The following is a 230,686-nucleotide window of genomic DNA, read 5'->3' as shown; positions in this document are numbered from 1 at the left end:
GCCTTTCGCACGCTGTTTTTTTACTTCGCTGTGCTTTTTGTTATGCGGGTTATGGGAAAGAGGGAAATGGGCAACCTATCGCCGTTTGACTTGGTCGTTTCCATCATGATTGCCGAACTAGCCGCACTTCCCATCGAGCACCCGGAGCAACCGCTACTCCTCGGTCTCCTGCCCCTAGCCGTACTGCTCTGTGCCGAAGTCGCTTTGTCTTTCGCCTCGCTAAAGTCCGAGCGCGTGCGGGAGCTTATAAATGGCACCCCGAGCATTATTGTTGCCAAGGGGAGGCTTATGGAGCGAGAAATGCGTCGGCAGCGCTATACTCTGCATGACCTTATGGTGGGTCTACGCTCCCAAGGCGTGTTTGACCTAGGGGAAGTGGAGTATGCCGTGCTAGAGCCGGGGGGGAACCTTAGTGTTATGCCGCGTGCCGAGAAACGCCCGGCTACGCCTAAAGACTTAGGGGTAGCGGTTACCTACCAGGGGCTCCCTTTGCCCTTAATTACGGATGGGCATATACATTGGCGTTCCGTGCAGGAGGCAGGCTACGGGCAGGAGGAGTTCGCAAAATTGTTGCGGCAGTATAACGTCAGCGATTCCAAGGCTGTCTTATATGCCTATCTCGATGGTGAGAAGAAATTCGTAGTTCAGTTACGGGAAAAAGCATAGTCGGCTGGTATGAACTTCCGGCGAAAAGGGCAGGCTAGGGGAGTACTTGGGGGTGAAGCATTGAGCTTGGCATCCGTTGGAATTCCTCGCGCCTTGTTGTACTACCTGCACTTCCCGCATTGGCGGCGTTTCTTCCAAGAACTTGGGATTAGGGTGATTCTCTCCCCCCCCACCACGGAGCGCATCCTAAACCAAGGGGCAGCCGTGACAGTAGACGAAGTTTGTGCCCCGGTTAAGGTGTACTTTGGACATGTGCTTGAACTTAGAGACCAAGTGGATTGTGTTCTAGTGCCAAGATACGTCAGCATTGAGCGTGGGGCATATATTTGTCCGAAACTAATGGGCTTGCCGGACATGCTTAGGCACAGCCACGCTCGCTTGCCGGCGCTCTTTTCGCCTGACATTGACTTGCGAAAGGGGCCGCTTGCCTGGCTGTCACCTCTGTTGGCGGCAAGGAAGTTTTTCGCTTTAAGCACACCGCAGGCAATGCGTGCCTTTAGTCGTTCGCTGCAGGAAGAGCGACGCTTGGAGCGGTTACTCCTAACAGGAATAACGCCGGAGGAGGCCTTTCACGGACAAAAAGCTCGCCGCTTGCCAGGCAGACGTCTGCGCGTCGCGTTACTCGGCCACGCCTACAACGTGTACGACCCAGTGCTTTCCATGGACATAGCTGACCACCTGCGCGCGCTGGAGGTAGATGTCTGTACGGCCGAAATGTTACCTGTCGAAAAGGTGGCTTGCGGGCTAGCCTACATGGGAGGAAAGAAGCTCTATTGGACGCTTAGTAAGCGAGTGCTAGGAGCAGGCATGTACTATCTTAACCACCCGCATGAAGTCGATGGGCTGATTTTGCTCTCCTCCTTTGGGTGCGGGTTGGAATCGCTTGTGGGCGATTTACTGGGGAGGGCAGCGCGGCGGGCTCTGTTTCCTCATATGCTACTCAACATTGATGAGCATAGCGGGGAAGCCGGGCTGGTGACACGCCTCGAGGCCTTCGTGGACATGATTAAGGGGAGGAGTATTTATGCGCGTAACGTTCCCACACATGGGGACGCTGTGGCTCGTGCTACGAGCGCTCCTTGAGAACTTCGGCCACACCGTCGTCGTGCCTCCTCCTGTAAGCAGCCATACCTTGGCTCTCGGGGCCAAATACTCCCCGGAGTGTGTATGTCTGCCCTTTAAAGTGAATGTGGGCAACTTCCTGGAGGCAGCGGCGAGCGGGGCCGACACGGCGGTGATGGCGGGTGGGACAGGCCCCTGCCGACTAGGCTTCTACGCTGCCTCACAGCGCGAGATACTGCGCGAACTGGGAACTGACCTGAGACTCTTAGTCTTAGAGCCGCCGGAAAAGGGCGTATGGGAAATCGGCCGCATTATTGCCCCTCTAACCAACGGAGCCACGCCAACCGAGGTCGTGCGAAACCTCCGTTTTGCTTTGGAGCTCTGCCAAGCCCTCGACAAGGTAGAGCGCGAGCTAAGTGAGCTGCGCGCCATGCAGATAACACCCACGAGCTGCGATGCAGTGTGGGAGACAGCCCTGCATCTCTTTGGACAGGTGCGCGATGTCGCGCACTTAAGACGGGCTAAGCTGCAGGTATATGAGTTATTAGGTGCCCTAGAGCGACGGGGCGCTCCGGTACCGCTGCGCGTAGCGATAGTGGGGGAGATCTACGTGGTTCTCGAGCCGAGCGTAAACCTTAACTTAGAAAAGCGCCTCGGCGATATGGGTGTGGCAGTAGAGCGAAGCATCTGTGTAAGCGACTGGGTCTTCTCGCACCTAATTCCGAGCCCTTGTGCCCTGCAGAAGGAGCGGAAGCTAAAGAGCAAAGCACGTCCTTACCTGCGTGGGTTTGTGGGTGGCCACGGTCTTGAGACAGTCGGCAACAGTGTGCTGTACGGTGAGCAAGGCGTCGATGGCATAATTCAGGTAATGCCGCTCACCTGCATGCCGGAGATTGTGGCGCAGAGCATTCTGCCTGCCGTGAGCCGACAACTAGGCGTACCGATTATGACCCTCGTATTTGACGAGCATTCCGGCGAAGCGGGGCTGCAGACGAGGCTCGAAGCCTTTGTGGACATGCTGCGGGTGCGAAAGAGTGCACCAAGGAGGCAAAATCAGTGGGAAAAAGCGTTTACATAGGCATAGATGTAGGCTCTGTCAGCACGAACTTGGCTGTTATCGATGATGCATCGCAGGTCTTAGCGGTCGGCTACCTCCCGACGCAGGGGCAGCCGATTGCCGCCGTGCAGAAGGGACTGCGGGATGTCGCGCTTGTGCTGCCGCAGGATGCAACTGTCCGCGGTGTCGGGGCTACCGGCAGCGGTCGCCTGTTAACCCGGGCATTAGTAGGGGCGGATATCGTCAAGAATGAAATCACGGCACATGCCGCAGCTACCTTGCGGGCTGTGCCGGATGTGCGCACGATTATTGAAATCGGCGGGCAGGACTCCAAAATCATCGTGCTTAACCACGGTGTCGTCACCGACTTTGCCATGAACACCGTGTGCGCAGCCGGGACAGGCTCATTTTTGGACAGGCAGGCTAGCCGTCTAGGCCTAGACATCGCCGACTTAGGCCGGCTCGCGCTACAAGCGACAAAACCTACCCGCATTGCGGGTAGGTGTGCGGTGTTTGCGGAGTCTGACATGATTCATAAGCAGCAAGTCGGCCACTCGCTGGCAGATATAGTGGCCGGACTCTGCGAAGCGTTAGTGCGAAACTATCTCAACAACGTGGGGAAAGGCAAGAGTATCGTGTCCCCCGTAGTTTTCCAAGGGGGAGTCGCAGCTAACGTCGGCATCAGAAAGGCCTTTGAAGATGCCTTGCAGCTACCCATAATTGTGCCGCCCCACTACAATGTTATGGGCGCACTAGGTGCCTGCTTCTTGAGCCAAGGGGTTAAAGGGGCGAGCGCTTTTCGCGGCTTTGCCGTGGCAGAGGCACACTGCCAGACCGCCACTTCCACCTGCGGCGGCTGCGGCCACCTCTGTGAAGTGGTCGAGTTCCGCATGGATAGAACGGCCGTAGCCTATTGGGGTGACAGATGCGGCCGCTTCGGCAGCAAGCGCGAAAAAGCCGGCAATTAAGTTACGATGCGCTGTAACTCACTGAAGCCATTAATCAGGTAATGGGCGCGCTTAAGCTCCTCGCGCGTCCCGGTGCCAAATAGGCACCCGACAGCAGTAAGGCCATTGGCTAGCCCGGCCTCTACGTCGTGAAAGCGGTCGCCAATCATAAAGCCGCTAGTAATGCCGTGGCTCTCTTTAATGAGCTTAACAATATCTACTTTTGTAAGTCCCTGATATTGCCCTGCGCAGTAACGCCCATCGAAAAGGTGGGCGACCCCCAGTCTATTAGGTGTAATTTCGAGGTAGTTTGGCTGGCAGTTGCTGCAAATAAACGTGAGGAACCCGCGCTGTCGAATGACGGAGAGCGTTTCTAGAACCGCGGGGAATGGTTTCCCCATGCCTGCAGCTAAGAGCTCGGCCTCAGTCTCTTCCATAAGCTTGTCTGCCTCATGCGCACGGTGCAGTTCTTCTGGCGGCAGGAGCATTTGCCAAATTTCTGGGATAGGGTAGCCAAGCGTCGAAGTTAAGCGGTCGTCGGACACAGCAGGAAGCTCCAGTCGAGCCAACACACTTCGAAATGCAGGCAATGCCACAGTGGTGGCATCCCACAAAGTGCCGTCAAGGTCGAAAATCGCAGCCTTCAAGCGCATATCTCCTTTTTTGTTTGTCTTCTATATTTTGCATGGCGGCAATCTACATAGCAAGCGCAACTTTTTCAAAAAATATAAGTGCCGGCGTCTATCGCGGTAAAGGGGTGATAGTAAATGGCACGCAGACGAAAAGTAATGTCAGAGCAGCTCAAGATGCAGCTCGCGCAAGAACTGGGGTTTGCCGAGACCGTTCGCACCGGAGGCTGGGGAGCAGTTTCTACCCGGGACACAGGTGATATGGTCAGACTGGCTATCGCCAAGGCCGAGAAAATGTTAACCGGAAGACGCTAGGCAAGAACAGGGCTACGGCCCTGTTTTTGTCGCTTGGGGCAGGTGGCTTGTCGCTTGTTGCTTGTCCCTTGTCGCTTGAGGGAAGGAGGCAGTCAGCTCTCGGCTCTCAGCTCTCAGCAGAAGCGGGCCCTCGCCCCCTACGAAGTGCTAAGTGCGAAGTGCCAAGTGCTAAGTGCCAAGTGCTAAGTGCCAAGTGCTAAGTGCTAAGTGCTAAGTGCTAAGTGCTAAGTGCTAAGTGCCAAGTGCCAAGTGCCAAGTGCCAAGTGCTAAGCTTGCCGTGGCAGGAAAGCTGAATCGCGCGTCGAACAAATAACCATCCTTGCCAAAGGAGTGTGCGGTCTATTAGGCTCTTAAAAAACATTACCAGATTAGACGAAGCGCTAGAGAGGGTGTGTAGCGAGCTCACGCCGCGCGGCGCTACGGTGTTGTTGCCTATAGAATGCGCTAGCGGGCGAGTTGCCGCAGAATCTGTCGTAGCCTCGTGTCCTGTGCCGCATTTTCGGCGCTCCACTATGGATGGGCTTGCCGTTACAGCGCGCGTCACGACCGGCGCGAGCGAGACTATACCGGCGTTGCTTAACCGCGACAGACAGGACGCGCAAGGGTGCGTGGCGGTGCTGACCGGGGCGCCCGTGCCCTACCCCTACGATGCCGTCGTAATGCAGGAGTATGTTAGGCAAGTTCCCCCCGCAACCCTCATGGTGACGCGCCCTGTTGCTTCCGGTGAAAACGTTATGGATGTCGGCGAGGATGTGGAGGCAGGGTCGACTTTAGTGACCGAGGGGGAATACCTGTCTCCTTCTCGCATCGCTGTTTTGGCCACGCAGGGTGTAACTGCCGTGAGCGTAAAAGTGTTTAAGGTTGGGATTGTAGCCACGGGCGACGAAGTTGTTTCGGTCGAGCAGGTGCCGGGGATAGGACAAATCAGGGACTCCAATTCGCCGTATCTCACCGCGTATTTGGCGAGCCGGGGCCTTGCGCCGATGAACTATGGCATTATCCGGGACGATGAAACGCTGCTGACCGAGGTCCTAGCCCATAGCCTACAGGAGTGCGATGCCGTGGTGCTGTCGGGCGGGAGTTCTGCCGGAGCCCTCGACTTTACCGTCAAGGCTATCCTGCGACTTCCCGCCGCGGAAGTATTGGCGCACGGTCTGGCGGTTAAGCCGGGGAAGCCAACCATTTTGGCGACTGTCGGCGGGAAGCTGGTCGTGGGGCTCCCGGGACACCCGCTTTCGTGTGCCATCGTCGCGCACAAAGTAGCTTGGCCCATTCTTTGCCGTGCAGCAGGGGTAATACCTCCCCGCACGTGGGAAGTGACGGCCGCACTCAGCCGTGCGGTAGCGAGCGTCCCCGGGCGCAGGGACTTTATACCCATTAGTTTAGAGCGCGGCGTGGCTACGCCGCTTTTGGCGAAGTCGGCCGCCATCCAAGTGCTCGCGCGTGCGGATGGGCTCCTTACCATACCTGAGGATTGCGAAGGTCTAAACGCCGGAGCAGAGGTCGCAGTAGAGATCTGGAGGTGATTGAGTGCGACAGCACTTTTTACAGAGTATATCGCTAGCTGAGGCAGAGCGACGCATCGTCACTGCGTTTGGCGCCTTCGACCGGGAGGAAATCGTACCGGCACAACAGGCTTTGGGTCGGGTGACCTCACAGCCGATTTTCGCCAAACAGTCTTCGCCCCACTACGCCTCTGCCGCTATGGATGGCATAGCTGTGCGGGCTGAGGACACGCAGGGAGCACGGCCGGGACGCCCGCAGAGACTCGTACGGGGACAAGGGTTCTTGCCCGTCGACACCGGCGACGCTTTGCCCGTGGGTAAGGACGCCGTTATTATGATCGAACATGTTGTGCTCGAGGGAGAAGATGCCCTCATCGAGCAAGCTGCGCCTGCGTGGCAACACGTGCGGCCGGTGGGCGAGGATATCGTGGCAACCGACCTGCTTTTGCCGCGTTATCATCTCATTTCGGCTGTGGATATTGGAGCGCTGTTGGCGGCGGGTGTCCTAGAGGTGCCCGTATTCGCTAGGCAGCGAGCAGTCGTTATACCAACGGGTGATGAACTTGTTTCTCCGGTAGCAGGGGTAACGCCGGAGGCTGGCGAGATAGTGGAGTTTAACTCAAGCATTATTGCGGCTACGCTTATGGAGTGGGGCCTTGAGTGCGAGATAACCGCACCGGTTAAGGATGAGCGCGGGTTACTCGCGCAGGCTATAGCACGAGCCGCGCGTCAGGCAGACATAGTTCTAGTCATCGCCGGCACTTCTACAGGGCGCGGGGACCATACTGCCGAGGTAGTCGCCACCCTCGGCGAGCTGCTGTTCCACGGCGTGGCTATACGGCCGGGCAAGCCTGTGTTAGTGGGAAGCGTAGCGGGTGTACCAGTCTTTGGGCTGCCGGGATACCCTGTGAGCGCGGCAGTGTGCTTACAGAACCTCGTAAAGCCCCTAGTGTTTGCGCGCTACCGTCAGCCGTTGCCAGAGGAGCCTATTCTTAAGGGCACGTTAACTCGCCCTTTGGTGTCGGGCTTTGGTGTAGATGAGTTTGTGCGTGTGCAAGTGGGGCAGGTCGCGCAGCAGACCGTTGTAACGCCGCTTGGGAGAGGTGCGGGCGCAGTTACGTCGCTCGTCAAGGCGGATGGTTATGTGCGCGTCCCCGCGAACACCGAAGGCTTCGACACAGGGGAGGAAGTCGACGTCAAGCTTTGGCGCTCGTTAGGACAGATTGCCGCGCGACTAGTCTGCATCGGTAGCCACGACGTCATCCTCGACGTGCTGGCAGACCTGCTAAAACGTACACAGAACGTCAGTTTTGCCTCCAGTCACGTGGGTAGCCTGGCAGGTTTGCTTGCGCTAAGCCAGAGTCTCTGCCACGTCGCCACGGTACACCTCCTAGATGAGGAAACAGGCGCATACAATGTCTCCTACGTCAAGAGGTTAATGCCTGAGCGGGATATGCTCTTAGTCAACGTGGTAAAACGCTGGCAGGGGTTTATTGTTCCGTCCCACTTGGCAAGACAGGTGAATTCTTGGCGCGACCTCAGCAAGTACCGGTTTGTTAACCGCCAAAGCGGCTCGGGCACGCGTGTGCTGCTGGATTATCACCTGCGGCTAGAAGGCATGGACCCAAGCGCCGTCGCTGGGTATGAGCGCGAGGAAACTACGCATTTGGCAGTTGCTTGCGCGGTAAGCGCCGGTGAAGCGGAGATTGGGCTTGGCATCAAAGCTGCCGCCGACGCTTTTGGCCTCGGCTTTGTGCCCTTGTGCCTTGAGAACTACGACCTGTTGTTGCCAAGGCTGTCGCTCGCGGATTCCCGCGTGGCAGCGCTCCTTAGCGTCCTTGGGTCGCGGCTGTTTGCCGAGGAAGTTGCGCGCTTAGGCTTAGCGGGGTATGACCTGGGCACTTCGGGGCAGGTGGTGTGGCGAAGCCATGCGTGATGCACAAGGGAGAACGATAGATTATCTCAGGCTCTCGCTAACACCATCCTGCAACTTGCGCTGTCGGTATTGCTCGTCAAGCGGCGAGGAGCGCGAGCAAAGCATTATGGACAACTGCGACCTCGTGTTCCTGGTTGGGGTAGCGGCTGAGCTTGGCATTCGCAGGGTGCGTTTGACAGGAGGTGAGCCTCTGCTAAAACCAGATTTGCCAGAGCTGATAGCTGATTTATGCAACCTTAATGGCATTTCGGAAGTCAGCCTAACCACCAATGGACATCTCCTCGCTAGCATGGCAGCACAGCTTAAGCAGGCGGGCTTAGCGCGGGTAAATGTCAGTCTGGACTCCTTGCGCCCAGAGCGCTATCGCTACATGACACGCGGTGGGGAACTAGGCGAGGTATTGGCAGGCATCTCCAAAGCTCTACAAGTAGGCCTAACGCCGGTTAAGATAAACTGCGTAGTTGTGGGCGGAATTAACGGTGACGAGCTCTTAGACTTTGCCGCGCTTACTTACCGAGAGCCCTTGTCTGTCCGCTTTATTGAACTTATGCGTCTCGGAGCGGCAGAGGCTTGGCCCGAGGCGCGCTTTGTGTCGGTTAAGGCCATGCAAGAAAGCTTAGGGCCTTTAGAAAATGCCGCTGAAGTTGGCGCCGGTCCAGCCATGGTGTATCGGCTTCCTAGCGCTGTGGGTACGATTGGGTTTATCAGCGGAGACAGTAAACACTTCTGCGCGGCCTGTAACCGCGTGCGTGTGACGGCGCGCGGCGCAGTGCGCCCATGTCTTTTTTCACCGATAGAACTTGACGTTCTGGCCGCGGTTAGATTGCGGGACAAACCCGCATTAGCAGAGGTCTTACAGGCAGCTGTCTCTGCCAAACAGCCGCGAGGAGCTGCCCTTGCCAAAACACGCATGGCAGAAATAGGGGGATAGCATGTTAACTCACCTTGACCAAGAAGGTCGCGCGCGCATGGTAGATGTTTCGGGGAAGCCCACTACCCTCCGCATCGCGCGGGCGCGCGGCGTAGTGGCTATGCAGGCAGCCACGCTCGACTTAGTGCTACAGGGCAACATGCCCAAGGGAGACGTGCTCGCGGCTATGCGCCTAGCAGGCATTATGGCCGCTAAAAAGACATGGGAGCTTATACCGCTGTGCCATCAGCTGCAGCTGAAGACGGCTAATTTAGAAATCAGCCCACTGCCCCCCGAGGAGCTAGAAATTGTGGCGACTGTCGCGGCCGTCGACAGCACGGGCGTGGAGATGGAGGCGCTAACGGCGGTCGCGGTCGCGGCGCTGACTGCCATTGATATGTGTAAAGCCATAGACCGGCGCATGGCGATTAAGGAGATTTATCTGCTCGAAAAGACAGGCGGCCGGAGCGGGGACTTCCGTTGGGAGGAAAAAAGCAGTGAGAGCTAAGGTCGTTGCGGTCAATGTCAGCGCCGTCAAAGGCACAAAGAAGACCCCGGTGACGCATATCACACTGCGCACGGGGCTAGGTGTAGAGGGTGACGCACACGCAGGGAGTGGTCATCGCCAAGTTAGTCTCCTAGCTCAAGAAAGTATTGCCCAGATGCAGAAGCTAGGCCTAGCCGTAGGACCGGGGGACTTTGCGGAGAACATCACTACGCAGGGTATCGACTTGGCTAGGCTACCGTTAGGCACTCGCCTGACGCTAGGGTCGGCCGTGCTAAACGTCACTCAGATAGGCAAAGTGTGTCATGAACGCTGTGCTATTTATCATCAGGCTGGCGACTGCGTAATGCCCAAGGAAGGTATCTTTGCCGAAGTGCTAAGAGATGGTCGGGTAGCAGGCGGAATGTCTGTCATCGCTTGGCCGCGCTTTCGCGTCTTAGTCGTTACGCTGAGTGACAGGTGCTCGCGCGGCGAACAAGTCGACGAAAGCGGCAAGCTCTTGGCAGAAGAGTTTGCGCTGCTCGGAGCTGACGTAGAGCGCGCGCTACTGCCCGACGACTACGCTTCGCTACGCGACCTGCTCGTAACGACGTGCGACGCCAAGCAGGCTGACTTAATTGTAACTACCGGCGGCACAGGGTTGTCGCCGCGCGATGTTACACCGGAGGCAACACGTGACGCCATAGAGCGCGAAGTCCCAGGCTTAGCCGAGGCCATGCGCATGCAGAGCCTGCTCGTCACACCGCACGCCATGTTAAGTCGGGCTGTGGCTGGTGTGCGCAAAGGAACGCTTATAATAAATCTACCGGGCAGCAAAAAAGGCGCGCTGGAGTGCCTGCAAGTTGTTTTGCCGGCAGTGCCGCACGCGCTCGAAGTTATCTCGGGCGTGACGCTGAGTTGTGGGAGCGCGTAGCGCCGAAGCGCGTGGCACTTCGCACTTGGCACTTGGCACTTCGGAGAGGGTATAGCGCTCTTGGCTGCTGGCTACTGGTAGAGGGGAGCGTGCTCAGTGCTCAGCGCTCAGTGCTCAGTAGAGCGATGTTACAGTGGAAAGGAGAGTGTCCATGAAGAACGAGCGCGTATACAAGATGACGTTTGCCAGCGTGTATCTGCTTTATGTGCAGAAAGCGCAGAAGAAGGGTCGCACTAAAGAAGAAGTGGACCAGGTTCTCTGTTGGTTAACGGGCTATGACGAACGGAGCCTACAGGAGCAAATCGACAAGGCGGTGACTCTCGAAACGTTTTTTGCTGCAGCCCCGCAGATTCACCCCAATGCACAGAAGATTACAGGAGTAATCTGCGGTTGTCGCGTAGAGGCAATAGAGGACCCGCTTATGCAAAAGGTTCGCTGGTTAGATAAACTCGTCGACGAACTGGCCAAAGGCAAAGCGATGGAGAAGGTGTTGCGGAGTTAAAGCCTTCGCAGGCAAGGCCTGGCGCAGCTGAGAGCTGAGAGCCGAGAGCCGATTGCCCCCTTTGTTACCCCGCTGTTCACGATTCACGATTCCCGATTCAAGATTCCTCTCCCCTCCCCACACAAAGTGGGGAAATTTTTTTTGCGGACAAGCAGGAACGCCGCATGTAGTGGCGAAAAATACCCACAATGAGGTGAATAGTGGGATGAAGTGGGGCGAAAGGAGGTCAAGCTAGATGTTCGTGGGGCATTATGTGCACTCTATTGATGAAAAGGGCAGGTTGTCACTGCCGGCGAAGTTTCGCGAACGGCTTGGCTCGTCCTTTGTTACCACGCAAGGGCTAGACGGCTGTCTCTTCGTTTACCCTATGGCCGAGTGGGAGACGATTGCAGAGCGGCTCAGGAACTTGGCCACGACGCAGAGCAACGCACGCGCTTTTTCCCGTCTCTTCTTTGCTAACGCCCAAGAGTGCGAGTGTGACAAGCAAGGGCGCGTTAACATTCCACTGCACCAACGTGAATATGCGTCGCTCGCGGGAGAGACCGTAATCATTGGTGCCAACAGCCGAGTCGAAATCTGGAGCGCTGAGAACTGGGCGCGGTACAAGCACACCATGCAGAGCGAATACGAGGCTCTAGCAGAGGAGCTGCAAACCCCAATCTGAGAAGAGGTGGCCGAGTGGAGCATGTGCCGGTCTTGCTGCAGGAGAGTCTAGTCGCACTTAATCTAAAGCCAGGCGATAAGGTGTTGGACTGCACTTTTGGGCGTGGCGGGCACACGCGGGAGTTCCTCAAGGCAGTGGGCCCAAACGGCTTGGTAATCGGGCTCGATGTCGACCGCGAGGCAGAGGTAGCGGCGGAAGCGTTTAAGGGCGAGCCTGCCTTCAGATTCGTCCGGCGTGACTTTAGACAACTGGACTCGGCGTTGGCGCTAACAGATGTCAGGTATGTCGACGCAGTGTTTTTTGACCTCGGCGTGTCTAGCCCACAGCTAGACGAGCGTGGCAGGGGATTCTCGTATCAACACGACGCAAGATTAGATATGCGCATGGATGAGCGGCAGAAACTGAGCGCTATAGACATTGTCAACACCTATGCGGAGACTAAACTAGCGGAGATACTCCATGAATACGGGGAAGAACGCTGGTCCAAGCGCATTGCCGCCTTCATAGTCGAAGCGCGCGCGCGCCAACCCATCGAGACGACACAGCAGCTAGTCAGCGTCATTAAAGCGGCCATCCCTAAGGGCGTGCGGGATAAAGAAGAGCAACACCCAGCACGCAGGACGTTTCAAGCGCTGCGCATCGCCGTTAACGACGAGCTTGGCGCACTAGAGGAGGCCTTAACGAAGGCGGTGAAGGCGCTGGTCGCGGGAGGGCGCCTAGGCTGTATCTCATTTCACTCCCTTGAAGACAGGGTAGTCAAGCAGTTTATGGTGTCTGCGGCTAAGGATTGTGTATGTCCCAGCGGAGTTCCCCAATGCGTCTGCCAAGTGAAACCAGTGCTTCGTTTGCTGACGCGTAAGGCTATTGCTCCGTCGGCGGAAGAAATTCGAGTCAACCCGCGTAGTCGCAGTGCTCGGCTGCGTGCAGCAGAACGTCTTTAGTTCTATCACAAACAGGGAGTGAATAGCTGTGATACTAGCCACAAAGCCGTTACCGCGGATGCCTCTTCCTGCGGCGCCACTATCGCGCCCAGTAGAGAAACCTCGCAAGCGAAGCCAGCTTCGGAATGTCTATCGCTTAGTGTTTGTACTCGCCGTTTTTGGCGTTCTCGCCTTTGGCGCGGTAGCGCGAGAGGCCAACATCGTTGCCCACAATCGCACTTTGCGCGCTCTCTCGGCTGAGGTCGCCGACTTGGAAGCGAGGAATGCTGCGTTGCGGGTAGAGGTCGCAAGGCTCGGCTCGACTGCACACATCGAACAAGTAGCCAGAGAGCGGCTTGGCATGCGTGCGCCGACAACACTGCAAGTACTGACACTGGGGGCAAGCGGCGGCAACTAGACCTAGGAGGAGAAAAGCGTGTCAACTCCCAAAAGCTTCAGGACTCGTGCCGGCCTGCTGTTAGCTGTTTTCGTGGTGGCGCTGTTTGGACTGGTTCTGCGTTTAGGTTTCCTGCAATTTGTCCGGGGGCCCATGTTGACGCGCTTGGCCATCGCGCAATGGATGCGGGATGCGCCTGTAGACCCCAGGCGCGGTGTCATCTATGACCGTCAAGGACGCGAGCTGGCCATCAGCGCCGACGTCGATAGCATCGTCGCGAGCCCGGCTAGGATAACCGAACCAAGGGAGACAGCTAAGAAGCTGGCAGCGGTGCTAGGGCTCGCCGAAGATACTATATACGAGTTGCTGACCCGCCGGCAGTCGCGGGTATATGTGGCGAGAAGGGTGACGGAGGCTCAGGCAGCCGCAGTTAGGGCGCTGGCACTTCCGGGCATCCATTTTGACATTGAAACAGCTCGATTTTACCCTTTCGGGACGCTAGCTAGCCACGTGCTTGGTTTTGCGGGGAGAGACGGACAGGGGCTAGACGGCGTAGAGCTCACTTACGACAGCATTCTCCGCGGAACGGCAGGCAAAGTGCGCACTCCTACTGACAACAAAGGTAACCCGTTGCCTAACGCTTACCCGGAGTATGTTCCGCCCGTAGACGGCAGGAGCATAGTCTTGACAATCGATGAAGTCATACAGCATATAGTGGAGCGAGAGCTCGACATAGCCATGGCAAAGCATCAGGCACAGGCAGCCCTTGCCGTCGCGATGAACCCTAGGACCGGCGAGATTCTCGCTATGGCCAATCGTCCGACTTATGACCCCAACCGGTTCAATCTCTATCCGGTAGAGTTGCGTCGCAATGCCGCGGTGTCCGACAGCTTTGAACCGGGCTCAACTTTTAAGCTGGTGACGGCTGCGGCCGCATTAAATGAGGACCTCGTGAGAGAAACAGACCGCTTCTACTGCCCGGGTTATGTCGTCGTCGCAGGCGTACGTCTCTCCTGTTGGAGGACGCGAGGGCACGGAAGCCTCAACTTCAGCCAGGTGATGGACCTCTCCTGCAACCCCGGCTTTGTCAATGTAGGACAAAAACTCGGCCAAGAGGCGCTCTTTCGATACATCGCCGAGTTTGGCTTTGGCAGGAGAACAGGTGTCGACCTGCCCGGCGAGGCCACTGGCATTATGTTTAGACAGGTAGGGCCTGTCGAGTTGGCGACTACCAGTTTTGGCCAAGGTCCGGCAGTGACTCCCCTGCAGCAGGTGGTCGCCATTTCCGCCATTGCCAACGACGGAAGGCGGATGCGGCCTCGCTTGGTTAACCAGATAAAGGATAACCATGGCAATGGCGTAGAGACTTTTGCCCCGGAAGAGGTTGCCCGCCCGGTCACAGCTGAGACAGCTAGGCGGCTACAGGCGCTACTCGAGAGTGCGGTGGTGCACGGTTCGGGACGCAATGCCTTTATCGAAGGCTATCGTGTGGCAGGGAAGACAGGTACAGCGCAGGTTCCGCGTCCGGGAGGCGGGTATTTCCCCGATAGGTACATAGCTTCGTTTATTGGCTTTGCGCCGGCGGATGACCCACAGGTTGCCCTTCTGGTAATGGTGCGCGACCCTCGCGGCCCTTACGGTTATTACGGCAGCCAGGTTGCCGCCCCTGCTTTTCGGGCCATGATGGTTGATATTTTGCGTTACCTTAGAGTCCAACCTGCGCCGACTGCCGCCTCGGAACTACAGCCAAACCCAATTGTCGTGCCTGAGCTCCGTGGGCTCACCACCACAGCGGCTGTTGCGCACCTGCGCGACTTAGGACTAAACTTAAGGATAGAGCAGGCAGGGGTTCAGATTGTCGACCAGACGCCGAAACCGGGGGCACAAGTGGCTGCCGGCACTACGGTCATCGTAAGTTTGGGCGAACCGCCGGTACTCGGCACCACCGCTGTCGTGCCGGATGTTCGCGGTATGACCATGCGCGACGCAAGTCTGCGCATCGAGAGTTTGGGGCTACGCATTATCATCGAGGGAACAGGGACAGCTAACGCACAAGACCCGCTTCCGGGGACGCAAGTTGCCTTAGGTACGGGTGTGCGTGTAAGATTTAGTCCGTAAGGCGAGGGGTGAGCGAAAGGTGCAATTCTCATATCTCTTATCGGGTGTAGCTGTGCAGGCGTGCGGCGGCGATGCGCAGGTGACGGGGATCACGCATTTCGCGGGCGACGTTAAGCCTGGCTCTGTTTACGTGGCACTCGTGGGACAGCGCGCCGACGGGCACGACTATATACCTGAGGCCATTAATCGAGGAGCCTCAGGCATCGTCGCTACGCGGCAAGTGACACTTCCTCCCCACATCGCCTGGGCGGTGGTCGAAGATGGGCGATTAGCGTTAGCAGAGCTGGCGGCGAAGTTCTTTGGCTACCCATCGCGCAGACTCCGGGTTATCGGCGTCACCGGCACGAACGGCAAGACGACCACGACTTACCTTATCAAGAGTATACTCCGCCAAGCGGGACGCACTGTCGGCCTCATCGGCACCGTACAAGTCGAAGTGGGAGAGCGAGTGCTGCCAGTGAAGTTCACTACGCCTGAAGCCCCGGAGCTGCAGGCATTGCTTAAGCACATGGCGGATATGGGCGCGAGCCACGCTGTCATGGAAGTATCATCGCATGCTTTAGCTATGCGGCGTGTGGCCAGCCTAGATTACACCACGGCAGTCTTCACTAACCTCACGCAGGACCACCTCGATTTTCACGGTACCATGGAAAACTATTACCAGGCTAAGGCTAAGCTGTTCACTGAGGCACAAGATTTTGCAGGGAGAACGGCTGTGGTAAATGTTGACGACGCCTATGGGGAGCGCCTAGCCAAAGTAAGTCGCGGACAAGTTCTGAGCTTCGGGCTTGCGCAGATAGCCGACATACACGCCACCGCGATTCAGTCTAATGCACGTGGTTCGTCATTTGTCCTGCACACGCCTTGGGGTGAGCGGGAAGTAGCCATTGTCACGCCCGGTGCGCACAGCATCTATAATGCATTGGCGGCAGCCGGTGCGTCGCTCGTAGAGGGGGCTAGCTTGGAAGATGTGGAGCGCGGGCTCCGTTTGTCCGGTGTCCCCGGTCGCATGGAGCCAATCGACGAGGGACAGCAATTTGCCGTACTCGTAGACTACGCCCATTCTCCCGACGGACTGGAGAACGTGCTGCGGGCGGTGAAAGATTTTGTGCACGGGAAGATTATCCTTGTCTTTGGCTGCGGCGGTGACCGCGACCGAGGGAAGCGTCCTCTCATGGGCGAGATTGCTTGCCGCTACGCCGATGTAGTCGTGATCACTTCCGACAACCCCCGTTCGGAAGACCCCCTGGAAATCATTGGCGATATATTGGCGGGGATTTCGCGCAGTGAGGGTAGTGACGGTCTTAAGGTCGAGCCTGACCGCCGCAAAGCAATAAGACTCGCCATCGCGCTCGCGGATAAAGGCGACGTTGTCTTAATCGCCGGCAAAGGTCACGAAACTACGCAAACGACCCGTGCAGGCGTATCGCATTTTGACGACAGGGAAGAGGCTAGGTCTGCTCTTAGGGCGTGCTGCCGTGACTAGCCTCAGACTCGACTGGGTAGCCGAAGTGACGGGTGGGCAGTTATTAGGTGAGGCCGTGACTGCCGAAGGGGTGGCCACGGACAGCCGTAAAGTTTCTGCGGGACAGCTCTTCTTCGCCTTGCCGGGGGCTAGGGAGGATGGGCATGCGCACATTGCGGCCGCACTTAGGGCGGGGGCTGTGGCAGTTGTTGCGTCGCGTACAGGCGAGTATGGATGTCCTCTAGTGATGGTAGAGGATACGCGCCAGGCGCTAGCAAGACTCGCTCGTGCCTACATGGCTCGCGTGAACCCGCGCGTCGTGGCGATTACCGGCAGCGTCGGCAAAACCAGCTGCAAAGAGCTGACGGCAGCCGCTATTGCCTCTCAGTTCAGCGTACTAAAGAGCGGCGGCAACCAAAACACGGAAGTTGGCCTGCCGCTGAGCGTCCTCAGCCATCAACAGGAGGAAGTCATGGTGCTGGAGATGGCTATGCGTGGCTTTGGACAGATAGCTTTTCTCACGGAAATTGCTCCGCCGGACGTGGCGGTGGTGACAAACATCGGTGAAGCCCACATTGAGCTTCTGGGTTCGCGGGATAACATAGCCCGCGCCAAGGCAGAAATCCTGCAGGGGAGTAAGGCTAAGTCCATAGCCGTACTTAACCGTGACGACGAGTACTATGAGTACCTGGCGCGGTGGGCCAAAGGGCCGGTCATATCCTTTGGTGTGCATAGTCAGGCAGATTGGGTAATAGGCGAGGGAGAGGCTGACGCGCTGCTGCGCTACTCCTTTGCTCTGCGCCGCGAGAGAGAGCAATACTTTGTACGCTGTCCCTGGCCAGGACGTCACCACATCTACAATGCGGCCGCGGCAGTCGCGACGGCGGCGGCTGTGGGCGTAGATCCAAACAGGGCAATAGAAGCGATTGCCGTCTGTGCACCTAGTGAACACCGCCTGAATGTCTTGCGGTCTGCGGACGGCGTAGTAGTGATTGATGACACCTATAATGCAAGTCCCATCTCCATGCTCGCAGCATTAGCGACACTAAGTGAAACCAAAACGGCCGGACGGCGAATAGCCGTGCTCGGGAGTATGTACGAGCTCGGCCACCGCAGTAAGGCTGCGCATCAGGAAGTAGGGAGTGCCGCGGCCGCAGTCTGTGATATAGTGATCACCGTCGGCGCCGAAGCGCTAGACATTGCGGCAGAAGTCTCTTCGCGCGGCACTAAGCCGGTGTACTCCTGCCAAACGCCGACTGAGGCCTTGTCGTTGCTTAGGCGCGAGCAGAGGCCCGGAGACGTCGTGCTGATTAAAGGCTCGCGCGGGCTCCGCCTGGAGCAGATAGTGGCAGCCGTACTCAAAGGGGTCGAGTCTAATGCAGATTGAGTTTTGGTACATTGGCATTGCCGCTCTCGTCGCCAGTTTGGCGCTAGGCGCGCTGACCTTGCCGCTCTTAACGCGCCTGCGGTTAGGGCAGGTCATTAGGTCTGACGGTCCGCAGTCGCACCTGGCGAAAAAAGGTACGCCGACTATGGGCGGAATTATCTTTCTTGCGCCCGCGGTAGCGCTCCTATGGCTTCTAGGGGTCAGGATGTCGCTTGATCCGGCACGAATCATGGTAATTTCGGTTCTGACGCTTGGGTTTGGCTTGGTGGGACTCACTGACGACGCCCTAAAGGTCGTCTTTCGGCGTCCCCTAGGCTTACTGGCGCGAGAGAAGCTTCTCTGGCAAGCGCTGTTGACGGTGTCTGCGGCTTTAATCTTACATTTTATCGGTCACAGCACGCGCGTCATGATTCCATTCCTGGGTCTTCCGCTTGAGCTTGGACCTCTCTATTGGGCGCTGCTTTTGGTATGGGGGATGGGCTTTAGCAATGCGGTTAATCTGACAGATGGCGTAGACGGTTTGGCGGCTGGGACGGTTGCACTCTCGAGTCTGGCCTATATCGGTATTGGGCTGGCCACAAACAGACCCGAAGTAGTGCTTTTTGCCGTAGCCTTAACCGGTTCCTTGCTAGGATTTCTTTACTTTAACGCTCATCCCGCGCGCGTGTTTATGGGTGATGTGGGCTCGCTTGCGCTCGGAGGGGGGTTGGTGGCTATGAGTGTTCTCACTAAGACCGAGCTACTCCTTCCCGTAATAGGTTTGGTCTATGTCTGGAGCACGCTCTCCGTTATCCTGCAGGTTACCTTTTTTCGCCTCTCCCACGGGCGCCGCTTGTTTCGCATGGCTCCTTTCCACCATGCGCTGGAACTTAGAGGTTGGTCGGAGAAAAGAATAGTCGGGGTTTACTACCTTGTTGGACTGCTCTGTACTGCGGTGGGCTTACTTGCACTCTAAATGGGGGGATAGTGTCGATGAAGATGAAACACCGCTCTCCCGACTACATACTGCTGGCGGCAATTATGTCGCTCATTTGTATAGGCGTGGTGATGGTGTATAGTGCTAGCACTTCACTGTCATATGCGATGGTGGGACATGAGTGGCACTTCATCATTAGGCAGATTCTCTGGACAGTCCTAGGTACTGTCGCCCTCTACGTGGCCAGCCGTATTAACTACCGCAAGTGGCAGCAGCTTGCCGGCCTAGGTCTTGTGTGCACCGTAATCCTCTTGCTTTTTGTCTGGATGCCGGGCATAGGGGTCACAATTCAGGGCTCTTCTAGGTGGATAAACCTAGGAGTAGTGCGAGTGCAGCCCTCGGAGGTGGCGAAGGTCACTTTAATGATTTGGTTAGCCGACAGGCTGGCTAGGCGACCGGGGCGGCTCACTTCGTTCATACGCGGCACTCTGCCTTTACTCGCAGTAGCGGGGCTCATCGGATCGCTTATCTTGCTACAGCCTGACCTTGGCACTGCCGTGGCCATTATCTTAGTCTTTGGGTTGGTTCTGTTTGTGGCCGGCTTGCCTATGACGCAGACGATAGCATTAGTTGGCGTCGGGGGGGTGGTGTTGGCACAGCTGATACGCATGGCACCCTACCGTTTCGAGCGCTATATGGCCTTCCTCGACCCGTGGAAGGATCCGTTAGACACGGGCTATCAGATTATCCAGTCGTTGTACGCAATCGGTACAGGAGGCCTGTTTGGGCGAGGCTTCGGCGGGGGACAACAGAAGCGCTTCTTCTTGCCCGAGCCACACAACGACTTTATTTTTTCTACCCTCGCCGAGGAGCTGGGATTCCTCGGGGGGGCACTGCTCATTTTCCTCTTTGCGGTCCTGGCGGTGCGTGGCATGCGGGTGGCTCTCAGGGCCCCGGATCGCTTCGGTAGCCTCTTAGCTACCGGAATTACGTCAATGGTCATATCGCAGGCGATGATTAATATCGCCGTCGTCACCGCTTCTGTGCCGGTTACCGGTATCACTCTGCCTTTGGTCAGCTATGGAGGCAGCTCTCTCTTGATCATTATGGGTTCACTCGGAATTTTGCTCAACGTCTCGAAGCACATCAGCGAATGAGGGATACCATGCAGAAGCTACGTGTATTACTTGCCGGAGGCGGCACAGGCGGTCATATCTACCCAGCCATTGCCTTGGCTAAAGAAGTTGAAAGGCGTCACGCTCACGCCGAGATTCTCTTTGTCGGTGCGGCGCGCGGCATGGAGCGGGAGATAGTGCCAGCTGCCGGGTATAGGCTGGCAACGCTTGAGATAATGTCCTTTCCGCGCCGACCTTCGTTTAAGCAGATGCAGAGTGCCTGGTTAGCACTGCGGGCACTCGTCGCAGCGCGCAGTTTGGTACGCGAGTTTGCGCCCCACGTCGTCGTCGGGACAGGCGGATATGCTGCGGGGCCGCTGTTACTTTCCGCGGCGCTACTAGGCTACCCGACGCTTATACATGAGCAAAACGCCTTCCCCAGTCTAACCAACAGAATCTTAGGCAGGTTCGTGCGCGCCATTGCCGTAAGCCATGCCGCAGCCCGAGCTCACTTTCCGACCGATAAAGTCCGAGTAACAGGGAATCCGCTGCGAGCGGAGCTGTTCTCGGTAGACAGACAACGCGCACGCCAAGAACTTGGCCTAAGCGACCAAGAGAAGCTCTTGGTTGTAGTAGGAGGGAGCGGAGGCGCACAGGCGGTTAACCAAGCGGTGATTGGCGCTTACTCTGCCCTTCTGCAGGCCGGGATAGTCGTATATCATGTGACGGGTAAGCGGTATTACAACTCTACTCTCGACGCGGCGCGTCACCTTCCTCCCCGACGCATTCGCGTGGTTGACTACGCTGCGAATATGCCGGAGGTTCTAGCGGCGGCAGATTTGGTTGTGTCCCGTGCGGGGGGAATAACTGCCGAACTCGCTTTGCTCGGCAAGCCGGCCATCCTTATCCCCCTGCCTAGTGCGCCTAACGACCATCAGCTCCATAATGCCCGTGTCGCGGCGCAGGCGGGCGGGGCGATACTGCTAGAGGAGCGGTTTCTTACAGGACAAGCCTTAGCGAGCACTGTATGTGAGTTGTTCCGCGACCCCGCGCTACTTGGCAAAATGAGCGCTAACAGCAAGACGTTAGCCTTCCCTGATGCCACGCGTGACCTCTGTGACTTAATGGAACAAGTCATGCGGCGAGCGCTCTAACAGCTAACCACATTCACTCTCTCGCTCCTGTACGCATACACTGGTGCAGTAGCGAGTGCTGTATGAGCGAAAGGAGCGACGAAGGTGGACCGTTTTGTAATCGCGGGGGGGCGGCCTCTTTGCGGCACTGTCAAGGTGCAGGGGGCCAAGAACTCGGCTCTACCAACCATTGCTGCCTGTCTCTTAACCGAAGAACCTGTTAGGTTGCGCAATATCCCAAAGTTGACCGACATCAATGCAATGTGCAGTATTCTACATAGTTTGGGCGCGGAGTGCGAATGGGACGGCGACGATTTGGTTGTCTCCGCCGAGCGGATTAGTAGCTGTGTTATACCCGATGATCTTATGCGTGAGATGAGGTCTTCGATCATCCTGCTCGGCCCGCTTCTAGCCCGCTCCGGGCGCGTAACGGCGTCCTATCCCGGTGGTTGCGCCATAGGTTCACGGCCGATTGATTTGCATCTGAAAGGGCTGCGAGCTCTCGGGGCGCAGATCGAAGATGAGGGGCACGGACTCCTGCAGGCGTGTGTGGAGACACTGCAGGGAGCCGATATTCACCTTACCTTGCCAAGTGTCGGGGCGACCGAAAACATTATGATGGCGGCGACGTTGGCTCTAGGGGAGACGATTATCCGCAATGCGGCGAGAGAACCGGAGATTGTAGATTTACAGAACTTCCTTAACGCCATGGGGGCCGAAATTTCGGGTGCAGGCACCGACCTAATACGCATTAGGGGGGTAAATCGCCTGCACGGGGCGGAGTACACTATTATTCCGGACCGCATTGTGGCGGGGACGTATCTGCTAGGCGCGGTTATGACAGGTGGCCAGGTAACGGTTTTCCCGGCGCCGGCTGAGCAGCTCGAATCGCTCTTGGTTGCACTGCGGGAAATGGGTGCTCTGGTATTTGTTGACGGTTGCGGCGTTACGGCGGTAGGTCGGGGGCGACCGAAAGCACTCGATTCAATAAAGACTTCCCCCTTCCCGGGTTTCCCGACTGATTTGCAGGCCCCGCTCTCGGCGGCTTTGTGCTTGGCAGAAGGCACATCTGTTTTGACCGAGACGGTGTTTGAGAGCCGTTTCAAGCACGTCGATGAGCTTAATCGCCTCGGCGCGCGCATTAATGTCGTGGGACGAAGCGCAGTTATCCGAGGAGTTGGCGGCCTGACAGGAGCAATGGTAACCGCGAGTGACCTGCGGGCCGGTGCGGCACTGACCCTAGCTGGCCTTGCCGCACGCGGCATAACGGTAGTGGACGAAGTACATCACATTGCGCGCGGCTACGCCAGCATGCTCTCTGATTTGCAGACGCTAGGCGCGGCCATTGAGAGAATTTAGTGAGAGCGAGGGAGTAGAGTGGAGAGTTATAGACATCTGCAGAAGGCGCTGTTCTTACTCTTACTCCTGCTCCTTTTTGCTTGGCAAACAGTAAACTCAGCCGTGATTTTCAGCACAGAATCGATAGAAGTGCTAGGAGCGGAAACCGTATCCGCAAGACAAATCGAGGAGTTGGCAGGCGTGTGGCAAGGCGCGCCGCTCCTTAGGCTAGACCTCGGCGAAATCGAGAGGAGACTGCTCGCCGACCCACGCATTGTGAGTGCACGGGTAACCCGCGTTCTCCCAAGTACGCTGCGCATACGTATCGAAGAAAGCCTCGGGCTCGCGGTGTTGCCATATCACGTTGGTTTTGTAGAAATTGACCGCAACGGAACCGTTGTATCCATCGTCACGAACTTCAGCCTAGTAAATCTACCCATTATTACTGGTTTGGAGCTGTCTCAAGTCGCTCTGGGGGACAAGCTGACGGGTGAGCTGTTCGAGGGCGCAAGAGCAGCGATGGCTGCCATCCCAAGCGACGTGCGTCCGCGCATCTCCGAGCTGCACGTGAACCCGGAAGGTGAGATGGTCCTCACGGTGACCGATGGGTTGAGAGTAAAAATTGGCAACCACAAAGGTGCGCCTGCAAGGCTTGCTTTGCTTTCCGCGGTGCTCTATGCTTATGAAGTGAGGGGATTGTCCACGACTACCGTCGCCTACATCGACATGACCGGAGAAATACCGGTGTATAAAGGAAGGTAACAGGTGAGAGGAAGTTCACGCTTTGTATTAACCGCAGTATGCGTCGCTATCGGGGTTCTATTGGCTGTGCAGATACGAAGCACTGGCAATCTTACCTCTGCCGTGCCGGATTTGCGCACGAGTGAAATGCGCGTCATGCTCATGGACGCAATTCGGCAAAATCAAACCATGCAGGAGGACTTAGAAGAGCTTAGACGCAAGGTGCGCGACTATGAACTAAGCGTGACAGAAGGCGAGGGTGCATTAGGCCTACTGCGCACGGAGCTTGACAGGGCGCGGCTATTAGCGGGTATTACGCCTGTGCGCGGTCCGGGACTAATCATCACGCTGAGTGACAGCAAGCGGCCACCTGTGCATGGCGATGACCCAGCTCTTTTTATTATTCACGATGAAGATATTCTTAAGCTAGTAAACGTGTTGAGGGCCGCAGGTGCGGAAGCGCTCTCTGTCAACGGGGAGCGCTTGTTGGCATCAACCGAAATTCACTGCGCAGGCCCGGCCATATCCATAAACAATACGCGTGTGGCAGCCCCGTTTGAGATAAAGGCTATCGGCAATCCTGCGGCCATGGAGAGCTCTTTGCGTATGCGGGGAGGCATAGTGGAGACGTTAGGATATTTTGGCATGGAAATTGCGATTACCCAGCACACCACGCTAGATGTGCCCGGCTTTACGCGCCCGCTGCGTTTTGAGTGGGCTAAGCCTACGGAGGGGAGGTAGCAGTATGGTACTACCGCTACTTGGCGTCTTCATAGGCCTAGCCATTGGCTTTTTCGGTCAGTTTTCGGTGCCGCCGCACTTAGCGCCGTACACAGCGGTGGCTCTGTTGGCCGCTTTTGACTCTCTGCTAGGGGGCTTGCGCGCCGCACTGGAAAAGCACTTTGAGGACAGTATCTTTGTGACTGGTCTGCTAAGCAATACACTCCTGGCTGCGCTGTTGGCCTTTGTGGGCGACCGCATAGGCATTAACCTATACTTGGCGGCCTTGGTGGCTTTTGGGGTAAGGATTTTCCAAAACCTTGCTCTCATCCGCAGGCTCATTCTGCAACGCGTGAAATAATCCGGAAGACCAAGAGGGAATTTCTCTGTTCTGTCGAAAGGGTAAGCAGCGGGAGGTATTGATATGCCGCGAGATGTAATAGCTAGCTTAGATATTGGCACTGCCACTACACGCTGTGTTCTGACTGAGGTCAGCACTCGGGGCCAGCTGCGTGTACTAGGATTGTGCCAGCGCCCCAGTCAGGGGGTGCGCAAAGGCGTTATTGTAGACGTTGACGCTTGCGCCCGCACCGTGCAAGAGACGGTATCATCCGCCGAGCGAATGGCAGGCGTAAGAGCAGGTGCACTTTATGTGGCGTTGTCACCCCTTCATGCGACTTTGCAGCCAAGTCGTGGCGTAGTTACTGTCCAGAGCGAAAAGTATGAAGTGTGTGAGGAAGATATCGCTAGGGTGGTGCAGGCGGCGCGAGTGGTTAGTCTCCCCCCTAATCGCGAAATAGTGGACATCATTCCTAGGCAGTACATAGTTGACGGTTACGGTGGACTGAAGGACCCCTTGCGCATGGTCGGAATGAGGCTAGAGCTAGACGCTTTGCTGGTGGTGGGTAACCTCACGGCGCTTTCGACTCTGCGCCGCACCGTAGAAAGAGCGGGCTATTCTACCGCCTCCTTTATTCTCAAGCCGCTGGCGTTAGGAGAGCTCATTCTCAGTGCGGATGAGCGAGAGCGAGGCGTACAGCTCGTAGATATAGGGGCAGGCGTAACAGAGATGGCGTATTTTGAGGAAGGTGCGCTCAAGTCTATCTGTGTGGTGCCAATTGGAGGCGGCAGTGTTTCAAACGACCTTGCCGTGGGGCTAAAGATTAGTATCTCTACTGCCGAGAAACTTAAGACTGAGGTAGACTGGTTTTCCATGCCCGACGACAAGGCCTTCGATTTGCAGGCGTTTGGGCATGTGGAGTCGCGTCGAGTTCAACCGCGGAGCGTTCTTGAGGTTATCGAGCCCCGTCTCGATGAACTGATGAAGTTAATCCGCCAACAAGGGGAGAGCATGAGCGGCCGGGAGGCACCACCGGCGGGGACAGTTCTTACTGGCGGCATGCTGAAGACTAAGGCTTTGGCGCGCCTGGCGGAGCGTTCGCAGAGCGGCGTCGTGCGCATGAAGTTAGAAGCCTACGATTTCGTGGATGACCCGGGGTTACATACGGCACTGGCAGTTGCGGCATATGTTTTTTCGCAGGAGAGGCCGGCACAAGCGACGCCGTCCGGGCGCATCAAGACGAGCGTATGGGCAAGAGTGAAGGGTGTCCTGCAGGATTTTTGGGAGTAGTTTGGGGGAGGGACCACGATGGGTGAATGGGATCTTGAGTTTAGTCCATATGCAAAGATCAAGGTTGTTGGGGTCGGTGGGGGAGGCAACAACGGCGTCAACCGCATGATCGAAGCCGGACTTAAGGGAGCGGAGTTTATCGCCATCAATACTGATGCCCAAGCTCTAGCATCCTCAAAGGCCACTCATAAAGTGCAGATTGGAGAGAAGCTAACGCGGGGCTTAGGTGCAGGTTCAAACCCAGACATCGGCTTAAAGGCGGCGGAGGAAAGCCGTGACTTAATCGTTAAGGCGATAAAAGGCGCGGATATGGTCTTTGTCACTGCGGGGATGGGTGGCGGAACAGGCACCGGCGCGGCTCCGATTGTAGCTGAAGTCGCGCGCGAAGTTGGCGCCCTCACTGTCGGAGTCGTTACCAAACCGTTCTCAATTGAAGGGCGAAAACGGCTCGCGCAGGCGGAGCGGGGCATTGCGGCGCTCAAAGAAAAGGTAGACGCCATTATTACTATTCCTAACGACCGCTTGCTACAGGTCGTAGATAAGAAGGCCCCTTTGTCGGAGTCATTCCGCATCGCTGATGATGTTCTGCGGCAGGGTGTACAGGGTATTTCGGATGTTATTATGATTCCCGGCCTGATTAACGTCGATTTTGCGGATGTCAAGACCGTAATGTCTAGCGCAGGGTCTGCCTTAATGGGTATAGGAACTGGTTCGGGTGAAGGACGAGCTATGGCTGCCGCCAAGCAAGCCATGTCTAGCCCCTTGCTTGAGACTACGATTGATGGGGCGAGGGGGCTGCTCCTTAGCTTCACCGGGGGGCCGTCCATGGGCTTGCATGAAATTAACGAGGCCGCCGAGACTGTCTCCGGTGCTGTCGACCCTGATGCTAACATCATTCTTGGCGCGGTGATTGACGAGAGATTAGGCGAAGAAGTCCGCGTTACGGTAATTGCCACAGGATTCGACGGCCGGAAGTCTCGCGACCGCTTCTTCGATGGGATTACCATCTCGCCTTACGACGACGAACAGCTAGATATCCCTACCTTTATGCGTAAGAAACGGCTAATAGATAAGTAATAGAGTTAGCGCCAAACGACATATTCCAACACCCCCGCCGCAGTATAATGCGCTTAAAGGGGGTGTTTTTATTGCCGTCTATCTGGATTTAGTCTTCTTGCTCAACTTCGGCATGAACTGGTGGCTACTGTGGGCTACAGCCTTGCTGTTGCGGAAAAGAGCGCGCCTGTGGGTGCTGTGTGGCGGAGCCGCCTTTGGAGCAGCGTGCGCCTTTGTCGGGCTGGTCGTGCCGCTTACACTGACACGCGAGCTAATCCTCAAGGGAGTTGTGGCCGCGACTATGGTTGCCTTCTGCTTTCGCCCTAACACCTGGTGGGCTCTCATCACGCAGACCGCAATCTTTGTCGCTCTTTCTGCCTTTAGCGCGGGGCTAACCTATGCCGCGGCTTTGTCTTCTACCGGCGGCGACGGTTGGCCGCTTGTGCACTGGTACTTGGTGGCAGCTAGTCCTTTGCTGGCGACGCTTCCCCTGAAGCGCCTGTGGAGCTCTCTGGCTGCGTGCTTTAGAGCAACAGACGCAGCGGGACGATTTCGCTTCCGCTTAGGAGGAGCCATCGTCGAGCTAGAGGCCGCACTCGACACCGGGAATACGTTGCTTGAGCCGCTCACCTATCGGCCTGTCGTAGTAGTAGACACAGCACTGGCAGCGGAACAACTGCCACCCCCGCTGCGCGGGGCGGTCGAGCGGTGGCAGGAGGATGATGCAACACAGCTCATGCCGCTGCCGGACAGCCTTATGTGCAAAGTTACGTTAATTCCCTACACGACTGTAGCCGCAAGCGGACTGATGCTGGCTATACGACCGGATTCTTGCGAAGTTGAGTCTAGGGGCATATGGTATACCTTCGAGGCGGTTGTCGCCTTCGCGGTCGGCGATGTTCGGCTAGCCGGCAAGGGAGCATTACTGCCGCAGGCGCTGTGGCCGCTATCTTAGGGAGGGAGTAGGATTGTGAAGCTGTTTTCGGTCTTGAAACTCAGATGGCAGCTCTTTGTCATCCGCATCTTATCGCACATTGGGGTGCAAGTACCACGCTCTATCTTCTTCATTGGCAGCAGCGAGGCCCTTCCTCCGCCCCTGAGCGAGGAGGAGGAGCTCTTTCTAATCGATAGGTTGCGCCAAGGCGACCACGCCGTTAAGACCGTTCTTATCGAGCGCAACCTGCGGCTTGTGGTTTACATCGCTCGGAAGTTCGAGAATACCGGAGTCTTAATCGAAGACTTGGTTTCCATTGGGTCGATTGGACTGATAAAGGCAGTCAATACATTCAACCCAAGCCGCAACATCAAGCTCGCTACTTATGCGTCGCGCTGCATCGAAAACGAGATTCTCATGTACTTGAGGCGTAACCAAAAACTAAAGGCCGAGGTTTCGCTTGATGAGCCGCTGAACGTCGATTGGGACGGCAATGAGCTTCTGCTGTCGGACGTCATCCCGATTGAGGGCAGTGAGGTCCATCGGGGAATTGAGGCCGAAGTTGACAGGGTGTTGCTCAAAACGGCGTTAAGCAGACTCGAGAGCCGTGAGCGCCAGATTATGCATTTGAGATTCGGATTAGTCGACGGACGCGACCGCACGCAAAAAGAAGTGGCCGACTTACTTGGCATTTCGCAATCCTATATTTCTCGGCTAGAAAAGCGCATTCTTGGCAGGCTGCGGCGAGAATTTAGAAAAATGGAATAGACGCACTTTTAGTGGTATATGGATAATCTTCTCTCCCCCGTATAAACTTGCCCTGCGCATGGTGATAATCATGATGGGCGCAAACGGGAGGAGTGAGACGTTGAACCGAGTAGAGATTTGTGGAGTGAACACTGCCAAGCTGCAGGTACTCACTAACGCCAAAATGCGTGAGCTTTTTGTGGCCTTGCAGAAAGGTGATACCGCAGCCCGTGAAACACTCATCATGGGGAATCTGCGTTTAGTCTTAAGCGTGATACAGCGCTTCAACAACCGCGGGGAGTTTGTCGATGACTTGTTTCAGGTAGGGTGTATCGGACTGATGAAGGCCATCGACAACTTTGACCTAAGCCAAAACGTCAAGTTTTCGACCTATGCCGTGCCGATGGTCATCGGCGAGATACGCCGCTATCTGCGCGACAACAACCCTATCCGCGTCAGTCGCTCCCTGCGAGACATTGCCTACAAAGCCTTGCAGGTGCGGGACGCTCTCGTCAACCGCAACGCGCGGGAACCGACCGTAAGTGAGATTGCCGATGAGCTGAAGATATCGCGCGAAGAAGTGGTGTTTGCCCTTGATGCTATTCAGGAACCGGTATCGCTCTTTGACCCCATCTATCAAGAGGGCGGCGACCCCATCTATATCATGGACCAAATCAAGAGTGAACGCGACCAAGACTCGTACTGGGTGGAAGGGCTCGCCATTAAGGAGGCGTTGCATCGCCTAAGCGAGAGAGAGCGCCACATACTCAATCTGCGCTTTTTCTCCGGTAAGACACAGATGGAAGTCGCGGAGGAGATTGGCATCTCGCAGGCGCAAGTATCGCGGCTCGAAAAGGCCGCTCTCACGCATATGCGAAAGCTCATTGCACCGCATGGTCAGTCAGATGCGTAGAATTCTGTTATGTCTTCTCATTGCCTTGCTCAGTGTGCCCGGAGCAAGGGCGGCGGGCAATCAACCTACGGTTATCCGCCTGCACATCCTCGCTCACAACAACACCGCGGCTGAGCAGGCTGCGAAGTTATCCTTGCGGAACGCGCTGTTGCAGGAAATTAGCGAGCTGCTTAAAGACGCCCAGAACATCCATGAGGCCTCAAGCGTAGTCACAAAAAACCTCCCTCGACTCGAACTGCTGGCGTCGCAGGAGCTTAGCAGTCTCGGTTCTCAGCACACCATCAGCCTGATGTGGGGAAGCTTTCCTTTCCCGGCGCGCGCCTATCGCCAAGTTGCGCTGCCGGCCGGTGTATACCCGGCCCTCTACGTCAACATCGGCGCCGGGCGAGGCGCAAACTGGTGGTGCATTATGTATCCTCCGCTGTGTTACGTCCCCGGCGTTGTGCGGCGCACAGGCGAGTCTCGTCACGAGTTTGCCTTGCTGAACCTCTTGCGCAGCTTCTGGCGTAGAATAGTCGCGAATTAAGCAACTTGGCTGCCTCCCGAGCATATAGTGTGGAGAGCGACTCGGCCGGTGTGGGGGTGACACACGCTGTTAAGGATTTCCGAACTGCGCACAAAAGAAGTAATTAGCGTGCTTGACGGGAAACGCCTAGGCTTGATCGGGGACCTTGAGATAGACCTTACAGCAGGCAGGGTCAAAGGCATCATTATACCGGGCGGGGGCAAGATTCTCGGGCTTTTTGGACGAGACAATGACATATACGTCCCCTGGGAAAAAATCGTCAAAATTGGCCTGGATGTTATCCTTGTGGACCTGCCGGCGGAAGATATCGCTTGCCTGGAAGATGAAACATAGACCGCGCCTAACGGCGCGCTTTTCTTTTGCCCCCAAAATGTAGTAGGATAAGGACAGGAAGCAGATGCATAGTGCCTAGTGCCTAGTGCCTAGTGCCTAGTGCCTAGTGCCCAGTAGGGGGTCACTGCCTGGCGATAGGAATCATGAATCGCGAATCATGAATCGTGAACTAGGGGATGCGTTTCCCGCTGAGCACTGAGAACTGGGCACTGGGCACCGTTCTTCGGCCAGGAGCTAGGAGCCAGGAGCCAGCATCCGCCGGCCTCCACGAAGTGCTAAGTGCTAAGTGCTAAGTGCTACAAACATCCTGCAAACACAAAGAAGGAACGGTGGCGCGCATGAAGTGTCCTTATTGCAGTCAGCTAGACAGCAGGGTGGTCGACAGCCGCCCGACCGGTGAGGAAAGTGCTATTCGTCGCCGCCGTGAATGCCCTAAGTGCTTACGCCGCTTCACTACTTACGAGCGACCTGAGGAGCAGCCGGTGGTAGTGATTAAGAAGGACGGGCGGCGCGAGCTGTTTAGTCGGGCAAAAATCTTGGCGGGTCTCTTGCGGGCGTGTGAGAAGCGGCCTGTACCTCTGCAAGTGTTAGAAGAGGCGGTGTCCGAGATTTTGGCTACACTGCAGCAGGAGTCTACGGCAGAAGTCCCTTCTAGCCGCATCGGGGAGTTAGTTATGGAGAAGCTTCGTGCCATTGACGAAGTTGCCTATGTACGGTTCGCTTCGGTCTACCGCCAGTTTACCGACATTAACAATTTTCTAGGCGAGCTCGAACGCCTGTTGCGCATTCGCACCACCTAAAGTAAGCTCAGTAGCTGCTTGCGATTGCTGAACTTTTGTCCTGTCAAGCAGGATTAGCGCAACTTTTCCAGAAGTAAATAAGGGCGAGGCCGCAAGGGAGGTGTGAGCGTGAACGAGTTTGGACGCCCTGCGCTACATAGGCGCAGGAGGCGTCGCTTCCGGCCTCTAAGGCGCCTCCTGTTGTTGCTTGTGATTGTAGGATTGGTGTATGGGGCCTATAGCTGCTCTCGTTTGGTTTACAGCACCGCTTTCCCCAAGCTGCGCCTTGAGCAGGCCGTTTTGGCCGATGAACCGCTGTTTGCAGGACAAGCTGTGGTTTTGCGTGACGAGGTGGTGGTGGCAGCCGAAAGGGCAGGTATGCTTAATCAACTGCACCTTCATGCCGACAACATATCTGCGGGCGAGGTTATGTTTGAGATCGTGGACGTCAATCGCCTGGCAGCGATTGACCGACAGCTCGCCGATGAAGCAAAGCGCATGGCAGCTAGCCAGGCGCAGTCGTCGGAAGTAATCGCCCATCTGCGCTCCCAGGTAGCGGCGGCGCAAACTGCCGTCCGAGACCTAACTGTGCGGTATGCCTCTTATCTGCGAGCTAACGACAGCGTGAGAGCTCTGCGTGTGTTCTCCGACTTAGAGGTCGCCAACAGAAAGGCGCAAGCAAGTAAAGAGGAATACATTTTTGCGGATAGATCACAAGAGCAGTATGCAGCGCGCCGGGAGGAGTTACAGAATCAGCGTCGGCAGGCAATCCATTCAGTGACGTCACCGCTGTCAGGTGTGTTGAATTTTGCCTTGGACGGGTGGGAGGACGAGTTGCGCACCGCAGACTATCACTCACTGCCGCTCGCAACCTTCCGACAGATAAAGCGAAACCCGCGTGCGCGACAGAACATGGACATCATTCAAGCTGGCCAAGTGGTTGGTTCCATTGTCGACTCGAGGAGGGCTGTACTGCTGTTTGAAGCAGGCGCAGTCGCGCTCGGGGGAGAGGTGGAAGTAGTGTATGGAGAGTCTGTGCTTACCGCTAGGGTGTTGTCTGCGGCCGTGCAAGACGGTACAAGTAGCGGTTTGGTTGCCCTGAGCTTGATAAACCCGCCCACATCGCTCCTGACAGCACGTGTGGTGAACATCAGTGTGCGGCCGCAAGGAGAAGTCCTTACTAAGATACCTCTGCGCGCCGTAGTGGCTCGGGATAATGGCGATATCGTCTATGTCCAATCAGACGGCGGCGAACTAGAAGAGCGCGTGGTGCACGTTCGCCAAAGGCGGGCCGGTCTAGCTATAGTGTCTGGTCTTAATGCGGAGGAGTCGGTGGTAAGTAACCCACAGGCTGTGCGGGCGGAGGCGAGTCGGTAATGAACCCCCGGTTAGCCTCTTTGTTGGCAAAGATCGACGAGTACCCCGATGTCACAATCGTAGCGGTGAGCAAAGAAGTTGGGGTACAAGAGATACGCCTAGCTTACGACTGCGGATTTAGGCACTTTGGCGAGAACCGCATGCAGGATGCGCTGGCGAAGCAGGACGCGCTAGATTTGCACGTAAGCTGGCACTTCGTGGGTCGTCTGCAGACTAATAAGGTCCGGTCAGCGGCCGGGCGCTTTGCGCTGTATCACTCGCTGTCTAGTCTGCACTTAGCAGAGGAGATGAACCGCATTGCCTTGCGAACTGGAAGTTGCTTTCCCTGCTTGGTGCAGGTGAACGCTTCTCTTGAGCAAACGAAACAAGGCTTGGCGTTAGGCGAAGTAGCCGACTTTCTCGCTCTGGTATCTAGGCTGCCGGGAGTTAGAGTCCTAGGGTTGATGACCATGGGGCCGCACACCGAGGACCGCCTCGCAATTCGGCGCGTGTTCCGTCAGGTAAGGGCCTTATACGAGGAGCTTAGGCGCATGCCAAGCGGCGAGGCCTGCATGCAACACCTGTCGATGGGTATGAGTGCCGATTACGAGCTGGCCCTCGACGAGGGGGCCACTATGTTGCGGATTGGCAGTGCCATATTTTCGAATTTGCGCGATAATGGGGGAAGACACGATGGCAAATAAAAACCTATGGAGAAAGACCCTGGACTTTTTCGGTTTTGACAGTGACGAGGAAGAGGAAATGCGCGAGGAGCAGGCTGACCAGTACGACCAAGCCGTAGTTCCTAACCGTCGTCCACAGCAAGTTGTCGACCTAAGCAAAAGACAACAGCTGCGCGTAGTCGTGATTCAGCCGCGCAGTTTCGACGATGTGCCCAGTGTCGTAGAGCACATTAAAGCCAAGCGGCCGATTATCCTTAACCTTGACGTGTGTGAACAGAAGAGCCGTCAGCGTGTGCTAGATTTTATGTCCGGCGCTACGTATGGCTCGGGTGGGAGAATGCAGAAGGTCAGCGAGTGGATATTCCTCTCGGCCCCGTCAAGTGTGCAGATTGACAATGTGACCGGTGAGGTCTATGAGGAGGAGGTCCCCGGTAAGCGCATCGTGATGAAGAAAGGGGACTAATATGCAGCAAGTCTTTTCGATAGCGTACGAAGTCTTTTATTGGCTGATGCTTTTTAGGCTGGTGGCTTCCTTTATGCCTATTGACGGCAGCCGCCCGCCGCTTAGCTATGTGCACGCGCTCACAGAGCCTTTGCTCGCGCCGATACGCCGCGCTTTTGGCCTTGTGCGCCTTGGCAACATCTACATTGACGTGTCGCCCATCGTGGTCCTGTTACTGGCCAGTATCTTAAGGCAATTATTAGGGTATTTATAGAGGAGGTTCGACTATGCCATTAACGCCGCAGGATATCAACAAAAAAGAGTTCAAACGCACTATGAGGGGCTACAATACCGAGGAAGTCGACGATTTTTTAGACCAAGTTACGCGGGATTATGAAGGCAGCCTGCGCGAGCTTACGGTCAGCCGTGAGCAAGTCGCCAAACTAGAAGACAAGCTAACCCACTATTACAAGCTAGAGCAGACTCTGCACGGCGCTTTGGTAGTAGCACAAGAGACAGCCGAAGAAGTCAAGAACTCGGCGCGCAAAGAAGCTCAGCTCTTGGTTAAGGAAGCTGAGGTGCGGGCAGAAAAGATAGTAGAAGAGGCCATTGCCAAGTCACGCAAAATGGCCAGCGAGTACCAAGAGGTGCAAAAGCAGGCCGAAATCTTCCGCGGACGTCTGCGTGCGTTGCTACAGGCGCAACTAGAGATGATCGGTGCTAGTGATTGGGACAAGCTAACGCAGTAATGCGCATCATCGGCATTCTAGGCGGCATGGGACCGCAGGCTACAATCGACCTTTACCAGAAGGTACTTAACTTAACGCCAGCAACCAAAGACCAGGACCATCTGCAGGTGCTGATTTGGTCTGACCCACACATTCCTGACCGCACGGCGGCGATACTTGGCTGCGGCGAGGACCCCCGACCTGCCCTCTATGCCGGCGCCGCGAAGCTCGTAAAGGGCGGCGCGGAGTGCATCGGCATTCCGTGTAATACGGCACATTACTACCTTGAGGCTATTCGGCAGGCAGCGGCAGGAGTCCCGGTACTAGACATGATTGAGCTTGCCGCAAAGGCGGCAAGCAACGTGCTCGGAGCGAATGCTGTGGTAGCCGTCACTGCGACCCGAGGCACATTAGCTACAGGGCTATACGAGCGTGCGTTGCTTCGCTACGGACTAAAGCCGTTGGTGCCGTCTGCCGCGGAGCAGGAGATTATAGACAGCCTCATCTTTGGGCCGCGTGGCGTTAAGGCAGGGTTCGTAGACGAGGTGAACTGCCTGGGTTACCAAGACGTATGTTTGCGTTTGCTTCGCTCCGGTGCGGAAGCTATAGTCGCTGCTTGTACGGAACTCCCGCTCATCTCCGGTCCGGCGTCGCGGTTGCTGCCGGTTATTGACCCTACGTCCACCTTAGCCGAGGCACTAGTCAGCTTTGGCTTAGAGGGCTCCGTACACCGTGCAGGCGGGCTATAACGTAAGGGAGGGAATCGGACGATTTTGGAGTCATCAGATGAGAAGATTCGCGCTGTCGCTATGACGCTCGAACGGGCAAAACTAGCGGAATACGTGCAGCTTATGAACAACCCCTGGCGCCTGCTGTGGCTTAATTTTATCGCCGGCCTAGCGCGCGGGGTCGGCATAGCTATCGGCGGGTCACTGTTAGTTGGGGTATTGCTCTATTTACTGTCGCAGATTGCGATACTCAATTTACCTCTCATCAGCGACATCATCGCGGAGATTGTAAAGCTGGTGCAGATACAACTGCGCTAGTGTCTTATCAGTCCACAGGAGGAACTTATGGTACTCGTTTATATTGCGGTGATGGTCGTAGTGTTAGACCAAGCCAGTAAGCACTTCGTCGTGACGCGCCTAGCCTACGGTGAGTCTGTTTCCATACTACCTAACATCCTCAGTCTCACCTATGTCAGGAACTTTGGCGCGGCCTTTGGCTTGTTCTATCGCCAGAGACTGCTGTTTTTTGGGGCCATGTTAATTCTGGTCCTCGCCATGGTCGTATTCTGGAAAGAAATCGTGTTGGTCGGGCGAGGCGCAGTGTGGGCAAGCGGCTGCGTCTTAGGTGGTGCACTGGGAAACTTCGTCGACCGCGTGCGCCTCGGTTATGTCGTAGATTTCGTCGATGTGGGCTTTTGGCCGGTTTTTAATGTGGCCGACTCTGCGATTGTGGTTGGGACAGCCGTTCTCTCCTATGTTTTGTTGCGCGCGGAACTGAGATGAGCGATTCGCTTATAGTAGCGCCTGCAGACGCCTCCAAACGCCTTGATGTCTACGTCAGTGAGTCTGTCCCGGGCGTAACGCGGAGCGCCGCGCAGCGCTTGATTGCAGAAGGACTGGTAACCGTTGACGGACAGAGCGAGCGCAATAGCTATCGCCTGCGCGCAGGGCAGCTCGTGGCGGTAACTCTCCCGGAAGTGAAGGCAACCGAAATAGTAGCTGAGGCTATGCCCCTCGCGGTCGTATATGAGGACAGCCATATTATCGTCATAGACAAACCTGCCGGTATGGTAGTCCACCCGGCGGTAGGGCACCGTCGCGGCACCTTAGTCAACGCTTTGCTGTATCACGTGCAAGATTTGGCGGGGATAAGCGGTGAGGAGCGCCCCGGTATTGTCCATAGGTTAGATAAGAACACATCCGGTCTCTTGGTTGTGGCGAAGCACACCGAGAGCCTGCTTCGCTTGCAGCAACAGCTGTCGTCGCGCAAGATGGGCCGGGAGTACGTAGCCCTGACACACGGCTGTCCAAAGGTCAACCAGGGGACGGTGAATGCCCCCATAGGACGTCACGCTGCGCGCCGCAAGGAAATGGCCGTAGTACCGCACGGGAGAGCTGCGGTGACCCACTACCAAGTGTTAGATTGTCTCGGCAGATACGCCTTGCTGGCCTGCAAACTGGAAACAGGGCGCACACACCAGATTCGCGTGCACCTGGCATATATTGGGCATCCTGTCGTGGGTGATGAGGTCTATGGGCCGCGGAAGTCCACCCTACAGCTAACCCGTCATATGTTGCACGCCGCCAAGTTAACGCTTACACACCCGATGACGGGTGAACGCATGGAGTTTAGCAGTGAACTGCCGGCAGAATTTAGGTCACTGCTAGACAAGCTGCAGAGGATTGCCGGCGGTATAAGCTCACAGAGGTGAAGGCTGATTGGAGTTAAAACAAAAGGCGCTGTTAATGGACGACAAGGCCATCGCGCGTGCTATCACGCGCATCGCCCACGAGATTATCGAGCGCAACAAAGGTGTGGAGAATGTCGTCCTGATGGGGGTCAAGCGTCGGGGCGTACCTCTGGCCGAACGCCTGCGGGAGGCCATAGCGCGCATTGAAGGCACTGCGGTCGAGGTGGGCACGCTAGACATCACGCTGTATCGCGATGACCTCACCTCTATGCCGGACGTGTACATTGCTACCGGCACTTTGCCTGCCGTTGCCGGCAAGACCGTGGTCATCGTAGACGACGTGCTCTACACCGGTCGCACCGTGCGGGCTGCACTTGACGCCTTAGTCGATCAGGGGAGACCTAGCAGCGTGCAGCTAGCCGTGCTGATTGACCGCGGGCATCGGGAGTTGCCGATTCGCGCCGACTACGTGGGCAAGAATGTGCCTACGTCACGCAAGGAGCATATTGCTGTCGAGGTAACTGAGATTGACGGCCATGATCAAGTGCTGCTATTTGAGTCCTGCTGATCATCAAGTGGCGCTGTCGGCTGTCTGACGTAGAGAGTGCGCTGCTGTTCGTAGATGACATAACCGGGAGGCGCCTCTTTGGGCCGCTTGACGAACTTGCGCTGCGTGAAATCCACGGGAACGTTAGTTGACGCTCGCAAGGTGCTGTAGTAGGCCGCTAGGTTCGCCGCATAGTGCAGGGTTGTTTCGGAGGCACCTGCGGTAGAATGGATAAGCACGTGGCTGCCCGGCGCTTTTTGCACGTGCAACCAAATGTGTTCGGGGTGGGCCTCGCGCACGAGGCGATCATTTTGCGTGTTTGTTCGACCGACGGAGATACTTACCCCGTCGGGACAGGTGAACTTACGCGGGAGACTTGGGGCTGTTGCCTGCCGTTTTGCAGCTGCGGTGGCGGGCATTAGCCCCATTGCGCCTATTTCCAGGGATATTTCGTGCAGTGTCTCTACATCAGGCGCCGCGTCGATGCCGTACAGCAACGTCTCCAAATAGGCAAGATGCGACAAGTCACGGCGGAGCCGTTCCTCTGCATGTTGCGTCGTACTTTGCGCTCGCGCGTATTGCCGGTAGTACTGCTTGGCGTTGTCGGCAAAGCTCAGTTTCGCGTCGAGGGGTATGCGGACTTCAGGCATGCTCTCGTCATAGTAATCTATTACGACTGCCTCACCGCCTTCCAGGCGCTGCGTGCCAAGATTTGCGTACAGCAAGTCCCCAAATCGCCTAAGTTTTTCGCTGCCCTCACTCTTTAGCAGGTCTCCCCTGAGCGCCTGGATGCGGCGTTCGGTTTTAGCGAGCGCGGCGGCGACTAATCTGCGCAAGCTCCCGCGTAGCGCTGCGAGCTGTTCAGACTGATTCGAGAACAATAGCGCTTCTGCGACTAGGGCGTTTATCCCTAGGATTTCCTCGCCCGGCGTACCGAGGTGGGTGAGGGGGAGAATGTGAAAGCGCGCCTTGTCGGCGCGGTATATGTAGCCAGCGCGGACTTCTCCCGCGCCGGCGGCATGCGCTAGCTCCCTTACCTGTGCCGCAATTAGCTCCCACTCCGGTAGATTTAGGTCGCGCGCTTTGGCGTTTGGTGCATATCTGTATGCTAACTCATTGGCCAAGAGGCCTGATACACCTTGGATGTTAGTATAGAGCACCTTGTGCACCGGGTCTTCGCTCTCGCTGGCAGCTAGATGCAAATACTCGCCGGTGACGCTCTCCGGCGAAACGCGGCCCTGCGTCGGCGGCGGGTCGTAGTGTAGTCCCGGCATCACAGCGCGAACTGAGGACAAGTTCATGCTTACCCGTGTTAGCGCGTCAATTACCGTGCCGGCAGGACCTACTAACACGGCGTTGCTGTGTCGTCCCGTGAGTTCAATCATCAGCCGGTAGGTAGCAGCATTGCCCAACTCGTCGCGGCCCAAGAAGGCTGCCGTAACGACGCGCTCAAACCCGGCCACGGACAACTTAGTTAAGCGCGCCCCGGTAAGGTACTTCCGCAGCATTAAGCAGAAGAAAGGCGGCGACGGCGGGTTCTCCCACGCTGCGGGCGACACGAGTACCCTCGGCCATGCCGGGTCGGCGGAGATGACCAAGCGGTGCTTCTTGCCCTTCGCGGTCAAGAGCAGGGTAGCTGTGTTGCGGGTGGGTTGATGGACTTTTTCGCAGCGCAGCCCGACCAATTCAGCATTAAGTTCATGCACTAAAGCATTAAGCACAAAACCATCTAGACTCATATACAGGCAGACCTCCCTAACTCCTCATATCTTACCGCACATTTTCGCGCGATAACAGGCATATGTTTTATGAGGATAAGGAGGTGCAGCGTGAAGGGAGAAAGCGGATGCCACGCGCTCGCCTATGAAGAGGTTTTGCGCTGGCTGGAAACAAGTCAAAGTGGGCTTAGTCAACGTGAGGCAGAGCGCCGACTGCGCGAAGTTGGGTTAAACGAACTAGTCGAAAAGCCGCGCCCGGGTCTCTTGGCGCGGTTCATTGCACAGCTCAGCGACTTAATGACGCTAGTTCTCTTAGCGGCGACGGTCGTCTCGGGGCTGATGGGCGAGTATGCGGATGCGGTGATAATCGTCGCCATAGTCTTGCTTAACGCTACGCTCGGGCTCATTCAGGAATGGCGGGCAGAAAAGGCGCTGGCCGCCCTAAAGAAACTCGCTTCACCTACCGTTACCGTACGACGTGACGGCGAAGAGAAAACCATGGCTGTGTCGCGGCTGGTGCCGGGCGACATTGTGCTCCTTACCGCAGGCGACCGCATTCCGGCTGATGTGAGGCTGTGTCAAGCGTGGTCCTTCGAAGTAGACGAGGCTCCCCTGACGGGCGAATCTATTCCGGTCAGCAAGCACACTAAAGCGGTAGCAGAGAGTGCGGGCTTACCCGAGCGCGCCTGTATGGCCTACTTTGGGACAATGGCCACCAAAGGCCGTGCGGTTGGCGTGGTTGTGGCGACCGGCATGGATACGGAGGTAGGCTTAATTGCTTTGCTTCTGCAATCTAAAGATGAGCCTACGCCGTTGCAGCAACGCTTCCATGAACTGAGTCGGTACTTGGTGTTCGCTTGCCTCGCTGTATGTGCTTGTGTCGTAGCACTTGGCCTAAGTCGGGGAGAACCGTTCTACAGCATGTTTTTGGCGGGAGTAAGCCTAGCGGTGGCCGCTATTCCCGAAGGGCTACCGGCGATTGTGACTATTGTTTTGGCCTTAGGCGTGCAGCGCATCGCTAAGGTCAATGCGCTGGTGCGGCGGCTCCCGGCGGTAGAGACTTTAGGTAGCGCTACGGTCATCTGCTCCGACAAAACCGGCACTCTGACCTGCAATCAAATGACGGTTACGGAAGTCCTGGCAGGCGGTGAGCGCTATCGAGTTTCTGGGCATGGGCTCACGTCCCAGGGGGAGTTTTTCGCGGAGGACAGGCGCGTAGTAGCACAGATAGTACCCGACCTAAACCTTGCCTTGCGCATTGGTGCAGTCTGCACGACTACACGCGTCTCGCGCGGTAAGCAGCGGGCAGTAATAGGGGACCCCACCGAAGCCGCGCTGATTGTGGCGGCGGAGAAAGCGAAGCTTGAGTTTGGCGGCAACTTAGTGAGAGAGTTTCCCTTTGATTCAGAGCGCATGCTGATGAGCGTAATCGTAAAAGACAAGAGCGGTAAGCACGAAGTGCTCACCAAAGGTGCGCCCGACGCCTTGTTTGCGATTTGTACCGAATACAGGGAAGGGGGACAGACCAAGAAGCTGACTCCGGCCACCCTTGCTGCCTTGCAGAAGCAAAACGAGGAGCTTGCCGCGCGAGGTCTTAGAGTGCTAGGGGTTGCCTATCGGGAGTACAGCGGCAATCCGGAGACGGCAGATATCGCGACTAGCGAGCGCGGCCTTACTTTTGTCGGGCTCATGGGCATGCACGACCCGCCGCGTGCCGAAGTCAGAGCAACCCTGAGAAAGTGCAAAATGGCCGGGATCAGGGTGATTATGGTTACGGGCGACCACGCCTTAACGGCCTTAGCTATTGCCCGTGAAATTGAGCTTGTGGACCAGGACGCGCGCGTTGTTAACGGCACGGAGCTAAGCGCTATGCAGGATAAAGAGCTAGAGGCCGTAGTCTCGCGCGTTAACGTCTTCGCGCGCGTCTCGCCTGAGTGTAAGTTGCGTCTAGTGCGGGCCCTGCGCCGACAAGGACAGGTCGTAGCCATGACGGGAGACGGCATTAACGACGCTCCCGCCTTAAGCGAAGCCGACATTGGCGTGAGCATGGGGCAGTGCGGTACAGAAGTAGCCCGCGAGGCCTCGGCGTTAGTTCTCCAGGACGACAACTTCGCCACGATTGTGAGAGCCATAGAGGAGGGGCGAGGCATCTACGACAACATACGCAAGTTTATCCGCTACCTATTGTCGTGCAATGTGGGGGAGCTGTTGGCGGTGTTCTTGGCCATGGCGGTGGGGCTGCCGCTTCCTCTACGTCCGCTGCAAATACTGTGGGTGAACTTAGTCACCGACGGCCTGCCGGCCATGGCCCTCGGGGTAGACAGCGCTGACAAAGGCGTCATGCTGCGTCAGCCGCGTTCCCCGGCCGAGGGAGTCTTCAGTCGTGGGCTCGCGCGCCGGATTCTGACGCGCGGGACGCTGATTGGCATCTCCACCGCGCTAGTGTTTGCCGCCAGCTTAAAGACCGGGCAGTGTCTCGCTACTGCCCAGACGATGGCTTTTGCGACTTTGGTCGTCTGCCAACTCCTGCACGTGTTTGACTGCCGCTCAGAGACAATGGGCGTAGCGGAAAAGGGGTTGCTGTCAAATCCGTGGCTGTTCGCGGCAGTAATGTCTTCAGCCGTGCTGTTACTGGCATCTATTTACTTGCCATTCCTCCGCGACTTGTTCGGAAATGTGCCGCTTTCGGCGACCGCCTGGGGGGTAGTGTTGATCGCGTCAGGTTTCCCGAGCATAGCAATCGGCATACGGCGGTTGCTTGCGCACTGGGCCGCTTGATTCTCTGGGTAAAGACGGTATACTATTCGCAGGAGAAGTGTTCCGTTAGAGGCGTAGGGGGAGTTTAGGGCATGGGTTTGCGCAGCATGACCGGCTTTGCGCGCGTGCAGAGGGAGTGCGAAGTAGGCGTACTCACCGCAGAACTAAGGTCTGTCAATCACAGGTATCTCGACTTGTCGTTGCGTATGCCAAGAGAGCTGTCGACGATGGAAGAAGAGATTAAGGGCTTAGTAAGGGAGAGGGTGGCGCGCGGCAGAGTCGAGCTTACGCTTAGACTGCAGTCGCAGGCGAAGCATACTCGACCGGCTGTCTTTAACGGCGAGCTGCTGCGGGAATACAAGGGAAAACTGCTCAGCCTAGCCTGCGAGCTAGAACTAGATCCACGCCAGAATGTCTCACTGCCCTACTTGTTGTCGCTTCCCGGCGTGTTGGTAGAGCAAGAAGAGAGCGATGATTCCCAGACGCATTGGGCCTGTGTTAAAGAAATTGTTGCACAAGGCTTAGATGCCTTAGTAGAGTCGCGCGAGCAGGAGGGACGGCGCCTGTGCGATGATTTGGCGGCTAGGCTGGGCTTTATCAAGAGCTGTGTAGACCGTATCGAAGGGTTGGCACAAGACAGCGTCGGAAACTACTGCCAGAGGCTCTTTGAGAACATGAAGCGCATCACGCAAGACGCGGGGCTAGACCAAGGCAGACTGGAGATGGAAGTAGCGCTCTGGGCCGACCGCGCCAACATCACCGAAGAAATAGTAAGGTTAAACACCCACCTGCACAATTTCCGTCAGTTCCTCAGTCAGCAGGCTGTCGGCAGGAAGATGGATTTTTACCTACAGGAAATGAACCGTGAGGTTAACACTGTGGGGAGTAAATCAGCAGACGTAAGTATTAGCCAAATCGTGGTAGATATTAAGGCTGAGTTGGAGAAAATCAGGGAGCAAGTACAGAACCTTGAATAGTTTTGGCTGAAGGGGAGTTGAGCATGGAGATTAGGCTGATTAACATTGGCTTTGGCAACATCGTGTCCGCTAACCGCATGGTGGCGATTGTAAGTCCGGAGTCGGCACCGATTAAGCGCATCGTGCAGGAGGCGCGCGACCGCGGCATGCTGATTGACGCAACCTACGGTCGTCGCACGCGCGCGGTCATTATTACTGACAGTGACCACATCGTTCTGTCGGCTGTACAGCCTGAGACGGTGGCGCACCGCCTGTATGCGCGCGACAGCAAAGACGATGCGCTTGACAAAGAAGATAGAGACGAAGTAGTGGAAGGGTAGGCGATAGCCATGATGATTCACCCATCTGTAGATAAACTCCTGCGGCGTGTCGACAGCAAATACACACTGGTAGTAGCTTCGGCTAAGCGGGCCCGCGAGTTGATGCTGCAAAAGAAACCGGTCGTAGACAAACCGGTGACGGCAGCGCTAGAGGAGATTGACAAAGGGATTATCACGTACCAGCGTTTGCGGGAAGGCACAAAGTAGCGTAGGCGTTGCCTACGCTTTGTTTGAGCCATGTACAGCCAAGTTGTGGTCAACGTCCCGGCTCTCTACGACCGAGTGTTCACGTATCGAGGAGAGGCTCCTTTAGGGAGCCTCGTGCAGGTTCCCTTCGGGAGCAGCACAAGGGCCGCTCTCGTTGTAGGGCACAGCTCAGTCACAGACATTGCCGAGGAGATTAAGTGCCTTGGCAAGCCGCTGTACTCCGGTGCGGTTTGGCTTGACCATGCGCTCTTAGCTTTGTCGCAGGAGCTCGCGGACTTTTATCTTTGCACACGTGGCGCCATTATCGACCTTATGCTGCCGGTACCTTTTCGCGAGAAAGAGGTCAGCTCGCTCAAGAAGGTAGCTAGGCAAGCGACAAGCCACGACGAAACTCTGATGCGCAGCGCGCCGGCGCAGCTGACGACTGAACAGACAGACGCCATCGAACAGGTCAAGCGGGCCATTGCCGACGGGCAAGCCAAACCGCACCTTCTCTATGGTGTAACCGGAAGCGGTAAGACAGAGGTTTACCTTCACGCTATCTCCTTCGCACTTAGCCAAGGCAAGCAAGCCATCTATTTGGTGCCCGAAATCGCACTGACGGCGCAAGTTATTGCCAATGTGGTGCATCGCTTCGGCGAGGCAGTGGCAGTACTCCACAGCGGGCTTTCGCCCGGTGAACGGGCTAGGACGTGGCAGAGAGTGCTAAGCGGTGAATGTCGGGTAGTCGTCGGCGCGCGTTCGGCAGTTTTTGCTCCGACAGCGCGCCTCGGGCTAATCGTTATGGACGAAGAGCACGAGCAGACTTATCGCCACGAAGGCGGCGTAAACTACCACACCCGCGTGGTAGCGCAACTGCGGGCGCGACGGCAGGGAGGGGTGTTGCTTATGGGCAGTGCAACTCCCTCGCTAGAGGTGTATTCTTCTGCCGCACGTGGCGGTACGAAGCTGCTGCGGTTGACTGCGCGACCGCCGGGGACAACTTTGCCTGAAGTAAAAATCATTGACATGCGCCAAGAACTGCGGCAGGGGCTGTCAGGGCTTCTCTCGAGTCCGCTGCGGCAGGCTGTCGCCGCGAGCCTGCAAAACGGTGAGCAAGCTCTGTTGCTCTTTAACCGGCGCGGCTACGCACAGCTTTCGCTTTGTCGCGACTGCGGGCACATCGCCGCGTGTCCGCACTGCGACGTAAGTCTGCGTCTGCACGCGGCGGCGCGGCGGCTGTTATGCCATTACTGCGGCTACTCTGTGCGTGCGTCAGAGGAGTGTTCGCGCTGTCGCGGGCAGCTCTACAATCGCGGGGCCGGAACGGAGAAACTAGCCGAGGAGCTGCAGGCGTTGTTCCCTGGCTTTCTTTTCACGCGGCTCGACGCCGACACTGCCGCGGGCAAAGGCGCCCACCAGAAGCTCTTAACCGAGTTTGGCAGGCAAGATTCGCATGTCTTGTTGGGCACCAAGATGATTGCCAAAGGGCTAGATTTCCCCCGCGTCACTGTGGCAGGTGTAGTCGATGCCGACAGCGGCATGTACTACCCGGATTTTCGCGCGGTAGAGGAAAGCTTTGCTCTGCTAATGCAGGTGGCCGGGCGCTCCGGGCGGGGGACAACGTCCGGACGGGTGTTTGTCCAAACGTTTAATCCGAACCATTACTGCTTGCGGCTGCTAGAACAACATGACTACTGCGGCTTCTACAGCATTGAGAGCAGGCTGAGGCGCAAGTTGTCTTATCCGCCGTTTGGCGGCCTCGCTACGCTCTGTTTCCGCGGGAAAGACCAACACAAGGTTCTCGAAGCTGCCGAGGCGACAGGAGTGCTGTGCGGGGCAAATCCTGCTGTCACGGTACTCGGGCCGGTGGCGGAAGTTCCGGCGAGACAGAAGGGCATCTACCGCTATCAGCTCACGCTAAAAGCACCAAACAGGAAGGTCTTGCAAGTCGTGTTAGGGGAGCTTCGCGCAAGGATTACGGAAGTCTGTTCATCTGGCGCGCGTTGGTATATCATATTAGAGTAACTAACGAATTCGAGGTGTCTTCCTGTGGCGATTAGAACAGTGCGTGAGCACGGCGATGAGATTCTGCGCGAGCGGGCACGGCCCGTAAAGCGCTTAGACGATTGGCTTCTGCGATTAGTAGAAGACATGTTTGAGACGATGTACCACTACAACGGAATAGGCTTAGCTGCACCACAGGTTGGCGTCCCCAAGCGCGTTATCGTCATGGATGTCGACGGCATAAAGCTAGCACTTATTAACCCGGAGATAATTGCGTCCGAAGGCGCAAGCGTGGACTTGGAAGGATGCCTAAGTGTGCCCGGGGCCTCTGGCATTGTGAGTCGCAGTGCGAAAGTCGTGGTTCGCGGGCTAAACCTTGACGGCACCGTCAGAGAGATAGAGGCCACGGCTCTACCCGCCCGTTGCCTACAACACGAGATTGACCATCTTGACGGCGTGCTCTTTATCGACAAAGCGATTAATGTCGAGGTGGAGGACGATGAAGACGGTGCTTAGGCGCATTGTCTTTATGGGGACACCGGACTTCGCCGTGCCCGCGCTTACCGCCCTGCATAGTGCCGGACACGCTGTAGTAGCCGTTTTTACGCAACCTGACCGTCCTGCCGGCAGAGGCAGACGGTTGACGCCGCCCCCCGTCAAGTTAGCAGCGCTTGAACTAGGTCTACCCGTTTGGCAGCCTGCTTCGCTCGGCCATCCGGAAGTGCTAGACTTCTTGCTTGGTCAGGCACTTGACGTAATCGTGGTGGCTGCGTACGCTAAGCTCCTCCCACCGGCAGTATTGGCCGCGCCTCGGTTTGGCTGCAAGAACATCCATGCTTCTTTGTTGCCAAAATACCGCGGCGGAGCACCGGTGCACTGGGCAATCGTCAACGGCGAGCAGGAAACCGGTGTGACGATTATGCAAATGGCGCGGGGCCTAGACACGGGGGATGTTATCGAGCAGCGGGCCATCCCTATTACCAGAGAGGATACGTGCGGCAGTGTCACGGAAAAACTCTCGCTGCTTGGCGCAGAACTAATCTTGCGCGTGTTGGACTTGCCGGACGCAGGTGAATCAAAGCGCGTACCGCAGGCGCATGAGCTAAAATCCTTCGCCCGCACCGTGCGCAAACAAGATGGGCTGATTAACTGGGCGATGGAGTCTAAGCAGATTGATGCTTTGGTCCGCGGCATGCAGCCATGGCCGGGGGCATATACACAGTGGCGGCAAGAGACGCTCGGCGTACTGGCAACGCGTTGTTCGGTCAAAGGGCCGCGACTTCTGCCCGGGGAGGCGGTCTGCCGGGAAGGCAGCGTATGGGTAGGCTGTCAGGACGGCAGCATCGAACTACTAAAGGTGCTTCCCGCAGGCAAAAAAGCCATGTCGGCGTTAGACTTTTACCGCGGCTACCTCAGCCGTAACCCGGAGACTATATTTCACTAGGAGGGTTAGAGATGTTTATTGCCGGACCAGGTATGGGGCTGATTCTTGTGGCTATGGTGTTAGCGATGTTGGCGCAGCTAAAGATTAAGAGTGCCTATCAGAAGTATAGCGCCATGCGCTCGCGCGGAGGACGGACCGGGGCCCAGGTAGCGCGCGAGCTGTTGCGACAGGCAGGCTTAGACGACGTGGCTGTCGAAGCCGTGGGTGGGCAGCTATCTGACCACTACGACCCGCGCACACGCCGTGTGCGGCTCTCAGAGCACGTGTACAACGGCACTTCCATTGCGGCGCTCGGAGTTGCCGCACACGAGGCAAGTCACGCTGCGCAACATGCCGAGGGCTACGCGCCGTTGGCCATGCGCACGGCGCTGCTGCCTGTGGCCGGCATTGGCTCGAATCTGGCCTTCCCCTTGTTCTTCGCCGGGTTCCTGTTTAGCATGCCGGCGTTAATGGACCTGGGAATCATTTTCTTCTCGGCCGCAGTGCTCTTTCAGTTTATCACCTTGCCGGTGGAGTTTAACGCCAGCAGTCGGGCTGTGGAGCTGTTAGCCGCAGGCGGCTACGTGTCGCGCGAGGAAGAAGGCCCCGTGCGCGATATGTTGCGCGCCGCAGGCTACACTTATCTCGCCGCCACCGCAGTTTCGCTGGCTCACCTGCTGCGTTTGATGCTACTCCGTGGCCGCAGAGATTAGCGCTTCGCCTAGGCTCTTCGCACTCAAAGCACTTATCGCCGTCGACGAGAGCGGGGCCTACACAAATCTCAGTCTGGAGAGATTCTTAAGCCATTCCCTAAGCAGTGCCGACAAGGCACTGCTTGTTCAGCTGGTTTACGGAACGGTGAGCATGCAGTTAGCCATAGACTTTCAGCTGAACAGCCTGATGCGAAAACCTATTGACACGCTGCCGGCAGCCATCAGAAACATCCTTAGGCTAGGTGCCTATCAGATAATGTACCTCGCCAAAATACCACCGCATGCGGCTGTGAACGAAGCCGTAAAGCTGGCGCATCGCTTCGGTCATATCGGAACCGCGCGCTTGGTGAATGCCGTCTTGCGGCGCCTCGCACCTGCGGACGCGCTCATCTGGCCGGAAAAGTCCGAGGACTGTACGCATTATCTTTCCGTGCGCTATTCACATCCGCCGTTTCTCGTGGCACGGTGGGTGCGGCAGCTAGGGGCGGAGGAAACAGAAGGGTTGATGCGCGCAAATAACCTGCCGCCGCGCTTTAGCATCCGCGTAAATGCTACCCGCATCGGTGTGCATGAGCTCAGCGAGCGCCTGCTGGAGCGCGATTTTACGGTAGAAGCGGGGCAGTACGTGCCGGAAATCCTCTACCCCTCTCCTACGCCCTCGTTTGCGGACGAGCTGTTTACAGGAGGATATTACTCCGTGCAGGGCGAAGCGTCGGCGATGTGCGGGCACTTTTTGGCGCCCGCGCCGCGTGAGCGGGTGGTAGACTTGTGTGCCGCGCCGGGGGGCAAGACAACGCATCTTGCAGAGCTAATGGGTGATGAAGGGGAAATCTTTGCTTTTGACAGGAATGCCAAGCGTCTGCAACTGGTAGTTGAAAACGCGACACGGCTTGGACTCCGGTCTATCCGGACGATACACAGGGAGGCGCACGAAGCGCTTGCCGTTACCGGCGAGGTAGAGAAAGTGCTGTTAGACGCGCCGTGCTCGGGTCTTGGCGTGCTGCGGCATAAGCCGGACTTGCGCTATAGACATAGCGACGATACTATCAGGCAGCTTGCCGCCAACCAAAGCGAAATGCTCCGGTCTGCGGCGCAGTTAGTGGCCAGAGGCGGGACATTAGTGTATAGTGTCTGCACAACCGAGCCCGAGGAAACGACAGAGGTTGTAGGGAAGTTCTTGGCTCTGCACGGTGATTTTGCGGAAGTAAAGACGCTGCCGCGGCGACTTAAACTTAAGCGGGAGCCAAGGCGAGGGGATGGCCCCGGCTACCATTTTTGGCCACACCGCGACGGAATGGATGGATTCTATATTGCGGCCTTGCGGCGTGCAGGAATTTGACAGGAGGCGTAGAAATTTGGCTTTGGATTTCATTTCAATGGCCCCGGCCGAGAAGGCTGCCTGGCTCACAGCATTAGGAGAGCGTCAGTATCGTTTGCAGCAGATAGAGGAATGGGTGTTTAAGCAGGGCGTACTCGAATATGCACAGATGTCTAACCTGCCAAAGTCCCTGCGCGACTCGCTTTTAGCGCAAAGCGTCCCCGTGCTCGCAGCCAAAGTCGTCGCAGAGAAAGCAGATGGCGGTACGACCAAGCTTCTCATAGAGCTTTTTGACACACAGGTCGTCGAGGCAGTTATTATGCGCTACAGGCACGGTCTGACGCTGTGTGTATCCACGCAAGTTGGGTGCAAGATGGGGTGCTTATTCTGTGCCACGGCGAAAGGCGGCTTTGCGAGAAACCTGACGCGTTACGAGATGTTGTCGCAGCTGCTACTGGCTAACGCTCACCTTCGCGCCAAAGGGGAGCGCATCACCCACCTTGTCCTGATGGGGATGGGGGAACCGCTCGACAACTACGACGAAAGCCTTGCCTTTATCCGTATCGCCGTCAGCTCACTATGCTCCATAAGTGCCCGGCGCATCACGGTATCTACTTGTGGCTTGGTGCCGGCTATCGAGCGCTTGGCTGCCGAAGGGTTGCCGCTTACGCTCACCGTAAGCCTCAATGCCGCCACAGACGAACTTAGGCAATCGCTTATGCCGGTTGCTCAAACCTATCCCGTGAACGTCGTGCTGGCCGCGATGCACAGGTATGCAGAGGCGACAAAGCGCCGGGTGACAATCGAGTATGTCCTCATTAAGGGTGTTAACGACCAGGAACGTCACGCCCGGGACTTAGTTGCGAAAATTCGCGGCGGCAACTTTCACGTTAACCTCATCCCCTATAACGCGGTGCCAAACTCGGCTCTAGAGTCGCCCTTGCCCGCGTCCGTGCGGAGGTTTCAGGAAATATTGGTGCGTGAGGGCATTGTGGTCACCGTCCGTCGGGGCTTAGGGTCGCGGGTAGGAGGTGCCTGCGGGCAGTTGCGCGGAAAGCTACAAAAATAATTGGCGGGGTGGTAGCTTGTTTAGGGTAGTGTCGGAAACTAATCGCGGCAAAGTGCGGGCAGAAAACCAAGACTGCGTATTGAGCGAAGAGGTTACTCTAGCCGGGCGCGAGGCTGTTCTCTGCATTGTCGCCGACGGCATGGGAGGTCATTTGGCAGGCGATGTCGCCAGTCGTATGGCTGTGGAAGAGCTTGCGCTTCACCTGCGCACTAGGGGCGGCAGCTTAAGTCCGGCCGAGGCGCTAGAGCAGGGCTTTGCCCATGCCAATGCCGCAGTCTACGGAGCCGCCATGCGTCACGCAGAGTACGCGGGAATGGGCACCACCCTGACGGCCGCTTTAATGCTCCCTGAGTGTAGCTACATCTGTCACGTGGGAGATAGCCGCGCGTACAAGTTTGCGAACGGGACGCTGACGCGACTCACTCACGACCATTCCGTCGTGGAGGAGTTGATGCGCCATGGCGGTATCTCCGTCCGCGATGCGCGTTTTCATCCGCAGCGCCATGTCCTGACCCGTGCCTTGGGGGTTTCCGAGGAGCTAGTGACTGACTGTCAAGGCGTGTCCCTTGAAGCTTCGGATGTGTTGTTGTTGTGCTCCGACGGTTTGACCGTAGTGCTGGCGGATAAAGAAATCGAAGCCGTACTGCGCGATTCTGCCGACTGCGCCGTGGCTATTAGGCATCTAATGGACGCGGCACTCTCGCGCGGCGCCCCAGACAACGTGACTATTCTCTTGGCTACGAGCGAGGGCGGCGTATGAACATGACCGGCAAGGTTTTGGGGGGACGCTACGCAGTAGGAGAGCGGTTAGGCGGTGGCGGAACAGCTTTTGTGTACAAGGGGCGTGATGCCCTGCTGAACCGCACCGTGGCTATTAAAGTTCTCAACACGCAAATGACCGTCGACGGCGACTTTGTGACTAAGTTCCGCCGCGAAGCACAGGCTGCCGCCAGTCTTTCAAACCCCCACATCGTCGCCGTCTATGATGTAGGGCAAGACCAAGATGCTCACTTTATCGTTATGGAGTACGTCGAGGGTAAGACGCTCAAAGAACTAATTGTCGACAGTGGCACTCTAGATAGCGCTCTGGCAGTCGATATCGCCCTGCAAATAGCGGAAGCGCTGCGACATGCTCATCAGCACGGCGTTATCCATAGAGACATAAAACCGCTGAACATCTTGATGACGCGAGACGGTCAGGCCAAGGTGACAGACTTCGGCATTGCTCGCGCCATTACGTCCTCCACTCTGACGCAAACGGGTGCGCTGATGGGTTCTGTGCATTATTTGTCTCCAGAGCAAGCGCGGGGCGGTTATACCAATGAACGCTCAGACATTTATGCGCTTGGCGTCGTAATGTATGAGATGCTTACGGGAGACGTACCCTTTACCGGCGATAACGTCTTCTCTATCGGGTTAAAGCACTTACAGGAAACCCCTCGACCTCTAAGGGAAGTTTCTCCGCACATCGACCCTAGACTCGAAGCGGTGGTAATGAAGTGCCTGCGCAAAGAGCAAGACAATAGATACCAGACGGCGGAAGCATTGCTAGATGACCTTTTGGCCATAACGACAGGACGCCAGCGCGGGAGGGTAGAAGCGTCAAGTGAGTTCCCAGCGCGCGAGGAAGATTCGAGGAGGAACAGTGTGGGGAAGCAGGGCAAGCGCAAAGTCTCATGGCTGGCAGTCATTTCTGCCGTGATGGCGGTGACGATGCTCGCGACGGTTGCCGGATTGCTCTACACCTTCTGGCCTCGTCCCGAGGTGACCGTGCCTGAAATTGTAGGAAAGACGCTCGCAGAAGCGACGGCGTTGCTGCGCGAGGCAGGTCTAAATCACACGATAAAAGAGGCCGAGTCTAACCCAGATGTTCCACCTAACGTCGTGTTGCGTCAGAATCCTGTGGGCGGTCACACGGTACGTGTCGGTCGCACGGTTGAGATAGTACCTAGCCGCGGCCCGGAACTTGTAAAAGTGCCCAACATAATCGGCATGACGCTGTTAGCCGCGGAGATTGCCCTCACGCGCGACGGATTTGTGCTCGGGGAGAAGACAGAACGCACGCACGAGACGGTGCCGGTGGAACACATTATTGAGCAAAACCCGCGTCCCGGCACTTTGACGGAGCGGGGCGAGCGCATCGACATCTCCGTCAGCCTAGGGCCGCCTGTAGCCGAAGTGCCTACTCCGCAGCTCATAGGCCTGACGGAACAAGAGGTTGTGGCTCGCCTGCGGGAGGTTGGCCTTTCTGTAAGAACCCCTGTCACACGGGAATTTCACGCGGCCGTTCCGTATGGACGGGTCATCGCTCAGACCCCGGAGGCCGGGGAACGCATTCCCGTAGGTGGGGAAGTGTCCATAACTGTAAGCCGCGGTCGACAAGTGACTACTGTAGTCGTTATTCCTGCTGATAAGTTAGGGGAGCACACGCGCATTGAGGTGAGTGTCGAAGATATCGAAGGCATGCGTGTCGTATATGACCGCGTGCACAGGCGCCAGGACGGGGAAATACGCATTCCGGTATCCGGTATCGCGCCTTTTAGGCTTATCGTGCGGATTGACGGGCGCCTCGACCGCGATGAGATAGTCGGGCAGGGGGGCATATAGCGTTTGGTGGGACGGGTCATAAGACTCTTAGCCGGTTACTATTTCGTTCAGACAGAGTCTGCTTTGCTTAGGTGCCGTGCCCGCGGCAAGCTGCGCCTGGCAGAGGAGACGCCGGTTGTCGGTGATCTCGTGGAAGTGAGCGCACTTAACGAGAGCGAGGGCGTGGTCGGGCGCATCCTGCCGCGCCGTAACCTGTTGGAACGCCCCCTAGTCGCAAACGTATCGCAAGTAGTCGTAGTCGCGGCGATGACCTCGCCCGAGCCGAATCTCATCCTGGTAGACAGGGTTTTGGTAGCGGCAGAGGTGCTAGGGCTTAAAGGCGTAGTCTTCTTTAACAAGACGGATCTACACCAGCGCGAGGAACTCCGGGGTATCTACGAGAAGGCGGGTTACCGAGTGATTCTCGGGTCACTGACGTGTGCTCCTGCCCCAAGCGAGCTCTTAGATGTTCTACGCGGACAAACATCTGTCCTAGCCGGGCAGTCAGGCGTAGGCAAATCGAGCCTAGTGCGGCTCCTGTGTCCGGAGCTTGACCTAGCTGTAGGAGAAGTAAGCGCGAAGACGCGGCAAGGCAGGCACACTACGCGCCATGTCGAGCTGCACTACCTCGCGGAGTGCGAAGCTTTTGTAGCCGATACGCCGGGTTTTAGCCGCCTAGACTTACCCGAGGGGCTTACCACCTATAATCTGGCCGAGTACTTCCCGGAAATGCATGGCGCGCGCGAGCACTGCCGTTTCGGCGGTGATTGCAGGCACCGAGGTGAACCGGGCTGTGCCGTGCAGGAGAAGTTGTTGCCAAGCAAAGCGATGGCTCCGGAGAGATACAAGAGCTATTTGGCCCTCCTTGAAGAAGTCAGGCAACAGGAAAGGAGCCGATACAAGTGATAGTGCTGTCACCCTCACTCTTGGCGGCAGACCTGCTGTTTCTCTGCGAAGAGCTAGACAGCGTGGCCTCTCTAGGCTTAAGCCATGTACATGTAGATGTTATGGACGGAAACTTCGTGCCAAACATCTCCTACGGTGTAAACATGGCTCACGCTGTCAGGCGACATGGGAAGCTTAAGTTTGACTGCCACCTGATGGTCGCCGAACCGGAAAAACACGTAGAAGACTTTGCCGCAGCCGGCCCCGAACTCATCACCGTGCACTATGAGGCGACGTACCATCTGCACCGTCTCGTCTATCGCATCAAGGAACTAGGCATACAGGCAGGCGTCGCCTTAAACCCGGCTACGCCCGTAGACGTGTTAAAGTGCATTATGCCCGACCTGGACGCAGTGCTGCTGATGACGGTAAATCCCGGGTTTGGCGGGCAGAAATTTATCCCTAGCGTTCTGGAAAAAATAAGCGCAGTACGTGACTTTTCCTTGGCGCAGGGGAAAGATATTACTATCCAGGTCGACGGAGGCATAACGCTAGAAACCGGCAAGCTGTGCCTCGCACACGGCGCGACCCACCTAGTGGCAGGCGTTTCTTTCTTCGGGAGCCCCGACCGACGCGCTTTTGCAGAGAGTATGCTTGCTGCACACACCTAGCGCTCCCCGCATACACTGAGGCATGAGCAAAAGAGGAGGGTGTGACTTGCGCAGGACTCACTGCCACAACCCCTTGCGTCGTGTGGGCGGTGTTTTGGTTGCGTTAGCCGGGCTGCTGTTGATTTCCCGGATAATTCCGAGCTGGCTGTGGCTACTGGTGCTGGGGGGGCTGTGCGTGTGGGCTGGGTGGTACCTATATTATGAGAGCTAGGGGGAGGGCAATGAGAGTCCGCGTCTATAAGCCTCCCAAGTGGCTGGCGGGCATCCTAAAGCTGTTTTGGCGAAGCCGCCGCAAGCGGTAGTGACAAGCGATAGACCCTCCTACTGGTGATGAACCAAGAGGAGGGTCTTGCGTTGCCTGTTTTTATCATTTACACGGCGCGAGTGACTTTGTTAGACTTGAGGCATGTTGTACACACGTTGAGCCTAGTTGGCTTGCCTTCAGCAATAACACGCACTCGTTGGATGTTTGGGAAGCGAGTACGCTTGGTGCGTTTAGTCAACTGAGTTCCCTTGTAGTTTAGTTTGTTTCCGGAAGACTTACGTTTGTTGCAGACCTGACACGTATGCATGGTTGCCGCACCTCCTTTTCACGGGAGTAATTCTATCACATACTAAACTACACTGGCAAGGATGGCGGCGACAGGAATATTACAGACCAAGACGAATAAGAGATGACTGTACGCAGGAAAGAAGGAGGAAACATAGTGAGTCAGATTGTGCTGACAGAATATGGCAAGATAGTCATTACTGCAGAAGCTATTGCTACAGTAGCCGGCGTAGCTGCTTTAGAATGCTATGGCCTAGTAGGTATGTGCTCGCGCAGCCGCATTCGCGACGGCTTTATTGAGCTGTTGGGCAAGGAGAATTTATCTCGCGGCGTAGAAGTGCATATCAGCGGGAACCGCGTGGTTATTGACCTGTACATTATTGTCGGGTACGGCACCAAGATTTCCGAAGTTGCGACAAACATCATGGAGAAAGTAAGGTACGTAGTCGAAACGCTAGTCGACTTGACGGTAGAGCAAGTCAATGTCAATGTGCAAGGCGTGCGCGTAAACGAGAAGTACTAGGAGGATGAATGTTGTGACACCAAAGCAGATAGATGCAATCCTCCTGCGAAACATGTTCCTGCTTGGCGCGAAGAACCTAGAGGCCAACAAACAGGCAGTAGACGCTTTGAATGTCTTCCCAGTTCCTGATGGGGACACCGGCACAAACATGCACCTTACCTTGCAGGCGGTCGTACGTGCGCTTGACAAACCTAATCTTGATACTTGTGCCGCGGTAGCTCAAGTGGTGGCTTCCGGGTCGCTGATGGGAGCGCGCGGAAACTCGGGCGTCATCTTGTCGCAGCTGTTTCGCGGTTTCAGCCGTTCCTTGGAGCGAAAAACGGTACTTCAGGGAACAGACTTTGCGCTAGCGTTAATGGCAGGAGTAGAAACGGCGTACAAGGCCGTCGGTAGGCCCGTAGAAGGAACGATTCTCACCGTAGCGCGCGATGCCGCGCGCGCCGCTCAGGCAAAGGCGCGCACTGAGCAGGACATTGCCAAGGTAATGCAGGCGGTAATTGAGCAGGCCGAAAAGACGCTGGTGCGTACACCTGAAATGCTACCGGTACTAAAAAAGGCAGGCGTAGTCGACGCCGGTGGCCAAGGTTTAGTTTATATCTACCGCGGCTTCCTCCAGGCTCTGCTGGGGCAAGAACTCGAAGCCCCGGTGGCTATAGAAGCACCCAAGCTAACCCTTGTACCCGAGCAGGCCCATTTTGCACCCACGGAAATTGAGTTCCAGTATTGTACCGAGTTCCTGATTCTGCACCCGCGCGTCGAAGACCATATGCTGCGCCCTGGCCTCGAGGCCTACGGCGATTCGCTGCTGGTTGTCGGAGACGAGGGTGTTATCAAGGTGCATATCCATACTAATCATCCCGGGACAGTGATGGAGCTCGCACTTGAACACGGTGAGCTCAGCGGCATAAAAATCGAAAACATGAAGGAACAGCACGCACACACTGCCTGGGCAGAGGAAGGGCTGAAGGTCGCGCGTCCGGGCAGTGACAAATCCATCGGCGTGGTGGCCGTTGCGGCGGGCGATGGTTTGCGTGAGGTCTTCTTAAGTCTAGGCGCAGATGTCGTCGTGTCTGGCGGGCAAACCATGAATCCGAGCACTGAGGACCTAGCCGCTGCCGTCAACAGCCTCGCCTGCGAGCGAGCCGTCATCCTGCCAAACAACAAGAACGTAATCTTAGCGGCCTCGCAGGTCAAAGAAGTTACGAATAAAGAGGTGGCCGTGGTGGCGAGCCGCACCGTTCCGCAGGGTCTCGCCGCTATGCTTTCCTATGAGGCTGACGCAACCGAGCTTGAGCGCGTAGCGAGAGCCATGCATCGGCGCATGAGCGGAGTCAAAACAGGCCTCGTAACATATGCGGTAAAATCGTACAACGGGGATGTCGGAGAGATTGCCGAAGGCGACATCCTTGGCCTGAGCGACAAAGGCATTGACACGGTGGGCACGGATGTAAACGAGGTTGCGCTTGCGCTGCTAGCCAATATGGTTACGGATGACGACGGCGTGATTTCGCTTTTTGCGGGTGCCGAGACTGATGAAGCTTATGCCAAGTCTCTGGTTGAGAGCATTAAGGCGAAATTCCCCAATTGCGAACTTGAATTTTTTACCGGCGGACAGCCAGTTTACTACTATATTCTTTCCGTGGAGTAGATATCCAATTTGCGAGGAAGTTTTTCCTAAGTATAGAGAACAAGCTCCAGCACATACTAAGCTCAAGCAGGTCATGAATTTGCCTAGGTTACAAATTCATCTCACGAATTTGCCTGCTTAAATAAAGCTTAAGGAGGTGCAATCAACGTGGCGAGAGGCAGCGACACTACTAGCAATCAAATAGTCGTTCCGCAAGCCAAGAACGCGATGGAGCAGTTCAAGTATGAAGTGGCTTCTGAGCTTGGCATCCAGACTCCTAATGACGGCTATTGGGGAACCATGACCACCCGCGATACCGGGGCTATCGGTGGTCATATGGTACGCAAGATGATTGAAATGGCAGAGCGTTCTCTGGCAGGCCGTGGCGGCACCCTGCGTTAGTTGGATGTAACTTAAAGGCGGACCGTTCCGGTCCGCCTTTCGTATGCCCTGACTAGCGACAAGCAGGTTGCTCTAATGTACAATAGTGAGGAGCTCTTGGTAGGGGAATATTGGCTATCGTAGAGGTGAGGTCTATTCGAATCATTGCGGGCATGTACCGGGGGCGACGCATCGTAATGGAAGATAAGCTTGCTATTCGCCCCACATCTGACAAAGCGCGCGGCGCGGTCTTCTCTAGCTTAGGTGAGTTAGTGCCGGACGCTCGCTTTCTTGATGTGTTTGCAGGAACCGGGGCCATGGGGATTGAGGCGATATCGCGCGGCGCTAAGCTAGTTGTCGCCGTCGAGCAATCACCGCGCGCCGCTGCCCTTATCGCGAGAAATCGCGATAGTCTAGGCATTGCCAGAGAAACACTTTCGGTTTGTGTTGGCTCTTATGACAAAGTCCTGCCAAGGCTTTTCGGCCAGCAATTCGACATCATCTTTGCTGACCCCCCCTACGGAGACTTGCTTGGCGCGCAAGTCCTGGCACTAGTTGACGGTAATAGACTGCTTGCTCCAGGCGGCGTGCTGATCATCGAGCACTTCGCAAAGGAGTCGCTGCCGACCGACGCCGGAGGGCTTACGTTGCACAAGGAAAAAGACTATGGTCAGACCGTTATGTCCCATTATTTATGGGCGGGAGGAAATAGACGTGATTAGAGCTGTATACCCCGGCAGTTTCGACCCTGTAACAAACGGCCATCTAGACATCATTCTGCGCGCCGCTAAGATATTTGACCGCCTGAGTGTAGTCGTCATGAGTAACCAAAGTAAGAACACACTTTTCTCCGTCGAGGAGCGTATTGCACTCTTGCAGGAGGTTACACGGGACATCCCTAATGTGGTCATCACAGAGCATCCCGGTCTCTTAGTACACTTCATGCAGAGCGAGCGGGCGCAGATAATCATCAAGGGTTTGCGCGCGGTCTCGGACTTTGAGTATGAGTTTCAGATGGCGCTTATGAACCGTACACTCGACGACGGGGTGGAAACGCTTTTTATGATGACGAACAACCGCTATTCCTATCTGTCTTCTTCTTTGGTTAAGGAAGTAGCCCGCCTAGGTGGTTCCGTGGATGAACTGGTACAGCCGGTAGTTGCCGCCGGCCTGCGCGCTAAGTTTTTGGCCGCCACCCCCGTATCCTGAGTCTGCATAAGCCGACAACAATCGCCGACAAAACGAGCGCAATGCCGATGAAGGCTAGGGCTCGGACACCGGCAAAAGCCATGCGCTGTAGCGCGAAGCTTGGTGTTCCGGTAGGTACAGTCAAGAGCACCGGCAGAGTGGCGCCGAGCAATCCCCCACTTACGTTCCACAGAAGTACAGTATAGATAAACGCTAAGACAGCATGCACAAATCGTGCCACTACATATGGTCCGATGCGGATATCTGTATCGTGCAGAATGCTTGCGACTTGCCCGTGTACAGAGAGCCCGCTCCAAGCGATGATTGCGCCCGCTAGGGCTACACGCTGTAGCAGAGGTGCACCTGCACTCGCACAGAGCTCCGTCCCGATTGTTATTTCAAAGAAGCCGGAGACAACGCTTGGCGATAGCGCGCTCGATATACCTATCACTGCTAGCGGAAAAGCTATTGCTGCCGCCAGTAAATCAACTAAGCCTACGATGGTGGCCATGCGAATAATCACTGAAAACAAAATAATGAACCCGCCGATGTTTAGGAGACTGGTGACGGAGTTGCGCACGGCATCACCAAACAGCTGCCCGAGCGGCCGTCCATCTTGTCGGCGAGCGCGTGGGAGCGCGCGCAGGGCGCGTAGAAGCAGTGGGCCGGAAGGCATGTTGTCTACTGTCACCGTCGTTGAGCGTCGATAGAAGCGCATGATGAAGCCAACGGTGAGGCTAGACAAGTAATGAGCCAAAGCAAGCACAGAACCTAGTCTCGCGTCCGCAAACATACCTACGGCTACTGCGCCAAACATAAACAGCGGGTCTGCTGTGTTGGTGAACGACAAAAGGCGCTCGGCTTCTACTTGCGTACATGCGCGCTGGCGCCTAAGCTTAGCGGTGAGAATCGCGCCTATGGGGTACCCGGAAGCAAGCCCCATAGCCATGACAAACGAGCCCACCCCGGGCACATTAAACAGCGGCCGCATCAGCGGCTCAAGTAATACTCCCATCATGGAGACTACGCCTAGACCCATTAAAATTTCCGACAGAATAAAGAAAGGCAGCAAAGCAGGGAACACTATGTCCCACCACACTCTGAGCCCGCCGAGCGCCGAGGCAAAGGCCTCCTCGGGGTAAAGCATGGTGGTAACGGTAAGGGCAATGGCCACCGACGCGGCAAGGTAAGGTCGGCCGCGCGACCAAAGCCCGCGTTTACGCAACTAGCATCCCACCTTTCGCTGTAAAGTATATGTGGCGTGTGGGATACCTAGACTCCGTTCGCCCTCTCAGCTAGCGACAAGTGACGAACTTCACGCTATAATGATATCGGTCTTTACATCAAAGGGAGGTTGCGTTAAGTGAAAATACTCGTTATCAACTGCGGTAGCTCTTCGCTCAAGTATCAGGTCTTTGACATGTCGGACGAATCCGTATTAGCGAAAGGCCTAGTGGAGAAGATTGGCCTGCCGGGGAGCTTCCTTAAGCATCGTCGCGGTGAGGGGGAAAGCATAGTTGTGGAGCGCGACATGCACAACCACGAGGTCGCGATTGGCCTTGTGATTGACACACTGCTTGACCCACAACACGGGGTCGTCAAGAGCATGGATGAAATCGAGGCTGTCGGGCATCGCGTAGTACATGCGGGCGAAAAGTATGCCGGTTCGGTCCTGATTGATGAGGACGTGATGCAGGCTCTCCGTCAGTGCATTGAGCTTGCCCCCTTACACAATCCGCCTAACATAATGGGGATTGAGGTATGCGCAAAGCTGATGCCAAGAGTCCAGAATGTAGCAGTTTTTGATACGGCTTTTCACCAGACGATGCCACAGACTGCGTATCTCTACGGTCTGCCACTTGAGCTTTACAGAAAGTATGGCCTCAGGCGCTATGGCTTTCACGGCACCTCGCACCGCTATGTTTCCGAGCGCGCAACTGTGATGCTTGGCAAGCCGATCGAAGAAGCGAAGGTCATCACCTGTCACCTTGGCAACGGTGCATCTGTAGCGGCTATCGACGGCGGAAAATCTATCGATACCAGTATGGGCTTCACGCCGTTAGAAGGACTTATTATGGGCACCCGCTCGGGAGACCTCGACCCTGCTGTCGTCCCCTTCCTCATGGAAAAAGAGAAAATGAACAGCGAACAAGTCAGCAACTTCTTGAACAAGAAGTGCGGCGTTATGGGCATTTCGGAAGTCAGCAGCGATTTTCGCGTGATCGAAGATGCTGCCGCCAAGGGAAATGAACAGGCCCAGTTAGCACTTGACATGTACTACTATCGCGTGCGCAAGTACGTCGGCGCATACGCCGCAGCGCTTGGGAGCGTAGACGCCATTGTGTTTACGGCAGGTCTTGGTGAGAACTCACCTGAAGTCAGGGAGCACGTGTGTAAGTTCCTTGGGTTTATGGGCGTGGAGCTTGACCTTGCGAAGAACAAAGTTCGCGGCAAAGAAGTAGACTTAAGCACGCCAGGTGCGAAAGTAAAGGTGCTGCTAATCCCGACCAACGAAGAGCTGATTATTGCCCGCGACACGAAGGAGCTCGTTCTCTCTCACTAAGAATTGACGCTACTACACACACTGTGTATAATCTATGAGGTGTTGGACATGAAGGTTATGGTTGCCGAGCTCTGTGAGGCGGCTTCACCGCGCGAGTTTGAGGTTGCCTTATCCATGGCCCCTTTAGAACTGCAGGGGACCGACTTTGTGCCGCTTTCTCCTCCGCAGGTAAGTTTGCATTTGCAGAGAGAAGGAAGCAAAGTCGAAGTGGAGGCGGCTCTCTGTGTGCGGCTGCAGTCACCTTGCGCGCGTTGTCTGACAGACGCGATAACAGACCTCTCCGTAACGGTGACGGACGAGTGGCCGTTGTGCGGGTCTAATGATGAGACGGCAGACTTCCTCGCCTCTTCTTTCCTAGAGGACGCAGGTCGTATAGTTAATTTAGCAGAATACGGGTCGGCCCTATTGATGGAGCACTTGCCTGTGCGAGTGCTGTGCGCGAGCAACTGCCTTGGCCTTTGTCCTACTTGCGGAGTAAACCGCAACGAAGCCGAATGCGCTTGCGATCACCGCGAAGTCGACCCACGTCTAGCGGTCTTAGGACGTCTGCTGCATGATAAAGGAGGTGTTAGAGATGGCACTACCGAAAAGAAAGACATCTAAAGCTCGTCGCGACAAACGTCGGGCCAATTGGAAATTAACCTCTCCCGGCTTAGTATCTTGCCCACAGTGTCATGAGGCCAAGCTCCCTCATCGCATTTGTACTGCATGCGGATACTACAAGAACAAGGCTGTAGTCGCTCAGGCGGCAAAGTAAAGCAGACAAACAAAGGCGATAAAGTCGCCTTTTTTGTTTTGTATACAGAGTGTGCACAAAAATGTGTTGAGCGATATTTTGTGATGCAGTATACTAAAATAACGTAAGAGGCGAGGTGTTTTATTTGCGTATAGCAGTCGACGCGCTTGGCGGCGACCACGCTCCCCACGCGATTGTCGCTGCGGCAATAGATGCGGCGCGGGAGCGGGATTTTACCGTGGTGTTGGTGGGCCCGGAGGCTACTCTTAAGCCGCAGATTGTAGAGAGAGGGTTAGCGCACCGCATCGAAGTCGCGGACGCTACCGAGGTGATCACCGACCTTGACAGCCCTAGCCTGGCTGTAAGGCGTAAGAAGCAGTCCTCGCTGGTAGTAGCGTCGGACTTGCTGCGCAGAGGACAAGTTGATGCGGTAGTCACCGCAGGGAACACCGGCGCTTTTATGGCGGCAGGCCTTCTTCTGGTAGGCAGGCTGCCGGGCATTGACCGGCCGGCGTTAGCGCCGCTTATACCCACGCGCAATGGGCGCGGCGTAGTGCTCCTAGACGCCGGGGCGAACATGGACGCAAAGCCGGAACATCTGCTGCAGTACGGTATCATGGGTGCGCTATACGCGTCCAAAGTGTTGCGTCGCGAGAACGCACAGGTCGCTCTGCTTAACGTCGGCTTAGAAGAAGGTAAGGGAAATCAGGTTACCAAAGAAGCTTTTCCCTTGCTACGGCACGCCGGCATAAACTTTGTGGGGAACATTGAGGCGAGAGAACTCCTTGCGGGGCAGGTAGACGTAGTTGTGTGCGACGGCTTTACCGGCAATGTCCTGCTTAAGGCGCTCGAGGGAACGGCGGCGACTTTTGCCGCCATGCTCAAGGACTACTGTATGCGCGATTGGCGGAGCAAGCTTGGAGCCTTGCTGCTTAAGCCAAGCCTGCGAGGCTTTAAGAAGCAGTTCGATTACTCCGAATACGGCGGAGCACCGTTACTGGGCATCAATGGCGTTTTAGTTAAGTGCCATGGCTCTTCACAAGAGACGGCAATTAAGAACGGGTTGCTGCAGGCGGCGCGGTTTGTGGAGCAGGGAGTTGTTAAGAACATCGCGGCCGCTGTTGCCGACATAACACCAAAAGTGAAAGGATGATGATTATGCCAGTAAAGAAGGTTGCCATCGTTACTGACAGCACTGCCGACATCCCAGCTCTGGTGCAAAAACAGCTAGACATCCACGTTGTCCCACTAAATGTCGTCTTCGGCGAGACAAACTACCTCGACGGAGTAGACATCACTAGCCAAAGCTTCTTTGAAATGCTCCCTAAGAGCCAGTTTCACCCCCGTACGTCGCAGCCCTCGCCGGGGGACTTTACGGCGGTCTACGAGCGGTTGCTAAAAGACTACGACGAAGTTCTCTCCCTACACATATCTGCGGGAGTGTCGGGTACATACCAGTCGGCGGTGATGGCGCGCGACATAGTATCTACTACAAGCGTTGCCGTGCTAGACACGAGGAGTGCCTCACTCGGTCTCGGTCTGGCTGTAGTCGCTGCGGCCGAAGCGCGCAACGCCGGCCAAGATTTGCCTGAAATATTGGCAGCCGCAAAGCGCATTTGTGAGCGACAGACGCTCCTCATTTCGGTCGATACACTCGAGTACCTGCGGCGTAACGGCCGCATTGGCAAGGCTAGCGCACTCCTGGGCACCTTGCTTAATGTTCACCCAGTGCTGCGATTTGCAGATGGGGCAGTCGCGCCGCACGCTAAAATCAGGGGGAAGATGAGTAAAGTATTACAGAGCATGGTCGATGCGGCCGGGGAGTTTGTCCCGCACGGCCGCGCAGTGCAAGCGGCGATTATGCATGGCAATTGCCCGGAACGCGCGGAGGAACTGAAAGCTCTGCTTGAGAAAGCGTACCGCGTAGATAGCCTACTGGTAAACGTGATAGGACCAGTCATTGGGGTGCACGCCGGACCGGGTGCTGTCGGTCTCGTCGTAGTGCCCAAGTAGGGAGGACTTATGGAGGACATTTTCGCGCGCGTGCGCGCGGTTACAGCCCGAATCTTGCGCTTAGACCCAAGCAAAGTCGAACTGAGCTCGCGCTTTCGGGCTGACCTCGGTGCCGACTCCATAAATCTCATCGAGATTGCCATGGGACTAGAGCAGGAGCTAGACATTACGCTTGACGACGATGAGGTAGCGCAAATCGTAACCGTGAGCGACGCTGTACGGTACATTGAGAGACATATTTGAGGTGAAGCACAACTAGTGGGCAGCATGCGGTCGCTAGCTAAACGGCTCGGTTTTTCGGAAGAGAGTGAGCAGCTTGTGAGGCAGGCTCTGACTCACGTTTCGTATGCCAACGAGAACCCCGGGAGCATCGACAACGAACGTTTGGAGTTCTTAGGTGACTCCGTGCTGTCTTTGGTCTGCAGCACGCATCTGTACAAAAAGTTTCCGGCGTTGCCTGAGGGGCAGCTAAGCAAGTTGCGCGCGAGCCTCGTCTGTGAGGCCGCGCTCGCTTCTATCGCCCGCTCGTTTGACCTGCAGAGCGTTGTCTTCCTGGGACGGAGCGCCCAAGCTAGCAACGGCAGAGCCAAGCCGAGGATTCTCGCCGGTTGTGTCGAAGCGCTCCTAGGTGCGGCCTTCCTTTCTGGCGGGCTGTTCCGTGCGGAGGAGTTGTTTCAGCTGTTCTACGCCGACATGCTGGATAATACCAGCGACCCTGTAGCTTTTATGGACGCCAAGACTACTCTGCAGGAGTATGCGCCCGAGGCGGTGAGCTACACGCTACTCGGTTACAGCGGACCTGACCACGACCGCACTTTCCGCGTGAGTGTATCTGTGGCGGGGCGCGCCGTCGGTCTTGGGGAAGGAAAGAGCAAGAAACAGGCCGAACAAGCGGCGGCGGCAGAAGCACTGCGAAATCTTCGCGTCTAGCTAAGCAAGACTGCCGCCTAAAAAGCATATAGATAACTGTGGCTAACCCAAGGGTGCTTTAAGCGCAGTAGAGGGGGAGATGCAGTTGGATGTATTGAAAGTTTCGGCCAACTCAAGTCCAAAATCCGTCGCCGGTGCGTTGGCGGCTGTGCTCAGGGAACGGGGCACTGCGGAACTGCAAGCGGTGGGAGCAGGAGCAGTCAACCAGGCGGTGAAAGCTATCGCCATCTGCAGAGGATTTGTCGCAGCGAACGGCCTTAATCTGGTGACCACGCCCGCTTTTGCCGACATCTATATCGAAGGGGAGGAGCGCACAGCTATTCGCTTCATCGTAGAGCCGAAATAGACTCTGGTGTAGACACACACCTGCTGCGCGGCAGCAGGTGTTTTGTCGCGTGTGGTTTCCTGTAGATTTTGCTACAATGAATGGGTGAGGGGGCGACGCTATGAGGATGAAACGCATCGAGATCAGCGGGTTTAAGTCTTTTGCCGATAGAACTGAGTTTGAGCTAGGCGAAGGACTCACCGCTGTTGTCGGGCCTAATGGGAGCGGCAAAAGTAATCTGGCCGAGGCCGTAAAATGGGTGCTCGGCGAGCAGTCTGCCAAGCTCTTGCGCGGCACGCGCATGGATGACGTCATCTTTTGTGGGACAGCCAAGCGCAAAGGCGTCGGACTGGCCGAAGTGACGCTTATCTTCGACAACAGCAGTAGGCGGTTGCCGCTAGACATCAGCGAAGTGGCTATCACCCGCCGCGTGTATCGTTCCGGTGAGGCCGAGTATTTCATTAATCGCAAGCTCTGTAGGCTGCGGGACATCGCTGAGATGTTTCTTGACACCGGCATCGGCAAGGAGTCCTATTCCTTTGTCGGTCAGGGCCGCATTGAAGAAATACTTAGCGCCGACCCGCGCAACCGCCGCGTAATATTCGAAGAAGCCACGGGCATTTCCCGGTATAAGCTGCGCAAGAAAGAAACAGAGGCGCGCTTAAGTGACACAGCTTCCAACTTGCGCCGCATTCAAGATATTGCATGGGAGCTAGAATCGCAGCTCGAACCGCTCGTAGGGGAAGCAAAGCGCGCTAAGCACTACCTTGACCTGACGCAGGAGCGCGACACATACGAAAGAGAACTATTGTTGTACGAAGTAGCCCTAGCCGAGCGGCAGCGACAAATGCTGCAAGGGCAACGAGAGCGCGTATGCGACGAGGTCACCCACCTTGAGTCGCGCCTGAATTTGCACGAAGCAGAACAAGCCGGTAGCTCACTAGCCGCGAGTGTCGATTTGGCAGCGCTACGAGACGCTGAGCGCGATCTTCTGCAGCACACCCTGCTACGCGAGCAGCGCAGTGAGCGGTTAGCAGACACGACGGCAGAGCACGCGCGCGCACTTTCTCGCTTACAGCAAGTCACGTCGCTGCAAGAACGACTTCGGCGCGAAGAGGACAAACTCGCACAAGACCTGTCGCAGGCGGAAGACGAGCTCCGTGGCTATGCACAAAGCCTAAGTGAAAAAACTGCCGCCAAGCAGGATTTGCCTGATGCTGCAGAGCAAAGAGCTAGCGGTGAGAGAGGGCAGGCAACCGACCTAAACAGAGTAGAGGAGCGCATCCATGAGGTGCGCGGGGCAATAGCCGAGCGCGAAAAGCAAGCGCAGGTCTTGGCGGAATCGCTCTCTGGCAAGTCAGAACAGCACGCCGCTCTGCTTGGCAAGTTAGAACGCCTGAGTCTAGAGCAGCAAAAGCGGGAGCAGGAGCGTCAAACCCTTACGCTAGCACTCGCACAGGCTAAGGACAGACACACGGACGCCCTAGCGCAGGCCAGGAAGCTTGAGGGCCAAGCGACCGCCCTCGAGCGAGAGCGCATGCGCGTGGAAGCCGAAGGCCAAGGCGCACACGCTCGCCTGCGCGCCCTCGAGGCTAGTGAGCGGCAGCAGGATGGGCTAAGCCGCGGAGCGCGCTACGTGTTAGGCATGAACATGAACGGAGTTATGGGCGCACTTGGCAAGCTCATCAGTACGGAGGAGCGGTATGAAGTCGCTATCGAGGTCGCGCTAGGCGCACAGGTAGGCGACATCGTCACGGATACCGAGGCTACAGCCAAGCGAGCCATTGCTGTGCTCAAAGACAAAGGACAAGGCCGCGCCACCTTTTATCCACTTGACACCTTACGGCCGCGGGACGCGCGGGAGTTGCCGGCGCGGGCGGCCGCTGTGTCTGGGTGCATTGGCCGCGCGGTAGAACTAGTGAAATGCCCTGCCGCGCTTTCGCCTGTGGTCAGACACACGCTAGGTAACGTCCTAGTCTGCGATACCCTCGAATGTGCATCCCAAGTAGCCGGACTCACCGGCTACACGTGGCGCATCGTGACGCTTGACGGCGATGTTGTTATGCCGGGAGGCTCGATAACCGGTGGCAGTCGCCCCGAACGTCAGGCCTGGCTATTGTCGCGTCGCCGTGAGCTAGAGAGTGCCGCGAACATCTGGGAAGAGAATCGCTCGCGGGGTCAAGCTATCGCCACGGAGCTGGCGGAAGTGCGTAGGCAAGCAGAGCAAGTAGCGGCAAGTGTACGCAAACTATTAGACGAAGTTCTACGCCTAGAAAGCGAAGAGCGGCAGCTCCAGCAGGCAAGTGCGCGGCTCGCGGAGGAGCAGTGGTTTCTAGCGGATGCGGCCCGAGTGTGTAGCGAAGACGTGTCGCACCACAAGGACGAATGCCAACGCGTGGCTGCCGAATCAGAAAACCTGCGTGTGGAACTTGTGGAGTTGGCTGCGGCAAGGGAGGAAGCGCTCCGCATTGAGGCAGAGCTCTCCGAGATGCACGCCAAAACATCTCTGCGGCGCCTCGAGTTAGCGGTTGAAATTGCCCGCCTGGAATCACAGGTAGCGTTAGCCGCGCTACAGGTCGCGGAGCGTAAGGAGAGCCTAGAGTCGGCGTGTGAGCGCCAAAAAGAAGCAGAGCGAGAAGTAGCAGAAGTCGCACTCACAGAGAAGAACCTAACAGAACGCATGCAGGCGCTTCGGGCTGAGATTAGCGACCTGCTGAGTCGGGTAGAGGCGCTAACGGCGCAAGTAGAAGACGGACGCGCGCGACAGGCCCAGCATACAGCGCTACAGGCGAACTTGCAGTCCACTCTGGTTCGGCTGCAAAACGAGCTTAACAGCGCCCGCCAGAAGGTGCACAACATCGAACTGCGCTTAGAGAGGGTTGCCGCCGAGGAGGATTTCCTTAAGGCTAAGCTCAAGCAAAAGTACCCTTGTGCGGAAGGTCTAAGCAGCACGCTCTCAAGCCGGAGCGAGGCGGAAACGCGAATCGCCGAGCTAGACAAGGCACTAGCAGAGCTTGGACCGGTGCGCGTTGCGGCGATTGCGGAGAGTGAGCGGCTCGGTGAGCGCATTAGTTTCCTCGCGCGCGAGCAAGATGATTGTCGTCAGGCAGAACAGCATCTGCGGGGGGTTATGGCCGAGTTAGACCAGGTGATGGGCGAGAGATTCTTGGCCGGGTTTAGCTCGATTCAAAAGGCGTTCAGCGACGTTGCGGCGCGGCTCTTCGGCGGTGCCACAGCCAGGATATACCTTAGCGAACCCGGGCGCCCGCTTGAATCGGGCATCGAAGTCGACGTTCAACCACCTGGCAAGCGCCTCCAAAGCATTACCCTGCTATCCGGCGGCGAGCGCGCGCTCGTAGCGCTGTCCTTGCTCTGTGCGGTGCTTAAGGTTAAGCCCACGCCGTTTTGCGTGCTAGACGAAATTGACGCGCCGCTTGACGAGGCCAATGTGGAGAGGCTAATTGCCGTGCTGCGCGAGCTGTGCGCGAATACGCAGTTTCTCATGATTACCCATACCCGCGGCACGATGATGGCCGCAGATATGCTGTACGGTGTTACAATGCGAGAAGAGGGCGTGTCAAAAGTCCTTGCCGTTAAAGTATCGGAGATAGCAGGAGCATAGGAGTGGAACGCATGGGCTTTATGCAGAAGTTAGCAGATAGTCTTACCAAGACGCGTGAAAAGTTTGTCGCTAAACTTGACACGCTGATAACAGGGCGAGCGATTGACGAGTCTCTCTACGAGGAGTTAGAGGAACTGCTGATACTACACGACGTAGGCGTAGCGGCGAGTGCTAGGCTCGTCGCAGAACTCCGCAAGTTAGCTAACCAGAGAAAAGTAAAGGAAGGCCACTTAATACGCCCGCTGCTACAAGAGATTATCTCGGAGCGATTTGGCAAGCGCCGCGAGGTTCTTCTGCAATCGGGAAAACTCAATGTCTTTCTCGTAGTGGGTGTCAACGGTGTTGGCAAGACGACGAGCATCGGGAAACTAGCGCAATCTTACCGCGAGCAGGGACTAAAAGTTATGCTAGCGGCCGGCGATACTTTCCGCGCCGCAGCCGCACACCAGCTCGAGATTTGGGGTGAACGCGCCGGCGTACAGGTCGTTGCCCATGCCGCAGGCGGAGACCCTGCCGCCGTGGTCTATGACGCCTTACACTCCGCGCGCGCTAAGGGCATCGACCTTTTGCTTGTAGACACCGCCGGCCGCTTGCATAACAAAACCAACCTAATGCAGGAACTCGGCAAAGTGCGCCGCATTATTGAGCGTGAAGCGCCGGGGGCGCTGCAAGAAATTTTGCTCGTCGTCGATGCCACTACCGGCCAAAACGCCCTCACGCAAGTGCGGGAGTTTGCGGAGATTGTGCCCCTTACGGGCATTATCTTAACTAAGCTTGACGGCACGGCTAAAGGCGGCATTGTCTTAGCCATACAAGAGGAGCAGAAGGTTCCGATAAAGCTTATCGGGGTAGGGGAAAGAGCGCAGGACTTGCGTCCCTTCGATCCACAGGAATTTGCGGCGGCGCTCCTTTCCTAGCTACGCGGTGTAGCGACGGCGGCTGTCAAGTAAAACTGCTTGACAGCCGCCTGTGCCTTTGCTATGCTAACGAGGTCTAATAGGGGGTGTACGGCATGACGCAGAGTGAAGGACCTGTGGTGCCGGAGTTTGTGCAGATGGGGCTGCTCCTAGACTTTTACGGGGGCTTACTTACAGAGCGTCAACTGCTTGCCTGCCGCCTCTACTTTGCCGAGAACCTCTCCTTAGGAGAGATAGCGTCGGAGCTAAATATCAGCCGCCAAGCTGTGCACGACACCGTGCGGCGTGCAGAGCAGGCATTAACAAACTATGAAGAAAAACTTGGGCTATTGGCACGTTTTACAGAGCAACAAAACGAACTGAGACATTTGCGGGACCTGTGCCTGCAAGGGATGACTCCCGAGGTCTTGGCGCTCCTAGAGAAACTCATCACGTAGGAGGTTTGGCATGTTCAAGATTCTTGGCGAACGATTGCAGGCAACCTTCAAGAAATTGCGCGGCAAGGGTAAGCTTACCGAACAAGACGTTACCGAAACACTGCGTGAAGTGCGTATGGCTCTGCTAGAGGCAGACGTCAACCTTAAGGTAGTACGCGACTTTGTCGCCGCGGTAAAAGAACGCGCTATCGGCCAAGAAGTATTCGAGAGCCTTACTCCCGGACAACACGTTATCAAGATTGTGCACGAGGAGTTAATCAAGTTGCTTGGCGGCAGTGCGAGCCGTATCAATCTTTCGGCTAATCCGCCTTCCGTACTGATGTTAGTTGGGCTACAAGGTTCGGGCAAGACCACGCAAGCCGGGAAACTCGCGCGTCTCTTGCGTAAGAGCGGACGGCACCCTTTACTTGTAGCGTGCGACATATACCGACCCGCAGCCATAGACCAATTAGAGACGCTCGGGCGCCAACTCGACATTCCCGTCTTCTCCATGCGCGAGAGCAAGAATGCGGTGGAAATTGCGCGTCTGGCCAAGGAAAACGCCATGCGCCAAGGGCGCGACTTAGTCATCATAGATACAGCCGGGCGCCTACACATAGACGAGCGGCTAATGCAGGAGCTAAAAGACATCTATACGGCAGTGCAGCCCCACGAGGTCTTGCTCGTGGTTGACGGTATGACCGGGCAGGATGCCGTGACGGTGGCGGAGTCCTTTGACAAAGCGCTGTCCATTGACGGCATCATTATGACCAAGCTAGACGGCGATGCGCGCGGCGGAGCTGCGCTCTCCATCAAGGCTGTTACCGGCAAACCCATAAAGTACATCGGCGTGGGGGAGAAGCTTGACGCTCTCGAAGTTTTTCACCCCGAACGCATGGCCTCCCGCATTCTGGGCATGGGTGATGTGCTGTCGCTGATTGAGAAGGCAGAAGAAGTGTTTGACGTCAAGCGGGCGGCAGAGCTAGAGCGCAAGTTGCGCTCGCAGACGTTCACCTTGGAGGACTTTCTCGGACAATTACAGCAAATGCGCAATATAGGGCCGTTAGACCAGCTGCTTGGGATGATTCCCGGCCTAGCGCAGGCGCAGCAGCTTAAGGGGCTTCAGCTTGATGAGCGCGAGCTCAAACGCGTCGAGGCGATGATTTTCTCCATGACTACCAAGGAGCGCCAACGCCCCGAGATTATCGACGGCAGCAGACGCAAGCGCATCGCACTAGGCAGTGGGACATCGGTGCAGGATGTCAACCGCCTGCTAAAGCAGTTTGAGCAGTCACGCAAAATGATGAAGGCGATGACCGACATGGGAAAGCGTGGCGGCAAGAAATCCAAGTTCCCCTTAGTTTAGGGATAGATTTGGGGAAGACTTGAAAGGGGGTGAAACTGATGGCAACAAAAATCCGACTCAAGCGCATGGGCGCAAAGAAGGCTGCCTTTTACCGATTGGTTGTCGCGGATTCTCGCTCACCGCGGGATGGGCGCAATATCGAGGAGGTCGGTTACTACAATCCGGTAGCGAATCCCGCCGTAATCGAGATAGACCGCGAAAGAATTAACTACTGGCTGAAGGCAGGCGTCCAAATGTCGGACACGGTGCGAGGACTCTTAACCCGCGCGGGTGTCCTCGAGAAAGCCTAAGGAGGTGTCCCTCATGCGTGAGTTAGTGTTGTTTATCACCAAGTCGCTCGTCGCAGAGCCCGACAAGGTCCACGTGACAGAAGTGCAGGGGGAAGACGGACTCATTCTCAAGGTTTCGGTGGCTAGTGAAGACATCGGCAAAGTGATCGGCAAACAAGGACGAATCGCCAAAGCTATCCGCACGGTAGTAAAGGCGGCCTCCCCGGTTGACCAGCGCATTTTCGTGGAAATAAACTCCTAAAGTTTTTATCTAGAGGGAATTCCATGCAGAGCAGCGAACTGGTGAGTGTGGGTCAAGTAGTCGGTGCGGTCGGCCTAGCGGGGGAGATTAAGGTCAAGCCCTTGTCCGACCATCCACGGCGGTTTGCCGAGATGCCCGGACAACGCATGTTGTGGCGCCGTCAGGATGAGTTTCGCCGGCTGACTGTGCGTTTTGCGCATGAACAAGGGCGATACTACATTTTGGCGTTCGAGGGCTGTGACAGCCGCGCCGAGGCCGAACAATTGGTGGGCGGGCAATTGGTGGTTGCGCAAGCCGACGTGCTGCCGTTGCCGACGGATACCTACTACTGCTTTCAAATTGTCGGGCTCGAAGTCTTCGACGAACACGGAGCAAGACTTGGCGTGGTGCGCGAGGTCCTTTCCTTAAAGAGCAACGATGTCTATGTCATCGCAGGTGCAAGCGGCGAGATACTGCTGCCGGCCATCCGCAGTGCGATTAAAGAAATCGACCTAGCGCAGCAACGCATGACGGTGACACTGCCTGTGGGGCTGGAGGAAGAGGCGTGAGAGTAGATGTGCTCACCTTGTTCCCGGAAATGTTTGCTGCCGTGACCGACATGAGTATTCTCAAGCGTGCGCAGAGCCAAGGGCTGTTAGACGTGCGGCTCACAGACATCAGGGCCTTTGCCTTGGACAAACACCGCGTAGTCGACGACTATCCCTTTGGCGGCGGGGCGGGAATGGTTCTAAAGCCCGAGCCTGTGATTGCGGCCGTAGAAGCGGTGGTGGAGCAGGCCAGGGCGGCAGGTCACTTGGAGAGCAGAGTTATACTTTTGAGCCCGCAAGGTCAAGTGCTAACGCAAGCGCGGGCAACCGAGCTGTCGAAGCGGGAGCACCTTGTGCTCATCTGCGGCCACTACGAAGGTATCGACCACCGCGTAACGCAACTAGCCGTGCATGAAGAGATATCTGTCGGCGACTATGTGCTTACAGGTGGCGAACTGCCGGCGATGCTCCTTATCGACTGTGTGGCTCGGCTCTTGCCGGGTGTACTAGGGAGTCCTGAGTCGACGGCGGAGGAATCCTTCGCCTCTGAGTCGGTGCTCGAGTACCCGCACTATACGCGACCGCGGGAGTTTCGCGGCGTGTCAGTACCGGAAGTGTTGCTCTCGGGAAACCATAAAGAGATTAGCAGGTGGCGCCGCGGCCACGCCTTACGTAGAACGCTAGAGAAGCGGCCCGAACTCCTGCAACGTGAGCTCAGCAAGTACGACCGCGAGTGCCTAGCCATAGCCAATGGCGATTCACCGGATTTTTATAGCCTAAGAAAGGAGGGTTTCTAACGTGGAAGTGATTAAGAGTATTGAGATGATGCAGCTGCGAACAGATGTCCCTGACTTTAAGCCTGGGGACACCGTGCGCGTGCACGTTAAAGTTGTAGAAGGTAATCGCGAACGTATCCAGGTGTTTGAGGGTACGGTCATTGCTCGCCACGGCGGCAGCATACGCGAGACCTTTACCGTGCGGCGTATATCCTACGGCATTGGGGTAGAGCGCATTTTCCCCGTACATTCTCCCCGCATTGAGCGCATCGAAGTAATGCGGCGCGGGCGTGTGCGTAGGGCTAAGCTGTACTACCTGCGCAGCCTCACCGGAAAAGCCGCCCGCATTCGGGACATTCGCGGCTAAAAAAGGAAAGAGTTATTATGCCTAAGTCATGGCGTACGGAAGTCCTAGAGTGGGGCAAGGCCTTTGCTCTAGCCATTATCTTGGCGCTTATCATTCGCGTCTTCCTTATTGAAGTGTATATCGTGGATGGAGTGTCCATGCAGCCCTCGCTGCAGCACGGCGAACGGGTCTTGGTGAACAAGCTCGTTTACCGCTTTGGCGAGCCAAGTCCGTCTGACGTAGTTGTGTTTCGCTACCCACGCGACCGCGACCGCGATTTTATCAAGCGGGTTATCGCCGGGGCGGGGCAGACAGTCGAGACTCGCGACAACCACGTCTATGTGGATGGGGTTAGACTGACGGAGCAGTATCTCGGTATCCCCACGCACGGGACCTTTGGCCCCGTCGTGGTCCCCGAGGGCACGGTATTCGTTATGGGAGACAACCGCAATTTCAGCCTCGATTCGCGCGACCCGGCAGTTGGGTTTATCCCTTTAGCCGAGATTAAAGGCAAGGCCATGCTTATTTTCTGGCCGTTGCCGGCGCTACGCCTCGTGCCGAACTAAAGCCATGAGTATTCAGTGGTTTCCGGGCCACATGGCCAAAGCAAAGCAGCTCTTGTCTGAATGTATCCCGCTCGTGGATGTGGTCATTGAGCTTAGAGATGCACGCATTCCGATATCTAGTGCTAACCCGCTGCTTGCGCATATGCTTGGCGACAAGCCGCGGGTTATTGCGCTAACTAAGCCCGACCTGGCCGATGAATTGGCCACGGCGGCTTTCGCGGCTCATTTCGCGCGCGAGGGGATTCCTTGTGTGGCCGTAAACGCGCGTGCACAACGCGGCATGCGAGAGCTCCTTGGCAAAACCAAGCAGGCCGTGGAGGGGACCCTGCCGCGTGACCGCACAAGTGGCAGGCCCTTGCGCGCGCCGCGCGTGATGGTGGCCGGCATCCCTAACGTAGGCAAGTCTAGCCTCATTAACGCGCTGTGCCAGCGCAAAGCTGCCCGCACCGGGGCCTTGCCCGGCCTAACTCGCGCCAAGCAGTGGATTCGCCTCGACTCCGGCTTAGAGATGCTTGACACGCCGGGCCTCTTGTGGCCGCGCCTTGAGGACCCTGACATTGCCTTTCGCCTTGCTGTTACGGGGGCTATAGGGGAGGGCGGCTTCGACAATCGCGAGTTGGCGGAGCGTTTGGTGGAGTTTCTTGCCGTCGCTTACCCCACTGCGCTCACCGCTAGGTTCGGCGTAGCAGGTGCACCCGGCTTACTCGCTCCCGACATTTTACACAAGATTGGGGAGAGGCGAGGGTGCCTACTAGCCGGCGGGCAAGTTGATTTGTCCCGCGCGGCAGATTTGCTCTTACAGGAGTTTCGCCTCGGCAAGCTCGGTAGGTTTACGCTCGATAGGGAGTGAAAAGCCATGCTCCGATTAGAAGAAAAGTATTGGGCACAGGGCTATCAGCGGGTTTTGGGCATGGATGAAGTGGGGAGAGGCGCACTTGCCGGACCTGTCACGGTTGGCGGAGTCATCTGGCGTCAGGGGGCGGCAGGAGAGGGCATTCGTGACTCTAAGGCGCTTAGCGCGCGTGAGCGAGAGCGTCTTTCTACTTACATAACGTCAACTGCCTGCGCTTACGCCTGTGTCAGCCGCGACCAAGCCTATATTGACGCACATGGGATTGTGGAGGCCATATATAGCTGCCAGGAGGAAATCGTAGCACTGCTCGCGCCCGATGTCTTGCTGCTAGATGCCTTTCACTTCCCCCGTGCGCACCCTTCATTAGTACAGGAGGCCGTGATCAAGGGTGACCAACTCTCGCTTTCCATTGCCGCCGCGAGCATTATCGCCAAGGTAGAGCGCGACAGGACAATGTGCGAGCTCGACAGTCAGTACCCCGGCTTCGGGCTGAGCGCACACAAGGGTTATGGCACGAAGGGCCACTATGCCGCCCTGGCGCTAAACGGCCCGTGCGCCTTACATCGCCGTAGCTTCCTCGCGCGGTGGGATAGGTCTCGTGTCTAGTCGGGCGGTTGGCCAGCGCGGCGAAGAATTGGCAGCGCAGTATCTGACGGAACAAGGGTATAAGATTCTGTTTCGTAACTTCCGCGGCTCGCGCGGCGAGATAGACCTTATAGCTATGCGAGGTGGCACGTTGCTCTTTGTCGAGGTTAAGTACAGGCGGGACCTCGACCAAGGACACCCCGCCGAGGCGATTACTCCACGCAAGCTGTCACACTTTCGCTCGGCGGTGACCGAATTCCTGATGAGCGGCGAGGCTCCACCCTTTATTGGCCTAAAATTTGACGCCATCTGCATCGTTGAGCTCCCGAGTCAGCCGCCGTCTATCGAGCTCTTCGAGCATATCCTAGGACCGTAAAAAGAACTCCTCGCGTTAGCAGGAGTTTTTTTGTGCGTAGCGAACGTATGTTCATGAAGAGGGAGCGTGCTTCGTGCTTCGTGCTTCGTGCTCCGCTAGAGGATGGGGCGCCGCAAGCTCCTTGCTTACGGCTTACGGCTTACGGCTTACGGCTTACGGCTTAGGGCTTACAGCTTACGGCTTACGGCTCACAGCTCACTGCTCTTTTCTTGCCTCGCCTAGTGCCTAACGCCTGTGACAGCCCCCAGTTCACGATTCACGATTCACGATTCATGATTACCCCAGCTCACCGCTCACAGCTCACAGCTCAAAGGAGTGACACCATGCTCGCAAAAGTTCTCGGCTCAACAGTATATGGCATTGAGGCGTACCTAGTTGATGTAGAGGTAGATGTAGCCCTGGGGCTCCCGGCCTTTGACATTGTCGGGTTGCCCGATACGGCCGTGCGGGAGGCGCGCGAGCGTGTCCGTTCCGCGGTTAAGAACTGCGGTTTTGAGATGCCGCCGCGGCGCATCACGGTAAATCTCGCCCCGGCTGACTTGCGCAAAGAAGGCTCGGGCTTTGACCTGCCCATTGCCATAGGTCTCTTGGTGGCCTCTGGGCAGCTCGATTCCTCGGTGTTAGCCGACGCCGTTTTCGCGGGCGAGCTGTCTTTAGACGGTGCCTTGCGACCGATTCACGGGGCCTTGCCCATGGCTTTAGTCGCCAAGCGGGAGGGCCGCGCTTTTGTCGTGCCGACAGATAATGCGCGCGAGGCAACGCTAGTAGAAGGGTTGCCTGTCACCTTTGCAGCGAGCCTCTCCGAGCTTATCGGAATTCTGCAAGGGACTGTTACCTGTCCTCCCGCTCCCATGACTGTCTCAGCGGAGACGCAGTCAAGCTGCGATTTTAAGGATATCGCGGGGCAAGACCAAGCCAAACGCGCCTTAGAGATTGCCGCAGCGGGGGGCCACAATGTGTTACTTGTAGGCCCGCCGGGTTCCGGCAAGACACTCTTAGCGAGACACCTGCCCTCAATTTTGCCGCCGATGCAACCGCAGGAAGCACTCGAGGTCACCAAGATTTACAGCGTAGCGGGTCTGTTGGCGGACAGGGGTACTTTGGTGAGCGAACGACCTTTTCGTGCTCCTCACCACTCTATTTCCTACGGAGGATTAATCGGTGGGGGCAAGGTTCCGCAGCCCGGCGAAGTCAGTCTGGCCCACCACGGCGTAGTGTTCCTTGACGAACTGCCGGAGTTCAGCAAGCGCGTGCTAGAGCAGCTGCGCCAACCCTTAGAAGACGGTAACGTGACTATTGCCCGCGTCAGCGCCACCCTTACTTATCCGGCGCAGTTTATGTTGGTGGCCGCCATGAACCCTTGCCCCTGCGGGTATTTAGGCGACAAACTCAAGCCTTGCACTTGTTCTGCGGGGGATGTTTCGCGCTACCAAGGGAAGATCTCGGGACCTCTCCTTGACCGCATCGACCTGCAGTTGTCTGTGCCGCGGCTTGAGTATCATGAACTGTCTAGTCGCGCGCAGGGCGAGTCCTCTGCCACTATCCGCGGCAGGGTAATACAGGCGCGCAGCCGACAGGAGACTCGACTTGCGCCGTATGGCCTCTTCTGTAATGCCCGCCTGCAACATAGACACCTCCGCCGCCTAGCGCTTGACCCAGCGGCCGAGCAGCTCTTAAAGAGCGCCTACGCCAAACTGGCACTGTCGGCCCGAGCGCATGACCGCATCCTGAAGGTGGCGCGCACTATTGCCGACCTCGCCGCGAGCGACGCCATTCTGGCTGCGCATATTGCCGAAGCCATAAGTTACCGTACGGGAGCAGGGTTGGGGTAAACGCACACACCGAATCGAGTCGAAGGACGGTGAAAGTCGTGAATGAGAAGAAACGAACAAGAGACCTGCAAATTCGCAATAGCACTGCCGAATTCCTGATACTCTCCTACCAAGCTGGAGGCGATGGGGTCGACGTGCGTGTTCAAGACGGAACGCTGTGGGTAGGACAGAAGCAAATGGCGTTGTTGTTCGATACGTCGGTTGACAACATCTCATTTCATCTAAAGAACATTTATGGCGAGGAGGAGCTGAACGAAAGGGCAACTACCGAGACTTTCTCGGCAGTTCAAATCGAAGGGACCCGCGAAGTAAGGCGCACCGTTAAGCATTATAACCTTGATGCTGTTATTGCTGTAGGGTACCGCGTCAATTCAAGGCGTGCGACAGCGTTTCGTCAATGGGCGACACGGGTACTGCGTAACTTCACCTTGCGGGGTTATCTGCTCGACAGAAAGCGAATGGAAAGTGGTGCCTTTCTTGATGAAGACTACTTCGAGCGGTTACTCGAAGAAATCCGGGAGATTAGGCTTTCTGAGAGACGCTTCTATCAGAAGATTACTGACATCTACGCCACTGCAATGGACTATGACAGCCGGTCACCAGTAACCAAGGAGTTTTTCTCGAAAGTTCAGAACAAGCTGCACTTTGCCGTCCATGGGCAAACTGCTGCTGAGATGATATACAACCGGGCCGACGCCAATAAGGAGTACATGGGGCTAACCACTTGGGAAAACAGCCCGGATGGAAAGATTCTTAAGAGAGATGTTGCCATCGCTAAGAATTACCTAACAGGTTCAGAGATGCATGAACTTAGTCGTATCGTTAATGCTTACCTCGACCTAGCAGAAAGCCGCGCTAAGCGACGCATCCCAATGACCATGGAGGATTGGGCTAAGAGGCTTGACATATTCCTTCAAGCGGATGATCGAGTAATCTTAAGCGATGCCGGGCGTATTTCCTCCCAAATCGCAAAAGACCGCGCCGAAAGTGAGTTTGAGAAGTATCGAATCATACAGGACAAGCTGTTCGAGTCTGACTTCGATCGAGAAATTAAACTCCTCGAGCAACAAATTACGAACGAAAAGGATGAAGGCAGTAGCTCTTAGTGCTCTGTGACAAGCAGGTACTCCCCCGTATTTTGGCGAAAGTATGCGCGAGGTGATATATGTGAAGGTTAAAGCGCATATCAAGCACTTGGCTGAGACTATCGGTCCGCGCGGCAGTTGTACACCGGCGGAACGTGAGGCGGCTGTGTATGCAGAAAACTACCTAGCAGGTTTAGGGTTTAAGACGGAGCAACAGCCTTTCCGGTCATTGACCACGTTTTCTTGGTTGCACGTGTGCTTCTTTTGGTGGCCGCTGGTGGCGTGGATGCTCGGCAATGCTTGGCTTGGATTATTGGGCACTGCGCTATTCTTCCTTGACCTAAACACCATCCCCGCTTTAAGCCGTCTCTTTCCCACCGGACGCAGTCAAAACGTCATTGCCAAACACGGCGGGCAAGGGGTCAAGGTAGTTCTAGTCGCCCATCTTGACAGCAGCAAAGCCGGGCTTAACTTTAGCCCGGCTCTAGTCACAGGGTTTAGAACTTCGTTTCTTCTGATGGCGTGGTCCTTTATTGTCTCGCCACCCCTCATAGCCGCATCGCAGTGGCCTGGCGGTTACTGGCGCATAGTCGCGCTTATCCCTACGCTTTATTTGGCCTTCGCGTCTCTGACACTTATCCACCGCGAGTTCTGGAACAAGTATACGCCCGGCGCTAACGACAACGCTTCCGGTGTGGCGGCGGTGCTCGAAGCGGCTGCACGCCTAAAGGACTACCCCGGTGCAGAACTTTCTGTGCTCTTAACCGGGGCAGAGGAAGCCGGCACCTATGGCATGGCCCGGTTCCTGGAACGGCACGGAGCAGGCTATCGCGACGCCTACTTCATTAATCTTGACAATATCGGCAGCGGTCGCCTGCATTACATGCACGGCGAGGGCATGTTTCCGGTCTTTAAGGCTACACCCGCACTGCTCGCGGCCTGCGAAAGAGTGGCCGCACGCCGCAGTGACTTAGGCGTAACCCCCGGCGTTTACACCCTGCTGTCTACCGATGCCATGCCGGCCTTAGTGCGTGGGTTTAAGGCCATTAGCTTCCTCGCAGTTTCTGACGCGGGGCTGCTGCCTAACTGGCATTGGCCCACTGACACACTAGAGAATGTGGACATAACTACCGTAGAGACCGCCGTGGAATTTGTAGTTGAGCTAGTACGGGAGTTAGGCACCGTCCGCCCCTAAATGCCTCATTGCATTGCATGCAAGACGAAAGTATAATAATCATACGGGTGGCCCTCAGAATGGCAAAAAGGAGGATCTAGGAAGCCATGCAATCTATACAAGAGCTTGTCGAGAAGCTGCCGCCAGATCTTCAGCAAGAAGTGCGAGATTTCGTGGAGTTCCTGTGGGAGAGGAAGGTGTACAGGAGACAGAGGAAGCTAAGGTTGACGTGGGCGGGCGCGCTTCGGGAGCACCGCACCCAGTTCACCTCTTTGGAACTGCAAAAGAAGGCTCTAGAGTGGTGGGGGAATGACCATTCATGTATCTGATAGACACGAATATCTGGCTGGAGTTGCTTCTTGATCAGGAGAAGGCAGAGGAGGTTCATCGATTCTTTCAGCAGGTAGAGGGGCGAAGGCTGGCGATGCTGCCGATCTCCGGCTTGCGCTTCAATTACGGAACCAATACAAGTTGAGTTTCGATGATGCCTATCAGTATGTGGCCGCCGAGAAGTTCGGGTATATCCTCATTAGTCTTGATTCAGATTTTGACCGCACGCCGAAGGGACGTCGGTTGCCAGACATAAAAACCCTTGAAGGATAGACTCTTCAAGGGTTTTTGCTCGTTATACTCTAAACTTTCTCGCCGCTTGCTCTAACCCTTTGCCAAGCTCTGCGAGTTGCGCACTGGCTGCTGCAGTTTCTTCGGAACTCGCGGCTACTTCCTCGGTAATAGCTCCGAGATTCTGCATCGAGGCTGAGACTTCGTTGGCACTGGCGGCTTGTTCCTCGCCAGCTGCCGAGATACCCTCAATCATCAACGCAATCTCGTTGACCTTGGCGACGATATTATCGAGCGCTTCTCTTGCGCCGCGCGCGCCGGCCGTGCCCTGAGTGCTCACTTTCACCGCCGCGTCGATTTGCTCTTGGATGGAGCGAATAAGCCGCGAGATTTCCTGCGTAGACTCCCGGCTTTGTTCCGCTAAGCTGCGCACGGCGTCGGCGACAACGGCGAAGCCGCGTCCGTGCTCGCCGGCGCGCGCCGCCTCTATGGCCGCGTTTAAGGCAAGTAGGTTAGTCTGGTCGGCGATAGACTCAATTGTATTGACGATGCCGCCGATTTGTTGCGAAACCTTGACCAGGCCGGTTACGTTCTCTTGCACTGTAGTCAGCGAGGCGATAGCGTTCCCAATACGCGTGGCTCCGTCTCCCGCGGCCTGTTGTGCGGATTCGCTGGCGGCCGAGGCGTGTTGCGCATTAGCGGCTATCTCCTCGGTGGCGGCAGCAAGCTGTTCTAGCGTACGAGTTACTTCTTGCGTTATGTTGGCTTGACTGTTGTTTCCTGCTGCGACCTCGGCAATGCTGCCGCTCATCACGCTGGCGCGTTCGGCCACTTCCTGCGCAGAGGTCTGCGCCCCTTTGATTAACTCGCCTAAGTTCTTCACCATCGTGACAAACGCACGCGAAAGCGCACCGATTTCGTCACCGTCGCCATCTACCGTGAATGCTAACGCTAAGTTACCTCCTGCGACTTCCTCGGCGCCTCTGACGATGGGTCTAATGCGTTTAGAAATGCCAGAGGAAGTGACCCACGCCACTACCATCGTTAGTGCTATCGCTCCCGCAATGATGACGGCAAACACCATAACTTTATCAAATACAAGCGCCATCACCTCAGCCCGATGCTGCTCTGCGACAGCGACGATGTCGAGTGCAGGAACGTAGGTTAGCGCGCCAAACACGTCCGCGCCTGCATAGTTCGTGTAGCGACCAAAGAAGACCTCAGGCGCATCCGGCTGAAACATCTTCAGTGCTTGCTGCGAAGCGACCGAAGTACCGATGGCGCGCTCCAAGAAGCGACTATCCGTTATAAACATGCCGTGACGATTCACTAAGTATCGTTCATCCGTTTCCTGGTTTGGACTAAAGAACTCAACTAGGCGCTTGTGTTCGGCCAAGTTCACGCCCACTATGACTGCGCCCACACGCTGTCCGCGACGGTCATAGACTGGCGCTGCTCCCATCAACCGCGTAATGCCTGCGTCAGCCGCAACCTCGATTGCGGTGTTTACCTCTCCCTGTAGCGCCCGCTGCACGTAGGTTCGGTTGGCCATGTTTTGTACGCTGCCTATCGTGTTATGCGTACTTATGCCGGAACGATCCACAAGCATCAGCTGATCCGCGCCGCCAATGCGCTTTCTTGCCTCGGCAAAGAGCTCCGCGATTTCTTCCGCGTTCCCTGTCTGCAGTGCCTGCGCCTCAGACAAGAACACTGCATTGGTGCGCGCTTCGTCTACCCTTGCCCCTATAGTCTTCTTTAAGTTGGCGACGGTCTCGCGCATGTTCGCTTCGGCGTTATTGTTAACTGTGTTAATGATGGCGTTGATGTTCCACGCGCCAAGTACGAGCGTGGGTAACAGCCCCGCGACAAGCATGGCCGTTACGAGCTTGGCCCGCAATGACTTAAGCATAAAAATCCGCTCCTCCGTTTCATTGCCGTCGTCTTTTCCAATTAAGACTATCTTGTCGGGCAACTGCTGTCAATATATACTGCGCCGCCTGAGCTTTTTACCTAAATTAAAGGTGTTTTGCGCCTTACCGAGAATAAAAGATGTACTAGGATGTATGCATGACGCAGTAAGAGGGAGGAGCACTATGGTCAGCAGGCTGCAGCTTGTTATTTTTTCGCTCGAGGGCGAGCAGTACGGCATTGACACAGCTCAGGTTAAGGAGATTGCGCGCATGGAGGAGATTACTCCCATTCCGCGCTGCCCTCAGTTTATTGAAGGCGTACTAAACTTGCGCGGACAGATTCTGCCCGTAGTATGTTTGCGCAAGCGTTTTGCGCTTACAGCTCGCACCGACACGTCCGCGACGCGCATCGTGATTGTGGACACAGAGGGACTAAAAGTAGGATTAATCGTCGACGGTGTTACCGAAGTGAGCGACATTGCAGAGCCTTTGGTCACACCCGCCCCGGATATAGCTGCGGCCTCCTTTGTACGCGGCGTATGTCACCATGGGGAAGCCTTAATTTCGCTGCTTGACCCTGTAAAACTCTTTTCCGACGAGCCGCAACTGGGGGTGAACTTGCTTGGTCAATAACGATTACCTGCGCCTGTTTCTCGATGAAGCCGAGGAGTTTGTAGACCGCTTAGCGCTAAACCTTGTCGCGCTAGAAAAGCACCCTGCCGACGCAGGTATCATTAACGAGGTGTTTCGCGACGCGCATACAATCAAAGGCTCCTCGGCGGCGATGGGCTTTACCCAAATGGCAAGTGTTGCGCATCAGATGGAAAACGTCTTAAGCCTGCTGCGCCAAGGCCAAGTTTCATCCGAGCCCGCGCTGTTTTCAGCTTTACTTGCGGGGCTTGATGCTTTGCGCCAGATTAAACACGATGTGTATAACACAGGCACAGAAAGTACATACGACCTTGCCGCAGTGCTTGCCGACTTGACCAAGTTTTCACCCGGTACAACGGAGGTAGCCGCAGCGCGCGACACGGCACCTGCGGCGGCGGTAGCTACGCATCGCGTGGAGATTACTCTGCGCACCCAAACAGTGATGAAGGGCGTGCGCGCGTTTATCCTGCTAAAGCGGTTGCGCGAGTTAGGCGAAGTTGTGCGTTGCGAACCAAGCGAGAGCGACCTTACGGAAGAGCGCTTTGAGCAGAGCTTTGCCGTAGAGATTAACACCGAGCAAAGCTCCGCGACATTGAGTGAAGCCGTCGGCCAGGACGGCGATGTCGAAGACGTGCGGGTGACTCATTTCGCTGCTCCCGCCGGTAAACTAAAGTCTAGTACGGAAAAACAGACCCAGGACCGCGCTGACACTAAGCAACACTCGGTACGAGTTGACGTCAACAAGCTAGAAAAGCTAATGAACTTAGTAGGTGAACTCGTCATAGAGCGCAATCGCCTCGCGAACGTGGTGGGCAACCTCGAGCGGGCAAGCCGAGACAACCTGCAGGTGCAGACGTTGCTTGGCGTATCCGGGCAACTTGGGCGGATCACAAACGAACTGCAGCAAGAGATTATGAAAGCGCGCATGATCCCCATCGCGCAGCTATTTAACACCTTTCCGCGGCTGGTGCGTGACCTAGCACAAAACCGCGGCAAGCAAGTTGAACTTGAACTACTCGGCACCGAAACAGAGCTTGACCGCACTATCGTTGAGGAAGTTCGCGACCCGCTAATTCACCTTGTGCGTAACGCCATCGACCACGGTCTTGAATCCAAAGAAGAGCGGGTAAAGCTGGGCAAGCCGGCGCTTGGGCGCGTAGTGCTTGCTGCTTCGCATGAAGAAACAAACGTCGTCATTTCGGTAAAGGACGACGGTCGCGGCATCGATAGAGAAGCCGTAGGGCGAAAGGCCCGCAGTCTCGGCCTCGTTACGGAAGAAGAGCTGCGTGAGTATAGCGACCAACAGGTTTTTCAGCTTATCTTTGCGCCGGGGCTAAGCACGGCGCGTGAGGTAAGTGATGTCTCCGGTCGCGGCGTAGGTATGGACATAGTGCGTACGCAGCTTGAAAAAATTGGCGGCAGCATCGAAATCACGAGCGAAATTAATGTCGGCACCGAATTCGTGATTCGCTTGCCACTAACGCTCGCCATCATACGCGCGCTGCTCGTTAGCGTACAGGGGCGCTCGTTCGCGCTGCCGATTGCCTCTGTCAGCGAGACGCGCAAGCTCAATCGCCAGGAGGTCCGTGCGGTGCAGGGGCGCGACTGCCTCGTCATTCGCGAGCAAATTGTCCCCCTCGTATCGTTAGCGTCTACCCTAGAACTGCCAGATGTCGGCACTAGTCCAGACCATTTGGTGATTGTTTTTTCGGCGACGTCTAAAGTAGCGCTGATGGTTGACCGATTATTAGGTGAGCAAGAGGTAGTCATTAAGCCTTTAGGGCCGTTTTTCACCGCCAATCGCGAACTTGCCGGAGCGACAGTGCTCGGTGACGGCAGCGTTGTTCCGATTCTAGACGTTAAAGGTCTCCTCGGCTTATTGCGGCAACGATGATTGTTCATCCCAAACGACGTGTACTGGTGGTTGACGACTCAGCGTTTATCCGGCAACTTTTAGTTAACGTCATCAATGCCTGTAGCGACATGGAAGTTGTCGCTACAGCGGCAGACGGTGTTGAAGCTGTGGCTAAGGCGCGCGAGCTTAAGCCTGACGTAATCACCATGGACGTTGAGATGCCGCGTATGAACGGCCTAACTGCGCTCAAGGCCATTATGGCCGAAAAGCCCACGCCGGTGATTATGGTAAGCAGCCTCACGGTTGCAGGCGCGAATGAGACACTGCAGGCGCTTGAGGGCGGAGCAGTCGACGTTGTGGCCAAACCGAAGGGCGCGCTTGCTATGCGGGAGTTAGCGGATGTCTTGCCGCAAAAGCTTCGCGTCGCAGCCGGTGCCCGCTTGCAGAGGCATCGCCCCTCGAGCGCGGCACGCGTGCAGCCGACTCGTGCGCGAGACTACGAGCTGGTAGTGGTAGGGTGCTCGACCGGCGGCCCCGCGGCGCTGCAAAAGATAATACCCGCTTTGCCTGCGGACTTTCCGGCACCCGTGGTCGTAGCCCAGCACATACCGCCGGGCTTCACCGGTCCCATGGCGCAAAGGCTGGCGCAGCAGAGCCAGGTGCAGGTAGTGGAGGCTACGCACCAGCAGTCGCTCCGCGCAGGGTGTGTATACATCGCACCTGCGGGAAGCCACACCACCGTAAAGCGTGACAGGGACCGCGCCGAAATTGCGATTCTGCCCCCCCAATCTAGTTCTTCACCTTTTCGCCCTAGCGTCAACGTCCTGTTTTCCAGTGCTTTGCCGTTTGCGCCCCGCGTTTTGGCGGTGGTTCTAACGGGGATGGGGCAAGACGGCCTCGAGGGCGCCAGAGAATTGCATCGGGCCGGTGCGGAAATTGTGGCGGAATCCGAGGAAACTTGTGTCGTATACGGCATGCCGCGCGTCGTGGTTGAAGCGGGTTTAGCCGAACGTGTTTTGAGCCTAGGTGAGATTGTCGCCTTTCTCGCACACCATTAAGCAGATAGGAGCTGCAGACTATGAAGATTGATGTGACCCGCACTTTGCCTAACCGACCGATTGAGGCGCCTAAGGAGCCCAAGCGAGCGGCAGCGCCCCAAAATTCGGTGGGAAACGACGCCATCGTCATCTCTGCGGCCGCAAAAATGCTGCGTGAGGCCTTGACTATTGAAGAGCCTTTTGATGCAGCGAAAGTCGCCGAGTTAAGGGCGAAGCTGTCCGAGGGACGCTATGCGGTGGATAATGGGCAGCTCGCGGCGAAGCTTGCCGCTGAGCTTACGGTCCTCGCGCGAGAAAGCAAATGAACTCGCCAAACCTCGCCAATTCACGCGATTCGCTGACCGCGCTCCACAAGAACCTACTGGAGCAACAGCAGTGCATGCTAGTCGACGACTTAGCCGGATTGTCCGAGCTTGTGCGAGAGCAGGAGGCCCTCTGGAAACAGTGTGAAGCCTATCTCGCTAGTGGTGTGCGTGACGCAGATACCGCTTTGCAGCTGTCACAGCTAAAGGACTTGGTCGAGACGAATCAGCTTCTGGCCCAGCAGAGCCTAGTCTTTGCCCGCAAGGTGTTAAACCTATTGGTGGAGGACGACGGGTACTCAGATAGGGGCAAGAAACAGGTGCGCCCCGGGAAGAGTCTCGACCTTCGCGCATAAGAGCAGTGGAGATGTCAAGGAGGTAGTCGTATGCCGTCAACCTTTTTTGCTTTTAACATAGCGCGGCGAGGCATTAGTGCGCACAAGATAGCGCTAGATGTCACAGCGCACAATGTTGCTAACGCGTCAACACCGGGGTTTTCGCGGCAGCAAGCCGTTTTCAGTACAACAAGCCCTTTCTCCACTGCCTCCATGAACAGACCCCAGCAAGCGGGCCAAATCGGTACGGGCGTGGCCGTAAGCGAGATTCGCCGCATGCGCGACAGCTTTTTGGATTACCAGATTCGCCCGCAACTTAGTAAGCTCGGCGAGTGGGAAGAGCGCTATGCGGCCTTAAACCACGTCGAGAAGATTCTTATGGAGCCGACCGAGTCCGGCCTAAGTAACGTGTTCTCTCGCTTTTGGGACGCTTGGCAAGAGCTAAGCAAAAACCCAACGAGCGGCGCGACGCGAGCCGGGGTTGTGGAAAAAGGTGTGACACTCGCCAACTCGCTGCATGCCGTCGCCGAGCAGACAGAGGTTACACTTAGCGACTTAACGACCAAGGTGCGGATGTCCGTAAATGATGTAAACGCTATCGCCGAACAGCTGGCCGCGCTTAACCGCCAGATTATAACCAATGTCGCTGCGGGGCTTAACCCCAACGACTTAGCCGATAGGCGTGATGTGCTGCTTGATGACCTCTCGCGCACACTTGGCTTTACTCAGCTCACGCAAGCTAACGGCGCTATCGACGTAGTCTTAGGCGGCCGTCACTTGGTGCAGGGCACCCTGTATAGTGAGCTCACTGTCGATTCAGGCGGCAAAATCACATGGCCGGATGGAACCGGTGCCACGGTTGTCGAAGGGCGACTAGCCGGGTTGTCTGCCGCGGCAGGCTGGCTCCGCGACGTATTCTATGCCAATATCAACACGCTCACCGTGCACCTAAGCGATTTGGTAAACACGGCGCACGCTTCAGGGCAGTCCTTAACTACGCCGCCGTCACCGCTCGGAGCCGACTTCTTTGTCATTCCCGCGGGGACGGCAGGGCGCGAGGCTAGGTTCATCACCGTCAACCCCGACATCGTGGCTGACCACGCGCTCGTCCGCGCAGGGGCTAGCGGCGCCGGGAGTGCCGACGGCAGCAATGCGCTTTTGGTAGTGCGTCAGCGCCACGCTAATTCGCTCCCCGGCGGCACCAATCTGGAAGGGTATTATAATGCGCTGGTTATTGCTCTCGGCGTAGAGGCGCAGCAGTCTTCGCGCATGTTCGTTAATCAGGATGCACTCGTCAACCAGCTCGACAATCGGCGCCAGGAATCAGCAGGTGTCTCTATAGATGAGGAGATGGCCTCCATGATTCAGTTTCAACACGGCTATGCCGCCGCGGCGAGGCTGTTAGACACCTTAGATGAGACGCTCGAAGTCTTAATTAACCTTGGGAGGTAGTGTGCATGCGCATATCTAACGCCACGCTACGCAATAACGTGATGCGCAATCTCCAGCTAAGCTTGCGCGAACTAGAGCGTACGCAGCGCCAAATGGCGTCAGGCAAGGCAATCAGCCAGCCTTCAGATAGCCCTGTGGGCATAGCTAAACTACTTGGCGTAAACTCTGTTCTAGCGGAGAGCTCGCAACTACAGATTAACGTGCGCGACGGCTTAGCGTGGCTTAACCTAACCGACACGACACTTGACACAGTCGGCGAGGCCTTCCATCGCGCCCGTGAGCTGGCGTTAGCGGGAGCTAATGGCACTATGCCGCAGGAAGCAAGGGCCTACAATGCCACTGAGGTGGACCAGTTACTGCGTCACGTCGTCGCGCTCGCTAACACGTCGCTCGACGGCACCCGCTCTATATTCGGCGGCGCGCATCACGGTGGGGTGCCCTTTGTCGTATCCGTGCGACCGGACGGCTTGGTGGACACGATTAACCCGGCCAGTTCGGATGCGGGGCAGGGAGTCGTAAACTATGAGATAATCCGCGGCATTGACATGCAAGTAAACACCGAAGGGTACGACCTGTTTTTTGACGGCGGGCTTTTTGACTCGCTCCTAGCAGTGCGGGACGGGTTGCTCGGCACGGGCGACCTGCAGACTGCACTTGCTAACCTAGATGCGGCCTTTAACACTCTGCTTGACGAGCGCGCCGTTGTCGGAGCTCGCCATAACAGGCTACAGATGACCGAGCAGCGCTATGAAGCGCAGCACGTAACTCTTACCGAGCTTAAGTCGCAGATAGAGGACATCGATATGGCTGAGGCGATTATGAACTTTAACACGCGTGAGCACGTGTACCAGGCGGCTCTTGCTGCAGGCGCGCGCGTAATGCAGCCCACGCTCTTAGATTATCTCAGGTAGAGGTGAGTAGTGTGATTGTACATAGCTCCAGGCTTGGTGAGGTTACGGTAAGGCCCGATGACCTCATTTCTTTTCCCGCCGGATTTATTGGCTTACCCGAGTGGCAGAGCGCCGTATTGGCGCCGTTCTCGCCCGAGGTGCCGCTCCTTCAGTGGCTACAGTTTACCCACGACGCCGATGCCGCCTTCTTACTGCTCGATATCGCCCAGTTTGCCCCAGACTATGATGTCGCACTGGCTAGGCAAGTGGCCGAGCTTAAAGAGACTTCGCATGTGTTTACGATTGTTTCTGTGCCTAACGGCGACTTTTCGCGCGCCACCACGAATCTACTTGCCCCGGTAGTCATCGAACGAAACCCTGCCGGCTCTCCCGTCGGCAAGCAGGTAATCCTGCATGATACTGCGTACCCATTGCGCCATTCCTTGTTTAGGAGTGATGACTGATGCTCGTTCTATCCCGCAAAGTAGGGGAGAAAGTGCGTATAGGAGACGACATCGAGCTCACCGTAATCGAGGTGCGCGGCGAAGCCGTGCGCATCGGCATCACCGCGCCGCGCGGCGTGCCGATCTACCGGCAAGAGCTGCTTGATGCGGTGCGGGAGGAGAATAGGGCGGCGGCGGGGGTTCAGCCGCCGGCCGCCAGCCGCCAGGCGCCAGGGGAATTAGCTGCGCTCGGCGCTCAGCTCACAGCCCGCAGGGGGGAGAGCGGGAAGGCGAATGGCAATCGTGAATCGTGAATCATGAATCAGGACCTCGTCTAGGGGCACGGGGGAAAACGAATTCTGCGAACATTTTTCTCCTTCCCCCTAAAGTTCTCCCGGGCATCGGTCGACTACTCTAGTGAGGGGCTCGGCGCGCGACGAGCCAAAACTCAACGGCAAGGACGCCGTTAGTAATTTCAAGGAGGAAATAGAATGAGAATCAACTCCAACATGTCGGCACTCAACACGTATCGGCAGTTAACTGCCAATCAAGCTGCAGGGGCGAGGTCGCTCGAACGACTGTCTTCAGGGCTACGCATTAATCGTGCTGGTGATGACGCTGCGGGCTTGGCTATCTCGGAAAAAATGCGTGGCCAGATTCGCGGTCTCACTCAGGCTTCCCGCAACGCTCAAGACGGCATATCGCTTATCCAAACTGCCGAAGGCGCCCTAAATGAAACCCACTCAATTCTGCAGCGCATGCGTGAGTTAGCGGTACAGGCCTCCAACGATACAAACACCGTTACTGACCGCGCTGAAATCCAAAAAGAGGTAAATCAGCTGACCTCGGAGATAACTAGGATTGGTAACAACACTGAGTTTAACACCAAGAAAGTCATTAATGGCGATATGACGGGCGCTGGCACAGGTGCAGTCATGGAGAGACAAACTCTTTCCTTCCCCTCAGTTGTGCTAGCGACACCGCACCCGAACGTTGTGCTTTCCATCGGTGGAGAGAACTATAATATTGCGTTTGCTCACGCAGTTGCACAAGGAACAAACACTGTCGACACGGCTACCAATACAGTAACCATCGGCACCGCGACGATTACTGATCTTGGCACAAACGTTGCAAGTGCACTAAACCAGCTGTTTGGCTTAGAGCCAAGCAATTCCCTCAGGGATTTCACAATCACAGGCACCGCGACTAATATTAGCATAGAGGCCAAGAGCACCGGGTCTTTTGCTGGTGCCGCAGGTGCGGAATCCATCAGGCTGCTCTCGGGTTTGGTCGCTCAGGCCCTTGTGCAGAATACCAACGGAGCCGACGGTATCGGCGGTCAATCCCACTTGCAGATTGGGGCTAATCAAGGCCAGCAGTTTACTGTAGCGATTTCTGACATGAGAGCCCTACAGAACTTGAGGATCTCCGGGACGGGATCTGGCAGTGCTCATGGAGTTGTGGCTGAAGCATTCTTTACTACAACGGTGCTTACAGACAGAAGCGGAGTGCCCAATGAGTTTGCTCTTGATGTTTCCACTGCTAGCAGGGCAACTGCGGCAATTACCGTTATGGACAACGCTATGACTCTGGTTTCTGCTGAACGTTCGCGACTGGGCGCCTTCCAGAACCGACTCGAGCATACAATTAACAACCTAGGCACCTCAGCCGAGAACTTAACGGCTGCCGAGTCCCGCGTTCGCGACGTAGACATGGCGAAGGAAATGATGGAGTTCACCAAGAACAACATCCTATCCCAAGCTGCACAAGCGATGCTCGCTCAGGCCAACCAGTTGCCGCAGGGAGTACTGCAACTGCTCAGGTAGTCACTGCTTTCCATCGGTTGAGGGCCTCCGCGCAAGCGGGGGCTTTTCGCTTGGCAATCATGAATCATGACTCGTGAATCATGAACTATGAACATAGCTGGCGAAAAGGTTCTAAAGCATTTGACGTGAAGTGCCGAATAGATAAGAGAGAGCGTACTACCGAAGTGCCAAGTGCTAAGTGCTAAGTGCACCCCCACTACAAGCCACAAACGACAAGCGACAAGGAGGTTCCCCATGACCATTCGCCCTACGACGCGCATAGGCGGCATAGCCAGTGGGCTGGACACCGAAACCATGGTGCGAGATATGGTGCGCGCCCACAGAGTACGTGTCGATAGGTTGACGCAGAACCGCACGCAACTAGAGTGGCGCCGTGACGACTTGCGTGCTCTTAATACGCAGCTTACTACGCTCCGCAACCGCACTTTTGATATGACACTGCAGGGAGCTTATCGCCGCTTCAACGTGGCTAGCAGTAACGAAGCTGTGGTGACGGCGACCGCCACAGGCAATGCTTCGGCTATGGCGCTTGAGTTTTCTGCTATAACGAGGCTGGCTGGTTCTACGCGGGCCACATCGACGGGCAGTATAGTGTTAGCACCCCATACGACGATTGATGCCAACGCGCCACTTGCTCAACTTATCAGTGCAGGCCAAATCGATGGAGCCGCACTGCCGGGAACATTCGACGTGACGGTGTTTAACCACAACCAAGCGGGCACCCGAGTCAGCGAAACCTTTACCGTAAACACTGCGACCGACAGCTTAAACTCCGTACTTAGTCGCATCAGTAGTTCACAGACGTTAGGCTTGCAGGCCTTTTACGATACGTTCTCGGGTAGAGTGAGCATAACCTCGCGCTTTCCCGGCAACAACAATCCCGCTGCGGCCGACATGGGCTTTGAGGGCGCAGGAGCAGCCTTCTTTAACACTACGCTGCGCATGGCGGTACAGGACGGACAAAACGCGCAGTTTACCTTAAACGGCCTGGCTACCGAGCGTGGGACGAACAATTTCACCATTAACGGGGTTGCATTTACGTTGCGCAACACTCTTGCCCCGGGAGCAGCGGCCACCGTTACGGTGACACCCGATCACGACGCGGTAGTCCGCAATATCGAGGATTTCGTTAAATCATACAACGATACCCTCGAGAGATTTAACACCGCGCTTACCGCCGAGCGCCACCGCGACTTTTTACCGCTCACGGACGAACAGAGAAAAGAGATGAGCGAAGATGACATAAAGCGATGGCAAGAGCGCGCGCGCAGCGGCTTGCTGCGCGGCGACGACGGCCTCGAGCGCATAGTCAATCGCATGCGCAGGGACTTTAACGACCCGGTGAGCGATACCACCTTGCGGCAAATGTCTGTTATCGGCATACGCACTATGCATCACGGCGAAGGCGGTCGCCTGCATATTGACACAACCAAGCTCCGGGCGGAGCTAGAAAAAGACAGCGGAGCAGTGCAGGACCTGTTTGCCAAAACAGCGCAACGCCTGCGCTCCTCGCTTGACACAAGTGTGCGGGAGCTAAACGCCCAAGCAGGTGCCGCCAGTAGCTTCCTGCGCGCCGACAGCAGCGTCATCGGGCAGCAAATGCAGCGCTTAAACGACCGCATCGTGCGCGAGGAAGACCGCATCTCTCGCGTCGAAGACCGGCTCTGGCGTCAGTTTACCTCACTGGAGCGCGCTATGGAGCGCATGAACAGCCAGAGCGCGTGGCTCGCGCAGCAATTTGCACCGCGGCAGCAGTAGTGCGTGGGAAGTGTGGCGCACTTGGCACTTTGCACTTAGCACTACGCACTTCGTGAACCGCGCTCACCGCTTGCGGCTTACAGCTCACAGCCCGTTGCCCTTATCCCTTTGACCGTTCCACCTTTCCCTCGACATCTGTAGTTCATGATTCACGATTCACGATTCAAAGGAGGTCTCCCCTATGGCCATGCCTAATCCCTACGCTACATACCAAGAACAGAGCGTGTTTACCGCTTCGCAGGCCGACTTGACCCTTATGCTCTACAACGGCTGCATTAAGTTCCTAAGCCGTGCGGAGCTGGCCATGCAGAGAAAGGACGTGCCCGGCGCTAACGATGCACTGCTCCGCGCACAGGACATTATCCTTGAGTTTATGGCCACCTTAGACATGCAGTACGACATTTCGCACCAGTTGATGGCTCTTTACGAGTATCTGCGTCGCCGTATGATTGAGGCTAACCTCCGCAAAGAGATAACCATTGTTCAGGAATGTCTAAGTTTGGTGACGGAGCTGCGCGACACCTGGGCGAAGGCGGTGAAGTTAAGCCGTGGGCAAGTTGGGTGAGGCGAAAGACTTTGGGGCGCTCCTAGAGCTTTTGGAGAGTAAACGCGAACTGGTAGTGCGTCTGTTGGCCCTTACGGCAGATATTGGCAAGGTGCTAGAGGGGGAAGACTTCGATAAGCTCGAGCGCCTGTTAGAGGAGCGACAGCAGTGCATGCGCATCCTTGATACGCTGAGCGATAGGATTGACTTGGGATACCTTGAAGTGCGGCCCTCACTGTCTGCCGACGGGGGCAGGATTTTTGGCATGCGAGAGGGCGAAATCAGCGGGCTTATGCATACGTTGCTAGATGAGGATCGCCGCGTCCATACGGCGTTGCAGGAGGCGGTACGTACGGTTAAGCAGAAGTCTGACGACCTGATGGTGCAAAAGCGCGGCTTCACAGCCTATGCCGAGTCGCAGCAAGTACAGAGCGGATCTTTGATTACTGACAAAAAGTAGGAGGTGACCCCAGTGAAAGTTCAGGGAACGGAACCCGTTGTGTTGACGAAGGTTGTGGATATGGCGGCGCGGCGCGAGGTCAGGGACACGCAGCGCTCCACCATTGACATGAACTTAAACGCTCGCCGTGAGAGGACGGGTGGGCGCCAGGACACGGCGGCGCCGTCTGAGGTGCGGACGTACGACGAGGCGATCGAGCGCATCAATGCCACTATGTACGCGCTGAGTATTCGGCTCAAGTTTGAGAAGCACGAGTCATCGGGCGAGTATATGGTGCGCATCATTAACGAGGAGAGCAACGAAGTTATCCGCGAAATCCCGCCGGAGCGCACGCTCGACATGGTTGCTCACCTGCAGCGCCTAATAGGCGTAATTTTGGATGAGAGAGCCTAAGCTTTTTGGAAGAAATCCGCAGTGTTTTGCTGCGGATTAGTTTTTGTGCAGGAATTTTGGCGAGAGTTGTCGAACGAACACCGTATATGCCAAGTAGGAGGTGGGCCATGCGAGTCAGTGTTATCGACCTTCTCTCACGCGCCATGGATGCTGCGGCACTTAGACAGCGAGTCGTGGCCAACAATGTCGCGAACGCCAATACACCCGGCTTCAAGCGCAGCTTCGTGTCTTTTGAAGAGCACGTGCGCGAAGCGGTTGCGCGGCGTAACGTCACTGCGGCGAGTTTAGAGCCTCGGGTACATATCGACACCGCTACGTCCCTAAGGGAAGACGGCAACAACGTGAGCGTAGATCACGAAATGGTGCTTATGGCTGCCAACGCTATTCAGTTTCAGGCGCTTTCACAGCAATTAAGCGACCGGTTCTCCATGTACCGCTACGTCATTAACGAAGGGAGGCGATAATCAGTGAAGGTCTTTTCGACCATGGCCGTCAGCGCATCGGCCTTGACCGCCGAGAAGCTGCGCATTGACGTGGTCGCGCAGAATGTGGCAAACATGAACACGACTCGCACGCCTGAAGGCGGCCCCTATCAGCGCAGACGCGTCGTATTCTCCGAGCTTTTAACTGACGCCTCTCGTCACCGCTTCGTACGTCTGCCGAGACCCGGGGCTCGCCAAGGTGTTAAGGTGTCGGCTGTGCTCGCTGACGAGAGACCGCCGCGCATGGTGCACGACCCAGACCACCCCGACGCCAATGCCGAGGGTATGGTGGCCATGCCGGACATTAACATCGTCAATGAGATGGTTGACCTTATGACGGCTTCGCGCGCCTACGAGACTAACGTACAAGTGCTTAATGTCACTAAGTCGATGGCGCTACGGGCGCTAGAAATTGGCAGAGGGTAGGCAGTAAGATGATTAAGGTGCTACCGCCCATTGCTCCCATTGCCCCACTGCCGCCAACCACCAAGCCACCTGCCGACAACACGACAGAACAAAGTTTCGCTGCGCAACTAAACGATGCGTTAGCACAGGTTAACGAGTTGCAGCTAAAGGCGGACGACCTTGCCAAGCAACTAGCGCTAGGGGAAATACAGGACGTGCATCAAGTGACCGTTGCGATGGCCCAGGCACAGTTGTCTCTGCAGCTTGCGGTGCAAGTGCGCAACAAGATGGTCGAAGCATACCAAGAGATTGCGCGCATGCAGGTCTAGGGGTGAAGTAAATGAAGTCTGACCAAATTGCAGCGTGGTGGGGAGAACAAGACCCCCGACGCCGCAGCCTATATGTGGTGTCGGCGGCAGCTCTGTTGATAGTCCTGGTGTCAGGCGTCTATTACGCTACCCGCGTAGAATATGCGCCGCTCTTCTCTAGCCTTGACCCCACGCAGGCTAGTTCAATCGTGGAAGCGCTGCGGCAGGAGAACGTTCCTTACCGTCTGACTGACGGGGGTACTACCGTGCTCGTCCCAAGCAAGCAGCTCTACGATATACGCATACGTGTAGCCGGGGAAGGTTTGTACAACAGCGGTGTCGGCTTCGAGCTGTTTGATCAGGTGCAGTTAGGCATAACCGATTTTGAGCGGCGGCTTAACTACCAGCGTGCTTTACAGGAGGAACTGCGGCGGACTATTACCCACTATCCGGCAGTCGACGAGGCGCGTGTTCACCTCGTGATTCCGGAGCCAAGTGTGTTTACACAGCGAGCTGCTCCCGCTAGCGCTTCGGTTACCTTGCGGCTACGGCCGTTTCAAAGCCTTTCCGCCGAGCAAGTGAAGAGCATCGTCTACCTTGTCGCTCTAGGCGTTCCCAATCTCAAGCCCGAAAATGTCGCTATAGTCGACGTAGGCGGACGCATTCTCACCGAGGGCTTAGGCTTAGGCGACAGCAGCGCTCCGCTTGCCCTGCGGCAATCGGAGCGCCAACGCGACTTTGAGCAGACGCTAGAACAACGACTCGTGCAAATGCTAGAGCGAATTCACGGACCGGGGAAAGCGGTAGCGGTTGTAACCGCACAAATGAACTTCGACGCCGAGACCGTCACCCGCATTACATATGACTCCGAAGGCCAAGTCGTGCGCAGCGAACAAGTGCGCGAAGAGACTTTCACCGGCCCGGCTGGTGCTGCCGGCGGTGTTGCGGGCACAGGCTCAAACATCCCTGTGTATCCCACTACCCCCGCTACAGGTGAGGGAACGAGTACATATCAGAGCACGGACCGCACCGTTCAGTATGAGATTGGCCGCACCGAATCTACCGTAGTGATTGCGCCGGGGAGAATTGAGCGTCTGTCCGCGGCAGTATCGGTAAACGCAGCCCTTACGGCGGAAGAAACGACGCGACTTGAGCAGTTAGTTCGCGCTGCGTTAGGGCTTGACAATACCAGGGGCGATTCGGTGCACATCAGCGCGGGGCCCTTTAACGAGGAGCACTTAGCCGAAGCAGAACGCCAAATGGCTGCGCTTGCACAGCGTGAGCAGCTGCAGACATACATACGTTACGGGGTTATCGGTACGGGCGCGTTACTTGGCTTTATATTCCTGATGGTGCTGGTATCGCGGCTGCGCAAGGCACGTTTTGATGTCCCCGCAGCTGAAGGCGTACAGCTAGTGCCCTTAAAGCAGGCCTTAGCCGAAGCCGCCGCAGCGCGCACGAGCGCTGAGGCGAACATTGCGCTCGAGAAGGTAAAGGAGTTAGCTAAGCAACAGCCCGAAGAGGTCGCGCAGTTAGTGAAGGCATGGTTTAACGAAGGGTAGGGGTTTGCTTGGCCAGAGAGAAGCGCGTCACAGGCATACAAAAGATTGCTGCGCTCATGATTTCCCTTGGCCCGGAACTCAGCGCCAAAATCCTTAAGCTGTTGCCGGATGAGGACATCGAGGTTATTTCCGCGCAAGTCGCCAATACCACCATGGTAGAAGCCGATTTTCGTGAGCAAGTGCTAGATGAGATGATTCAGATGTACGAGGCTAAGGGGTACATGCTCGAGGGGGGCGTGCGGTACGCGCGAGACGTGTTAGACCGCGCGGTAGGGCCGGCCAAGTCTGCGGAAATTATGCGCAAGCTGACGGAAGCAAATGCCGTTAAGCCGTTCCGTTTCGCCAAGAAGATAGAACCACGGCAGTTAGCGGGAGTTATCAGTGAGGAACATCCCCAAACCATTGCCCTAATTATCTCCTACCTTGAGCCGGACCAAGCCGCCGCGGTCCTTTCTCTTCTCCCAAATGAACTGCGTCCATACGTAGCGAGGCGTATTGCCACTATGGAACGCGTTTCGCCCGAGGTATTGACCGAGCTAGAGACGGTGCTGGCAAGTAAGTTTGATTCATTTTCCAACTATGATTTTGCCGCTGCGGGCGGCATTAAGTCTTTGGTAAATATACTAAACCGCGTAGACCGCGCTACGGAAAAGATGATCTTCGAGCAGCTCGACCGCGACGACCCCCCCTTAGCCGAGGAAATACGCAAGCGCCTATTTGTTTTTGAAGACGTGATTATGCTTGACGACGGAGCCATTCAGCGCGTTATCCGTGAGGTTGATTCCAAGGAGTTGGCTTTAGCACTTAAGGGCGCCGGTGCGGAAGTCAGCCAACGCATCTACAAAAATATGTCAAAGCGCGCGGCAGAAATGCTAAAAGAAGATCTAGAATTTATGGGCCCGATTCGCTTACGCGATGTGGAAGAAGCCCAAGCGCGCATTGTGGCGGTAATCCGTAAGCTCGATGAAGCCGGGGAGATTGTCATAGCTAGGGGTGGCGAAGATGCCATCATTGTATAAACGGGCGGACACGCCTCTCTATACTCGTCAAGTGCCTGTGAGCGCGGTGACCGTACAGAACGAGGCCGCTGAAACCGAGCTGTCCGCACGCATAGAAGAGCACATAGTGCACGAGATTGACCGTCGCTGGCGGGAGGCCTGCGCGCGACTAGAGGAAACCGAAGCGGACTTAAGGCGTGCTCTCGCGGCCGAGTCGCAACGTGTGCTGGCCTCTGCGAGGCAGGAAGGGTACGCGGAAGGGCTGCGTGAAGCTCGCGAGGTGCTCGAGAACGAAATGGCTGTCGTGCGTAAGGCCTACGTGCAACTCGAACATGATCGCCTTGCCTTTGTGGAAGAAAGCCAACATGACATCGCCGCTTTGGCCCAACGTATGGCAGAAGTAATGCTGCGCGCGGAGCTAAAGACGAATCAAGACGCGCTCCTCACTCTCTTTCACGCGGCGTACGACGAGCTTGTGGCGCAGCGCAAGGTCTTTGTTTTTGTACATCCCACGCAGCTTTTCAAAGTAGAAGCCCTAAAGCATCTCTTGCCATTGCCTGTCGATGCGCCCATTGTAGTTAGAACCGATAGTACGCTCGACGTAGACTCGTTTCGTCTGGAAGATGAACTGGGTGGGGTGCGTTATGACCTTCCCGCCGAGCTTAGACAGCTAGGCAAAGAGGTGCTATGTGGCGGCTTATAGTTTCGATTTTTGCCGAGCTCGCGCCCGTCTTTCTAGTCAGCCGCAGTGGTCTACATACGGACGCGTAACCGAAGTTATCGGGTTGACAGTAGAAGCTCGGGGGTGTCGAGCGTCAATCGGCGAGTTGTGTCATATAGGTAACGGCAACAGCTCTGTCTTATCAGAGGTGGTAGGGTTTAGCGGCGACAAGCTGTACCTCTTCCCTTTTCAACCGCTACACGGTATCTCTCCCGGCTGTGAAGTAGCACCACTTAGGCGGCGATTAGCGGTAAAGACAGGCGAGTTTTTGCTGGGAAGCGTGCTCGATGGGCTGGGGAGACCTCTAGCGGGTGAGGAACAGGGGCGCGAGTTCACGGAGTACCTGCTTGATCAAGCTCCGCCTAACCCTCTGCATAGGCAACGCATTCTCGCCGTCATGGAGACGGGCATACGCGCGTTAGACCTTTTTCTGACCGTCGGCTGCGGGCAACGCTTAGGGATTTTTGCCGGCAGCGGTGTTGGCAAGAGCACGTTGCTTGGGATGTTGGCTCGGGGCAGTACTGCCGACTGCAATGTCATTGCGCTAGTGGGGGAGCGGGGGCGCGAAGTGCGAGATTTCTTGGAGCGAGATCTCGGTGAAGAAGGCCTAGCGCGTTCGGTGGTCGTCGTGGCGACGTCTGATCAGCCCGCATTGCTGCGCATCAAGGCCGCGCTAACAGCCACCGCCATAGCCGAGTATTTCCGCGACCAAGGGCTACAGGTCATGTTGATGATGGATTCGGTGACACGTTTTGCCATGGCGCAGCGCGAGCTAGGTCTTGCCATTGGCGAGCCCCCGACGACACGCGGCTATCCTCCTTCTGTCTTCGCTATGCTACCGAAACTGCTCGAGCGCGCGGGCACAGCATCGCGGGGCAGCATTACCGGGCTATACACCGTACTGGTAGAAGGCGACGACTTAAACGAGCCGATTGCCGATGCTGTGCGTGGGATTCTAGACGGCCACGTGGTGCTAACACGGCGATTAGCGGAACGTAATCACTATCCCTCAATTGACGTACTGCAGAGCGTGAGCCGGCTCGCAAATGACCTTAGCCGCCCCGATCACTTGTCTTTAGTCGCGAAGGCCCGTAATCTGCTTGCTGTCTACCGACAGAACGAAGACCTGATTAATATAGGTGCCTATGTTAAGGGGTCAAGTCCTGTTATCGACGAAGCCATCGACACAGTACCCCTCATTATGCGGGTGTTAGCACAAGAGATTGACGAGCGCACATCTCTCGATGACGCATTGCGTGCCCTAGGACAGGTCGTAAAGAGGTGATTTTTCTGTCTAAATACCCTTTAGAACAACTGCTAGACTTACAGCAGCAAAAGGAACGCATGCGTCAACTAGAACTCGCCCTTGCAGAGCGCGAACGACAAAGGCAGGAAGAATCACTGGCCGCGATGGAGATGAAGCTTGCGGAAGAATTAGCGGCATACACACATCCCGAGCTTATGGAACACCGCGCGCGCTTTACTATTGCCACGCAACGAAAGATAAGCAGCAAGCGAGAGAACTTGCACGCACAGGCGGAAGTGTGTCATCAGGCGCGAGCCCTGCTCCTTAAGACCCGGGTCGACACCAGGAAGTTTGAGACACATAAAGAATCGCACCAGGCGGGAGTGAGATTGCGTGAGCGCCGTCTCGAACAGGCTGTAGCCGACGAGGTTGCAGGCCAGCAATTTTTGCGGCGACAGGAGGTGCACGCCAATGAAGATTGAGTCCCATAAGCCCCGAATGCCGACCGAAGTCAAGCCGGCCGGCTCACAAAAACAAGGTGTCGTCGCTAACTTCTACGAGCTGTTTCGCGCCCTGATGGACCCCTCCGGCAAGGGGCAAGACTACGTGCCTCCTCTTGCCGCCGAGGATACGGACTCGCCTCACTTCGAGCCCTGTGAGACTCCGGCGCGGCTGATTGTGGGAATCCCTGTTACACCTCTGCCTGTCGCCATGGCACAGACTGCTCCCTTGGCCGAAGCAACGGAGGCGAGTCAAACCGGCGCAGTGACCGCAGTAGTTGAGAGCGTTCGGAGTGAAGTTCAGGCTTTAACAAAAAGCGCTGACGTTCAAGTGAGTGAAGCGCTTGCGCAGGTTGCTAAAGAGCCCCTCTATGATGTTTCAGCGCCATACGTCGGCACATTGACTCAAGCAGTTAGAGGAGTTCGAACTGAAGTTCAGCCGATGACACGAGGCACTGACGTTCTAGTGATTGGAGCGCGTGCGCAGACCCAAGAACCCATATACGAGGGGTCAGGGACATGCGTCAACACTGCGGCCGAAATAGTCGGAACCGTTCGGACTGAAGCCCAAACAACGCTCGGTAACAATGAGGCTAAAGCGGTTGCAGCCCTTGCCCAGGTTTCTAGCAAGTCCGCAAACGAGGTTTTAAGGCCATACATCGGCGCATCGACCCAAGTAGTTGGAGGAGCTCAGGCTGAAGTGCAGTCTACCGAGGTCTCTCAGCCACCTGTAGAAGCGATCGAAGCGCTTGCACAGGCTACCCCAGAACTAATACACGAGGTTTTGCAGCCGTATGTCAGCGCAACGACCGAAGTAACTCGAGCTGTTCGAACTGAGGCTCGACCCGTGCTGCGCAGCAGTGACGCTGTAACGATTGAAGCGCCTGTGCAGGTTGCTCCGCCACCCACGTACAACAGTCCAAGTGGCCCAGTCTTGGACAGCACTGCGGCAATGTCCATTGGGTCAGGTGTTCGGATTGAGGCTCAGCCTGCGCAGGTTTATCCACCACCCGCTTACAACACCCCCAGTCGTACAGTCTTGGACAGCACCCCGACAGCTCTGGCCGAAGCTTCGGGGGGCTCCGCAAACGACCGCCCCGGTGATATAATCACTCGGAATCATATGCCCGTAGCCGTCGCGCCAGGCATGAGGGCCGAAACTCGGACGACGCAGCCGAGTAGCAGCGCCGACGCGGCTACAAATACGCCTCCACAGCTAGGTGAGGGCACACAGGTGCATGCCAGAGGCACCATACCCCCATCTCCACCTGTATCAGAAGCTTCACTGCAAGCCTTGCGTATGGAAATAGTGTCTTTTGTGCAAAGCCCAAGCCGCCCGCAAGTGACCCTAGAGATTCACCCTCCCGAGTATGGGCGTGTCTTGGTTAGCGGTGAGGTGGATCCTCAGGGCAACGTAGCAGTTCGACTGGTTGTGGAAAATAATGCGGTTAAGGAACACGTGCTTTTACATCTACAGCGATTCCCGGTTCCGGCCGAAGTAGAGATAATGACCTTTGAGGAGTATCGCGAACACGGCGAGTCGCGCGGTCGAGAGCGACGAGAAGAAAGCCCACGCCAGCCGCCGCGCCGTCAGGACAAAAGCACCACGGAATTTTCCGTCTAGGAGGTGATCGAGTGAAAGTTCAGGCCACGCAGTCAGCAGCACAGTCGCAGCCGATGACGCAAGCCGCTCTGCCCGGTGGGGAGTTAGGTAAAGACGCTTTTCTAAAAATCCTCTTGGCGCAAATGCGCAATCAGGACCCTTTGAATCCTGCCGACGGAACCGCCATGATTACGCAGCTCGCTCAATTTAGCAGCCTTGAACAAATGCAGAACCTAAACACTAAACTCGACCAATTGATTGAAGTGCAACTGCTAGGGGAATTAAGCGGGCTCGTGGGCAAGATGGTGAGCTTTAGCGGTGAGAACGACGAAATTCTGGAAGGCACCGTGCAATCGCTGGTGTGGAGCGGAAACAAGAGCCAGCTGCGCATAAACGATGCCTTGATTCCATTAGGACGCCTACTCGAAGTAAGGGAGGGTTAAGCCAGTGCTTAGGTCATTGTATTCGGCGATTTCTGGCATGCGCAGCAAACAAACAAAACTCGACGTTATCGCAAACAATATCTCAAACGTAAACACTACAGGCTTTAAAGGCAGTCGCGTCAAGTTTCACGACATGTTAAGCCAGACTATTAGGAACGCCTCTGCTCCCGTCGGCGGACGGGCAGGCACCAACCCCGCGCAAGTCGGACTGGGAGTGGCCGTGGGGGGAATTGACACTAGCCACGTCCAGGGCGCACTACAGGCCACGGGGCGCATTTCTGATCTTGCTGTTCAAGGCAGTGGTTTCTTTGTTATGGCGGACGGAGCACGTACTTTGTTTACGCGCGACGGAGCATTCTCGCTCTCACTCGCGCGTGAGCTAGTTAATGCGGCCACAGGCTTTAGAGTGCAGGGCTGGATGGCTGATGGCACCGGCAACATATCGACGGCCACACCGCCCACTGCCATGCAAATTCCTTTGGGGGACTCGGTCATTACACAGCCCACTACTCGCGCCGAGTTCTCGGGGAACCTAAACAACAGCCCACCTGCTGGGACCTACTCACACACGAACACCATCACAGTGTTTGACTCCAAAGGCGAAGCGCATCAGCTAAACGTCACTTTTACGCGGACCGGCGCGAATGCATGGTCATACGCTGTCGCATCCACCGCCACCCCACCCCTCACGATTACTCCTCCTACCGGGGCACTCGCACTGAACTTCGACACTAGCGGGGCGGTTACGCCGGCAACGGCGACCAGTGGCGCATTTTCGGTTGTAGTGCCGGGTGCCGCCAATATTTCGCTGACGCTTGACTTTAACTCCATGACCCAGGTTGCGGGCACCAGCACGGCTGTGATGCGCTTCCAAGATGGGTACGCCCCCGGCGAACTTCTCTCCTTTATCATTGGGCGGGGTGGAGTAATTACGGGCACGTATTCCAATGGCTTGGTGCGCGATATCGGCCAAATTGCGCTGGCCTATTTCGGCAATCCTGAAGCACTGCTAAAAGAAGGCGGCAACTTCTACTCTGTCTCGCCTAATTCCGGTGAGCCATTAATCGGGGTTGCAGGCTCGGGCGGCCGAGGTTCGATAGAAGTCGGCATGCTGGAAATGTCAAACGTCGACCTAGCGACGGAGTTCACCGAGATGATTTCCACGAGCCGCGCTTTCCAAGCAAACTCACGCACGGTCAGTACATCCGACGAAATGCTGCAGGAGCTCATTCAGCTTAAGCGATAGGGGGGACTAGAATGCGTAAACAAGGGCCCATCACTCCGATCATCATTTTTGGTGGGCTGACTGCTATTGTCTGGGCGATGATGTCCGGCGGTGGCGCGGGCGTGTTTATTGACGTCCCTTCATTTCTCATTACCGTGGTCGGGTCCTTTGCCGCATTGATGGTCAACTACTCTTGGGAAGACGCGCGCGAATCGTATCACGATGTACGACGCTTGTTTAAGCAGATTCCGCCGGACCCCATGGAAACTATCAAGAAGTTTGGCGAGCTTTCTACGCGCGCCCGGCGGGAAGGGCTGCTCGTACTCGAGGACGAAATACCGCAGATGGAGCCGTTTCTAGGTAAGGGCATGCAGATGGTTATTGACGGTATGGACCCTACGGTAGTAACCAAGGTCCTCGAAACAGAGCTTATGCAGGAGGAGAGCCGCCATTCTGTAGCGTCAAATATGCTGGCGACGTGGGGAAACTTAGCCCCTGGCTTTGGCATGATTGGCACTTTGATTGGGCTCGTGTTAATGCTAAACGCTCTCGATGACCCGGCGGCCATCGGTCCTGCCATGGCCGTTGCCTTAGTTACCACGTTGTACGGTGCCTTTATGGCGAACTTCCTCTTGACACCGCTCGCCGGGAAGGTGCTGCTTAAGAGCCGCCAGGTCCTTCTCTATCGCGAAATGGTAATTGAAGGGCTCACCGCATTGCAGGCGGGTGTCAATCCGCGCGTAATCGAGCAGCGACTCCGCGCCTTCGTTCTGCCTGCTAAGGCGAATGTTCGCCCGGACAAGGCCGAGGCCGCCAATGACTAGGCGTAGGTCTTCCGGCGGCGTAGTTGCCGCAAGTTGGCTGACTACATACGGGGACCTGGTTACACTCCTACTATGCTTCTTCGTGCTGCTGTACTCGTTTTCGGCCATCGATGTGGTGAAGTTTCGCCGGTTTATTGCCTCGTTTCAAGGTGCTGGCATACTGGATGGCGGGACGACGCCGAATACGACTATCGTCATGCCGGAGGAGAATCCAAACGAAGTGGCTACGGAGCAACTGGGTCCTTTCTGGGCCGACAACGGCCGGATGTTAGCGCACGTGCAGGAATACCTTGAACAGCAGGGTATTGCCGCGGAGGTTAGAGCGTTTCGAGCAGAACAAGGGGTTCTCTTGGAGCTCGAAGACAGGGTCTTGTTTGATTCAGGGCAGGCTATACTCCGCCCAGACGGGTTAGCACTGCTTGGCAAACTAGTGGCTCTATTCTCCGAGATGCCCAATGAAATCGCAGTGGAGGGACATACCGACAATGTCCCGATCAACACGCCGGTGTTTCCTTCTAATTGGGAACTCTCGGCGGCGCGTTCGGCGCGGGTAGTAAGGTACTTCGTCGAGATTCACGGCCTTAAGCCTGAGCGCTTCAAGGCAGTGGGCTATGGCGAGTTTCGACCGGTGGGTACCAACGCCACAGAAACAGGGCGCAGCAAGAATCGGCGCGTCGTATTTGTGATTCGGGGGATTTGAGCAGCATGGTGAAGAAGATTATCTTGGCGGTACTGGTCATAGCGATTATCGTGCTCGGAGTGGTCTTTCGCGCGCCTTTGGTGACAATGGTGCGTGGCTTTATTTCCCCACCCCCTGAACTCGTCGTTTCTCCGGGAGGGGACTTTACGGTAAACCTGCTAGACCCAGGGATGCGGCGCTACCTGCGGGTGAACATATCGCTGCAGCATTTGTCTTCTCGCGCTCTAACTGAGGAACTGGTGGCGCGTGAGCCTGAAGTCCGGCATGCCGTTATCAAAGTGTTGCGAGCAAAAACCGTTGAGGACCTGACTACGACAGAAAAAGTAGAGACATTGCGTCAGGAGCTCCTCTCCGCACTAAATGCGGTACTCGAGCGGGGGGACATTACTAATCTCTTCTTTGTGGACTTTGTAATTCAATAAGGAGCGGGCCGCGTGGACCTTTTTGCGTATTTGATGCGCTTACTGCTATCGCTAGTTGCTGTTTTTGGCCTGCTCTTTGGCTTGCGTTGGTATTTGCTGCGGCGTACACCTGCCCTGCGGTCTGCTCCGTCCTGCCTACTGCGTGTTCGCGAGCGTGTGTGGTTATCTGCGCGCACGCAAGCAGCGGTTATTGACGTAGGTGAAGAGTCGTTTCTGGTCTGTGCTACCGACCACGCGGTACAGATTAGGCCTCTAAGCAAGCTCCCGCCGCTAGCGCCCACCGAGCAACCCGCCAATCTAGACTTTGCCACCCATTTGGACCACATGATTACTTTCTTGCGACAGGGAGGCAAGTAGTGATGTTTCCTATACCGGAGATAGGCCTACAAATAGGAGCTGCCACTTCGCCTAGCGAGGTAGTGGGGAGCGTCAGGCTCCTCATCTTGCTTACCGTGCTTAGTCTTGTCCCCGCCATCTTGATGATGGTGACCTCGTTTACCCGCATCGTGATTGTGTTGTCTTTCGTGCGCACGGCGGTTGCGGCACAAAATGTCCCCCCGAATCAAGTTCTTATCGGGCTCGCGCTGTTCCTCACCCTTTTTACGATGACACCGACCTTAACTCGCCTGCAGAATGAGGCTATCGCGCCGTATCTCGCGGGCGATTTATCGCAGGAGGCAGCCTTTGAGCGGGCGACGGTACCGCTACGAGAGTTTATGCTGCCGCATACGCGCGAGGCGGACATTGCGTTGTTCCTAACCGCCACTGACGCCCCGGCTCCCGCCACGCCAGAAGACCTGTCGTTGACGGTATTAGTGCCGGCGTTTATGCTTAGTGAGTTGCGCACCGCCTTTGCCATGGGGGTAACGCTGTTCATTCCGTTTATGGTCATTGACATGGTCGTAGCCAGCACGCTTCTCTCTATGGGCATGTTTATGCTCCCGCCGGTGACCGTATCGCTGCCCTTTAAGCTGCTGTTGTTTGTGTTGGCCGACGGTTGGCATTTAGTGGCCAAGTCAATTCTCGAAAGCTTTTAGGAGGGTTAGATGACGGAAGGGACAGTTCTCCACCTCGCACGCGAAGCCATCGCGCTGACACTCCTTTTGGCAGGGCCCTTGCTTATTGCCAGTCTCGTTGTGGGACTCTTAGTGAGCATCTTTCAGGCCGCAACTCAGATACAGGAGCAGACTCTGACCTTTGTGCCCAAACTCGTGGCGATTCTGCTGACACTGCTCCTGTTAGGTGGCTGGATGATGAACACTATGGTCGCCTATACGACGGACTTGTTCGGTAATCTAGGCGGGCTACTGCGATGATTCTCCCGGCGCTCACACCTTGGCTGCAACTGCTATTAGTTCTGGCCCGTGTGCTCTCGTTCCTCACTACAGCACCGCTGTTTAACAGGCGGCAAATCCCGCCCTTAAGCAAGATTGGCTTGGCCATGCTCCTAAGCCTAATAGTTGTCGCGGCCGGAGGTGTTTCTGTCGAGAGAGAAATCGGCGCATTCCTCAGTGCAGTCGTGCTGGAGGTAGCGACAGGTCTTGCGGCAGGCATGCTCGCAAACTGGCTGTTTATGAGTTTTCAGATGGGCGGGGCACTTATGGATCAGCAGGCTGGCTTTGGGACGGCCGCTATCTTTGACCCCACCACCTTCGGACAAGTCTCTCTCCTATCGAATCTGTTTCTTATGCTCAGTCTCTTGTTGTTTCTGGAGCTTAACGGGCATCATTTGGCTTTACTTGCGCTGTTGCGCAGCTTTACGCTCGTACCGGCAGGCTCGGCAGTGCTCGGAGGCAGCTGGGCCCAGGTAGTCTTGACGGTACTGGCAGGTTCTATGAGTTTAGCCCTCCGTTTGGCAGCGCCAGTGTTGGCGGCGGTAGCTATCACCGACATTACTCTAGGGATGCTAGGGCGAGCTGTGCCGCAACTTAACGTCCTAATGCTTGCTCTGCCTGTTAAAGCTGGTGTCGCGCTCTTGGTTCTTGCGGCTGCCTCCCCGTTGATTCTTGGCGTAGGTGATGCCTTCATGACACGACTTGAAGTCATACTCGCGCAGTCTCTCGGAGCGATGTCCCCATGACGCCTGAACAACAGAGTCAGCAGGAGCGCACCGAGCAGGCGACGCCAAAGCGACTGAGTGAGGCCCGCAAAAAGGGGCAGGCCGCGAAGAGCATGGACTTAACGGCAGCGGTGGGCTTCCTCGGTATGGTCGCGGTATTAGCTTTCACGGCAGAACGACTGATAAACGTCTCCCTTAACTATATTGTTGTATCATTAAGCGACTTGTCCGCCGTAACCGAGTTAAACTACTCCTTTTCTCATCTGCTTGTACATGGCGTAAGCATTTTCGCCGCGATGGTCTGGCCGCTCTTGGCTGCGGCACTTGTCTTGGGTGCAATCGCTAACATCATGCAAGTGGGGTTCTTGTGGAGTGGAGATCCACTCAAGCCTGAGTTTAGCCGCCTCGACCCCCTAGAGGGCCTAGGGCGAATGATGTCGACTCGCGCGCTCTTTGATTTAGCTAAAGCCCTTGGGAAACTACTGGCTGTGGGATTCGCGGCCTATCTCGGACTGCGGGGCGAGATGCAGAATCTCTTACTGGCAGGCTATAGCGAAGGTGCGGGTTCCTTTGCGCTTGTGGGCCGCGTGCTGTATGGGGTGGCCCTGCGCGTAGGGGTTACGTATCTAGTGATTGGCGTCATCGACTTCCTCTATCAGCGACACGAGTTTCGCCAGAACATGATGATGACGCGGCAAGAAGTGAAGGAAGAGCACAAGCAGATGGAAGGTGACCCACAGGTAAAAGCACGGCAGCGCGAACGGCAGCGTCTCTTGGCTACCGGCCGAATGTTTGCCGCGATTCCTACCGCGACGGTGGTTGTCACAAACCCTACTCACTATGCCGTTGCGCTACGCTATGAGCGTGAGGGTAGTAGCGGAGCTCCGCAAGTCGTGGCCAAGGGGTGCGACTACTTAGCACAGCGCATTAAGGCACGGGCAGCAGAGTGCGGCATCCCCTTAGTGGAAAACTCCACTCTAGCGCGTTCGCTCTACCAGCAATCTGAGGTGGGGCAAGAGATTCCTGTCGCCCTATACAGGGCTGTGGCCGAGATTCTAGCAGAAATATTTTCGCGACAAAGGAGGCTGATCTGAGTGCGTGCACTCCTGCGCTACACCGACGTAATTATAGCCTCCTTGGTGATTGGGACGATATTTATCATTATCATCCCCATGCAGGCAGGCGTTCTCGACTTTCTCCTGATCATCAACATTAGTATCAGCATCCTAATCTTTCTCACCACGCTCTTTACCACCAATGTGCTGCAGCTTAGCGTGTTTCCGACTTTGCTCTTGGTTACGACACTGCTGCGACTGTCACTAAACGTGGCCTCTACTCGCCTAATTCTCTCCGCCGGAGCAGCAGGTGCGGTAATCGCCGCATTTGGTGACTTTGTGGTGGGGGGAAATTATGTTGTCGGTATAGTCATCTTTATCATTATTACCGTTATTCAGTTCGTGGTGATAACCAATGGCGCCGGTCGCGTGGCCGAGGTCGCGGCGCGGTTTACGCTTGACGCGATGCCAGGCAAACAGATGGCGGTTGACGCCGACCTTAACTCAGGATTAATTAACGAAGAGCAAGCGCGAGAGCGGCGCAGAAGCCTGCAGCGCGAAGCGGACTTTTATGGAGCCATGGACGGTGCGAGTAAGTTCGTTAAGGGTGACGCCATCGCCGGCATCGTCATTACTCTGATCAACATTCTCGGCGGACTTGTCGTAGGCATGGCCCAGCTCGGTTGGCCATGGCAGCGTGCCGTCACGACATACGTTTCGCTTACTGTGGGTGACGGGCTGGTCAGCCAACTGCCCGCTCTGTTGATATCTACGGCTACAGGTATTCTGGTGACACGGGCAAACACCGACTACGGTTTTGGCACCGAACTCTCAACTCAGCTCTTCTCCCGCTCCAAAGTTATTGGCATGACCTCTGTGCTAATTGCCGGCCTAGGCCTCGTTCCCGCGTTGCCTGCCGTTCCCTTCTTGGCGGTGGCGGGAGCAACAGGGTACTTGGCGTATGTACTGCACGCAGAGGAGCGCGAAAAAGCTCTGCGCCCTGCGCCCGCCGCGGCAGCGCGCCCTGCCGAGCCGGAAAACGTGCTGACGCTCCTCTCGCATGAGCAGTTAGACATCGAAATAGGCTTTGGTCTCGTCCGCCTCACCGATGGGAGTTACGGAGGCGATTTATTAGAACGGCTCGCGGCCATTAGGCGCCGCTGTATTACCGAGCACGGCGTGTTTATAAGGCCTATCCGTATAAGGGATAATTTGCAGTTGAAGCCTAATCAGTACGCCATTAAGATTCGCGGTAATCAGGTTGCCGTGGGCGAGTTGCAGCCGCAATCGCTCCTAGCCATGGACTATGCCGGAGGAAGAATTGACGTCCCCGGCATAGATACCAAGGAGCCTACGTTTGGTCTCCCCGCCCGCTGGATAAGCGTACATGAGCGCGAGAGAGCCGAGATTCTGGGGCTCACCGTGGTAGACTGTACGACCGTACTCGTGACCCACTTAAGCGAGATCATAAAGCGTCACGCGCATGAACTGCTAGGCAGGCAGGAAGTCAGAGAACTACTAGACAAAGTCAAAGAACTTAACCCCGCTGTGATTGAAGAGATAGGGCATGAGCAAGTGGCGCTAGGGGATGTGCAGAAGGTGCTGCAGGGACTACTGCAAGAGGGAGTAAGCATTCGCGATATGGTAGGGATACTTGAGGCCATCGCGGATAATGTGCGTACATCCCGCGACCCAGATTTCCTGCTAGAAAGCGTCAGGCATGCTTTGGCGCGTACGATTAGCCACGCAGCGGCGGATAAAGGCGTTATTCACGTGCTTACGCTACATCCGCGCTTGGAGCAGCAACTGCTAGAATCAATAACAGCATCCGGCGGGGGGCACATCATACTTGAACCGAGCAAACTACAGCTGTTCTTCGAGCGATTAGGGAAGAACCTAGAGCGAGCCGGTCTTGCGGATGGCCGTTTGCCGGTCTTGCTGGTGCCGAGCAGGTTACGATTGCCCATGCGTAGGCTGACGCAACGCCACTTTCCTTCGCTGACCATTCTTTCCCCTAGCGAAGTGAGCGGAGATGTAGAAGTTGAGTCGATGGGGGCGGTGGGCTTAGAGTGAGAATCAAGAAGGTTGTTGCCAAAGACATGCAGATAGCCCTCCACATGCTGCGCAAGGAACTAGGCCCCGAAGCCGTAATTGTCAGTTCGCGCACTGTGAGGGAACCAGGCATCTTGGGATGGTTTCGACCGGCTAAAGTTGAAGTAACCGCTGCTGTCGAGCGGGTGGCAGAGTCTCGTTTGGAACCGGACGATGCGCTTCGCAGCGAGCTAATGGAGATTAAAGCTATGCTAAGCGGCATGGGAGCCGCTTCTGCTAGGACTTCGGCTAAGGGAGTCACGCCCGCGAGATGGGCCGAACGCTTTCGCCTTGCTGACCTTAGTCCCGAGGTCATCGCACTGCTGTGCGAGCAGCTCGGAGCAGGTGACAAACCGGCCGAAGAAGAAAAGCGTGTACTAGAACGACTGGCCAAGTGTTTTTCGCCCTATGAACGCCCCAAAGGCAAGCGCAAACGCATCCAAGCTTTTGTTGGGCCTACGGGAGTCGGCAAGACTACGACCATCGCTAAGTTGGCCGCGCAGCAGGCACTGCAGGAGCAAAAGAAGGTCGCGTTAATCACTATAGACACATTTCGCATCGGGGCGGTCGAGCAACTGAGAGTCTATGGAGACATTATTGGACTGCCGGTGGCTGTGGTTGGAGCCCCCTCGGAGCTAGGCGACGCTCTAACCGAGTTTAAGACCAAGGATGCTATATTTATCGACACTACCGGGCGCTCTGCGCGCAAGCCCTTGCATGTGTCTGAGATGCGTGCCTACTTTGACGGCGTACCTGATCTAGAAAAATACTTAGTGCTTAGTTCCACAACCAAGAGCCGTGACTTGCTGGCTATTTACAAGACTTATTGTGAGTTAGGCCTCAGCGCCGCAATCTTTACGAAGTGTGATGAGACTGAAAGCCTCGGTGGAATCGTCGATTTGTGCTACCGCACTTCGATTCCGGTAGCCTACTTAACTAATGGTCAGAACGTACCTGAGGACATACGCGAAGCTCATCCACAGGAGCTCGCTCGCTTAGTCTTGGGGGTGACTATATGAAGTGGGACCAAGCTCATATCTTGCGCCAACTCGTCGGCAAAGCACAGCCACGCCCACGGGCGAAGGTCATTACTATTGTTAGCGGCAAAGGCGGAGTAGGCAAGACTAACCTCGTCGTCAACTTAGGCATTGCGCTATCCCGCAACGGCAAGACGACTACCATCGTAGATGCAGATTTAGGGCTCGCCAACGTAGACGTCGTACTCGGGCAGTACTTTGAGCATGACTTGGAGCATGTCATCAAAGGGGAAAAACGCTTAGAGGACATCATTGGTTTCGGCCCATACGGCTTGCGAATTGTGCCCTCTGCTTCAGGCGTGCAAGAGATGGCTAACATGAGCCCGGACGAACGTGAGCGTCTGATAGCTGAGCTGGCTACGCTTGAGCATAACACGGACTTTCTCATTTTTGACACAGGCGCGGGTATCTCGCGCAACGTGCTTGCTTTCGCTAATCTCGCCGATGAGGTCATCGTAGTGGTTACGCCCGAGCCTACGTCCATTGCCGATGCGTATGCGTTGGTCAAGCTGTTGGTCTCAACTCGCGCGGCGCACAGCATTGCTCTTGTGGTCAACCGTTCGCTTAGTATCGAGGATGGCCGAGCGACTGGTGAGCGCTTTATGACGCTCGCCGAGCGTTTTCTCCGTCACAAGCTGCGGTTCATCGGAGTAGTGTCAGATGACGTCATAGTTAGCCAAGCTGTGCGGAGACAGCACCCGTTTATTTTGAGCCATCCGGATAGCATGCCGAGCAGGCAGGTTGATGCCATTGCGCGCACTCTGGCCGGAGAGGCAGTTCAACCGGTGGCGGAGCGGGGTTTATTGCTCGGACTTAAGCGCCTGTTTGGAGGCAGATGATATGGCCGTACCAAGACTCCGAGTCGGACTTAAGCTTGAGATTTGGCGAGAAGACAGTGCCCTTACTTGGGTTACGCGTATCGAGGAAGTAAACGCGGAGAGCTTCGCTGTCTCTTCGATTTTTGCCGGAGCGGACGTGCATGTTTTGCGCCCAGATGAGCAGGTGAAGTGCATGTTCACCGACAAAGAGACGCAAGCACAGTATGGCTTTACCGCTAATGTCATCCGCCGTGAGATGAAAAGCGTCCCCTTGTACTATCTCTCGCATCCCACAGGATTCGTTAGGATTCAGAGGCGCGCTTTTGTGCGATTGCCGGTCTTGATACCGCAGTTGTTTCGGACTACGGGCGAAAGCGAGTGGCACAAAGGCTACCTACTTGACTTAAGCGGGGGAGGGGCAAGGATTTCCCATAGATTCGCTCTGAGTGTGGGGCAGGAAGTTCAGTTGCAGTTCACGCTACGCAAAGAAGATGGTCCGCTTTTGGTGCGGGGCCGCGTGGCTCGCGTCGAGCGAGCCGACGGGATTGGCCCGACTACATATCACAGCGGCATTCGCTTCGAAGCTCTGCCTGAAGCTACACAAGACCTCATTGTGGGTTATGTCTTTGAGCGCATGCTGTCCGGACGTCGGAAGCTAGAGGTATAGCATGGAAAGGGACGATTTAGTTCTCTCGTACTTGCCTTTGGTCCGCAGAATTGCAGGTCGCATCTACATTCCCTCGCCGGAAGTCATCGATAGGGAAGACCTCGTTGCCCACGGCGTAATTGGCCTTTTGGAGGCAGCGGAGAAGTACGACTCCACACGCGAGACAAGTTTTGCGAGTTTTGCCTATCGGCGCATTCGCGGCGCAATGCTTGACTCCATTCGTTCGCTTAGTTTTAGCCCGCGCGTAGTCAACGAGCGGATAAGCCAGTATCGCGAGGTCGAGGAGAAGCTCCTCGCCGCGGGAGGAGACATCACAGCAGAACGCATGGCAGAAGAACTAGAACTCTCTGTTCCGGAAGTTCACGCGCTAGTGGCGCACATGGCCTTACGTTCCGTGGTTTCACTCGATCGCGTGCTGTTTTCTGCAGATGGGGAGGAATTGCAGGTAACGCAGGTAGTAGGCTCAGCCGACAGCCCCGATCCCGTGCGCGTAGTACTAGAAGGTGAGCTGATGCAAGCGCTTACAGCTTCGCTCGGGAAGCTTGCGCCGCGGGATCGCGAAATGCTGGCGCTCTACTACGTGGAAGAGCTGACCCTAAAGGAGATTGCCTGTGTTTTTGGCGTAACGGAGGGACGCGTGTCCCAACTGCATAGTCGAGCCATCGAGTCGCTGCGACGCAACCTATGTCGCACACATCGCGAGGAGTGAAGTCGTGAATCTGGTGTTTTTTATAGTGGGTGTTGTAACGGGCGGAGTTGTCTGCTATCTTTACTTGCAGGGCACAAGAGCAGCTGTTCCGGATGAGGCACTTCTGCAGCGAGTGCAAGTGCTTGAGGAGCAGTTAGCGGCTCTAACTTCTGTGGGCGTTAGTTCTCTAGGCGCCCCAACCCGTACTAGTCGCACGCGCAAAGTAAACGCCCCCAGCGGGAAACAAGAGCGGGTTCTAGCACTCTACCGCGAGGGTTGGGACTGTGCCAAAATATCGCAAGAAACAGGTGTGCCCCTCGGACAAGTAGAGCTATTAACACGCCTGCACGGGAAGGAGTGAGTCGATTTGCTTCGCGGTCTGTATCAGGCTACATCGGCCATGGTAATTGCTAAGACGCGACAGGAAATGATCAGCGGCAATGTCTCAAACGCTGAGACGCCCGGGTTCAAACGCGACGATGTGGCAGAAGAAGTCTTTTCGGAGACCATGTGGGTTGCACAACTGGCAGGACAGAAGCGGTCCCTTGGCGCACCGGTGACACGCACGGCTCTCAGTGCATCGGTAACCGACCACAGGCAAGGCCAACTTGTCGAGTCGCATTCGCCTTACCACCTCGCCCTCAGCGGACAGGGCTTCTTCGCCGTACAGACTACCGAAGGCGTTCGCTACACGCGTGCCGGCGACTTTCGGCTTGATGCGAACGGCAATGTGGTTGATGCACGTGGCGGAAGATTACTGCTCTCTGACAGAACACCCTTAGCTGCGGGCGGTAGGCAGCTGCAGATTCTGCCAAGCGGTGAGGTCTTGCTAGGCGGTGCGCCCGCAGGACAGCTTCTTCTGGTTGACTTTCCGGACCTTAGCGGTCTAGTGCGCGATGTTAACGGTCAGTTCCAGGGCGATGGCCTGATTAGCGTCGCCGGAGAAGGTAGAGTGCATCAGTTTATGCTGGAGCAATCTAACGTCGATATAGGCGAGGAAATTGTGGACATGCTCCTCACCAACCGCATTTTTCAGAGTGCGCAAAGGATTGTGGCCACCTACGACCAACTCATGGAGAGAGCGAAGGAAATCGGCAGCGTACGGTAGGGAGGTGAAACATGCTACAGAGTATAAAGCGCAGCGTCAGCGGACTTGTGGCACAAATGAATCGACTGACCGCAATCAGTAGCAACATTGCTAACGCCAAGACGGCAGGCCACAAGCGTCAAAGCGGCACGTTCAGCGAGTTATTGGTGCAGGCGCTTGACGAACGCAATGTCCCCGTTTCGAGCCCTCAAGGCAGGTTTGTACACGGTGTCGAGTACAGACCCGAAACCGTGTTTACGCAAGGCGACCTTGTGCCGACGGGGCGAGCCCTCGATATCGCTCTTGTCGGCGCCGGGTTCCTCGAGCTTGCTGACCCCATGGAGCAGTCCGTTTTTGTGCGCGGAGGGAGTTTCTCGCTTGACTCGGCTGGGCGTTTGGTACACTCCTCTGGCAATGTGGTGCCGGGAGTGACGATTCCCCAAGCAGCGCAGGTGATTGACATAGACTCTCAAGGTAGAATAACCTATGCGGTGGACGGAGCGGTCAACGTAGGCGGGGAACTCCGCATTGTGTCGTTCGTGAATCCTGCCGGACTAAACCACCTGGGGCAGCTTGTATTTGCGCAAGGAGTCAACTCCGGCGAGGCGACAGCAGACGAGTCTCTAGTCAAGCAGGGATTTCTTGAGGCAAGTAATGTTTCCCTGTTGGACGAGATGACATCACTCGTCAGGGCACAGCGGGTCTACCAGACAAATGCCGCCGCCGTGCGCACACTCGATGAAATGTGGGAGAGAAGCACCGACTTGAGGAGATAGCTGGGAGGATAACGGATGGAGTATCCCGTAGGGATAGGTGAGTTTAGGGTGGCGGTGGCCCCCGGAATTCTCGTCACGCGCGGCTTAGGCTCGTGTGTGGGTGTGATATTGTATGACGCTGATGTACGACTGGGTGGGCTGGCCCACGTTATGTTGCCTAATAGTCGAGACTTTACTAGCTTCAGTAACCCTTACAAATTCGCGGATTTGGCTATCCCTGCCCTCATTTCGGAAATGCGGGCGCGCGGAGCTAGGATGCTCCGAGCCCGCCTAGTCGGCGGAGCACGCATGTTTGCTAACGGCGTGACTCGCGCAGGGTTTGACATCGGTGACCGCAATATAATCCAAGCTCGTGTCATTCTCACTGCCTTCGCTGTGCCCGTGGTGGCTGAGGACGTAGGCGGGAGCGTTGGGCGTACCGTTTTGCTCGACGTCAGCTTGGGAAAAGTCACAGTCCGCACGGCGGGCCACGGTGAAAAAGCCTTATGAACGAACAAGAATTTGCTCGCTTTACACAGCAATTGAAGCATGAACATGGCTTGGACCTGTCATTGTATAAGGAAACGCAGATTAAGCGTCGGCTACTCAGTTACATGCAGCGTTACTCTATTGCTGACGCAGGAGGATTAACGCAGTACATAACCTCCCAGGAAAAGCGAAGCCACCTCGTGGATTTTCTGGACATCAATGTGTCAGAGTTTTTCCGGAATCCCGAGCTCTTTATTTATCTGGAACAAGAGGTGTTTAGTCGCCTAACGGCGAAACAGAAGAGCCTGAGGGTATGGAGTGCAGGCTGCTCCATAGGCGCCGAACCTTATTCTCTGGCCATAGCCCTTCGAGAGGCGCAAGTCACCCACGAGCGTGCCATCTGGGCTACTGACCTGGATGCGGGAGCATTGCATCAGGCGGCGCAAGGTCTATACAGCCCGGCTGATGTGCGGAATGTGGGCGATAGCCGCCGGAATAGCTACTTTGACTTGGAGAATGGCAGTTACCGAGTTAAACCCCAGCTAAAGTCAATGATAGAGTTTGCCCGCCACGATTTATTGCGCGATGTAATACCACAACGGTTCGACTTGGTCGTGTGCCGCAACGTAGCGATATATTTCACCGAAGAAGCCAAGCTAGCGATGTTAGAGCGCTTTTCCAACTGCTTGTTGCCCGGGGGTGTCCTGTTCACCGGGGCTACAGAAAGTTATCCCTCACACCGCGCCTTTAGACTTAGGCGAATACACAGCTGCTTTTACGAGAAAGTAGGCGATTAAAGTGCAAGGCATTTCAACCCTGCAACTTGACGTAATCAACGAAATTGGCAACATGGGGGCGGGCCATGCCGCCACCGCACTTTCCCTGCTGATGGGGCGAAAAGTGGACATGAAGGTCCCAGAAACAAAGTTTCTTAGCATTGAAGCAGGCTGTGCGGAACTCAGTCGCGAGGGCGAAGTAGGCGTAGGCGTGGAGGTTGGGCTAAGCGGCGCGATTGATGGCTTAACTTTGCTTACAGTAGGTGAAGAGAGCGCAAAGCATCTGTTAGAAGCCTTTGGGGACATGTTGGCAGGGCAGAGCCTTGATGATGCGCTCGCGCAATCGGCCCTGATGGAAATTGGCAATATTGTAACGGGTTCGTTTCTTACCGCTATCACCGACTTCCTTGGCGAGACATCGAGTGCGTTACCACCGCGATTCATTCACGACTACTTTGACGCCTTTGTATGTAACGTCGTGGTCGCTGGCTGTCGTAATGTGGACGGGCTATTAATCTTTAAGACAGAGCTCCGTGTGGACGAACGATGCGTTTCCAGCGACTTGGCATTTCTACCATCACAGGAAGCATTTGCGTTAATAATGAATAAGATCTTATCTGCAGGGGGAATGAGTTAGATGTCGAAGCGAATTCTGGTGGTAGACGATGCTGCATTTATGCGCATGATGCTCTCCGACCAACTGACGAAAGCAGGGTTTGAGGTCGTAGGCCATGCCGAAAACGGTCTCGTTGCCATCACGAAGTTTAAGGAGTTGCGCCCTGACTTGGTGACAATGGACATTACCATGCCGGAAATGGATGGCATACAGGCTGTAAAGGAGATTCGGCGCATCGACCCATCCGCGCGCATTGTGATGTGTAGCGCAATGGGGCAGCAACATATGGTGATGGATGCGATTCAGGCTGGAGCGCGAGACTTTATCGTCAAGCCGTTTGACCCAGGTCGCGTTGTTCAAGCTGTAACGAAAGCATTATCTTAGGTTGACCAAACATGCGCAACGTACTTAGTCAGGCGGAGATAGATAGCCTACTGCAGAGCCTAGAGCAAGGTGAAGTGAGCACAGAAGACTTAACGAAGGAGCAGGTGCGGGTACGCAAGTATGATTTTCGGCGCCCGAATCGCTTCTCTAAGGGCAACCTAAGCCTCTTGTCGCTGGTTCATGACCATTTTGCACGGCAATTAGCGAATTTCCTGACTGCGTATCTGCGCGTTCCCGTCGTGGCGAAACTAGCCACAGTGGATCAAGTCGCATTTGAAGATTTGGTAGTGTCTTTGCCAGCGCACACTGTAGCTGCAGTATTTGCCTTGAGCAGCTACGGTTTAGGCATCATTAACATGGGTTATGATTTATCTATTCCCATTATTGACTTAATTTGTGGGGGAAGTGGGGATGTCGCCAAGCGCGGACGGCCTGTGACAGAAATTGAGGTTAATATGTATCGACGGTTGGTCGCATATATGCTAGAACGCTACGAAGTTGCTTGGAAAGACACCTTCCCCCTCGCCTGTGCTCTCCAGTCACTGGAAACAAATCCTCGCCTGATTCAATCTATCCCCCCGCAGGAAATGGTTGCTGTAGTCACGCTTTCCCTTACGATCAACAAAGTACAAGGCATTTTATCAGTGTGTCTCCCCTTTATGACGATTGACAGCATTATTAACAGACCGAAAGTAGAGGCTTCTGAAACAGTTAGGCTAGACTATCGCGAGCGCTGGCAGGACAGGCGCAGGACCTTAGGTCAAGCGATGCTGTCTCTGGCCGCTTTGCTGGGAGCAGGGGAGATTAGCGTGCGGGAGTTCCTGCACCTCTCAGTCGGGGATGTTGTCGCCGTAGACAAGAAGCCGGGTGAGTTGATAGATCTTTTAGTAGAGGACCGTCGAGCGTTTGCTGTGCAGCCGGGCATAGTAGATACCCAGCTGGCAGTACAGGTTGTCGCAGCGCGGTTGGGGGGAGAGGAAGAAGTTGACTAGCAAATATTTGTCGCAGGACGAGATTGACGCGATACTAAAGTTTGGAGCCAATCCAAACACCGACCTGTCGCCCGCGGAGCGCGATGCACTGGGGGAAGTAGGCAATATTTCCATGGGAACAGCTGCTACTACGCTTTCGCAGTTGCTAAATAGGCGAGTAAGCATAACCACTCCGCGCGTAAGGGTGCTAGGGCTACAAGAGCTACTTGCGCAGTTCTCGGTGCCTTACCTTGCTTTGCTCGTTAATTTCACAGCTGGCATGTCGGGGTTTAACCTCCTGGTAGTGCGCACATCTGACGCGGCGGTAATTGCTGATCTTATGCTTGGTGGTACCGGGCATGTTGACTCTGTGGAACTTGACGAGTTGAAGATTAGCGCCGTGGCCGAAGTCATGAACCAAATGATCGGTACGGCCGCAACGTCTTTGCACTCCCTGTTTGGCCGTAGAGTGAACATCTCTCCTCCCGAAGTGGTTATGTTTGACGTGCCCCCCAAGGAGGGCGTGCTGGCGCAACTTGAACGCGAGACTTTGGCGGTAGTGGCTTTTCGGATGGTTGTGGGCGACCTGATCGACAGTGAACTGCTGCAGGTGATGCCCGTCGCTTCCGCTAAACAGATGGCAGAACATCTGTTGGGCGGAATAGCGCCGGCTCCCGGCAAGGAAAGCGCCAATCTCCCGACCGAGGCTATGCCTCCCGCACCGCCCGCGCCGGAAGTCTCCGTTCAACGGGCGCAGTTTTCGCCTTTACAGGCGCCTCTGCACACCGGCCCGGGCCCTAACATCGAGCTCATTTTGGATGTGCCCTTGCAGGTGTCTGTGGTGCTTGGCAAGAGCAGGAAAGCAATCAAGGACGTCTTGGCTCTTGGCACCGGTTCAGTGGTTGAGCTTGACCGCATGGTGGAAGACCAAGTGGACGTGCTAGTAAACGGCACATTGATTGCCCGCGGTGAAATCGTTGTAGTTAACGAAAACTTTGGCGTACGTATCACCAGTATTCTCAGCCCGGCTGAGAGACTGCGCGAGATTAACAGGTAAAATTTACAGGAAACTAGTTAACAGGTTATGCGTGCAAGGCGCAGAACTCCTTCTGTACAACATAGAAGGAGGCCAAAACGCAGAATGAGAAAACTATTCGCCGCCGCTCTTGTGTTCACCCTGCTACTTATGCCGTTGCCCGTGTTTGCCGAGGGTCTAGCCGGACGGTACGTCGCCGAACAGGCCCTTGAACTAAGGGGATTGCCGTTTCAGTTTAGCGGCGAGGATCGCACTGGATTTGATGCTTCGGGGCTGTTGGTGTACGTCTTTGGTCAGTTTGGGGTGAGTCTCCCGCGTACGACGGCTCAGCAAGCTACCGTCGGCACGGCGGTGACGCGTTCACAACTTAGAGCGGGAGACATCGTGCTCTTTGCCTCCGGTAGCACTCGCTGGACGGGCATCTTTGTCGGCAACAATGCCGTTGTTTGGGCTAGTCCGAGTGCGGGCGTGGTGCGCCAAGCGAGCCTCGCCGAAGCGTCAGTCTCGTCTCTCTTCCGTGGCGCGCGCCGCATACCGGAGTCAGCGTTTGATAGGGCCATACTCGTGCTGGCGACAGCTGCGGAATATCTCGGCACGCCGTATGTGTTCGGCGCTGACGGCCCCGATAGCTTCGACTGCTCCGGCTTTACCCGCTATGTTTTCGCAAAACACGGCATAGCCCTACCTCGTACCTCGATTAACCAGGCCTCGGCCGGGGTGAGGGTACCGATTGCCGAGCGACGTAAGGGCGACCTCTTGGTTTTTGTGGACACGTGGCGTCCGGGTATTTCGCACGTCGGCATTTATGTTGGCGATGGAGAGTTTATCCATGCGACCACGCGCGAGGGCGTAAGTTACGCTAACCTAAGAAGCACCTATTGGGGCAGCAGGCTACATAGCGTGCGCCGCCTAATACCATAGAGTGAGAGGAGCAGCCACGAGTGCCCGTCAGTTGCTCTACTGGGCACTGGGCACTGGGCACCGAGCGCTGCTCTGCTAGGAGCCGAGAGCCAGGAGCTAGGAGCCCCACCTTATAGGCCCTATGCTATACGCTTTTACACTAACCGCGTGTTCACACGCGGTTTTTCCTGTTATAATTACGAAAGATAACCGGAGGGAGATTAACGTTATGGAGAGACGACAGGCCCTAGCTATAATAGCGGGGGTGCGTGGCGTGCGATACGCCCAAGTTTCTCATCTCGACTTTGCTCGCTTTCCGCTCTACTCGGCTGATGCCTGGACGGATGCAGGTTTGTCTCGGTCTGGTGCGCTTGCCTTAGCGAAGGCCTTTAGGGAACAGGATAGGGACCCCTTGCACCAGGAGAAGGCTCGGGCGGTGGTCATCGAAGAACGGGACTACCCTGAGGCGCTCTGCCACCTATATTCGCCGCCGCTGGTCTTATACATACGCGGCAGCCTAGGCAGACAACGAGGGGTAGCGGTAGTCGGTACGCGCAAGGCGACTCCTTACGGGCGACAAGTAGTAGAGATGGTCGTGCCCACTGTTGTCGCGGCAGAACACGCGGTGGTCAGTGGTTTGGCACGTGGGATTGACACCCTTGCGCACGGGGCCGCCCTGCGCTGTGGCGGGCACACCATTGCCGTTATGGGCCGCGGTTTAGACGATATCTACCCACGCGAGAACTCACTACTGGCAGAAAAGATAGTGGAACAGGGCGGAGCGCTAGTAAGTGAGTACCCAGAAGGAACGCCTCCTCTGGCATGGCACTTCCCCGCACGCAACCGCATAATCAGCGGTTTGTCGCGCGTGTGTCTCGTGATAGAAGGCGACATGGGCAGCGGGGCGCTGATCACCGCCGAACATGCACTTGAAGAAGGAAAAGAGGTCTTGGCAGTACCGGGTAGCATTTTCAGTCCGCAAAGTAGGGGCACTAATTATCTTCTCGCGCAGGGAGCGACGCCCCTGCTCGACCCACAGTGTATCTACGAAACGTTAGGCGTCCCCGCCAAGCCAAAGGAGGCTCCGCCCGTTCTGCTTAGGCCGGAGGAATCGTTGGTGCTGATGGCCTTAGGCACCGAACCCTTGAGTGTGGACGAGGTATGCCTCCTGACGGGATTTCCTGTAGCCGTCGCTGCCGCGGCGCTGACGGCGCTAGAGGTGACAGGAGCAGTAGAACGCCTGCCCGGCGGGGCCTACTTACGTCTCTCGGGATAAGATATTTGCCTACGAGGCAAAAGAAGTGTAAGTGATTCAGTAGAGGTGATTTATCTGCCGAAATACCTTGTGATTGTGGAGTCTCCTGCCAAAGCTAAGACTATTACCAAGTACCTAGGTTCAAAGTATGCCGTTAAAGCGTCGTACGGTCATCTGCGTGACTTGCCTAAGAGTCAGCTAGGTGTGGACGTTGAGAGGGACTTTTCTCCTAAGTACATAACCATTAGGGGCAAGGGTGAGACGGTCAAAGAACTGCGTGAAGCCGCCAAAAAAGCTGACAAAGTGTTTCTCGCCACCGACCCTGACCGAGAGGGAGAGGCGATTTCTTGGCATTTGGCGCATACTTTGGGCCTTAACCTAGAGAGCGCATCGCGCGTTACCTTCAATGAGATTACCGAAGCGGCGGTACGAAACGCCTTCAAACACCCGCGGCGCATCGACGCAAGCCTAGTGGATTCGCAGCAGGCTAGGCGCATTCTTGACCGGATTGTGGGCTATAAGTTGTCGCCTTTGCTGTGGGCGAAAGTGAGAAAGGGCCTTAGTGCAGGTCGGGTGCAGTCTGTAGCCGTGCGCTTAATTGTCGACCGGGAGAGAGAGATTCAAGCCTTTCTACCCAAGGAGTATTGGACGCTACAGGTCTCCCTTAAGCCAAGTCAGGCCAAGCCATTCGTGGCTAAGCTGATGGGGTGCGAGCTCGTCAGCGAGGCACAGGTGGTGGAAATCTCCACCGCACTGCAAAAGCAGCAGTTTGTGGTTAAGGCAGTAAAGCGCACCGAGAAAGAACGGAAGCCTTCCCCGCCGTTTAACACTAGTACCTTACAGCAAGAAGCGGCAAGAAGGCTAGGATTCACGGCCAAGCGCACGATGCGCATCGCTCAGATGCTCTATGAAGGGGTTGAGCTGGGAAAAGAGGGAGCCGTCGGACTCATCACCTACATGCGTACTGACAGCACGCGCTTAGCGCAAGAGGCCATGACCGAGGCCGAAAGCTACATCAAGACGCAGTTTGGGCCGTCGTATCACACCGCACGGCAGTATGCGTCTAAGAAGAATGCAGGCACAGGCACGCATGCGCAAGATGCCCACGAAGCTATTCGTCCGACTTACGTGGAGCGCAAGCCAGATGACCTAAAGGCCACCCTTTCAAGCGAGCAATACAAGTTGTACAAACTTATCCACGCGCGGTTTCTCGCCTCCCAGATGTCAAACGCGCGCTTTGACACTGTGCAGGTAGATATAGAAGCCGGTGAGCATGCATTTCGGGCGGTTGGCTCGCGGTTGGTGTTCCCGGGTTTTCTTGCACTCTACGAAGAAGAAAACGAGGATGAGGAGACAAAGGATGCGGGCGAGCTCCCAGCCCTCGAGGTCAATCAGGTGCTGTCTCTCGTAAAATTATCGCCTAAGCAGCACTTCACGCAGCCTCCGCCTAGGTATACGGAAGCCTCATTAATCAAGACTCTAGAAGAAGAGGGGATTGGCAGGCCGAGCACCTATGCGCCAATCATTGACACGATTCAGGCCCGGGGGTATGTCGAAAAAGAGCAAAAGCGGTTCGTCGCTACGGAACTAGGACAAGTCGTGGTGGGAATACTGACTGAGCACTTTCCGGAGCTAGTGGAAGTCAAGTTTACCGCAGCGCTAGAAAGCAAGCTCGACGCTATAGAGAACGGGCAGTCTACCGCCGTAGAGGTGCTGCGGGAGTTCTGGGCGGTCTTCGCCGAACAGCTCGATAGGGCTTTAGCCGGGGTAGACAAGGTCGAAATTGCCGACGAAGAGACGGATGAAGTATGCTCGCTATGCGGCCGCAACATGGTGGTAAAGTCCGGCCGTTTCGGGAAGTTTCTCGCTTGCCCCGGCTTTCCGGCTTGCCGCAACACCAAACCTTTGCTGAAGTCTATCGGGGTCGCTTGCCCACAGTGCGACGGCAGCTTAGTTGAGCGCCGTAGCAAGCGCGGGCGCGTGTTCTATGGCTGTTCCAACTACCCGAGCTGTGGCTATGTGGTATGGCAAAGGCCCAGTGAAACGCCGGCTGGGGGAGAGAGCAAGTGAACCACGTTTCTGTGATTGGTGGAGGTTTGGCAGGCTCGGAGGCCGCTTGGCAGCTAGCACGTCAGGGAACAGCCGTTACGCTCTATGAGATGCGTCCTAAGCTTACTACGGGGGCACATCATACGGCATTGCTTGCCGAGTTGGTGTGTAGCAATTCGCTGCGGGCGGCCGGCCTAAGCAACGCTGTCGGTTTGCTCAAAGAAGAGATGCGACAATTAGGTTCCCTGGTCATGCAGGCGGCCGAGGCCACGCTTGTGCCTGCCGGTGGCGCCATGGCGGTTGACCGTACCGAGTTTGCCGAATACGTGACGCGGGCACTAGAGAGTCATCCGCTAGTCACGGTTTGTCGGCAAGAGATAACGGAGTTGCCGCAATGCGGCGTGGTGATTGTAGCTTCCGGGCCGCTCACTTCCGCAGCTCTGGCGGAATGCTTACGCCAAGAGCTCGAATCGCCCTACCTCGCCTTCTTCGACGCGGCCGCGCCGATTGTCTTGGCAGACTCCATCAATTGGGATCACGCTTTTTTGGCCTCACGCTATGGCAAAGGTGAAGCCGCGTACATAAATTGCCCTCTCAGCGAAGAGGAGTACGACGAGTTCTATGGCGCGTTGATTTCCGCCGAGCGTCAGCAGCTAAAAGATGTTGACGCTGCAGCATGCTTTGAAGGTTGCATGCCGATTGAGTCGATGGCCGACAGGGGCAGAGACACCTTGTTGTTTGGGCCGCTTAAGCCCGTTGGGCTAGTCGACCCCAAAACCGGCAGACGTCCCTTTGCCGTCGTGCAGCTGCGACAGGATAATCGCGCTGCCACGCTGTACAACCTCGTCGGGTTTCAGACACGTCTTACTTGGAGAGAACAACAACGCGTCTTCAGTCTCATACCGGCCTTAAAGAAAGCAGAGTACGTGCGCTACGGCGTAATGCACCGCAACACGTTCATTGATTCTCGTGCAGTTCTCTTGCCTACTTTACAGTGGCGTCAAGACAAGCGCGTGCTCTTTGCCGGGCAGATAACTGGTGTAGAGGGTTACGTGGAGTCGGCAGCATGCGGCCTTGTGGCTGGCATTAATGGGTACCGCCTAGTGCAGGGGATGGAACCGCTGGTGTTGCCGACGGCGACAGCGCACGGTGCGCTCATCAACTACATAACAGAGCCATCGCCCTCGCCGCTGCAGCCCATGAACGTCACCTTCGGTCTGTTCCCTCCCCTAGCCGCACCGCCGCGCGACCGGAAATTGCGTAATCTCGCTTACTCCGAGCGCGCCTTGCGAGAATTAACAGAGTTTTTCCGCAAACTTAGCCCTGATTGCTTGTGTGGTTAGTGCAGGCATGATAAGATTTGGGTGGTGATGCGGGTGGACGACCATATTGACCGATATTTGCTGAGCCTCCGTGTCGAGAGGGGTTGCAGCGACAAGACGCTGGCCAGCTACTCCTTAGATCTCCGCCAGTTTAGAGAGTACATCGGGGATAGATCCATCTCGGCTTTAGCTCCCGGCGACGTGCGCAGGTTCATTGCGCACCTAGCCAAGCGCGGCTATGCCAAGAGCTCTTTGGCACGAAAAATCTCCTGCTTGCGTTCGTTCTTTAGTTTTCTCGTACAGACTGAAGTAGGCATCACCAACGTCGCGGCAGCGATAGATTTGCCTAGGCAGAGGCGCGCGTTGCCGACGGTGCTGTACGAGGACGACGTCGACAAACTGCTTGACTTAGCTCAAGGAGAAAACCTTGCGCTGCGGGATCGGGCGCTTCTCGAACTACTCTACGCCACGGGGTGTCGTGCCAGCGAGATTGCGGCGCTTAAGCTCTCCGATATTGATTGGGGTGCTTACACGCTCAGGGTGATGGGTAAGGGTGCCAAAGAGCGCATCGTCCCCTTTGGGAAGGTAGCCGCAGAACATTTGCGCACCTATCTTAACAATCTGCGCGCTAAGCTCGTGGGGGACCGCAGTGTAAGACATGTGTTTGTCAACTATCGGGGGACTCCTTTAAGCAGGCGGAGTCTTGGACGCATCGTGGACAAGTACGTGCAGCGAGGGGAGTTTACAGGGGTTACACCGCACGCGTTACGCCATAGTTTTGCCACTCACCTACTGGATAACGGCGCAGATCTACGCGCTGTGCAGGAGTTGCTAGGGCACACCTCTATATCTACTACACAAGTCTACACTCATGTATCGAAGGAGAGAATCAAAGCAGTGTACAACAAGGCCCATCCGCGTGCTTGAGGCTCGCGTGTCCTGAGCGGGACAAGTTACGAAATCAAGTGGTATTTTAGGAGGAGAGAGCATGGGTTTATTGGAAAAGACGCGCAGGCTGAACAAAGTTCTTCAACAGGGCGCCGGAGACGCGGTAAGGTTTAGTGACTTAGCGCAGTTGTTCGGGCAAGTTTTTCGGGCCAACACGTACATTCTCAACACGCGCGGCAAGCTCCTTGGCGTAGCTCTGATCGATGACTACGAGTGTGATTTGCTTAAGCGGCATGTAAGGTCCGGACGTTTCCCTGCCGATTACAATGACAAAATCCTAGCGATTGCCGAAAGCAATATAAACTGCAGGGAAACGGAGAACTGCGTGTTTGACGACTCCGAGTGTGAACACACCCGTAAGCTGACCACTATAATCCCTGTCGTTGGCAGGGGTGAAAGGCTCGGCACGATGCTGATTGCCCGCTTTGATGACCCCTTAAATGACGATGACGTGGCATTAGCCGAGTTTGGCGCTACTATTTTGGCCATGGAGATTCTAAGGGCGCGTCAAGAAGCCGCAAGCCAGGAGTCGCGCCAGCGGGCTATCGTCGAGATGGCTGTAGACGCGCTGTCCTATTCAGAACTCGAAGCCGTAGAGCACATTATGCGTGAGTTAGGTGCCGAGAATGAAGGCTTATTGGTGGCAAGTAAAATCGCGGACCAAGCCGGCATTACCCGTTCGGTAATTGTAAATGCCTTACGCAAGTTAGAGAGCGCGGGGGTCATTGAATCGCGCTCGCTAGGCATGAAGGGCACGTATATTAAGGTGCTTAACAACAAGCTGCTCGAAGAACTAGCCAAGAATGACTAACCCAGCCCAGGAGCCAGGAGCCCCCGCACCTCTCCGAATTTGCTTGCCCAAAGCGTAGGGGTATGCTATACTGAGCGTCGGTGTTTTATTACACACGCGGCCGGATGTGCTAGTGGTGCCGTGCTAAGGCGCGGTTTAGGCACAGTAGAAGGCGCGGAGGAAAAACCTAAGGAGGTGAGTCTCATGGCAGTAATCAGCATGAAGCAACTACTCGAAGCGGGCGTGCATTTTGGTCACCAAACGCGCCGCTGGAACCCCAAGATGGCTCCATTCATCTTTATGGAGCGCAACGGTATCTACATCATCGACCTGCAAAAGACCGTGCGCAAATTAGATGAGGCTTACGCGTTCGTGAAGAGCGTCGTGGCAAATGGAGAAACCATCATGTTTGTCGGTACCAAAAAGCAAGCGCAGGAGGCAGTCGTCGAGGAAGCTCGCCGCTGCGGCATGTTCTATGTCAACCAGCGTTGGCTCGGCGGCACCTTGACAAATTTCCAGACAATCGAAAAGCGCATCAAGCGCCTGCATGACCTCGAACGCATGGAGGCAGACGGAACTTTCGATGTTCTTCCCAAAAAGGAAGTTATCACTTTGCGCAAGGAAATGGAGAGGCTAGAAAAGTTTCTTGGCGGTATACGCGACATGCGTCAGCTTCCCGGAGCGCTTTTCGTCATCGACCCCCGTAAGGAGCGGAACGCCATTGCCGAGGCGCGCAGACTTCGCATCCCCATCGTGGCTATTGTTGACACTAACTGTGATCCGGACGAAGTTGATTACATCATTCCGGGGAATGACGATGCCATCCGCGCAGTCAAGTTGTTAACTGCGACGATGGCCGATGCTGTCCTCGAAGCTAGACAAGGTGAGCAGTTAGCAGAGTAGTCGTAGGAGTAAAGATGCGAAACGAGGGAGGTATGCATGATGGCCAAGATTGAAGCTAGTCTCGTAAAAGACTTGCGTGAGCGGACAGGCGCCGGCATGATGGACTGCAAGAAGGCACTAAATGAAACTAACGGCGATATGGAGAAAGCAGTTGAGTTTTTGCGTGAGAAAGGGCTTGCAGCCGCCAATAAGAAGGCCGGGCGTATCACTAGCGAGGGTGTAGTTGAGTCTTACATCCATGGCAACGGTCGCATAGGCGTCTTGGTGGAAATGAACTGCGAGACGGACTTTGTCGCGAAAACCAACGAGTTTCGCGCCCTGTGCCGCGACATCGCGATGCAAATTGCGGCAGCTAATCCGCAGTATATCGTGCGCGAAGAGGTTCCGGCACACATCATTCAGCACGAAAAAGACATATTACGGGCGCAGGCCATTAATGAAGGCAAGCCGGAAAAGATTATCGACAAGATGGTAGAGGGACGCCTAGAGAAGTTCTTCGCCGATGTGTGCCTGATGGAACAGCCCTTTATTCGTGAGGGCGACGTCACCGTGAAAGAGCACATTCAATCTAGAGTTGCCACCACAGGCGAAAACATCACAGTCCGCCGGTTTGTCCGCTATCAAATGGGTGAAGGGTTACCCAAGCGCACTACCGAGGAGTAACAAAGAGGGGGAACACGGGAGTGTTCCCCTTTTTGAGAGGGGTATGGATTCGTGGAGCCGAAGTATCGCCGCGTAATTGTAAAGCTCAGTGGGGAGGCTCTAGCCGGACAGCAGGGCTTTGGCATCGACCTAGACATTGTCTCTGGTGTGGCCAGAGAACTCGTAGAGATAAGGCATCTCGGAGTCGATGTGGCTGTCGTCGTGGGCGGGGGAAATCTCTGGCGAGGTGCCCCGCGCAGCCAAGAGGGCTTAGACCGCGCCACGGCGGATTACATGGGGATGCTTGCTACAGTTATGAATGCTCTGGCCCTCCAGGACGCTATCGAGAAACTAGGCGTAGCGACGCGGGTCCAGACGGCAATCGAAATGAAGCAGATTGCTGAACCCTACATTAGGCGCAAAGCCATCACTCATTTAGAAAAAGGCTACATAGTGATTTTTGCCGCGGGAACCGGTAACCCCTTCTTTTCGACGGACACTACCGCAGCGCTGCGCGGTGCCGAAATCGGCGCAGAAATCATCCTTAAAGCCACACAAGTAGATGGCGTCTATGACAGCGACCCACATCTAAATGCCAATGCCAAGCGCTTCGCGGAGCTAAGTTACATCGAGGTCTTGCGGCGTAACCTGCGCGTAATGGACGCCACGGCCACGTCGCTGTGCATGGACAACGGCATTCCGATTATGGTTTTTAGTCTCAGCGTACCGGGAAACATTAAGCGCGCCGTAATGGGCGAAGATGTAGGGACCTTCATCAGGAGGGAGGATATCCATGATTAAAGATGTGCTAAAGGAAGTAGAAGACAAAATGAAGAAGTCGGTGCAGTCGCTGCAAAAAGAGCTGGGGGGACTGCGGGCCGGCAGGGCGACGCCGGCGTTGCTGGAAAAGCTGGTCGTGGAATACTACGGTGTGCCCTCACCCATACACCAAGTTGCCAGTGTCAACGTGCCTGACGCACGCACGCTGGTCATCCAGCCTTGGGACAAAGCCATGCTCAAGCCGATTGAGAAGGCTATTCAAAAATCAGATTTGGGTCTCACGCCCAACAGCGACGGCACCTTAATTCGTCTGGTTATCCCACCGCTTACTACCGAACGGCGTAACGAGCTGGTGAAGGTGGCCAGGAAAAAGGCGGAAGAGGCAAAGGTCGCTGTGCGCAATCTGCGCAGGGATGCCAATGAACTGGTAAAGAAGCTCGAGAAAGATGGCGATATCTCCGAAGACCAAGCCAAGAAGGGTCAGGAGGAAGTGCAGAAGCTCACCGATAGGTACGTGAAAGAGACCGATGAAGTCCTGCTGGCCAAAGAGGCTGAAATAACGGAGGTGTAAGGCACTCCCCCCAGAGACGGGGGGATTATGCTACAGGAGGATGACGATGAGCCCGACACATGTCGCCATTATTATGGACGGCAACGGCCGTTGGGCTGAGCGCCGCGGCCTACCGCGCTCAGCCGGTCACCGCGCAGGCTTAGAGAGCGCTCGCAAGGTTATACAAGAAGCAGCGCGGCTCGGCATCAAGTTTCTTACGTTATATGCTTTCTCAACTGAGAATTGGAAGCGTCCGCCCGGTGAAGTGGAGTTCATTATGAGTTTGCCGGGTGAGTTCTGGCGCAAGGAGCGCCCTGCGCTACAGGAAGCAAACGTGCGCATAAAAATACTAGGAGACATTAAAGCCTTGCCGCTCGGGACGCGCCAAGCTGTGGAGGAGGCGGTAGCTGCGACGCGCACAGCGTCGGGGCTTACCGTAAACCTCGCCCTTAACTACGGTGCCCGGGCGGAGATTATGCGAGCGGCGCGTTTGTTCGCAGAGCGACACGCACGTACCGGCACAGAGGCAGACTTCTCGGCTTGCCTGTATACAGATGGTCTGCCCGACCCAGACCTGCTTATCCGCCCCGGCGGGGAGAAGCGCATCAGCAACTTCCTCCTTTGGCAGTTAGCATACACCGAGTTGTTTTTCGTGGAAAAGCTATGGCCAGACTTTGATGGCAGCGATCTTCGGGAAGTCATTTTGGAGTATCAAGGTCGCAGCATCAGGCGGGGAGGACTATAGCGATAGGGGGGCGCTTGTGCTTACGCGGATTCTTACCGGACTAGTCGGTCTTCCTATAATCCTTGTGGCAATCTATGAAGGTGCTCTGCCCATGACGCTCCTCACGATGGTACTTGCTGTACTAGCGGTGATGGAGATGCAGAATCTCCTGCGGGCGAAGAACATTACCACTAGTTCTTTAGTCTATTGGTTTCCCATACTGTATTTGTGGGCGGCGCATATAGGTGCAGTTCAATTAGCGTTACAGCTGGTTGTCGCGCTGTGCTCCGTGCTCTTGGCGCGTCAGTTGCTTACGTTCCCCGGCTTTAGTCTCGCCGAGGTAGGCGCAAGTTTGCTTGCCGCACTTTACCCTACCATTCTCTTTGGGAACTTGCTCTTCCTGCGCGCGGAGGCCGGCGCCCTGTGGGCCATTGCGGCTGTCGTCGGCGTCTGGGCCTATGACTCCTTTGCCTATCTAATCGGGGTGCGCTTCGGCCGAGTGCGTCCTTGGCGAGATGTCTCGCCCAAGAAGAGCGTTGAAGGGGCGGTGGGGGGTCTACTCGGCAGCGTCTTAGTTTTTGTGTTAATGCACAGCCACTTGCGTCTCACTCTGTTAGGCGCCATAATGATGGGTATACTGGTCGGTTTTGTGGGCCAACTAGGTGACTTAGCGGAGTCGGCGCTAAAGCGCTATGTGGGCGTGAAAGACTCTGGCACTTTGCTCCCCGGTCATGGCGGCGTGCTTGACAGGTTTGACTCCTTGATGTTCGCTGCTACCGCCGTGTATTGGGTGTGGATGGCGATAATGCCATGACAAAGGCCAAGCAAGTAGTAGTCCTTGGCGCTACGGGGTCGATAGGCACAGGCTGTCTTGACGTTATACGGCGTAATCCACATAGACTGCAGGTGGTCGGCCTCGGGGCTGGCAGCAATATAGAGCTATTGATGGCACAAGTAGAGGAGTTTCGTCCGGCTTTTGTGGCCATACGCGACACAGAGAAAGCGACAGCCCTTCGTTTGGCGTATTCTAGGCTGACGGTTTTTGCCGGCGAGTCGGCCGCCGTAGACCTCGTGCGCGCAGCCCCGGCGGACGTGGTGGTAGCCGCGACAAGTGGCATGGCAGGACTCCCTGCAGTGTTTGCGGCAGCAGAGAAGGGCGTCCGTCTCGCACTGGCCAACAAGGAAGCTCTGGTGGCGTCCGGACGTTTGCTGATGGAGGCGGTGACGAGAAGCGGAGGGGAGCTCATCCCTGTAGACAGCGAGCACTCGGCCATTTGGCAAGCGCTCCTGGGGTGGCAGGTGGCCGATGTGAAGAGGCTTATTCTCACAGCCTCTGGGGGACCGTTTCTTGGCAAGTCGCGCTCCGAACTTGCTGCGATTACTGCAGATGACGCGCTGCAACACCCCACTTGGCGCATGGGGCGAAAGATTACCGTAGACTCGGCTACGCTGATGAACAAGGGCTTAGAGATTATTGAGGCGCATCACTTGTTTGGTATGCCGTATGAGCGCATTGAGACCTTGGTGCACCCGGAAAGTATAGTGCACTCGCTAGTGGAGTACGTTGATGGTTCTCAGTTAGCTCAGTGCAGTCGCCCTGATATGCGCATTCCCATTCAACTTGCCCTGTCGTATCCGGAAAGGTGGCCTGGGGAGTACGTAGTGAACAACTGGCATGGCACCACATGGTCCTTCCTTCCTCCCGATCTAGAAGCTTTTCGTTGTCTGGGATTAGCGATAGAGGCAGGTAAGGTGGGAGGATCGTACCCCATTGCTCTTAACGCTAGCAATGAGCTGGCAGTTTTGGCCTTCCTGGAGGGACGGCTGCCTTTTCTGGCCATAGAGGCAATCGTGGAAGAAGTTTTGTCCGCCGACCTGCCCTTGCCCCCGGCGAGTATTCTAGATGTCTTGGCCATCGACACATGGGCGCGCAGTCGAGCTCAAGCGATTATTAGACAGAAAGCGGTGTGCTAGTTGGTGATTCTCCTTGCTGTCGTAATTATCGGGGTGCTAGTGTTCTTCCATGAGCTTGGCCACTTCTTGGCGGCTAAGGCGGCGAACATGTACGTACAGGAGTTTGCGCTTGGCATGGGGCCGGCCCTCATATCTGTGCAACGCGGGGAAACCAAGTACTCACTTCGCGTATTGCCCGTAGGGGGTTTTCTGCGCGTAGCAGGCGAGGAAGCGAGTGCGGTAGGCGCAGCCATACCTGAAACACGCCGTTACGACAAGAAGACGGTGTTGCAGCGCATGATTTTTGTCGCCGGCGGTTCCTTCATGAACTTTCTCTTGGCTGCCCTTATTTTCGCCTCGATCTTTATGTTCGTGGGTGTCCCCTCAAATCAGCCTGTTTTAGGATCTGTAAATGAAGGGTGGCCTGCGGCACAGGCGGGGCTGCAGCCGGGGGATAGGATACTGCGGATTGGTGATGCGGCTATCGCTACTTGGCCTGACCTGCAGCGCGCTATCACCGAGAGCGCAGGGCAGCCCTTAGTGTTTGTATTGCGCAGGGGAGAGCAGGAGATGTCTGTACTTGTCACTCCCCAAAGAGACGAGGCGACTAATCGCCTCCTAGTCGGTGTCTCGCCAAAGAACGAGCGCTTCGACCCTCTTACCGCAGTTTTCCTAGGCGTACGGGAGATGGCCGGCTTAACAGCGGAAATCCTCTCCGTGATTGGACGCATGCTCACGGGCAGGTTGCCGGCAGAGGGAGCCGGTCCTATCGGCATGGTCGTCATGGTAGGTGAAGTAGCCCGCACCGGCATAGCTAATTTGCTGTCCTTCGCAGCGATAATTAGCATCCAACTAGGCCTGTTTAATTTACTGCCGATTCCCGCGTTAGACGGCAGTAAGCTGGTATTTTTGGCGCTGGAACGTTTGCGCGGCAAGCCTGTCGACCCCGAGAAAGAAAACATGATTCACTTGATAGGCTTTGTGTTGCTCATGGTCTTAATTGTACTTGTGACTTTTGGCGACTTGCGCCGATTAGACATCTTCTAAGAGCATGAGAAGAGCAACCCGCGTCGCAAACGTCGGAAACGTCCGGATTGGCGGAGACTACCCGATTGTCATCCAGAGCATGACGAACACCCCGACAGTCGATGTCGGAGCCACAGCGGCACAGATTTCACGTTTGGCAGCAGCCGGATGTCGCCTTGTGCGCGTGGCAGTGCCGGACAGCGCGGCGCTGTCCGCGTTTGCGTTACTTGTAGCGAAGACAGACGTGCCGCTTATCGCCGACATTCACTTTGATTATCGCTTGGCAGTAGGAGCAATCGAGCGCGGGGCAGCAGAAGTACGGATTAACCCCGGCAATATTGGGGGGGTCACTGAAGTGAGAGCTGTCATCTCAGCCGCCTCCCGCTATGGCACAGCTCTGCGCATCGGTGTTAACTCGGGTTCGTTACCTGCGGCCGTGCTATCGCGCTTTGGCAGACCGACAGCAGAGGCGATGGTAGAGGCGGCGCTCCTGCATGAGCGCGAAATACGGGACATGGGCTTTGAAAACCTGATTTTTTCGCTTAAGTCTTCGGACGTCTATACTACTGTTCGGGCTAACGTCTTGTTTAGTGAGCAGTCGGATTTTCCGCTGCATGTAGGTGTTACCGAGGCCGGTACTTTGCTCTGCGGAGCAGTGCGCTCGGCCGTAGGCATAGGTGTGCTTTTGTCGCAGGGCATCGGCGATACGATCCGCGTCTCCCTTACAGCTGACCCTGTGGAGGAAGTGCGCGTCGCCAAAGAGATTCTCGCGAGCCTAGACCTTGCGGACAAGCAACTCCGCGTTGTGTCTTGCCCAACCTGTGCTCGCACGTCAAGCGAGCTGATTCAAATTGCCGAGGCCGTGGAGAAAAACCTAGAGGAGTTTAGTCACCTGCCATTGAAAGTTGCTGTGATGGGCTGTTCTGTGAACGGACCCGGCGAAGCGCGCGAGGCGCACGTAGGCATTGCCCTTGCGCCCGGCGGTGCAGTGCTGTTTCGCGACGGCAAAGCTTGCGAGCTAATTCCTCTAGCCGAGGCGACGGAGCGCCTCACAGCCGAAGTACGAAGCCTGGCAGCCTCACTAGTCCGATAAAGGAGGCGGCACCTATTAAAGTTGCGGTGATAATACCGGCATATAACGAGGAGCGTACAGTAGGCAGCGTAGTACAAGCCGCTAAGCAGTGCGCGCTAGTCGACGAAGTAGTCGTGGTAAGTGACGGCTCAACCGACAACACTGCCGGTGAGGCTTCTAGTGCCGGGGCGCGTACCATAGAGCTTTCACCTAACCGAGGCAAAGGCGGAGCCATGCTCGTGGGGTTTGCACACACTGACGCCGATGTTGTGCTGTTCTTAGACGCCGACTTGGTCGGGTTGATGCCTGCTCACGTGGAAAGCCTGCTCAAACCGATTCTCCAAGGTGAAGTCGCCTCGACCTTAGGAGTTTTTGGCAGCGGTCGCCTGATGACAGATCTAGCCCAAAGGGTTGCACCTTTTCTTTCGGGGCAGCGTGCCATGACCCGTGCCGTGTTAAGTGGCGCGCCAAACTTCGCCGATACGGGGTGGGGAGTAGAGATTGCCCTAACCCGTTACCTACGTGAATCCGACACTGCAACCCGCACCGTGCCACTAAATGACGTCACCCAGGTCATGAAAGAAGAGAAATTAGGTCTGTGGCGTGGCTTAGCCTCACGCCTCAGGATGTACTGGCACATTCTACGCGCACTCATATTCATAAGGGGGCGTTCTAGGTGTCGATACCCGCATTAAGCTTGGTCTTTCGGCTTACGTTGGCGTGCATCTTAGGGGGCGCGATTGGGTTACAGCGCGAGGGCCTGAATCGACCCGCCGGATTTCGCACGCATGTACTGGTGGCCCTTGGCGCAGCCCTGATTATGCTGCTTTCCATGTACGGGTTTCAGGAGTTCGGTCAGCCCTATGACCCTGGGCGTCTCGCCGCACAAGTGGTTTCTGGCATCGGCTTTCTAGGCGCCGGGACAATTATGCGTGAGGGAGCTAGTATCCGCGGACTGACTACGGCCGCGTCGCTCTGGGTTGTAGCCGGCATCGGCTTGGCATGTGGTGCGGGGTTTTACCTGAGCGCGGTGGCAGCTACCGTCTTGGTTTATCTGACGCTTGGCGTCTTCTTTCACCTCGAGCGTGGCTGGATTAACCCTGCTAGTTATGTGAAGATGGGCGTAGTCACGCTAGATCAGCCCGGACAGCTAGGGCGCATCGGCGCCGCACTAGGCGGGAAGAATATCAGCGTGCGTAACATTACTATCGACCGGGCAGATGTGGCGGACGGTAATGTGCAGGTTCGCTTGGAGCTAAAGCTGCCTAAAGGCATGGCCGTGGCCGAGGCCATGGCCGACTTAGCGGCGCTGCCGGGTGTTCACACTGTGTGCGAGCTAGACAAGTAAAGCAGAACTTTTCTTGCACAGCCGATAGGCATTTGATATAATCTTTGCGGCAGAGAGTGGGTCCTTCCCACTCTTTACTTTATCGAAGTGAAGCTGTTAAAGGAGTGTCAGGTATGGAGCTGCTTGCAGAACGTCTGTATGACCTGTGCGGGCCGGTGGTAGAGGGCTTAGGTCTGGCACTTGTAGACGTAGAATGGGTTCCCGCCAGGAGGAGGACGCTTGCCGTGTATGTCGCTCGCACCGACGAGGGGCGGGTAGGCTTTAGTGACTGCGAGCGTGTGGCAGAGGCCTTAGAGCCTGTACTTGACTCGGTCAGCGAGTTGACAGGCTACACGCTTGAGGTTGCCTCTCCGGGACTTGACCGCGTGCTTAAACGCAAGCAGGAGTACGATATCTTCAAGGGTCGACGGGCCAAAGTAGTTCTACGTGAGGCTATGCGCGAACGCCATGAGCACACAGGCGTACTCAGCGGAACCGCGGGGCCAGAGGTACTCCTAGCCTGTGATAGCGGCGACATGCTATCGATTCCTATCGAGAACATAAAGAAGTGCAAACTTGAGTTTAGTGTAAAGTGAGGACGAGAAATAAAAGTGAACGCTGAATTCATTGAGGCCATCGCGCAACTAGCACGCGAAAAGCAGTTAGACAAAAGCATTCTATTCGACGCACTTGAAACCGCTTTGCTGTCTGCATATAAGAAGAACTTCGGCGGCAGCGGCAATGTACGTGTCACCATCGATAGGGATACAGGCGAAGTCTCGGTTTACTCGTTGCGCCGTATCGTCAGCGAAGTAAAGGACCCAAACTCCGAGATGCACATTGATGAGGCCAAGAGCATCAACCCCTCGTATCTGCTAGGTGATGTCTGCGAAACGAAAGTTACGCCGCGCAATTTTGGCCGCGTAGCCGCACAGACCGCTAAACAGATTGTCGTACAACGCATTCGCGAAGCCGAGCGAGGCATGATTTATCAGGAGTTTACCAACCGCGAATGCGATATCGTCACTGGTGTCGTCCAGCGGGTAGACCGCAATGTCATCATCGATTTAGGTAAAGTAGAGGCCCTCTTGCCCCAGTCTGAGCAAGTGCCTGGCGAAGTATACCGCCCGGGACAGCGCTTAAAGACCTATGTCGTAGAGGTGCGCAAGACTACAAAGGGACCGCAAGTGACAGTGTCGCGGAGTCACCCCGGCTTGCTTAAGCGCCTGCTGGAACTTGAAGTCCCAGAGATTCATGACGGCTCCGTCGAGTTGCGTTCGGTGGCGCGCGAGGCGGGTAGCCGCAGCAAGATTGCTGTTTTTGCCCGCGACGAGAACATCGACCCGGTGGGGGCGTGTGTGGGTCCTAGGGGCATGCGGATTCAGGCAATTGTCGGTGAACTGGGAAATGAGAAGATAGATGTTGTAGAGTTTAGGACTGACCCGCGTGAGTACGTCACGCAGGCCTTAAGTCCCGCTAAAGTAAGCCGTGTAGACATAGATGAAACGACGAAAGTCGCCAGCGTCATTGTCCCTGACTACCAACTTTCCTTGGCTATCGGCAAGGAAGGTCAGAATGCCCGTCTCGCCGCCAAACTGACGGGCTGGAAGATAGACATCAAAAGCGAGAGCCAAGCTGCAAACATGCGCTTTCGGGAGTGAGCGTTGTGAAACACAAACATGTGCCGGAGCGCACTTGTGTGGGTTGCCGCACTGTCAAGGCCAAGCGCGAGCTAGTGCGCATTGTGCGAGACCCCTCGGGCGCGGTTGACCTAGACACCACCGGGAAGAAGTCCGGTCGGGGAGTATACGTCTGTCCAAGCCCAAGCTGCTTGGAGGCGGCGCTTAAAGCCGGTCGTCTAAAGACGGGTTTAGAGACAGATATCCCGGCTGAAGTAGTTGCCAAGATCAGGGAGAGACTGCTAAGTGTCTGAGCGGTTTATGCACATGCTAGGCTTAGCGAAACGGGCTCACGCTGTTCGCAGTGGCGCTGTGGCCTGCGAGCAGGCTATGGAGAAGGGGCAGGCAAAGCTTATCGTTCTGGCGGAAGACGCTGCAGACGAAGTAAAGCTCGCGTATACCGCTCGGGCGCGCAGTAGAGGCATTAAAATTGTCGCCGTACCGTCAAAGATAGCGCTAGGAAACGCAATTGGCAAGAGCCCCCGCGCGGCGCTAATAGTCACAGATGCGGGCTTTGCGCAAAGGCTGTGGAGCATGAGCCAAGAAACTGGAGGTGGGATAAGTGTCTAAAATCAGAGTTTTTGAGTTAGCAGAAGAGCTTCAGATACCTGCGGAAAAGCTAGTGGAAGCGCTGCGGGATCTTAACCTTAACATTTCTAATCCCATGAGTATGATTGATACTCAGGTGGCCGGCATTATCCGTGAGGTAATTACGAAGCAACGTAAGAAGCGACCGCAGGGCGCGAAAAAGACGGCGCCACTGCCGCCTGTGGCAGCCGCCGAGACACCACCGGAACCCACTCCCCCAAGCGAGGTGGCAGCGCGTCCCGCGGCAGCAGAAAGCGTGCGCACAGCCGCACACGCTCCGCGCCATGCCCCGCGTCCGCCTGTCGCGCCAAAGCCTCCCGCGGCACCGGCAAAAACTTCGGCTGGCGCACCGGCGAAGCCTGCCACCGACAACAGAAGCCCCGGCAAGGTCGTAGTCGAGCGTGGCAGAGACAAACGCTTTCAGGAGCCCGAATCTTCCATTGTGGACAAGAAGCTTGGTGCAGCCAACCGGCGCAACCGGCCTGTACCCCAAGCTGCGCAACAGCAGGGGGCTCTTTCGCTAAAGATTGAAGGGCCGATGACGGTAGGGGAATTCTCCAAGCTCTCCGGCAGACCGGTCGGTGAGATTCTCAAGCGCCTCTTAGAAGTCGGAATGATGGCCAACATTAATCAGCAGCTAGACCTAGACACATTGGAGATTGTCGCAGATTTACTTGGCCTTAAGCTAGAGGTTATCGCCCCGGCACAAAGCGCGGAGGAACTAGAGGAAATCGACGCCCCTGAAAGCTTGCTGCCGCGTTTCCCTGTAGTCACAGTCATGGGACATGTTGACCACGGCAAGACCTCGCTGTTAGACGCCATTCGCCGTACGAATGTCACCGCTTCCGAGGCCGGGGGCATCACGCAGCATATTGGGGCTTATCAGGTCGATGTCGGTGACGCCAAGGTAGTCTTCTTGGACACGCCGGGACATGAGGCGTTTACACAAATGCGCGCCCGCGGGGCTAAGGTTACAGACGTCGCCATACTCGTAGTTGCGGCAGACGACGGGGTAATGCCTCAGACCGTCGAAGCACTTAATCACGCTAAAGCGGCGCAGGTGCCAATATTAGTCGCCGTCAACAAGGTAGACAAACCGGGCGCTAATGTAGAAAAGATTAAGCAGCAGTTAACCGAATACGGTATTGTACCTGAGGAGTGGGGCGGAGAGAACATTTTCGTAGAGGTCTCTGCACTGCAACGCCTAGGGATTGACAATCTCTTGGCTGCGGTCTTAACCGTGGCAGAAGTGCTTGAGTTGCGCGCTAACCCTAATCGCTCCGCGCGCGGCGTGGTCATCGAGGCGCACGTAGATAAAGGTAAAGGGCCTGTGGCTACCGTACTTGTGCAGCGGGGCACGTTGAGCATCGGCGATTCGGTAGTTGCCGGCACTTGCTTTGGCCGAGTTCGCGCCATGGTCAGCGACAAAGGGAAGAGGCTTAAGAAGGCCGGTCCATCCACCCCACTGGAGATACAAGGGTTGTCAATGCCCCCACATGCAGGTGACGAGTTTAAGGTGGTTAAAGATGAGCGCACCGCCCGGAGTTTGGCGATTGCGAATGCAGAGGCTAAGAAACTAGCTGAGCAGCGTCCGGTGCAGCGCGCCAACCTCGACGACTTCTTCAAGCGCGTGCAGTCCGGCCAAAACAAAGACCTCAAACTCATCATCAAGGGCGACGTGCAGGGCTCCGTGGAGGCGCTGAGACCTGCAATTGAGAAGCTTAGCAACAAGGAAGTCGAAATCAAGGTAATCCACACTGGAGTTGGACCGGTAAATGAGAGCGACGTCATTCTGGCGAAAGCATCAGATGCTATAGTCATTGGGTTTAACGTGCGCCCGGACGCTAACGCCCGCCGTGTTGCGGAGCAGGAACAGGTAGACATGCGCTTTTACCGCATCATCTACGAGATTATCGATGACCTCACAGCCGCGCTTAAGGGCATGCTAGCTCCCGTTTTTCGCGAAGTCGTCGTCGGACAGGCACAAGTCCGCGCAACGTTTAAGGTCTCAGATGTGGGGACAATCGCCGGCTGCATGGTCACCGAAGGCAAGATTACGCGCCAAAGCAGTGTTCGTCTGGTGCGCGGAGGGGTTATCGTGCATGAGGGGAAAATCAGCTCACTTAAGCGGTTCAAGGATGACGCCCGCGAGGTGCTGGCGGGGTTTGAATGCGGCATCGGCATAGAAGGCTATGGCGATGTGAAAGAAGGCGACATTATCGAAGCCTTTGCCAAGGAGCAAGTTGAGGTTAAATGAACTACCGCGTAGGGGCGTTGGTGCTACCGGCCTGGTCGTCAGCGCAGAGCGGGAGCTGCTGTAGTCAGTCAAAGGGAGGAATTTCTGTGTCTCAGTATCGGCGGGAGCGCATCAAAACGCTGCTCAAAGAAGCAATCAGCGACATTTTACGCGAGATGAAAGACCCAAGAATCGGCTTTGCGTCGATCACCAGCGTAGAATTATCCGGCGACTTAAGGCATCTCAAGGTCTTCGTTTCGGTGTTAGGGACCGAAGAAGAAAAGTCCGAAACAGAGAAAGCGCTCGAGAGTGCGAGTGGTTACATCCGCTCCGAAGTAGGGAGGCGCGTGGAGCTTCGCTTCACCCCCGAGATAATCTTCCGCCTAGATGATTCGCTAGCGCATGGAGCCCACATCAACAAGCTGCTTAAGGACATTGAACGTGGCGGTAAATAGTGCTCTGCTCGACACGATTATTGCTCAGTTGTCGGCGTCGCGGGGAGTCCTTTTGGTGGGACACGTCTCGGCTGACGGTGATTCATTAGGGTCTTGCCTAGGTTTAGGGCACCTGCTCAGGGGGCAAGGTGTGAACGCCCACGTCGTCTCGGTGGAGAAAGTCCCGGCGCGCTACGGCTTTCTGCCCGGTGTAGGTGCAGTGATTACCGAAACCAAAGACTTCCCGACTCATTGGGACGTAGTCGTGGTCATGGACTGTACGGATGTGCGCCGTACCGGCTTTAACGAGTCCTTCCTACGCAGGGAAGACCATGAGGAGGCCCGCGGCGGCGTTGTGCTCATTAACATCGACCATCACCAGTCAAATCAAGGAACGCTGGGCACAGCGTGGGTAGACCCGCGCTTCGCAGCTGTCGGGCAACAAGTCCTTACCTTGGCTGAGCGGGCGGGCTGGGTTGTCATGCCGGAGGCAGCTACTTGCCTCTATACCGCGTTAGCCACTGATTCGGGCTTCTTTCGCCACGGCAATACGTCCCCTACGGTACTGCGCGACGCGGCTAAGCTACTCGATGCCGGTGCCGACCTGCGCTTAATTGTCGAGTACTGCCTAGAACGCAAAACGCTCTCCGAGCTCTGCCTTTTGCGCGAGGCTCTCTCCACTCTGACGCAGGAGTGCGATGGTAGGGTAACGGTGATGGAAATTCCCTTTGCTGTTTTCTCGCGCTGCGGCGTAGACGATACAGAGATGGAAGGGATGATTGATTATGCGCGGGCCGTGCCGGGGACACAAATCGCCGTGCTCCTGCGCGCCGTACAGGCTGGCATAACTAAGGTCAGCCTGCGCTCGCGTGGCAACTGCGATGTCTCGGTCGTCGCGGTCAGCTTTGGCGGAGGGGGCCACCCCAATGCGGCTGGATGCACCCTGCACTTGCCCATATCGGATGTCCGCGCTGCCGTACTCGCAGCGGTGAAACAGGTGCTCTCCTGTGGTTGATGGCTTCATTAATTTATATAAAGAGGCAGGCATGACCTCACACGACGCTGTAGCTCAGGTGCGGCGCATACTTGGACTACGGAGAATCGGTCACATGGGCACGCTTGACCCTGATGCCGAGGGCGTACTGCCGCTAGCTGTAGGGAAAGCTACGCGGCTTATCTCCTTTGTCGAAGGGGATGTCAAAGAGTATGAAGCAGAGCTCATACTAGGCGTGGCCACCGCTACGTGGGACATTTTTGGTGCTGTCGTAGCGACGGATGATGCTAGTCACCTAACCGAGTTCCATCTGACAGCGCTGCTGCCGCGTTTTGTCGGGGAGATTTGGCAGGAGCCACCCATGTTCTCGGCGATAAAAGTAGAGGGGCGCAAACTGGTCGATTTGGCTCGGCAAGGTTTGGAGATTGCGCGCGAACGCCGCCGGGTCGAAATCCGTCGCATAGATATGCTAGCGTGGTATGAGGACGGAACTAGGCGCATAGCGAAACTCAGAGTATCTTGCTCTAAGGGCACATATATACGCTCCCTCTGCCGAGACATCGGCGCGAATCTAGGCGTTGCCGCGTGTATGGGAAGACTTACGCGCACCAAGAGCGGCCCCTTTGAACTTAGGGACAGCGTCACCCTAGGCGACTTTAAGTGCGCTCCGGCCCAGCATATTACTGCGATTGAGAACTTCTTGCAGTCCTTTCCCAGAGTAGTAGTTGATGAGGCTGCCGGGGCAAGATTTTTGTGTGGGCAACGCATTGCCATGGCAGACTTGCCGGCAGGGGAGTTTGCCGTGTTTGCAGGCTCGCGCTGTCTCGGGCTCGCAGTCAGCCGACTAGGCCTTATTATACCGACGCGTGTTTTGGCTAGAGAGGAGAACCCTAAGTGTTAAAAACTGCAAGCCTAGAGGGGCTTAGTGACATGCATATCTCGGCGGTGGCCCTAGGCAGCTTTGACGGCGTACATGTCGGGCACCAAGCCATATTGCGCCATGCCTCTGCTGTCGCAAAGCAGGCTATGGGTTTGTCGGCCGTGTTTACGTTTTACCCTCATCCCGGTATGGTGACAGGGCGTAATGGCAGCGGGGCAATTACGACACAAAGCCAGCGCAGTAAGCTTATCGAAGGCTGCGGGATAGACATTTTAATCGAACACCCCTTTACGCCGGACTTTGCCTCCCTTTCTCCGGAACGTTTTCTTCTGGAAGTACTGCTACTAACTTTTACCGCGCCGAACTTCGTCGCCGGATTTAACTACACCTTCGGGCATCGAGCCGTGGGCGACATTGCGCTGCTTAAGCGTCTTGGCGCGAAGCATCAGTTTTCGGTACATGAGATTGCCCCCGTCGTTGTGGCGGGAGAGGTAGTGAGTAGCACCCGGGTGCGTCGCCTAATCGAACAGGGGGAATTAGACTTAGCGGCAGACTGCTTGGGCAGGCGCTTCTCTCTGCAAGGGGAGGTCGCAGCGGGTGACGGCCGTGGCAGGAAGCTTGGCTTCCCAACCGCAAACGTCTCCCTTTCCCGGCAGCAGGTCTTGCCTCCGTTTGGAGTTTACCTGGTTTGGTCGGCCGAACTAGGTTTTGGTGTTGCCAACCTAGGTATTCGTCCTACATTCCCGCCCGCTAACCTCGGTTTGGAGGCGCACTTCCTTGAGGTAAGTCAACGCACCGACCTCTATGGGCAGGAACTAGAAGTTGAACTCGTGCACTATCTGCGACCCGAACGAACGTTTGCGGGCCCGGATGAGCTGCGTGAGCAAGTCGAGCAGGATATTGCCCGCGCGCGCACGCTTGCCTATTCTTGCGCAAAGTGCTAGAATGAGCCGTACCTGTGGCTAGGTTTGCCGACTACTCCGACGGCTCACTTGGCACATGGATAATGTGAACTTGCAGAGCAGGTTCCACTACGATTAGGAGGTGAAGCAATGATTAGTCAGGAAAAGAAACGCTCAATCATCGACAAGTTCCGCACACATGAGCAGGACACCGGTTCCGCCGAGGTGCAGATTGCTATTCTCACGGGACGCATCAACGAGCTGACTGAGCATCTCAGGGTGCACAAGAAGGACCATCACTCGCGCCGTGGGTTGTTTAAGATGGTCGGCCAACGCAGGAAGCTCCTTAACTACGTGCAGGACAGAGATATCGAGAGATTCCGCAGCATCAAAGAGCAACTTGGAATACGCTAAATAGGAAAGCGGGGAACCCGCTTTTCTTTTTACTGTACTTATTGGCCATACTACGAGAAGGAGGTTGCATATGAAGAAATACTCGCTCCCTGTCGCCGGACGCGAAATGACGCTTGAGACAGGTCGCCTTGCCAAACAAGCTAACGGCGCGGTGCTCGTGAGTTATGGCGACACCAGCGTCTTAGTGACTGCCACTATGTCTCGCGCGCCGCGCGAAGGCATCGACTTTTTCCCTCTGCTAGTCGACTACGAAGAACGGCTTTATTCGGTAGGTAAGATACCCGGCGGCTTCTTAAAGCGCGAAGGACGCCCGGGTGAGAAAGCCATACTTGCCGCCCGCCTAATTGACCGGCCACTGCGCCCCTTGTTCCCCGACGGATTTCGGAACGACGTGCAAGTGGTGGCGACAGTGCTAAGCGTCGACCAGAACAACTTGCCGGAAATCGCGGCTTTAGTTGGAGCGTCGGCTGCGCTATCCATTTCCAATATTCCCTTCCACGACCCCATAGCCGGGGTAGTTGTAGGACTCATTGATGATCAGTTTGTCATCAACCCAACTCTCGCCGAAGCCGAAAAAAGCAGGTTGCATCTAGTAGTGGCCGGCACGCGGGACGCCATTATGATGGTAGAGGCCGAGGCAGGCGAACTAAGCGAAGCACAAATGCTGCAAGCCATTATGACCGGGCATAAGGAGATTAAGCGCATTGTCGCGGTCATAGACTCCATGCGGCAAGAGGTCGGACGTCCTAAGGTAGAAGTGGCGCTTTCTTCCCTGCCAACAGAGCTTACGGCAGAAGTCCGCGCCTATACTTCAGACAAGCTGCGCGCCGCTATCCAAAACGCCGACAAACTAGCGCGCGAAGCCAACATAGGTCAGGTGATGCAGGACTCTTTGGCTAAGTTCTCGACCCTCTATCCCGAACAAGGGAAGGTAATTAAAGAAATCCTAGACAATCTACTTAAGGACCTCGTCCGCACGGCCATAACACAGGAGCACTTCCGGCCGGATGGACGCAGTCTGAAGGAAATACGGCCTGTCAGCTGCGAGGCTCCGGTACTTAAGCGCACGCACGGCTCGGCGCTCTTTACACGAGGCCAGACGCAAGTTCTTTCCACGGTAACATTAGGCGCCATGGGCGACGTGCAGATTATCGACGACCTAGGCATTGACGAGTCTAAGCGCTACCTTCACCACTACAATTTCCCATCTTTCAGTGTCGGAGAAACGCGCCCACAGCGGGGTCCATCACGTCGCGACATCGGACATGGCGCGCTAGCGGAGCGGGCCTTGTTACCCGTCATCCCGACCGAAGAGGAGTTCCCCTATACGGTGCGTGTGGTCTCTGAGGTACTGGAGTCGAATGGCTCTTCGTCTATGGCTAGCGTTTGCGGCAGCTCACTCGCGCTGATGGACGCAGGCGTGCCGATTAAGGCCCCCGTATCAGGGGTGGCCATGGGCTTAGTTAAAGAAGGAAGCGCCTACGTTGTACTGACAGATATTCAGGGCATGGAAGACCACCTCGGCGACATGGACTTTAAAGTTGCGGGGACGGCTACAGGTATAACCGCGTTGCAGATGGACATCAAGATTAGCGGCTTGGACGAGAAGATTCTTGGCGAGGCGTTAGCTCAGGCTAGGGAAGGAAGACTCTTCATCCTGGAGAAAATGCTCTCTGTCTTGTCTAGCCCCCGCGCCGAGCTTTCCCCCTACGCGCCGCGCATGTTCACGCTCACTATTCCGGTCGACAAAATTAAGGATGTCATCGGACCCGGCGGCAAGATGATTAACAAGATCATCCAAGAAACCAACGTCAAGATTGACATTGAGGACGACGGCAGGGTCTTCATTGCGGCAGTAGACGCCGAACAAGGGATGCGGGCGAAGGAGATAATCTCCGACCTCGTGCGTGAAATGGCCGTAGGGGAGATTTACACAGGCAAGGTAACGAGAGTAGAGAAGTATGGGGCGTTTGTCGAACTGATGCCCGGCAAGGAAGCACTGGTACACATTTCTCAACTGGCACATGAGCGCGTAGCGCGCACTGAGGACGTTGTCAACGTCGGCGACAGGGTACAGGTTAAGATCACGGAAGTTGACCGCATGGGTCGCATCGGGGCCTCGCGCAAGGACTTGTTGCCCACACAAACTAAAGAGGTCAGACAGCCCGACAAATAGGGGACGAAGAACCCGCATAGACTCGTAGCAAGGAGGCTCGGGTCTATGAAACGAGTTGCTTTGCTGATGCTGCTTAGTGTCTTCATTGGCACCGTCTACTTTGAGGTGCGCCCTATCAAACAACACACGCTCCGCGTGGCGCGCGGCGTAACGCTCGACGGGCGGGATATTGGGGGCTACACGGAGGATCGCCTAAGCGAACTAGTGCTTGTCTTAGCGACCGAAGTGTACCGCGCCCCTCTCTCGCCTAAGGTAGACCCGCGTACCGGAGGGGTTGTCCCTGGGTTGGCAGGCAGAGAAGTCGATGTTGCTGCGACCCTCGCACTGTGCTTAGCGGCGCACCCTAACCAAGCAGTTAGTTTCGCCTGGCGCTTGTTGTTGCCCGAGCCCCCGGCGCTCGACAGGCCCATCTTTCACGGCAACGAAGCCAAGCGACAGATTGCTTTTGTCGTGAACGTCGCGTGGGGGAACGAAGAACTGCTGGAAGTCCTCGACCTGTTTTCGCAGTATAATCTAACCAAGACTTTCTTTATCGTCGGCCGCTGGGCAGATAAGTTCCCGGAACTTGTGCGAGAGATAGAGCGCCACGGGCACGAGTTTGGCAACCATGCATATTCGGACCCACACCTGCCTAAGCTTTCGGATGAGGAGATAAGGCAGGAGATTCTCCGTACTACGGCGGCCATTCAGAGAGCAGTTGGGAATGTTCCGGTGCCATTCTTTAGCCCCCCTTATAACGACTTTAACGAGCGTATAGTGCGAATAGCAGCCGAGCTCGGGTACATCACCGTGCTCTCGAGTGTAGACACTGCGGACTGGATGCGCCCGGGTGTAGAGAGAATAGTCAAGCGCGTGCTTGGCAGAGTCCACAACGGAGCCATTGTGCTTATGCACCCGACTGAACAGACGCCAGGTGCATTGGCGAAATTGATTCCGGCAATCCTTGGTCAAGGGTACGCCTTAGTACCTGTAAGTACTTTGCTGTCTGCAGTACCGTCAGAGGACGTATGGGAGGCCAGACCGTGAAGTTTCTCTTTTTGTTCCTAGGGTTACTTGTATGCCTGATGCTGCCAGAAGAAGCGAATGCACAGGTTAGCATAGGGTGGAACGAACGACATCTCTCTGCGCGTGTCGGCGCCGAGCGCATTGCCTGGCGCGACGGACAAGGTGTGCATGCGCTTGCTTGGCCTGCGCAGGAGACGATTAGTTTAAGGCTAGTCGCACCGCGCGTAAGCATCGCTACCGTGCCGGCAAAGTCAACGGCTATCTACCTGCAGCGCGCTTCTCTTCATCATTATCCCACGCAGATAGTGAGCATCGGAAATAGACATGCGCTAGCGCTCTTAGAGAATGATGTGGAAATCCTCTGGGAAACTGAGACGGTCTATGTGCCGGTGAAAGCCGCCGACTCTCCTTCGCGGCTCGAGCTTACGTTGCCGGGGGGCAGGGTGCTTCGCTTGAGCGACCACTCCCTGCGCTTTGGCGGAGACAGGCAGCCGGTTAGAGTGGACGGCGCGTCCTTTAGAGGGGTCATCGTCTTTAACCCTAATCGGCGGGGGCTGCTCACCTCGATTAACATCCTGCCGCTTGAGGAGTACTTGCTAGGCGTAGTCCCAAACGAAATGCCTGCGGCGTGGCCGCTTGACGCACTCAAAGCCCAAGCCTTAGCAGCTCGGTCATATGCGGTAAGGCAGCAGAACCGCCATCGTCATGACGGGTTCGACCTTTGCAGTACGGTGCACTGCCAAGCCTATCATGCTAAGGGCAGCGAACACCCGCGCAGCACGCAAGCTGTAACCGCAACAAGCGGGATGGTGATTACTTACGCCGGAGCTGTGATCGACGCTGTGTATCACGCCCATGCCGGGGGGCATACGCGCAACAGCGAACATGTCTGGGGCGGGGTAGCTCCATATCTGCGCGGCGTTCCCATACCTGAGGAGCCGCCCTTAACGTGGACACACCGTGTGGCTATAGGGGACTTTGAGCGGCGATTGCGAGCACGTCAAATCAACGTAGCTCATGTCTTTGGCGTAGCGATTGCGGAACACGTCGATGCCGGGCATGTTCGCTCAGTACGCGTCACTTCACTGCTTGGCTCCGTAGACATTCCTGCTTCTGACCTTAGGGGCGCCTTAGACAGGGCACAGATGCGGAGTACCAAGTTTGATATACTGGTGCTAGATTCTTTCCGACTTCCCTTCCGCGGGACGCCAAGGCTTTCCTCCTTTCGTCTGGAAACAGGTAGGTTGGCCGGAGCATATTTCAACCTTCTACCGGCTAGGCCCGCGTCTGTAGAGATTGCCGGCTCAGGTTTCGGGCATGGCGTAGGTATGTCGCAGTGGGGGGCGTTCGGTCTAGCGCAAGCCGGGGTGGATTACCAGGGCATCATTCGCCGCTTTTATCGCGGTGTCACGCTGAGCAGGGTTCCCTTGAATTTGCGTGAATAGGCAAATTCAGTAACGGAGGTCAAAGCATGCAAGTAACTAAACTGGACTCAGGCTTAAGAATAGCCAGCGAACACATACCCCATGTACAGACGGTGACCATCGGTTTCTGGGTGAGATGCGGTACCTTTGCCGAGTCACCCGAGGAGATGGGTATGTCACACTTTTTAGAGCACATGTTTTTCAAAGGGACAGAGTCGCGCAGCGCGCGCGACATTGTCGAAGCATTTGACGATGTCGGTGGCGAACTCAACGCTTACACAGCGAAAGAATACACCTGCTTCTTTGCCAAGGTAATGGATGAGCATTTGCCGTTAGCCGTAGAAGTTCTATCGGACATGCTTAGCAGGCCACTCTTTTCCGAGGAGGACCTCGAACGCGAAAAGCAAATCGTCCTAGAGGAGATTTCTCTGTACGAGGACGCGCCGGATGAACTGATTCATGACAAACTAGCGGGCACCATTTGGCCGTATCACCCCTTGGGGCGGCCCATACTTGGGTCGCGTGAGAGCATCTCAGACATTACCGTAGAGACCTGCCGCCAGTTCTACGCCAAACACTACTGCCCAGAGAATATCGTCGTCGCAGCCTGTGGGCACGTAAGCCACGACGAACTCGCGCGCTTAGTGAAGTTACACTTTCACCTCGAGAGTCAAGGCGTGTGTGTCAGCGACACTATAGATAATCTGCCTTATTCTGAGCGCGTCAGTATTATTGAGCGCCCAATTGAGCAGCTTCACCTTTGTCTGGGGTTTCCGGGTGTAGCGTGGAGCGACAAGGACATCTACACTATGAACATTATGAACAACATTTTCGGTGCCGGCATGTCCTCGCGCATCTTTCAGGGAATCCGAGAAGAGCTTGGTCTGGCCTACAGCATTTACTCATACAGCGCATCCTTTGTATCGGCCGGCTACTTTGCCGTCTATGCCGGACTTTCTGCCCGCAACACTACCACTCTCCTGAAGACCATTGGGCGCGAGCTTACGGCCATGAAGAACACTCCGGTGAGCGAGGCAGAAATCAGCCGCGCGCGGCAGCAGGTCAAAGGGGCATTAGTAATGGGGCTAGAGAGCACGGCTAACCGCATGAGCCGCATGGGGCGAGGCCTTCTCCTGATCGGGCGAGTTCAGGATACCGGCGAAATTCTCGAGCGCATTGGGGCAGTGACGTTAGAAGATGTGCAGTCACTAGCTAAGCGTGTGTTTGCGCTTGACCAGCTCACGCTGTGCGCCTTAGGTCCTACGGCAGAACTACCCAATCTTGCAGAGGTTCTGCGTAGCTGACGAGATTGTGTATTGGCCGCCTCATCCTGCTCATAAGATGGTGATGAGGTGATGCCTGTGAGGTTTAGTGAGCTCGCCGGTAAAGAAATCATTAACACACACGATGGGTCGCGGCTTGGGTTGCTCGGGGACAGCGACCTCATCGTCAACGCTCGCACGGGAAAGATTCTGTCCGTGGTAATAGTCAGACGTAGTTTCTTGGGAATGGTTAAGGGCGGACAGGAAATAACGCTCTCGTGGCACTCCGTAAAGAAGGTCGGCCAGGATATGATCATCATCGACGTGGGTCGTAGAGGCTTGTAAGCCAAACTTACAGGCCTCTTCAATTTCACCATCTCCCACTGGCTGTCATATAGTGGTGGTAGACGCCAAAAGGGAGGAGAACCTATGAGCGCTGTGCTGGCGGGTCTAGCAATTACAATTGTCGGCGGTGATAGAAGAACTGAGTACTATTTGCCGAGTTTGCTGCAGGCAGGCGCAAAAATCCTAGCAGTGGGACTCACGCGCCTTCCCTGTTATCTGGACGTTGTTCCGGTGGACTTGCTCGCAGGCATTAGGGCGTGTCACGCTTTGCTCCTGCCGATGGCAGGTATGGATGCCAAAGGCCGCGTGCAATCGTATTACGACGACGCGCCGCTCGTCCTAGACCACACGCTGTCCTCACGCGGTCTATTAGTGCTGACGGGAGTGGCAAGGCCACAGTTGCGTGAGTTAGGTGCCGTCAATGGTTGGCGAATCTGCGAAATCGGCGCAGACGACGAGCTAGCCTACCTAAACTCTGTGCCCACGGCGGAAGGTGCCGTGCGCCTAGCGCAAGATAGGGCGGTCAAAACAGTTCACGGTAGCCGAGCACTGGTAGTAGGCTACGGCCGCTGCGGCATCACCCTTGCCGCGCTCCTTAAAGGCATGGGAGCGCACGTTACGGTGGCAGCCAGACAGACGGGGGCGCTGGCCCAAGCTTTCGCAGCAGGACACAGCCCGCAACATATCGGCGATATGTCGCGCGGACTTGGCAGTTATGACTTCCTCTTTAACACAGTGCCCGCTCTGGTGTTTACGGAAGACGTGCTAGTCTGTATGCGCCGAGACAGTGTCCTTATCGATATAGCTTCCGGCGCCGGAGGCGTCGACTATCAGGCCGCCAAGAAGCTAGGTCGCACCGCCATACTGGCTCCGAGTCTGCCGGGGAAGTTCACTCCCGAGACCGCCGGGCACATTTTGGGGCGGGTATTGCCGCGCATAATCATAGAAAATCTACCGGAGGAGAGGTAAAATGAAGGGCAAGAGAATTGGTTTCGCGTTAACCGGTTCCTACTGCACATTCGCAGCCGTGGTGCCTGAGATACTGCGCCTACGTGAGGGCGGTGCGGAGATTGTGCCCATTATGAGTGAGACGGCCGCGCGCACAGATACCCGCTTTGGCCGTGCACAAATGTGGCGAAGCCAAGTTCTTGCGGCAAGCGGGGCGCCAGAGATTATCGATACAATTACGGCGGCAGAACCCATCGGCCCCGGGAAACTGCTCGACTTAGTTATCGTGGCACCATGTACTGGCAATACTCTAGCTAAGATAGCGGGCGGTATTACAGATTCGAGCGTGACTATGGCCGTAAAAGCGCACCTGCGCAACCTGCGCCCGGTACTTATAGCTATATCCACTAACGATGGGCTTGGACAAAACGCCGTGAACTTAGCTCGCTTGCAGAGCACCAAGCACATCTTTCTCGTTCCCTATGGCCAAGACAATCCGGAAGTCAAACCAAACTCACTGGTCGCAGCGATGGAGCTCATCCCCAAGGCGGCGGAAATGGCGCTCGCTGGCGTTCAGCTTCAGCCTGTACTGGTATCGAGGACTTAGCGGGAGGACGGGAGGCACACAATGGCAATTGTTGTTCAAAAATTTGGAGGGACATCCGTAGCTACAGCCGCTATGCGCGAGCACGTGGTCAGCAAGGTGCGCGGGGTTAAGGCGAAAGGGCATGAAGTCGTAGTCGTGGTTTCGGCGATGGGGCGCCTAGGCGAACCGTATGCTACCGATACTTTGCTGACCCTGGTAAATCAAGCGGGAGTATCTAGCGCGCGTGACCGGGATTTAGTGATGGCCTGCGGAGAGCTTATCTCGGTTGCCGTGATGGCTAGCGCCTTACGCAAGGCCGGGCTTAACCCCCTGCCACTTAGCGGCTGGCAGGCAGGTATCATGACAGATAATTCATTTGGGGACGCTAGAATAACCGCAGTAGACCCGACCTTCGTGCTAAGCCTCCTGAAACAAGGGATCGTACCTGTGGTAGCAGGTTTTCAGGGAGCAAGCAGTGAAGGAAACATCACAACCCTAGGGCGGGGCGGGAGCGACACTACAGCGGCAGCGCTAGGCGTGGCCTTAGGCGCTGTTAACGTAGAGATCTACACCGATGTAGAAGGTATTATGACAGCTGACCCTCGTCTTGTGCCTGAAGCCAAAGTGCTCAGCTTCTTAGATTACGGAGAGGTGTTTCAGATGGCCTCCCAAGGCTCAAAAGTCATTCATCCGCGGGCAGTCGAGCTGGCCATGCAGCGCAATATTCCTTTGGTCGTGAAGAGCACATGTGGAGACGCGCCGGGGACAACGATTGCCAACGCCGTCCTCTATGAAAACAAACGCGGCCGACCGGTCACGGCCGTAGCCCACATTCTTAAAGTAGCACGCGTGTCCATCGCCACGCCTAGCGACGACGGAGCACTTGAGCTTGACATCTTTAGCCGCCTGGCAGGAGCAGGCGTCAGTGTAGACCTCATTAACGTTAGTCCGGAAGTTAAGCGTTTTATCATTCCGGAAGAAGATGTTGAGAAAGCGCGTGCTGCGCTAGAGACCTTGCCGCTCGCGCCGGATTTCCGCTGTGGCTGCGCAAAGGTGAGCGTCATCGGCACTGGTATGCGCGGGGTGCCCGGGGTGATGTCGCGTGTCGTTGCCGCATTGCGCGAAGCACAGGTACGTATTCTGCAGTCGAGCGACTCGCACTTGACAATCTCGGTCTTGATTGACCAAGGAGATGTTGAATCGGCTACTAAAGCCTTGCATCGGCACTTCGGGTTAAACACAGAGTAGAAGAAAGGATGGATCTAATGCATTTCGGACGCCTGCTCACCGCCATGGCGACCCCTTTTGACGAGGAAGGGAATCTTGACCAAAGGTGCGTCAGACGCCTAGCCGAACACCTTATTGCTACAGGCACGGAAACCATTGTCGTATCTGGCACGACGGGCGAGTCGCCTACTCTTTCTGCCGCCGAACGCGTCCTGCTGATTGAGCTAACCCAAGATGTATGCCGCGGGCGAGCTAAGGTGCTCGCGGGCGTGGGCACAAACTCAACTAGCGATACACTGCAAGGAGCGCGTGCTGCGGTAGACGCAGGTGCCGACGGCATAATGGTAGTGACTCCATACTACAACAAGCCGCCGCAAGACAGCCTGTATCATCACTTCACAGAGGTGGCGCGCGCTGTCGACGTTCCCATTCTCATCTACAACGTTCCCGGCCGTACCGGCTGCAACATGCTACCGTCTACTGTAGTGAGGCTGTCGCAGGCTTCGTCTTTCCTAGGCATCAAGGAAGCGAGCGGCAACCTAGACCAAGTCAGCGAGATTATCCGTGCGGTACGTAGAGATTTTGTCCTTTACTCGGGGGACGACTCACTGACACTGCCTATGCTAGCTGTAGGGGCAGAGGGCGTGGTAAGCGTGGCTTCCCACATCATTGGGCAGGAGATTGCAGAGATGCTCCGCGCCCATTTCGCGGGCAACTACAAACAAGCGCAGGCAGTGCACGCAAAGGTTTTCCCGCTGTTTAAGGCCTTGTTCTGCACGACAAGTCCCATACCGCTAAAGTGGGCGCTAAACCGCCTCGGCTTAGCGGGAGGGGCTCTTAGGCCGCCTCTCTACTCCATCAGCAAAGCGGAGGCCGAGATTGTCGAGCAAGCCCTGCAGGCAGTCGGCAAGGCGTAACACTGCATTTTCTCCGGAAGCCTCAGGCACACTAGGGGTGTGGTGCAAGAGGAGGAGAAGTGGTGTTTTCAGAGCAGCAGGAGAACAAGGACAGCGGTACGAACCTAGAGGTAATCCAAGGATTAGGGCAGACACAACTGCCATCCAATGAAAGCAACATTCATGCCATGACCATTGTGGGGCAGATTGAAGGACATATGATTCTGCCGCCGCAAAACAAAACCACCAAATACGAGCACATCATCCCCCAGTTGGTGGCTATAGAACAAGACCCAAAGATTCAAGGCCTGCTCTTAATCCTTAACACCGTGGGCGGCGATGTGGAGGCTGGGCTCGCTATTGCCGAGATGGTCGCGAGCATGTCCAAGCCCGCAGTCTCCTTAGTTTTGGGCGGAGGGCACTCCATTGGTGTGCCTATTGCGGTAGCAGCGAAATACTCCTTCATCGCCGAAACGGCTACGATGACTATTCACCCCATACGGCTTACGGGACTCGTCATCGGTGTGCCACAGACCTTTGACTATCTCGACAAGATGCAGGAGCGTGTAGTGCGTTTTGTAGTCAGCAACAGTCGCATCACCACCGAGCGCTTCCGCGAGCTGATGTTTCGCACCGGGGAGTTAGCGCGCGATATCGGCACCGTGGTTGTCGGCAAGGAAGCAGTAAACGCAGGCTTAATCGACAGCGTAGGCGGACTGGGGGAGGCCCTCGCCAAACTGCGCTCGCTCGCGCGAGGTGAACACTGATGCTATACACCATCATCCCCGAGGAGATCATACTCGCAGAACTTGACAAAGTGCCCCCCTTGCACGAGATAGCATATCGCGGCAGACGCTTGCGCGTTCTGCCGCTGCCGGACGGAAAGTACCAGATAGTGCAGTTGCTTAGCACCAACCCCCGCGATTTTCTCTCGCCCGAGTTCTCGCCGGGGAGGGTGATTTGAGAATTCACTTTCTCTTTTTGTCCCTTATACCACAGCGCTGTTAAGCCCTGTGGTATAATGCTTTTAGTACGAAAGGGGCGAACGCGTTGACGCTCGGCGACATTGTCACTCTCGCTGTAATCCAAGGGCTTACCGAATTTCTCCCCGTCTCTAGCTCCGGGCACTTGGTGTTGGGACAGCATCTTTTGGGTGTACAGGCTCCGGGCGTAGCACTTGAGGTCGCGTTGCACCTTGGGACATTGCTCTCGGTATGCATCGTTTTCGCACGGGACATTAAGCAGCTACTGGTAGCCTGCCTTAGTTTCGTGGGTTTTGTGCCAAGCGGCATGCAGGATGACGAAATTAGGCTGTATAGGCGTCTGGTGCTGCTGCTCCTCTTCGCTAGCGTGCCCACGGGCTTAATTGGCGTAGGGCTAAAAGAGGTGTTTATTGCTCTCTTCTCTGCGCCGCGCTTTGTTGGTTTTGCTTTAATTGTTACCGGCATTATCTTGCTTGTGGTTAGCCGCCTGCAGGGGACGAAGACACTCTGGGATATGCGTATTCGAGATGCCCTAGCGGTCGGCCTAGCCCAGGGCTTGGCTATTACGCCAGGCATATCGCGCTCGGGCCTCACCATTAGTACCGGGCTCTTCCTCGGTTACGACCGCGAGACTGCCACGCGCTTCTCTTTTCTTTTGTCAATCCCGGCAATTTTAGGGGCATCGCTGCTTGAGATACCTGCTGTGCTCGACGTGGGTTTTACAGTGCCTTTGTCGTGGATAGCTGTGGGCGTCCTAGTAGCTGCTTTTACCGGCGTGCTGGCTATTCTAGGCCTTGTACAAATGTTAAAGCGCGGCAAGCTCAGCTATTTTGCCTACTACGTGTGGGCTGTCGGTATTTTGACTATGCTACTGGTGAGATAGGAGGTTGCCCATGCCACGCCGCCACCCTGCAGCGCGCTCTGCCCGAGGCCTCCCCAAAGAGGTGAGTGGCCTCTTGCTCTTGGTTGCCGCTATCTTCGCCCTAATCAGCCTGATCTGGCCCGAGCTTACCGGACAAGCGGGCCGGGTCAGCAACTACCTTTTTGGGCTTGGCTTTGGCGGCAGGGGGGCATGGGTCTTTCTGATGGCGATGCTTTACTATGCCGCTTATATCACCTTTACGCGCCGTGCTTCGCTTAAGGTAGTTCTGTCCCTGGCGTTGCTCGTCTCTGCCGGTTTGGTGTTCTTGTACCTGCTTATTCCGCCGATTCAACGCCCCTTGCTGACACTCGCTAATAGCGGCGGAGTCGGTGCTTTGGGCTTGCTGCTCGGCCGGTTGTCGCTTAGCCTGTTTGGTGCCCTCGGCGCCTGGATTCTGGTGTGGAGCTTAGCTGTGATTGGCTTGCTTTTGCTTACCGGCGGATCACTGCGGGCCGTAGCCGGCTTCTGTGTCGCACTGAGCGCCAAAACCTACCGCGTAATAAGTCAAAGCCTGCAAACAAAGCCCCACCTGAGACCGGAGCCGGCGGTTTCCAGCGAGATGCCACCAACGTTAGTTGAGCCGCTACCGGAGCCGCTACAAGAGGAACCTCTCCCAGAGCCGCCACTACCCGACGCGCCCGTTCACAAGCCTCTGGCCAAGCGCGTGGAGCAGTTGAAGCTGCCGCAGTGCGACTATACTTTGCCGGATCTAAGCTTGCTTAATCGGGGCTTAAAGGCCAGCAACGCGCGCGGTAGCCGCGAAGAGAAAGAAAACATTCGCATTTTGGAGGAGACTTTGGCTAACTTCGGGATTAGGGCCAAAGTGGTTGACGTGACTCGCGGCCCGACGTGCACGCGCTACGAAATCCAGATGGCTCCCGGTACTAAAGTGAGCAAAGTGACGGGGCTAAGTAATGACCTAGCGATGAGCCTAGCAAGTGAAGGCGTGCGAATTGAGGCGCCTATCCCCGGGAAAGCAGCCATAGGCATCGAAGTGCCCAATAAAGCCCGCAGTTCGGTCTTATTGCGCGATGTCTTAGAGAGTACAGAGTACATAAACTCCACGGCTCCCCTTACTGTGGCGCTAGGCAAAGACATCGAGGGCAACGCTGTCGTGGCGGATCTTGCGCAAATGCCGCACCTCTTAATCGCCGGCGCCACAGGTACAGGCAAGAGCGTGTGCATCAACACATTAGTGTGCAGTGTGCTGTTTAAAGCGCGCCCCGACGAAGTGAAGTTGATGCTGATTGACCCTAAGGTAGTAGAGCTCTCGGCCTACAACGGGGTGCCACATCTAATTGCACCCGTGCTAAATCACCCCAAAAAGGCTGCTGCCGCACTTAAGTGGGCGACAGGCGAAATGGAGAAGCGCTATGCGGCTTTTGCGCGCGCCGGCGTGCGAGATATTGACAGGTATAACGAGCGCGCTAAGGAAAAGGGGACCGAGCGGATGCCGCTCATCCTTATCGTCATCGATGAGCTTGCCGACCTGATGATGGTAGCGCGCAATGAAGTAGAAGAAGCCATCTGCCGCCTAGCCCAAATGGCGCGTGCCGCCGGCATGCACCTAGTAATCGGCACGCAGCGCCCTTCAACAGATGTCATTACCGGGCTGATCAAAGCGAATATTCCCTCGCGGCTTTCGTTCACCGTGTCTTCTGCGGTGGATTCGCGCGTCATCTTAGATTCGATGGGGGCGGAGAAGCTCCTCGGCCGGGGAGATATGCTGTTTTTACCTGTCGGCCAGAGCAAGGCGAGGCGCGTGCAAGGCGCATTTATCTCAAACCGTGAAATAGAACGAGTAGTAGATTTTGTCTCCAGCCAAGGTGAAGCAGTCTACGTAGAAGCACTTGACCGCCTCGAAGAAGTCGACCATACGGCGCGGGAGGGCGAGGGGGGACTTGACGAACGCTTCGATGATGCCGTGCGCGTCGTAGTCGAGACCGGACAAGCCTCGGTTTCGATGTTGCAGCGCCGGATGCGCCTAGGATACACGCGTGCCGCGCGCATCGTTGACCAGATGCAGGAGGCCGGCATTGTCGGTGCGGCAGACGGCAGTAAGCCAAGGACCATCAACAAAAACCATTCCCTCGTGAAGGGGATTTTAGAGCAAGCCAAGCGTTCAGGCATTTCGTAGGGAGGTGAGACAGTGCAGGAAATAGGTGCTGTGCTTAAGGCGGCGCGGGAAGCTAAGGGCATGTCCATCGAAGACCTTTACATGAAGACCAAGATTAGGCCGCACATTATTGCCGCTATCGAGGCAGGTGAAGTCGAGAGACTAGCCGTCGGAGCCGTGTACCTGCGTGGCTTTCTTCGCACTTTGAGCGAGGAGCTCGGCGTGGATTTCTCTCAGTTGCCGCTGTCTGCTACTGCCTCGCTGACCGCGTCTACAGCTACCCCCTCCGTTACCTATAGACCAGTCCCACCCGTTCCGTGGCGACGGTGGGCGGGTGTGGCCATTATGCTGACGGCGCTCTTTGGCGCAGGCTTATACTACGTCTACTGGACTTCGCCGCCCTCGCCCCCGCCTTTGCCCCCGCCGGAGGTGACTTTGCCGCCCACCGCTCCACCGGAAACACCCACACCGCCGCCTCCACCGACGCCGCCTGCTCCCGCATGGACACTGCGCGAGAGCGTCGGAATCCGCGACGTAATCGAGGTAAGAGAATGGCCTCTGGAATTAGTAGTGCGAGTGCGCACCGAGAGTTGCTGGCTCTCGGTTAACGTAGATGGAGAACGAAGTTCCATGACGCTTATGACCGGTGAGGCAAGGACGTTTCGCGCCGCTGAAAGAATCGAGTTGCGCCTAGGAAGAGCTAGGGTTGTGGACATTGTGGTTAATGGTTCTATGCTACCCGCACAAACCCAAGCTGTAAGGGAGTATGCCTTTGTCAAACCTAACCCGTAGAGGCAAAGCGTCCCGACCGCTGCCGATGTCCAAACAGGAGATGGCAGAGCGCGGATGGGATGAACTAGATTTTGTCCTGATTACCGGCGACGCCTATGTAGATCACCCAAGCTTTGGCGCGGCTTTGGTAGCTAGGGTGCTAGAGGGTGCCGGTTACCGCATTGGCATTGTGGCGCAGCCAAACTGGCGTGAACTAAATGCTTTTAAGGTGCTTGGTCGGCCACAGCTCGCGGTACTGGTTACTGCCGGGAACTTAGACTCCATGGTCGCTAACTACACGGCGGCCCATAAACCGCGCCGCGTCGACGACTTTTCGCCCGGCAGTGTAGGCGGGCTACGACCTGACCGAGCCTCCGTCGTCTACGCCAATCGTGCGCGAGAAGCGTTGCCGGGCCTACCGATTATTCTTGGCGGCATCGAAGCATCTTTGCGGCGCCTTGCTCACTACGACTACTGGGCAGACGCACTGCGCCGCTCGGTGCTACTTGACAGCAAAGCAGACCTTCTCTTGTACGGCATGAGCGAGTTCTCGCTCTTAAGCGTCGCCGAGCGGCTGAAGGAAGGCCTAACGGATTACTCCGACATTCGCGGCGCTTGTTACTTGTCGTCTGCCTTGCCAAGAGAAGCTGTCCTGTTGCCAAGTTTTGCGGCGATTGTTGAGGACAAAATCAAGTTTGCCGAAGCCTTTCGCCTAGCGCGTAACGAAGAAAACCCGTTTGGCGGGAGCACACTCGCCCAGCTACACGGGAACGCCTATGTCTGCGTCAACCCGCCTCCCGTGCCGCTTACCATAGAGCAAATGGACTGGGTCTATGGCCTGCCGTTTACACGTCGACCGCACCCAAGTTATAGTGCAGCGGGCGTCAAGGCCATCGATGAAGTCGAGTTTAGCATCACGAGCCATCGCGGCTGCTACGGCGGCTGTTCTTTCTGTGCTCTGACCGCCCATCAAGGGCGGGTCATTCAGCGGCGCAGCCTAGACTCAATCGTAGCGGAGGCGCGCTTGCTCACCACTTTGCCGAACTTCAAGGGCTATATCCATGACATCGGCGGCCCGACGGCTAATTTTCACACGCCGGCTTGCGCCAAGCAGGCAGAAGAGGGCTCTTGTCGCGGGAAGGAGTGTCTGTCTCCAAAGCCTTGTCGTAACCTGTGTGCCGGGCACGACGAGTACCTAGCTGTACTGCGCGCCGTGCGAAACCTTCCGGGCGTGAAGAAGGTTTTTGTGCGCTCGGGCGTGCGCTTTGACTATGTCCTCCTTGATGCTGACGACGTTTTCCTGAGCGAACTATGTGAGCACCACGTCAGCGGTCAGCTCAAGCTTGCTCCGGAGCACGTATCGGCCAGAGTGCTCCGTCTCATGGGGAAACCGCCGCAGGCCGTGTATAAGGAGTTTTTACGGCGCTACGAACAAGTGAACGTGCGTTTAGGCAAACGGCAGTTTGTCGTGCCATACTTTATGTCCAGTCACCCCGGTAGCACCCTTGACGATGCTATAGAGATGGCGGAGTATTTGCGGGATGAACGCCTGCGACCCGAGCAGGTGCAGGACTTTATACCGACTCCCGGGTCACTCTCTACCGCTATGTACTACACGGGCATTCACCCGCTTACACAGGAGAGCGTACATGTGCCGCGGAGTGCGGCCGAGAAAAACGCCCAACGCTCGCTGCTGCAGTATTTCCTGCCTAAGAATCACGCTACGGTGCGGAAAGCCTTGCGGGATGCCGGGCGGGATGACTTGATAGGATACGGGCCAAAATGCCTTGTCCCGCCCGGCCCTGTGCGCCCATTGCAGCAAAACGACAACAGAGGAGGACATCATGCAAATCGCGACGATAAGTCTAGGGTGCGCCAAAAACCAGGTAGACGCTGAGCTAATGCAGAGCTTGCTCTGCCAGCGGGGCAATACATTAGTCACCGAAGTCACGCAAGCTGATGCAGTAATTGTCAACACCTGTTGCTTTATCACTGCGGCTAAAGAAGAGTCCGTCGAGGCGATTCTCTGCGCCGCACGACTTAAAAAGGGGCGCTGTAAGGCTTTGGTCGTAACCGGCTGCCTGTCGCAGAGATATGCGACCGAGTTGATGCAGGAAATGCCGGAAATCGACGCCGTGGTTGGCACCGGGAGCTTCCCTGACATTGCAGAAATAATCGACCGGGCAATACAAGGGGAACGCATAACCGCCGTTGGCGAGGCAGTCTATGCCTACGAGGACGAAATTGCACGCACACCGACAGACGCGTACAGCGTCTACGTGAAGGTTGCCGAGGGGTGTGATAACCTCTGTTCGTACTGCGTCATTCCGCACGTGCGGGGCAAGTACCGCAGTCGGAGCATGGAGAGCGTTGTGCGCGAGGTCAACGCGTTAGCCGCAAACGGTGCAAAAGAGATTAACCTTATTGCCCAGGATACGACGCGCTACGGTTGCGACCTCTACGGACGTTCTCGCTTGCCCGAGCTTCTTAATGAGCTGTCGCAGATTAAGGGCATCGTTTGGCTGCGCATTCTTTACTGCTATCCCGACGGCTTTACGCCCGAACTGATAGATGCTATTGCCAAACTGTCCCGCGTCTGCAAGTATATAGATATGCCGCTGCAGCATATTAATGCGCGCATACTCGCAGCCATGAACCGCCGCGGCACCCCGGCAGAGATACGAGAGCTCCTTGCACAGATCCGCACTCAGATACCTGACGTCACCATCCGCACTACTTTTATTGTGGGTTTCCCGGGGGAAACGGAAGCCGAGTTTGCGGAACTCTATGACTTTGTAGCAGAGGGTTGGTTTGACCACGTGGGTGTGTTTAAGTACTCGCGCGAGGAGGGAACCCCCGCAGAGTCTATGGCTGATCAAGTCAGTGAAGAAACTAAAGACCTCCGCTACGACGAGCTTATGACTCTGCAACAAAGTATCAGTCGCGAGAGAAATCAGCGCTTTCTCGGGCGCACCGTAGATGTGTTAGTGGAAGAGGCGTGGCCTAAAGGTAACGGGGTTAAGGGGCGGGCCTCTAAAGACGCGCCCTCAGTCGACGGAGCAGTGTACGTCCGCGGCGTTAAGGCAAGCAAAGGGCAGTTGATTCGCGCGCATATCGAGAAAGTACGGGAATACGATTTGCTGGGGGTGTATGCCGGTGAATCTCGCCAATAAGATTACGCTTTCTCGCATATTTCTCTTGCCTGTGTTCCTTTTCTTTGTTTTTGAACAGGCGCGATATGGCGAGTTTATTGCCGCAGGCATTTTTATCTTGGCTGCGGCGACGGACGGTTTGGACGGGTATGTAGCGCGCAAGCAAAAGAGTGTCACCAATCTAGGAAAGCTCCTCGACCCCCTCGCCGATAAGCTGCTGGTCATGTCGGCGCTAGTTTCTTTGGTGGCCATGTCAGCCCTGCCGGCTTGGATAGCTATTGTCATCATCGGGCGAGAGTTTGCCGTGACCGGACTCCGCAGCATCGCCGCGGCCGAGGGAAGAGTTATGGCCGCGAGCAAGTTTGCCAAGGTCAAAACTATAACACAAATCGTGGCCATAACAGCCGTGATGGTCAACAATTACCCCTTCTCCTTAGTGGGTTTCCCCTTTGAGGACATCGCGCTTCTGGTAGCCGTTGTTTTCACAATTACTTCCGGACTTGACTACTTCCGCGCAGCCGGCGATATTCTAGGCGAAAGACAACCGCGGGAAGTATCCTAGCTGTGGAGACACTTGAAATAGCGGCGCGCGCACTAAGCCTTGAGCTGTCTGGCAGGAACATGACTTTAGCCATAGCCGAGTCGTGCACGGGTGGACTCCTCGGTCACTCGCTTACGGATGTGCCCGGTGCTTCGCGCTTTTTTTTAGGCGGAGTTACCTGCTATGCTAACGCCGCTAAGGTACAGCTGCTTGGCGTGCGTACAGAAACGCTGCAGTGTTTTGGTGCAGTTTCCGTGCAGTGTGCGGAGGAAATGCTGCGTGGGGTAAAAGCGCTGTTTGGCTCGGACACGGCTATCGCCATCACCGGAATTGCAGGACCGGATGGTGGAAGCGCAAAGAAGCCGATAGGGACAGTGTTTATTGCGGTAAGCGTAGATGACCGCCTGCAAGTTTACGGCTTTTTTTTCAGCGGAGAGCGCGCGGCCATCAAACGGCAAGCCGCGTTAGCCGCATTCGAGCTATTGCACTCGCTGCTTAGGCAAAAGTAGCTATTGCGAACAATTGTTCGTTAGTATATAATGCTAGCAGTACTGGATGGGAGGCGCGCGGGATGGAGAAAAAGAAGGCTCTAGAAATGGCGTTGCATCAGATTGAGAAGCAGTTTGGCAAAGGTTCGGTAATGCGGCTAGGGGGAGACAGTGACAGAGCTGCACTTGAAGTTATTCGCACCGGCGCCATGTCGCTAGACATTGCTTTAGGCGTAGGGGGGGTGCCGCGCGGCCGTATAATTGAAGTATATGGGCCTGAGTCTAGCGGTAAGACGACTGTCGCCCTCCACATCATCGCCGAAGCACAGAAGAACGGCGGAATAGCCGCTTTTATCGACGCCGAGCATGCCCTCGACCCTTCCTATGCTCGCAAAGTAGGGGTCAACTTGGAGGACCTCTTGGTTTCGCAACCCGACACAGGCGAGCAAGCCTTAGAGATAGCCGAGGCTCTAGTGCGCAGTGGCGCAGTAGACGTCGTAGTGGTGGACTCCGTAGCTGCCCTCGTGCCGCGTGCGGAGATTGAAGGAGAAATGGGTGACGCACACGTTGGTCTGCAGGCTCGCCTTATGTCGCAGGCCCTGCGCAAGCTAGCAGGCGCCATCAGCAAATCCAAAACTACCGCCATCTTTATCAACCAGCTAAGGGAAAAAGTCGGCGTCATGTTCGGCAATCCAGAAACGACTCCCGGAGGCCGGGCCCTTAAGTTTTACGCCACCATTCGCCTCGAGGTGAGGCGCACAGAATCCATTAAGTCCGGTCAGGATGTAGTGGGTAATCGCACGCGCGTCAAGGTCGTTAAGAACAAGGTAGCGCCTCCGTTTAGAGTCGCGGATTTTGACATTATGTACGGCGAAGGAATCTCCCGCGAGGGTAGCATTCTCGATACGGCTACCGATATGGACATTATCGTTAAAAGCGGAGCCTGGTACTCGTTTGAGGACGAGAGGTTAGGACAAGGCAGAGAAAACGCCAAGAATTACTTGCGCGAGCGTCAAGATATAGCCGGCAAGGTGGAATCCCGCATTCGCGAGAAGTTAGGCGCAGGTAACATCTCGCTTAAGAACATCGGCGATACGTTTGAGGAGTAAAGATATTCGCCAAACTGCCTTTAGGATATTAGCTAGGCGCGACCATACGCGTCGCGAGCTCTACAACAAGCTGTTACAGCGCGGCTATTTGCCGTGCGAGGCCGGAGCGCTATGTCAGGAACTTGTGGAGCAGGGGTATATGAGCGACAGCCGCGTCGCCGCCAATCTACTTGAGAATGCCAGCATACAACCTGCCGCCGGCGCTCTGCGGTTTCGCCAGCGCCTCCAAAGTCGCGGTCTGCCGCCAGCACTAATCGAAGATACAGTTAAGACGTACCGAGAGCAAGTCGACGCCAGCGCAGTAGCACAGCGCTTGGCGCAGGCTTTGTTTGCGCGGGGGAAGGACGCGGCCTTTGTTGAGAGACATCTGTGGCGCAAGGGCTTCTCAACGCAGGAAATACGCGCGGCGGTAAGGGCACTCGACGACACTTGTATTGACAATGGACAGCCTGAAGGCTAGAATGATGCCAGAGAGTAGCAACGCTCTAGGCACCTTTCGTTCAGCTGACCGAGGGTTCTCGGTCTTTTTTTGTAGATTTTTAGGAGAGGAGGGCTTAGTATCGAATTTGTGATTATTGCCATACTATTGGTAGCTTTACCTGCCGCTGCATATGGCGGATTTCTATATCGCAAGCGTGTGAGTGAAAAAGCCACGGGAGAAGCGGAAGTTGTCGCCAACACCATCGTCGCGGATGCCAAAAAACAAGCGGAAGCCAAGAAGCGCGAAGCTATACTTGAGGCCAAAGATGAAGTGCATAGGCTCAGGCAAGAGGCCGAGCGTGACATTAAGGAGCGCCGGGCGGAGATTCTGCGACTGGAACGTCGCATTCTGCAAAAGGACGAGACGCTTGACAAGAAACTTGAGCAGCTTGAACGTCGCGACGATCAACTGGGACGCAAAGAAGCTGAGCTCAACAGGCTAAAGGAGCGCGCCGAAGAGCTAGTAGGGAGGCAGCAGGCTGAGCTCGAACGGGTGGCCGCGCTGTCCCAAGAAGAGGCACGTGCTATATTGCTGGCAAACGTCGAGCAAGAGGTTCGCCATGAAGCGTCGCTCTTGATCAGGGAAGTTGAAGCCGAGGCGCGTGAGGAAGCGGACAGACGTGCCCGCGAGATTGTCACGATTGCCATCCAGCGGTGCGCGGCAGACCATTCCGCCGAAACGACCGTATCCGTCGTGGAGTTGCCAAATGACGAGATGAAAGGTCGCATCATCGGGCGCGAAGGGCGTAACATTCGTGCGCTAGAGACGCTTACCGGCATAGACCTGATTATCGACGATACTCCTGAAGCAGTAATCCTTTCTGGGTTTGACCCCGTGCGGCGTGAAGTGGCGCGCATTGCCCTCGAGAAGCTTATCGCCGACGGCCGCATTCATCCTGCCCGCATTGAAGAAGTAGTGGAGAAGGCGCAAAAGGAAGTTGAGCAGCGCATTCGCGAGGAAGGCGAGCGCGCCGTTTTTGAAGTTGGTATTCACAGCCTAAACGGAGAGCTCGTGAAGCTCTTAGGGCGCCTGCGCTATCGCACCAGTTATGGTCAGAACGTTCTCAAGCATTCGCTAGAGGTTGCTCACCTTGCCGGCGCGATGGCTGCGGAGCTGGGCGTAGACGTGCATGTCGCTAAGCGCGCGGGGCTTCTGCACGATATCGGCAAGGCGCTTGACCACGAAGTAGAGGGCCCGCACGTAACAATCGGTGCCGATATGGCTAAAAAGTACCGCGAGCACCCCGCAGTCGTACATGCCATTGCCGCGCACCACGGCGACGTGGAAGCGCAGTCTATAGAAGCCGTACTGGTGGCGGCAGCGGATGCAATCTCGGCCGCAAGGCCCGGTGCACGCCGCGAGAGCCTTGAGAACTACATTAAGCGTCTGCAGAAGCTCGAGGAAATAGGCTCATCCGTCGACGGTGTGGATAAAGTGTACGCCATCCAAGCCGGGCGCGAAATCCGCATCGTGGTGAAGCCGGAGCGTATCGATGACTTGGGCGCTGTGCGGGTTGCGCGTGACATCTCTAAGCGCATAGAAGCAGAGCTTGAATACCCGGGACAAATTAAGGTGACGGTAATCAGAGAGACTAGGGCTGTGGAACTAGCGAAGTAGAGAAAGCCGAGCGCAAGCTCGGCTTTTCCGCAATCGGAGGGCGAATGTGTTCAATGTGCTATTTCTTGGAGATATTGTAGGGAAACCTGGGAGGGAAGTTGTACGCCAGCTTATCTCACAGCTTCGCTCGCGATTCGCCATAAACTACTGCATTGCCAACGGCGAGAATGCGGCGCACGGTACCGGCCTGACGCGCGATGTTGCGGATGAGCTCCTAAACATCGGCGTCGACGTGCTTACCGGCGGCAATCATACTTGGGATAAGAAGGAGATTCTCGAGTTCATCGACGACTACCCTCGCGTTTTGCGTCCGGTGAACTATCCAAACGGAGTACCGGGCAGCGGCGTAATGCTGACCGAGGTGGGATCACCCCCTGTGCCGTTAGCTGTTGTTAGCTTGTTGGGCCGCACGTTTATGCCGCCTGTAGACTGCCCTTTTCAGGCAATGGACAAAGTGTTAGCCGGGTTACCAGCGAATTGCCTAACGTTCGTGGACTTCCACGCCGAGGCGACATCCGAAAAACTAGCCCTTGCGCACTACCTTGACGGCAGAGTCGCGGGGCTTGTCGGTACACACACGCATGTGCAGACGGCGGATGAACGTCTGTTGCCCAAGGGGACAGCCTACCTTTCGGACGCCGGGATGTGCGGCCCTTACAATTCGGTGCTCGGTGTGGCTGTAGCCCCGGTCGTGCGCAAATTTACCACCGGCTTGCCCGCGCGCTTTGAGCTTGCGGAGGGGCCGAAGGTGCTTGCCGGCGTGGTGTACCGCTTTAACCTAGCTACTAGGCGCGCCGTGGTTACGCCCGAGCGCATACTGACCGTAGTCCCCTAAGACAAGGAGGAATGCTTATGACTACAGAGCTTCATTCGCGTGCGTTGGTCATTGACAGCCACTGCGATACCATTCTCAAGGTGCTAGGCTCACGCGGGGAATATCGCCTCGGTGAACTCCACTTTGCCGAACACGTAGACATCCCCCGCCTGCGGCAGGGAGGAGTGGACGTCCAATTCTTTGCCGCTTACATAGGTGCCGAATACAAACCCGACCGCGCCGTTAAGCGCACACTCCAGCTCCTAGACTGCCTGTATCAGGAGATTGAGGCTAACCAAGACACGCTTAGGTTAATCCTTAAGGCTAGCGATATAGATTTCGTCAAGACAAACAATCAGATAGGCGTACTAATCTCTATCGAGGGAGGAGAGGCGCTAGAGGGAGAACTAGCCGCGCTGCGCATTTACCACCGCTTGGGAGTTAGGGCGGTGGGACTCACTTGGAATGAACGCAATCAAATAGCCGAAGGGGTGGGAGAGTGCCGGAGCGGCGGTGGGCTGACCGACTTTGGCGTCAGCGTAGTAGCGGAGATGAACCGGTTAGGCATGATTGTCGATGTCTCGCACATTTCCGAACCCGGTTTTTATGATGTCTTAGAGGTAAGCAAACACCCCATTATCGCTTCCCACAGCAATGCCCGCGCGGTTTGCGGCCATGTCCGTAACCTCACCGACCGACAGATTCGTGCTCTGGCGGCGAACGGGGGGGTTGTGGGCATGAACTTTGCCCCAGAATTTTTGGTGGAACATGGCGAGGCCCACCTAGACGATGTAGTTACGCACATCGACCACATCGTCAACCTACTTGGGAACAGCAAACATGTCGGTCTGGGAGGAGACTTAGACGGGATTTCACACACACCAGTGGGGCTGGAAGATGTCACCAAATACCCCGCGCTGACCGAGGCCCTGCTTAGGCGCGGCTATAGTGAGGAGGCGCTCTTAGATGTTCTGGGCCTAAACCATTTGCGCGTCATCCGGACGGTGCTAGGGTAGCGCCAACGTGTTAGACCTACACACTCATAGTTCTGCTTCAGACGGCAAAGAGTCGCCACGTGAGATAGTGCGGCAAGCCAAAGAACGAGGACTGCAAGGGATAGCGCTAACCGACCACGATACCTGTGTCGGGTTGGAAGAAGCCTTTGCCGCAGGCCTCACATATGGTCTTGCCGTGCTACCCGGCATTGAACTGAGCGCCGAGTGGTGCGACAAGGACGTGCATATCCTAGGTTACTGGATCAGCCAAAGTGACCGGCAGTTGACTGCGCTGACGGCCAAACTACGCGCGGAGCGCGCTACTCGCATTGCGAGCATGGTAGCGCGATTAGGTGAGTTAGGCTTACCTTTGACGCTCTCTGAGGTGACAGACCAAAACAAGGGCGACGCTCACTCGCTAGGCCGACCCCACGTAGCGAGAGCTCTGCTTAACAGAGGTTATGTCGGGAACTTCGCCGCTGCCTTTGACCAGTACCTTGAGCGTGGACGGCCTGCCTATGTGCCGCGTTATAAACTGCTACCGGAAGAGGCGATAAAAGCGATCGTCGGGAGCGGGGGCGTCGCGGTTTGGGCGCATCCCGGCCCGTTGGCAAAATTACTGCTCAAACCACTGGTAAAGGCAGGTCTCCGAGGGATAGAGGTGTATCACCCCGACCATGACGAAGCGCGCGAGCGAGAGCTCTTAGGTTTGGCGTGTGAGCACGGTTTGGTGGTTACCGGGGGCTCGGATGCGCATAGCGCCGCCGCATTGGGAACAAAGGGCATAGGGAATCATGTTTGGTACGAGCTGTGGTCGCGGCGGTAAAAATCACGACCACTTTTTTTTGTTTTGTAGCAGGAGTATGCGCGGAACGATAGAATATAGTAGAATGTAATGGACTAATGGACTAATCCATCGTGCAATAAGGGCGAGTGGAGGTGATAAAATGGTAGCGTTGGAGCTCCGCAAGAAGTCGGGTGTCCCTCTCTATGTGCAACTGAAAGCAAGTATTCGACAACAGGCTGAGAGCGGCGCGTGGTCCCCGGGTTTTAAGCTGCCGACTGAGAGAGAACTGTCGACACTGTTGGCGGTCAGTCGCAATACCGTGAGCCAAGCCTACCGGGAACTTGAGCAAGAGGGCATCTTAGTTTCGTTACAGGGGAAAGGCACCTTCTTGGCTAAGGCTGACGCTAGTGCCCTAAGTGCCAGCCGGAGTAACAGGCTCGAGGCCCTAGTGTCGAATGCGCTGGGGCAGGCGTTAGATGAAGGGTTTGCCTGTGATGAGTTTATGGAGGCGGCTACTCGCGTAGCGCTGCAGAGGCAACGCCTGCTCAGCGAAGTGCGCATCGTGTTTGTCGAGTGCAATCGCGAACAGGTGGACTATTTCTCAACTCACCTCGGACTAGGCAGCGGGGTAAGCGCTAGCCCGATGCTGCTTGAAGAAGTACTCTCGGCCACGCCGGAAACACAAAAGCTTATCGAGAATGCGGAAATCGTGGTGACGACGTTCTTTCACGAGAGCGATGTGCGCGCGGCCATTGGTCCGGACAAACTCCTGTTGGCGGTAGCGTTAGAGCCTCAGCTGGAGACCATGGTGCGAATTGCTAGGATTCCCCGGCAAAGCAAACTGGCTCTGGTCTGCATCTCAGACGTGTTTGCCGCGAAAGTACAAAATTCGCTTAACGCCGCCGGTTTGGAGCATCGCCTCGACGTGTTGACCTCGCGAGATGACAGCAGGCGTATCAGCCAAGTGTTGGGGGGCTGTGACGCTGTCTTGGTGTCTCCCGGACGCAAACGGGAAGTCTCGCTGCTCTGCCCGACAGACAAAGAGGTCATCGAGTTTATCTATCGACCGGACCTCGGTTCCACTAACCTTCTGCAAAATACCATCCTAGCGCAGCGCAAAAGCATTGGAAGAAACGGATCCGCAAGATTATAAAGGTGGTGTAACAACAATGAACGGTAATGGGTATCGCGTCGTACCGGGACCTGAAGGCCTTCTGCCTCCGGCGGCTGCCTGCTGCGGCGTAATTCTGCCGGAGAAAGGCCAAGGCCTAGTAGAGGGCACCTTGATGACCGAGCAGGACACACTGGAAGTTATGGCTCAAGAACTGCTCACTCGCCAGAATCCAACTATTTTCCCGGGGCCTTTAGTACTATGGGCATGGCGTGAGGGAGTCACCGAAAAAGCCGCAGCCGTGCTCGAGCTCGCAGCCGAAATACCGGGAGTAAGGATTATCCCCATGCCCGACTATCGCCCCATATATCCTAAGATTGACCCGGAAGCTGTGATTAACCCGTGTCACCCTAACTTGACGATTTGGCACAATAAAATCGAAGTATGCGTGTTTATCGGTGTGCACTGTCACTTCGCTAATATCACGCTAAAGATGATTCGCGCCGGCACGAACTGCTACACGATCACGCTCTGTCACGCAGCCGGACATGAAGATTCCATGGCTTCTCTGCCGTTCGCCGACGCGAACCAAGTGCGGGCTTTAACCGAAGCCATACGCAAGCTCAAGCGTGAGGGATTGCGTCCACGTTATGCCGATACCCCGGGGATTCAGCTTACCGCGGCCCAAGCGACCTTAAGTCAGGGCCTAGCATGGCAACCTGCCCCCGTGGCGCGATAGGGAGGAGTAAAAGATGGCTAATACCGTAAACCAAAGAGTAGTGACCCCAGAGCATCTCCTGTTCGAAGCGCCGCGCACCAAGGCCTTTATTACCGGCAGCGAGGCGGCCAGCGAAGCCGTGCGCAGGGCAAATGTGGACATAGCCATTGCCTATCCCATTACTCCCCAGAGTGAAACAATGGAGAGGGTGGGGAACCTCTATGCCGAAGGCTACATTCGGGATTACTACCGCGCGGAAGACGAGGTAGGTGCCTTCTCGGCCATCTCCGGGGCCTCCCGTACCGGCGTGCGCTGCATGACAGCATCGTCAGGCCCGGGCCTGATGCGCGGCCTGGAGACCATCGCTTCCTGGCCCGGACATCGTCTGCCGCTTGTGTTTCTAATTATGTGCCGCGTGATTAACGCACCTCTCTCGATTCAGCCGGATAACCTTGAACTCGATTACATGCTGACCTCCGGCAACATTTTGCTGCATGGAGAAAACCAACAAGACTTCTTTGATTACACTCTAGCCGGCTTTGCCATATCCGAGAAGTGCGAAGTGACCTTGCCTGTCGCAGTCGCCGTGGACGGGTTCTTTGTCACCCACGCCCGCGGCTGGGTCGAAATGCCCTCAGCCGAATTGAAATTGCCGCCGCGCGACTGTTACAGCGAAGCCGTACCCATGATTGACAATGAAAATCCCCCCGTGCGCATTGCCAGGGACGCACCTATTCAGAAGAGCAACTTCATCAGTTACCAGATGCACGCAGCGTGGCAACAGGAAATCCACGCCGCGCACGAACGTTCTCGCAAATGGGTAAAGCACTTCCTTGGCGGCTTAGTCGAAGTTGTCAATCCCGATGCCGAAACGATGATCATTGCCTCGGGCAGTGCGGTGTCACAGTCGCGTGAAGCGCTCCGTCAAGCCGAAGAAATGGGAAAAAAGGTAGGCCTAATCAAAGTCAAGTGTTTACGGCCGTTTCCTACGGAAGAACTGCGCACGGCTTGTCGTAATGCCAAGCGCATTATCGTGCCCGAGTTTAACTGCCCCGGTTGGCTAAACCGCGAGGTTCGCGCCACGCTGTATGGTTATTCTGAAGCTAAGATTGCCGACGGGCCGCGGGTGTACGGTGGCATTACTATGCCGACTGAGTTAATCCTCGACTGGCTGTTCAAGCACGACTAGTCCACTAATTCTAAGGGAGGGATCAACATATGGCACTCCGGACGTTACAGGTATCTCCCGGTTTTATGCGCTTTATGCCTAAGGAATACCAGGACTTAGTTGAAAAGGGCCCGTTTGGCCGTAACCTTAAGCTCTCCGACCTCGGGACCTATAAAGAGGTCTTAGAGGAACATCCCATGTGTGAAGGCTGTGCCATGGCTTTCTTTATTAGACTGGCGCTCACTGGCTTGCCTTCACCGGAGCACACCGTCATCGTCGGCACGGCAGGCTGTGGACGCTTGTCACTCTCGCAGGCCGCTATTCCTTTTGTCTACGGCAACTACTGCGACACCAACGGCGTAGCGACAGGTCTCAAGCGTGGTCTTGCGCTGCGTTTCCCTAATCAGCACAAAGACGTGGTCGTCATGGCGGGTGACGGAGGTTTGTCGGACATCGGCTTTTCACAGGTCATGCACGGGTGGTTCCGACAGGAGAAGTTTACGACCGTTATGCTCGACAACGAAGTCTACGGTAATACCGGCGGACAGGAAAGCGGTATGACCAAACGCGGTGAGGTAGTCAAAATGGCTCCGACCGGAAAGAAGTTCGAGAAAATCGACATGCTCGGACTGGCTAAGACGGCCGGCGTCGCCTATATCGCCCGCTTGACGCCGACTAACCCGAGCCGTATCGTCACTACCATTCGTAAAGCGGTCTTGGTAGCACGCGAAATCGGCCCTTCTTACGTACAGGCGTATACGTCGTGCAATATCGAGTACGCTATCCCACCCGAGAAGGTGCTAGATGACGCGCGCCAAGTAGAAAAAGAACGTTACAGCTTTATGGAGATTATGAGTGACGAAGCCAAAGCATTCCTTGCCGCCAAAGACGCAGAGCAGCGAGGCTAAGTCGTCCAGTTCAAAACGTTAGGGGGAGAAATATGCGCAGGTACAATGTTCGCATGGCCGGCGTTGGAGGGCAGGGCGTGGTTACCGCTTCGCATGTACTCAGCAACGGCGTAATTCAAAGCGGCGGCGAAAGCACGGTCGTCCCTTTCTTTGGCTCGGAGAAACGCATGGCGCCGGTAGAGAGCTATGTGCGTATTGCCGACGGTAAGTTATACGAGATTGGCGAGATTATTTATCCGAATGTAATCGTTATTTTCCACAGTCAGGTCATCACGCACGGCAAGTCATATACTATGCCTTTTTACTCCGGCATCAAAGATGACTCCTATATCTTGATTAACATGGCCCAGCAAGCCCAGTTAAGCAAGGACGAAGAGCGCGAACTAACGGAGAAGCGAGCCAAGGTTTTCTATATACCGGCGACACAGCTCGCACTGCAACATGCCGGTACGGAAGTCGCCACCAATATGGTGATGATCGGTGCCGTCAGTGCGGTATTGGGCCTGCCTGACCTCGCTTCGCTAGAAAAAGCTTTGATAGAGCGTTTTCTCGGCAAAGGTTTGGTAGCCTCAGGCGGCACGGCTTCGTTAGACAAAGCCATGGAGAAGAACTTCGGTCCAAAAGTTGACCTGGTCAGAAAGAACATGGAAGCGATTAAGGCCGCCGTGCAGTATGCTCTAGAGCAGGGATGGGAAATATCGCCGAAAGGGGGGACTACATCGTGTACAAAGTAGCGCGTGTGGACGCGAGCAAGTGCAGCGCCTCAAGTTGTAGGCTTTGCGTACTCTACTGCCCCGAGCCAAATACACTGCTCTACGACGAAAACCGCAACACTGCCTTTGTAGCAGTCGACAGGTGCAAAGGATGCGGGGCCTGTCTGCGCATTTGTACCGACATAAGCAAGCGCAATTGTATTTCGATGGTTGCGGTAGGCAGTGTGCAAGGCGAGTTTGAAATGTCACGTTACGGTATGCCTGATGTGTCTAAGCGAGACAAATAATAAGCGTGGAGGAGAAGTTTAACATGTCTAAAGAGAATCTCAACGTCTTTCAGCAGGTTCAAGCGCAGATTAAGGAAGCCTGCGATCTTCTGGGACTCGACGACAGCTACTATGAAATCCTAAAAACCCCCGAGCGCGCTATGGAGGTAGGCATCCCGGTGCGCATGGACGACGGTTCAGTCAAGACGTTTGTCGGCTACCGCTCGCAACACAACACCGTCAACGGACCGGCCAAAGGCGGCATCCGTTTTCACCCCGATGTAACCTTTGATGAGGTAAAGACGCTGTCCATGTGGATGACCTTTAAGTGTGCGGTAATCGGCCTTCCCTATGGCGGCGGTAAGGGCGGCATCACCGTAGACCCAAGCAAGCTGTCCAAAGGTGAAATCGAGCGCCTAGCACGCGGGTATGTGCGTAAACTCGGCGACTTTATCGGCCCCGCGGTCGACATCCCGGCTCCGGATGTCAACACCAATCCGCAGGTTATGGCTTGGATGGTCGATGAGTACAACGCCATGAAGGGCTATAACAACCCTGGCGTTATCACAGGAAAGCCAGTACTTATCGGCGGTTCGCTCGGCCGCACGGAGGCGACCGGACGCGGCGTAGTCATCACCACACGCGAAGCTTGCCGCGCCATGAACATCGACCTGAAGGGTGCCAGAGTGGCCGTACACGGCTATGGCAATGTCGGAAGTTTTGCGGGTCTTTACCTGCATAAGCTTGGCGCTAAAATTGTGGCGGCGCTTGATCTAGGCGGCGGGGCTTATAATCCGGCCGGCCTTGATGCGGTGGAGTTGATGGAGCACTCCAAGCCAAGGCGTACTGTTTTTGGCTTCCCAGGCAGCACAAACATCACGGCGGAAGAACTGTTCGCTCTGGACGTCGATGTACTGGTGCTGGCCGCCTTAGAGAACACCATTACCATGGATAACCAGCACCTAGTAAGAGCGAAGATCGTATCTGAGGGCGCTAACGGCCCCGTAACGACCGAGGCCGGCAAGAAGATGTCCGAGCGCGGCATTGTGATTCTGCCGGATATTCTCTGCAATGCTGGCGGCGTCACCGTATCGTACTTCGAGTGGGTGCAAAACCTGATGAATTACTACTGGCCGGAGCAGGAGGTAAATGAAAAGCTCGAGCGCAATATGGTCAATGCCTTTAACAACCTGTGGAAGATGGCCGCGGAGAAAAAGGTGGATCTGCGCACCGCAGCCTATCTGGTCGCCATTCGCCGCGTAGCCGACGCCATGAAACTTTACGGTTGGGTCTGATCTCTATACGGCCCTCTTGACTGACGTCGGGAGGGCCATATAAAATGTGAGTACAATGTATACAGTATCCCCGGCATACCTTTGACAGGAGGTCAAACTATGGAGGAGAAGAAACCGTCCGAACGCAAGCGTTCATTCAGGAATACTTCGAACATTGAGATTAAGCGCGTATATACCGCGGAAGACTCAACTGGCAGCGACGGCGCCTTAGGGCTGCCGGGGGATTATCCTTTTACGCGTGGTGTGCAGCCGACGATGTACCGCGGGCGCTTCTGGACCATGCGCCAGTACGCGGGGATGGCTTCCGCCGAGGAGTCTAACGCTCGCTATCGCTATTTGCTGGAGCAGGGTCAAACAGGCCTCAGCGTCGCCTTTGACCTTCCTACCCAAATCGGCTACGACTCAGACCATGCCCTAGCACAGGGTGAGGTTGGTAAAGTCGGTGTAGCCATCGACTCGCTCGCAGACATGGAAGTGCTGTTTGGAGGCATTCCTCTAGACAAAGTCAGTACATCGATGACCATTAATGCGCCAGCCGCCGTGCTGTTGGCCATGTACATCGCCGTCGCCGAGAAGCAAGGGGTGTCCCCGGCCAAACTTAACGGCACCATTCAAAACGACATCTTAAAGGAGTATGCGGCGCGCGGCACGTACATTTTCCCGCCGGCACAAAGCATGCGCCTGATCACAGACATATTCGCCTATTGCTCCGAGCAGGTGCCGGAGTGGAATACTATCAGCATCAGCGGCTACCACATTCGGGAAGCCGGTTCCACTGCTGTGCAGGAAGCAGCCTTCACCCTTAGCAACGGCATTGCTTACGTTCAGGCGGCGCTCGACGCGGGACTGCGTGTTGACGATTTTGCCCCGCGCCTCTCGTTCTTCTTTAATTCCCACGTAGACTTCTTTGAGGAGATTGCCAAGTTTCGCGCTGCGCGTCGCTTGTGGGCTAAGATTATGCGCGAGCGTTTTGGGGCCACCAATCCACGCTCGCAGATGCTCCGTTTCCATACGCAGACCGGCGGCTCAACTTTGACAGCGCAGCAACCCGACAACAACATCATTCGCGTCACGCTGCAGGCGCTGGCGGCTGTGCTGGGGGGTACGCAGAGCTTACACACCAACTCGCGCGATGAGGCTCTCGCACTTCCAACCGAGGAATCTGTACGTATTGCGCTGCGCACGCAGCAGATCATTGCCTATGAGAGCGGCGTCGCCGACGTTGTAGACCCGCTAGGAGGCTCATACTATATCGAGAGCTTGACTAACGCTATAGAACAGGCTGCCGCAGCACAAATCGCCAGAATAGATGCCTGCGGCGGAGCCGTTCGCGCCATCGAGCTTGGGATAATGCAGCGAGACATTCAAGACAGCGCTTACGCTTGGCAACAGCAGGTAGAGAGCAAAGAACGTATTGTGGTCGGCGTAAATCAGTTTCAGGTGCGCGAAGGCGCACCGCGCGGACTTGAGCGCATAGACGCAAGCGTCGGCGAGAAACAGAAGGCCAAGCTCGCGAACCTAAAGGCGCGCCGGGACAACGCCAAAGTAGAAGAAGCACTCGCCATACTCGCCCGCACTGCCGCGTCCAAGGATAACCTAATGCCTGCGGTGCTCGAGGCCGTGCGCGCCTACGCTACGCTTGGCGAAGTGTGCGATGTGCTTAGGCGTGTTTTTGGCGAGTATCGCCCAGAAGAGACGCTGACGTAAGGGGTGGCGACGATGAGTGAACAAACTTTTATCCGTGTGCTTGTGGCCAAGCCCGGACTTGACGGGCACGACAGAGGCGCCAAGATTGTGGCACGTGCTTTGCGTGATGCAGGCATGGAGGTTATTTACACGGGACTGCGACAGACCCCGGAACAAATCGTGGAAGCGGCTATCCAGGAGGACGTCGATGTCGTAGCGCTGAGCTGCTTGTCCGGCGCCCACAATTACTTGTTCCCACGCGTTGTTGAGCTGCTTGGGCAACAGGGCGGCGGTGACATCTTGGTTGTGGGCGGGGGCGTTATCCCCGAAGATGACATTCCGGCCTTGCGTGCGAGCGGAGTAAAGGAAATCTTCACTCCCGGGGCGACCACGCAGGCAATAGTGGAGTTTATTCGCACCAATGTCGCGCGTCGATAGGTTAGTGCAAGGGTTTCGTCGCGGCGACATGCGCGCCTTAGCTCGCGCCATTTCCTTAGTAGAGGCGGGTGAGGCGCAGGGTGAGGAGCTCCTGGCGGAACTCGCACGCGTCGACAGAAGGGCCCGCTTAATCGGTGTCACCGGACCGCCCGGGGCAGGGAAAAGCACGCTGACGGCCAAGCTAGCTCAAGCATTGCTTGACCGCGGTGAGCGAGTCGCTTTGCTCTTGATTGACCCTTCCAGTCCGTTTACCGGCGGGGCAATCTTAGGTGACCGAATTCGCATGCACGATATTGTGGGACAGAGCGGCCTCTACGTCCGTAGCCTCGGTTCCCGGGGCAGTCTTGGCGGACTTTCTCGCGCTGTGCCACCTGTCGTGCAGTTACTGGAGTCCTTCGGCTTTGACACGGTTATTGTCGAGACTGTGGGAACCGGCCAGGCGGAGACAGATGTGGTAGAAGCCGTGGACTCCGTGGTAGTGGTGGCAGTGCCGGGCCTCGGCGACGATGTGCAGGCCATGAAGGCGGGTATTATAGAAATTGCCGATGTATGCGTAGTCAACAAAGCTGACCGCGAGGGAGCGGAGCGCACCGCGCGTCAGTTAGAGGAAGCCCTCAAGCTAGGACCTCGCTCCGTGCCTGTGCTAGCTACAATTGCCACTAGCGGCGTAGGAGTCGCTGCTCTGGTAAACGCGCTAGACGACCACTACCGGGCTATGGTGGCTGACGGTGAGCTCGCACAGCGGCGAAAGGCGCGACTGCGCAAGGCTCTCTACACATACACGTCGAGCATTGTCAATGGTCGCCTGGGGGAATGGCTCGAACATCGCCTAAGTTCCCTCTGGCCGGACATAGAAAGTGGGCAGGTCGATGTCTACACATGCGGCCGCAAGTTGGCTGCGGAGTTTCAAAGGGGGGGTGAGGAACAATGCTAGAGAAAATAGATCACTTAGGCATAGCGGTGAGGGACCTAAACACCGTGCTGGCGTTTTACACAGACAAACTCGGGTTGCCTTGCACGGGGGAAGAAGTTGTGGCCGAACAAAAGGTTAGGGTGGCGTTTTTGCCACTGGGGCAGACCAAGCTTGAGCTCTTGGAGTCGACCGCTCCCGACGGTCCGGTCGCTAAATTCATCGAGCAAAAAGGCGAGGGGATTCATCACGTGGCTATTCGCGTGGCAAACATCGAGGAGGCACTCGCTTCACTCAAGGCCAAGGGAGTTCGCCTAATCGACGAGAAGCCGCGCATAGGGGCACACGGCGCGAAGATCGCCTTTATCCACCCCAAGGAAAGCCACGGCGTGCTCATCGAGCTTTGCGAGAGATGCGAATAGCGAGGAGGCTAAGACCATATGTGGGAGAAGATTCAGGAGCTTGAGCAAAAGCGCAATACGCTAGCACTAGGCGGCGGCGAAAAGCGCATCCAAAAGCACAAGGCCCAAGGCAAGCTCACCGCGCGCGAGCGGATTAATTACCTGTTAGACCCGGAAAGCTTTATCGAGACAGACGTCTTCGTCAAGCACCGCTGCCATGACCTAGGTATGGCTGACACGGAAGCTCCGGGCGAAGGCGTGGTTACCGGTTATGGCACTATTGACGGTCGACTAGTCTACGTGGCGTCACAAGATTTTACTGTCCTCGGGGGTTCACTCGGTGAAGCACATGCGGCAAAAATCTGCAAAGTAATGGACTTGGCCGTAAAGAACGGGGCGCCGATGATTTGCATCAACGACTCCGGCGGCGCGCGCATTCAGGAGGGTGTGGACGCCTTAAATGGCTACGGCAACATTTTCTACCGCAACACGCTCGCCTCAGGCGTCATCCCGCAGATTTCGGTAATCATGGGACCTTGCGCCGGCGGAGCGGTGTACTCACCCGCCTTGACCGACTTTGTCTTTATGACTGCCGCCAACAGCCAAATGTTTATTACCGGACCACAGGTAATTAAGGCCGTCACGGGCGAAGATGTCACGATGGAGAATCTCGGCGGAGCCTCGGTGCACAATACCATTAGCGGTGTGGCACATTTTCTCGCCCAGACGGACGAGGACTGCTTAGCCCAAGTTCGCCGTCTCGTAGGGTTTATCCCCAGCAACAACCTTGACCCGGTGCCTTCCGTGTTAACCGGTGAGGCCGGGGAGCCAAGCGGCGACGCGCTGCTGGAAATTATTCCAGTTGAGCCAAACCGCGGCTACGACACGCGGGAGGTTATTGCTAACATTGTAGACGACGGCGATTTTCTCGAAGTCCAGCCTTTCTATGCGGAGAACATTGTAGTTGGTTTTGGACGCCTCAACGGTTTCCCTGTCGGCATCGTCGCCAACCAGCCCAAGGTCACCGCAGGCAGTTTGGACATTAATGCGTCGGACAAGGCTGCCCGCTTTATCCGCTTCTGCGACTGCTTTAACATTCCGCTCGTGACGTTCGTGGACACACCGGGATACCTCCCGGGTGTAGGCCAGGAATACGGCGGCGTGATTCGCCACGGCGCGAAGCTTCTGTACGCGTATTCCGAAGCTACAGTGCCCAAGATTACTGTCATTGTGCGCAAGGCCTACGGGGGAGCATACCTCGCGATGTGCAGTCGGGCGTTAGGCGCTGACGTCGTCTATGCCTATCCCACCGCAGAGATTGCCGTAATGGGGCCTGACGGCGCAGCCAATATCCTTTTTAAGGATGACATAGCCGCGGCAGAAAACCCGCAGGAGTTTCGCCAACAGAAAATCCGCGAGTACCGCGAGAAGTTCGCTAACCCCTATGTGGCTGCCGGCCGGGGCATGGTCGATGACGTGATAGACCCGCGCGATACACGCCGCGCCTTAATCAACGCTTTGTCCATGAGTGCGACCAAGCGCGAAAGCCGCCCCGCCAAGAAACATGGCAACATCCCACTTTAGGAGGCGACATTTTGACTAGCGAGCTGTATTTAGGTTTCAAAGTCACTTTCATAGGCATGACTATCGTGTTTAGCGCACTTTTCTTGTTGCAGTTAGTCATGCAAGCCATGCGATTGTTGTTCTACAAAGGCGAGCGCGCCGATGCGCCCGCAGAAGAGCCGGTGAAGGCTTCACTGCCGGCTTCCGCACCGGCAGAAGCGGCGGTATCGCGGTCTGTGTTGGCCGCCATTAGTGCCGCCATCTACGCTATGTTAGGCGGACGAAGCGCAAACATTGTCGCCATTCGCCGCGAGCAACCATCCGCTTGGCAACAGGCCGCGCGGACACAAGCCACATCGCGCCAGAGTGATTAGGAAGGGGACAGAGAGAAATGCCGAGAAAGTTTCGTATCGTTGTTAACGGTGAAGCATATGAGGTCGAAGTCGAGGAGTGTGGCACCAGCCAACCGACAGCTCCCCCCCTAGCGACGAGACCGCAAATGCCTGCTCCTTCTGTCGCTCCGGTAGCTCCTGTCGCACCGGTGGCTAAAGCCGCGGCGCCTGTTCCGGCTCCGCCTAAGGCTCCGACCGTCGCTGCCGCAGGCGGCGGAACCGGCGCGGTAGTCTGCCCCATGCCGGGTACAGTACTTGACGTCAAAGTGAAAGTAGGGGATGCGGTTAAGTATGGACAGCCTGTCCTCATACTCGAAGCCATGAAAATGGAAAACGAAATTGCCGCCACAGCTGACGGCACGGTGCGGGAAATTCGGGTGACCAAGGGCACTGCCGTTAATGCAGGTGAAGTCCTTGTGGTTATTGGGTAAAGGGAGGGCTTAACTTGCTAGGCGATATCGTCACAGTGCTAGTCGACCTCTGGGGGACAACCGGCTTCGCAAACATTACCCCAGGGCATCTCGTCATGATTTCTGTTGCCTGCTTTTTCCTGTACCTAGCCATTGCCAAGGGATACGAGCCACTCTTGTTGCTACCGATTGCCTTTGGCATGTTGCTAGTCAATATCCCGATGAGTGGCTTAATGACTCCCCCGAGCGAAGGCATCGCTGGCGGGCTCATGTATTACTTCTATCAAGGCGTTAAACTTGGTATATACCCTCCCTTAATTTTCTTAGGTGTCGGCGCGATGACGGATTTTGGGCCATTAATCGCTAACCCTAAGACCTTTTTCCTTGGGGCAGCAGCTCAGATTGGCATTTTTGGGACGTTTCTGGCGGCAGTCTTGCTGAACTTCACGCCGCAAGAGGCTGCCTCCATCAGCATTATTGGCGGGGCTGACGGTCCGACTGCGATTTTTCTTGCCGCACGCCTTGCTCCGCATCGCCTGGGCGCAATAGCGGTAGCAGCTTACTCCTATATGGCCTTAGTGCCGGTAATTCAGCCCCCGATTATGCGTCTACTTACTACCGATAAAGAACGTAAAACCGTTATGAAACAGCTACGAACAGTTTCTCAAGTGGAAAAAATCCTCTTTCCCATTATCGTTACAGTCTTGGTCAGTATGTTGCTTCCTCCTGCCACTCCGCTCGTCGGCATGTTAATGCTCGGTAACTTACTGCGGGAGTCCGGTGTAGTCGGTAGGCTATCAGATACTGCACAGAATACGCTAATGAATATTGTCGTGGTCTTCTTGGGCACTGCAGTAGGCGCTACCTCAAGTGCAGAATACTTCTTAAGACCTGAAACGCTTATGATTATGGCCTTAGGGCTCGTTGCCTTTGCCGTTGGTACAGCCGGCGGGGTTCTGCTCGGCAAATTAATGTATGTGCTGACAGGCGGCGAGATAAACCCATTAATAGGCTCAGCAGGTGTGTCTGCCGTGCCGATGGCCGCGCGCGTATCCCATAGCGAAGGACGCCGGGCGAATCCTAACAACTATCTCTTAATGCACGCCATGGGGCCTAATGTGGCGGGTGTAATCGGCTCAGCCGTGGCTGCGGGTGTGCTCTTATCGATGCTCGGATAATAAGCGAGAGGGGGCTCGAGTAATGCATATTCCGGTAGGCGTTTCTAGCCGCCATCTACACTTGTCCCCAGACCACGTGACCGCCCTTTTTGGCGCGCAGTACGAACTCGGTGCAGCGAAACCCTTGCGCCAACCGGGCCAGTACGCGGCGCATGAGACGGTTACGTTAGTGGGACCTAAGGGGCAAATCGAGGGGGTGCGAGTTCTAGGACCGACGCGTGCGGTAACACAAGTGGAAATCAGCCGCACGGATGCCGTCAAGCTAGGCGTAAAGCCGCCGGTACGCGAGTCCGGGGACTTAACAGGAGCAGCGGACATTGTGCTGCGTGGCCCCCGCGGCGAGGTCCTCGCGCCTGCGTCGACAATCCTAGCATGGCGACACATGCACCTGCATACAGCTGAAGCAGAACAGCTCGGCGTAAAGAGCGGGGCTTCGGTCAGCGTAGCAGTAAAAGGCACGCGCGCCGTTACCTTCCACAACGTGATCGTGCGCGTGAACCCGCAGTTTAAGGCCGAATTCCATATCGACACGGATGAAGCAAATGCCTGTGGCCTAGAAAACGGGGACATAGTAGAGATAGGCTAGAACCGTCTCGCCATCCGCTTGCCGCTGTCCGCGCGCGGGTGCACAATGGCCGTCTAGGGCAGCTCCACTTTAAAACCTTCCCCCAAGACTTCATGCGCATCGGTGATAACAATAAATGCGTTCGCGTCGACTTCCAGGACTACTCTTTTTGCGCGGGTGAGCTCTGTTCTCGCCACGACGCAAAACAGGGTAGTCCTTTCCTGTTTGCTGAAACCACCTTTGCTCGGGAGCAAAGTCACCCCGCGGTCGATTCTGCTTATAAGCGCATTGGCGATTGTCTCGCCGCGATCTGAGACGACAAACATCGCCTTGGCGGTGTAGAGCCCCTCCTGCACCACATCGATAGTTTTGGTGCAGACGAAGATGGCGATCAGAGCGTACATGGCATATTCCGCCGAAAACAAAATGCCCGCCACAATGACCACTAAGGCGTCAATAGCCAAAAGCGCGTCTCCAAGGCTGATGCCGCTGTAGTGAGCGGCTAGTTTGGCGGCAATGTCGGTTCCGCCGGTCGACCCCCGAAAACGAAACACGATGCCCATACCGATGCCTGTAACGACGCCGCCATAGAGCGCGGCCAAAAGGGGGTCCGTGGTCAGCGGTGCTATGCCTTGCGTGAAGCCTACGGCTACGACTAAGGACAAAGTGCCAAGCAGGGTGTAGGCGCCAAACCGGACACCAAAGACGCGTGACCCTGCAATCAGCAGGGGCGCGTTGATGGCCAGCAACACGACACTAGGAGGAATTCCAACCAAGTGCACCAGGATAGTGGCGATGCCGCTCGCTCCGCCTGCCGCAATGCGATTAGGGATAAGTAGATAGTTTAACCCGAGCGCCACAATCAGCGCACCGAATAGAATGCCGATGTAGTCCTTAATATTGCGAGACAAGTTGCGCCACCTCCCACGACGTTATTGTAGCATATGGTTGCACTTTGCACTTCGGGGGGAGGCGAGGGGGTTGCTAGCTACAAGAGGCAAGATGCGAGAAGCAAGAGGCAAGAGTGGCGAGGGTGCCTAGTGCCAAGTGCTCAGTGCCCAGTAGAGTCGTGTCGTGTGGTGACCGTCCTGCTCACAGCTTACGGCTCTTCTAACGCCTCACGCCTAAAGGCTAACGCCTCAAAGTTGTTCAGAAAAATTATTTTTCTTGTAAAGAAGGAATCCGAAAATGCATAGCGAAATACATGGTAATCGAGAATTCTGGACTGGAGTCTAAGAGAAAGTCCATGCACGCCTGTGCCGATAGCTAGGTGTGTTTGGGCTTTTGTGTCTTTTGGCTCTAGTGCGGGAACAGGTGAATGGGGGGTGTGCGCGAGAAAGGATGCGGGCGGAGGGCTACGGTCGACTTCTGTTACTCTAAAGAAGGAGGAGGTTATGTAATGACACCATTCATCGGAGAAGTAATCGGAACCATGATTCTCATCATCTTTGGCGGCGGCGTATGCGCCGGCGCAAGTCTCAAGAAAGTGTACTCGAACAGCCCGGGTTGGGTAGTCATAGCGCTGGCGTGGGGCCTGGCGGTCACCATGGCAGTCTTTGCCGTCGGCGGCATCAGCGGCGCGCATCTCAACCCCGCAGTAACCATCGCGCTTGCTATCAACGGTGCCTTCGATTGGGCCGATGTGCCTGCGTATATTCTCGCGCAAATGCTAGGCGCGATCATCGGCGCTGCGCTTGTGTTCTGCCACTACTTGCCGCACTGGGGGGCGACCGACGACGCGGGAGCCAAGTTGGGCGTTTTCTCTACCGGCCCGGCCATTAAGAGCACATACGCGAATCTATTCAGCGAAGTGTTTGGCACGTTTATGCTAATTCTTGGCCTGATGTTTATCGGCGCCAATCAGTTTACGCAAGGACTAACCCCGATAGCGGTCGGTCTCTTGATCGTAGCGATTGGTATGTCTCTAGGTGGGACTACCGGTTACGCCATCAATCCCGCGCGCGACCTTGGCCCGCGCATCGCCCACTTCCTGTTGCCTATCCCCGGCAAAGGTGACTCTAACTGGGGATACGCGTGGATTCCGGTGGTCGGCCCAATCTTGGGCGGGGCCTTTGGCGCAGTCTTCTATCAAGCTCTGTTTAAAGGTGAGTTTACGCCTGTGTTTTGGGTACTTGGTGCCGTGGTTGCAGGCATTTTAGGCTTAGCCTACACCACAGGCAAAGATGCATATGTGGAAAAGGGGTCTGCCAAACGCTCTGCCTAGAAACTCCCGGATAGTCTGTAAGAAGGAGAGTGTAGAATGAGTAAGAAGTATGTACTAGCGCTTGACCAAGGGACGACTAGCTCACGCGCTATTCTGTTCGACCAAGACTCAAACATTGTTTCGGTCGCGCAGAAGGAGTTTACGCAGCACTTCCCGCGCCCCGGTTGGGTAGAGCATGACGCCGAGGAGATTTGGAGTACGCAAATAGGCGTAGCGGGGGAAGCCATCGCTAAGGCGGGCATTAACCCGGCGGAGATTTCGGCCATCGGCATTACCAACCAACGCGAAACTACCGTCGTGTGGGACAAAGCGACCGGCAAGCCTATCTACAACGCTATCGTCTGGCAATCGCGCCAAACTATGGACATCTGCAACGACATTAAAGCAAAAGGGCTCGAACCGACCTTCCGCGCCAAGACCGGCCTAGTCGTGGACGCTTATTTCTCGGGCACCAAGGCTAAGTGGATTCTTGACAACATCAACGGCGCGCGGGAGAGAGCAGAGAAGGGCGAAATCCTCTTTGGCACCATCGACACTTGGCTGATCTGGAAGCTTACCGGAGGAAAGGTGCACGTGACCGACTACTCGAACGCGTCCCGTACACTGATGTACAACATCAAGGAGCTAAAGTGGGATCCAGAGATCCTTAAGATTCTCGATGTGCCGGCATCCATGCTACCCGCAGTGCGCCCGTCGAGCGAAGTATATGGCCACACTGACCCGAACGTCTTCCTCGGTGCCGCAGTGCCTATTGCCGGCGCCGCAGGCGACCAACAGGCTGCGCTCTTCGGGCAGACCTGCTTTAAGCCGGGCATGGCCAAAAACACCTACGGCACCGGTTGCTTCATGTTGATGAACACGGGCGAGAAAGTCTATGAATCAAAGAACGGTCTCCTGACGACTATTGCCTGGGGGCTCGACGGCAAGGTCGAGTACGCACTTGAGGGCAGCATCTTCGTCGCCGGGTCTGCCGTACAGTGGCTGCGCGACGGGCTCAAACTCATTGAATCCGCTCCGGATTCCGAGTACTTTGCCCAGAAGACGAAAGATGCCGAAGGCGTATATGTCGTGCCTGCTTTTGTGGGCATGGGCGCGCCCTACTGGGACATGAAGGCTCGCGGTGCCATTTTAGGGCTAACCAGGGGAACAACTAAGGCCCATGTAGTGCGGGCCACGCTTGACTCCATGGCCTATCAGACTAAAGATGTGCTCAGCGCTATGGAAGCCGACTCCGGCATTAAGCTGCAGGCACTCAAAGTCGACGGCGGCGCAGTCATGAACGGTGTGCTTATGCAGTTCCAAGCGGACGTGCTCGACGTGCCGGTCGACCGTCCCGAGGTAACGGAAACAACGGCCCTAGGTGCCGCCTATCTGGCCGGACTTGCCGTAGGGGTGTGGAAGAGCAAGGAAGACCTCGTCAGCAAGTGGCAACTCAACAAGCGCTTCGCTCCCTCTATGCCCACCGGTCAGCGTGAGAAGCTGTATCAGGGATGGAAGAAGGCCGTCAAACGCGCCCTCGACTGGGAGGAGTAGAATCAGTTTAGGGATGGGGTTCCGGCAGTGCCTTAAATCGCTGCCGGTCCCCCTTAAAGAGAAAGGGAGTTAGTCGTGGTAATTCCAACTTCCAAGATAGTGGGCAACCAACCGATTGTGCCGGCTCCGCGTAATAGCGAACACTTCCGCTTAGCTTTAAGCAGTACCCCGGCCAACAGCGTTATTGCCCTGTTTGGCGACATTAACGAACTGCCTACACTCGTCGCCGAAGCAAGCAAATGGCGAAAGCGCCTGATTATTCACTTTGACCTTTGTGACGGCCTAGGCAAAGACCGCGCGGGCCTTAAGCTAGTTGCCAAACTCGGGGTCACGGCCGTCGTCACCACTAAGGCGCAGCTCGTTAGACTCGCGCAAGAAGAAGGTATCTTGGTTATCCAACGGCTGTTTCTCGTGGATTCGGAGTCTTTGCGCACCGGGCTCAATCTGCTCAAGCATACTAGGCCGGATATGCTGGAAGTATTGCCGGCAGTAGTTCCGGCACCCATTATCGCTAATTTGCTGACTCAGACGCGACTGCCGGTTATGGCGGGGGGACTGCTATCCACGCGCGATGAAGTACTGCGTGTGCTAAAGAGCGGTGTCACTGCCGTAAGCACGAGTCGCCCCGAGCTGTGGAGTATAAACGAAGTATAAGGCAACTGACAAATCTGTACGTGGGCGGAGAATAAGAGACGGTCCCGGTAATGTGGAGGAAGTGGACTTGACAAGAACAACAAGAGCCGACGTCGTTATAGTAGGTGGCGGAATAGTGGGTAGTGCCATAGCCCGCGAGCTTTCGCGCTATAACCTACGCGTCGTCGTGCTGGAAAAGCATCCTGACCTAGGTATGGGGACATCTAAAGCCAACAGCGGCATCCTCCATGCCGGGTTTGACGCGCTGCCTGGGACGCATAAAGCCTCGCTCAATGTGCGCGGCAATGCGCTGTATCACGAACTGGAGGCGGAGCTTGGCATCCGTCTTAAGTGGATTGGCTCCCTCGTCGTGGCGTTAGATGAGCACGACCTTGCCGTGCAGAGCGACTTGCTGCGGCGGGGCAAAGCGAACGGCGTGCCTAGGCTCGAGCTAATTTCTCGGGATACGCTCCTTGAATTGGAACCACACATCACCAAGACAGCTCTAGGCGCTTTGTGGGCGCCTACCGCCGGTATCGTATCGCCGTTTGATGCTACCTTGGCCTTTGCCGAGAATGCGGTACAGAACGGCGTTACTGTGTTACGCGAGCACGCGGTGGAGCAAATTGTAGTCAACGGAAACGCAGTAGCCGGAGTCGTCACCGCACACGGTTACATCGAAACCACCTGGATAATCAACGCTGCCGGGGTACACGCGGGCAGCATAGCGGCCCTAGTCGGCGACGATAGTGTGGCCATTACACCGCGCAAAGGCGAGTACCTCCTTTTTGACAGCACACTTGAGGACTGTGTTAAGTCCGTGCTTTTCCCCACACCGACAAAGGTGTCTAAAGGCATTGTCGTCGGGCCAACGGTGCACGGCAACTTGTTTATCGGTCCGAATGCCGCCAATGTCAGCGACCCAGAGGACCTAGCTACCACGGCCATAGGACTTTCAGAAATCATAGACGGGGCCAAGAAGCTTGTTCCTTCCCTGCCGCTAGGGGCAGTAATCACTCAGTTTGCTGGGTTGCGTGCCGTCGCACAACATGATGACTTTATCATCGGCCCGTCGCCCGTTGTACGCGGTCTAATACATGCTGCCGGCATCCAGTCGCCCGGCCTCACTGCCGCGCCGGCTATTGCCGAAAGGACGGTCGATATCCTGCGCGAGCTAGGCCTTCATCTTAAGCCTAATCCGCGTTTTATGCCCTTAAGGCCAGCCCATCTTTCCTATAAGGAACACGGAGAGCCGGGCAGGAGGCACCTGTTTGCCCTAAACCCGCTGCATGGCAGGATTATCTGTCGCTGCGAGGGCGTGACTGAGGCCGAAATCGTTTCTGCCATTCACGCACCATGCCCCGCACATACACTAGACGCCGTAAAAGTGCGTACGCGGGCCGGGATGGGACGCTGTCAAGGTGGCTTCTGTGGGCCGCGGACCTCGGCACTGCTAGCAAGAGAGCTTGGCTTGCCGCTTAGCTCCGTACGCAAAGACACTTCGGAGTCCTTCCTATATTTTCCTCGGCGCGGAGGCCACCCCGTGGCAGACACAAGACCGGAATTTGACGTCGCCGTCATCGGCGGAGGACCGGCAGGACTAGCGGCCGCGCTGGCCGCGCGCGAACGAGGCGCCAAGCGCGTCGTCATCATGGAAAGGGACAGGGAACTCGGGGGCATCCTGAACCAGTGCATACACAATGGCTTTGGGCTGCACCGCTTTAACGAGGAGCTGACGGGGCCGACCTACGCACAGCGCTACATTGATATGGTACTGGCTGATGCCGCGATCACTGTGTATCTTGATACGATGGTGCGCCAGGTTAGACCTGGGTTTCAGGTACTTGTCTCAAGTGCTGCGCACGGTCCTATGGAGGTTGCTGCGCGCGCAGTGGTGCTGGCGATGGGCTGCCGTGAGCGAACGCGAGGGGCGATTCGCATCCCAGGCAGTCGCCCGGCCGGTGTTTTTACCGCCGGTGCCGCGCAACGCATCGTTAACATGGAGGGATACCTCCCAGGCAAGAAAATAGTGGTGCTCGGGTCGGGCGATATTGGCCTCATTATGGCCAGACGACTGACACTTGAGGGTGCTAAGGTACTGGCGGTAGTTGAGATTATGCCCTACTCCAACGGCCTGACGCGAAACATCGTACAATGCCTTGAGGATTACGATATACCTCTGTACCTATCACATACCGTAACCGAAGTGCACGGCAAGGACCGCGTCACCGGAGTAACGGTAGCCAAGGTAGACGAGAACAAGAGCCCCATACCCGGAAGCGAGTTCGCCTTGGATTGCGATTGCCTGTTGTTGTCGGTCGGCCTCATCCCCGAGAACGAGCTATCACGCGAGTTAGGAGTTCTGTTTGACCCCGTTACCTTGGGCCCGGTTGTCGACCAGTTTCGCCACACTTCAGTACCGGGCATATTTGCGGCAGGTAATGTCCTGCACGTCCATGACTTAGTAGATTTCGTCTCGGAGGAGAGCGAGTTAGCCGGCCGGGCAGCAGCCGATTTTGCGGCCGGCAACATGCCGCCCACTTGTCAGACGTTATCCGTCAGGGCAGGTGAAGGAGTGCGCACCGTCGTACCACAGAAGATCGCACTGCCAGCGGGAGCAGAAGACACAATACGCCTCTACTTGCGTGCCACAATTCCACTACAGCGATGCACTCTGACCGTAACCTCCGGACACCAGACGCCCTTAACGAGAAGATTCCCTGTGGCCAAGCCAAGCGAAATGATTACTGTAGATGTCAATGCGCTATCGCTGGCAGAGGGCGCTAACGAGCTGTGCGTGTCACTGCGGGAGGTAGAGAAGCATGAGCGCTAATCGCAAGCTAATCTGCATCGTCTGCCCCATCGGTTGCATCGGCGAGGTATGCATCGCAGACGGGCAAGTCGCTTCCATGCAGGGCTTTATCTGCGAGCGAGGCAAGAGCTATGCTTATGCAGAGTCTACAAATCCGTTGCGCATGTTGACGACTACGGTGCGCGTCAGAGGGGGCGTACTGCCGCTATTGCCGGTAGTATCCGCCGGTTCTTTGCCTAAAGCCTGCGTACCCGTAGGTGTACAACTTCTCAGCGAAATTATCGTTGACGCCCCCATCAAAGTCGGTCAAGTCATCTTTCCGGACCTACTGGGGTTAGGCGTCGACATTGTCGCCAGCCGGGACTTGCCTGCGCGACCGATTTAACTCGTTCACCCTCACCTGCCGCATTGCCCACCGATATGGTAAGATGGTAGGGTAGTACCAAGCGAGGTGGGTGTTCGCTAGATGAACGTAATGGTGTTTTCCGCGTCCATAGGTCACGGCCATAATCAAGTTGCAGAGGCACTAGCCCAAGAGGCAAAACGTCAGGGCCACACCGTGCAGTTGATTGACGGGTTAGATTTTGTCAGTCCCTTTCTCTCGAAGGTGCTATTGGAAAGCTACTTAAAGATGTTGCGCTATACGCCGAGCGTCTACGGCAAGCTGTACCAGTGGACAGAAGAACCGATGCTGTACGACTTTACTTCCGTTATCAATAAACTTTTGTGCCGAAAGTTTAAGCGACTCTTAACGCAACACCGCCCCGATGCGATACTGTGCACGCACAGCTTCCCAGCGGGGCTATTGTCCGCGCTTAAACTAAGGCTAAACGCACCCGTGCGTCTCGTCGCGGCGGTCACCGACTTCACAGTGCACTATACTTGGGTTAACCCGGCGATAGACACGTATGTACTTGCTTCCCACAAATTAGTCCCACTTATCCGCCAGCTTGGCGTGCCGGAAGCAGCTCTCGCTCCACTGGGCATCCCGATTCGCCCGCAGTTCGCGACTCCTCCCAGCAAAAGTGAGGCGCGTCTAGCCTTAGGCCTCTCCCACAGGCCTACGGTGCTACTCATGGGCGGGGGACTCGGGATGGGAACGCCGTCAGAGATGGTACGCTTACTAGATAGCTCACTAGCCGATTGCCAGATAATTGTACTCGCCGGAACCAACGAGGCTTTGTTGCGCGAGCTCAAGGCGGCTCGCTTTGTCAATCCCGTCATGGTCTTAGGCTTCGTCGAGAACGTCGAAGTCTATATGGCCGCCGCGGATGTGCTGGTAACCAAGCCGGGCGGGGTAACATGCGCCGAAGCTTTGGCCATGGCCGTACCACTGGTTTTTGTGTCACCTATCCCCGGGCAAGAGTGGCGAAATTCCACTTTTCTCGTGGAAAACCTCGCGGCTATTCACTTTGATGAATCGACCTTAGCTCCGAAGCTTGCCGACCTCATCTACGATGAGGTGAGGCTTTCGTGTATGTCGCGTATGGCGCGGGAGCTAGCTCGCCCCCATGCCGCGCGGGACATTGTGGAGCTGTTACAGCAGGGAAGGTAGATGCGGAGAAAGCGGAGGAGGTGCTGGCTCCTAGCTCTTGGCTGCTGGTAGAGGGAAGTGCCTAGTGCCCAGTGCCTAGTGCTCAGTGCCCAGTAGAGCGGTATCGCAAGTGGTGACCGGTTCCGCTGACAACCCCTAGTTCATGATTCAAGATTGCTGATTCATGATTGCCCCCTTCACAGCTCACCGCTCAAAGCTCACAGCCACGCGCTGACAACCCCTAGTTCATGATTCATGATTCCACACAATGGAGGCCAACATGAAGTACTTCTTTCACATTTTCGGGTGTCAAATGAATGAAGCAGATGCGGAGGTCTTAGCAGGTTTCCTCGTCAACATGGGGTACAGCGAGGCCAAGACGGAGGCAGAAGCCGACATTATCCTACTCATAACCTGCTGTGTACGCGAGCATGCCGAAAGCAGAGTGTACGGCAAACTAGGGGAACTGGCGCGACTAAAACAAGAGAAGCCCGCATTAATAATTGGCATTTCGGGCTGTATGCCCCAACAAGACGACGTGGCGAAGAGCCTGCGCGCTAAGTTCCCTTACCTTGACCTCATTTTTGGCACGCATAACTTGCCCGACTTCCCGCGCCTACTTGAGGAAGTGCAGGCAGGTGGAAGTCAAGTTCTAGCGGTCTTAGATGAAGCAGGTGAGGTGCGCGAGGACTTGCCGCGCTTAAGGCAGGATGGACTTAAGGCCTGGGTGACGATTATGTACGGCTGCAACAACTACTGCACGTACTGCATTGTGCCTTACGTGCGGGGGCGCGAACGCAGCCGCTCGCTTGACGCCATTGTCGCGGAAGTGCGCGCGCTCGCCGAGCATGGCTGCCGTGAAGTTACCTTGCTCGGTCAAAACGTAAACTCCTATGGCCGCGACCTCGCACCTTTGGTAAGGGTAGATTTTGCTGACCTGCTTACCGCCATAGGCAAGGTGCCCGGTGTCGCCCGCGTGCGCTTTATGACCTCACACCCACGCGACTTCTCCGACAAGCTGATAGCTGCGGCTGCCAACACGCCGGCTGTTTGCGAGCACTTTCACCTACCTGTCCAAAGCGGCAGCAATGCCGTTTTGGCCAGAATGAACCGAGGTTACACGCGTGAAGCATACTTAGCCCTCGTGCAAAGACTCCGGAGCAGAGTCCCCCATGCGGCCATTACTACCGACATCATCGTCGGGTTTCCGGGCGAGACAGAGCAAGACTTTGCCGATACTTTGGCACTGGTGCGGGAAGTTGGCTTTGACTCTGTCTTTGCCTTCGCCTACTCGGCGCGCAGCGGCACGCCGGCAGCAGATTACGCGGAGCACCTCCAAAAGCCTGAAAAGAGCATGCGCCTCAAGCAGTTGATAGAGACAGCCAACGCCATTGCTCTCGAGCGCAACCAGAAACTTGCCAACCAAGTGGTGGAAGTGCTCGTGGAGGGACCAAGTAAGACTAATCCGGACAGGTTAACCGGCAGGACACGCACCAACAAACTAGTGCACATAAACAATGAGCCCGACTTAGTGGGCAAACTCCTCGATGTACGCATAACGAAGGTGCAAACGTTTAGCCTATTGGGCGAGCGGGTCGGGGTAGGGCGATGAGCGGCTACACTCCCATGTTGCAGCAGTATCTCGAGATTAAAGCAGAGCACCCGCATTCCGTCCTGTTCTTTCGTCTCGGGGATTTCTACGAGATGTTTTTTGAAGATGCCAAGCTAGCTTCTCGCGTCCTAGAGATTACACTGACTGCGCGCGAGGGCGGCGCGGCCGGGAAGGTGCCTATGTGCGGCGTACCCTATCACGCCGCCGACAGCTATGTGGCTAAGCTGCTCGCCGCAGGGCACACGGTGGCGATTTGTGAACAGACCGAAGACCCGAGTTCTGCTAAGGGCTTAGTCAGGCGAGAGGTCGTGCGCACGATTACCCCGGGCACACACGCAGATTGCGCGCCCGATACGTCAAACTACATCGTGGCTTGGGTACAGGATGGCCAAAACCTCGCTTTGGTGGCGGTGGAGTTTACCACCGGTTCGGTCGATGTCTATAGCGGGAGCGCCATTGCCGAGTCCACTGCGCAAGAGCTATTTCGCATAATGCCGCGGGAAGCGCTAGTGCCGCGTCAGGAAATACCCCCTAGCATTGACAAAGCGCTAGCGTTTAGCGGGGCTTTGCGGCATCCTCAGGCCGGCTTAGAACTCGCCGAAGCGCGTGTGTTATGTGGGGAACTCACGGCGTGTGAAGGCGTTTCGCCGCCCGAGACTTTGGCCCTCGGCGAAATCGTACATTACCTCAAACAGATTGGCATAAGTAGTTTTGGGCACTTTACTGCGCCTCGTCTCAATGCGCGCACGCAGGTGATGGCGCTTGACGCGGTGACGCGCCGCAACCTCGAGCTAACGCGGACTATGCGCCAAGGTGACCGCGCTGGGTCTTTGCTCTGGGTGCTCGACCACACCGTCACTTCCATGGGGGCGCGGTTGTTGCGTCAATGGATTGAGCAGCCCCTGACATGGCTACCTGAGATTCTGCGCCGCCAGGAGGCCGTAGAGGAGCTGACAGGCGGGCAGATGCGCCACGCCTTGCGCTCGGCTCTCGACTTGGTCTATGACCTGGAACGCCTGCTTAGCCGCATTGCTACAGCCACGGCTACGCCACGGGAACTGCTAGCTATAGCTAAGTCGCTTTCAGCCGTAATAGACGTCAACACTGCCTTGTCGGGCGCACGTTGTCCCCTGCTGCAAGAGGTCAGCCACAGCCTTGACCCTCACCCGAGTCTAACGCAACTGCTGCTTGAGGCGCTTAATGACGAGCCTCCGCCGACCGCGCGTGAGGGCGGCATCATTCGCGACGGATATAGCGCCGAGATAGACCGGCTGCGCAAGCTAACTAGGGACGGGAAAGGCTACCTCGCCGAACTCGAGGCGAGGGAGCGGGCGACGACCGGCATTAAGTCTCTTAAAGTAGGCTTTAACCGCGTGTTTGGCTATTATCTAGAGGTAACCAAAAGCAACCTCGCCGATGTCCCCGCACATTACCACCGCAAGCAGACGTTAGCTAATGCGGAGCGCTACATTACCGAGGAACTCAAACAACATGAGAGTGCGGTGTTGACGGCAGAAGAGCGCATGGTAGCGCTTGAGGCGCAGGAGTTTACGGGGCTCTGCGGCAACGTAGCTTCTTCTGCCCAATCAATCGTCCAAGTAGCGCGCGAACTGGCCAGGCTCGACGCCCTGCAGTCCTTAGCCGAGGCAGCGAGCCGCTACCGCTATGTGCGACCGCGCGTAACAAGTGGAAACACCATCGTCATCAACGCCGGACGTCATCCGGTGGTGGAGCGTCTTGTCGGCACACACGCCTTTGTGCCCAACGACACCGAGTTTGACAACGGTGAAGTGGCCATCATCACCGGCCCGAACATGGCCGGAAAATCGACGTACATGCGTCAGGTCGCTCTAATCGTCTTAATGGCGCAAATGGGCAGCTTCGTCCCTGCCGCGCGCGCCGTAATTGGCATCGCAGACCGAGTGTTTACCCGCGTCGGTGCGGCTGACGACTTATACAGTGGGCAAAGCACCTTTATGGTGGAAATGACGGAGACAGCATTGGCCTTGCGGGAAGCTACTGCTAACAGCCTCTTGCTGTTCGATGAGGTGGGGCGTGGAACTAGCACGTACGACGGCATGGCCTTAGCGCGTGCGATTATGGAGTACGTGCATGACCAACTGAGAGCACGCACGCTCTTCTCTACCCATTATCATGAGCTAACGAATCTTGCGGACAAGCTCGAGCGTTGTCGCAACTACACCGTAGCCGTTCTCGAGCAAAACAGAGAGATTACTTTTCTGCGCCGGGTAACTCCTGGGAAAGCCAGCAAGAGCTACGGCATTCACGTGGCCGAGCTAGCTGGGTTGCCCCGACGCGTCACCGAAAAGGCGTATGCCCTGCTAAAGGAACTTGAACAGACGCGGCGTCTAGCCCGCGAGCAGACAAACTTCTTTGACTATGTAGCAGAGAGCGCCGCCGCCCTGCCAACAGAAGACCCAAAGGTGGAGCTTGCCCTAGAGCTGTTCAGGGAAGTAGAGCAGCTTAACCCCGAACTCCTTTCGCCCTTGCAGGCATTAAATTTCCTGTTTGAGCTTAAACGGCGGACGTCAAGCGAGCAGACCGTGAGGTGAAGCCTTGATGGGAATTAGAGTTTTAGCTCTCGATGTAGTAAACCAAATCTCGGCCGGCGAGGTGGTGGAGAGACCGGCTTCCGCTGTCAAAGAGCTAGTGGAGAATGCCCTCGATGCAGAAGCTACTGATATCACCGTGGAAATTCTAGGTGGCGGTCTACGCTTAATCAGAGTGACCGACAATGGCCACGGCATGGACAAAGACGACCTCGCCGTCTCTGTATTGCGCCATGCGACGAGCAAACTAAGCACCCTGAATGACCTCTTCTACCTGACGACCCTAGGCTTTCGCGGCGAGGCGCTGCCAAGTATTGCCGCGGTCAGCCACTTGTCCATAAAAAGCCGCAGGCGAGAAGCCGAGCATGGGCAACTTTTGGTGTGTCAGGCTGGCGAACAACAAGCCATGCAGGCGGTGGGTATGCCGCAGGGCACAATTGTCGAGGTGCGAGAGCTTTTTGCTAATACCCCAGCTAGGCTTAAGTTTATGAAAAGTGCCGCTCAGGAAGCGCAGCGTATCGCGCAGAGCATGGAGCGCCTAGCCCTCTCGCATCCCGCCGTACGCTTCACTCTTCTTTTGGATGGGCGTATGGTTTTGCAGTCCCCCGGCACCAACAGCCTGCTAGACGCCGCAGCGGCTGTAATTGGCAGTGAGGCAGCGAGACACCTATGGGCTTTTGACGAGGCGGGAGGCAGATATATATCTCTCTCTGGTGTGCTGGCGCGGCCCACCCTAACGCGCCACAATCGCGGTTGGCAGTACTTCTTCCTTAACGGGCGGTGCATCGAGCATCGCGGGCTCGCCTTTGCCCTAGACGAGGCCTATCGCACGCTCACACCTCCGAAGCGCTTTCCTGTGGCGATACTGCATATCACCATGGACCCGCGCGAAGTGGACGTCAATGTACACCCCGCCAAAACAGAAGTAAGGTTTAGGGACGAGCGTGCCGTGGTCTCCGCAGCAATATCTTTGCTCAAGAGCAAAGTTCTGGCCATAAGCAAAGTGAGCTCGCAGGCCCTGACAACTCCGCCGATGAAAGCCTCGGGCTTGGTCGCGCATGAAGACGCTCCGCTTGCGTTGACTCCCGTTAGTTTTATGCCTTCTGCCGCAGAGTCACCGGCTCAGGTGACCTATTTACCGCGCGTGCCGTATCGCTGTTTGGGGCAAGTGCTACAGAGCTATTTGCTCGTCGAGAGAGATGGCAAGTTGGTAATTGTAGACCAACACGCGGCGCATGAGCGTATTCTGTTTGAGGAGCTCCTGCAAAAGGCGACTCTAGAGGTGCTTTCTCTAGCCATTCCGATTGCTGTCGACCTAGGCACGGCAGTCGTATCCGAAGAACGCCTCGCCGCCCTCAACGCGGTCGGCATTACTTGCGAGCCCTTTGGCGGCAACACTTACCTCGTGCGCAGCTTCCCCGCCGTGTATCGCGGCTACTTTGATGAGCAGGCTTTGCGCGAGCTCCTAACCGACTTAGACGAGGACAAAGCGAAGCTTGACCGAGAGGTTAGAATGGCCCAGGCGCTAGCCTGCCGCGCTGCCATTAAGGCCAATACGAAGCTCACACCCGCGGAAATGGTGGAGCTACTAGACAGGCTCTATGCTACTGACCGCAGTGTGACCTGTCCACACGGCCGCCCTGTGGAGATTGAATACACGGGTGACGAGCTCTTCCGGCTTTTTCACCCCAGTGCGAGGTAATGTGCGTGAAGGCTCGCGTACTCGCCATTGTGGGACCGACGGCCGTCGGTAAGACCGCGCTTACTCTGAGCCTGGCAGATAGCCTAGGCGGGGAGATTATTTCAGCTGACTCTATGCAGGTGTATAAGGGAATGGACATAGGCACTGCTAAGCCTACATCGGCCGAGCGAGCACGCGTTCCACACCACCTCCTCGATGTGCGCGAACCCGGCGAGGCTTTTAGCGCAGCGGATTACCAGCACCTCGCGCGTGCGGCGGTAGCGGACATTTCCGGCAGGGGAAGGCTCCCCATTTTTTCGGGTGGAACAGGCATGTATATCCGCGCCGCCATCGACGATTACAATTTTGTCACGATTAGTAATGACTGGGGCATACGGGATGCACTGCGCCGCGAAGCCAAGGAAGCCGGACTTTCGGCACTTTACGCGCGTCTACTAGAGGTTGACCCACCCGTCGCCGGTCGCATTCACGTAAACGACGAGCGGCGGATAATACGCGCGCTAGAGGTGTTTCAAACCACGGGTCGCCCTTTGAGTTTTTGGGAATCGCAGAAGGATGCCCGCCAAGCCGTCTACGATGCCGTGCTCATCGGCCTTGAACGGCCGCGCGACGAGTTGTACGCACGCATCGAAGAGCGCGTGGAAGCCATGATTGCCCAGGGGTTAATAGATGAGGTGAGGACACTACTAGAGCGCGGCCTAAGCTTTGTGGCGCACCAAGCACTAGGGTACAAAGAAATCATCCCCTATCTGCTTGGCCGTTGTTCATTAGAGGAAGCGAAAGAAACGCTAAAACGAGAGACGCGCCGTTACGCCAAACGGCAACTGACGTGGTTTAGAGCCGATGCCCGCATACGGTGGATTGATGCGCGCGATGAAGCAAAGGCTCAAGCTGAAATTGTGGCAATTCTTGCGCACCGCTTTGGATTGTAATAAAATGAGACATACGGAGTTAGGGGGGCTAGCCTTGTCCAAGACGATTCTGAACCTACAGGACACGTTTCTCAATCAAGTTCGCAAAGAGAACATGCCTGTGACTGTTTTCCTGGTAAACGGCTATCAGCTAAAAGGAATCGTTAAAGGGTTTGACAACTTCACTATTATCATGGTAGATGCTGACGGAAGGCAGCAGCTCGTCTATAAGCATGCGGTCTCGACCGTTCAACCGGCTCGTGCGGTCTCCATGACCGTAGGGGAAGTAAACTAGACTAACGAGAGCCCGCGCGCCGGCGCGGGCTGTGTTCATTGGAGGTGTCACCTATGCACGAAGTGCAGCAAGCAGAACGGGAAAGAGCTGTGCTCTTTACAGCGACAAAGGATTATACGGGAGAGACAGATGGGTACTTAGATGAACTTGGAGCCCTTGTTGAGTCGGCAGGGGCCGAGGTGCTGGGAAGAATGGTACAGGTTAAGCCGCACCCAGACCCGGCGTTCTTTTTGGGCAGTGGAAAGGTTAAGGAGCTAAAGGCGCTCTGCCTGTCCTTAGGCGGCACGATGGCTATCTGTGACGATGAGCTGTCCCCGTCGCAGCAACGCAACTTAGAGAGAGAACTCGGCCTTAAGGTGCTTGACCGCACGCATGTCATTTTGGAGATTTTCGCTGCCAGAGCCACCTCTGCCGAGGGGAAGATGCAGGTTGAGCTGGCGCAGCTGGCTTATCTGTTGCCGAGGCTCCGCGGCAGGGGCGTGGAAATGTCCGGCCTTGGAGCGTCAGCGCGCGGCATACGCACGCGCGGCCCCGGAGAAACAAAACTAGAATACGACCGGCGCAGAATCAAGTCGCGTATGGCGGACTTAAAACGACAGGTTGAAGAGCTCGAACAGCACCGCAGCCTAGCGAGAGACCAACGCATTGCGCGCGGTGTTCCCACGGTAGCGCTTGTCGGCTACACGAATGCCGGAAAGTCAAGCCTGCAGAACGCCCTCACAGAAGGTGGAGCCTTGGTAGAGAATAAGCTTTTCGCCACGCTTGACCCGATGGCGCGCGAGCTGACACTGCCTGACGGGCGTACCGTCATGGTGGTAGACACCGTGGGTTTCATTAGAAAGCTACCGCACCAGTTAATCAAGGCCTTCCGGGCTACGCTCGCGGAGGTGCGACAGGCAGACCTGCTACTCCACGTAGTCGACATCTCGCACACTAAAGCCCTCGAACAGGCGCAGACCGTGCAGGCCGTGCTGACTGAGCTAGGCGCTGCCGATAAACCTATGGTTACGGCTCTCAATAAGATGGATGCCGTGACGGAGCTGCCTGCGCTGCCTGAGTTAGGCCGCACCGTTCCTATCTCTGCTTTGCACCGCACCAACCTCTCCCTCTTAACAGCCGCTATCTCCGAGGGCTTAAGCGACAAACCCATGCGAGCCCGCTTCGTCATCCCCTTTACCCGCGGCGACCTGCTTGGATTTTTGCACACCAAGGGTGATGTAGTAGCTACTAACCACACCGAACTTGGCACAGAGGTCGTCGTCGACGCGTTACAACGGTACATAAATAAGGTGGAGGCCGAGTTAAGCAAGGCATGACATACGTTTCGGAGTTGCTGACGCATGCGGAAGAGCTGCTGGCAGTGAAGTTTCGCGAGTTTGACGATTGCGCGGTAGCTAATCAGGCGCGCGTACTAGACGCTTTTCGCCGACACAGGGTTTCCGACTTTCACCTTCACGGCTCTAACGGCTACGGTTATGGAGACTCGGGCCGTGAAGTAATCGAACATATCTACTCGGACTTGTTTGCAGGTGAAAGCTCGCTCGTTCGAGCCCAGTTTGCCTCAGGCACTCACGCTTTGGCTTGTGCATTGTTTGGTGTGCTGCGCCCGGGGGATGAACTCGTTGTGGCGACAGGCGAACCCTACGACACACTCGGACCCGTTATTGGCCACAAAGATGCCGGGCAAAGTTCCCTTAGAGCTTGGGGTATTAACTGCCGCGTCGTCCCGCTACTTGCGGACGGAGCGGTTGACATGCCGGCCCTCGCGAGCGCGCTTACGCGCCAGACACGCCTAGTGCACATCCAACGCAGTCGAGGCTACCACTGGCGCAAAGCACTTAGCTTAGCGGAACTCGCCCGCATTGTCGAGGTAGTTAAAGCCTACGACAAGGATATTGTCTGTTTGGTCGACAACTGCTATGGCGAGTTCGTCAATACAACCGAACCGGGTCACCTAGGCGCAGACCTCACCGTGGGGTCTTTGATTAAGAACCCCGGCGGGGGCTTAGCCTTAACAGGCGGATACATAGTCGGGCGAGACCGCCTCGTGCGACTTGCTGCCGAACGCTTGTACGCTCCGGGTATTGCCGGGCAAGTAGGCGCGTCCTTTGGCATGAACCGTGGTTTCCTGCAGGGGCTGTTTCTGGCTCCGGCAGTAGTTAGTGCCTGCCTTAAGGGAGCCTCACTCCTAGCCCAGGCTTGCGAGTTGCTCGGGCTTGACACTTCCCCCGGCCCGCTAGAGCCACGCGGGGACATCATTCAGGCTGTGAGAATGCCCTCTTGCGAGAGCCTGATTGAGTTTTGCCAGCGCATCCAGTCCGCCTCGCCCATAGACGCTCACGTCAAGCCTTTGCCGGGTAAGTTACCCGGCTACGACTGCGATGTTGTGATGGCTGCAGGCACTTTTGTGCTAGGCGCATCCAGCGAGCTGTCCGCAGACGCGCCTTTGCGCGAGCCTTTAACAGCTTATGTCCAAGGCGGGCTAAGTTACGCGCACATTAAAGTAGCGTTAGCTCACGCCCTGCCTACACTTTTGCCAAGAAACTCGAGTTAAGAATGGGAGGCCGGAGGATGCAGGAGAAAAAGATCTCTTTCTTTGAGGAAGGCAGCAAAGACATGCGGGGGCTGCTTGGCGGTAAAGGCGCGGGGTTAGCCGAAATGACTCGCGTCGGGTTACCCGTCCCGCCAGGGTTTACGGTGACGACTGCAGCCTGTGCGGAGTATTTTGCGCGCGGCGCGTTAGCGGATGACACTGTACAAGGGATAGCGCGAGCTATGACAAGGCTGCAGGAACAGACGGGCAAAACCTTTGGGAGCCCCGCAAATCCCTTGCTGGTCTCTGTGCGCTCCGGTGCGGCGTATTCTATGCCTGGCATGATGGACACCATTCTTAATCTAGGCCTTAATGATGAGGTCGTAAGCGGCCTGAGTCAATTGACAACGCCCGTGTTCGCACTAGACTGCTATCGCCGCTTTATCGAAAAATATGCAGAAATTGTGCTTAAGGTGCCGCATCACCACTTTGCCGACTGCTTAGAGGAGGTAAAGCGACACGAGCGTGTGTTCCACGACCATGAGCTCAGTGCCGAAGCCCTCACGCGAATTATTGCGGAGTATAGGGAGATTGTAGCGCGGCAAGCCGAGCGTCCCTTCCCGGAGTCGCCGTGGGAGCAGTTGCTCGGAGCAGTACAAGCTGTGTTTGAGAGTTGGGAGAACCCACGGGCTAAAGTGTATCGCAAACTACATAGTATCGGAGACGCGGCGGGTACCGCCGTCAACGTACAAGCGATGGTGTTTGGCAATCTCGGCTTGACTTCGGGCACCGGCGTTTGCTTTACTCGCAATCCATCTACCGGAGCCAAGGAGTTGTTTGGCGAGTATTTGGCTTCGGCGCAAGGTGAAGATGTAGTCTCCGGCACACGTACTCCCGAGCGCGTGTCGGTGATGGGAGACATCTTGCCTGAGGCGTACGCACAGCTACAGCGAGTAGCGAACCAACTGGAAGCCCACTACCGGGACATGCAAGACATCGAGTTCACGGTGGAGCGCGGCAAGCTTTACCTGTTGCAGACACGCGCGGGCAAGCGCAGCGCCGCCGCCGCAGTCCGCATGGCTGTGGAGATGTTGGCGGAAGGACTAATTTCACAGCAAGAAGCCTTGCTGCGCGTGACACCGGAGCACATCGAGCTGATGCTTCACCGCGCGGTGGATTACAGGCAACCGCTAAATGAACTTACGCGCGGCTTGCCTGCCTCACCCGGTGCAGCCACTGGTTCTATCGTCTTTGACAACGAAGGCGCGCTGCGTCTGACGCGAGCGGGACGCAAAACAATCTTGCTGCGGCCTGAGACATCCCCTGACGATATTCAAGGCATTATCGCCAGTGAAGGGATTGTAACCACGCGAGGCGGCATGACCAGCCACGCAGCCGTAGTGGCGCGCGGCATGGGGAAGCCTTGCGTGTGCGGGGCGGAGGCAGTGCGCATTGACCTATCCACGCGCAAAGCCTATATAGGTGAACATCAGTTGTCCGAAGGCGACATTATATCCCTCGACGGCCAAAACGGCAGAGTGTTCCTAGGAGCCGTTCCTTTAGTGGAGCCGGAGCCGGGACGGGAGTTTGCGCACGTGCTCAGTATGGCGGATGACGCCGCACGACTCTCGGTACGCGCGAACGCAGACAACCCCCATGACGCGGCCTTAGCTCGCAGCTTCGGCGCGAAAGGCATTGGCCTGTGCCGGACAGAGCATATGTTTATGGAAGCGGATCGGTTGCCAATCATGCAAGCCATGATTATGGCCGAGCACGAGGAGGACAGGCACTACGCGCTACAAAAGCTCTTGCCTATGCAGCGAAGCGACTTCTACGGCATTCTCAAGGCTATGAACGGCTATCCGGTTACGATAAGGTTGCTTGACCCTCCTTTACATGAGTTTCTACCCGCCCGGCATGAGTTACAGGCTGAAGTCGCGCGGGCGACCACACATGCCGCCCGCGTTAAGGCAGAACGTGCCTTACGCGTTGTGGATCAGCTGCATGAGTCTAATCCCATGTTAGGGCATCGCGGGTGTCGCCTCGGCATAACCGCACCTAGCGTCTATGCCATGCAGGTAGAAGCTATCGCCGAGGCAGTGTTTGACCTTCTCAAGGAGGGTCTCGACCCGAGGCCGGAGATTATGATTCCGCTTGTCGGGCATCATCGCGAGCTTATAGTGACCCGCCGATTGGTAGAAAACACGTGGGAAATAGTAGAGAAGCGGCGCGGCCAGCGTTTTGCTGTAGCCATAGGAACCATGATTGAGATTCCGCGGGCGTGTCTTGTCGCCGGTGAACTAGCGAAGCATGCGGACTTCTTCTCCTTTGGCACCAATGACCTCACGCAGACGACGTTTGGCTTTAGCCGCGACGACGTAGAAGGGAAGTTCCTGCAGGCGTACTTGGCCCAGGACATACTTGCCCACAATCCCTTTGCCGTGCTGGACAGGGAAGGGGTAGGAAGACTGATGCGACTGGCGGCAAGTGAAGGCCGCGCCGCGAGACCGAGCCTGAAGATTGGCATTTGCGGCGAACACGGCGGCGAGGCAACTAGCATTGCCTTCTGCAGCGAGCTTGGACTAGACTACGTCAGTTGCTCGCCTTATCGAGTGCCGGTCGCTCGATTTGCCGCAGGCAGGGCGCTGTACCTAAGCGGTGAACAGGCCGATAAGTAGAGGACAAGCGCAAAACGACACAAAGGGCTGCCTTACGTGGGCAGCCCTTGCTATATGACTTCTAAAACACCCGATACAGACCTACTACTTTGCCTAAGATAGTGACATCAGTGCAGTAGAGGGCCTCCATGGTGGGATTCTCTGGCTGTAGCCGAATGCGGCTGTGTTCGCGGTAATAGGTCTTGACGGTGGCCTCGTCTTCTAGTAACGCTACGACCATCTCTCCGTTTTGCGCGACGCTTTGCTTGCGTACGAGGACCATATCTCCGTCGAGTATGCCTGCCCCTACCATAGATTCCCCGCGGACAGTGAGCATAAAGATGTCGCCTGAGGGGACGTACTGCGGCGCAAGGGTAAAGTAGTCTTCCACATTTTCCACTGCGAGAATTGGCTCGCCTGCGGTTACGCGACCGACGATAGGAAGCGCTACGGTAGAAGAGGGCGGGGAGACAAAAGGTGCTCCATCGAGCACTTCAATTGCGCGCGGTTTGGTGGGGTCGCGGCGAATAAACCCTTTCGACTCAAGGCGAGCGAGGTGGCTATGGACAGTAGCGCTGGAGTTAAGTCCCACCGCCAAGCCAATCTCGCGCACGGAGGGCGGGTAGCCTTTGACGCGCACCTCGTGCTTGATGAACTCGAGGATTTCTAGCTGGCGCTTAGTGAGACCGTTCTTCATCGCAAGTCACCGTCCTCCGCTACATTGGCATGAGTATAGCATATTGTGTCATATAGGTCAAACACGCGTTTGTATTTTTCCTTCGACCGCTTGACAACGCGAACATATGTATGTATATTTGACCTAGAACTTATGTTCGGAGGGAACAGGTGTGCGTATTTTAATCGTCGCAGCCGTTGTTGTACTAGCATTGTCGGGGCTTGCAGATCTTTACGTAAACAGCACCGCCGCATTCCACCCAGCCCGCCATCTCGAGTACGTAGTAGAGCAAGGCGACACACTGTGGGCTATTGCGGCGAGATTCGGCCCACCGCAGCTTGACCCGAGAGCCTATATTCACCAGATCAGAAAACTAAACGGCCTCGCGTCTGCGAACATCCATCCGGGGCAGGTACTGCGCCTGCCAATCCGCTAGCTCAGCATAAACTCCCATGCCGGGGGGAACCTATGCAAGTAGCACATTAATCTGCGGAGGTGCACAGCCATGCCTGCAGCAGATCGGAGCATCCCCTATACTCGCCGCCACATGCACGAGTTCGTGTACCCTGATTACCACGAATGGCCATTCCCCGACACCTTTGACCCTGCAGCCCATGATGACAGCGCGCTAATTCCTGACGTAGTAAAGTCGCCCGTAGGACATGCGGAGCAGCGCGACTATCCCGTCAGTTGGGATGAGCAATTTTACCCGCATGCGAGGCTTGACACGCCTTATCTCTCATGCTAATGTTGTGAACAACAACAGTGACAAGGAGCAGTAGGGTAAGGAAGCCAAAGAGAGCTGCCGGTCGGTGCAAGGCAGTGGCAGAGCGACCTGAAACTCGCCTTTGAGTTGGCACCGGTTGGCACCGTTATTGGCCGTAAAGTGGGTGCGCTAGCATCAACAAGAGTGGTACCACGGAAGCACAGCCTTTCGTCTCTTCTAGAGATGAAAGGCTTTTTTACTTAAGGAGATGAGTGTATGGCGAAGTATGGCAAGCACATTGACGCTAAGTGGCAGCAAAAGTGGGAAGAGACAGGTATCTATCGCTTTAGCCGCGAGAATGTAGGGAAGAAGCTCTACTGCTTGGAGATGTTCTCGTACCCCTCGGGCGCAAAACTGCATGTAGGCCACTGGTGGAATTTTGGCCTAACAGATTCCTGGGCGCGCGCCAAACGCATGCAGGGCTTTGAAGTGTTTGAGCCGATGGGCTTTGATGCCTTTGGATTGCCGGCAGAGAACTACGCCATCAAGACCGGTGTGCATCCCCGTGATTCCACGCTGAGCAACATCCAGACGATGCGCCAACAACTAAGGACCATGGGTGCGATGTTTGACTGGGATTACGAGGTTGTCACCTGCGAGCCGGATTACTACAAGTGGACGCAGTGGTTATTCCTTAAACTCTATGAGCGCGGCCTAAGCTACCGCAAAGAAGCCCCCGTCAACTGGTGCCCGAGCTGTAACACATCACTGGCCAATGAACAGGTAGACGGGGCACATTGCGAGCGGTGCCAAACAGAAGTGACGAAAAAGAACTTGACGCAGTGGTTCTTTAAGATTACTGCCTACGCTGATCAACTTTTGGCAGGGCTTGATGAACTGCGCTGGCCTGAGAAGACCAAGACCATGCAGAGGAACTGGATAGGCAAGAGCATAGGGGCAACCATACGCTTTGCGGTCGAGAACAGCACAGCGGCAATCCCTGTTTTTACTACCCGTGCCGACACGCTTCTCGGCTGCACGTACCTAGTGTTAGCTCCGGAACTCGCCCTGGTCGATGAGCTCACTTTGCCCGCATACCGGGGAAGCGTAGAAACCTATCGCGAGTACGTTAACAGACAAAGCGAAATCGAACGCCTTTCCACAGCCCACGCCAAGAGCGGCGTATTTATTGGGGCGTATGCGCTTCACCCAATAACAGGAGAACGCCTGCCGATTTGGATAGCCGACTATGTATTAGCTAGCTATGGTACCGGTGCCGTAATGGCGGTACCCGGGCATGACACGCGCGATTTTGCCTTTGCCAAGCAGTACGGACTAGCTATCCCGCGCGTAATTGGGGCTACAAATGCTGACCTAGACGATTCTTTGCCGTTCGTGGAGGATGGGGTACTCGTCAATAGCCGCGAGTTTAACGGCCTTACTTCCGCACAAGCGCGAACGAAAGTCGTGGAGCATTTGCAGGCAACAGGCCACGCCTCGGAGACTGTCAACTACCGCCTGCGCGACTGGCTGGTGTCGCGCCAGCGCTACTGGGGCGCGCCTATTCCCATCGTGTATTGCGACAGGTGCGGTATGGTGCCTGTACCCGAAGAGCAGTTACCCGTGTTGCTGCCGTATAACGTAGATTTTACCCCAGACGGGAAGTCACCCCTGTCTAAATCCGAGGACTTTATCCGGACGAAATGCCCCGAGTGCGGTGGGGAAGCAAGACGCGACACCGACACCTTAGACACGTTTGTCTGCTCGTCCTGGTACTTCTTGCGCTATCCCGACAACAAAAATGTCGCGGCGGCCTGGGATCCAAATTGGATTAACCAGATGCTTCCTGTGGACATGTATGTAGGCGGGCCGGAGCACGCGGTAATGCACTTACTCTATGCGCGTTTTATCACCCACGCTCTCCACGACATGGGCTATGTCAACTTCACGGAGCCGTTCAAGGCCCTGACGCACCAAGGCATCATCCTAGGTGCAGACGGCGAGAAGATGAGCAAATCCAAGGGGAACACCGTATCGCCTGATTCATATATTGACTCCTATGGCTCGGATGTCTTCCGGCTGTATCTCCAGTTTGGCTTTAACTACCTCGAAGGAGGCCCTTGGAGCGAGGAAGGCATTAAGGCGGTGGCGCGTTTCGTGGAACGTGTGGAGCGCTTTGCCGACAGGGTGGGGGATATGCAGCGAGAGCCAAGAGGTGAGAGATGGGACGTGAGCGGAGGAGCGCTAGGGCCAGCCGAGCGCGAGGTGGAGTACGTGCTTCACCATGCAGTTAAAAGCATCACCCGCGACGTAGAAGCCTTCGGCTTCAACACGTGTATTTCGCGCCTGATGGAGCTACTTAACGCCTTTAACCGCTACGATGCCGAGGCTCCGACTAAGCACGGGCAGTTCATACACGAATCGTTCGCCACCTTTGTCCGCCTCTTAGCGCCTTTTGCGCCGCATCTCGCCGAGGAGCTGTGGTCACAACTTGGGTACGTCGAGTCAGTCCATCGACAACCTTGGCCAGTACATCTGGAGTCCGCTCTAGTCAAGGACACCGTCGAGCTTGCGGTACAAGTAAACGGCCGCATCCGAGACAAAATCCGCGTGGCCAGCGACGCCGACGAGGAAACGATCAAGGCCACAGCCCTCACAGCGGAAAAAGCCGCGCCCTTTCTATCAGACATGGTGGTGCAAAAAGTCATTGTGATCAAGGGTAGCCTGGTCAACATTGTCGTAAGACCTGCATGAGCCGAAGTTTCTATTTGCGAAAGATGTGCTTGGGTAATGACAAAACGAAGGAGAATATTGTATACTGTATGCATAGAGTGCGATACTTACGCACTCACGGAAAAGGGGATATACACTATGGTTAGTCGTAAAGTTACTATTGACGGCAACACAGCGGCTGCACATGTCGCCTATGCTTTCAGCGATGTAGCTGCCATTTACCCCATCACGCCTTCGTCTAACATGGGCGAAATGGCCGATGAATGGGCGGCGGGCGGCAAGAAAAACATGTGGGGGCAAACTGTGTCAGTAACAGAGCTGCAGTCCGAAGCGGGAGCGGCGGGGGCGGTGCATGGCTCTTTGGTCGCGGGCGGGTTGACGACGACCTTTACCGCATCACAGGGGCTCTTGTTGATGATACCGAACATGTACAAGATTGCGGGCGAGCTCTTGCCCACGGTTTTCCACGTATCGGCGCGAGCCTTAGCTACGCATGCCCTCTCAATCTATGGCGATCATTCGGACGTGATGTCGACTAGACACACGGGTTTTGCCATGTTAGCTTCAGCTTCTGTCCAGGAGACTATGGACTTGGCCTTAGTTGCGCACCTAGCAACACTCCGGACCAAGGTACCTTTCCTGCACTTTTTTGACGGCTTCCGCACCTCGCATGAGGTTCAGAAGGTGAGCGAGATTAGCTATGAGGAAATGCGGAGCCTAGTAGACATGGAAGCGGTGCGTGACTTCCGTGACCGGGCCCAGAATCCTGAGTTTCCGAAGCAGCGCGGCACTGCTCAAAACCCAGACATCTACTTTCAGGGTCGCGAGGCGAGTAACAAGTACTACTTGGCGGCTCCGAACATTGTTGCAGATGTGATGCGTCAAGTAGGTGAGCTGACAGGGCGTCACCATCAGCCTTTTGACTACGTAGGTGCGCCAGACGCGACGCACGTTATAGTCATTATGGGTTCGGGTGCCGAGACGGTAGAAGAGACAGTTAACTACCTGAACGCTCGCGGCGAAAAGCTAGGCGTCGTTAAGGTACGTCTGTATCGACCCTTTAGTACTGAGCACTTCTTAAAAGTAGTACCGGCGAGCGTCACCCATCTAGCCGTGCTTGATCGCACCAAGGAGCCCGGGTCACTTGGCGAGCCGCTGTACCAGGACGTTTGTACTGTGTACTCGGAACTAGGCATGGCCAAGACCATTATCGGGGGACGGTTTGGCCTCGGGCTCAAGGAGTTCACCCCTTCTATGGTCAAAGCGGTGTTCGACAACCTCAGGCTGAACTCCCCTAAGAATCACTTTACCGTAGGAATAAACGACGACGTCACTTTCACCTCGCTGCCGGTGACCGACCACATCGATACCACGCCGCCAGATGTCTATCGCTGCAAGTTTTTTGGCCTAGGCGCGGACGGCACTGTCGGTGCCAATAAAAACTCTATTAAGATTATCGGTGATCATACCGACCTTTACGCCCAGGGCTACTTCGTATATGACTCCAAGAAGTCCGGCGGGATTACTGTCTCGCACTTGCGCTTCGGCAGTAGCCCCATCAAAAGTCCGTATCTTGTTGGCGAGGCTGACTTTATTGCCTGCCATCACCCCTCGTTTGTCGGGCGGTACGATTTGCTTCAGGGGATAAAGAGGGGCGGCACTTTCTTGCTTAACTCGCCTTGGACGACAGAAGAGATGGATATGAAACTCCCGGCTTCTCTCCGCCACACAATTGCCGCACGCGAGCTCAAGTTCTATAACCTTGACGCTGCCAAGATTGCGCGCGAAGTGGGGCAGGGGGGCCGCATCAACACAATTATGCAGGTAGCCTTCTTTGCCCTGACTAAGGTTATGGACAGCACGTATGCCACACAACTCATCAAAGAAGCCATTAAGAAGACCTATGGCAAAAAGGGTGAAGCCGTTGTGGAGCAAAACTTTGCTGCCGTAGAACGCGCGCTATCCGCCCTGACACGCATCGATTACCCCGCAACTTGGGCAGATACAGAACCAGAAGCCAAGGAAACAGGCAAGACAGAGCCGCCCTTTATCTCTGACATTCTTCGCCCCATGACGGCTCTACGTGGAGACGAGCTCCCTGTCAGTGCCTTTAGCGACGACGGAGTGTTTCCGTTGGGCACTTCGCAGCACGAGAAGCGCGGCATCGCATTAGAAGTGCCGGTCTGGAATCCCGAGACCTGCATTCAGTGCAACCAGTGCGCTTTTGTCTGCCCACATGCGGCAATTAGGCCTTATCTAGCGCAGCCCGCCGAAGTGCAAACCGCACCGGAGGCTCTAGTTGGCAAGCCTGCTACCAATAAAGAGCTGGCGGGTTTTGAGTACTTTATGCAAGTGTCACCGCTTGATTGCACGGGTTGCGGCAACTGCGTGGACGTATGCCCCACCAAGGTGAAGTCGCTGACTCTCACCCCACTCGAGAGGGTAGGGCAAGTTGAGCTAGAGAAGTTTGAGTTTCTCACCGCATTGCCCGAACCAAACATCGACGTAAAGCCAACCACCGTGATGAATAGCCAGTTTAAGCAGCCTCTCTTTGAATACTCGGGAGCCTGCGCGGGTTGCGGTGAAACGCCCTATATTAAGCTCTTAACCCAGCTCTTTGGCGACCGCATGATGATCGCAAACGCCACGGGCTGCAGCTCAATCTATGGCGGCAGCGCACCGTCATGCCCCTTCACCACCAATACCGCAGGGCATGGTCCGGCCTGGGCTAACTCGCTCTTTGAAGATAATGCTGAGTTTGGCTACGGTATGGCTTTAGCGGTGGCGCAAAAGCGTGAGAAGTTGGCCGAACTGCTCTCGACGCTAGCGGGGGAGAGCGCGTTAAGCGATGAACTGCGCGAGGCCTGCACAGCTTGGGTAGCAGGCAAACAGGACGCCGACGAATCGCGGAAGCAGGGGGACCGCATACGCGCCCTGCTGCCGTCTGCATTAGGTGCGGCAAACGATGGCCTTGTTGCGACACTGCGGGAAGTAGAGGAGCTTTCGCCGTATCTTACAAAGAAATCCATATGGGTTATCGGTGGCGACGGTTGGGCTTACGATATCGGCTTTGGCGGACTTGACCATGTCTTGGCCTCTAATGTCGATATCAACGTGCTCGTGCTCGATACAGAAGTGTACAGCAACACTGGCGGACAGTCCTCAAAAGCTACGCCTACCGGCGCAATCGCCAAATTCGCCACCGGCGGCAAGCGCACACACAAGAAAGACCTAGGCCGCATGATGATGGGCTACGGCTATGTCTATGTAGCCTCCATTTGCAGCGGGGCGAACCGCAACCAGACCCTAAAGGCTATGCTGGAAGCCGAACAGTACCCCGGTCCGTCACTAGTCATTGCCTATGCGCCTTGCATTGCGCATGGTATTGATATGGCGAAGAGCCAGCTTGAGGGCAAGAAGGCTGTGGAGTGCGGTTACTGGCCGCTGTACCGCTACAATCCACTACTCGCTGACGAAAACAAGAATCCGTTCGTACTCGACTTTAGCAAGCCGACCTGGAACTTCCGCGAGTTTCTCCTCGGGGAGACGCGCTTCATGGCACTTAATCAGCAACCCGAACACATCAAAGAAGCCCTGCTTGCCCAGGCTGAGCGCGAATCGCGCCAGCGCTTCGCCAACTACCTGCGGTGGCAAGCGGATACCATTTGCTAAGGAGTGCACTTAGCACTTGGCACTTGGCACTTAGCACTGCGTGGAGAGAGCTGGCTCCTGGTAGAGGGCAGCACTTAGCACTTAGCACTTGGCACTTTGTGGAGAGTGCTGACGGCTCCATGCTCGCGGTAGAGAAGGACGTGCTCCGTGCTTCGTGCTCCGTGCTCAGTAGTGCGGTGTCGCTGTAGTGACCGGTTCCCCTTTGACCTTACCACCTTTTACCTCGTTTTACCTCGTTCTGCTTGCTCACAGCTCAACTTACGCGCAACAGAGTCCTCAGGATAACACCTAAGGACTCTCTTTTTTGGCATGTCCTTGAGTCGTATAAGATATATTATGTTAACTAGCGTCGAGGGGGGAGCTCCTAGCTCCCGGCTCACAGCTTACAGCTGACCGCTTACGGCTCACGGTCTCAGCGTAAAGCGGAAGGCCCCAAGTTCACGATTCACGATTCATGATTGCCTCTACGTCACGCCTAACGCTTTGCAAACTCCGTCTGCACCAGCCGCGCAACCAGGTCGTCGTCCGCTACATGCGGCAGTGTAATATGGTCGGTGCCGGCGTTCTCTGCGTTATAGGCTTGACATGTGGCGATGGAATTAGGGTTACGCGCCCACGCGCGGCGCGCTACGCCGCCCATAACGTCCCAGGGCATCGCCGCACGCAAAATGGCGTCTACGCGCGCGCTACCGTCAAGCACCATGCCAAAGCCGCCGTTAATGGCCTTGCCGATGCCCACACCGCCGCCGTTATGCAGCGCCACCAAGCTCATGCCGCGCGCCGCGTTCCCGGCAAAGCACTGCGTGGCCATGTCGGCCATCACGTTGCTGCCATCCCTAATATTGGCAGTTTCTCTAAACGGCGAATCCGTGCCGGCTGTGTCGTGGTGGTCGCGCCCGAGCATAATCGGGCCTACTTCGCCCTTGCGCACCATTTCGTTAAACTTAAGCGCAATGCGCAGGCGCCCACCGGCGTCTTGGTACAGGATGCGCGCTTTTGTGCCAACAACTAGCTTGTTCTTGGCTGCATCGCGAATCCAATTATAGTTGTCGCGGTCTTGCGCCCGCCGTTTGGGGTCAATGCAGGCCATAGCCGCCGCATCTGTCTTTTCTAAGTCCAGAGGATCGCCGCTTAAGCACACCCACCTAAACGGCCCATAGCCGAAATCAAAAAGCTCGGGGCCCATGATGTCTTCTACGTAGGACGGGAAGACAAACCCCTCTTTTTCGTCCCGGCCATTGCGCGATATCTCCTTCACGCCGGCATCAAATACGGCTTTAAGGAACGAATTGCCGTAATCGAAGAAATACGTTCCCCGCTCGACTAGGGCCTTAACCAGCCGATAATGTTGACGCAGGCTCTCATCTACTAGCTTAAGAAAGCGCGTGCGGTCGTCGCGAAGCATCGCCGTACGCTCGGCAAAGGTTATCCCCTGCGGGCAGTATCCCCCTACCGCATGGAGCGAAGTTTGGTCGGAAAGCAGGTCAATCTTTATGTCGTTCTCGACCGCATACGCCAGCAAGTCGACAATATTGCCGTGGTAGGCGACCGAGAGCGGCCTCCCCTCGCGCAGTGCCTCCCCTGCCCACGCAAATACCTCGCTTAAGTCCCCAGTGACTTTTCCGACCCAACCCTGGCTGTGCCTGGTCTCAATGCGCGAGTAGTCTACCTCGGCGATAACGGCTACCCCACCCGCAATCTCCATTGCCTTCGGCTGTGCACCGCTCATGCCTCCGAGTCCCGACGAAACAAACATCACGCCGCGGAGGTCCTGCTCGGGCTTTAAGCCAAGCTTTAAGCGGCCCGCGTTAAGCAAAGTGTTAAACGTGCCATGCACGATACCCTGCGGTCCGATATACATCCAGCCGCCGGCGGTCATTTGACCGTAGTTGGCGACACCCATCTGCTCGGCGATGTCCCAGTCGCGTTCGTTATCGAACATGCCGACCATTAAAGCGTTAGTTATAATCACGCGAGGCGCCTCCGGTCGCGACCGGAACAAGCCTAACGGGTGACCGGACTCAATGACTAGCGTTTGATCTTGCGTTAAGACTTCTAGATACTTCTTTATAAGGCGATACTGCATCCAGTTTTGACATACCCGACCCGTCTCGCCGTAGGTAACGAGTTCGTAGGGGTAAAGCGCGACGTCAAAATCGAGGTTATTGTCAATCATCACCTGAAAGGCCTTGCCCTCAAGGCATTTGCCTTTGTACTCGTGAACAGGCTTAGCTTTAATTGCGCCTACGGGTCTAAAGCGGTAGCCATAAATTCGACCGCGTGAGATAAGTTCGTCTAGGAACTCGGGCGCAAGTGCCTCGTGCCACTCCTTCGGCACATAGCGCAGAGCGTTCTTCAGGGCGGTCTCCGTCATGCTTTGGCTTAAGCTAAAGCCGCGGTGTGGCGCGCGACGAATGCCCGACACAAACTCCGGATACTGCGGTAGCACCCGGTCAAGCTCAATGGTAACTGCAGCGGAAGTCTCATTCTTAAACACGCAACTGCCCCTCTCAGGTTGTTTTGCAGATAGATTATACTCTACCTCGCTGTATAGTGCTAGAAACCTCCCTGCCCTAGCGCGTGTCCCGCCACCGTCCTCGGCGCGCGGCTTTCGCTTCATTTTGCAGCGCGACAAAGAGCGCGGCATACTTAGTGTTCGGCCGCACTTCCAGCGCTTCCGCCCACCCGGCCAGTACCATCGCCGCATTAACCATATCTACACGCGGGTCTCTTGCTGCCCCTGGCGGTATAAGCCATACGTAGGCGAGCACTCGCCCGTATCTATCCCGCTCGGTGGCATCAAACTCCAGCCAAACCCTGCGTCGTGAAAGAAGCTCCCGCAAATGGGCATGTGCCTGGCGTGCAAATGGCGTAGGCCGTGGTCTGAGCTCTGGCGTATCGATTCCTATTAACCGCACGGGTTCTTCCCTGCCCTGCAGTACGACTCTGATTGTGTCTCCATCGGTAACAGACACGACGTTCACCGCCCCGGCGTCTGCACGCATGCAGGCGGCTACTAAAATGACCGTCAAAGCTAATGCCGTCAGCAAGAGCCAGGCCGCCCCTCGCCAAGCTAAGCGTGAGGTAACATGCCGCATGTTCGTTATTCCTTTCATGTGACGTCGACTTGAATCGTTCGATTCTCGATAAACCTTCTCTCTTTCCCTGCACATTCCTGCACATTAAACTCCCAATCCACATGACAAACCGTCGCAGCTGTACTATTATCTAAGTAGCCGCACATCAATCTACATAGAGGAGGTCAGTCATGAAATCATCCATATTTTCCCGACGCCTGGTCGCGCTGCTAACGGCTACAGTGCTTGTTCTGTCGTTGTTCAGCGGAATTACGGCGGCCTCGGCGCCCACAACTGTCACTATCTTCTACACCAACGACATTCACGCTCGGGTTGCTTCTTCAGCCACCACCCTCGGGTACGCGCGCATAGCGACGCTTGTGCAGGCAGAACGCGCGGCCAATCCCAATGTTCTCTTGCTTGAGGCGGGCGACGCCTTTCACGGGCAATCCATCGCCAATTTGTCTACGGGACAAGCTATCGTCGATATCATGAACGTCATGCAGTACGACGCGATGGTCCCAGGTAACCATGACTTCAACTTTGGCCAGGAACGCCTACTTGAGCTTGCCGGCATGGCTAGGTTCCCCCTGCTTGCCGCGAACATCGAGGGCAGCACCCTCCCATCACACGTAGTCAGAACTGTGGGCGGTAGACGCATCGCCATTATTGGCATAGCTACGCCGGAGACTGCTTACAAGACCCACCCGCGCAATGTAGTCGGCCTCACCTTTCGCAACCCCGCCGAAAGCATCAGCCGTTTGGTGAGTTCGCTGCGAGCCCAAGCTGACCTCATCGTTGTGCTAGCCCATCTTGGGCAAGACGGCGACTATACCAGCCGCGCCCTCGCCCGCGACGTTCAAGGCATTGACCTAATCATTGACGGCCACAGCCACGATTTTGGTGCCATGCAAGTAGGGCGCACCCTCATTGTGCAAGCCGGTGAGTTTGGCAATCACTTAGGGCGTGTCGACGTTGTGTTTGACCAGAGCGGCGTGCGCATGTCTAACGGCTTGATTGAGGCCACCCAATCCACGGCCGTGGCCCAAGACGCCCGCGTGCTAGAAGTAATCAATCGCTACAACCAGCAGGTGAATGCTATTCACGCGCAGGTCATCGGCAGCACCACCGTGCGGCTCGAGGGCGACCGCGCAGTAGTTCGCACCGCCGAAAGCAATCTCGGGAACCTCGTGACTGACGCGATGCTGCGCGTTACCGGTGCCGATTTCGCAGTGACAAATGGCGGCGGCATTCGCGCGAGCATTCCTGCCGGGCAGGTTACGCGCCGTCACGTGTTTGACGTACTGCCCTTTGGCAACTTGGTTGTGACTCAGAAGATCAGAGGTGCGCAAGTCTTAGAACTGCTTGAGATTAGCGCTAGACTGTTGCCGGCACAAAACGGCGGCTTCCTGCAAGTAGCAGGCCTGACATACTCAATTGACTCTACGCGCGAAGCAGGTAAGCGCATTCACTCCGTGAAGGTGAAAGGGCAAGTCCTCCAACCAGATAAAGAGTACACTATGGCCACGAACGACTTCTTGGCCGCGGGCGGCGATGGGTACGCCCTATTGGCCGCTGTTCCCGTACATGCCGTCATGATGTCACTAGAGGAAGCCTTAGTTGAGCACATAGCTGCGCTCGGGGGCACAGTGTCGGCCGCTATCGAGGGACGCATAACTTTGGCCCCCATGCCGACCGTAGTGATGCTTCCGCCAACAGAGCCCAAACCAGAGACCCCGCCTACCCCATCCGTGCCACCCACCGCACAGCCTGTGGAGCCGGTAATCCATGTGGTCCAACCTGGAGATGTGCTATGGCGAATCGCCGCTAAACACAACACCACTTGGGAAGTGTTAGCTCGCCACAACAGGCTAAAGAACCCTCACCTCATTCTGCCTGGACAACGCCTGGTCATCCCGCCCGCCGCATAGAGCAACCATCAGTTAAAGGGACAGCCTAATGGCTGTCCCTTGTCGTTGCTGTACTCTCGGCCCTAGAAAACCGGCTGCCCGGTTGAGTTGACGAGCGTGCGATAGGCGTTAATAAAGTGCCAAGTTATTGCGCCTGGTTTGCCGTCGCCGATGCTGCGGCCATCTACGTTAATGACAGGGATAACTTCAGCGCCGCTACCGGTAAAGAAGATTTCGTCGGCCACATAGAGGTCGTGGCGAGTCATAACTTGCTCTCGCACTGTGTAGCCGTCGCGCGCCGCCAACTCCATGATCGTGTCCCGTGTGATGCCTTGGAGAATCCCTACGTGCGTCGGCGGTGTATACAGAACGCCAGTTTTTACCACGAAAATATTGTCAGCAGTTCCTTCTGTAACGTAGCCCTCGTTGTTAAGCATAATTCCGCCGAATGCCCCGGCGCGGTTGACCTCGATTTTAGCCATGACGTTGCCTAGGTAGTTAAGTGACTTCACGCGCGGACTTAGCGCGTCGATAGCAGTACGCCTGGTTGCTACGGTGACAACCTCAATCCCCTTCTGGTAGAACTCGGTGGGGTAAAGTGAAATCTTGTCGACAATAATAATCACACTAGCGCGCGCGCAGGAACGCGGGTCAATGCCTAGGCTTCCTACGCCACGGGTTACAAGGGTCCTTATGTACACATCGCGCATGTTGTTCCGCCGCACAGTCTCGACATGTGCGTCGCTCATCTGTTGTTTGTTCATAGGAATAGTAAGCATAATTGCCTTGGCCGATTCGTAAAGTCGGTCGATATGTTCCTCTAGCTTAAAGATACGCCCGTTGTACACCCGCAACCCTTCAAAGATGCCGTCGCCGTAAAGCAAACCATGGTCATACACCGAAACCTTTGCTTCCTCGCGCGTCACGAACTGCCCATCGAGGTAGATTATCTGGCTCACACGACTCCTCCTTTGCGATAATAACAATAAGTCCACGTCAATTTTACCAGTCGCGCTGCACCTTCACAAGTTGTAAATTTATGTAATAGACAGCCGAGATTTCGCTTGACCGAGACGCCGCACTCGCGTATAATTGTTTTGTCGCAGGGGTATAGCTCAATTGGTAGAGTAGCGGTCTCCAAAACCGTTGGTTGTGGGTTCGAGTCCCTCTGCCCCTGCCATAATACTGCAATCTGGCGCCTTCCATGGGAAGGCGTTTTGCGCACACACGCTGTAGGGAGGTTAGACATGAAAAATATCGTTCTCTTTGGCAGTCAGCATTGACCCGGCTGTGCTCCCGTGAAAGAGTTTCTTTCACATCACAACATACCATTCCAATACGTAGATATTACGGCCGGCATGGCTAATTTGAAAGCGTTTCTTAAGTACCGCGACCATCGCGCTGAGTTTGCCGACGTACGAAAAGAAGGCCGTGTAGGTATTCCCTGTACGGTCGTAAACGAGGGTGAATTGATCATCTTCGGCCAGCCGGAGTTGTCGCAACTGCAGTAAAGAGGGGATGTTAACCCCCTCTGTTTTTTTTGCCCCAAATCTTGCTCTCCGTTCCTGTAACGAGCCGTTTGATGTTCGAGCGATGGCGGTACGTGCCTATGACCAGTATCAAAAGCGCAAACAAAATATACTCTAGGCCGTAGTTCCACAACCACAGGAGAATGGGCAAAGCCGTCATCATCAGGATGGAGCCAAGGGACACGTACTTGGTGATGGCTATGGTCAGGGCAAACACAGCAAAACCCGTCAGCAACACGGCCGGAAACAGCACAGCGCATGCGCCAATCGTGCAAGCTATGCCCTTCCCTCCCCTAAACCCAATGTACACGGACCAGTTGTGTCCGATGACGGTCGCGAGAGCAACCGTCATGACCTGCCATGTCTCAAGAGGGATAACATGCGCGGCTACATAGGTCGGTAAGGCCGCTTTGAGTATATCTATGGCCATTACCGCTAGCCCCGGCCCTGCCCCCATGACGCGCATGGCGTTAGTACCGCCGATATTGCCGCTACCGTGTTTGGTGATGTCAATGTTGCGGAATTTGCCGACGACCAAGGCAGTAGGGAATGCGCCCAGCAGGTAAGCGGCGACTGCGATAATCAGGAATTCGAGACTTGGCATTTATGACCGTCCTTTCCCGCGCATCAGCGTAAGAGATTATCTCGAATGTGCTGTAGCGCGCGCGCTAACTGCACATCCTCCGGGGCGGCCGGGTCGGGCTGTTCTATAACCACGTCTGCGGTAATTCCTTTGCCGTCGATGACTGTACCGGCAGGAGTTTTGTAGCCCTGCACCGTTACCCATACTCGCGAGCCATCCCCCAAAGGATATCCTTGTTGAATCGTACCCTTGCCAAAGCTGGTGACGCCTAGCACAGGCGTATGCAGGTGATCGCGCAGCGCTCCGGTCAAGAGCTCCGAAGCAGAGGCACTGCCTTGGTTAATAAGCACAGTGATGCGGCCCGTGTAGATGCGTTCGCCACGGGTTTTTGTTTGCCGCACGACGCCCTCGCGGTCAATTGTCTGATACACTACATAATCCGGACCGAGAAAGAAACTGGCGATGTCTTCGGCAACATGCGTAAATCCACCCGGATTAAACCGCAAGTCCAGCAACAAGTGCTTTATCCCCTGCTGTTCGAGGGCGGTTAGGGTCGTCCGCATCTGTTCCGTAGCTGTAGTGGTAAACTGCGTAAGAATTACGTGTGCAATCCCCGGTTCCACTACCTCATAAGAAACTACCGGGACCACAATCCGCGCGCGCGTTATCGTGACGTCCATAGTTCGCCCAAGCGCTGGCCGAAAAATCGTCAGCGTAACGTTTGTGCCGGCAGGTCCTTTAATGCGGTCTGTCACCTCATGCAGAGTTAAGCCTCTTAATGTCTGGTCGTCGACTGAGACGATAATGTCGCGCGGCAGGAGCCCCGCGCCTTGCGCAGGTGTGCCGCGAAATACAGACTCTATTTGCACCTGCTCTTCCACCATGCGAACCGTAACGCCGATGCCGGTAAACTCACCTGTGGCACGTTCGGCGGTTCGCCTTGCTTCTTCGGGGTTTTCGTAACGCGTCAGCCCGCCATCTACGCGGCTGAGCAGTCCGCGTACCGCGTTCTCCATCATCTCGTTCGGGTCTAATCTAGGGTTAAGGTGCGTGTCCAAGACCAAGTTCTGCACAGCCAAAAGGCGCGCGACGTTGGGGTCAACAGGTAAGCCGAGGCGTGACAAAATAGTCGCCCCTACCGGCCCCATGATAAATTGGCTGGTGGCTCCCAAAAACAGCCCTACTACGAGAAACACTAGGCACAGTGCTACTACCTTGGGCAGAGCAATACGTGCGCCCGCGACCGCTCTTCTTTCTTCTTCTCTTAACTCCATGGTGCACCCCTCTCACCGACATCTACAGCATAATACGAACCATCTAGAGTTATTCTTTATCCGCCGGCAATCTTCCTCTTGTGGCGCAAAAAATGCCTCCTTGACCTAGGAGGCATTATGCTAGAAGCCACTTAACCGAATCTGTCCTGAGACTACGAACCCCGCGCCACACAGCACGGTTGCCGTAGGGTTGATACTCCACCCAATGGCGGGCAACGCCGCCGCCAACACCAGAGGCACAGCTAGGCGTATTCGCCCGCGCGTCCAGATGATTTTTGGCCGGAGCAGCCTGCGCCACACTAGGTAGCCCGGGGTATACGACCGGGTGCCATAGACAACGCGCAGACTGCCGCTTTCCGTTCCCGTAGCGGCGGGCGGGTTGGTGGCGGAGATAAGTCTAATGTATGCTGCATGAATCTGCTTGAACTGCTCCGCGCTGCCTCCGGCATCCGGATGGTGTTGCCTCACTAACAGCCGATACGCTCGCCTGACCTCAGCCGGCGAAGCCGTGGGCTCCACACCTAAGACGCGCCGTGGGTCATCCCACATGGTAACCACTCTCCCATGCCCTCATGCTATGCAGGAGAGAGTACAAGTGTTACCCCGTGTACTTCGTTTCCATCAAGGCCTTAACTAGCCTTACACCGTTTTCGACGTCTCTGTAATCAACCATTTCGCTGGCGGTATGCACATAGCGGCAAGGAATAGACATCACTCCGGCCGGAATGCCGCCTTGCGTGAGTTGGATAGCGCCGGCGTCGGTTCCGCCTGCCTCCAGTACCTCGAGCTGGAACGGTATATCGTTGTCCTTGGCCACTTGTTCCATATACCGCCTAACCGCAGGCGTACAAAGCACACTAGAATCGCGAATTTTCACCGCCGGACCTTTGCCAAGCGACACGTCCATAGTGATGGATGTCGGCGTGTCGCCTGTGCGAGTTACATCCAAAGCGATACCGACATCGGGAGCAATGCTGTAAGCGGCAACTCTTGCGCCTCTGAGTCCTAGCTCCTCCTGCGTCGTGAAGACAGCGTAAATGTCGTGCGCCGGATTAGCTACTGTCCTGAGCGCTTCAATTAAGATAGCACAGGCGATGCGCGCGTCCATCGCTTTAGACACTAGACGCGGCCCTAAGTCCACAAACTCACGCGATACTGCGCCTAAGTCGCCGATGCGCACTTTGGCCTCCGCCTCTTCTTTGGTGCTTGCCCCGATATCTACAAACATTTTGTTAAGCGTCAGGTCTTTCTGCGCTTCTAGTTTCTCGCAGCCTATGACGCCAATCGTGCCGTTCTCAAACACTATGCGGTTGCCAAGCATCGTCAGCGGGGAAACACCGCCGACGGGATAAAAGCGCAAGAAGCCATGCTTGTCCACATGGGTGACCATTACCCCGATTTCGTCCATATGCGCGGCAAACATCAGCTTCTTTTCACCGCCTTTTTTCAAGGCAATAAGGTTGCCTAAGTTGTCCACGCGGATTTCGTCAACATATGGGGCAACAATGCCCGTGATAAGTTCCCGGATGGCTTTTTCGTTACCCGCCGGTCCGTAGCACTCTACGACCTGCTTAATAAGATCCTTCATAGCAGAAAACCTCCTTCGATACTCCTGAGAAACAGCTTGACTAGCTTTATGGTCGCCTCGAAGTCTTTAAGACTCAGCATAGACACAGGCGAATGAATATACCTACAGGGCACGGAGACAACTACAACAGGGATACCAGCTTTAGTTTGGTTAATGCGTCCCGCGTCGCTGCCACCGGTAATGGAGCGCTTAAACTGCACGGGGATGTCGTTTTCTCGCGCTAGTCGCTCGAGCTCCGCAATCATGCGTCTATCGCAAACTACCGAAGCATCCATAACCGTAATGGCGGGGCCTCCCCCGAGGCTGGTGCAATAGCCATGCTCTTCACTGCCAGGCAAGTCATTGCAGGTTGTACCTTCGAGCACTATCGCCATATCCGGCTCTAGCGCGTAAGCGGCTACCCCCGCGCCGCGGAGCCCTATCTCCTCCTGCACCGTAAAGGCACCGTAGAGCGTAAAGGCGTAATCCTCACTCAGGACTTCAGCTAACACGGCACAGCCCGCGCGGTCGTCAAAAGATTTGCCCTTCACAACCGTATCACTGAGGTGGCCGAACTCCGTCGCAAAGACGGCATAGTCGCCTAGTTTGACCAGCTTCTCAGCCTCTTCTTTGCTCTTGGCTCCGATATCAATATAGAGTCCGCTTAGCGGAATTACCTGATTGCGCTCCTCGGGTTTCTGTAGATGAATGGCCTTAGCGCCGATTACGCCCGCAACGCGCTTGCTGCCGACGACAACGTGCTTGGAAACTAAGACACGGTCGTCCAGGCCGCCTACTTTACGAAACCGCAACAAGCCGGATTTGTCTATAGAACTAATCATCAGGCCGCACTCGTCCATATGTGCGGCTAGCATCACCTTTGGCCCACGCGCACCGGGCTTAAGCGCAATGAGGTTGCCTAGCGCGTCGCGTTGCCAGCTCGGCACAACGTTCGCTAGTTCCTTAACTAGTATGTCGCGCACTTCCCCCTCAGAGCCCGAGGGGCCGAAAGCTTCAGACAGCCTCTTTAATAACATAGTAGCCCCTCCACGAACTCCCGGTCGACGCTAGCCACAAAGAGGGCCAGTAAACGGCCGACGAGCTTTATATCCCCAATTGACAACGTTTCCACTGACGTATGCATATATCTAAGCGGCAGCGACACCAGTGCGGTGGGAATGCCGGAGCGTGTCACCTGCATTACCCACGCGTCCGTGCCCGTAGGACCCGGGACAGGGTCAAGTGTAAAAGGAATGTTGTGCTCCCGCGCGAGCTCAGACAGTCTCTCAAATAGCTTCGGGTGAATGTTAGCGCCTAGGGCCAGATTCGGCCCCTTGCCTAGCGGGGCAGTGTCTTGTTCCGGTACGCCGGGCATCTCGCCATGGCAAACGTCTATGGCTATCCCGATGTCTGGCATAATGTGGTAAGAGCTCACTAGGGCTCCCCTTGCGCCTACCTCCTCCTGTACGGTAGCGACAGCGTAGACATCGGCGGTGTGGCGCATGCGCTTAAGCTCAAGCAGACAATAGTGCATAGCTGCCACAGCCGCGCGGTCATCCATTGCTTTCGCGGCTGCGAAATCGCCGCTGAGCGAGATAAAATTGCGGTTAATCGTGACTAAGTCGCCAACCGCAATCGCCTCCTTGACCTCCGGTTCCGTGAGGCCAAGGTCTATCACCATATCCTGCATCTTAATCGCGGCATTGCCTTCCTCAGGGGTCAGGAGGTGAGGCGGCTTCATGCCGATAATGCCGATTAAATCTCGCCGGCCGTGCACCCGTACTTCTTGTGCCACCAACGTGCGCTGATCTACACCGCCAATGGAGGTGAAACGCAAGAAGCCCTTTTCCTCAATTTTGGTGACCATCAGCCCAATCTCGTCCATGTGTGAAGCCAGCATAACTTTTGGTCGGTTCTCGCCCTCTCCTCGCTTTAGGGCTATGACGTTACCGAGAGTGTCGCCTGTAACCTCGTCTGCCGCTGTACCTAAGACTTCGCGGATGATATTCCCCACCGAGTCTTCATAGCCTGAAACTCCCGTTGCTTCAACCATCCGTTTGAGAAATTCCTTGGTGTCCAGAATGCCCCCTCCTTCTTGTGCGTCACTGCGTCCCCCGTCTCTATTCGACACCTAGGTCAAACTTCCTGCTCACGAAAGTATTATCGCGCGCGTCACTACACACACTAAAGCGAATCGAGGTGACAGACGTGAAGGGCAAGGACTCCCATACCAAGGACGCAGTTGAGAAGTTCAAGTTTGAAGTGGCCGAGGAGCTAGGGGTAATCGAACAGAGCGACTGCACCGACTGCAGGCGCAACGCAGTTAAGCAACAGCGACCACCGCACCACCGACATGTGAAGCGTGGCAAATAACCCCCGCAAAAAGTCAACAGCCCGTGGCGTTATGCCACGGGCTCGTTCCTCATTACTCAAGGCCTATTTTCCAGCTCTCCACTTCGGAGATTAGGCGATAGTTTGTCAGGTCAAAGTGTATGGGTGTTACAGACGCATAACCGTTTTCGACGGCCCACACGTCACTTTCCGGGGTCTCGTCGTTGATGGCGGCTCCGCCTAGCCAATAATACTCGCGTCCCCAAGGGTCGGTGCGCAAATCGAAGATGTTTTCGTACCTTCTCTGGCCAAGAAAAGTAATCTTTACGCCGCGTGCTCGCTCACGCGGCCAATTCACGTTGAGCAAAGTGTCAGGCGGGAGACGCCTATGCTGCCAACGCGCGGCTATTTGCGCAGCAAAGTCGGCCGCGTCTTCGTAGTCAGTCTCGCGGAAATCAGCCAGGGAGACAGCAATGGCAGGTAACCCAAGCAGCGCGGCCTCAATCGCCGCTGAGACCGTACCCGAATACAATACATCGGTACCTAGATTGGGGCCGCGATTAACGCCAGACACCACTAAGTCAGGCTTCTCAATCTTAAGGCCTTCAAGTGCTAGTTTTACGCAGTCGGCGGGCGTCCCATTGACGGCATAGGCGGCCGTAGCGGGGAGACCTGTAATATGCTTGACGCGCAGCGGAGAGTGAACAGTAATGGCGTGGCCGGTGGCGCTGCGTTCACGATCCGGCGCGACGATAGTAACATCACCTAGGCGGGAAAGCGCGGCTGACAGAGCGCGAATACCGGGGGCAAGAATGCCGTCGTCGTTAGTGACAAGTATGTGCACAGATAAATCCTCCTGTCGTATACATATTTTTATCACACGGCTTGTCACTTGTCTAGCCGACTCCGCATGATGGTGCTATACTGGGTTAGCGAAAGGTGGTGGTTCGGTGGACGGAGACGGTAGTTGGCCTGAAGGCCTGCGTAACATTTGGGGTCCACTAACCGCCGCTAGCGGTACTGGACCCTCCGAAACTGACTAAGGAGGGTTTATTTTGACATGGCAACAACACATCACACTCACAGAGATTAAGGCGCTAATTGCCTCGCCTGAACTAGACACTTTGCTTGCCGACCTCCTGCCGGCGGATATAGCGGAGATTATTTTACTTCTAGAACAGGACGACCGCATCGCTGTTTTCGCCCGCCTATCGTCGGATTTGGGTGCGCGGGTGTTTGAGCACCTTGAACCGCGCGACCAGAAACCTCTGCTCAACGCCTTGGGGACATCCAGAGCCAAACAGATACTTGGCGAGATGTATTCGGACGACATCGCCGACTTCGTGGGCGAGCTCCACCCTGAGCAGGCCAAGGCCGTCCTGAGCCTCATGCCGCATAAGGATGCACAGGAGATTCGCGAGCTGCTCGTCTACCCGGAGAGTAGCGCTGGCGGCTTGATGATCAAAGAGTATCTTGCGCTCGAACAGGACCGCACCGTAGACGATGCCATTGCCGCAATCCGCGAAAACGCTTCAAGCAGTGAAAGCGTCTACTATGTCTATGTGACACTGCAGCACACGCTCGTAGGTGTGGTTAGCCTGCGCGAGCTTATCCTCGCCCCTCCTCAGGCGACGCTTAAGGAAATAATGGAAGACAACGTGATTACGGTGTCCCCTGCCACCGACCAGGAGGAAGTTGCGCGGTTACTCAGTAAGTACGACTTCCTGGCCTTACCCGTAGTTGACCAACACTGCAACATTCTCGGCCTCGTCACGATTGACGACGTGCTCGATGTCCTTAGCGAAGAGGCCACTGAAGATATCTCCATGCTAGGTGGTAGCCAACCGTTAGAAGAACCCTACTTGAGCGTCCCCATTCTATCTATGTACACAAAGCGCGTCAAATGGTTAGTAGCTCTAGCACTTCTCCTAGCGGTCACTAGCGCCATTATGCAGCGCTATGAGGTTGTCCTCGAGACTATGATGGGCCTAAACTTTTTCATCCCGATGTTGATTGCGGCCGGAGGCAATGCGGGGACGCAAGCCGCCACGCTAGTCATACGCGGCATGGCCATCGGTGAGATTGACTACCGCCACTGGCTGAAAATCGCCACCACCGAACTTGCCATGGGTCTGATGCTCGGTACTACTATCGGTCTAATCGGTTACGGCCGCGCGCTGATGATGGGCGAATCCGTTACCCTGGCCATGACCGTGTCCTTGTCTTTACTCCTGGTAATTTTGCTGGCTGTACTTACCGGAGCGTTGCTCCCTCTAGTGCTTAGGCGAATCAAGATTGACCCCTCCATCCTCTCTAGTCCATTTATTACGACGATGGTCGACGTGGTCGGACTCCTGATTTACTTTGCGGTCGCCGCATACTTCCTAGGCATAGTTGTCTAGTTGTCGAACGAAAGGGCTGTCCTCGCCTAGCGGGGACAGCCCTTTGTCTGCATCTGATAGGCTTATCTACCGGGAGCAATAAATAAAGTTTCGGGGAAGGTTAGGCCGCGAGAACCGACGACGCCTCCTTGAATGCGGTTGTGGACGCCGACAATCCCATTGCGGGAGTGTAGGAACACGTATGGCAGCACTTCATTCAAACGCACCTCGAGCTGCTGGTAAATCGCTCGGCGCGCAGTTTCGTCTATGGTGGTTCGGCCAAGCATAATCAGGCGGTCGACTTCGGCATCATTAAGCTGCATATTGTTCATGCCAACATTGCGGCCCGTGGCCGGATCTCTTCCTTGACTCGAGTGGAAGATTGTGAACGAATCGGGGTCTTCGGCAAAGCTCCAGCCCATGATGTTCATGTCGAAGTTTACGGTGTTAAGCCTTTCCACGAGAACTGACCATTCTAGAACTTCGGGGATAATCTCAATCCCAATGAGACGCCAGTAGCTCTGTAACATCGCCAGTGTGTCATGGCGCTCGGGGATACCTGTGCGGATAAGAAAGCGGAAGGACAGGCGTTGTCCGGCGGCGTTAGTACGTATGCCGTCGCGACCTACGGTGGTAAAGCCGGCCTGGCGCAAGAGGTCGATTGCCTTTAAGCGATTATGCGGATAGGTGTAGAGATTGGGGTTATGTGCCCAGTGCGAGGGAACCAAGTGCCCGTGCACCACATTGGCGCGGCCGTCAAAGACAGTCCTCACAATGGCCGGGCGGTCAATGCCGTACATGAGGGCCTGGCGCACACGAATATCAGCGAGCATTGGATTGGTGAGATTAAGCCCCACGTAATCGTAACCAAAGATAGCCGGGATTTCAAAGAATCTAGCCCGGTCGCGCATGCGATTGAGAACTGCGGGGATAATGTCGCTAGGTACGGCTGCGCCCCAATCGATGTCGCCTGCTTCCCAAGCGGCATGCAGCACGTTAGAGTCGGGGTAGGCCCTAATCACAACACGCTCAATAAAGGGCCCGTCTAGGTGCCAGTTCGGGTTGCGAGCAAGCTCAATAAACTGACCGCGAACCCAGCGTACAAACCTGTAGGGTCCGGCACCGATAGGATTTTGGCTATAGCTGTGCGCAGCCATGTCACGAATAGCCGTGCCTTCAAACACGTGCTGCGGAATAAGGCCCATGGTCATCCGGCCAAGGAAGGTGGCATCTTCCGTAGAGAGAGTGATGTCGACGATGTGGTCGCTGACCACGGTAACATTAGATACCGAAACAAAGTCCCCCCGGCGGCGCCCGGTATAATCGGGGTGCAAGATGGCATCGATTGTGAACTTCACATCTCTAGCGGTCAGTGGGCGCCCGTCGTGCCAAACCAGACCTGGACGAAGCCAAAAACGCCAGGTGCGCGTCTGCGCGTTCCATTGCCATCTGTCGGCAAGTGCGTTGATTAACTCACCGTTCTCATCGCGACGAATTACGCCGACGTTAGTGCGGGCTAAGGTGAAATTGGAGTCTACGTCGTTAGCAAGGATGGGATTTAGGATGGTGGCATCGGCAATACGGCCATGCGTAATCGTCCCGCCTACCTGTGGCAATACCGGCAAGGTAGCATTAATTGCCACGGTGCGAGTAGCGTCAACCCATTCTACCTGTGCGCCCAAACGCTCGGCAACAAAACGCAGCGGTACCATTGTACGCCCGTTCACTGCCTGTGGAGCGACGTCGAGCCTTACCGCAGGGCCGTTTACCCAGGCGGTAGTGCTGCCTAGCTCCAGAATAATGGCTTGACGACCCCTGTAACCGGCCACAGTGTTAGTTGCTTCGTCCCAGGTGACTCTAGCTCCGAGCGCTTCAAAAATCGCGCGGAAGGGTACGAGCGTGCGCCCGTTGCGAATAATCGGGGCAACATCGGTTGCTAGCTGCCTGCCGTTAAGGGTGATTCTGATGGGATGTGCTTGCGCAGATACCTCACCTAGTTCCGCAAGGGGTAACAGGAGAGCGACCAGCGCCACAAGGATGATGATTTTTCGCAAAGCATTTCCTCCCTAATAAATATAGTGCTATGTACGTGAATCCGGGGTTACAGACTCACATCGACACCAATATTATAGCTTGTCCGCGGCAAAAAAACGTAAAAAATACGTTAACTTTGCGTTAAGCCAGCGGCACAACGTGTAACAACCCTTCGTCTAGGCGATAAGCTGTGCCGCGCTCAGGCAGTATGCGCTGCCCTTTGGCAGCCGTAAGCCTCTCTGGACAGAAGCTGTGCAAAGGCACCAGCACCTTGGGCGCTAAGGTATCCGCCACGTACTGCAGGTGCTCGGGGATGGCGTGTCCGGTAGCGCCGACATAGTGAAATGCGAGCCCGCATCTGTCAATAAGTGCGCGAAGCCTCGCGTAAGCCGGGTCGAATTCGCCGAGCGGCGTACCATTTGAATGCAGGTAGCTGCCGCCAAGACCAGCGTAGTCTAGTAGTGCGAGGCAGTTGCGGTAGCTGTTCTGAATTAGATACTGCGCCGGGTTTTCCCTGACTAGAGACGCAGAGACTTCCGTAGTCTCAAGAAAATCCCCGCGTGCTAGTAGCATACGTGCCAGATACGCAGTTTCGGGCTCCAAGACCACGGTGCGAGCGGTGGCCTTGCCGGCATCAAGAATCATGGCAAGTCGCCGCAAATTGCGGTGGTAAATATTAAAGAATGCCAGCTCTGTGTTGCTTAGGATTATGCGCAGTTTCTCCGGCAGCATGTCTTCTGTCGTCAGTGTATCAGGCAAGGTACCGTCTCCCGCGATTCTTACGCTCTCTCCTTCTGCAGGCGCACGCAATGTCGTCCCCTCGGAAATAAGCACATCCACCCCCAGACCCTCGGCCTGCTTGAGCCAATGCGGCGATATAGGCGGCACTGTGCCGTAGAGGCGATAATCCCCCGTGTAGAGGAGGTTGCCATGGGGTGTGCGAATGTGAAACGAACACGCGCCACTGATGTCGTGGTCCACGCGAAGCGGTGTAACTACGAAAGGGCCGTGCGTTAGGGGTACACCAAACTGACAGGCGCTATATTCCCTCGCGCCGTCCACGCCCTCGCCAATCGCACTGAGCGCTTGGTACAGTTCCAAGGACTCTGCGGTAAGATAAATCGGGATGCTCTCGTCAACTAATCCCATTGCACCCATATGGTCAAGGTGCAAATGGGAGATGAGGACAATTGTCTGCCATGGGCTCTCCGCCGCCGATAAGATGTGCGGGGAATCGTAGAGATCCTTACTGCGGTAGACGCCGGGTAAGGGCGCGACCATATCTAGGCACAGGTAGTCGTGTACGAGTCGTCCGGGGCGCAAACGTACTTGTTTGTCGCTCGCGATGTTTCCCGGGGCGTAGCTTAAGCCAAAATCAAACACCAAGCGGTAAGGGCCGTGCTCCACGGAGATGACTGTCCCCCCGATATTTGTGAGCCCGGCCCAGAACTTTAGACAGGTGGCGGTTTCCTGCACTGCTCTCTCTCCTATACGCCTAAGTAGTCTGCAATGTTAGCTCTCTCTGCAAGGACCGGACGAATTGTCGCTTCTTTACACGTCAGAAGCGTGCTTACTCCGGGTCCGTGCCCAGACAGGACGCAGTTTGAGTGCACGACGACGCCGATAGTAACCGCGCCTGCTAAGTATCCCCTGCCGTAGGTGGTGTCGCAGTCCATTAAGGCAACTATGTCGCCAAAGCGGAGCTTCCCTAAGTTGTACGCCTCATAGGCTGCTTGGTCATGCGTCGAAATGTCGTAGTCTCCACGGTAGGCTGTGACGCTCCCAAGTCCCGAACCCATTAGGTACGCAGGCACCTGCACGGCCACAGGCACTTCCAGCACACCGTCATCCGCTACTTTAAGGCCCATCTTTCCTAGCAAATCGGGGTCAAGATTCATGACTTTAATCATAGGAAAATCTAATAGACGCAGGCCCTGCCCGCAGGCCTTGACGAGAATCTTGTCGCCAATCGCCAACTGCTCCAGCGTGCCTTGGTCAAAATAGATTAGCACGTGCTCCGAGCCGCCGTGCATGCCAGTTACTATGCCGCGCGCACCTTTGGCGTCGCCGCTTACCACTTTAGCAGTATTTCCCACACAGGCAAGCGTGTTAAAGCCGCTGTTTTCGGTTTCGACACTGCGCTGCGTGGTTACGCCCGGCTCCACGTGGTCGCCTGCTAGGTCCATGCAGTTGTCACCGATTTTGTGGCTGTAGGTAATGCCACCCGTACCGGGCAGAACAACGGGATTCCCTTCCGTAGTGATGCGGTAGGGCGCTGTGCTCTTAGGGTGAGTTATCTCCCCCTGTACACTGATGCAGACCAACTTGTCGCGATTAGTTCGTAGCATTCTTACTCCTCCTTGTACTTAGTAACCAGAGCGAAGAGAGCGTGCTGTCGTGCTCCGTGCTCCGTGCTCCGTGCTCCGTAAGGGAACGGTGTCCTAGTTCCCCTTACACCTTTAACCTTTCCACCCTACAGCTTACAGCTTACGGCGGAAGGGAGAAGCCCTCCCACAGCAGTTCACGATTCACGATTGCTCAGTGCCCACAGCTCATCGCTCACAGCTCATCGCTCACAGCTCATCGCTCACAGCTCATCGCTCACAGCTCATCGCTCACAGCTCATCGCTCACAGCTCATCGCTCACAGCTCATCGCTCACAGC

General features: G+C 56.0%; 243 protein-coding genes, 1 tRNA gene, 1 pseudogene and 1 other annotated feature (1 of these 246 cut by a window edge). Of the genes and pseudogenes, 225 read left to right on the top strand and 20 right to left on the bottom strand.

Translation table 11 applies throughout. From position 1 onward, the window contains the following. The 4 genes in view from KGZ66_03540 to KGZ66_03525 are tightly spaced (at most 60 nt apart) and all read left to right on the top strand, a layout consistent with a single transcriptional unit that may run on beyond the window. Nucleotides 1-666, top strand: the 3' portion of a protein-coding gene (locus tag KGZ66_03540; protein ID MBS3984665.1) for a DUF421 domain-containing protein. It extends 18 nt beyond the left edge of the window; 666 of the gene's 684 nt are visible here — the last part of the coding sequence; its start codon lies beyond the left edge, outside the window; it ends in the stop codon at nt 664-666. A gap of 60 nt (nt 667-726) precedes the next feature. Continuing rightward, nucleotides 727-1,749 (top strand): hypothetical protein, encoded by a 1,023-nt coding sequence (locus KGZ66_03535; protein ID MBS3984664.1) that lies wholly within the window; start codon nt 727-729, stop codon nt 1,747-1,749. Continuing rightward, complete coding sequence (locus KGZ66_03530; protein MBS3984663.1) at nt 1,691-2,806, top strand: hypothetical protein; 1,116 nt, start codon at nt 1,691-1,693, stop codon at nt 2,804-2,806. Before KGZ66_03535 ends, KGZ66_03530 begins: the two co-directional genes overlap by 59 nt. Continuing rightward, entirely contained in the window at nt 2,785-3,753 is a 969-nt protein-coding gene (locus tag KGZ66_03525; protein ID MBS3984662.1) for a 2-hydroxyglutaryl-CoA dehydratase, read from the top strand. Before KGZ66_03530 ends, KGZ66_03525 begins: the two co-directional genes overlap by 22 nt. Here the strand turns inward: KGZ66_03525 and KGZ66_03520 are convergent. Continuing rightward, entirely contained in the window at nt 3,750-4,379 is a 630-nt protein-coding gene (locus KGZ66_03520) for an HAD family hydrolase (GenBank protein ID MBS3984661.1), read from the bottom strand. The genes KGZ66_03525 and KGZ66_03520 overlap by 4 nt on opposite strands. A 120-nt stretch (nt 4,380-4,499) precedes the next feature. Between KGZ66_03520 and KGZ66_03515 the strand changes: the two genes are divergently transcribed. From KGZ66_03515 to pyrR, 38 genes are all read left to right on the top strand, one after another. After that, nucleotides 4,500-4,676, top strand: coding sequence for a protein sspF (locus KGZ66_03515; GenBank protein MBS3984660.1), 177 nt, complete (start codon nt 4,500-4,502; stop codon nt 4,674-4,676). 332 nt (nt 4,677-5,008) lie between these two features. Next, the gene (locus tag KGZ66_03510) at nt 5,009-6,202 is read left to right on the top strand and encodes a molybdopterin molybdenumtransferase MoeA (protein MBS3984659.1); all 1,194 of its coding nucleotides are present in this window, start codon (nt 5,009-5,011) and stop codon (nt 6,200-6,202) included. Nucleotides 6,203-6,206: 4 nt separating this feature from the next. After that, the gene (locus tag KGZ66_03505; protein MBS3984658.1) at nt 6,207-8,117 is read left to right on the top strand and encodes a molybdopterin biosynthesis protein; all 1,911 of its coding nucleotides are present in this window, start codon (nt 6,207-6,209) and stop codon (nt 8,115-8,117) included. Further along, a complete protein-coding gene (moaA, locus tag KGZ66_03500; GenBank protein ID MBS3984657.1) occupies nt 8,110-9,048 on the top strand; it encodes a GTP 3',8-cyclase MoaA in 939 nt (312 codons plus the stop codon). Before KGZ66_03505 ends, moaA begins: the two co-directional genes overlap by 8 nt. 1 nt (nt 9,049) lies before the next feature. Continuing rightward, complete coding sequence (gene moaC, locus KGZ66_03495; GenBank protein MBS3984656.1) at nt 9,050-9,535, top strand: cyclic pyranopterin monophosphate synthase MoaC; 486 nt, start codon at nt 9,050-9,052, stop codon at nt 9,533-9,535. After that, nucleotides 9,525-10,445 carry a molybdenum cofactor biosynthesis protein gene (locus KGZ66_03490; protein MBS3984655.1) on the top strand — a complete coding sequence of 307 codons (921 nt, stop codon included), beginning with the start codon at nt 9,525-9,527 and terminating at the stop codon, nt 10,443-10,445. The genes moaC and KGZ66_03490 overlap by 11 nt, the downstream gene beginning before the upstream one ends. Nucleotides 10,446-10,596: 151 nt before the next feature. Next, nucleotides 10,597-10,947 carry a DUF2200 domain-containing protein gene (locus KGZ66_03485; GenBank protein ID MBS3984654.1) on the top strand — a complete coding sequence of 117 codons (351 nt, stop codon included), beginning with the start codon at nt 10,597-10,599 and terminating at the stop codon, nt 10,945-10,947. Between the two features lie 235 nt (nt 10,948-11,182). Next, on the top strand, nt 11,183-11,611 hold the full coding sequence (gene mraZ / locus KGZ66_03480; protein ID MBS3984653.1) for a division/cell wall cluster transcriptional repressor MraZ: 429 nt from the start codon (nt 11,183-11,185) through the stop codon (nt 11,609-11,611). A gap of 14 nt (nt 11,612-11,625) precedes the next feature. Next, nucleotides 11,626-12,552, top strand: a complete 927-nt coding sequence (gene rsmH / locus KGZ66_03475; GenBank protein MBS3984652.1) for a 16S rRNA (cytosine(1402)-N(4))-methyltransferase RsmH — start codon at nt 11,626-11,628, stop codon at nt 12,550-12,552. Between the two features lie 28 nt (nt 12,553-12,580). After that, the gene (locus KGZ66_03470; GenBank protein MBS3984651.1) at nt 12,581-12,949 is read left to right on the top strand and encodes a septum formation initiator family protein; all 369 of its coding nucleotides are present in this window, start codon (nt 12,581-12,583) and stop codon (nt 12,947-12,949) included. Nucleotides 12,950-12,967: 18 nt separating this feature from the next. After that, nucleotides 12,968-15,046: a stage V sporulation protein D gene (locus tag KGZ66_03465; GenBank protein ID MBS3984650.1), complete on the top strand. Its 2,079-nt coding sequence runs from the start codon at nt 12,968-12,970 to the stop codon at nt 15,044-15,046. Nucleotides 15,047-15,065: 19 nt separating this feature from the next. Then, nucleotides 15,066-16,532: a UDP-N-acetylmuramoyl-L-alanyl-D-glutamate--2,6-diaminopimelate ligase gene (locus tag KGZ66_03460; protein ID MBS3984649.1), complete on the top strand. Its 1,467-nt coding sequence runs from the start codon at nt 15,066-15,068 to the stop codon at nt 16,530-16,532. After that, on the top strand, nt 16,525-17,898 hold the full coding sequence (locus KGZ66_03455; protein MBS3984648.1) for a UDP-N-acetylmuramoyl-tripeptide--D-alanyl-D-alanine ligase: 1,374 nt from the start codon (nt 16,525-16,527) through the stop codon (nt 17,896-17,898). The genes KGZ66_03460 and KGZ66_03455 overlap by 8 nt, the downstream gene beginning before the upstream one ends. Further along, nucleotides 17,888-18,853, top strand: coding sequence for a phospho-N-acetylmuramoyl-pentapeptide-transferase (mraY, locus tag KGZ66_03450; GenBank protein MBS3984647.1), 966 nt, complete (start codon nt 17,888-17,890; stop codon nt 18,851-18,853). Before KGZ66_03455 ends, mraY begins: the two co-directional genes overlap by 11 nt. 17 nt (nt 18,854-18,870) lie before the next feature. Continuing rightward, entirely contained in the window at nt 18,871-19,971 is a 1,101-nt protein-coding gene (ftsW, locus tag KGZ66_03445) for a putative lipid II flippase FtsW (GenBank protein ID MBS3984646.1), read from the top strand. Between the two features lie 8 nt (nt 19,972-19,979). Next, entirely contained in the window at nt 19,980-21,083 is a 1,104-nt protein-coding gene (gene murG, locus KGZ66_03440; protein ID MBS3984645.1) for an undecaprenyldiphospho-muramoylpentapeptide beta-N-acetylglucosaminyltransferase, read from the top strand. 84 nt (nt 21,084-21,167) lie between these two features. Continuing rightward, entirely contained in the window at nt 21,168-22,421 is a 1,254-nt protein-coding gene (murA, locus tag KGZ66_03435) for a UDP-N-acetylglucosamine 1-carboxyvinyltransferase (protein MBS3984644.1), read from the top strand. An 18-nt stretch (nt 22,422-22,439) separates the two neighbouring features. Continuing rightward, nucleotides 22,440-23,162: an FtsQ-type POTRA domain-containing protein gene (locus KGZ66_03430; GenBank protein MBS3984643.1), complete on the top strand. Its 723-nt coding sequence runs from the start codon at nt 22,440-22,442 to the stop codon at nt 23,160-23,162. 3 nt (nt 23,163-23,165) lie between these two features. Then, nucleotides 23,166-23,882 carry a DUF881 domain-containing protein gene (locus KGZ66_03425; GenBank protein ID MBS3984642.1) on the top strand — a complete coding sequence of 239 codons (717 nt, stop codon included), beginning with the start codon at nt 23,166-23,168 and terminating at the stop codon, nt 23,880-23,882. Nucleotides 23,883-23,886: 4 nt separating this feature from the next. Further along, entirely contained in the window at nt 23,887-24,222 is a 336-nt protein-coding gene (locus KGZ66_03420) for a small basic family protein (GenBank protein ID MBS3984641.1), read from the top strand. 63 nt (nt 24,223-24,285) lie between these two features. Further along, nucleotides 24,286-25,491: a cell division protein FtsA gene (gene ftsA, locus KGZ66_03415; protein MBS3984640.1), complete on the top strand. Its 1,206-nt coding sequence runs from the start codon at nt 24,286-24,288 to the stop codon at nt 25,489-25,491. A gap of 18 nt (nt 25,492-25,509) precedes the next feature. Beyond that, nucleotides 25,510-26,568, top strand: a complete 1,059-nt coding sequence (ftsZ, locus tag KGZ66_03410; GenBank protein ID MBS3984639.1) for a cell division protein FtsZ — start codon at nt 25,510-25,512, stop codon at nt 26,566-26,568. Nucleotides 26,569-26,665: 97 nt separating this feature from the next. Further along, nucleotides 26,666-27,502: a sigma-E processing peptidase SpoIIGA gene (locus tag KGZ66_03405; GenBank protein MBS3984638.1), complete on the top strand. Its 837-nt coding sequence runs from the start codon at nt 26,666-26,668 to the stop codon at nt 27,500-27,502. Nucleotides 27,503-27,514: 12 nt separating this feature from the next. Next, nucleotides 27,515-28,249 carry an RNA polymerase sporulation sigma factor SigE gene (gene sigE / locus KGZ66_03400; protein ID MBS3984637.1) on the top strand — a complete coding sequence of 245 codons (735 nt, stop codon included), beginning with the start codon at nt 27,515-27,517 and terminating at the stop codon, nt 28,247-28,249. Between the two features lie 73 nt (nt 28,250-28,322). Continuing rightward, nucleotides 28,323-29,141 carry an RNA polymerase sporulation sigma factor SigG gene (sigG, locus tag KGZ66_03395; GenBank protein ID MBS3984636.1) on the top strand — a complete coding sequence of 273 codons (819 nt, stop codon included), beginning with the start codon at nt 28,323-28,325 and terminating at the stop codon, nt 29,139-29,141. Beyond that, nucleotides 29,134-29,667: a stage II sporulation protein R gene (locus KGZ66_03390; protein MBS3984635.1), complete on the top strand. Its 534-nt coding sequence runs from the start codon at nt 29,134-29,136 to the stop codon at nt 29,665-29,667. The genes sigG and KGZ66_03390 overlap by 8 nt, the downstream gene beginning before the upstream one ends. Before the next feature lie 66 nt (nt 29,668-29,733). Next, the gene (locus KGZ66_03385) at nt 29,734-30,000 is read left to right on the top strand and encodes a YlmC/YmxH family sporulation protein (GenBank protein ID MBS3984634.1); all 267 of its coding nucleotides are present in this window, start codon (nt 29,734-29,736) and stop codon (nt 29,998-30,000) included. Nucleotides 30,001-30,338: 338 nt separating this feature from the next. Beyond that, nucleotides 30,339-30,800 carry a transcriptional regulator NrdR gene (gene nrdR, locus KGZ66_03380; GenBank protein MBS3984633.1) on the top strand — a complete coding sequence of 154 codons (462 nt, stop codon included), beginning with the start codon at nt 30,339-30,341 and terminating at the stop codon, nt 30,798-30,800. Between the two features lie 108 nt (nt 30,801-30,908). Then, nucleotides 30,909-32,156 (top strand): hypothetical protein, encoded by a 1,248-nt coding sequence (locus KGZ66_03375; GenBank protein MBS3984632.1) that lies wholly within the window; start codon nt 30,909-30,911, stop codon nt 32,154-32,156. Beyond that, entirely contained in the window at nt 32,156-32,839 is a 684-nt protein-coding gene (locus KGZ66_03370) for a YggS family pyridoxal phosphate-dependent enzyme (GenBank protein MBS3984631.1), read from the top strand. Before KGZ66_03375 ends, KGZ66_03370 begins: the two co-directional genes overlap by 1 nt. Continuing rightward, nucleotides 32,829-33,281: a cell division protein SepF gene (locus KGZ66_03365; protein MBS3984630.1), complete on the top strand. Its 453-nt coding sequence runs from the start codon at nt 32,829-32,831 to the stop codon at nt 33,279-33,281. The genes KGZ66_03370 and KGZ66_03365 overlap by 11 nt, the downstream gene beginning before the upstream one ends. A gap of 1 nt (nt 33,282) precedes the next feature. Next, a complete protein-coding gene (locus KGZ66_03360) occupies nt 33,283-33,534 on the top strand; it encodes a YggT family protein (GenBank protein ID MBS3984629.1) in 252 nt (83 codons plus the stop codon). Between the two features lie 13 nt (nt 33,535-33,547). Beyond that, complete coding sequence (locus tag KGZ66_03355) at nt 33,548-34,009, top strand: DivIVA domain-containing protein (protein MBS3984628.1); 462 nt, start codon at nt 33,548-33,550, stop codon at nt 34,007-34,009. Then, nucleotides 33,988-34,737: an amino acid racemase gene (locus KGZ66_03350; protein ID MBS3984627.1), complete on the top strand. Its 750-nt coding sequence runs from the start codon at nt 33,988-33,990 to the stop codon at nt 34,735-34,737. Before KGZ66_03355 ends, KGZ66_03350 begins: the two co-directional genes overlap by 22 nt. Before the next feature lie 24 nt (nt 34,738-34,761). Next, a complete protein-coding gene (locus KGZ66_03345; protein ID MBS3984626.1) occupies nt 34,762-35,034 on the top strand; it encodes a hypothetical protein in 273 nt (90 codons plus the stop codon). 27 nt (nt 35,035-35,061) lie between these two features. Next, the gene (lspA, locus tag KGZ66_03340) at nt 35,062-35,499 is read left to right on the top strand and encodes a signal peptidase II (protein MBS3984625.1); all 438 of its coding nucleotides are present in this window, start codon (nt 35,062-35,064) and stop codon (nt 35,497-35,499) included. Continuing rightward, nucleotides 35,496-36,428: an RluA family pseudouridine synthase gene (locus tag KGZ66_03335; protein MBS3984624.1), complete on the top strand. Its 933-nt coding sequence runs from the start codon at nt 35,496-35,498 to the stop codon at nt 36,426-36,428. The genes lspA and KGZ66_03335 overlap by 4 nt, the downstream gene beginning before the upstream one ends. Before the next feature lie 34 nt (nt 36,429-36,462). After that, on the top strand, nt 36,463-36,975 hold the full coding sequence (gene pyrR / locus KGZ66_03330) for a bifunctional pyr operon transcriptional regulator/uracil phosphoribosyltransferase PyrR (GenBank protein MBS3984623.1): 513 nt from the start codon (nt 36,463-36,465) through the stop codon (nt 36,973-36,975). Here pyrR and KGZ66_03325 read toward each other — a convergent pair. Next, on the bottom strand, nt 36,948-38,693 hold the full coding sequence (locus KGZ66_03325; protein ID MBS3984622.1) for an NFACT family protein: 1,746 nt from the start codon (nt 38,691-38,693) through the stop codon (nt 36,948-36,950). The genes pyrR and KGZ66_03325 overlap by 28 nt on opposite strands. Nucleotides 38,694-38,783: 90 nt before the next feature. Between KGZ66_03325 and KGZ66_03320 the strand changes: the two genes are divergently transcribed. From KGZ66_03320 to rpe, 14 genes are all read left to right on the top strand, one after another. Further along, nucleotides 38,784-41,450 carry a cation-translocating P-type ATPase gene (locus KGZ66_03320; protein MBS3984621.1) on the top strand — a complete coding sequence of 889 codons (2,667 nt, stop codon included), beginning with the start codon at nt 38,784-38,786 and terminating at the stop codon, nt 41,448-41,450. A gap of 71 nt (nt 41,451-41,521) precedes the next feature. Beyond that, nucleotides 41,522-42,406 carry a YicC family protein gene (locus tag KGZ66_03315; protein MBS3984620.1) on the top strand — a complete coding sequence of 295 codons (885 nt, stop codon included), beginning with the start codon at nt 41,522-41,524 and terminating at the stop codon, nt 42,404-42,406. 23 nt (nt 42,407-42,429) lie between these two features. Further along, nucleotides 42,430-42,726 carry a DUF370 domain-containing protein gene (locus KGZ66_03310; GenBank protein MBS3984619.1) on the top strand — a complete coding sequence of 99 codons (297 nt, stop codon included), beginning with the start codon at nt 42,430-42,432 and terminating at the stop codon, nt 42,724-42,726. Nucleotides 42,727-42,738: 12 nt separating this feature from the next. Beyond that, nucleotides 42,739-42,933 (top strand): DNA-directed RNA polymerase subunit omega, encoded by a 195-nt coding sequence (locus KGZ66_03305; protein MBS3984618.1) that lies wholly within the window; start codon nt 42,739-42,741, stop codon nt 42,931-42,933. Between the two features lie 30 nt (nt 42,934-42,963). Beyond that, nucleotides 42,964-44,940, top strand: coding sequence for a primosomal protein N' (gene priA / locus KGZ66_03300; protein ID MBS3984617.1), 1,977 nt, complete (start codon nt 42,964-42,966; stop codon nt 44,938-44,940). Between the two features lie 24 nt (nt 44,941-44,964). Then, nucleotides 44,965-45,435 carry a peptide deformylase gene (gene def / locus KGZ66_03295; protein ID MBS3984616.1) on the top strand — a complete coding sequence of 157 codons (471 nt, stop codon included), beginning with the start codon at nt 44,965-44,967 and terminating at the stop codon, nt 45,433-45,435. Further along, on the top strand, nt 45,419-46,363 hold the full coding sequence (gene fmt / locus KGZ66_03290) for a methionyl-tRNA formyltransferase (GenBank protein ID MBS3984615.1): 945 nt from the start codon (nt 45,419-45,421) through the stop codon (nt 46,361-46,363). The genes def and fmt overlap by 17 nt, the downstream gene beginning before the upstream one ends. Nucleotides 46,364-46,374: 11 nt before the next feature. Next, nucleotides 46,375-47,055: a zinc metallopeptidase gene (locus KGZ66_03285; GenBank protein MBS3984614.1), complete on the top strand. Its 681-nt coding sequence runs from the start codon at nt 46,375-46,377 to the stop codon at nt 47,053-47,055. Further along, nucleotides 47,039-48,394 carry a 16S rRNA (cytosine(967)-C(5))-methyltransferase RsmB gene (rsmB, locus tag KGZ66_03280; GenBank protein ID MBS3984613.1) on the top strand — a complete coding sequence of 452 codons (1,356 nt, stop codon included), beginning with the start codon at nt 47,039-47,041 and terminating at the stop codon, nt 48,392-48,394. The genes KGZ66_03285 and rsmB overlap by 17 nt, the downstream gene beginning before the upstream one ends. 16 nt (nt 48,395-48,410) lie before the next feature. Then, a complete protein-coding gene (rlmN, locus tag KGZ66_03275; GenBank protein ID MBS3984612.1) occupies nt 48,411-49,442 on the top strand; it encodes a 23S rRNA (adenine(2503)-C(2))-methyltransferase RlmN in 1,032 nt (343 codons plus the stop codon). Nucleotides 49,443-49,458: 16 nt separating this feature from the next. Then, on the top strand, nt 49,459-50,202 hold the full coding sequence (locus KGZ66_03270) for a Stp1/IreP family PP2C-type Ser/Thr phosphatase (GenBank protein ID MBS3984611.1): 744 nt from the start codon (nt 49,459-49,461) through the stop codon (nt 50,200-50,202). After that, complete coding sequence (locus KGZ66_03265; protein MBS3984610.1) at nt 50,199-52,049, top strand: protein kinase; 1,851 nt, start codon at nt 50,199-50,201, stop codon at nt 52,047-52,049. The genes KGZ66_03270 and KGZ66_03265 overlap by 4 nt, the downstream gene beginning before the upstream one ends. A 3-nt stretch (nt 52,050-52,052) precedes the next feature. Further along, nucleotides 52,053-52,934, top strand: a complete 882-nt coding sequence (gene rsgA / locus KGZ66_03260; GenBank protein MBS3984609.1) for a ribosome small subunit-dependent GTPase A — start codon at nt 52,053-52,055, stop codon at nt 52,932-52,934. Further along, complete coding sequence (gene rpe / locus KGZ66_03255) at nt 52,931-53,584, top strand: ribulose-phosphate 3-epimerase (protein MBS3984608.1); 654 nt, start codon at nt 52,931-52,933, stop codon at nt 53,582-53,584. The genes rsgA and rpe overlap by 4 nt, the downstream gene beginning before the upstream one ends. Before the next feature lie 371 nt (nt 53,585-53,955). Here rpe and KGZ66_03250 read toward each other — a convergent pair whose 3' ends face one another. Beyond that, on the bottom strand, nt 53,956-54,156 hold the full coding sequence (locus KGZ66_03250; protein MBS3984607.1) for a 50S ribosomal protein L28: 201 nt from the start codon (nt 54,154-54,156) through the stop codon (nt 53,956-53,958). Nucleotides 54,157-54,258: 102 nt separating this feature from the next. Here KGZ66_03250 and KGZ66_03245 point away from each other — a divergent pair, with 102 nt between their 5' ends. From KGZ66_03245 to coaD, 5 genes are all read left to right on the top strand, one after another. Then, nucleotides 54,259-54,657 carry an Asp23/Gls24 family envelope stress response protein gene (locus tag KGZ66_03245; protein ID MBS3984606.1) on the top strand — a complete coding sequence of 133 codons (399 nt, stop codon included), beginning with the start codon at nt 54,259-54,261 and terminating at the stop codon, nt 54,655-54,657. Nucleotides 54,658-54,670: 13 nt separating this feature from the next. Next, on the top strand, nt 54,671-56,305 hold the full coding sequence (locus KGZ66_03240; GenBank protein ID MBS3984605.1) for a DAK2 domain-containing protein: 1,635 nt from the start codon (nt 54,671-54,673) through the stop codon (nt 56,303-56,305). 207 nt (nt 56,306-56,512) lie between these two features. Continuing rightward, on the top strand, nt 56,513-56,686 hold the full coding sequence (locus KGZ66_03235) for an alpha/beta-type small acid-soluble spore protein (protein MBS3984604.1): 174 nt from the start codon (nt 56,513-56,515) through the stop codon (nt 56,684-56,686). Between the two features lie 110 nt (nt 56,687-56,796). Continuing rightward, nucleotides 56,797-57,387, top strand: coding sequence for a 16S rRNA (guanine(966)-N(2))-methyltransferase RsmD (gene rsmD, locus KGZ66_03230; protein ID MBS3984603.1), 591 nt, complete (start codon nt 56,797-56,799; stop codon nt 57,385-57,387). Further along, on the top strand, nt 57,332-57,874 hold the full coding sequence (gene coaD, locus KGZ66_03225) for a pantetheine-phosphate adenylyltransferase (GenBank protein MBS3984602.1): 543 nt from the start codon (nt 57,332-57,334) through the stop codon (nt 57,872-57,874). Before rsmD ends, coaD begins: the two co-directional genes overlap by 56 nt. Here the strand turns inward: coaD and ylbJ are convergent. Then, nucleotides 57,843-59,000, bottom strand: a complete 1,158-nt coding sequence (gene ylbJ / locus KGZ66_03220) for a sporulation integral membrane protein YlbJ (protein ID MBS3984601.1) — start codon at nt 58,998-59,000, stop codon at nt 57,843-57,845. The two genes, coaD and ylbJ, sit on opposite strands and share 32 nt — an antisense overlap. 216 nt (nt 59,001-59,216) lie before the next feature. On the opposite strand from ylbJ, the gene KGZ66_03215 reads away from it, so the two are divergent. The 26 genes from KGZ66_03215 to KGZ66_03090 all read left to right on the top strand — a co-directional run bounded on the left by KGZ66_03215 (nt 59,217) and on the right by KGZ66_03090 (nt 79,995). Further along, nucleotides 59,217-60,416 carry an acetate kinase gene (locus KGZ66_03215; protein ID MBS3984600.1) on the top strand — a complete coding sequence of 400 codons (1,200 nt, stop codon included), beginning with the start codon at nt 59,217-59,219 and terminating at the stop codon, nt 60,414-60,416. Nucleotides 60,417-60,464: 48 nt separating this feature from the next. Further along, nucleotides 60,465-61,019 (top strand): DUF177 domain-containing protein, encoded by a 555-nt coding sequence (locus KGZ66_03210; protein ID MBS3984599.1) that lies wholly within the window; start codon nt 60,465-60,467, stop codon nt 61,017-61,019. Next, nucleotides 60,991-61,173 carry a 50S ribosomal protein L32 gene (gene rpmF / locus KGZ66_03205; protein MBS3984598.1) on the top strand — a complete coding sequence of 61 codons (183 nt, stop codon included), beginning with the start codon at nt 60,991-60,993 and terminating at the stop codon, nt 61,171-61,173. Before KGZ66_03210 ends, rpmF begins: the two co-directional genes overlap by 29 nt. A gap of 124 nt (nt 61,174-61,297) precedes the next feature. Next, the gene (gene plsX / locus KGZ66_03200) at nt 61,298-62,305 is read left to right on the top strand and encodes a phosphate acyltransferase PlsX (GenBank protein MBS3984597.1); all 1,008 of its coding nucleotides are present in this window, start codon (nt 61,298-61,300) and stop codon (nt 62,303-62,305) included. Nucleotides 62,306-62,310: 5 nt separating this feature from the next. Then, complete coding sequence (locus KGZ66_03195) at nt 62,311-63,165, top strand: DegV family protein (protein ID MBS3984596.1); 855 nt, start codon at nt 62,311-62,313, stop codon at nt 63,163-63,165. 9 nt (nt 63,166-63,174) lie between these two features. After that, nucleotides 63,175-63,408: an acyl carrier protein gene (locus tag KGZ66_03190; protein MBS3984595.1), complete on the top strand. Its 234-nt coding sequence runs from the start codon at nt 63,175-63,177 to the stop codon at nt 63,406-63,408. Nucleotides 63,409-63,423: 15 nt separating this feature from the next. Next, the gene (gene rnc / locus KGZ66_03185; protein MBS3984594.1) at nt 63,424-64,095 is read left to right on the top strand and encodes a ribonuclease III; all 672 of its coding nucleotides are present in this window, start codon (nt 63,424-63,426) and stop codon (nt 64,093-64,095) included. Between the two features lie 85 nt (nt 64,096-64,180). Then, nucleotides 64,181-64,441, top strand: a complete 261-nt coding sequence (locus tag KGZ66_03180) for a stage V sporulation protein S (GenBank protein ID MBS3984593.1) — start codon at nt 64,181-64,183, stop codon at nt 64,439-64,441. A gap of 100 nt (nt 64,442-64,541) precedes the next feature. Next, nucleotides 64,542-68,042, top strand: a complete 3,501-nt coding sequence (smc, locus tag KGZ66_03175) for a chromosome segregation protein SMC (GenBank protein MBS3984592.1) — start codon at nt 64,542-64,544, stop codon at nt 68,040-68,042. A gap of 11 nt (nt 68,043-68,053) precedes the next feature. After that, nucleotides 68,054-68,959 (top strand): signal recognition particle-docking protein FtsY, encoded by a 906-nt coding sequence (gene ftsY, locus KGZ66_03170; protein MBS3984591.1) that lies wholly within the window; start codon nt 68,054-68,056, stop codon nt 68,957-68,959. Nucleotides 68,960-69,054: 95 nt separating this feature from the next. Next, nucleotides 69,055-69,396: a YlxM family DNA-binding protein gene (locus KGZ66_03165; GenBank protein MBS3984590.1), complete on the top strand. Its 342-nt coding sequence runs from the start codon at nt 69,055-69,057 to the stop codon at nt 69,394-69,396. A gap of 10 nt (nt 69,397-69,406) precedes the next feature. Continuing rightward, nucleotides 69,407-70,741: a signal recognition particle protein gene (ffh, locus tag KGZ66_03160; protein ID MBS3984589.1), complete on the top strand. Its 1,335-nt coding sequence runs from the start codon at nt 69,407-69,409 to the stop codon at nt 70,739-70,741. A 38-nt stretch (nt 70,742-70,779) separates the two neighbouring features. Then, nucleotides 70,780-71,031, top strand: coding sequence for a 30S ribosomal protein S16 (rpsP, locus tag KGZ66_03155; GenBank protein MBS3984588.1), 252 nt, complete (start codon nt 70,780-70,782; stop codon nt 71,029-71,031). Between the two features lie 13 nt (nt 71,032-71,044). Beyond that, entirely contained in the window at nt 71,045-71,272 is a 228-nt protein-coding gene (locus KGZ66_03150; protein MBS3984587.1) for a KH domain-containing protein, read from the top strand. Between the two features lie 23 nt (nt 71,273-71,295). Continuing rightward, nucleotides 71,296-71,820: a 16S rRNA processing protein RimM gene (gene rimM, locus KGZ66_03145; protein ID MBS3984586.1), complete on the top strand. Its 525-nt coding sequence runs from the start codon at nt 71,296-71,298 to the stop codon at nt 71,818-71,820. Then, a complete protein-coding gene (trmD, locus tag KGZ66_03140) occupies nt 71,817-72,596 on the top strand; it encodes a tRNA (guanosine(37)-N1)-methyltransferase TrmD (protein ID MBS3984585.1) in 780 nt (259 codons plus the stop codon). Before rimM ends, trmD begins: the two co-directional genes overlap by 4 nt. Before the next feature lies 1 nt (nt 72,597). Further along, nucleotides 72,598-72,942, top strand: coding sequence for a 50S ribosomal protein L19 (rplS, locus tag KGZ66_03135; GenBank protein ID MBS3984584.1), 345 nt, complete (start codon nt 72,598-72,600; stop codon nt 72,940-72,942). Nucleotides 72,943-72,959: 17 nt separating this feature from the next. Then, nucleotides 72,960-73,487, top strand: coding sequence for a signal peptidase I (gene lepB, locus KGZ66_03130; GenBank protein MBS3984583.1), 528 nt, complete (start codon nt 72,960-72,962; stop codon nt 73,485-73,487). Nucleotides 73,488-73,518: 31 nt separating this feature from the next. After that, nucleotides 73,519-74,337: a ribosome biogenesis GTPase YlqF gene (ylqF, locus tag KGZ66_03125; protein MBS3984582.1), complete on the top strand. Its 819-nt coding sequence runs from the start codon at nt 73,519-73,521 to the stop codon at nt 74,335-74,337. A 6-nt stretch (nt 74,338-74,343) separates the two neighbouring features. Then, a complete protein-coding gene (locus KGZ66_03120) occupies nt 74,344-74,946 on the top strand; it encodes a ribonuclease HII (GenBank protein MBS3984581.1) in 603 nt (200 codons plus the stop codon). Further along, the gene (locus KGZ66_03115) at nt 74,939-75,301 is read left to right on the top strand and encodes a YraN family protein (protein ID MBS3984580.1); all 363 of its coding nucleotides are present in this window, start codon (nt 74,939-74,941) and stop codon (nt 75,299-75,301) included. The genes KGZ66_03120 and KGZ66_03115 overlap by 8 nt, the downstream gene beginning before the upstream one ends. A gap of 323 nt (nt 75,302-75,624) precedes the next feature. Beyond that, nucleotides 75,625-77,133, top strand: a complete 1,509-nt coding sequence (locus KGZ66_03110) for a YifB family Mg chelatase-like AAA ATPase (protein MBS3984579.1) — start codon at nt 75,625-75,627, stop codon at nt 77,131-77,133. A 29-nt stretch (nt 77,134-77,162) separates the two neighbouring features. Further along, nucleotides 77,163-78,239, top strand: a complete 1,077-nt coding sequence (locus KGZ66_03105; GenBank protein ID MBS3984578.1) for a virulence RhuM family protein — start codon at nt 77,163-77,165, stop codon at nt 78,237-78,239. Between the two features lie 61 nt (nt 78,240-78,300). Then, nucleotides 78,301-79,413 (top strand): M20/M25/M40 family metallo-hydrolase, encoded by a 1,113-nt coding sequence (locus KGZ66_03100; protein ID MBS3984577.1) that lies wholly within the window; start codon nt 78,301-78,303, stop codon nt 79,411-79,413. An 86-nt stretch (nt 79,414-79,499) separates the two neighbouring features. Next, nucleotides 79,500-79,721 carry a DUF2281 domain-containing protein gene (locus tag KGZ66_03095; GenBank protein ID MBS3984576.1) on the top strand — a complete coding sequence of 74 codons (222 nt, stop codon included), beginning with the start codon at nt 79,500-79,502 and terminating at the stop codon, nt 79,719-79,721. 61 nt (nt 79,722-79,782) lie between these two features. Then, a complete protein-coding gene (locus tag KGZ66_03090) occupies nt 79,783-79,995 on the top strand; it encodes a PIN domain-containing protein (protein ID MBS3984575.1) in 213 nt (70 codons plus the stop codon). Nucleotides 79,996-80,017: 22 nt separating this feature from the next. Here KGZ66_03090 and KGZ66_03085 read toward each other — a convergent pair whose 3' ends face one another. After that, nucleotides 80,018-81,862, bottom strand: a complete 1,845-nt coding sequence (locus KGZ66_03085) for a methyl-accepting chemotaxis protein (GenBank protein ID MBS3984574.1) — start codon at nt 81,860-81,862, stop codon at nt 80,018-80,020. Between the two features lie 184 nt (nt 81,863-82,046). Between KGZ66_03085 and KGZ66_03080 the strand changes: the two genes are divergently transcribed. The 114 genes from KGZ66_03080 to KGZ66_02515 all read left to right on the top strand — a co-directional run bounded on the left by KGZ66_03080 (nt 82,047) and on the right by KGZ66_02515 (nt 182,554). Next, nucleotides 82,047-82,496 (top strand): chemotaxis protein CheW, encoded by a 450-nt coding sequence (locus tag KGZ66_03080; protein ID MBS3984573.1) that lies wholly within the window; start codon nt 82,047-82,049, stop codon nt 82,494-82,496. Next, complete coding sequence (locus KGZ66_03075; protein ID MBS3984572.1) at nt 82,486-84,408, top strand: chemotaxis protein CheA; 1,923 nt, start codon at nt 82,486-82,488, stop codon at nt 84,406-84,408. Before KGZ66_03080 ends, KGZ66_03075 begins: the two co-directional genes overlap by 11 nt. A 26-nt stretch (nt 84,409-84,434) precedes the next feature. Then, complete coding sequence (locus KGZ66_03070) at nt 84,435-85,427, top strand: chemotaxis response regulator protein-glutamate methylesterase (protein ID MBS3984571.1); 993 nt, start codon at nt 84,435-84,437, stop codon at nt 85,425-85,427. A gap of 20 nt (nt 85,428-85,447) precedes the next feature. Further along, nucleotides 85,448-85,732: a flagellar biosynthesis anti-sigma factor FlgM gene (gene flgM, locus KGZ66_03065; protein MBS3984570.1), complete on the top strand. Its 285-nt coding sequence runs from the start codon at nt 85,448-85,450 to the stop codon at nt 85,730-85,732. Next, nucleotides 85,729-86,085, top strand: coding sequence for a hypothetical protein (locus KGZ66_03060; protein MBS3984569.1), 357 nt, complete (start codon nt 85,729-85,731; stop codon nt 86,083-86,085). The genes flgM and KGZ66_03060 overlap by 4 nt, the downstream gene beginning before the upstream one ends. Before the next feature lie 30 nt (nt 86,086-86,115). Then, nucleotides 86,116-87,516: a flagellar hook-associated protein FlgK gene (gene flgK, locus KGZ66_03055; GenBank protein ID MBS3984568.1), complete on the top strand. Its 1,401-nt coding sequence runs from the start codon at nt 86,116-86,118 to the stop codon at nt 87,514-87,516. Between the two features lie 5 nt (nt 87,517-87,521). Then, nucleotides 87,522-88,427, top strand: a complete 906-nt coding sequence (gene flgL, locus KGZ66_03050; protein MBS3984567.1) for a flagellar hook-associated protein FlgL — start codon at nt 87,522-87,524, stop codon at nt 88,425-88,427. 11 nt (nt 88,428-88,438) lie between these two features. Beyond that, the gene (fliW, locus tag KGZ66_03045) at nt 88,439-88,870 is read left to right on the top strand and encodes a flagellar assembly protein FliW (protein ID MBS3984566.1); all 432 of its coding nucleotides are present in this window, start codon (nt 88,439-88,441) and stop codon (nt 88,868-88,870) included. Next, nucleotides 88,870-89,163: a carbon storage regulator CsrA gene (gene csrA, locus KGZ66_03040; GenBank protein MBS3984565.1), complete on the top strand. Its 294-nt coding sequence runs from the start codon at nt 88,870-88,872 to the stop codon at nt 89,161-89,163. The genes fliW and csrA overlap by 1 nt, the downstream gene beginning before the upstream one ends. A gap of 177 nt (nt 89,164-89,340) precedes the next feature. Next, entirely contained in the window at nt 89,341-90,675 is a 1,335-nt protein-coding gene (locus KGZ66_03035; protein MBS3984564.1) for a flagellin, read from the top strand. A 234-nt stretch (nt 90,676-90,909) separates the two neighbouring features. Continuing rightward, the gene (gene fliD, locus KGZ66_03030; protein ID MBS3984563.1) at nt 90,910-92,433 is read left to right on the top strand and encodes a flagellar filament capping protein FliD; all 1,524 of its coding nucleotides are present in this window, start codon (nt 90,910-90,912) and stop codon (nt 92,431-92,433) included. Between the two features lie 181 nt (nt 92,434-92,614). After that, nucleotides 92,615-92,998, top strand: coding sequence for a flagellar export chaperone FliS (gene fliS, locus KGZ66_03025; protein MBS3984562.1), 384 nt, complete (start codon nt 92,615-92,617; stop codon nt 92,996-92,998). Further along, nucleotides 92,982-93,437, top strand: a complete 456-nt coding sequence (locus KGZ66_03020; protein ID MBS3984561.1) for a hypothetical protein — start codon at nt 92,982-92,984, stop codon at nt 93,435-93,437. Before fliS ends, KGZ66_03020 begins: the two co-directional genes overlap by 17 nt. A gap of 12 nt (nt 93,438-93,449) precedes the next feature. Beyond that, the gene (locus KGZ66_03015) at nt 93,450-93,830 is read left to right on the top strand and encodes a flagellar protein FlaG (GenBank protein ID MBS3984560.1); all 381 of its coding nucleotides are present in this window, start codon (nt 93,450-93,452) and stop codon (nt 93,828-93,830) included. Between the two features lie 107 nt (nt 93,831-93,937). Further along, entirely contained in the window at nt 93,938-94,294 is a 357-nt protein-coding gene (flgB, locus tag KGZ66_03010) for a flagellar basal body rod protein FlgB (protein MBS3984559.1), read from the top strand. Nucleotides 94,295-94,315: 21 nt separating this feature from the next. Beyond that, nucleotides 94,316-94,738 carry a flagellar basal body rod protein FlgC gene (flgC, locus tag KGZ66_03005; protein ID MBS3984558.1) on the top strand — a complete coding sequence of 141 codons (423 nt, stop codon included), beginning with the start codon at nt 94,316-94,318 and terminating at the stop codon, nt 94,736-94,738. 8 nt (nt 94,739-94,746) lie between these two features. Beyond that, nucleotides 94,747-95,046, top strand: coding sequence for a flagellar hook-basal body complex protein FliE (gene fliE, locus KGZ66_03000; protein MBS3984557.1), 300 nt, complete (start codon nt 94,747-94,749; stop codon nt 95,044-95,046). A gap of 11 nt (nt 95,047-95,057) precedes the next feature. Further along, nucleotides 95,058-96,587 (top strand): flagellar M-ring protein FliF, encoded by a 1,530-nt coding sequence (fliF, locus tag KGZ66_02995; protein MBS3984556.1) that lies wholly within the window; start codon nt 95,058-95,060, stop codon nt 96,585-96,587. A gap of 8 nt (nt 96,588-96,595) precedes the next feature. Next, nucleotides 96,596-97,606 (top strand): flagellar motor switch protein FliG, encoded by a 1,011-nt coding sequence (gene fliG, locus KGZ66_02990; protein ID MBS3984555.1) that lies wholly within the window; start codon nt 96,596-96,598, stop codon nt 97,604-97,606. Next, nucleotides 97,590-98,288 (top strand): hypothetical protein, encoded by a 699-nt coding sequence (locus tag KGZ66_02985; GenBank protein ID MBS3984554.1) that lies wholly within the window; start codon nt 97,590-97,592, stop codon nt 98,286-98,288. Before fliG ends, KGZ66_02985 begins: the two co-directional genes overlap by 17 nt. Then, nucleotides 98,275-99,591 carry a flagellar protein export ATPase FliI gene (gene fliI, locus KGZ66_02980; GenBank protein ID MBS3984553.1) on the top strand — a complete coding sequence of 439 codons (1,317 nt, stop codon included), beginning with the start codon at nt 98,275-98,277 and terminating at the stop codon, nt 99,589-99,591. Before KGZ66_02985 ends, fliI begins: the two co-directional genes overlap by 14 nt. Continuing rightward, a complete protein-coding gene (locus tag KGZ66_02975) occupies nt 99,588-100,034 on the top strand; it encodes a flagellar FliJ family protein (protein MBS3984552.1) in 447 nt (148 codons plus the stop codon). The genes fliI and KGZ66_02975 overlap by 4 nt, the downstream gene beginning before the upstream one ends. Continuing rightward, entirely contained in the window at nt 100,024-101,676 is a 1,653-nt protein-coding gene (locus KGZ66_02970; GenBank protein MBS3984551.1) for a hypothetical protein, read from the top strand. The genes KGZ66_02975 and KGZ66_02970 overlap by 11 nt, the downstream gene beginning before the upstream one ends. Before the next feature lie 11 nt (nt 101,677-101,687). Continuing rightward, nucleotides 101,688-102,098 (top strand): hypothetical protein, encoded by a 411-nt coding sequence (locus KGZ66_02965; protein MBS3984550.1) that lies wholly within the window; start codon nt 101,688-101,690, stop codon nt 102,096-102,098. Between the two features lie 4 nt (nt 102,099-102,102). After that, the gene (locus KGZ66_02960) at nt 102,103-103,344 is read left to right on the top strand and encodes a flagellar hook protein FlgE (protein MBS3984549.1); all 1,242 of its coding nucleotides are present in this window, start codon (nt 102,103-102,105) and stop codon (nt 103,342-103,344) included. Between the two features lie 11 nt (nt 103,345-103,355). Beyond that, on the top strand, nt 103,356-104,147 hold the full coding sequence (locus KGZ66_02955; protein MBS3984548.1) for a motility protein A: 792 nt from the start codon (nt 103,356-103,358) through the stop codon (nt 104,145-104,147). Continuing rightward, nucleotides 104,140-104,847: an OmpA family protein gene (locus KGZ66_02950; GenBank protein ID MBS3984547.1), complete on the top strand. Its 708-nt coding sequence runs from the start codon at nt 104,140-104,142 to the stop codon at nt 104,845-104,847. The genes KGZ66_02955 and KGZ66_02950 overlap by 8 nt, the downstream gene beginning before the upstream one ends. 5 nt (nt 104,848-104,852) lie before the next feature. After that, nucleotides 104,853-105,269 carry a flagellar basal body-associated FliL family protein gene (locus tag KGZ66_02945; GenBank protein MBS3984546.1) on the top strand — a complete coding sequence of 139 codons (417 nt, stop codon included), beginning with the start codon at nt 104,853-104,855 and terminating at the stop codon, nt 105,267-105,269. A 12-nt stretch (nt 105,270-105,281) separates the two neighbouring features. Continuing rightward, complete coding sequence (locus KGZ66_02940) at nt 105,282-105,626, top strand: flagellar biosynthetic protein FliO (GenBank protein ID MBS3984545.1); 345 nt, start codon at nt 105,282-105,284, stop codon at nt 105,624-105,626. A gap of 2 nt (nt 105,627-105,628) precedes the next feature. Next, on the top strand, nt 105,629-106,306 hold the full coding sequence (gene fliP, locus KGZ66_02935; protein MBS3984544.1) for a flagellar type III secretion system pore protein FliP: 678 nt from the start codon (nt 105,629-105,631) through the stop codon (nt 106,304-106,306). A gap of 9 nt (nt 106,307-106,315) precedes the next feature. Then, complete coding sequence (gene fliQ / locus KGZ66_02930; protein ID MBS3984543.1) at nt 106,316-106,585, top strand: flagellar biosynthesis protein FliQ; 270 nt, start codon at nt 106,316-106,318, stop codon at nt 106,583-106,585. Beyond that, the gene (locus KGZ66_02925) at nt 106,582-107,349 is read left to right on the top strand and encodes a flagellar biosynthetic protein FliR (GenBank protein MBS3984542.1); all 768 of its coding nucleotides are present in this window, start codon (nt 106,582-106,584) and stop codon (nt 107,347-107,349) included. Before fliQ ends, KGZ66_02925 begins: the two co-directional genes overlap by 4 nt. Further along, entirely contained in the window at nt 107,346-108,422 is a 1,077-nt protein-coding gene (gene flhB, locus KGZ66_02920; protein MBS3984541.1) for a flagellar biosynthesis protein FlhB, read from the top strand. Before KGZ66_02925 ends, flhB begins: the two co-directional genes overlap by 4 nt. Next, nucleotides 108,423-110,456: a flagellar biosynthesis protein FlhA gene (flhA, locus tag KGZ66_02915; protein MBS3984540.1), complete on the top strand. Its 2,034-nt coding sequence runs from the start codon at nt 108,423-108,425 to the stop codon at nt 110,454-110,456. It abuts the gene before it with no gap. Next, nucleotides 110,453-111,493 carry a flagellar biosynthesis protein FlhF gene (locus tag KGZ66_02910; protein ID MBS3984539.1) on the top strand — a complete coding sequence of 347 codons (1,041 nt, stop codon included), beginning with the start codon at nt 110,453-110,455 and terminating at the stop codon, nt 111,491-111,493. The genes flhA and KGZ66_02910 overlap by 4 nt, the downstream gene beginning before the upstream one ends. After that, entirely contained in the window at nt 111,490-112,350 is an 861-nt protein-coding gene (locus KGZ66_02905) for a MinD/ParA family protein (GenBank protein MBS3984538.1), read from the top strand. The genes KGZ66_02910 and KGZ66_02905 overlap by 4 nt, the downstream gene beginning before the upstream one ends. Nucleotide 112,351: 1 nt before the next feature. Continuing rightward, complete coding sequence (locus KGZ66_02900) at nt 112,352-112,996, top strand: PilZ domain-containing protein (GenBank protein ID MBS3984537.1); 645 nt, start codon at nt 112,352-112,354, stop codon at nt 112,994-112,996. A 1-nt stretch (nt 112,997) separates the two neighbouring features. Further along, nucleotides 112,998-113,705, top strand: coding sequence for a FliA/WhiG family RNA polymerase sigma factor (locus KGZ66_02895; GenBank protein ID MBS3984536.1), 708 nt, complete (start codon nt 112,998-113,000; stop codon nt 113,703-113,705). Nucleotides 113,706-113,709: 4 nt separating this feature from the next. After that, nucleotides 113,710-114,045: a hypothetical protein gene (locus tag KGZ66_02890; GenBank protein MBS3984535.1), complete on the top strand. Its 336-nt coding sequence runs from the start codon at nt 113,710-113,712 to the stop codon at nt 114,043-114,045. 6 nt (nt 114,046-114,051) lie between these two features. Then, nucleotides 114,052-114,792, top strand: coding sequence for a flagellar hook-basal body protein (locus KGZ66_02885; GenBank protein MBS3984534.1), 741 nt, complete (start codon nt 114,052-114,054; stop codon nt 114,790-114,792). 11 nt (nt 114,793-114,803) lie between these two features. Next, entirely contained in the window at nt 114,804-115,547 is a 744-nt protein-coding gene (locus KGZ66_02880) for a flagellar hook-basal body protein (protein MBS3984533.1), read from the top strand. A 15-nt stretch (nt 115,548-115,562) separates the two neighbouring features. Next, nucleotides 115,563-116,036, top strand: a complete 474-nt coding sequence (locus tag KGZ66_02875) for a chemotaxis protein CheD (protein MBS3984532.1) — start codon at nt 115,563-115,565, stop codon at nt 116,034-116,036. Next, a complete protein-coding gene (locus tag KGZ66_02870; GenBank protein MBS3984531.1) occupies nt 116,033-116,812 on the top strand; it encodes a protein-glutamate O-methyltransferase CheR in 780 nt (259 codons plus the stop codon). Before KGZ66_02875 ends, KGZ66_02870 begins: the two co-directional genes overlap by 4 nt. A 1-nt stretch (nt 116,813) precedes the next feature. Beyond that, on the top strand, nt 116,814-117,428 hold the full coding sequence (locus KGZ66_02865; protein MBS3984530.1) for a chemotaxis protein CheC: 615 nt from the start codon (nt 116,814-116,816) through the stop codon (nt 117,426-117,428). Continuing rightward, nucleotides 117,429-117,791 (top strand): response regulator, encoded by a 363-nt coding sequence (locus KGZ66_02860; protein ID MBS3984529.1) that lies wholly within the window; start codon nt 117,429-117,431, stop codon nt 117,789-117,791. Between the two features lie 11 nt (nt 117,792-117,802). Next, nucleotides 117,803-118,783 (top strand): flagellar motor switch protein FliM, encoded by a 981-nt coding sequence (fliM, locus tag KGZ66_02855; GenBank protein ID MBS3984528.1) that lies wholly within the window; start codon nt 117,803-117,805, stop codon nt 118,781-118,783. Beyond that, on the top strand, nt 118,776-119,819 hold the full coding sequence (gene fliY / locus KGZ66_02850; GenBank protein ID MBS3984527.1) for a flagellar motor switch phosphatase FliY: 1,044 nt from the start codon (nt 118,776-118,778) through the stop codon (nt 119,817-119,819). Before fliM ends, fliY begins: the two co-directional genes overlap by 8 nt. Before the next feature lie 84 nt (nt 119,820-119,903). Continuing rightward, nucleotides 119,904-120,719 (top strand): C40 family peptidase, encoded by an 816-nt coding sequence (locus KGZ66_02845; GenBank protein MBS3984526.1) that lies wholly within the window; start codon nt 119,904-119,906, stop codon nt 120,717-120,719. A gap of 208 nt (nt 120,720-120,927) precedes the next feature. Further along, nucleotides 120,928-121,974 (top strand): DNA-processing protein DprA, encoded by a 1,047-nt coding sequence (gene dprA, locus KGZ66_02840; GenBank protein MBS3984525.1) that lies wholly within the window; start codon nt 120,928-120,930, stop codon nt 121,972-121,974. A gap of 54 nt (nt 121,975-122,028) precedes the next feature. After that, the gene (gene topA, locus KGZ66_02835) at nt 122,029-124,023 is read left to right on the top strand and encodes a type I DNA topoisomerase (GenBank protein MBS3984524.1); all 1,995 of its coding nucleotides are present in this window, start codon (nt 122,029-122,031) and stop codon (nt 124,021-124,023) included. After that, nucleotides 124,020-125,345 carry a methylenetetrahydrofolate--tRNA-(uracil(54)-C(5))-methyltransferase (FADH(2)-oxidizing) TrmFO gene (gene trmFO / locus KGZ66_02830; protein ID MBS3984523.1) on the top strand — a complete coding sequence of 442 codons (1,326 nt, stop codon included), beginning with the start codon at nt 124,020-124,022 and terminating at the stop codon, nt 125,343-125,345. Before topA ends, trmFO begins: the two co-directional genes overlap by 4 nt. 33 nt (nt 125,346-125,378) lie before the next feature. Beyond that, on the top strand, nt 125,379-126,251 hold the full coding sequence (locus tag KGZ66_02825) for a tyrosine recombinase XerC (GenBank protein ID MBS3984522.1): 873 nt from the start codon (nt 125,379-125,381) through the stop codon (nt 126,249-126,251). A gap of 61 nt (nt 126,252-126,312) precedes the next feature. After that, complete coding sequence (gene codY / locus KGZ66_02820; protein MBS3984521.1) at nt 126,313-127,083, top strand: GTP-sensing pleiotropic transcriptional regulator CodY; 771 nt, start codon at nt 126,313-126,315, stop codon at nt 127,081-127,083. Nucleotides 127,084-127,266: 183 nt separating this feature from the next. Next, complete coding sequence (gene rpsB / locus KGZ66_02815; protein MBS3984520.1) at nt 127,267-127,965, top strand: 30S ribosomal protein S2; 699 nt, start codon at nt 127,267-127,269, stop codon at nt 127,963-127,965. Between the two features lie 39 nt (nt 127,966-128,004). Beyond that, entirely contained in the window at nt 128,005-128,628 is a 624-nt protein-coding gene (gene tsf / locus KGZ66_02810) for a translation elongation factor Ts (GenBank protein MBS3984519.1), read from the top strand. Between the two features lie 51 nt (nt 128,629-128,679). After that, entirely contained in the window at nt 128,680-129,408 is a 729-nt protein-coding gene (locus tag KGZ66_02805) for a UMP kinase (GenBank protein MBS3984518.1), read from the top strand. Then, a complete protein-coding gene (gene frr, locus KGZ66_02800; protein ID MBS3984517.1) occupies nt 129,401-129,958 on the top strand; it encodes a ribosome recycling factor in 558 nt (185 codons plus the stop codon). Before KGZ66_02805 ends, frr begins: the two co-directional genes overlap by 8 nt. A 46-nt stretch (nt 129,959-130,004) precedes the next feature. Further along, entirely contained in the window at nt 130,005-130,682 is a 678-nt protein-coding gene (gene uppS, locus KGZ66_02795) for a di-trans,poly-cis-decaprenylcistransferase (GenBank protein MBS3984516.1), read from the top strand. Nucleotides 130,683-130,698: 16 nt separating this feature from the next. After that, nucleotides 130,699-131,475, top strand: coding sequence for a phosphatidate cytidylyltransferase (locus KGZ66_02790; protein ID MBS3984515.1), 777 nt, complete (start codon nt 130,699-130,701; stop codon nt 131,473-131,475). Beyond that, nucleotides 131,472-132,635 (top strand): 1-deoxy-D-xylulose-5-phosphate reductoisomerase, encoded by a 1,164-nt coding sequence (dxr, locus tag KGZ66_02785; GenBank protein ID MBS3984514.1) that lies wholly within the window; start codon nt 131,472-131,474, stop codon nt 132,633-132,635. The genes KGZ66_02790 and dxr overlap by 4 nt, the downstream gene beginning before the upstream one ends. After that, nucleotides 132,636-133,661: an RIP metalloprotease RseP gene (gene rseP, locus KGZ66_02780; GenBank protein ID MBS3984513.1), complete on the top strand. Its 1,026-nt coding sequence runs from the start codon at nt 132,636-132,638 to the stop codon at nt 133,659-133,661. It abuts the gene before it with no gap. Between the two features lie 4 nt (nt 133,662-133,665). Next, nucleotides 133,666-134,733, top strand: coding sequence for a flavodoxin-dependent (E)-4-hydroxy-3-methylbut-2-enyl-diphosphate synthase (gene ispG / locus KGZ66_02775; GenBank protein ID MBS3984512.1), 1,068 nt, complete (start codon nt 133,666-133,668; stop codon nt 134,731-134,733). A gap of 26 nt (nt 134,734-134,759) precedes the next feature. After that, the gene (locus tag KGZ66_02770; protein MBS3984511.1) at nt 134,760-135,407 is read left to right on the top strand and encodes a glycosyltransferase; all 648 of its coding nucleotides are present in this window, start codon (nt 134,760-134,762) and stop codon (nt 135,405-135,407) included. Continuing rightward, nucleotides 135,395-136,060, top strand: coding sequence for an MgtC/SapB family protein (locus KGZ66_02765; GenBank protein ID MBS3984510.1), 666 nt, complete (start codon nt 135,395-135,397; stop codon nt 136,058-136,060). Before KGZ66_02770 ends, KGZ66_02765 begins: the two co-directional genes overlap by 13 nt. 113 nt (nt 136,061-136,173) lie before the next feature. Then, nucleotides 136,174-136,635, top strand: a complete 462-nt coding sequence (locus KGZ66_02760) for a hypothetical protein (protein MBS3984509.1) — start codon at nt 136,174-136,176, stop codon at nt 136,633-136,635. A 15-nt stretch (nt 136,636-136,650) separates the two neighbouring features. Then, nucleotides 136,651-137,700: a transcription termination/antitermination protein NusA gene (gene nusA / locus KGZ66_02755; GenBank protein MBS3984508.1), complete on the top strand. Its 1,050-nt coding sequence runs from the start codon at nt 136,651-136,653 to the stop codon at nt 137,698-137,700. A gap of 5 nt (nt 137,701-137,705) precedes the next feature. Beyond that, a complete protein-coding gene (locus KGZ66_02750; GenBank protein ID MBS3984507.1) occupies nt 137,706-137,972 on the top strand; it encodes a YlxR family protein in 267 nt (88 codons plus the stop codon). Continuing rightward, nucleotides 137,965-138,288, top strand: coding sequence for a ribosomal L7Ae/L30e/S12e/Gadd45 family protein (locus tag KGZ66_02745; GenBank protein MBS3984506.1), 324 nt, complete (start codon nt 137,965-137,967; stop codon nt 138,286-138,288). The genes KGZ66_02750 and KGZ66_02745 overlap by 8 nt, the downstream gene beginning before the upstream one ends. Beyond that, nucleotides 138,281-140,563: a translation initiation factor IF-2 gene (gene infB, locus KGZ66_02740; protein MBS3984505.1), complete on the top strand. Its 2,283-nt coding sequence runs from the start codon at nt 138,281-138,283 to the stop codon at nt 140,561-140,563. Before KGZ66_02745 ends, infB begins: the two co-directional genes overlap by 8 nt. An 86-nt stretch (nt 140,564-140,649) precedes the next feature. Then, the gene (gene rbfA / locus KGZ66_02735) at nt 140,650-140,997 is read left to right on the top strand and encodes a 30S ribosome-binding factor RbfA (GenBank protein ID MBS3984504.1); all 348 of its coding nucleotides are present in this window, start codon (nt 140,650-140,652) and stop codon (nt 140,995-140,997) included. After that, nucleotides 140,984-141,991 carry a bifunctional oligoribonuclease/PAP phosphatase NrnA gene (locus tag KGZ66_02730; protein MBS3984503.1) on the top strand — a complete coding sequence of 336 codons (1,008 nt, stop codon included), beginning with the start codon at nt 140,984-140,986 and terminating at the stop codon, nt 141,989-141,991. Before rbfA ends, KGZ66_02730 begins: the two co-directional genes overlap by 14 nt. Nucleotides 141,992-142,022: 31 nt before the next feature. Further along, nucleotides 142,023-142,871 (top strand): tRNA pseudouridine(55) synthase TruB, encoded by an 849-nt coding sequence (gene truB / locus KGZ66_02725; GenBank protein ID MBS3984502.1) that lies wholly within the window; start codon nt 142,023-142,025, stop codon nt 142,869-142,871. Further along, nucleotides 142,865-143,794 (top strand): riboflavin biosynthesis protein RibF, encoded by a 930-nt coding sequence (gene ribF, locus KGZ66_02720; protein MBS3984501.1) that lies wholly within the window; start codon nt 142,865-142,867, stop codon nt 143,792-143,794. Before truB ends, ribF begins: the two co-directional genes overlap by 7 nt. Before the next feature lie 108 nt (nt 143,795-143,902). Continuing rightward, the gene (rpsO, locus tag KGZ66_02715; GenBank protein ID MBS3984500.1) at nt 143,903-144,166 is read left to right on the top strand and encodes a 30S ribosomal protein S15; all 264 of its coding nucleotides are present in this window, start codon (nt 143,903-143,905) and stop codon (nt 144,164-144,166) included. A 70-nt stretch (nt 144,167-144,236) separates the two neighbouring features. Then, complete coding sequence (gene pnp, locus KGZ66_02710; protein ID MBS3984499.1) at nt 144,237-146,342, top strand: polyribonucleotide nucleotidyltransferase; 2,106 nt, start codon at nt 144,237-144,239, stop codon at nt 146,340-146,342. 45 nt (nt 146,343-146,387) lie between these two features. After that, nucleotides 146,388-147,368 (top strand): polysaccharide deacetylase family protein, encoded by a 981-nt coding sequence (locus tag KGZ66_02705; GenBank protein ID MBS3984498.1) that lies wholly within the window; start codon nt 146,388-146,390, stop codon nt 147,366-147,368. Continuing rightward, a complete protein-coding gene (locus KGZ66_02700; GenBank protein ID MBS3984497.1) occupies nt 147,365-148,792 on the top strand; it encodes a SpoIID/LytB domain-containing protein in 1,428 nt (475 codons plus the stop codon). Before KGZ66_02705 ends, KGZ66_02700 begins: the two co-directional genes overlap by 4 nt. 26 nt (nt 148,793-148,818) lie before the next feature. Further along, nucleotides 148,819-150,075 carry an insulinase family protein gene (locus KGZ66_02695; GenBank protein MBS3984496.1) on the top strand — a complete coding sequence of 419 codons (1,257 nt, stop codon included), beginning with the start codon at nt 148,819-148,821 and terminating at the stop codon, nt 150,073-150,075. Nucleotides 150,076-150,132: 57 nt separating this feature from the next. Continuing rightward, complete coding sequence (locus KGZ66_02690) at nt 150,133-150,378, top strand: YlmC/YmxH family sporulation protein (GenBank protein MBS3984495.1); 246 nt, start codon at nt 150,133-150,135, stop codon at nt 150,376-150,378. Nucleotides 150,379-150,462: 84 nt separating this feature from the next. Continuing rightward, nucleotides 150,463-151,347 (top strand): dipicolinate synthase subunit DpsA, encoded by an 885-nt coding sequence (gene dpsA, locus KGZ66_02685; protein MBS3984494.1) that lies wholly within the window; start codon nt 150,463-150,465, stop codon nt 151,345-151,347. A gap of 1 nt (nt 151,348) precedes the next feature. Then, complete coding sequence (locus KGZ66_02680) at nt 151,349-151,933, top strand: dipicolinate synthase subunit B (GenBank protein MBS3984493.1); 585 nt, start codon at nt 151,349-151,351, stop codon at nt 151,931-151,933. 21 nt (nt 151,934-151,954) lie between these two features. Then, nucleotides 151,955-153,160 (top strand): aspartate kinase, encoded by a 1,206-nt coding sequence (dapG, locus tag KGZ66_02675; protein MBS3984492.1) that lies wholly within the window; start codon nt 151,955-151,957, stop codon nt 153,158-153,160. A 17-nt stretch (nt 153,161-153,177) separates the two neighbouring features. Beyond that, a complete protein-coding gene (gene dapA / locus KGZ66_02670) occupies nt 153,178-154,056 on the top strand; it encodes a 4-hydroxy-tetrahydrodipicolinate synthase (protein MBS3984491.1) in 879 nt (292 codons plus the stop codon). 167 nt (nt 154,057-154,223) lie between these two features. Continuing rightward, nucleotides 154,224-154,802: an ATP-dependent Clp protease proteolytic subunit gene (locus KGZ66_02665; protein MBS3984490.1), complete on the top strand. Its 579-nt coding sequence runs from the start codon at nt 154,224-154,226 to the stop codon at nt 154,800-154,802. Then, nucleotides 154,802-154,999 carry a YlzJ-like family protein gene (locus KGZ66_02660; GenBank protein ID MBS3984489.1) on the top strand — a complete coding sequence of 66 codons (198 nt, stop codon included), beginning with the start codon at nt 154,802-154,804 and terminating at the stop codon, nt 154,997-154,999. Before KGZ66_02665 ends, KGZ66_02660 begins: the two co-directional genes overlap by 1 nt. A gap of 86 nt (nt 155,000-155,085) precedes the next feature. Next, nucleotides 155,086-155,901, top strand: coding sequence for an undecaprenyl-diphosphate phosphatase (locus KGZ66_02655; protein ID MBS3984488.1), 816 nt, complete (start codon nt 155,086-155,088; stop codon nt 155,899-155,901). Between the two features lie 10 nt (nt 155,902-155,911). Next, nucleotides 155,912-158,077: a DNA translocase FtsK gene (locus KGZ66_02650; GenBank protein MBS3984487.1), complete on the top strand. Its 2,166-nt coding sequence runs from the start codon at nt 155,912-155,914 to the stop codon at nt 158,075-158,077. 12 nt (nt 158,078-158,089) lie between these two features. Further along, nucleotides 158,090-158,848 (top strand): DUF4115 domain-containing protein, encoded by a 759-nt coding sequence (locus KGZ66_02645; protein ID MBS3984486.1) that lies wholly within the window; start codon nt 158,090-158,092, stop codon nt 158,846-158,848. Beyond that, the gene (locus KGZ66_02640) at nt 158,823-160,724 is read left to right on the top strand and encodes a YgiQ family radical SAM protein (protein ID MBS3984485.1); all 1,902 of its coding nucleotides are present in this window, start codon (nt 158,823-158,825) and stop codon (nt 160,722-160,724) included. Before KGZ66_02645 ends, KGZ66_02640 begins: the two co-directional genes overlap by 26 nt. Continuing rightward, nucleotides 160,669-162,000: a 30S ribosomal protein S12 methylthiotransferase RimO gene (gene rimO, locus KGZ66_02635; GenBank protein ID MBS3984484.1), complete on the top strand. Its 1,332-nt coding sequence runs from the start codon at nt 160,669-160,671 to the stop codon at nt 161,998-162,000. The genes KGZ66_02640 and rimO overlap by 56 nt, the downstream gene beginning before the upstream one ends. After that, complete coding sequence (gene pgsA, locus KGZ66_02630) at nt 161,984-162,541, top strand: CDP-diacylglycerol--glycerol-3-phosphate 3-phosphatidyltransferase (protein ID MBS3984483.1); 558 nt, start codon at nt 161,984-161,986, stop codon at nt 162,539-162,541. The genes rimO and pgsA overlap by 17 nt, the downstream gene beginning before the upstream one ends. A gap of 2 nt (nt 162,542-162,543) precedes the next feature. Continuing rightward, nucleotides 162,544-163,029, top strand: coding sequence for a CinA family protein (locus tag KGZ66_02625; protein ID MBS3984482.1), 486 nt, complete (start codon nt 162,544-162,546; stop codon nt 163,027-163,029). A 62-nt stretch (nt 163,030-163,091) separates the two neighbouring features. Next, the gene (recA, locus tag KGZ66_02620; GenBank protein ID MBS3984481.1) at nt 163,092-164,117 is read left to right on the top strand and encodes a recombinase RecA; all 1,026 of its coding nucleotides are present in this window, start codon (nt 163,092-163,094) and stop codon (nt 164,115-164,117) included. After that, nucleotides 164,107-164,577: a regulatory protein RecX gene (locus KGZ66_02615; protein ID MBS3984480.1), complete on the top strand. Its 471-nt coding sequence runs from the start codon at nt 164,107-164,109 to the stop codon at nt 164,575-164,577. Before recA ends, KGZ66_02615 begins: the two co-directional genes overlap by 11 nt. A gap of 114 nt (nt 164,578-164,691) precedes the next feature. Then, complete coding sequence (gene rny / locus KGZ66_02610; protein ID MBS3984479.1) at nt 164,692-166,215, top strand: ribonuclease Y; 1,524 nt, start codon at nt 164,692-164,694, stop codon at nt 166,213-166,215. Between the two features lie 46 nt (nt 166,216-166,261). After that, nucleotides 166,262-167,050: a TIGR00282 family metallophosphoesterase gene (locus KGZ66_02605; GenBank protein ID MBS3984478.1), complete on the top strand. Its 789-nt coding sequence runs from the start codon at nt 166,262-166,264 to the stop codon at nt 167,048-167,050. A gap of 17 nt (nt 167,051-167,067) precedes the next feature. After that, on the top strand, nt 167,068-168,045 hold the full coding sequence (locus KGZ66_02600) for a dipeptidase (protein ID MBS3984477.1): 978 nt from the start codon (nt 167,068-167,070) through the stop codon (nt 168,043-168,045). A gap of 7 nt (nt 168,046-168,052) precedes the next feature. Beyond that, nucleotides 168,053-168,850 (top strand): PHP domain-containing protein, encoded by a 798-nt coding sequence (locus KGZ66_02595; GenBank protein ID MBS3984476.1) that lies wholly within the window; start codon nt 168,053-168,055, stop codon nt 168,848-168,850. A 121-nt stretch (nt 168,851-168,971) separates the two neighbouring features. Next, nucleotides 168,972-169,964, top strand: coding sequence for a GntR family transcriptional regulator (locus KGZ66_02590; protein ID MBS3984475.1), 993 nt, complete (start codon nt 168,972-168,974; stop codon nt 169,962-169,964). A gap of 16 nt (nt 169,965-169,980) precedes the next feature. Next, nucleotides 169,981-170,661 (top strand): hypothetical protein, encoded by a 681-nt coding sequence (locus tag KGZ66_02585; GenBank protein MBS3984474.1) that lies wholly within the window; start codon nt 169,981-169,983, stop codon nt 170,659-170,661. 13 nt (nt 170,662-170,674) lie between these two features. After that, nucleotides 170,675-171,829 carry a hypothetical protein gene (locus KGZ66_02580; protein ID MBS3984473.1) on the top strand — a complete coding sequence of 385 codons (1,155 nt, stop codon included), beginning with the start codon at nt 170,675-170,677 and terminating at the stop codon, nt 171,827-171,829. A gap of 29 nt (nt 171,830-171,858) precedes the next feature. Then, nucleotides 171,859-172,716 (top strand): hypothetical protein, encoded by an 858-nt coding sequence (locus KGZ66_02575; GenBank protein MBS3984472.1) that lies wholly within the window; start codon nt 171,859-171,861, stop codon nt 172,714-172,716. Nucleotides 172,717-172,748: 32 nt separating this feature from the next. After that, complete coding sequence (locus KGZ66_02570; protein MBS3984471.1) at nt 172,749-173,450, top strand: 2-oxoacid:acceptor oxidoreductase family protein; 702 nt, start codon at nt 172,749-172,751, stop codon at nt 173,448-173,450. After that, nucleotides 173,438-173,716 (top strand): hypothetical protein, encoded by a 279-nt coding sequence (locus KGZ66_02565; GenBank protein ID MBS3984470.1) that lies wholly within the window; start codon nt 173,438-173,440, stop codon nt 173,714-173,716. The genes KGZ66_02570 and KGZ66_02565 overlap by 13 nt, the downstream gene beginning before the upstream one ends. A gap of 23 nt (nt 173,717-173,739) precedes the next feature. Beyond that, nucleotides 173,740-174,990: a Glu/Leu/Phe/Val dehydrogenase gene (locus tag KGZ66_02560; GenBank protein MBS3984469.1), complete on the top strand. Its 1,251-nt coding sequence runs from the start codon at nt 173,740-173,742 to the stop codon at nt 174,988-174,990. Between the two features lie 99 nt (nt 174,991-175,089). After that, complete coding sequence (locus tag KGZ66_02555; GenBank protein ID MBS3984468.1) at nt 175,090-176,697, top strand: methylmalonyl-CoA mutase family protein; 1,608 nt, start codon at nt 175,090-175,092, stop codon at nt 176,695-176,697. A gap of 12 nt (nt 176,698-176,709) precedes the next feature. Beyond that, nucleotides 176,710-177,114 (top strand): cobalamin B12-binding domain-containing protein, encoded by a 405-nt coding sequence (locus KGZ66_02550; protein ID MBS3984467.1) that lies wholly within the window; start codon nt 176,710-176,712, stop codon nt 177,112-177,114. After that, the gene (meaB, locus tag KGZ66_02545) at nt 177,098-178,048 is read left to right on the top strand and encodes a methylmalonyl Co-A mutase-associated GTPase MeaB (protein MBS3984466.1); all 951 of its coding nucleotides are present in this window, start codon (nt 177,098-177,100) and stop codon (nt 178,046-178,048) included. Before KGZ66_02550 ends, meaB begins: the two co-directional genes overlap by 17 nt. Beyond that, nucleotides 178,042-178,446, top strand: coding sequence for a methylmalonyl-CoA epimerase (mce, locus tag KGZ66_02540; protein MBS3984465.1), 405 nt, complete (start codon nt 178,042-178,044; stop codon nt 178,444-178,446). Before meaB ends, mce begins: the two co-directional genes overlap by 7 nt. Nucleotides 178,447-178,464: 18 nt before the next feature. Next, nucleotides 178,465-180,009 (top strand): methylmalonyl-CoA carboxyltransferase, encoded by a 1,545-nt coding sequence (locus tag KGZ66_02535; GenBank protein ID MBS3984464.1) that lies wholly within the window; start codon nt 178,465-178,467, stop codon nt 180,007-180,009. 11 nt (nt 180,010-180,020) lie between these two features. Further along, nucleotides 180,021-180,362 carry an OadG family protein gene (locus tag KGZ66_02530; GenBank protein ID MBS3984463.1) on the top strand — a complete coding sequence of 114 codons (342 nt, stop codon included), beginning with the start codon at nt 180,021-180,023 and terminating at the stop codon, nt 180,360-180,362. A gap of 17 nt (nt 180,363-180,379) precedes the next feature. Beyond that, nucleotides 180,380-180,811: an acetyl-CoA carboxylase biotin carboxyl carrier protein subunit gene (locus KGZ66_02525; GenBank protein ID MBS3984462.1), complete on the top strand. Its 432-nt coding sequence runs from the start codon at nt 180,380-180,382 to the stop codon at nt 180,809-180,811. Between the two features lie 95 nt (nt 180,812-180,906). After that, nucleotides 180,907-181,968 carry a sodium ion-translocating decarboxylase subunit beta gene (locus KGZ66_02520; protein ID MBS3984461.1) on the top strand — a complete coding sequence of 354 codons (1,062 nt, stop codon included), beginning with the start codon at nt 180,907-180,909 and terminating at the stop codon, nt 181,966-181,968. A 22-nt stretch (nt 181,969-181,990) separates the two neighbouring features. Then, nucleotides 181,991-182,554 (top strand): phosphate propanoyltransferase, encoded by a 564-nt coding sequence (locus KGZ66_02515; GenBank protein MBS3984460.1) that lies wholly within the window; start codon nt 181,991-181,993, stop codon nt 182,552-182,554. Between the two features lie 53 nt (nt 182,555-182,607). On the opposite strand, the gene KGZ66_02510 is transcribed toward KGZ66_02515, so the two are convergent. After that, the gene (locus KGZ66_02510) at nt 182,608-183,444 is read right to left on the bottom strand and encodes a YitT family protein (GenBank protein ID MBS3984459.1); all 837 of its coding nucleotides are present in this window, start codon (nt 183,442-183,444) and stop codon (nt 182,608-182,610) included. A gap of 488 nt (nt 183,445-183,932) precedes the next feature. Here KGZ66_02510 and KGZ66_02505 point away from each other — a divergent pair, with 488 nt between their 5' ends. The 15 genes and pseudogenes from KGZ66_02505 to ppdK all read left to right on the top strand — a co-directional run bounded on the left by KGZ66_02505 (nt 183,933) and on the right by ppdK (nt 203,570). After that, nucleotides 183,933-184,757 (top strand): aquaporin family protein, encoded by an 825-nt coding sequence (locus KGZ66_02505; protein ID MBS3984458.1) that lies wholly within the window; start codon nt 183,933-183,935, stop codon nt 184,755-184,757. 36 nt (nt 184,758-184,793) lie between these two features. Beyond that, entirely contained in the window at nt 184,794-186,290 is a 1,497-nt protein-coding gene (glpK, locus tag KGZ66_02500; GenBank protein MBS3984457.1) for a glycerol kinase GlpK, read from the top strand. Between the two features lie 81 nt (nt 186,291-186,371). Then, nucleotides 186,372-186,944: a glycerol-3-phosphate responsive antiterminator gene (locus tag KGZ66_02495; protein MBS3984456.1), complete on the top strand. Its 573-nt coding sequence runs from the start codon at nt 186,372-186,374 to the stop codon at nt 186,942-186,944. Nucleotides 186,945-187,011: 67 nt separating this feature from the next. Next, nucleotides 187,012-188,451, top strand: a pseudogene (locus tag KGZ66_02490) (NAD(P)/FAD-dependent oxidoreductase). Nucleotides 188,452-188,466: 15 nt separating this feature from the next. Beyond that, complete coding sequence (locus tag KGZ66_02485; GenBank protein MBS3984455.1) at nt 188,467-189,756, top strand: FAD-dependent oxidoreductase; 1,290 nt, start codon at nt 188,467-188,469, stop codon at nt 189,754-189,756. Next, nucleotides 189,746-190,120 carry a DUF1667 domain-containing protein gene (locus KGZ66_02480; GenBank protein MBS3984454.1) on the top strand — a complete coding sequence of 125 codons (375 nt, stop codon included), beginning with the start codon at nt 189,746-189,748 and terminating at the stop codon, nt 190,118-190,120. The genes KGZ66_02485 and KGZ66_02480 overlap by 11 nt, the downstream gene beginning before the upstream one ends. A gap of 81 nt (nt 190,121-190,201) precedes the next feature. Continuing rightward, nucleotides 190,202-191,290 carry a hypothetical protein gene (locus KGZ66_02475; GenBank protein MBS3984453.1) on the top strand — a complete coding sequence of 363 codons (1,089 nt, stop codon included), beginning with the start codon at nt 190,202-190,204 and terminating at the stop codon, nt 191,288-191,290. Between the two features lie 247 nt (nt 191,291-191,537). Continuing rightward, entirely contained in the window at nt 191,538-192,881 is a 1,344-nt protein-coding gene (miaB, locus tag KGZ66_02470) for a tRNA (N6-isopentenyl adenosine(37)-C2)-methylthiotransferase MiaB (protein MBS3984452.1), read from the top strand. Next, the gene (gene mutS / locus KGZ66_02465; GenBank protein MBS3984451.1) at nt 192,878-195,454 is read left to right on the top strand and encodes a DNA mismatch repair protein MutS; all 2,577 of its coding nucleotides are present in this window, start codon (nt 192,878-192,880) and stop codon (nt 195,452-195,454) included. The genes miaB and mutS overlap by 4 nt, the downstream gene beginning before the upstream one ends. Nucleotides 195,455-195,461: 7 nt before the next feature. Further along, on the top strand, nt 195,462-197,153 hold the full coding sequence (gene mutL / locus KGZ66_02460; GenBank protein MBS3984450.1) for a DNA mismatch repair endonuclease MutL: 1,692 nt from the start codon (nt 195,462-195,464) through the stop codon (nt 197,151-197,153). Between the two features lie 5 nt (nt 197,154-197,158). After that, nucleotides 197,159-198,085, top strand: a complete 927-nt coding sequence (gene miaA / locus KGZ66_02455; GenBank protein ID MBS3984449.1) for a tRNA (adenosine(37)-N6)-dimethylallyltransferase MiaA — start codon at nt 197,159-197,161, stop codon at nt 198,083-198,085. 4 nt (nt 198,086-198,089) lie between these two features. After that, complete coding sequence (gene hfq / locus KGZ66_02450; protein MBS3984448.1) at nt 198,090-198,359, top strand: RNA chaperone Hfq; 270 nt, start codon at nt 198,090-198,092, stop codon at nt 198,357-198,359. A 53-nt stretch (nt 198,360-198,412) separates the two neighbouring features. Then, the gene (hflX, locus tag KGZ66_02445) at nt 198,413-199,675 is read left to right on the top strand and encodes a GTPase HflX (GenBank protein MBS3984447.1); all 1,263 of its coding nucleotides are present in this window, start codon (nt 198,413-198,415) and stop codon (nt 199,673-199,675) included. Further along, the gene (locus tag KGZ66_02440) at nt 199,672-200,913 is read left to right on the top strand and encodes a methionine gamma-lyase family protein (protein ID MBS3984446.1); all 1,242 of its coding nucleotides are present in this window, start codon (nt 199,672-199,674) and stop codon (nt 200,911-200,913) included. Before hflX ends, KGZ66_02440 begins: the two co-directional genes overlap by 4 nt. A gap of 17 nt (nt 200,914-200,930) precedes the next feature. Beyond that, nucleotides 200,931-203,570, top strand: coding sequence for a pyruvate, phosphate dikinase (gene ppdK, locus KGZ66_02435; GenBank protein MBS3984445.1), 2,640 nt, complete (start codon nt 200,931-200,933; stop codon nt 203,568-203,570). 61 nt (nt 203,571-203,631) lie between these two features. On the opposite strand, the gene lexA is transcribed toward ppdK, so the two are convergent. Then, the gene (gene lexA / locus KGZ66_02430) at nt 203,632-204,246 is read right to left on the bottom strand and encodes a transcriptional repressor LexA (protein MBS3984444.1); all 615 of its coding nucleotides are present in this window, start codon (nt 204,244-204,246) and stop codon (nt 203,632-203,634) included. Nucleotides 204,247-204,397: 151 nt separating this feature from the next. On the opposite strand from lexA, the gene KGZ66_02425 reads away from it, so the two are divergent. The 4 genes from KGZ66_02425 to nifJ all read left to right on the top strand — a co-directional run bounded on the left by KGZ66_02425 (nt 204,398) and on the right by nifJ (nt 211,336). After that, entirely contained in the window at nt 204,398-204,661 is a 264-nt protein-coding gene (locus KGZ66_02425) for a LysM peptidoglycan-binding domain-containing protein (GenBank protein MBS3984443.1), read from the top strand. Nucleotides 204,662-204,730: 69 nt separating this feature from the next. Then, on the top strand, nt 204,731-204,973 hold the full coding sequence (locus KGZ66_02420) for a hypothetical protein (protein ID MBS3984442.1): 243 nt from the start codon (nt 204,731-204,733) through the stop codon (nt 204,971-204,973). 8 nt (nt 204,974-204,981) lie between these two features. Next, nucleotides 204,982-205,170 (top strand) — a binding site (T-box leader). 37 nt (nt 205,171-205,207) lie between these two features. Then, nucleotides 205,208-207,685, top strand: coding sequence for a leucine--tRNA ligase (leuS, locus tag KGZ66_02415; protein ID MBS3984441.1), 2,478 nt, complete (start codon nt 205,208-205,210; stop codon nt 207,683-207,685). Nucleotides 207,686-207,802: 117 nt separating this feature from the next. Next, nucleotides 207,803-211,336 (top strand): pyruvate:ferredoxin (flavodoxin) oxidoreductase, encoded by a 3,534-nt coding sequence (gene nifJ / locus KGZ66_02410; GenBank protein ID MBS3984440.1) that lies wholly within the window; start codon nt 207,803-207,805, stop codon nt 211,334-211,336. Nucleotides 211,337-211,811: 475 nt separating this feature from the next. Here nifJ and KGZ66_02405 read toward each other — a convergent pair whose 3' ends face one another. Further along, nucleotides 211,812-213,956 carry a urocanate hydratase gene (locus KGZ66_02405; GenBank protein ID MBS3984439.1) on the bottom strand — a complete coding sequence of 715 codons (2,145 nt, stop codon included), beginning with the start codon at nt 213,954-213,956 and terminating at the stop codon, nt 211,812-211,814. Then, nucleotides 213,910-214,434, bottom strand: coding sequence for a thermonuclease family protein (locus KGZ66_02400; GenBank protein ID MBS3984438.1), 525 nt, complete (start codon nt 214,432-214,434; stop codon nt 213,910-213,912). The genes KGZ66_02405 and KGZ66_02400 overlap by 47 nt, the downstream gene beginning before the upstream one ends. 170 nt (nt 214,435-214,604) lie before the next feature. Here KGZ66_02400 and KGZ66_02395 point away from each other — a divergent pair, with 170 nt between their 5' ends. Continuing rightward, nucleotides 214,605-216,344: a 5'-nucleotidase C-terminal domain-containing protein gene (locus tag KGZ66_02395; protein MBS3984437.1), complete on the top strand. Its 1,740-nt coding sequence runs from the start codon at nt 214,605-214,607 to the stop codon at nt 216,342-216,344. Nucleotides 216,345-216,406: 62 nt separating this feature from the next. Here KGZ66_02395 and ilvE read toward each other — a convergent pair whose 3' ends face one another. Next, nucleotides 216,407-217,282, bottom strand: a complete 876-nt coding sequence (gene ilvE / locus KGZ66_02390; protein ID MBS3984436.1) for a branched-chain-amino-acid transaminase — start codon at nt 217,280-217,282, stop codon at nt 216,407-216,409. A 145-nt stretch (nt 217,283-217,427) separates the two neighbouring features. Between ilvE and KGZ66_02385 the strand changes: the two genes are divergently transcribed. Both KGZ66_02385 and KGZ66_02380 read left to right on the top strand, forming a co-directional pair. Then, nucleotides 217,428-217,503, top strand: a tRNA-Trp gene (locus tag KGZ66_02385). A gap of 118 nt (nt 217,504-217,621) precedes the next feature. Next, a complete protein-coding gene (locus tag KGZ66_02380) occupies nt 217,622-217,834 on the top strand; it encodes a hypothetical protein (protein ID MBS3984435.1) in 213 nt (70 codons plus the stop codon). Between the two features lie 10 nt (nt 217,835-217,844). On the opposite strand, the gene plsY is transcribed toward KGZ66_02380, so the two are convergent. The 6 genes from plsY to KGZ66_02350 form a co-directional block, all read right to left on the bottom strand. Next, nucleotides 217,845-218,456 (bottom strand): glycerol-3-phosphate 1-O-acyltransferase PlsY, encoded by a 612-nt coding sequence (gene plsY, locus KGZ66_02375; protein MBS3984434.1) that lies wholly within the window; start codon nt 218,454-218,456, stop codon nt 217,845-217,847. Nucleotides 218,457-218,479: 23 nt separating this feature from the next. After that, nucleotides 218,480-219,709, bottom strand: coding sequence for a PDZ domain-containing protein (locus KGZ66_02370; protein MBS3984433.1), 1,230 nt, complete (start codon nt 219,707-219,709; stop codon nt 218,480-218,482). 120 nt (nt 219,710-219,829) lie between these two features. Next, complete coding sequence (locus tag KGZ66_02365; protein ID MBS3984432.1) at nt 219,830-220,258, bottom strand: J domain-containing protein; 429 nt, start codon at nt 220,256-220,258, stop codon at nt 219,830-219,832. 49 nt (nt 220,259-220,307) lie between these two features. Continuing rightward, nucleotides 220,308-221,297 (bottom strand): M42 family metallopeptidase, encoded by a 990-nt coding sequence (locus KGZ66_02360; protein MBS3984431.1) that lies wholly within the window; start codon nt 221,295-221,297, stop codon nt 220,308-220,310. Continuing rightward, nucleotides 221,294-222,313: a M42 family metallopeptidase gene (locus KGZ66_02355; GenBank protein MBS3984430.1), complete on the bottom strand. Its 1,020-nt coding sequence runs from the start codon at nt 222,311-222,313 to the stop codon at nt 221,294-221,296. Before KGZ66_02355 ends, KGZ66_02360 begins: the two co-directional genes overlap by 4 nt. Next, nucleotides 222,304-223,407: a M42 family metallopeptidase gene (locus KGZ66_02350; GenBank protein ID MBS3984429.1), complete on the bottom strand. Its 1,104-nt coding sequence runs from the start codon at nt 223,405-223,407 to the stop codon at nt 222,304-222,306. The genes KGZ66_02355 and KGZ66_02350 overlap by 10 nt, the downstream gene beginning before the upstream one ends. Nucleotides 223,408-223,484: 77 nt before the next feature. Here KGZ66_02350 and KGZ66_02345 point away from each other — a divergent pair, with 77 nt between their 5' ends. Further along, entirely contained in the window at nt 223,485-223,649 is a 165-nt protein-coding gene (locus KGZ66_02345; protein MBS3984428.1) for a hypothetical protein, read from the top strand. A gap of 52 nt (nt 223,650-223,701) precedes the next feature. Here the strand turns inward: KGZ66_02345 and surE are convergent, their stop codons facing one another. Beyond that, a complete protein-coding gene (gene surE, locus KGZ66_02340; protein MBS3984427.1) occupies nt 223,702-224,451 on the bottom strand; it encodes a 5'/3'-nucleotidase SurE in 750 nt (249 codons plus the stop codon). A 211-nt stretch (nt 224,452-224,662) separates the two neighbouring features. Between surE and mgtE the strand changes: the two genes are divergently transcribed. After that, the gene (gene mgtE / locus KGZ66_02335) at nt 224,663-226,009 is read left to right on the top strand and encodes a magnesium transporter (GenBank protein MBS3984426.1); all 1,347 of its coding nucleotides are present in this window, start codon (nt 224,663-224,665) and stop codon (nt 226,007-226,009) included. Between the two features lie 62 nt (nt 226,010-226,071). On the opposite strand, the gene KGZ66_02330 is transcribed toward mgtE, so the two are convergent. From KGZ66_02330 to KGZ66_02320, 3 genes are all read right to left on the bottom strand, one after another. Beyond that, nucleotides 226,072-228,042 carry a hypothetical protein gene (locus tag KGZ66_02330; protein ID MBS3984425.1) on the bottom strand — a complete coding sequence of 657 codons (1,971 nt, stop codon included), beginning with the start codon at nt 228,040-228,042 and terminating at the stop codon, nt 226,072-226,074. A gap of 121 nt (nt 228,043-228,163) precedes the next feature. Further along, nucleotides 228,164-229,498 (bottom strand): MBL fold metallo-hydrolase, encoded by a 1,335-nt coding sequence (locus tag KGZ66_02325; GenBank protein ID MBS3984424.1) that lies wholly within the window; start codon nt 229,496-229,498, stop codon nt 228,164-228,166. 11 nt (nt 229,499-229,509) lie between these two features. Then, on the bottom strand, nt 229,510-230,370 hold the full coding sequence (locus tag KGZ66_02320) for a DUF4438 domain-containing protein (GenBank protein MBS3984423.1): 861 nt from the start codon (nt 230,368-230,370) through the stop codon (nt 229,510-229,512). Nucleotides 230,371-230,686: the final 316 nt, after the last annotated feature.

The sequence above is a fragment of the Selenomonadales bacterium genome (assembly GCA_018335585.1).
In the GTDB taxonomy this organism is placed as follows: Bacteria; Bacillota; UBA994; order UBA994; family UBA994; genus UBA994.
This window is presented reverse-complemented; position numbering and strand designations above follow the sequence as displayed.

Bases quoted from the DNA above. Each gene is read 5' to 3' on its own strand.
- KGZ66_03530 (MBS3984663.1), top strand. From the start codon at position 1,691: ATGCGCGTAACGTTCCCACACATGGGGACGCTGTGGCTCGTGCTACGA.
- KGZ66_03515 (MBS3984660.1), top strand. From the start codon at position 4,500: ATGGCACGCAGACGAAAAGTAATGTCAGAGCAGCTCAAGATGCAGCTC.
- moaA (MBS3984657.1), top strand. From the start codon at position 8,110: ATGCGTGATGCACAAGGGAGAACGATAGATTATCTCAGGCTCTCGCTA.
- moaC (MBS3984656.1), top strand. From the start codon at position 9,050: ATGTTAACTCACCTTGACCAAGAAGGTCGCGCGCGCATGGTAGATGTT.
- KGZ66_03485 (MBS3984654.1), top strand. From the start codon at position 10,597: ATGAAGAACGAGCGCGTATACAAGATGACGTTTGCCAGCGTGTATCTG.
- mraZ (MBS3984653.1), top strand. From the start codon at position 11,183: ATGTTCGTGGGGCATTATGTGCACTCTATTGATGAAAAGGGCAGGTTG.
- mraY (MBS3984647.1), top strand. From the start codon at position 17,888: ATGCAGATTGAGTTTTGGTACATTGGCATTGCCGCTCTCGTCGCCAGT.
- ftsW (MBS3984646.1), top strand. From the start codon at position 18,871: ATGAAGATGAAACACCGCTCTCCCGACTACATACTGCTGGCGGCAATT.
- murG (MBS3984645.1), top strand. From the start codon at position 19,980: ATGCAGAAGCTACGTGTATTACTTGCCGGAGGCGGCACAGGCGGTCAT.
- KGZ66_03420 (MBS3984641.1), top strand. From the start codon at position 23,887: ATGGTACTACCGCTACTTGGCGTCTTCATAGGCCTAGCCATTGGCTTT.
- ftsA (MBS3984640.1), top strand. From the start codon at position 24,286: ATGCCGCGAGATGTAATAGCTAGCTTAGATATTGGCACTGCCACTACA.
- ftsZ (MBS3984639.1), top strand. From the start codon at position 25,510: ATGGGTGAATGGGATCTTGAGTTTAGTCCATATGCAAAGATCAAGGTT.
- sigG (MBS3984636.1), top strand. From the start codon at position 28,323: ATGGGCGCAAACGGGAGGAGTGAGACGTTGAACCGAGTAGAGATTTGT.
- KGZ66_03390 (MBS3984635.1), top strand. From the start codon at position 29,134: ATGCGTAGAATTCTGTTATGTCTTCTCATTGCCTTGCTCAGTGTGCCC.
- nrdR (MBS3984633.1), top strand. From the start codon at position 30,339: ATGAAGTGTCCTTATTGCAGTCAGCTAGACAGCAGGGTGGTCGACAGC.
- KGZ66_03370 (MBS3984631.1), top strand. From the start codon at position 32,156: ATGAACCCCCGGTTAGCCTCTTTGTTGGCAAAGATCGACGAGTACCCC.
- KGZ66_03365 (MBS3984630.1), top strand. From the start codon at position 32,829: ATGGCAAATAAAAACCTATGGAGAAAGACCCTGGACTTTTTCGGTTTT.
- KGZ66_03360 (MBS3984629.1), top strand. From the start codon at position 33,283: ATGCAGCAAGTCTTTTCGATAGCGTACGAAGTCTTTTATTGGCTGATG.
- KGZ66_03355 (MBS3984628.1), top strand. From the start codon at position 33,548: ATGCCATTAACGCCGCAGGATATCAACAAAAAAGAGTTCAAACGCACT.
- lspA (MBS3984625.1), top strand. From the start codon at position 35,062: ATGGTACTCGTTTATATTGCGGTGATGGTCGTAGTGTTAGACCAAGCC.
- KGZ66_03335 (MBS3984624.1), top strand. From the start codon at position 35,496: ATGAGCGATTCGCTTATAGTAGCGCCTGCAGACGCCTCCAAACGCCTT.
- pyrR (MBS3984623.1), top strand. From the start codon at position 36,463: ATGGACGACAAGGCCATCGCGCGTGCTATCACGCGCATCGCCCACGAG.
- KGZ66_03325 (MBS3984622.1), bottom strand. From the start codon at position 38,693: ATGAGTCTAGATGGTTTTGTGCTTAATGCTTTAGTGCATGAACTTAAT.
- KGZ66_03315 (MBS3984620.1), top strand. From the start codon at position 41,522: ATGGGTTTGCGCAGCATGACCGGCTTTGCGCGCGTGCAGAGGGAGTGC.
- KGZ66_03310 (MBS3984619.1), top strand. From the start codon at position 42,430: ATGGAGATTAGGCTGATTAACATTGGCTTTGGCAACATCGTGTCCGCT.
- KGZ66_03305 (MBS3984618.1), top strand. From the start codon at position 42,739: ATGATTCACCCATCTGTAGATAAACTCCTGCGGCGTGTCGACAGCAAA.
- priA (MBS3984617.1), top strand. From the start codon at position 42,964: ATGTACAGCCAAGTTGTGGTCAACGTCCCGGCTCTCTACGACCGAGTG.
- fmt (MBS3984615.1), top strand. From the start codon at position 45,419: ATGAAGACGGTGCTTAGGCGCATTGTCTTTATGGGGACACCGGACTTC.
- KGZ66_03285 (MBS3984614.1), top strand. From the start codon at position 46,375: ATGTTTATTGCCGGACCAGGTATGGGGCTGATTCTTGTGGCTATGGTG.
- KGZ66_03265 (MBS3984610.1), top strand. From the start codon at position 50,199: ATGAACATGACCGGCAAGGTTTTGGGGGGACGCTACGCAGTAGGAGAG.
- KGZ66_03250 (MBS3984607.1), bottom strand. From the start codon at position 54,156: ATGCATACGTGTCAGGTCTGCAACAAACGTAAGTCTTCCGGAAACAAA.
- KGZ66_03245 (MBS3984606.1), top strand. From the start codon at position 54,259: ATGACTGTACGCAGGAAAGAAGGAGGAAACATAGTGAGTCAGATTGTG.
- KGZ66_03235 (MBS3984604.1), top strand. From the start codon at position 56,513: ATGGAGCAGTTCAAGTATGAAGTGGCTTCTGAGCTTGGCATCCAGACT.
- coaD (MBS3984602.1), top strand. From the start codon at position 57,332: ATGGTCAGACCGTTATGTCCCATTATTTATGGGCGGGAGGAAATAGAC.
- ylbJ (MBS3984601.1), bottom strand. From the start codon at position 59,000: ATGCTTTACCCCGAGGAGGCCTTTGCCTCGGCGCTCGGCGGGCTCAGA.
- KGZ66_03210 (MBS3984599.1), top strand. From the start codon at position 60,465: ATGAAGGTTATGGTTGCCGAGCTCTGTGAGGCGGCTTCACCGCGCGAG.
- rpmF (MBS3984598.1), top strand. From the start codon at position 60,991: ATGGCACTACCGAAAAGAAAGACATCTAAAGCTCGTCGCGACAAACGT.
- KGZ66_03195 (MBS3984596.1), top strand. From the start codon at position 62,311: ATGCCAGTAAAGAAGGTTGCCATCGTTACTGACAGCACTGCCGACATC.
- KGZ66_03190 (MBS3984595.1), top strand. From the start codon at position 63,175: ATGGAGGACATTTTCGCGCGCGTGCGCGCGGTTACAGCCCGAATCTTG.
- smc (MBS3984592.1), top strand. From the start codon at position 64,542: ATGAGGATGAAACGCATCGAGATCAGCGGGTTTAAGTCTTTTGCCGAT.
- ftsY (MBS3984591.1), top strand. From the start codon at position 68,054: ATGGGCTTTATGCAGAAGTTAGCAGATAGTCTTACCAAGACGCGTGAA.
- KGZ66_03165 (MBS3984590.1), top strand. From the start codon at position 69,055: ATGACGCAGAGTGAAGGACCTGTGGTGCCGGAGTTTGTGCAGATGGGG.
- ffh (MBS3984589.1), top strand. From the start codon at position 69,407: ATGTTCAAGATTCTTGGCGAACGATTGCAGGCAACCTTCAAGAAATTG.
- rpsP (MBS3984588.1), top strand. From the start codon at position 70,780: ATGGCAACAAAAATCCGACTCAAGCGCATGGGCGCAAAGAAGGCTGCC.
- KGZ66_03150 (MBS3984587.1), top strand. From the start codon at position 71,045: ATGCGTGAGTTAGTGTTGTTTATCACCAAGTCGCTCGTCGCAGAGCCC.
- rimM (MBS3984586.1), top strand. From the start codon at position 71,296: ATGCAGAGCAGCGAACTGGTGAGTGTGGGTCAAGTAGTCGGTGCGGTC.
- lepB (MBS3984583.1), top strand. From the start codon at position 72,960: ATGCCTAAGTCATGGCGTACGGAAGTCCTAGAGTGGGGCAAGGCCTTT.
- ylqF (MBS3984582.1), top strand. From the start codon at position 73,519: ATGGCCAAAGCAAAGCAGCTCTTGTCTGAATGTATCCCGCTCGTGGAT.
- KGZ66_03120 (MBS3984581.1), top strand. From the start codon at position 74,344: ATGCTCCGATTAGAAGAAAAGTATTGGGCACAGGGCTATCAGCGGGTT.
- KGZ66_03110 (MBS3984579.1), top strand. From the start codon at position 75,625: ATGCTCGCAAAAGTTCTCGGCTCAACAGTATATGGCATTGAGGCGTAC.
- KGZ66_03095 (MBS3984576.1), top strand. From the start codon at position 79,500: ATGCAATCTATACAAGAGCTTGTCGAGAAGCTGCCGCCAGATCTTCAG.
- KGZ66_03085 (MBS3984574.1), bottom strand. From the start codon at position 81,862: ATGCTTAAGTCATTGCGGGCCAAGCTCGTAACGGCCATGCTTGTCGCG.
- KGZ66_03080 (MBS3984573.1), top strand. From the start codon at position 82,047: ATGGTCAGCAGGCTGCAGCTTGTTATTTTTTCGCTCGAGGGCGAGCAG.
- flgM (MBS3984570.1), top strand. From the start codon at position 85,448: ATGAAGATTGATGTGACCCGCACTTTGCCTAACCGACCGATTGAGGCG.
- KGZ66_03060 (MBS3984569.1), top strand. From the start codon at position 85,729: ATGAACTCGCCAAACCTCGCCAATTCACGCGATTCGCTGACCGCGCTC.
- flgK (MBS3984568.1), top strand. From the start codon at position 86,116: ATGCCGTCAACCTTTTTTGCTTTTAACATAGCGCGGCGAGGCATTAGT.
- flgL (MBS3984567.1), top strand. From the start codon at position 87,522: ATGCGCATATCTAACGCCACGCTACGCAATAACGTGATGCGCAATCTC.
- csrA (MBS3984565.1), top strand. From the start codon at position 88,870: ATGCTCGTTCTATCCCGCAAAGTAGGGGAGAAAGTGCGTATAGGAGAC.
- KGZ66_03035 (MBS3984564.1), top strand. From the start codon at position 89,341: ATGAGAATCAACTCCAACATGTCGGCACTCAACACGTATCGGCAGTTA.
- fliD (MBS3984563.1), top strand. From the start codon at position 90,910: ATGACCATTCGCCCTACGACGCGCATAGGCGGCATAGCCAGTGGGCTG.
- fliS (MBS3984562.1), top strand. From the start codon at position 92,615: ATGGCCATGCCTAATCCCTACGCTACATACCAAGAACAGAGCGTGTTT.
- flgB (MBS3984559.1), top strand. From the start codon at position 93,938: ATGCGAGTCAGTGTTATCGACCTTCTCTCACGCGCCATGGATGCTGCG.
- flgC (MBS3984558.1), top strand. From the start codon at position 94,316: ATGGCCGTCAGCGCATCGGCCTTGACCGCCGAGAAGCTGCGCATTGAC.
- fliE (MBS3984557.1), top strand. From the start codon at position 94,747: ATGATTAAGGTGCTACCGCCCATTGCTCCCATTGCCCCACTGCCGCCA.
- fliF (MBS3984556.1), top strand. From the start codon at position 95,058: ATGAAGTCTGACCAAATTGCAGCGTGGTGGGGAGAACAAGACCCCCGA.
- KGZ66_02985 (MBS3984554.1), top strand. From the start codon at position 97,590: ATGCCATCATTGTATAAACGGGCGGACACGCCTCTCTATACTCGTCAA.
- KGZ66_02970 (MBS3984551.1), top strand. From the start codon at position 100,024: ATGAAGATTGAGTCCCATAAGCCCCGAATGCCGACCGAAGTCAAGCCG.
- KGZ66_02955 (MBS3984548.1), top strand. From the start codon at position 103,356: ATGCGTAAACAAGGGCCCATCACTCCGATCATCATTTTTGGTGGGCTG.
- KGZ66_02950 (MBS3984547.1), top strand. From the start codon at position 104,140: ATGACTAGGCGTAGGTCTTCCGGCGGCGTAGTTGCCGCAAGTTGGCTG.
- KGZ66_02945 (MBS3984546.1), top strand. From the start codon at position 104,853: ATGGTGAAGAAGATTATCTTGGCGGTACTGGTCATAGCGATTATCGTG.
- fliP (MBS3984544.1), top strand. From the start codon at position 105,629: ATGTTTCCTATACCGGAGATAGGCCTACAAATAGGAGCTGCCACTTCG.
- fliQ (MBS3984543.1), top strand. From the start codon at position 106,316: ATGACGGAAGGGACAGTTCTCCACCTCGCACGCGAAGCCATCGCGCTG.
- KGZ66_02925 (MBS3984542.1), top strand. From the start codon at position 106,582: ATGATTCTCCCGGCGCTCACACCTTGGCTGCAACTGCTATTAGTTCTG.
- flhB (MBS3984541.1), top strand. From the start codon at position 107,346: ATGACGCCTGAACAACAGAGTCAGCAGGAGCGCACCGAGCAGGCGACG.
- KGZ66_02905 (MBS3984538.1), top strand. From the start codon at position 111,490: ATGAAGTGGGACCAAGCTCATATCTTGCGCCAACTCGTCGGCAAAGCA.
- KGZ66_02900 (MBS3984537.1), top strand. From the start codon at position 112,352: ATGGCCGTACCAAGACTCCGAGTCGGACTTAAGCTTGAGATTTGGCGA.
- KGZ66_02895 (MBS3984536.1), top strand. From the start codon at position 112,998: ATGGAAAGGGACGATTTAGTTCTCTCGTACTTGCCTTTGGTCCGCAGA.
- KGZ66_02880 (MBS3984533.1), top strand. From the start codon at position 114,804: ATGCTACAGAGTATAAAGCGCAGCGTCAGCGGACTTGTGGCACAAATG.
- KGZ66_02875 (MBS3984532.1), top strand. From the start codon at position 115,563: ATGGAGTATCCCGTAGGGATAGGTGAGTTTAGGGTGGCGGTGGCCCCC.
- KGZ66_02870 (MBS3984531.1), top strand. From the start codon at position 116,033: ATGAACGAACAAGAATTTGCTCGCTTTACACAGCAATTGAAGCATGAA.
- KGZ66_02860 (MBS3984529.1), top strand. From the start codon at position 117,429: ATGTCGAAGCGAATTCTGGTGGTAGACGATGCTGCATTTATGCGCATG.
- fliM (MBS3984528.1), top strand. From the start codon at position 117,803: ATGCGCAACGTACTTAGTCAGGCGGAGATAGATAGCCTACTGCAGAGC.
- KGZ66_02845 (MBS3984526.1), top strand. From the start codon at position 119,904: ATGAGAAAACTATTCGCCGCCGCTCTTGTGTTCACCCTGCTACTTATG.
- dprA (MBS3984525.1), top strand. From the start codon at position 120,928: ATGGAGAGACGACAGGCCCTAGCTATAATAGCGGGGGTGCGTGGCGTG.
- codY (MBS3984521.1), top strand. From the start codon at position 126,313: ATGGGTTTATTGGAAAAGACGCGCAGGCTGAACAAAGTTCTTCAACAG.
- rpsB (MBS3984520.1), top strand. From the start codon at position 127,267: ATGGCAGTAATCAGCATGAAGCAACTACTCGAAGCGGGCGTGCATTTT.
- tsf (MBS3984519.1), top strand. From the start codon at position 128,005: ATGGCCAAGATTGAAGCTAGTCTCGTAAAAGACTTGCGTGAGCGGACA.
- frr (MBS3984517.1), top strand. From the start codon at position 129,401: ATGATTAAAGATGTGCTAAAGGAAGTAGAAGACAAAATGAAGAAGTCG.
- uppS (MBS3984516.1), top strand. From the start codon at position 130,005: ATGAGCCCGACACATGTCGCCATTATTATGGACGGCAACGGCCGTTGG.
- dxr (MBS3984514.1), top strand. From the start codon at position 131,472: ATGACAAAGGCCAAGCAAGTAGTAGTCCTTGGCGCTACGGGGTCGATA.
- ispG (MBS3984512.1), top strand. From the start codon at position 133,666: ATGAGAAGAGCAACCCGCGTCGCAAACGTCGGAAACGTCCGGATTGGC.
- KGZ66_02760 (MBS3984509.1), top strand. From the start codon at position 136,174: ATGGAGCTGCTTGCAGAACGTCTGTATGACCTGTGCGGGCCGGTGGTA.
- truB (MBS3984502.1), top strand. From the start codon at position 142,023: ATGACCTCACACGACGCTGTAGCTCAGGTGCGGCGCATACTTGGACTA.
- rpsO (MBS3984500.1), top strand. From the start codon at position 143,903: ATGATTAGTCAGGAAAAGAAACGCTCAATCATCGACAAGTTCCGCACA.
- pnp (MBS3984499.1), top strand. From the start codon at position 144,237: ATGAAGAAATACTCGCTCCCTGTCGCCGGACGCGAAATGACGCTTGAG.
- KGZ66_02705 (MBS3984498.1), top strand. From the start codon at position 146,388: ATGAAACGAGTTGCTTTGCTGATGCTGCTTAGTGTCTTCATTGGCACC.
- KGZ66_02695 (MBS3984496.1), top strand. From the start codon at position 148,819: ATGCAAGTAACTAAACTGGACTCAGGCTTAAGAATAGCCAGCGAACAC.
- dpsA (MBS3984494.1), top strand. From the start codon at position 150,463: ATGAGCGCTGTGCTGGCGGGTCTAGCAATTACAATTGTCGGCGGTGAT.
- KGZ66_02680 (MBS3984493.1), top strand. From the start codon at position 151,349: ATGAAGGGCAAGAGAATTGGTTTCGCGTTAACCGGTTCCTACTGCACA.
- dapG (MBS3984492.1), top strand. From the start codon at position 151,955: ATGGCAATTGTTGTTCAAAAATTTGGAGGGACATCCGTAGCTACAGCC.
- dapA (MBS3984491.1), top strand. From the start codon at position 153,178: ATGCATTTCGGACGCCTGCTCACCGCCATGGCGACCCCTTTTGACGAG.
- KGZ66_02665 (MBS3984490.1), top strand. From the start codon at position 154,224: ATGACCATTGTGGGGCAGATTGAAGGACATATGATTCTGCCGCCGCAA.
- KGZ66_02660 (MBS3984489.1), top strand. From the start codon at position 154,802: ATGCTATACACCATCATCCCCGAGGAGATCATACTCGCAGAACTTGAC.
- KGZ66_02650 (MBS3984487.1), top strand. From the start codon at position 155,912: ATGCCACGCCGCCACCCTGCAGCGCGCTCTGCCCGAGGCCTCCCCAAA.
- KGZ66_02640 (MBS3984485.1), top strand. From the start codon at position 158,823: ATGCCTTTGTCAAACCTAACCCGTAGAGGCAAAGCGTCCCGACCGCTG.
- recA (MBS3984481.1), top strand. From the start codon at position 163,092: ATGGAGAAAAAGAAGGCTCTAGAAATGGCGTTGCATCAGATTGAGAAG.
- KGZ66_02600 (MBS3984477.1), top strand. From the start codon at position 167,068: ATGACTACAGAGCTTCATTCGCGTGCGTTGGTCATTGACAGCCACTGC.
- KGZ66_02590 (MBS3984475.1), top strand. From the start codon at position 168,972: ATGGTAGCGTTGGAGCTCCGCAAGAAGTCGGGTGTCCCTCTCTATGTG.
- KGZ66_02585 (MBS3984474.1), top strand. From the start codon at position 169,981: ATGAACGGTAATGGGTATCGCGTCGTACCGGGACCTGAAGGCCTTCTG.
- KGZ66_02580 (MBS3984473.1), top strand. From the start codon at position 170,675: ATGGCTAATACCGTAAACCAAAGAGTAGTGACCCCAGAGCATCTCCTG.
- KGZ66_02575 (MBS3984472.1), top strand. From the start codon at position 171,859: ATGGCACTCCGGACGTTACAGGTATCTCCCGGTTTTATGCGCTTTATG.
- KGZ66_02570 (MBS3984471.1), top strand. From the start codon at position 172,749: ATGCGCAGGTACAATGTTCGCATGGCCGGCGTTGGAGGGCAGGGCGTG.
- KGZ66_02560 (MBS3984469.1), top strand. From the start codon at position 173,740: ATGTCTAAAGAGAATCTCAACGTCTTTCAGCAGGTTCAAGCGCAGATT.
- KGZ66_02555 (MBS3984468.1), top strand. From the start codon at position 175,090: ATGGAGGAGAAGAAACCGTCCGAACGCAAGCGTTCATTCAGGAATACT.
- KGZ66_02550 (MBS3984467.1), top strand. From the start codon at position 176,710: ATGAGTGAACAAACTTTTATCCGTGTGCTTGTGGCCAAGCCCGGACTT.
- meaB (MBS3984466.1), top strand. From the start codon at position 177,098: ATGTCGCGCGTCGATAGGTTAGTGCAAGGGTTTCGTCGCGGCGACATG.
- mce (MBS3984465.1), top strand. From the start codon at position 178,042: ATGCTAGAGAAAATAGATCACTTAGGCATAGCGGTGAGGGACCTAAAC.
- KGZ66_02535 (MBS3984464.1), top strand. From the start codon at position 178,465: ATGTGGGAGAAGATTCAGGAGCTTGAGCAAAAGCGCAATACGCTAGCA.
- KGZ66_02525 (MBS3984462.1), top strand. From the start codon at position 180,380: ATGCCGAGAAAGTTTCGTATCGTTGTTAACGGTGAAGCATATGAGGTC.
- KGZ66_02520 (MBS3984461.1), top strand. From the start codon at position 180,907: ATGATTTCTGTTGCCTGCTTTTTCCTGTACCTAGCCATTGCCAAGGGA.
- KGZ66_02515 (MBS3984460.1), top strand. From the start codon at position 181,991: ATGCATATTCCGGTAGGCGTTTCTAGCCGCCATCTACACTTGTCCCCA.
- KGZ66_02505 (MBS3984458.1), top strand. From the start codon at position 183,933: ATGACACCATTCATCGGAGAAGTAATCGGAACCATGATTCTCATCATC.
- glpK (MBS3984457.1), top strand. From the start codon at position 184,794: ATGAGTAAGAAGTATGTACTAGCGCTTGACCAAGGGACGACTAGCTCA.
- KGZ66_02480 (MBS3984454.1), top strand. From the start codon at position 189,746: ATGAGCGCTAATCGCAAGCTAATCTGCATCGTCTGCCCCATCGGTTGC.
- KGZ66_02475 (MBS3984453.1), top strand. From the start codon at position 190,202: ATGAACGTAATGGTGTTTTCCGCGTCCATAGGTCACGGCCATAATCAA.
- miaB (MBS3984452.1), top strand. From the start codon at position 191,538: ATGGAGGCCAACATGAAGTACTTCTTTCACATTTTCGGGTGTCAAATG.
- mutS (MBS3984451.1), top strand. From the start codon at position 192,878: ATGAGCGGCTACACTCCCATGTTGCAGCAGTATCTCGAGATTAAAGCA.
- mutL (MBS3984450.1), top strand. From the start codon at position 195,462: ATGGGAATTAGAGTTTTAGCTCTCGATGTAGTAAACCAAATCTCGGCC.
- hfq (MBS3984448.1), top strand. From the start codon at position 198,090: ATGAGACATACGGAGTTAGGGGGGCTAGCCTTGTCCAAGACGATTCTG.
- hflX (MBS3984447.1), top strand. From the start codon at position 198,413: ATGCACGAAGTGCAGCAAGCAGAACGGGAAAGAGCTGTGCTCTTTACA.
- KGZ66_02440 (MBS3984446.1), top strand. From the start codon at position 199,672: ATGACATACGTTTCGGAGTTGCTGACGCATGCGGAAGAGCTGCTGGCA.
- ppdK (MBS3984445.1), top strand. From the start codon at position 200,931: ATGCAGGAGAAAAAGATCTCTTTCTTTGAGGAAGGCAGCAAAGACATG.
- lexA (MBS3984444.1), bottom strand. From the start codon at position 204,246: ATGAAGAACGGTCTCACTAAGCGCCAGCTAGAAATCCTCGAGTTCATC.
- KGZ66_02420 (MBS3984442.1), top strand. From the start codon at position 204,731: ATGCCTGCAGCAGATCGGAGCATCCCCTATACTCGCCGCCACATGCAC.
- leuS (MBS3984441.1), top strand. From the start codon at position 205,208: ATGGCGAAGTATGGCAAGCACATTGACGCTAAGTGGCAGCAAAAGTGG.
- nifJ (MBS3984440.1), top strand. From the start codon at position 207,803: ATGGTTAGTCGTAAAGTTACTATTGACGGCAACACAGCGGCTGCACAT.
- KGZ66_02405 (MBS3984439.1), bottom strand. From the start codon at position 213,956: ATGAAGCGAAAGCCGCGCGCCGAGGACGGTGGCGGGACACGCGCTAGG.
- KGZ66_02400 (MBS3984438.1), bottom strand. From the start codon at position 214,434: ATGCGGCATGTTACCTCACGCTTAGCTTGGCGAGGGGCGGCCTGGCTC.
- KGZ66_02395 (MBS3984437.1), top strand. From the start codon at position 214,605: ATGAAATCATCCATATTTTCCCGACGCCTGGTCGCGCTGCTAACGGCT.
- plsY (MBS3984434.1), bottom strand. From the start codon at position 218,456: ATGCCAAGTCTCGAATTCCTGATTATCGCAGTCGCCGCTTACCTGCTG.
- KGZ66_02370 (MBS3984433.1), bottom strand. From the start codon at position 219,709: ATGGAGTTAAGAGAAGAAGAAAGAAGAGCGGTCGCGGGCGCACGTATT.
- KGZ66_02365 (MBS3984432.1), bottom strand. From the start codon at position 220,258: ATGTGGGATGACCCACGGCGCGTCTTAGGTGTGGAGCCCACGGCTTCG.
- KGZ66_02360 (MBS3984431.1), bottom strand. From the start codon at position 221,297: ATGAAGGATCTTATTAAGCAGGTCGTAGAGTGCTACGGACCGGCGGGT.
- KGZ66_02355 (MBS3984430.1), bottom strand. From the start codon at position 222,313: ATGTTATTAAAGAGGCTGTCTGAAGCTTTCGGCCCCTCGGGCTCTGAG.
- KGZ66_02320 (MBS3984423.1), bottom strand. From the start codon at position 230,370: ATGCTACGAACTAATCGCGACAAGTTGGTCTGCATCAGTGTACAGGGG.